The sequence below is a fragment of the Ideonella alba genome (assembly GCF_018069845.1).
Classification (GTDB): Bacteria; Pseudomonadota; Gammaproteobacteria; order Burkholderiales; family Burkholderiaceae_C; genus Ideonella; species Ideonella alba.
On the sequence record NZ_JAGQDD010000002.1, the window covers coordinates 276,750 to 465,838 of the forward strand.

The window sequence follows — 189,089 nt, forward strand, 5'->3', positions numbered from 1 at the left end:
TGCTGCGGCGTGCGGCGCACATTGGCCAGCGAGTGGGCTGCGCTGGCCGAAACCGGCAGCGTGATCTTGTGCACCCCCGCGGCGGCGGCCGCCTGTGCACCCTGCAGGTTGGGCACCAGCGCCATCACCGTCAGGCCCGGGTGGCGCAGCGCATGGCGCACCACGTCGGCGGTGTCGGCCAGTTGCGGCAGCAGCTTGGGCGAGACAAAGGAGCCGACCTCGATCTCGCGCAGGCCTGCAGCGGCCAGCGCATCGATCCAGGCGCACTTGGCGGCCAGCGGCATGGTGGCGCGCACGCTTTGCAGGCCGTCGCGCGGGCCGACCTCACTGATCAGCACCGTGGGCGCTGCGCTTGACGAAGCCTTCATGGATTCTGTCTAATAGAACAACGTTCTAACAATTATCGCGCATGCCCCGCTCCGCTGCCCAGCCCTCCATCACCGACCTGGATCCCGCCCCCGGCGGCGTGGCCGCGGTCGACCGCGCACTGGGCCTGCTGCGCACCTTCGAGGACGGCTCGCCCCGGCTGGGCCTGGCCGAGCTGTCGCGTCGCAGCGGCCTGTACAAAAGCACGGTGCTGCGCCTGCTGGCCTCGCTGCTGCACGCCGGCTTCCTGGTGCGCGAGGGTGAGGCCTACGCCCCCGGCCCCACGCTGATGCGCCTGGGTGCCCAGGCCCAGCCCGAGGATGCGCTGGCCGCTGCCGTGCCACCGGCGCTGCGCGCGCTGGTGGCGGCCACGCGCGAGAGCGCGGCCTTCCATGTGCGCCGCGGCGAGCACCGGCTGTGCCTGTACCGCGAGGACTCGCCGCAGCTGCTGCGCGACCACATCCGCGCCGGCGACCTGCTGCCGCTGGACCGCGGTGCCGGCGGCCGGGTCCTGATGGCCTTCGCGGGCGCGCGCGGCCGCGTCTACGACGCGATCCGCCGCGACGGCGTGGTGGTGATGTCGGGCGACCGCGTGCCCGACCTGACCGGCGTTTCGGCGCCGGTGTTCGGCGCCGGCGGGCGGCTGCTGGGCGCGCTGACATGGACGCTGCCCACCACCCGCCACCAGCCCGGCTTCGTGGGCGCGGTGAAGGATGCGGCGGCGGCGCTCAGCGCCCGCCTGGGTGGCTGATCAGCGGCGCTCGGCCAGCGGCTGGTCCTTGGGCCAGCTGATCAGGTAGTCGGCCTGCAGCGCCCAGCGCTCGCCCGGGGACAGCCGGCGCTGCCAGGCGACGATGCCAGCCTCGTCCTGCCAGGCCTGGCTGGCGGGGGCGGGCTCGAAGCGCTTGTCCACCTGCACCCGCTCGTCGGTGCTGACGGGGCTGGACTCCAGCACGCGCAGCTCGATCGGCGTGGCGTGGCGGTTCTCGAGCTCGTAGCGGCGCGCCACACGGCGCTCGCTGCGCGCGCCGATGAAGCCGCTGCTGGCCTGCTGGGCCGGCGGCTGCAGCTCCTGCACGCGCAGCTTGTCGTCGCGCCCGAAGGGCAGCGACAGCGTGGCCCGCTGGCCCAGGCGCAGCGTGGCGCTGCCCACCGCCTGGCCATCGCGCAGCAGCTGCAGCGGGCCGTCGGGCCAGATGCCGGCCGGGCGCGGCAGCTCGGCCAGCAGCCAGGCGCTGGCGTCCTGAGCCGGCACGGCCTGCACCAGCAGCGTGGCGGTGAAGCGCTGGCGGCCCAGGCTCAGCGCTACCCGTTCGGCGCCGCTGCCGATGTCTACCTTGCCCGGCAGATTGAATGCCGTGGCGAACTCGCCTTCCTGCATCTGCACCGCGAAGTCGAGACCGTCCGGCGGGGGCGCTGCCGGTGCAGCGTCCATGGCCATCGGGGCCGCCTTCAGGCTGGCCCCCTGCGGACCGTTCCGGGGCGGCAAGGGCTCGCGCAGCGCCAGCGTCCAGGGGCGCGGCTGCGGGCCGGCGGTCGCGCCGCGCGGCGAGCCGGTGGACAGCGTCAGTGCCACGCCGCGCCAGTCCTCACCGCTGCGCTGCAGCACCTGAGCCAGGCGCTCGATCTCGAGCTGGCCCGCGGTGGTGTCGAGCTGGGCGCGGTAAGCCGGTGCCCAGGTCGGTCCGGCCACCTGGTAGCGCAGGCGCAGCGTGGCCTCGGCGCTGGCCGCCACGGCGATGCGCAGCTGGCGCACCTCGCCGCCCTGCTGCAGCAGGCGGTCGCGTTCGGCCTTCAGCGGCGAGAGCTCACGGCGCAGTGCTTCGCGCTCGCGCTCGATCCGGTGCTGCTCGTTCAGTGCAGTCTGGCCTGCCTTCTGCATCGCGGCCAGCTGGGCGGCGAGGTTGCCCGCGGGCGCCGGCACGCGCGGGGCGCTGGCGGCATCGGCAGGCGCCAGCGCGCGCAGGTAGCCCAGGGCCAGCGCGTGGCCCTCGTGTTCGGCATCCAGCGCGGCGAGCTTGTCTTCCAGCGCTCGCACGCGGGCATCCAGCGGCGTGGCCTGGCATTCGGGCGCCTGCTCGCGCGGCCGGTTCAGCGCGGTGACTGCGCCGGTGCGCAGCGCGGCATCGGGCTCCAGCCGCAGCGAGCCCATGTCGAACTGCGCGCTCAGGCAGTCCAGCACCAGCTCACGGCTGCCGGGCGCCACACGCGCCACGCGCTCGACCTCGGCCAGGCCGGGGTAGACAGTGACGCGCTCGATCGGAGCGGTCTGTGCGCCCGCTTGTGGGGCCCACAGCGTCAAGACGGTCGCGGCCCAGCGGCCCTATGGCAGATGCATGCTCTGTCTCCCTGATCTCGGCCTGCGCCGGAGTCGTCACATGGTAGCCTGAGCGCTTGCACTGCTTCGACATCCCATGAACCTGTTCCGTCGACCGTCGCTTCCCCTGTTGGCCTTGTTCTGGTCGAGCGTGCTGGGCAGCGCCGCCGTGCATGCCTATGAGCCGCCTGCGGGCGCGCCGACCGCCCAGATACGCCTGACCGCGGCCCGGGCGTTCAACACCAACATGATCATCGGCCACGCCCCGGAGTGCCGGCCCACCAAGGTCTATCGCTTCGCACTCCTGGGTGTCGCCAACTTGTTCGGCGGCCACCCGACCCTGGACATGCCGCTGAAGCCGGCGGTGCCGCCGGCGCAGATCTACGAGGCGACGGTCGAGGCGGATCGCACGCTGGTTGTGCTGGCCACGGCCAGCAGCTCACTGCTGCCCGTGGCCGGGCTGCTGGACAAATGCAAGGTCGAGACGCATTTCCATGCCCGGGCCGGCGGCCGCTACGAAGCGAACTACACCATCGAGAACAACGACCGGTGCACGCTTCAGATCAGCGAACTGCTGCCCGATTCTGAGGGCGGCTGGCGTCGCGCGGAGGTGGCCACCCTGCCCAAGCCGCCGGCGGCCTGCGACGCTGCCCCTGAGCCGCCGCGCTGAGGGCTGTCGTCGCAGTCGTCAGGCAGCAGCCGACGGCATCGCGGCCTGGCGAAGCCCCTGCATCGGCCCGGCCACGGCCTCCTCGAACACTTCACGTGCGCAGTCGTGGCAGCAGCCGCAGCAGGAGGCGGCGCGCGTCAGGTCCTTGAGCTGTTCAAAGTCGCGCACGCCCTGCACCTGCACCGCGTGGCGGATGTCGCGGTCGCTGACGCGGTGGCACAGGCAGACGATCATGGCGGGCTCGGGCAGGCAGGTGGTGGACAGGACTGAAGCATATACAAAATGCGAATCAGTCGCAATAGCATTAGCCCAACCAGGGGTGATCACCCCGGCGCCGCCCGATCCCGCGTCAGGACGACTCGCCCATCTGGGACTGCAGCCAGTTGGGCTCGCCCACCTGGGCGACCAGGCCGATCTGGGTTTCGAGGTCGTCGATGTGCTCCTCGGTGTCGTCGAGGATCTCCAGCAGGATGTCGCGTGAGACATAGTCGCGCACCGATTCGCAGTGGGCGATCGCCTCCTTCAGCAGCGGGTGCGAGGCCTGTTCCAGCCGCAGGTCGCAGTGCAGCACCTCGATGGCGTTCTCGCCGATGTAGAGCTTGCCCAGGTCCTGCAGGTTGGGCAGGCCCTCCAGCATCAGCACGCGCTCGACCAGCTTGTCGGCGTGCTTCATCTCCTCGATCGACTCTTCGTACTCGTGCTTGGCTCGCTTGCTCAGCCCCCAGTTCTTCAGCATCCGGGCGTGCAGGAAGTACTGGTTGATCGCGGTGAGTTCACACTTCAGCTGGGCATTGAGGTACTCGATGACCTTGGCGTCGCCTTTCATTGCGGGCTCCTGAAGAGGGTGGGGACTGACCGATTGTGGGGTGGCCCGAGCGCGGCCGACATCGCCCCGCGAGAAAAGACCCGCACTGAGGCTGGTAGCGCGAATCGCTCGCGTTGAGCCCAGCCAGCGCCGGTGTTCGATCACCCGGCGCGGGACGAGGCGGCGCCTCGCGCACCGCCACACCGTGCTGCGCGGGAGCGCCTGCCTGCCAGGGCGGCGCTCAGCACTCCAGGTTGTCGATCAGCCGGGTGCTGCCCAGGCGCGCCGCGCCCAGCGCCACCATCGGGATGCGGTTCAGGCGCTCCTCGTCGGTGGGCGGCAGCAGGTCGGCGCGGCGGCGCAGCGTGAGGTAGTCGGGCGCCCAGCCGCGGCCGCGCAGGGCGGCGGCGGCGTCGGCTTCGAGCGCCGCCAGCGCGCGCCTGGGGTCATGGGCTCCGGCGGCCAACTGCTGCAGCACATGCGACAGCTCCACCGCCTCATGGCGTTCGGTCGTGCCCAGGTAGCCATTGCGCGACGACAGCGCCAGGCCGTCGTCGGCGCGCACCGTGGGTGCGCCGATGATCTCGATCGGCATCGCGAACTGGCGCACCATGCCGCGGATCACCATCAGCTGCTGGTAGTCCTTCTGGCCGAACACCGCCAGCGCCGGCTGCACGCACTGGAAGAGCTTCATCACCACCGTGCACACGCCGGTGAAGAAGCCAGGGCGGAACTCGCCTTCCAGGATGTCGGCCAGCGCCGGCGGCGGCGCCACCTTGTAGGCCTGGGGCTCGGGGTAGAGCTCGCGCTCGGAGGGCGCGAAGACGATGTCGCAGCCTTCGGGCGCGAGCAGTTCGCAGTCGCGCTCCAGCGTGCGGGGGTACTGGTCGAAGTCCTCGTGCGGCAGGAACTGCAGCCGGTTGACGAAGATGCTGGCCACCACCGGGCCGCCATGACGCCGGGCCTCGCGCACCAGCGACAGGTGACCCGCGTGCAGGTTGCCCATCGTGGGCACGAAGGCGGTGCGCCGCTGCCCCGCCAGGGTCTCACGCAGTTCGGCCAGGGTGTGGATGACGCGCATGGGGATCAGAAGCCGTGGATCGATTCGTCGGGGAAGCGCAGCGCCTTGACGTCGTCGACGTAGGTGCGTACCGCGTCGCGGATGCCCAGGCCCACCTCGCTGCCGGGCACATGGGTGAAGTCGCGCACGAAGCGCGGCCGCTTGCCAGGCGTGATGCCCAGCAGGTCGTGCAGCACCAGCACCTGGCCGCTGGTGCTGGCGCCGGCGCCGATGCCGATCGTCAGCAGGCCCGGGTTGTCCTCGGTGATCTGGCGGCCCACGCTGGAGGGCACCAGCTCCAGCACCAGCATCGCGGCGCCAGCCTCGGCCATGGCCTTGGCGTCGGCGCGCAGCACGGCGGCGCCGGCGTCGTCGCGGCCCTGCACCCGGAAGCCGCCCAGCGCATGCACGCGCTGCGGCGTCAGGCCCAGGTGGGCGCAGACCGGGATGCCGCGCTCGGTGAGGAAGCGCACGGTGTCGACCAGCACGCCGCCGCCCTCGAGCTTGACCATCTGCGCGCCGGCGCGCATCAGCTTCACCGCCGAATCGAAGGCCTGCTCGGGCGAGCGTTCATAGGCGCCAAAGGGCAGGTCGGCCACCAGCCAGGCGCTGCGCTTGCCGCGCGCCACGCAGCGGGTGTGGTACTCCATGTCGACCAGGGCCACCGGCACGGTGCTGGTGTCGCCCTGGATCACGTTGCCCAGTGAATCGCCGACCAGCAGCACCTCGACGCCGGCGTCTTCCAGCACGCGCGCGAAGGTGGCGTCGTAGCAGGTCAGCATCGTGATCTTCTCGCCACGCGCGGCCATGTCGCGCAGCCGCGGCAGGCTCATCGCTTGACGCGCCGCAGGGGCGCTGGATTCGGCAGGGTGAACACTCATCGTCAGTTCCCTCGGGTCAGGGCAGGATGTTCGGGCAGGCAGCGCGTGCTGCGCCGCAGCACGGCGCGCATTCTGCCCTTAATGACGACCGGACCCAACCGGAGCACCCAATCCCTGCACAACGAACGAGGAGCATGCAGCTGTGAGTGACACCATCAAGTACCTGCTGAGCGAAGAGCAGATGCCCAAGGACTGGTACAACCTGGCGGCCGATCTGCCGGTACCGCTGCCCGCGGTGCTGCACCCCGGCACGCTGCAGCCGGTGGGCCCGGATGACCTGGCGCCACTGTTCCCGATGGCGCTGATCGGCCAGGAGGTGTCCACCGAGCGCTACATCGAGATCCCCGAGCCGGTGCGCCAGGTCTTCCGCCAGTGGCGGCCCAGCCCGCTGCACCGCGCGCGCCGACTGGAAGAGGCGCTGGGCACGCCGGCGAAGATCTACTACAAGTACGAGGGCGTCAGCCCGGCCGGCTCGCACAAGCCCAACACCGCGATTCCGCAGGCCTGGTACAACCAGCAGGCCGGCATCCGCAAGCTGACCACCGAAACCGGGGCCGGCCAGTGGGGCACCTCGCTGTCCTTCGCCGGCGCGCTGTTCGGCATCGAGGTGCAGGTCTTCCAGGTGCGCGTGTCGTACAACCAGAAGCCCTACCGCCGTGCGGTGATGGAGACCTACGGCGCCACCTGCGTGGCCTCGCCGTCCGAGCTCACGCAGTCGGGTCGCGCCATCCTGGCCCAGCGCCCCGACCACCCGGGCAGCCTGGGCATCGCCATCTCCGAGGCGGTGGAGCTGGCCGCGCAACGTGACGACACCAAGTACGCGCTGGGCTCGGTGCTCAACCACGTGCTGCTGCACCAGACCATCATCGGCCAGGAGGCGATTGCCCAGCTGGCCATGGCCGGCGACGACCCCGACGTGGTGGTGGGCTGCACCGGCGGCGGCAGCAACTTCGCCGGCATCGCCTTCCCCTTCATCGGCCTGCAGCTGCGCGGCGGTCGCCGGCGCCGCATCGTCGCGGTCGAGCCCGCCGCCTGCCCCAGCCTGACGCGCGGCAAGTACGCCTACGACTTCGGCGACACCGCCCACCTGACGCCGCTGACCAAGATGCACACGCTGGGCAGCACCTTCACGCCGCCGGGCTTCCACGCGGGCGGGTTGCGCTACCACGGCATGGCGCCGATGGTCTCGCACTGCAAGGAGCTGGGCCTGATCGAGGCGGTGGCCTACCACCAGAAGGCCTGCTTCGAGGCTGGCGTGACCTTCGCCCGTGCCGAGGGCATCGTGCCGGCGCCCGAGGCCAACCACGCGGTCAAGGGCGCCATCGAGGAGGCGCTGCGCTGCAAGCGCGAGGGCAAGTCCGAGGTGATCCTGTTCAACCTGTGCGGCCACGGCCACTTCGACATGGCGGCCTACTCCGACTACTTCAGCGGCAAGCTGGTCGACCAGGACTACGACGAGGCCGAACTGGCCATGGCGCTGTCCGGCCTGCCCAGCGTGCCGGCCTGACAGCCAGGTGACAACGCGGGGGGTTATCCTCGGCGCATTCCCTGCACTGAGAGGCCCCCTGCGATGTCCGATCCCACCGCCCGCATCCCCGCCACGCTGATCGCCGGTGACGGCATCGGCCCCGAGATCATGGACGCCACCCTGGCGGCGCTGGACGCGCTGGGCGCGCCCTTCGACTGGGACGCGCAGACCGCCGGCCTGGGGGGGTGCAGGCCTGCAACGACCCGCTGCCGCCGGCCACGCTGGACAGCATTCGCCGCACCCGGCTGGCCCTGAAGGGTCCGCTGGAGACGCCGGTGGGTGGCGGCTACCGCTCGTCCAACGTGCGCCTGCGCGAGGAGTTCAAGCTCTTCGCCAACCTGCGCCCGGCGCTGACCGTCATCCCCGGCGGCCGGTTCGACAAGATCGACCTGGTCGTGGTGCGCGAGAACCTCGAGGGCCTGTACATCGGCCACGAGCACTACGTGCAGATCGACGGCGACCCGCACGCGGTGGCCATGGCCACCGGCATCAACACGCGCGCCGGTTGCCGCCGCATCCTGGAGTACGCGTTCGAACACGCGATCGCCACCGGGCGCAAGAAGATCACGCTGGTGCACAAGGCCAACATCATGAAGGCGCTGACCGGCATCTTCAAGGAGACCGGCGAGCAGCTGTATGAGGAGAAGTACAAGGGGCGCATCGCCTTCGACACGGTGATCGTCGACGCCTGCGCGATGAAGCTGGTGCTCAACCCCTGGCAGTTCGACGTGATCGTCACCACCAACCTGTTCGGCGACATCCTCTCCGATCTGGTGGCGGGCCTGGTGGGGGGCCTGGGCATGGCGCCGGGCGCCAACATCGGCGCCGATGCGGCCATCTTCGAGGCGGTGCACGGCAGTGCGCCGGACATTGCCGGCAAGGGCATCGCCAACCCGGTGGCGCTGATGCTGGCCGCGGCGATGATGCTGGAGCACGTGGGCCACCTGGACAAGGCGCGGCGCCTGCGCCAGGCCATCGACGCCACGCTGAACATCGACAAGGTTCGCACCGGCGACCTGGGCGGCAAGGCCAGCACCGCGGCCTTCACCCAGGCCCTGGTGGCGCGCATCCGCGGCGCCTGAGTCTGCGCTGGCGGCAGCGCCCTCAGGCGCTGCCGTGCTTGGTCTCGAAGCGGATGCCGATCTCCTGCAGCAGCGGGGTCGGCAGCACGCCCCCGGCGCAGATGATCACCGCCTGGTTGTCCAAGGTACGGGTCATGCCGTCGGCGCGGCGCAGCAGCACCTCGCCGGGCGTGATGCGCTCGACCTGCGAGCCCAACTGCACGTCCACACGGCCCGCCTGCTGCAACGCGGCCAGCGTGTCGCGGTTCTTGGCCTTGACGCGTGAGAAGGCCTCGCCGCGGTAGCTCAGCGTCACCTGCGTGCCCGCTTCGCCGGCCAAGGCGATCGCCGCCTCCAGCGCACTGTCGCCGCCGCCCACCACCAGCACCGCCTGGCCGGCGTACTGCACCGGATCAACCAGCCGGTAGGCCACCTTGGGCAGGTCCTCGCCCGGCACGTCGAGCGTGCGCGGCGTGCCGCGCCGGCCGATGGCCAGCAGCACGCTGCGGGCGCGCCAGATGCGCCGGCCGGTCTGCACCTCGAAGCCGCCATCATCGAGCGCACGCACACCGGTCATGCGTTCGCCGTATTGCAGCGGCAACTGATGCTGCAGCGTCACGCCGTGCCAGAAGGCCAGCAGGTCCTCCTTGCTGATCTCGTTCATCTTCACCAGCCCCACCAGCGACAGCTTGACCGGCGCGGTCATCGCCACCTTCTGGCGCGGGTAGTGGAAGATCGAGCCGCCCAGCGAGTTTTCCTGCTCCAGGATCGCGAAGCGGTGGCCGCGCTCGAGCGCGGCCAGGCCGGCGCTCAGGCCGGCCGGCCCTGCGCCCACGATCAGCACATCCAGTTCGTCAGCGTCCACGGCCCGCGGTCGTCCGCCGGCGATGGCCTCCATCGCCTGGCGGCCCTGCTCGGCGGCCTTGCGGATCAGGCCCATGCCGCCCAGCTCGCCGGCGATGTAGATGCCCGGCACATTGGTCTGGAAGTCGGGTTGCAGCAGCGGGATGTCGACGCCGCGCCGCGCGGTGCCGAAGACCAGGCTGATCGCGTCGAAGGGACAGGCCGCGTGGCAGGCGCCGTGGCCGATGCAGGCCGAGGCGTTGATCAGCACCGCCTTGCCGCCGACGATGCCCAGCGCCCCCTCGGGACAGTCGCGCACGCAGGTGCCCGAGCCGATGCAGCGCGCCGGGTCCACCACCGGGTGCAGCGTGGCCGGCTCGTTCAGGCCGGCCGCCACGCTCTGCGCATGCGCCTGCGCGTCCAGGCGTTGCCGGCGCCGACGCCAGCCCAGATGCAGACCCACGGCCAGCAGCAGCACCACCGCATACGGTGCGATCAGGCTCAGACCCATGGCGACTCCGCGGGGCTCAGCGCACCTCGCGCTCGATGACGATGCGCAGCCCGCTGGCGCCGGGCGCCACGCTGGCGCTCAGGCCTTCCAGATCACCCGGCTGCGGCATCGCCTGGCCCGACTTGGACACGCGCGCTCCCACCACCACCGCAGGCGCGCCCGACAGCCGCGCGGCGGGGCTCATGGCCATCGAGTCGTCCAGCGTGAAGTCGGCCGGCAGGTCGCGCACGCGCTTCTTCAGGATGGCCAGCGGCATGCGCGAGCCTTCGGCCGGGCGGGCGAAGATGAACACGGTGTCGTCCGGCGCGGCCTTGGCGGCCAGGGCCGCCGACAGCTCGACCCGGCCGCTGACCGAGGCGCCGGCCGCGGCCACCGGCGTGGCCGGCGCCGGCGACGCCTCGGCCGCTGGCAGTCCGGCGGCCTGACGGGCCTCGGCCAGCGCGCTCTGCAGCTGCTTGACCAGGTCGGAGTCCGGCGGGCCCACCTTGACCGCGCGTTCCCAGTGGCGCACCGCGGTCTTGGGGTCGCCGTTGTCGAAGGCCAGCGAGCCGGCCAGGGCCAGCGCCTTCAGGTTGTCGGGCTCGGCCTTCAGGGCGGCGGCGATCAGCTGGGTCGGCTCGCCCTGGAAGCTGCGGCCATTGACCATGGCCAGCGCGTCAGCCAGGTCGGCCAGCGCCTGGCCATTGGCGGGCTGCAGGGCCAGCACCTTGCGGTAGGCCGGCACGGCTTCGCTGAAGCGGCCCAGCACCGAATACGAGCGACCCAGCATCAGCCAGCCTTCGGCATCGTCCGGCTTGGCCTTCAGGCGTTCGGTCAGCGACGCGAGCATGTCCTCGATCTGCTGCGTGCCCATGGCGTGCGGCGCCTGGCCCGGCGCGGCGCCGGTCTCGGCCGGGGCCGCCGCCGGGCTGCCCGGCTGAACCGACCAGCCCGGCAGGTTGCCGCGCCAGGCGTACATCGCGGCGCCGAACAGCAGCACGAAACCGGCCATCGCCAGCGCGGTGCGGCGGCTGACCCGCGGTGCAGCGGGGGTGGGGGCGGCTGGCGCTGCCGCAGTGGCCGCGGGGGCCGGGGTCGCCGCGGCCGGGCTGGCCATCACGGCGTCCACCAGGCGGCGTTCAAGCTCGGCCCGGGCGGTGGCGGCCGCCTCGGGGGACAGGGCGCCGCTGGTGGCCAGGGCGTCGATTTGCCGCAGCTGGTCTTTCAGCGCGGCGATGGCATCAGTGGTCATGATCGGGGCAATTCACTCTGGCCCTCGTCGGGCGTCTCGGGGTCGAAGGCCTCGTCGGGCAGGCGGGCGCGGCGGCGCAGCAGCCAGCCCAGGCCCAGCAGGGCGCCCAGGCTCAGCAGCGCCGGCCCGCCCCACAGCAGCGCGGTGCGGGCGTTCAGCGGCGGCTTGTAGAGCACGAAGTCGCCATAGCGGTCGGTCATGAAGCTGCGCACCTGCTCGTCGGTCTTGCCGGCGGCCAGCTGCTCGCGGATCTGCTGGCGCAGGTCCACGGCCAGGCCGGCATGCGAGTCGGCCACGGTCTGGTTCTGGCAGACCAGGCAGCGCAGCTCGGTGGCGATCGCCATCATCCGCGCCTCCAGCGCCGGGTCGTCAGCCACCGAGCGGGCTTCACCCGCCCAGGCGTTCAGGGTGGCGGCCAGCAGCGCGCTGGCGATGAGCAGTCGTCTAGCCATTGAGTTGCTTCAGCAGCGGTTCGATCTTGTCGCGCAGGACCTCGGGCGTCACCGGGCCGATGTGCTTCATGCGCACCACGCCCTGGGCGTCGATGACGAAGGTCTCGGGCACGCCGTAGACGCCATAGTCCAGGCCGATGCGGCCGTCGGGGTCGAAGATCGAGGTGGTGTAGGGGTTGCCCAGCTGGCGCAGCCACTGCAGGCCGTCGGCGCGCTGGTCCTTGTAGTTCAGGCCGATCAGCTTGACCGTCTGGCCCGGTCGGCGCGACCACTCGACCAGCACCGGGTGCTCGTCGCGGCAGGCGCCGCACCAGCTGGCCCAGACATTGAGCACCCAGGCACGACCCAGCAGGTCTTCGCGGCTGATGCGCTGCTGCGCGTCGGCCAGCGTGGGTGCGGCGAACGGCGGGGCCGACTTGCCGACCAGCGGCGAAGGCACCTCGCGCGGGTCGCGCGACAGGCCGACGAACAGGAAACCGGCCAGCACCAGGAACAGCGCCAGCGGAATCAGCAGCTTCTTCATGCCGGGGCTCCCTGTGCTGCGCTGGCCGCGCTGGCCGTGCTGGTGGCGCGGCGCGCGCTGCGGTAGCGGCGGTCGCTGACGGCCAGCGCGCCGCCCAGCGACATCAGCACGCAGCCCAGCCAGATCCAGGTGATCATCGGCTTGTGCTGCACGCGCAGTGTCCAGGCGCCGTCGGGCAGGGCCTCGCCCATCGAGACATACAGGTCGCGCGCCAGGTTGGTGTCGATCGCGGCCTCGGTCATCGGATTGCTCTGCACGCGGTAGATGCGTTTTTGCGGCGTCAGCGTGGCCACCACCGCGCCGTTGCGGGTGACCTCGACCGTGCCCTGCATCGCGCGGTAGTTGGGCCCGGGCACCTCGTCCAGCGACTTCAGCGTGAACTGGTAGCCACCGACCTGGGTGCTGTCGCCGGGCATCATGCGCACGTCGCGCTCGGTCTCGTGGGTGCGCACCACCGTCACGCCCAGAATGAAGGCCGCCACGCCCAGGTGGGCCAGCAGCATGCCGCCCTGTGCGCGGCCGATCTGCCGCAGCGCCTGCATCGCCCGGCCGGCGCGGGCGGCCGGCAGCAGGCGTTCAGCCAGGTCGGTCAGCACGCCGGCAGCGACCCAGTAGGCCATCAGGTAGCCCAGCACCGAGCCGAAGGAGGCGCGCCCCGCCAGCACCGCCGTGGCGGCGGCGGCCAGCACCGTGACCACGGCCGCCCAGCGCACGCGGCGCGCCAGTGACGGGATCTCGTCGCCCTTCCAGCGCGCCAGCGGGCCCACGCCCAGCAGGAAGATCATCGGCGCCATCAGGCCGGTGAAGACCTGGTCGAAGTAGGGCGGGCCCACCGAGATCTTGCCCAGGCCCATGGCGTCCAGGAACAGCGGGTAGAGCGTGCCCAGCAGCACCGCGCCGCAGGCGGCCGCGAACAGCATGTTGTTGGCCAGCAGCGCGGCCTCCTTGGACACCGCGGCAAAGCGCTGGCCCAGGCCCACGTGGCTGGCGCGCCAGGCGTAGAGCAGCAGCGACGCACCCACCACGATCACCAGGAAGCCCAGGATGAACAGGCCGCGGCGCGGGTCGGTGGCGAAGGCATGCACGCTGGACAGCACGCCCGAGCGGACCAGGAAGGTGCCCAGCAGCGACAGCGAGAACGCGACGATGGCCAGCAGCACCGTCCAGGCCTTGAAGCTGCCGCGCTTCTCGGTCACCGCCAGCGAGTGGATCAGCGCCGTGCCCAGCAGCCAGGGCATGAAGGAGGCGTTCTCCACCGGGTCCCAGAACCACCAGCCGCCCCAGCCCAGCTCATAGTAGGCCCAGGCGCTGCCCAGCGCGATGCCCAGGGTCAGGAAGATCCAGGCCGCCACCGTCCAGGGGCGCGACCAGCGCGCCCAGGTGGCGTCCAGGTGGCCGCCGATCAGCGCCGCGATCGCGAAGGCATAGGCCACCGAGAAGCCCACGTAGCCCATGTAGAGCATCGGCGGGTGGAAGACCATGCCCGGGTCCTGCAGCAGCGGGTTCAGGTCGCGGCCGTCCGGGGCGGCGGGAATCAGGCGATCAAAGGGGTTGGAGGTGAACAGCGTGAAGGCCAGGAAGCCCACGCCGATCCAGCCCATCACCGCCAGCACGCGCGCCATCACGGCCTCGGGCAGCGAGCGTGAGAACGCCGCCACCGCGAGCGACCACACCGACAGCATGCCCAACCACAGCAGCAGCGAGCCCTCGTGGCCGCCCCAGACGCCGGCCAGCCGGTAGGCCAGCGGCAGGGCCGAGTTCGAATTGGTGGCCACGTACAGCACCGAGAAGTCGTGCCGCACGAACGACGCCGCCAGACAGCCCAGCGCGATGAACACCAACAGGGCCTGCCAGGCCGCCAGCGGACGGCCCAGGGCCATCCAGTCGGCGCGGCCGCGCTGCGCGCCCATCAGCGGCATCACGCCTTGCAGCAGGGCCACGCCCAGCGCCAGGATCAGGGCCAGGTGGCCGAGTTCAGGGATCACTTCGGGCCTCCTTGGGGCACCACCAGCGTCTCGCTGGGGGCCGGCGCCTGGCCGGCCTTCTTCAGGGCTTCAGCCGCCTCGGGCGGCATGTAGTTCTCGTCGTGCTTGGCCAGCACTTCCTTGGCCATGAAGCCGCCGTCCGGGCCCAGCGTGCCCTGCGCGACCACGCCCTTGCCCTCCTTGAAGAGGTCGGGCAGCGTGCCGTCGAAGCGCACCGGCACCTCGCGCACCGTGTCGGTGACGACGAACTGGGCGGTGATGCCCTCGCGGCTGACGCTGCCGGCCTTGACCAGGCCGCCCAGGCGGAAGGTGCGCTCCTTCGGCGCCTCGCCCGCGGCGATCTGGCTGGGCGTGTAGAAGAACACCATGTTGCTGCGGAAGGCATTCAGCACCAGCGCCGCGATGCCCGCCAGCGCCAGCAGCACCACGCCGATGATGGTGAATCGCTTCTGGCGCGGCGTCATGCCTCAGCCCCTTCGCGTGCGGCAGCGCGGGCACGGGCCAGGCGCCGCCGCGAGGTGATCGCATCCACCGCCATCACCAGCACGGTGAAGGCATAGGCGCCCCAGACAAAGCGGCCATGACCGCCCATGGCCAGGAAGGCGTCCAGTGAGTCCCACTGCATTCTCAGGATTCCTCGGTGTGTCGGTAGCGCTGGGCCACCCAGTCGGATTCGGATTCAAGCTCCAGCACCAGCGCACGGGCGCGGCTGAAGATCACGGCGAAGGCGAAGGCCCAGAAGGCGATCGTCATCAGGCCCATGGCCTGCAACATGGTCTGCGCCATCTTCGGGGCCGCCGTCATGCTGATAGAGGCGCCCTGGTGCAGCGTGTTCCACCAGCGTACCGAAAAATAGATGATGGGCACATTAAGAGCCCCTACCAGCGACAGCAGCGCGCCGGCCTGGGCCGAGCGGCGCGGGTCGTCAATCGCCTCGACCAGCGCGATGTAGCCCAGGTAGAGCAGCAGCAGGATCAGCTCCGAGGTGAGCCGCGCATCCCACACCCACCAGGTGCCCCAGGTGGGCTGGCCCCACAGCGCACCGGTGACCAGGGCCACCGCGGTGAACATCGCCCCGGTGGGCGCGATGGCGCGCGCCAGCGTGCTGCCCATGCGGGCGTTCAGGCCCCAGCCCAGCGCGCTCCAGAAGGCGATCGCCAGGTACAGCAGCATGCTCATCCAGGCGGCGGGCACGTGGATGAAGATGATGCGGTAGGCCTCGCCCTGCTGGAAGTCGGTGGGGGCGACGAAGAAGCCCATCCACAGGCCCGCCAGGCCGGTGAGGGCGGCCACCGCCCAGCACCAGGGCGTGGCGGCGGCGGCCAGCGCATCGAAGCGCGACGGGGCGGCGAAGGTGGTCCAGCGCAGGGGAGCGTTCATGGCGTCATTCAACAGCGATGCGCAGTGCAGCGGCGGTGGCCGGCGGCGCCACCAGGGTGGTCAGGATCAGCAGCGCGCCCAGCAGCGACAAAGGCGCCTGCGCCGACTCGCCATGCTGCGCCGCCACCACCGCGCCACTGCCGAAGATCAGCGCCGGCACCGCCAGCGGCAGCACCAGCAGGAAGACCAGCGTGGCGCCGTTGCGCAGGCCCAGCGTCAGCGCGCCGCCCAGGGCGCCCAGCAGGCTCAGCACCGGCGTGCCCAGCAGCAGCGCCAGCGCCAGCATGCCCGAGGTGGCGGCGTCCAGGTTGAACAGCAGCCCGGCCAGCGGCGCCAGCAGCACCAGTGGCGCGCCGCCCTGCAGCCAGTGCGCCAGCACGCGCACGGCGACCAGGCCGGGCAGCCAGTGGCGGCCGATCAGCATCTGCTCCAGCGTGCCGTCCTGCCAGTCGCCGGTGAACAGCGTGCCCACCGACAGCATCATCGCCAGCAGCGCGCACACCCACACCACGCCCGGCGCGATGCGCGAGAGCAGCGCTGCATCGGCCCCCACGCCCAGCGGAAACAGCGCGAGCGCGGCAATGAAGAAGGCCAGCGGCAGCAGCCACTGCCCGGGCGATCGGGCGGCCAGCAGCAGGTCACGGCGCAGCAGGTCGATCATGAGACAGCGGCGGACAGGTCCAGCGTCTCCAGACCCGGCAGATGCACCGCCTGGTGGCTGGTCAGCACCACGGCGCCGCCAGCCTGGCGGTGGTCCTGCAGCACCTGGTCGAGCAGGGCGCAGGCCTCGCGGTCGAGGGCGTCGTAGGGTTCGTCGAGCAGCCAGATCCGGGCCTCGCCCAGCCACAGACGCGCCAGCGCCAGCTTGCGCCGCTGGCCCTGCGAGAGCTTGCGCACCGGGAACGCCAGGCGCCGGCCCAGGCCCACCCGCTCGAGCACGGCGCGCAGCCGGGCTTCCTCGGGCACCGGGCCGTGCAGGCTGCACAGGAAGCGCAGGGCCTCGCCCACGTTCAGTTCGTCCTTCAGCGCATTGCTGTGGCCCAGGTAGGCCACGGGCGCCTGGCGGTCGATGCGACCCGAGGCCGCCGGCGCCAGACCGGCCAGCAGGCGCAGCAGGCTGGTCTTGCCGCTGCCGTTGGCACCCCGGAGCCACAGGGCCTGGCCCGCGCGCAGCCGCAGGCCCACGCCACTGAAGACACGCCGGCCGCCCCGGCGGCAGCCGAGGTCGGTGGCGGTCAGCAGGTCTGCATCGTCAGAGGTCAAGCCGGTAACCCAGGTAATAGAACACGCGTGTCGAGTTGTCGTTCAGTGTCGGGCTGGTGGTCTTGCTGGATTCGGCGCTGACCTCGCCCTCGATGACCCATTTCTCGCCGCCGCGCCAGGCCAGCCGCAGGCCCGGGCTCCAGCGCAGGGTCTTCACGCCGCCGGTGCCATTGTCACCGTAGATGCGCAGGGACGGCTCCAGCTGCAGCCGCGCCATGGGCACCGACATGTTGTTGTAGCTCAGCTGCCAGCCGTTGTGACCGGGCTGCTTGAACAGCGTCAGGCTGGCCACGTGGGTGTCGCGCTCGGAGTAGAGGTTGGTGCCGATCAGCTGCAGGCTGCCCGACAGGATGTTGCCCGAGGCCGGGCTGCCGGGGTAGTTGATCGAGGGCACCGGCGCGATCGCGCCGACGCTGGTCAGGCGGATGTCGGCGCCCACCTGCCACTGCGGCGTGACCGGGTGGGTCACGCCCACCAGGCCCTGCTTGGAGTAGGCGGTCGTGGCTGCCACCGAGTGGCGCAGGTCGCTCAGGCTGCGGTAGGCCAGCAGGTCGGACAGGCGCCGCGGCAGCGCGCGGCTGGGGTCGGCGAAGAACAGCGCGTTGCCCAGCATCAGCAGCGGCACGGCGCGGTAGTCGGCCAGGATGTTGAGGGTGGTGCCGCCCGACAGCGTGGTCGTGCCCTGCAGCGAGGCCACGTTGGTGCCACGCAGCGTCAGGTCGTATTCATACTGGCTGAAGACCGAGGTGGCCCCTTCGAACCAGCGCATGTCCAGGCCCATGGCGCGGCGATCGACCTCGCCGTCGATCTGCTGCTGCATCACGTAGAGGCTGGCGCCGAGGTTCTCGGTCAGCGCCTCGGCGTCCAGCGAGAGGCCGCCGAAGTAGCGCCGCGTGTCGAGCAGGTCGTCGGTGGGCTGGCCGGCGACGGCGCCGATCTTCCACTTCGGCTTGAAGGTCCAGCTGCCCTGGATGCCGTCGAAGCGGCCCAGCACGCCACCGCCCAGACCGCTTTGCCGACCCACCCGGGCCTGCAGGCCGGGGCCGGCCTCCTTCCAGTCGACATAGGCCGCGGTCAGGCGGTTGCGCGACGGCCGGCCGGGCATCATTTCGTAGGTGTGGTTGTCGCGGAAGGCGGCGCGCAGGTCGCGTTCGGCGTCGCGCTGGCGCCAGTTCAGGTCGATCGACGACGAGACCTGCTTCTGGTCGGTGCCCGACAGCGTGGTGTCGGAAATGATCTTGGGCAGCTGGCCCTCGAGCGGCGTGTCCTTGAGCTGGGTCTGGGTCTGCGAGGCACCACCGTAGAAGTACTGCGACCACGAGCCGTTGAGCTGGCTGGTGGTGGCGCGGCGCGTGGCGTCGGCCGGCTCGGCCTGCGCCAGGGTGGGTGCCGGAGCGCTGCCGCCACCCAGCTCGGCCAGCAGGCCGCGCATCCGGGGCACGCCGTTGCCCGAGGGGTAGAGCTGCAGGTACAGCTCGGCCTCGCGCTGCGCGCCGGCACGGTCGCCCTTGGCCAGTCGCGCCGAGGCGATCGCCTCCTGGGCCTCGGGGGTGCGGGGGTTGGGTGGCAGGTTCAGGGCTTCGTTGAGCTGCTCGATCGCGAGGTCCGGCTCGCCCCGCGTCAGCGATTCGCGGGCCAGCCCGATCAGCTGGCCGGCCCGGGCGGTGACCTCGGCGTCGCTGGGCGTGCCGATGACCGGCGCCGGCTCGATCAGGGCCGAGGAGGCGCTGCTGAGCGCCTCGCCCTGGCCTTCGAGCACCACATCGATCGAGCGGTTGTCGCGGCCGGCGCGGGCGCGCAGGCGCACGCCCTTGTCGATGCGCACGACGAGCTTGCGGTTGGTCAGCTCGCGCGCCGTGCCGTCCTCGGTGACGACGACGCGCGGCAGCGCACCGGCCTGCAGCTGACGCCGCTCGCCGTCGATGAAGTTGGGCTGCTCGCGGGCGGTCACCACGTCGTAGTAGATCTGCACCAGGTCATCGCCGCCCGAGGCCACGCTGCGGCGGAACTGCACCTGCACCGTCATGCGGATCGTCATCACCGCGTCCTTGCCCTCGCGGCGCAAGGCCAGCTCGTCGATGACCTGGGCCTGCACGGCGGGTGCGCCCAGGGCGCCCAGCGCGGTCAGGGCGGCCAGGGCCAGCGGTCGGTGCAGTCGGCGGGTGGGGTGGTGGTGGGTCATGTGTCGGGCCTCCTCAGTCCCATTCGGTATACGTGCTGCCCTTGCCGCCCAGGGGCTTGTGGCAGCCGGATTCGGAGCAGTCGAGCGGGGTCTTGCCCTTGGCTTCGTGGGTCAGCGACTTGCGCTCCATGTTCCCCAGGTAGCTGGTCCCGCTGGCGTGGCAGGCCTTGCACCAGCCCGCGCCGCCACCCAGGCTGCCGTTGTGGTTCATGCGCATCGTTCCCCAGCTGGCGGTGCTGTTGTGGCAGGCCTTGCAGTCCATGGCCGCGCCGTTGAGCAGCTGGGTCTCGGGGATGTGGTTGGTCGGCTTGGCCTGCAGGCCCTGGCTCACGTAGCTGCTGATGTGGCAGCCCTTGCAGGTCTGGCTGGCCACGGCCGAGTGGTTCATCGTCACCGAGGTGCCGAAGCTCACCTGCGAACGGTGGCAGGCGTCGCACTTGGCCGTGGGCACGGTCACCGGGATGTGGGTGGCCGGCTTGCCGCGCGCGACGGTGCCGTTGTGGCAGTTGTCGCAGGTGCCCGAGCCGATCTGGTCGGTGGCCGAGTGGCGGTACTGCACGTTGTTCCAGCTGGACGTGGAGCGGTGGCAGTCCTCGCAGACGCTCACGCCGTTGTGCACCGGGGTGGCGGGCTTGCCCACCGCGCCCAGGTAGCTGCCGGTGTGGCAGGTCCCGCACTGCGTGCTGAGGCTGTAGTAGGCGTGGATGCGGCCCGGATTCCAGCTGGCGTAGCCACCCTTGTGGCAGGCGTCGCAGTTGGCCGAGGCCATCACCGCGATCTGCTGGTAGGGCACGTGGTTGGTCGGCTTGCCGTCGGCCGGCGGGTAGCGGCCGGTGTGGCAGCTGGCGCACTGCGCGGTGACCACGGTCTGGGTGTGGTTCCACTTGCTGGGCTTGAAGGCCGTGACGGTGTGGCAGGCCCAGCAGTTGGTGTTGCCCACCGGGATGTGGTTGGCGCCCTTGCCGATGGCCTGGCTGCCGTTGTGGCAGCCGCCGCAGTTGGTGGTGGCGCCGAAGCCGCTGTGGTCGGGCTTGCCAGTGGTGGCCCAGCTGCCGGTGCTGTGGCAGTCCTCGCACTTGGTCACGCCGTTGTGCACCGGGGTGGCCGGCTTGCCCACCGCACCCAGGTAGCTGCCGGTGTGGCAGGTGCTGCACAGGCTGCTGACGTTGAAGTACAGGTGGAAGCGGCCGGGGTTCCAGCTGTTGTAGCCGGCCTTGTGGCAGGCATCGCAGTTGGCGCTGGCCGAGGGCGGGATCAGCTGATAGGGCACGTGCGTGCCCGGCTTGCCCTCGGCCGGCGGGTAGCCGCCGGTGTGGCAGGTGGCGCACTGGGCGGTGACCACCACCTGGGTGTGGTTCCACTTGCTGGGCTTGAAGGCGGTGACCGTGTGGCAGGCCCAGCAGTTGGTCAGGCCCACCGGGATGTGCTGGGCGCCCTTGCCGATCGCCTGGCTGCCGTTGTGGCAGTTGGCGCAGTTGGTGGTGCTGCCGTAGGTCGAGTGGTCCGGCTTGCCATTGCTGTCCCAACTGCCGGTCTTGTGGCAGTCCTCGCACTTGGTCACGCCGTTGTGGATCGGCGTGGCCGGCTTGCCCACGGCGCCCAGGTAGCCGCCGGTGTGGCAGGTGCTGCACTGGCTGGTGACGTTGTAGTAGGCGTGGAAGCGACCCGGGTCCCAGCTGCCATAGCCGGCCTTGTGGCAGGCGTCGCAGTTGGCGCTGGCCGACACGCTGACCTGCTGGTAGGGCACGTGGTTGCCCGGCTTGCCGTCGGCCGGCGGGTAGCGGCCGGTGTGGCAGCTGGCGCATTGCGCGGTGACCACGGTCTGGGTGTGGTTCCACTTGCTGGGGCGCCAACTGCTGACACTGTGGCAGCTGAAGCAGTTGGTGGCGCCCACCGGGATGTGGCTGGGGCCCTTGTCGCTGGCCTGGCTGCCGTTGTGGCAGTTGGCGCAGGTGGTGGTGGCGCCGAAGCCGCTGTGGTCGGGCTTGCCGTTGCTGGCCCAGCTGCTGGTGCTGTGGCAGCCTTCGCAGTTGCTCACGCCGTTGTGCACGGGGGTGGCGGGCTTGCCCACCGCACCGAGGTAGCTGCCGGTGTGGCAGGCGCTGCACTGGCTGCTGACGTTGTAGTAGGCGTGGAAGCGGCCCGGGTCCCAGCTGCCGTAGCCGGCCTTGTGGCAGGCGTCGCAGTTGGCGCTGGCCGACACGCTGACCTGCTGGTAGGGCACGTGGTTGCCCGGCTTGCCGTCGGCCGGCGGGTAGCGGCCGGTGTGGCAGCTGGCGCATTGCGCGGTGACCACGGTCTGGGTGTGGTTCCACTTGCTGGGGCGCCAACTGCTGACACTGTGGCAGCTGAAGCAGTTGGTGGCGCCCACCGGGATGTGGCTGGGGCCCTTGTCGCTGGCCTGGCTGCCGTTGTGGCAGTTGGCGCAGGTGGTGGTGGCGCCGAAGCCGCTGTGGTCGGGCTTGCCGTTGCTGGCCCAGCTGCTGGTGCTGTGGCAGCCTTCGCAGTTGCTCACGCCGTTGTGCACGGGGGTGGCGGGCTTGCCCACCGCGCCCAGGTAGCTGCCGGTGTGGCAGCTGCTGCACTGGCCGCTGGCATTGAAATTGGCGTGGAACCGGCCCGGGTCCCAGCTGCCGTAGCCGCCCTTGTGGCAGGCATCGCAGTTGGCCGTGGCTGACACGCTCACCTGCTGGTAGGGCACGTGGTTGCCCGGCTTGCCGTCAGCCGGCGGGTAGCGGCCGGTGTGGCAGCTGGCGCACTGCGCGGTGACCACGGTCTGGGTGTGGTTCCACTTGCTGGGCTTCCAGGTGCCGGTGCTGTGGCAGCTGAAGCAGTTGGTGCTGCCCACCGGGATGTGACTGGCGCCCTTGTCACTGGCGGTGCTGCCGTTGTGGCAGCTGGCGCAGTTGGTGGTGGCGCCAAAGCCCGAGTGGTCGACCTTGGACACCGACCAGTTTCCGCTGCTGTGGCAGGCCTCGCAGGGCGCGGTGGTGGCGATGTGGTTGCCGGGCTTGCCGGGGGCCGACGCGTAGCTGCCGTTGTGGCAGGTGGCGCACTGGCCCGTGGGGCTGAAGCTGGCATGGAAGCGCGCGCCGCTCCAGCTGGCATAGCCGCTCTTGTGGCAGGCGTCGCAGTTGGCGCTGGCCGAGACGCTGACCTGCTGGTAGGGCAGGTGATTGGACGACTTGCCGTCCGCCGGCGGATAGCTGCCGTTGTGGCAGCTGGCGCACTGGGCCGCGACCGGCTGCTGGGTGTGGTTCCAGCGCGAGGGCTTCCAGCTGCCGGTGCCGTGGCAGCTCAGACAGTTGGCGCTGCCGCTGGGGATGTGGTTGGTCGATTTGCCGCTCGCCTGGCGACCGTTGTGGCAGCTGGCGCAGTCGGTGGCCGAGGTGTAGCCGCTGTGGTCGGGCCGTGCGCCCGCCCAGGTGGCGGTGATGTGGCAGCTGTCGCAGCTGGCGTTGGTGGCCAGGTGGCCCGCGTTCTTGCCGGTGGCGGTGACGCCGTTGTGGCAGCTGGCGCAGGTGCCAGCCGCGGTGCCGGCATGGTCGAAGCGGGCGTTGTCGAAGCTGCGGGTGCTGTGGCAGCTGTCGCAGCGCTGGGTGGTCTGCACGTGCTGCGTCGACTTGACCACGTTGTTGCGCGACCAGTTGCTGCCGCTGGTGTGGCAGGTCGCGCAGTCGCGCGGCGTGCCCTTGAGCTGCCCATTGAGGTGGCAGGACTCGCAGCGCACGTTCGCATGGGCGCCCTGCAGCGCGAAGCCGGTGCTCAGGTGATCAAAGTCCTTGCGGGCGGTCTGGGCCGCCACCGGCGACGCGGCAAGCAGCCCGGCCCACAGCAGCAGCAGGCAGAGCAATCGGTGCAGCAGGCTCATCGTGGCACTCCCGAGGCAGGGCTGGGTGACGGGGATGTGCGGCGGCGCGCCAGCAGTTCGCGCCAGCCGCTGGTCTGGTGGCAGGTCTCGCAACGCAGGCCGAAGCCGCCGTCATGGACGTCGTCGCCGCGGTGGCAGGACTGGCAGCTGTCGCCCAGCGGCGCGGTCTTGCGCCCGGCCGGCGCCGGCGCGCGGTGGCAGGCCTCGCAGGTCAGCGGCTGGTGCTTGCCGGTCAGCGGGTAGCGGGTCTGACGGGTGTGGTCGAACTGCGCCAGCTTCCAGTGGCGCGCGTTGTGGCAGCTCTCGCAGGCCGGGCCCTGGGCACCCTTGTGGCGGTCGTCGGCGCGGTGGCAGCCCAGGCAGTCGCGCGGTGCATCGCGGTAGCGCAGCGTCTTGTGGCAGGCACCGCACTCGACCTTCACATGGGCACCCAGCAGCGCGAAGCGGGCCAGCTTGTGGTCGTAGGGCGCGTCCTTCCAGCGGCGGTCGTTGTGACAGCTCTCGCAGGCCGTGCCCAGCTGGCCCTCGTGCTTGTCGTCCTTGCGGTGGCAGCCGATGCAGTCGCGCGGCGTGTCACGGTAGTGCTTCAGGTCCTGGTGGCAATCGGCGCAGCGGACCTTGGCGGCGGCGTGGGCGCCGCGCAGCGTGAAGCGGGCGACATCGTGGTCGAAGCGCGGGATCTTCCAGCTGCGCTTGCCGTGGCAGGCCGCACAGGCCTCGCCGACGTTGCCGGCATGCTTGTCGTCCTGACGGTGGCAGCCGATGCAGCTGCGCGGCGCGTCGCGGTAGACCGGTGTGCCCTTGGGTCCTGGTTTGTGGCAGGCCTCGCACTTCGCATCGGCGTGCTTGCCCAGCAGCGGGAAGCGGGCGCGGTCGTGGTCGAAGCGGCCGGTCTGCTTCCAGTCGCTCTCCTGGTGGCAGGCGGCGCACTCGGTGCCCAGGCTGCCCTGGTGCTTGTCGTCCTTGCGGTGGCAGGACAGGCAGTCGGTGGCGGTCTTCTCGCGGTACAGCGCGCCGGTGTGGCAGCTGTCGCAGCGCACCGCACGGTGCTTGCCTCGCAGCGGGTAGCGGGTCTCGCTGTCGTGGTTGAAGCTGATGGTTTTCCAGGACTTCTCGCCGTGGCAGCTCTCGCACTTCTCGCCGTAGCGTCCCTTGTGCTTGTCGTCGGCCTTGTGGCAGCCCACGCAGGTGGTGGGCACGCCGGCGTACTTCGCCTTGGGGTGGCAATCGGCGCAGGCCACGTCCGCGTGCTTGCCCTTGAGCGCGAAGCTGGTGGTCGCGTGGTCGAAGCGGGCCTCTTTCCAGTTCTTCTCGGTGTGGCAGTCGGCGCACTTCGTGCCCAGCGAGCCCTTGTGAACATCGTCCTTGCGATGGCACGCCTGGCAGTCCTGCGGTGCCTCGGCCCAGCGCTTGCCGGGCAGGTGGCACTTGGCGCACTCGACCTGGGCATGGGCCTGGCGCAGCACCCAGTCGGTCTCGCGGTGGTCGAAGGCCTTGGTGTCAAGCTGCACGATGCGCGCCTCGCGGCCCTTGTGGTCGGTGTGGCAGCTGCGGCAGGCCTGGGGCTTCTGGCGCCCGTGGAAGCCGGTCTTCTGGCGCAGGTCCTGGCCGATCGGCTTGTGGCAATCGGCGCACAAGCGGTCCTGCGCCGCGCGGTCGAAGCGCACGTGGCAGCTGGCGCAGTCGTCCTGCCACTTGGCGTGCGACTGGGTCAGCACCCCCGGCGACAGCGCCGACTCCAGCGACTGCGCCGCCGCCGGTGTCAGCAGCGCCAGCCACAGCGCGGCCACAGCGGCGAACAGGCGCCACAGCCACGGGTAGGGGCGGGACAGGCATCGCGGCATCCGGTGTCAGTAGGCGTGCACGGCGAACACGTGCACCAGCGCGCAGATCACCATCAGGTAGACAAAGGGCAGGTGCAGCACATGCCACAGCGAGAACAGCCGTTCCCAGGACGCGAAGTGCGCCACCCGCAGCACCGCGGCCAGGTGGCGTGCCGCCAGCGCGCGCCACTCCTGGCGCAGCTCGCGCAGTGCCCGCGTGCGGCCCTGATCGCGCTCGACCTGGCGGCAATGGCGGTCGATCTCGCGGCGGGTGGCGCGCAGCACGCCGCGTGAGCGCCACCACAGGCGCAGCATCGGCCACGGCGAGGCGCCGCTGTGGCGGTGCGGGGCGTCTTCCACCGCGTGTTCAAAGTCCAGCAGGCGCGTGGCGGCCTCTGGCGGGAAGCTTGCGGCGTGCGTCAGCGCCTGGTGGCTGCTCTGCACCGACTGCCGCAACTCGGCCAGTTCCGTGCGGCGCTGGGTCAGGCCGTGGTGAACCTGCACGTACAGGTAGCGGCCGACGATCCCGCTGCCCGCCACCACCAGCATCGACAGCAAGGCCACTGCCGCGTTGATCGAGCCGATGCGGAAGTTGCAATGCACCAGCACCAGCCACGGACCCGCCAGGCCCAGCAGCATGTGGGCGATGAACCACGCCCGGGTGTTGCCCCAGCCGCGCATCCAGCGCACCCGCTTGCGCATCGGGTACAGGAACAGCGCCAGCATCGCCAGGCCGCCCGCCACGCCGATCCAGTAGCCGGCGTCGGAGCCGGCGTCCAGATCCGCCCAGCGCCCGACCTGCCAGGCGCTGGCGACGCCCAGCAGCACACCGGCGGCCACGGTCAGACCGTGGCGCCAGGGCGCAGGTTCAGCGGAGCGGAGGGTGGTGGTGTTCACGGCAGCCGGATGTAATGTGCGAGTTGCACATTTATTCTAAGGGATCCCGGGTCCCGTGCGGGACCGGTGTGGTGTCCAACCGTGTGCAAGCGCACAAGCCAGCACATCCGAGCGGTCCCGGCCGGCATGCTCGCGGAAGTGGCTGACGGCCGTCTTAGCGGGTCTTGGCCGTGCCGCAGCCGGCCGGATTCACCCTTGGATACCATTCCGGCATGACCCCAGCCGTCCCAGACCCGCGTCCGCCCAAGATCCCCGAATCGGTGCTGGTGGTGATCCACACCCCCGATCTGCAGGTGCTGCTGCTGGAGCGCGCCGACGCGCCGGGCTACTGGCAAAGCGTGACCGGCTCGAAGGACAGCCTCGACGAGGCGCTGGCCGAGACCTGCCGCCGCGAAGTGCACGAGGAAACCGGCCTGGTGGCCGAGCCGGCGTGGCTGAGCGACTGGCAGCTGTCCAACGTCTACGAGATCTATCCCCGCTGGCGGCACCGCTACGCGGCGGGGGTGACGCACAACACCGAGCACGTCTTCGGCCTGTGCCTGCCGGCGCCCCAGCCGGTGCGCCTGGCGCCGCGCGAGCACACCGCCCATGTCTGGCTGCCCTGGCGCGAGGCGGCTGACCGCTGCTTCTCGCCCTCGAACGCCGAGGCCATCCTGCAACTGCCCAGCCGGATCGGGGGTGGCCGTTGATGCGTGCCTCAGCCTTCGGCCACACCAGCACGCACGGCAGCGGCGTGCTGCGGGTGGCCACCTACAACATCCACAAGGGCGTGCGCGGACTGGGCCCGCGCAAGCGGCTGGAGATCCACAACCTGGGTCTGGGCATCGAGGCGCTGGACGCCGACATCGTCTGCCTGCAGGAGGTGCGGCTGTTCCACCGCCGCGATGCCCAGCGCTTCGACCACACCTGGTTCGGCTGGCCCGAGGAGGGCCAGGCCGAGTTCCTGGCGCCCGAGGGCTATGCCTCGGCCTACCGCACCAATGCGGTGACACGCGATGGCGAGCATGGCAACGCGCTGCTGTCACGCTGGCCGTTGGGCGAGGTGGGGCACCATGATGTCTCGGACCACCGCTTCGAGCAGCGCGGCCTGCTGCATGTGCCGGTGCTGTGGCAGCAGCTGCGCGTGCATGTGGTGGTGGCCCACTTCGGCCTGATCCATGCCAGCCGGGTGCGCCAGGTCCACCGCCTGGCCGACTACCTGGCCGCCGAGGTGCCTGCCAACGAGCCGCTGCTGGTGGCCGGTGACTTCAATGACTGGGGCGAGCGCCTGGACGTGCCGATGCGTGAGCGCTGCGGCCTGCAGCGTGCACGGGCCCCGGCGGGGGCGATCGACCAGCGGCTGACCTTCCCGTCGCGGGTGCCGGTGTTCGCGCTCGACCGGGTCTACCTGCGCGGGCTGCGCTGCCTGAACACGATGGTGCCGCGCGGCACCGCCTGGGCGCGGATGTCCGACCACCTGCCGCTGCTGGCGGACCTGGAGCCCGTCTGAGCCGGCCCGCCGCACCGACCGGATCGCCGCACGGGGGGGGCGCCGGCACCGCCTGGTACTGGCACGCCCAGCCGGTCTTCCTGGGCGGCAACGAGGTGCAGCTGCTGCAAGGCGGCGATGCGCTGTTCCCGGCGATGGAGGCGGCGATCGCACGGGCCCGCCACGAGATCTGGCTAGCCACCTACATCTTCCACCACGACCCCAGCGCCGAGCGCATGGCCGCGGCGCTGGCCGCCGCCGCGGCACGCGGCGTGCGGGTGCGGGTGGTGGTCGACGGCTTCGGCTCGCACGCCAGCCTGGCCCGGCTGCAGCAATGGCTGCAGCCGCAGGGCGTGGCACTGGCGGTGTTCCGGCCGCTGGAGCGCTGGTGGAACTGGCTGCAGCCGGGGCAGCTGCGCCGGCTGCACCAGAAGCTGTGCGTGGTCGACGGCGAGGTGGGCTTCGTCGGCGGCATCAACGTGATCGACGACCGCGTCGACCTGAACCACGGGCCGCTGGACGCGCCGCGGCTGGATTTCGCGGTCGAGGTGCGCGGCCCGGCGGTGCTGCCGATCGAGCAGGCCTCGCGCGCCGTCTGGACACGCGCCGCCTTTGGCCGCGACTGGCAGGGCGAGATGCTGGCGCTGGCGCGCAGCGCGAAGCCGATGAGCGGCCTGCGCCGGCTGCTGCGCTCGGTGCGTCTGATGCCGCCGCTGCCGGCGTTGCCGCAGCGGCCCGACCCGGTGCAGGTGGCGCTGGTGGTGCGCGACAACCTGCGCCAGCGCCGCGCGATCGAGCGGGCCTACATCGAGGCGATCGACGGCGCGCGCCAGCGTGTCGACCTGATTTCGCCGTACTTCTACCCCGGCCAGGGCTTCCGACGCGCGTTGCGCCGCGCCGCCCGGCGCGGTGTGCAGGTGCGGCTGCTGCTCCAGGGCCGGCCCGACTACAGGCTGGCGGCCACCGCGGCGCGCGTGCTGTACGACGAACTGCTGGGCCAGGGCGTGCAGATCTTCGAGTACACGCCGGCCTTCCTGCACGCCAAGGTCTGTGTGGTCGACGACGACTGGGCCACCGTGGGCAGCTCCAACATCGACCCGCTGTCGCTGCTGCTGAATCTGGAGGCCAACCTGCTGGTGCGCGACCGCGCCTTCGCCGCCACTACCGCGGCGGCCTTCGAGCAGGCGGTGGCCTTGTCGCAGCGCGTGACCGACGCGCCGCTGGGCCGTGGCGCCTTCGCCGCGCTGCGCCGCGGCCTGATCGCCTCGCTGGCCCACTGGTACCTGCGCATGGCGGGCCTGAGCGGCCGCTACTGAGGCGGCCTGCGCTGGGGCGGCCTCCAGCGGGCCGTGGCCCCCGCGGGCCCGCTGAGGCCGAGGTGACCCTGCACCGTTGTGCGGCGACACAGAAGCACACCATTGCGCTCAACATATGTGTTGACAGCACATTCTGTTGAGCGGAGCATCCGTGTCCAACCCACCTAGATACCCACGCCCGTTGGGGTATATGGCCGTTCACACCGCACCGGCGATCTGCCCCCGGAGGACCCACACGATGCGACCCTTGACCCTGTGGTCCCGCCTGCTGGCGGGCCTGGCACTCAGCAGTGCCGCCCTGTTGCCGGCCCAGGCCGCTGTCCTCAAGGTGGTGGGCTGGAACGATCTGGGCATGCACTGCATGGACTCCGACTACTCGGTGTTCAGCATCCTCCCGCCGTTCAACACGCTGCATGCGCAGGTGATCGACACCACCAACAACAAGCTGGTGACCAGCGGTGTCACGGTCAGCTTCGAGGCGCTGGCCGACCTGGGCGGCTCGCGCAACACCTATTCGGTGGGCAAGACCAATTTCTGGGATTTCGCCAAGCCGCTGTATGGCGCCGACCTGCCTCCGGGCATCGGCCTGACCGGCCTGGGCACCGCGGGCGTCACACCGCAGGCCATGAGCTGGCAGGCCACGCCGGCGATGTGGGAGGCGGTGGGCATCCCCATCACCCCGGTCGATGACACGTTCAAGAAGAACACCTACCCGATGACCAAGGTGGTGGTGCGCGACAGCACCGGCACCGAGGTGGCGCACGCCCGTGTGGTCCTGCCGGTCTCGGACGAGATGACCTGCGTGGCCTGTCATGCCTCCGGCTCGCAGGACGCGGCCAAGCCGGCACGCGGCTGGGTCTACGACCCGCGCGGACCCGAGAAGGACTACCGCCGCAACATCCTGGCACGTCATGACGACCAGCATCTGGGGACGGCCAAGTACAAGAAGGCGCTGCTGGCCGCCGGATACTCGAAGAAGGGCCTGCTGGATTCCGCGGACGGCGGTCACCCGATCCTGTGCGCGGCCTGCCATGCCTCCAACGCACTGCCCGGGACGGGCCAGGTCGGCATTTCGGCCATGACCTCCGCCACGCACACGCTGCACGCGTCGGTAATCAATCCCAACACGGGCCTGAAGCTGGGCGACGACAAGGACCGCGGCGCCTGCTACATGTGCCACCCGGGTGCTGAAACCAAGTGCCTGCGCGGCGTGATGGGCAACGCCACCGGCCCGGATGGCCTGCCCTCGATCCAGTGCCAGAGCTGCCACTCGACGATGGCCAAGGTCGGCTCGCCCAAGCGCGTGGGCTGGCTGCAGCAACCCACCTGCCAGGCCTGCCACTACGACGGCAAGCGCGACCTGATGGCGGTGAATGCCAAGGGCCAGGTCAAGACCCCGGCCGACACCCGCTTCGCCACCAACGCCAACGTGCCGGCCCCGGGCTTCAACCTGTACCGCTTCAGCAAGGGCCACGGCGGCCTGCAGTGCGAGGCCTGCCACGGCTCCACGCACGCCGAGTACACCAGCTCGCACGACGGCGACAACCAGGTGTCCGTCGACACCCAGGGCCATGTCGGCACGCTCAGCGAGTGCAGCGCCTGCCACAGCAACCTGCGCACCACGGCCAACGGCGGTCCGCATGGCCTGCACACCATCGGCCAGGCCTGGGTGGGTGGCCACGGCAATGCCGCCGAGCGCGATCGTCAGGCCTGTGCGTACTGCCACGGCGCCGACTTCCGCGGCTCGCCGCTGGCCAAGACCGCGGCCGTCCGCGACTTCAATGCCGATGGCAAGAAGAAGCACTACGAGGCCGGCACCCAGGTGACCTGCTACGACTGCCACAACGGCCCGGGAGGCAATCTGGCCCGCAAGGCCCAGCGCGCCGAGGCCACCCGGCTGGTCACCGCCGCGCACTGAGCGGCTGAGCGCACCCCCGCACGGCGGCCCGCGGGCCGCCGTGTGCCTTTCACCGTGGGTATGTCAGACGGACTGCCACAGCCGCTGCATCACCGCCGCCAGGCGCTCGGCGGCGGCCTCGCGGCCGGGCTGGTGGTTCGACTGTCGCACCCAGGTGCCGGCCACCATCACGTCGCGCCAGGGCCGTGTGGGCGCCGAGAACACCAGCGCATCCAGCCGATGACTGGCCGGGATGCCGGTCAAGGCCGGGTCGTCCGCCGCCATCACCAGCAGATCGGCGCGCGCCCCCGGCGTCAGGCCCCAGGCCGGCAGGCCCGCAGCGGCGGCACCAGCCTGGCGCGCCGCTTCGAACAGGCGGGCCGCGGTGGCCGGCTGCGATCGCGCCGGATCAGCCGCCAGGTTGCGCTGCCGACGGGCCAGGCGCTGGCCCCACTCCAGCCAGCGCAGTTCCTCGCGCCAGTCGCGCGTGACCTGGCTGTCCGAGCCCACCGCCACCGGCACACCGGCAGCCAGCCAGGCCGACAGGTCGGTCAGGCCGTCACCCAGGTCGGCCTCGGTGCCGGGGCAGATCACCACGCCGGCGCCGCTGGCTGCCACGCCGGCGACCTCGGCGGGCGTCGCATGCGTGGCGTGGACCAGTTGCCAGCGGGCATCCAGCAGCTGTTCGTGCAGCAGCCACTCGATCGGCCGTCGGCCGGTGGCGGCCAGGCAGTCGTCGACTTCGCCGGTCTGTTCGGCCACGTGGATGTGGATCGCACCGGACCAGCCCGCGGCCAGGTGGGCCAGACGGTGGATGGACTCGGGCGCGGCGCCGCGCAGCGAATGGATCGCCAGGCCGGCGTCGAAGCGCGCATCAGCCTGGGTGCGCAGGCGCTGGCTGGCCGACCAGACCTCGTCGGCGCCCAGCCGGAAGCGCGCCTGGTCGGGCCGCAGTGCGCCGTGGCGGAAGCCGGCGCGCTCGTACAGCACCGGCAGCAGCGTCAGGCCGATGCCGCTGGCACGCGCGCTGTCGCGCAATGCCCAGGCCATGGCCAGCGGGTCGGCATGCGGCTGACCGTCGGCCTGGTGCTGCAGGTAGTGGAATTCGCAGACCTGGGTGTAGCCGCCCTCGATCAGCTCATGGAACAGGTGGGTGGCGATGTCGCGCACCTCGTCCACGCTGACCTGACCGGCCACGCGGTACATGCGGTCGCGCCAGCTCCAGAAGTCGTCGCTGTCCTGCTCGCGCCGCTCCGACAGCCCGGCAAAGGCGCGCTGGAACGCGTGGCTGTGCGCATCCACCAGGCCCGGCAGCCCCGGGCCGGCCAGGCGCTCGGCGTGCGGCGGGCAGGGCTGGTCGGCGACGATGCGCGCCCAGCAGCCGGCGCCGTCGACCTCCAGCAGCACCTGGTCCTGCCAGCGGCCATCGACCCAGGCCTGCGGGGCCCACAGCAGGCGGCTCATCGCGCCGCCCCGTGCGCCAGCATCGTGCGCAGCAGCCCGTCCAGCACCGGCTGCAGGCGCGCCACGCGGGCCGCATCCAGCCGCGGCTCGCCCTGCGCGGGCATGGCCTCGTCCATCGCGCATTGCCAGCCCATCTCCAGCTGCACGGCCTGCACGCCCTGGGCCGGCTGGCCGTAATGGCGGGTGATGTAGCCGCCCTTGAAACGGCCGTCGACCACCCAGCTGAAGCGGTCCTGGGCTGCCAGGACCTCGCGCAGCGCGTCGCGCAGCGCGGGCGTGGCGGCCTGGCCGTCGGCGGTGCCCAGGTTCAGGTCGGGCAGGCGCCCGTCGAACAGCCAGGGCAGCTCGGGGCGGATGCTGTGGCCGTCGAACAGCAGCGCATGGCCGTGCTCGGTGCGCAGCCGGGCCAGCTCAGCGGCCAGGGCCTCGTGGTACGGACGCCAGTAATGCTCGCGGCGGCGGGCGATCTCGGCGGCGTCGGGCGCCTGGCCGGGGCGGTAGATCGGCAGGCCCTCGAAGTTGCGCGTGGGGCACAGCTCGGTGTTGTTCGCACCCGGGTACATCGGGGCGTCGGTGGGCGGTCGGTTCAGGTCGATCAGGTAGCGTGAATGGCGCGGCACGATCAGGCTGGCGCCCAGGTCGCGGGCGAAGGCGTAGAGCTCGTCCAGGCACCAGTCGGTGTCCTCGACGCGCAGCGCGCGCTCGGTGTAGCGCGGCTGCTGGTCCAGCGGCAGCGCGGTGCCGGCATGCGGCACGCTGACCAGCAGCGGCCGGTGGCCGCGGTGCAGGGTGAAGACGGGATGGGTCACGGGTCAGTCCTCCGTGCGGCGCACGGCGGTGTGCGCGCGGGGTAGCGGCACCGGCCCGGCGCGCTCATGCGGTCTCCCGGCCGGCCACCCAGGTGCGGCAGGTGGGGCGTTGACCAAAGGCATAGGCCAGCGTGCGGGGGTGATCGATGTCGAAGTGGGCGAGGTCGGCGCGTTGGCCTGGCTGCAGCGTACCGCGGTCGGCCAGCCCCAGCGCGCGCGCGCCCTCGCGGGTCATGCCCGCCACGGCCTCCTCAGGGGTCAGGCGCAGCAGCGTGCAGGCCAGATGGATCATCAGCAGCGGCGACAGCGTCGGCGAGCTGCCGGGGTTGTGGTCGGTGGCCACGGCGATCGGCACGCCGGCGGCGCGCAGTCGCTCGATGGGTGGCAGCTTCGTCTCGCGCAGGAAATGGAAGGCGCCGGGCAGCAGCACCGCCACGGTGCCGGCGGCGGCCATCGCGGCGATGCCCTCGTCGCTGAGCCATTCCAGGTGGTCGGCGCTGAGTGCACCGAAGCGTGCCGCCAGCGCGGCGCCGCCGCTGTCGCTGAGCTGCTCGGCATGCAGCTTGACCGGCAGGCCCAGCGCGCGGGCCACCTCAAACACCCGCTCGACCTGGGCCGGGCTGAAGGCGATGCGCTCGCAGAAGGCATCGACCGCGTCGACCAGGCCCTCGGCCTGCCAGCGCGGCAGCCAGGTGCAGACGGCGTCGATGTAGTCATCGGCGCGACCGGCGTACTCGGGCGGCAGCGCATGCGCCGGCAAGGCGGTGGTGCGCACCGTCTGGCCCGTGGCTGCGCCCACTGCGCGCGCCACGCGCAGGCAGCGCGCCTCGTCGGCCTCGGTCAGGCCGTAGCCGGATTTGATCTCCAGTGTTGTCACGCCTTCAGCGCGCAGCGCGCGGGCGCGGCGCAGGGCCCCGTGCAGCAGGTCCTCGTCGGTGGCGCTGCGGGTGGCGCTGACGGTGGCGCGGATGCCGCCGCCCTCGCGGGCGATCTGCTCGTAGCTGATGCCTTGCAGACGGCGCTCGAACTCGGCCGCGCGGTCGCCGCCGTAGACCAGGTGGGTGTGGGCATCGACCAGGCCCGGCAGCAGCACGCCGCCGTGCAGGTCGATCACCTCGTCGTTGCGCGCGTCGGCCGGCACCGCATCGGCGGGGCCCACCCAGACGATGCGTCCGTCCTCGGCCAGCAGCGCGCCATCGGCCATCCAGCCCCAGGGGCTGGTGCCGTCCATCGTCGCGATCGCCGCACCGCGCCACAGCTGCCTCATCGGGTGCCTCCGCGCGGCAGGGCCAGCCAGTAGGCGGGTGCACTGGCACCGGCCAGTTGCCAGGCGTGCGGGTCGTCCTCGCTCCACAGCAGCGTGCCGGCGGGCACCGCCAGCGGCGCTTCGCCTGCACGGCGCAGCCAGGCGTGGCCATGGCTGTACAGACCGCGCCAGCGTGGGCCCGGCGGCAGGCCCAGCGCCAGTGCCCAGGCGATGCAGCCGGGGCCCTCGGCGTGGCGCACCATCAGGTTCAGGTCGCGCGTGGGACCGTCCAGCGGCTCGCAGTGCGGCGCTTCGGCGCCATCGAAGGCCAGCGGCGGGCTGTCGGTGCTGAGCGTCTGGCGGTGCGCGCCGAAGTGCAGGCGCACGCCGGCACCTTCGAGCACCGCAAAACCGCGCCAGTGGCCGGGCCAGGGCGAGAAGGGCCCGGGCGAGCGCACCTCGGCCACGCTGACGCGCAGCGTCCAGTCGTCAGGCCCGGGCCAGGTCAGCAGGGTGCGGGTGCTGCCGCCGCCGTTGCGCCAGGGCTCCGGCGCGGCCTGGTCCAGGTGGATGCGGTGGATCGTCATGGCTGGAAATCTCCCTGCAGCTGGTAGCGGGCGCCGGGATGCACCAGCCGGGCCAGCGTGATCGGTCCCTGGCGGCTGAAGGTGCGGCGCACGATCACCAGGCAGGGATCCCCCCGGCCGATGCCCAGCCACTGCGCTTCCGGCGCGGTCGGCAGCGCGGCCTCGACCTGGTACTGCGCGCGCCACAGCGCGGTGGCGCCGAACAGGTAGTGGGTGGGGGTGATGCGGGTGAAGTCCTGTGCCAGGTACTGCGGCGCCTCGGCCGGGTTGACGTAGCGGTCCTCGCACTGCAGCGCGATGCCGTTCTCGCGGTGGACGATCACGGTGTGGAACACCATGGTGCCCTCGGCCACGCCCAGCTGCGCGGCCAGCGCCGGCGGCGCCGCCTCCTCGCGCTGCAGCATCACCTGGGCCTCGTGCTGGTGGCCGCGCTCGGCGATCTCCTCGTGCAGGTCACGCAGCATCAGCGTGGACGAGACCTTGTGCAGCGCCGCCGCGAAGGTGCCCACGCCCTGCAAGCGGTCGACCAGGCCCTCGGCCTGCAGCTCCTTGAGTGCGCGGTTGACGGTCATGCGGCTGACGTGGAACTGCGCGACCAGCTCGGCCTCGGAGGGCATCTGCGCGCCCGGCGGCCAGTCACCGGCGGCCAGCCGATCCTTCAGGTGCTGCTTGACCTGTGCATAGGGCGCTTGCGGGGATCTGGGGGAAACCATGGTGGCGGATCGTACTTGCATAAACCTGTCTAGACAAGTAGAGTCCATCCCCATCGCACGGCGACCTGACCGCCGCGCACCCTGCCGGAGACCGCCATGACCAACCTGTCGCACCCCCATGCCACCCCGCGCGTCGTCAAGGCGCCCACCGGGTCCACGCTGCACTGCAAGAGCTGGCTCACCGAGGCCGCCTACCGCATGCTGCAGAACAACCTGGACCCGGCGGTGGCCGAAAACCCCGATGCGCTGGTGGTCTATGGCGGCATCGGCAAGGCCGCTCGCGACTGGGACTGCTTCGAGCAGATCCTGGCCTCGCTGCGCACGCTGAACGACGACGAGACGCTGCTGGTCCAGAGCGGCAAGCCGGTGGGCGTGTTCCGCACCCACGTCGATGCGCCGCGGGTGCTGATCGCCAACTCCAACCTGGTGCCCAAGTGGGCCACCTGGGAGCACTTCCACGAGCTCGACCGCAAGGGCCTGATGATGTACGGCCAGATGACCGCCGGCAGCTGGATCTACATCGGCAGCCAGGGCATCGTGCAGGGCACCTACGAAACCTTCGTCGAGGCGGCGCGCCAGCACTTCAATGGCGTGGCCGCTGGCAGATGGATCCTCACCGCCGGCCTGGGTGGCATGGGCGGCGCGCAGCCGCTGGCGGCCACGTTCGCGGGTTTCTGCTCGCTGAACGTCGAGTGCCAGCAAAGCCGCATCGACTTCCGCCTGCGCAGCCGCTACGTGGATGAGCAGGCCACCGACCTGGACGACGCACTGGCCCGCATCGCCCGCTACACCGCCGAGGGCCGGGCCATCAGCATCGCGCTGCTGGGCAATGCCGCCGAGATCCTGCCCGAGCTGGTCAAGCGCGCCCAGGCCGGTGGCCTGAAGCCCGACCTGGTGACCGACCAGACCAGCGCCCACGACCTGGTCAACGGCTACCTGCCGGCCGGCTGGACGGTGGCGCAGTGGCGCGCCGCCCAGGCCGATGACCGCCAGCACGCCACGCTGCGCGCCGCCGCCGCCCAGGGCTGCGCGGTGCATGTGCAGGCGATGCTCGACTTCCAGGCCATGGGCATTCCCACGGTGGACTACGGCAACAACATCCGTCAGGTCGCCTTCGACCAGGGCGTGAAGAACGCCTTCGATTTCCCCGGCTTCGTGCCCGCCTACATCCGCCCGCTGTTCTGCCGCGGCAAGGGCCCGTTCCGCTGGGTGGCGCTGTCGGGCGACCCCGAGGACATCCGCAAGACCGACGCCAAGATGAAGGAACTGTTCCCCGAGGACGCCCACCTGCACCGCTGGCTCGACATGGCCGAGGAGCGCATCGCCTTCCAGGGCCTGCCGGCGCGGATCTGCTGGATCGGCCTGGGCGAGCGCCACCGCGCCGGCCTGGCTTTCAATGAGATGGTCCGCAGCGGCGAACTCAAGGGCCCGATCGTCATCGGCCGCGACCACCTGGACAGCGGCAGCGTGGCCAGCCCCAACCGCGAGACCGAGGCGATGATGGATGGCTCCGACGCGGTGAGCGACTGGCCGCTGCTCAACGCGCTGCTCAACACCGCTGGCGGCGCCACCTGGGTCAGCCTGCACCATGGCGGCGGCGTGGGCATGGGCTATTCGCAGCACTCGGGCGTGGTGATCGTCTGCGACGGCACCGACGCGGCGGCCAGGCGCATCGAGCGTGTGCTGTGGAACGACCCCGCCACCGGCGTGATGCGCCACGCCGACGCTGGCTACGAGATCGCCCGCCAGTGCGCGCGCGAGCACGCGCTGAACCTGCCGATGCTGCCCCGGGCCTGAGCGAGCCGCCGACGTGTCAGTCCAGTTTGGTCCCCGAGGCCTTGACGGCCGCCGCCCAGCGCGGCATTTCCGTGGCCAGGAAGCCGCGGAAGGCCTCATGGTCCAGGAAGGCCGGATCGGCGCCCTGGCTGACCATGCGGGTGCGGATGTCGGGCGTCTCGAGCACCGCCTTGAAGGCGCCCGAGAGCTTCTCCAGCACCGGCCTGGGTGTGCCCGCCGGCGCCAGCACGCCATAGAAGCCCACCACGTCGAAGCCCTTCAGGCCCGACTCGATCAGCGTGGGCGTGTCGGGCAGCGCGGCGCTGCGCTCGCGGCTGGTCACGGCCAGCGCGCGCAGCTTGCCGGCCTTCACGTACTGCGCGGCCTGCGGCACCGACTCGGCCATCAGCTGCACCTGGCCGGCGATCAGGTCGGTGAAGGCTGGCGCGCTGCCGCGGTAGGGAATGTGGACGATGAAGGTGCCGGTGGCCTGCTTGAACATCTCGGGCACCAGGTGGCTGATGCCGCCGTTGCCGGCCGAGCCGTAGTTCAGCCGGCCGGGCTGGCTCTTCGCCAGCTTCACCAGTTCGGCCACGCTGTTGGCGGGCACGGCCGGGTTGACCACCAGCGCCAGCGGCTGCTGGGCGGTGCGCGCCACCGGCGCGAAGTCCTTCAGCGTCTGGTAGCTGAGCTTGCTGTAGACGGCCGGGTTGATGACCATCGTGCCGGTGTTGGCCATCAGCAGTGTGTGGCCATCGGGTTCGCTCTTGGCGACGAACTCGGCGCCCACGGTGCCGCCGGCGCCGGCCTTGTAGTCGATCACCACCGGCTGGCCCAGGCGCTTGCCCAGTTCATCGGCCAGCAGCCGCGCATGCGCGTCGAGCGGGCCGCCGGCCGGAAAGCCGATGATGATCTTCACCGGCTTGCTGGGAAAGGCCTGCGCCTGGGCTGCGAGCGGCCCGCCGGCCAGGGCGAGCGCCGCGAGGGCGCCGAGCGTCAGTCGTCGTGGTTGCATCTGGACATCCTGGCCGCACGCGGCCGACAAAACCGCGATGTTGGCGCCGCCGCGCGCCACCATCCCTCCGTATTCCCCCTGTCGATGGAATCCCCATGAGCCTTGAGCTGACCCTGGTCCCCGGCGCGCTGACGCTGGAGCAACTCACCGCCATCCACGCCGCGCCGCTGCGCCTGGTGCTGGACGACGCCGCCCGCCCGGCGATCCGCGCCAGCGCCGCCGTGGTGCAGGCCGCGGCGGCCGGCGACGCGCCGGTCTACGGCGTCAACACCGGCTTCGGCAAGCTGGCCAGCACGCGCATCAGCGCCACGGACCTGGCGCTGCTGCAGCTCAACCTGATCCGCAGCCACAGCGTGGGCGTGGGCGAGCCGCTGGCCGCGCCCGTGGTGCGGCTGATGCTGGCGATGAAGGCGGCCAGCCTGGCGCGCGCCCATTCCGGCGTGCGCGAGCTGGTGATCGACACCCTGCTGGCGGTGCACAACGCCGGCCTGGTGCCCTGGGTGCCGGCGCAGGGCTCGGTGGGCGCCTCGGGCGATCTGGCGCCGCTGTCGCACATGACGCTGGCGCTGCTGGGCGAAGGCCACTTCAATGTGGACGGCGCCAAGGTACCGGCGGCGGGCCTGCTGGCCCAGCACGGCATCGCGCCGCTGGCGCTGCAGGCCAAGGAGGGCCTGGCGCTGATCAACGGCACGCAAACCTCCGCAGCCCTGGCGCTGCACGGTGTGCTGGCTTTCGAGCCGGTGCTGGAGAGCGCGCTGGTGATCGGGGCCCTCACCGTGGACGCTGCGCGCGGCAGCGACGGCCCCTTCGACCCGCGCATCCACGCGCTGCGCGGCCAGCCCGGCCAGATTGACGTGGCCCAGTACTACCGTGCGCTGCTGGCCGGCAGCGCGATCCGCCAGTCGCACACCGACGGCGACGACCGTGTGCAGGACCCGTACTGCCTGCGCTGCCAGCCCCAGGTGGTGGGCGCCTGCCTGGATCAGCTGCGCCACGCCGCGCTGGTGCTGGTGCGGGAGGCGAACGCGGTGACCGACAACCCGCTGGTGTTTTTTGAAGACGGCAGCATGGTCAGCGGCGGCAACTTCCACGCCGAGCCGGTGGCCTTGGCCGCGGATGCCTGCGCGGTGGCCATCGCCGAGGTGGGCGCGATCGCCGAGCGGCGCATCGCGATGCTGATCGACGCCGGTGTCTCGCGCCTGCCGCCCTTCCTGACCAGCAACGCCGGCCTGAACAGCGGCTTCATGATCGCCCATGTCACCGCCGCGGCGCTGGCCAGCGAGAACAAGTCGCTGGCCCACCCGGCCAGCGTCGACAGCCTGCCCACCAGCGCCAACCAGGAGGACCATGTCAGCATGGCCACCTTCGCCGCGCGCCGCCTGCAGCCGATGATCGACAACGTGGCCCGCATCCTGGCGATCGAGTGGCTGGCTTCGGCCCAGGGCATCGAGTTCCTGCGACCGCTGGCCAGCTCGGCCGTGCTGGAGCGCGCCCACGCGCTGCTGCGCGCCGAGGTGCCGGCGATGCCGGTGGACCGCTACCTGGCGCCCGACATCGATGCCGCCACCGCGCTGGTGCGCCGGGGCGCGCTGAGCGAGCTGTTCAAGGCGATGCCGGGACTGCCGGCGCTGTGGGTGCCGGTCTGACCGGCTGACGCCGACGCGGCCTCAGTGGTCGTGGCCGCAGCCCGGGCCATGGACGTGCCCGTGGTCATGGCTGTGTGAGTGACCGTGGTCATGGTCGTGACCGTGGTCGTGGCCACATCCGGGCCCGTGCACGTGCGGCGCCACCGCCACCTTGACCGGAATCGCCACCGGGTCCGGCGTCTCGCCGGCGGCCGGCTGCACCGTGATCAGCGAGCCATCGCTGGCCAGCAGCACATCGCCGGTGCGCATGCCGGTGGGCAGGTTCACCGCCAGGGTGCGTCCCTGGCTGTCGGTGCCCTCGAACTGGCCGCTGCGTCGCTGCGCCTGCGGCACCGCCACCGTGGCAGCGCGCTTGAGCAGCACGGCGGCCAGGCCCTGGCCCTGGGGGACGAGTTTCGAGATGGTCAGCATGGCGGCGGCGGATCCGGGCGGGAAAAAGCGCATCCTACCCCCGCTGGCATGCGAGTTGCGTGCACAAGGGCTTGACGACAGCCCGGTTTCATCGCGGTTACAGCCGAGTGGTGCGGGCACGGGCACGGTGCAGAATCGGTGACGGACGATGGCTGCCCCGCCAGGTCGTCCGAGAAGACCGAGGAGACACCCATGAGCAGCGCCCCGTCCACGCCCGATCCCCGCAGCCTGGCCCGCCGCACCCTGGCCCTGGTGCTGGCCGGTGGCCGCGGTTCGCGCCTGAAAGACCTGACCGACCGCCGCGCCAAGCCGGCGGTGCACTTCGGCGGCAAGTTCCGCATCATCGACTTCGCGCTGTCGAACTGCGTCAACTCGGGGCTGCGCCGCATTGGCGTGATCACACAGTACAAGTCCCACTCGCTGCTGCGCCACCTGCAGCGCGGCTGGAGCTTCATGCGCAACGAGATGAACGAGTTCGTCGACCTGCTGCCGGCCCAGCAGCGCCGCAACGAGGAGGACTGGTACCGCGGCACCGCCGATGCGATCTGGCAGAACCTGGACATCATCCGCAACTCCACCCCGCCCGACTACATCGTCATCCTGGCCGGCGACCACATCTACAAGATGGACTACTCGGTGATGCTGGCCGACCATGTGGCCGGCGGCCGAGGCGTCACCGTGGGCTGCATCGAGGTGCCGCGTGAAGACGCCAGCGGCTTCGGCGTGATGGCCATCGACGACAGCCGCCGCATCACCGCCTTCATCGAGAAGCCGGCCGATCCGCCCGCCATGCCGGGCAACCCGGCGATGTCGCTGGCCAGCATGGGCATCTACATCTTCAGCGCCGACTACCTCTACCGGCTGCTGGACGAGGACGCCGCCAACCCCGATTCCAGCCACGACTTCGGCAAGGACCTGATCCCCAAGGCGGTGGCCGAGGGCCAGGCGCTGGCCCACCCCTTCGGCCTGTCGGCGATCGCCAACCCGCCGTACTCGCGGCCCTACTGGCGCGACGTGGGCACAGTGGACGCGTACTGGGCGGCCAACCTGGACCTGGCCTCGGTGACGCCCGAGCTGAACATGTACGACCGCGACTGGCCGATCTGGACCTACCAGGAACAGCTGCCGCCGGCCAAGTTCGTCCACGACGAGGCCGACACCGGACGTGTCGGCCAGGCGATCAACTCGCTGGTCTCGGGTGGCTGCATCGTCTCGGGCGCCACGGTCAAGGACTCGGTGCTGTTCTCCAACGTGCTGGTGCGCAGCTTCTGCCGGCTGGAGAAGTGCGTGGTGCTGCCCGATGTGCACATCTCACGCGGCTGCCGGCTGCGCAATGTGGTGATCGACCGCCGCTGCCGCCTGCCTGAGGGCCTGGTGATCGGCGAAGACCCGGTGCTGGATGCCAAGCGCTTCCACCGCAGCGAGGGCGGCATCGTGCTGGTCACGCGCGACCGTCTGGCCCAGCTCTGATGGCTGCCGCTCCCCGCATCCTGCAGGTCTGCGCCGAGATCTTCCCGCTGCTGAAGACCGGCGGGCTGGCCGACGTGGCCGGCGCGTTGCCGGGAGCCCTGGTGGCCGAAGGGGCCGATCCCCGGGTGCTGCTGCCGGGCTTTGCGCCCATCCTGGCGGGCCTGCAGGACGCCCAGGAGGTGGGCTGGCTGCCCGCACGCGGCCAGGTGCCCGCCGCGCGTCTGCTGACCGGCCTGCTGCCGGCCTGCGGCGGCGTTCGGGCCTATGTGATCGACGCCCCGGACCTGTACCAGCGCGAGGGCGGCCCCTACGCCGACGCCCGCCAGCAGCCCTGGGGCGACAACCACCTGCGCTTTGCCCGGCTGGGCTGGGCCGCGGCGGAGTTGGCCGCCGGTGTCGACCACTTCTGGACGCCGCAGGTCGTGCACGCCCACGACTGGCACGCCGGACTGGCGCCCGCCTGCATGCGGGCGCTGGGCGTGCGCGCCGGGGCGCTCTACACCATCCACAACCTGGCCTACCAGGGCGACTTCGACGCCGCGCTGTTCCCGTCGCTGGGCCTGCCCGCGGTGCAGTTCCAGCCCGAGGGCCTGGAGTTCTGGGGCCGGGTCAACTTCATGAAGGCCGGCCTGTACTACGCCGACCGGCTGAGCACCGTCAGCCCCAGCTACGCCCGCGAGATCCAGCACCCGGAGCAGGGCATGGGCCTGGACGGCCTGCTGCGAGCCCGCGCCGAGGTGCTGCACGGGGTGCTCAACGGCGTCGATCCGGCAGTCTGGCATCCGGCCACCGATGCGCTGATCCCCGCCCGCTACGACGCCGCCAGGCTGGCCGGCAAGGCGCGCTGCAAGGCGGCGCTGCAGCAGCAGCTCGGCCTGACCGAGGACGCCGCGGCGCCGCTGTTCTGCGTGGTCAGCCGCCTGACCGAACAAAAAGGCCTGCACCTGATGCTGCAGGCGCTGCCGGCACTGCTGGAGCGCGGCGCTCAGTTCGCGCTGCTGGGCAGCGGCGACGCCTGGATGGAGCAGGCCTTCCGCGACCTGGCGGCCGCACACCCGAGGGCTGCGGCGGTGCGCATCGGCTATGACGAGCCCTTTGCCCACGGCCTGATTGCCGGCGCCGACGCGATCGTCGTGCCCTCGCGCTTCGAGCCCTGCGGCCTGACCCAGCTCTATGGCCTGGCCTACGGCACGCTGCCGGTGGTGCGTCGCGTGGGCGGCCTGGCCGACACCGTCACCGATTGCGCCCTCGAGAACCTGGCCGACGGCACGGCCACCGGCATCGTCTTCGACGCCTTCGACCCGGCGGCCCTGGACGCTGCGCTGCGCCGCGCCCAGGCCCTGCACCAGCGCAAGGCCGACTGGAAAGCGGTGCAGCGCACCGCCATGGCCCGTCGCCACGACTGGCAACCGGCCGCCCGCGACTACCTCCACCTCTACCACCTGATCACCGACGCCCGCCGCTGACCATGGACCTCAACCAGTTCGAAACCCAGTACGACCACCTGGCCGCCGATGTGCCCGCGCTCAAGCGCGCGATCGCCAACAAGCTGATGTACCAGGTGGGCAAGGACCCGATCTCGGCCCGCCCCGAGGACTGGCTGCAGGCGGCCGCCTACGCGGTGCGCGACCACCTGGTCGAGCGCTGGATGACCACCACGCGTGCGCAGTACGCGCAGGACGTCAAGCGCGTCTACTACCTGTCGATGGAATTCCTGATGGGCCGCGCCTTCGGCAACGCCCTGCTGGCCACCGACCTGCTCAAGCCGCTGAAGCAGGCGCTGACCGAGCTGGAAGTGGACGTGGACGCCCTCTTCGAGCTGGAGCCCGACGCCGCGCTGGGCAACGGCGGCCTGGGCCGGCTGGCGGCCTGCTTCCTCGATTCCATGGCCACGCTGGGCGTGCCCGGCTTCGGCTACGGCATCCGCTATGACTACGGCATGTTCCGCCAGCTGATCCAGGATGGTCGCCAGGTGGAGTCGCCCGACTACTGGCTGAAGAACGGCAACCCCTGGGAGTTCCCGCGGCCCGAGGTGACCTTCCGCGTGCGCTTTGGCGGCCGGCTGGAAGAGCAGGGCAGCGGCGCCGCCACGGTGGTGCGCTGGGTCGACACCGAAGACGTGCTGGCCATGGCCTACGACACCATCGTCCCTGGCTACGGCACGCTGGCCACCAACACGCTGCGCCTGTGGAGCGCCAAGGCCACCGAGGAGATGAACCTGCGGGCCTTCAACCAGGGCAACTACTTCGGCGCGGTGGAAAGCAAGAACCACAGCGAGAACGTCTCGCGGGTGCTCTACCCGGACGACTCCACGCTGTCAGGGCGCGAACTGCGCCTGCGCCAGGAGTACTTCTTCGTCAGCGCCAGCGTGCAGGACCTGGTGCGCCGCTACCTGCGCACCCACGCCAGCTTCGAGCGCCTGGCCGACAAGGTCAGCATCCACCTGAACGACACCCACCCGGTGCTGGCCATCCCCGAGCTGATGCGTGTGCTGCTGGACGAGCACCGTCTGCCCTGGGCCCAGGCCTGGGCGCTGTGCCAGAAGGTCTTCAGCTACACCAACCACACGCTGATGCACGAGGCGCTGGAGACCTGGCCGATCGACATGTTCGGCCGCGTGCTGCCACGCCACCTGCGCATCATCTTCGACATCAACGCGCATTTCCTGGGCGAGCTCACCCGCACCCACGGGCACGACGTGGAGCTGATGCGCCGCCTGTCGCTGATCGATGAATCGGGCGAGCGCCGCGTGCGCATGGCCTACCTGGCGGTGGTGGCCAGCCACTCGGTCAATGGCGTCTCGGCGCTGCACTCGGACCTGATGCAGCAGAGCATCTTTGCCGACTTCGCGCGCCTGTGGCCGGAGCGTTTCAACAACAAGACCAATGGCGTCACGCCGCGGCGCTGGCTGGCCCATGCCAACCCCGGCCTGGCCACGCTGCTGGACAGCCGCATCGGCCATGGCTGGCGCCGCCACCTGGACGAGCTCTCGGGCCTGAAGGGCGCACTCGACTTGCCCGGCTTCCTGGGCGCCTTCCGGCGCGTCAAGCGGCAGAACAAGGAGCGCCTGGCGGCGCTGGTGGCGCGCCAGCTGGGCGTGGCGCTGAACCCCGACGCGCTGTTCGATGTGCAGGTCAAGCGCATCCACGAGTACAAGCGGCAGCTGCTCAATGTGCTGCATGTCATCACCCGCTACCAGCGCATCCTGGCCCATCCGGACGGCAACTGGGTGCCGCGCGTGGTGGTCTTCGCGGGCAAGGCCGCCTCGGCCTATGTGATGGCCAAGAACGTGATCCGCCTGATCAACGATGTCGCCCGCGTCGTCAACGCCGACCCGCGCGTGGGCGACAAGCTCAAGGTGGTCTTCATCCCCAACTACAGCGTCAGCCTGGCCGAGGTCATCATCCCGGCGGCCGACCTGTCCGAGCAGATCAGCACCGCCGGCACCGAGGCCAGCGGCACCGGCAACATGAAGTTCGCCCTGAACGGCGCGCTGACCATCGGCACGCTGGACGGTGCCAACGTGGAGATGCGCGAGCACGTCGGCCCCGACAACATCTTCATCTTCGGCCACACCACGCCCGAGGTGGCCGAGCTGAAGGCGCGCGGCTACCACCCGCGCGAGTGGGTGGAGAAGGATGGCGAGCTGGGCGCCGCACTCGAGGCCATCCGCAGCGGCGTCTTCAGCCCGACAGAACCCGAGCGCTACCAGGCCGTCTACGACACCCTGGTGAACTGGGGCGACCACTACCTGCTGCTGGCCGACTACCGCAGCTATGTGGACACCCAGGACCAGGTGGACGCGCTGTACCGCAGCGCCGACGAGTGGACCCGCAAGGCGGTGCTGAACGTCGCCGGCATGGGATTCTTCAGCGCCGACCGCACGATCGGCGAGTACGCCCAGGACATCTGGCGCAGCGCGCCGGTGCAGCTGCCGCCGCTGCGGCGCGGGGGGACCGCGTAAAATCGCGCGATCTTTTCCTCGCCCCCGAAGGCACCTCCCTTGGACCTGAAGCTTCCGATCCGCATCATCGACGAACTCGACGACGACATCGTCGAGTCCACCGGCATCCTCGACCTCGCCAGCGGCGAGATCTTCGACGTCAAGCTCTCCGACAGCAACGATCCGCCCTATGAGGGCTTCCCCGCCGAAGACGAGAGCTACGATTTCACCAGCGGCGTCCTGAGCAATGGCAAGAAGGACGTGGAGTTCCGCATCGAGGTGGACGTGGTGGGCCAGCGCTACTCGGTCACGCCCAGCGAACTGCTGGAGCTGAAGGGCCGCGCCGCCAAGCTGTTCTCCGCGCCTCCGGGCACCTCCACACGCTGAGCCCCGCCCCGGGACGGCTTCTCCTGCTGCACCGCTGCGGCGGTGCCATGCCATGTTCAAGAACCTGATCGTCTACCGCCTGGCCCCCGAGTGGCAGCCCGATGCCACCGCTGCCGAGGCCGCGCTGCAGGCCGCGCGCTTCATGCCCTGCGGCCTGACGCAGCCGGTCTCGGCCGGCTTCGTCGAGCCGCGTGGCCAGGCCCATGGCCCGCTGCTGGAGCTGGTGGGCGGCCAGTGGCTGCTGAAGCTGCAGACCGAGTCGCGCCTGCTGCCCTCGGCCGTGGTCAAGCGCCGCGTCGATGAACTGGCCGAGCAGATCGAGCAGCAGACCGGCCGCCAGCCCGGCAAGCGCGAGAAGCGCGAGCTCAAGGACCAGGCCACGCTGGAGCTGCTGCCCCAGGCCTTCACCCGCCAGGGCGCGACCCGCATCTGGATCGACCCCCAGGCCCGCGCGCTGATGGTGGATGCCAGCAGCGCCAAGCGTGCCGAGGACGTGGTGACACTGCTGACCAAGGCGCTGCCCGGTTTCGGCGTGCGCGCGCTGCAGACCACGCTGTCGCCCGCCGCCGCGATGGCCGCCTGGCTGCTGGAGGGCGAAGCCCCGGCCCCGTTCCACCTGGAGCGCGAGTGCGAGCTGAAGGCGCCTGATGAAGTGCGCGCCACCGTGCGCTACACCCGCCACCACCTCGACATCGACGAGGTGCGCGAGCACATCAAGGCCGGCAAGCAGGCCACCAAGCTGGCGCTGGGCTGGCGCGGCCGCGTGGCCTTCATCCTGACCGACACGCTGCAGGTCAAGCGCATCGCCTTCGACGATGTGGTCTTCGAATCCACCAAGGGTTCCCAGACCGCGCCCGAGGAAGCCTTCGACGCCGACGCCGCGATCGCCACCGGCGAGCTGGCGCCGCTGGTGGCCGAGCTGATCGAGGCGCTGGACGGCGAGCTGGATGAGAGCGCGGGGCCGGCGGTGCCGGCCAGCGAGCCCGCCGCGGTCGCGACCGCGGCCGAAGAATCCGCGCCCTGGGACTGAGGCCCGCTACTGGTAGGTGTAGCCCGACTCTCCGGTGATGTTGGCGCCGGTCTTGTTGGATGACATCTTCAGCCGGACCATCTTGTCGATCCCCGCGGACGGGGACCGGGTGCCCCAGAAGTCGCCGCGCACCCGGCTGCTCACCGACAGGTACAGCGGGAGCCGGGTGCCTGCCGTGGTCTTGACGCGCACCGACACTGTGCCCGAGACGTCGGGGACGGTTCCGGAGACATCGCTGCAGACGCTCTTGCCCGCCAGACCGATGCACACGCCCACGAAGTGGAAATCGTCCATCGGGCCTGGCGTGCTGGTACTCAGGCTGACCTTGGCCGTGTAGGTCATCGGCTCGCCCACCGCGACACCGGGTGCGGCCGCAATGATCCCGTCGAAGACCCATGCGTTGGCCTCGCAGCTGGCGCTGCCGATCATGGTCAAGGGGTAGTTGGCGCTGGCGACCGACGTCTGCACCCGGCCGAAGGACGCGCTGGTGCTGCATCGAGACCAGAAACCGTCAGCCAAGCCGCCCTCCGCGGCTGCGGTGTAGGTCGACAGCGCATTGCCGACGTTGTGCTCGGTCAGATCGTAGGGCGGCTGGCTCCCCAAGCTTCCTCCGACGGCGTGGGCCTTGACATCCACATAGACCTGGGCGTGGGCCGGTCCGCTGCTGGACAGCAACAGGACGAGAGGGAGCAGGATCTGAGCGTGACGCATCAAGATCTCCAGGGAATGGACACCGGCCCGAGCCTAGGCCCAGGTGGGTGTTGGAACCATCGGGCGTTGTGATGATGGCCACGGCGGAGCAAGGCCCTGGCGTGGGCCGCCCAGGCGCGGTCATCCCGCTCACCCGATCACGATCTCGACCGCCACGGGTGTTCCTGCCGGCGCGGCCTCGGACCAGACTGCCCGGTCGATGGACACGGCCCCGGCCCGGTAGCCATGGGGGCGGCGCCGGAATGCCAGGGCGTGCCCTTCAACGGACACGCCCCGCACGCCGCAACCCTGAGCGCCCACCCGGTAGCGCACGGACCACCGCTGGCCGTTCAGGGTGAGCGTCACCTCCAGCCCATCCATCGCTGCCGGCATCACCGGGTCGATCACCACTGCGTCGTGCTCCAGGCGGATGCCCAGGAACTGGCGGATCACCAGTGACAGCGCGATGCCCGCACCGCTGGAGTAGACGCGCCAGCCGCCCTCCAGCGGTACCTCGCCACGGGCGATGCGGTCGTAGTGGTCCTGGGCCTCATACCTGTCGCTGAACAGCGCATCGCTGCTGCTGTAGTAGCAGTTGGCCTGGCGCGGGGCCCCTTGGGGCAGGCGCCGGTGCAGGTCCACCGGGGTGGCCAGACCCAGCGCCTCGGCGAAGCCGTCGGCATCCCCCAGGTGGGCCAGCGCCTCGGCCCAGCGCAGGTGGGCGTGGGTGTACATCAGGCCGATCTCGCGGCCGAAATAGCTGCTGCTCTCGGCGCGCTGGAACAGCGTCTGTGGGCCGCCGCGGTAGGGCAGCGGAGCGTCGAACAGGCGGGCGCCGTCGGGGCCCATCAGGTGCTGCCTGATCAGTGCGACATGGTGGTGGGCCTCCTCGGGCGTCAGCAGGTCGTTGAGGATGGCGTGCATCATCGGCAGCAGGCTGTGGCGCACGCCGGTGCGCGTGTCGCGCGGGTGCAGCAGCCACTCGGGCGGCTGACCGGGCGGGCGCAGCAGGTAGCCGGCGATCTGGCCGTCGGCGATCAGGTGCTGGCGGAACGCTTCGCGCACCGCCTGGGCGCGCTCGGCCAGCGCCGCGGCCTCGGGGCGACCGGCCTGCTGCAGCGCGCATGACAGCGTGGTGAGCACCTGGTGGTGCAGCGTGACGGTCCAACTGCTGCACAGGTGCTCGCGCAGCGCGGGATCGGCGGGCTGCAGCGCGTCGTTCCAGTCACCATGGCCGTAGGCCGCCAGCAGCGTGCCGGGCAGCACGCGGGCCTCGGTGATGGCCAGCGCGCGCTGGGCGTGCTGCCACAGCGTCTCGGGCGGGCCGTCCTGGTGGTAGGGCAGTGGCTCGTCCAGCAGCGCGAAGTCGCCGCTGGCAATCAGGTACTGGCCCAGCGCCAGCAGCGGCCAGTAGACGATGTCGCCGTGCGAGTCGCCGGCGCGGATCTCCCGTTCGCGCTCGAAGAACATGAACCACTGTGGCCAGTCGCCGCTGCGGTCCTGGGCGCTGAAGACCTGACGCAGCAGGGTGCGCACGGGGCCGGTGCGCTGCAGCGCCAGCAGCAATTCGACCGGTCCCTGGCAGACATCGCGCGTGCCCCAGCCGCCGCCGCTGAACTGCTCCAGCCCGCGCGGCGCCAGGAAGTGCACCAGCGCGTTGTGCTGGAACCAGGGCAGGATGGTGGCCAGCCGCTGCGGCAGGTCCTGGCCGGGCGGCGCGGTCACCTCGGCCAGCGGGCTGGGGGGCAGTGCGGCGGCAGCGGGGGGCGCGGCCTCGACCAGTCCCCCGTGCAGCGTGCAGCCGCCGGCCCTGGCGGGCGCGCAGCGCAGCGCCAGCCAGGGCGTGCCCTGCGGGCGGCCGCTGTCGAACAGCAGGCGGTCGTCATCGATCGCTTCGAGCACCGTGCCGGGGGTGGCGCGCAGCGTGAAGCGGCCCAGCGGGAAGCGCTCGCCCAAGGGTGTGCCCGGGCGGGTGAACACATGCAGGGCGTGGCCGTCACGGGCCCAGCGCGGTGTGGTGGCGTCGACCCCGTCGTCGCCGTCGATCGCCACCTGCAGTGCCAGCAGCACGCGCAGCGGCGCGCCCTCGGCCACGCGCCAGTCCAGCGTCAGCGCATGCGGGCGGTGCTGCAGGCCGGCGCGCACCTCGATCAGTCCGCCGTCATGCCGGTACCACCATCGCGCGCTGTCGGGCGTCATCGCAAAGGCGCTGGGCTGGTCCAGCAGGCGCCAGCCGCCAGCGGTCTCGACGAACAGGCGCAGGCCCTGGCTGCGGAACTGGCCCAGGTAGCCGCGCACCGTGCCCAGCCAGCGGTTGATGCCCACATGGCCCTGGGTGACCATCGAGTGGAACACGCCGCCCATCCAGCAGGTGCTGGTCAGTGCGGACTCGTCGGGGTCGAGCGCGTCGCCACTGCGCAGCAGGTGGCCGTGCGGGCGCAGCACCTGGCGCGCCTTGGCGGGGGTCACCAGGTGCTGCGCCCCGACGAAGGCGGACAGCAACCGGCCCTCGGCGTTGCGCTCCTCATGCCGGCGCTCGCCGGGCACCCAGGCCTGCAGCGTGGCGTCATCGGGCGCGTGGCAGGCCAGTGCGGGGGCGCTGCTGAAGAGGCTGCGCGGCGCGGCGGCGGTCGCCGGCCAGGCCGGTGGCGCCGGCGGGCAGTGGGCCTCGGCCATCGCCGTCACCGTGTCCACCCAGGCCAGGTCGGCCGGGCCGCTGGCCGCCGGGTGATCGGCCAGCAGCAGGGCGAAGAATCCCAGTTGCGCCCGCGCACCTGGCGGCAGGGTCAGCGCCTCGTCCTGCAGCGCCAGCAGCGCGTGTTCATGCTGCAGGCGCTGCGCCGGCAGGCCCTGCCGCAGCGCCGCTGCGTCGCCGCCTGCGTTGTCGTCTGCGCCGCGGCCCCACCACTGCAGGCCGTCGGTGGCCCAGGCCACGCAGCGCCGCAGCGAGCCCAGCAGCAGCCAGGGGTGGCGGCCCTCGACGGCCAGGTTCTGCCGGGTGGCCAGCACGGTGCCGTGGCGCGGGTGCGTGAGCGGCTGGTGGTCCAGGTAGTGGCTGACGTAGTACTCGTTGGTGCGCACCGCGCCCCAGGGCGCCAGGCCAGGGTCCAGCGCGTGCAGCGCATCCAGCTGCAGCGTGTCGGGGCCCTCGTTGTGCAGCTCCACATGCCAGAACCACGCGGTGTCGGTGGCCGAGGGCACCAGGTGCACGCGCCAGGCCAGGGCCTCCCAGCGGCCCTGGGCATGCAGCCCCAGCGCGTCGGCGTGCACGGTGGACGGGCTGCGCGGACCCAGCAGCGGCACCGCCTTCGGCCCGGTGCTGCTCAGGCGACGCAGCCACAGCCCGTGCGGACCGGCCTCGTGCGCGCTGGCCGCGTGCTGGTTGATGCTCAGGCCCCGCGCCTGCAGCCGCCGCAGGCTGCCATGGGCGGTGAACAGGCCATCCAGCCCGGCGGGGCTGGTGACGCGCAGGTCGGTGCAGATGGGAGCGCTCATGCAGGAATCAGCGGCGGCGCTGGGCCAGCAGCCAGCGCAGCAGTTCGGGGGTGTCGTAGGCGCGGGTCCAGCTGTCGTGGCCCACGCCGGGGTATTCGGTGAAGCGCGGCTGCCCGCCGGCGGCGCGCAGCGCGGCGATCAGCGCGCGGTGCGGGCCGATCGGCACCGCGTCGTCGGCGTCGCCGTGGAAAGCCCAGACCGGCATGTCCTTCAGCGCCTCCACGCGGTCCTCGTCGCCGTAGCCGCAGATCGGGGCGATCGCGGCCAGATCGCGTGGGTACTCCGCCGCCCAGGCCCAGGTGCCGAAGCCGCCCATCGACAGGCCGGTGCAGACCACGCGGTCCGGGTCGGCGGGCAGCGTGGGCAGCAGGTGCTGCAGCAGCGCGTGCAGCAGGTGGGCGTCCCAGGCGGTGCCGGGTTCCAGCTGCGGCCCGACGACGAGGAAGGGGAAATCGTCCTGCCGGTCCAAGGTCTTCAGCGGTCCGTGCACGCGCACCGCCTGCAGGTCCTTGCCGCGCTCGCCGGAGCCGTGCAGGAAGAACATCAGTGGCCAGCGGCGCGTGGGCTCGGTGGCCACGGCGCGCGGCAGGTACAGCCAGTAGCGCAGGCGCGCGCGCACCAGCACCTGGACGTCGGCGGCCTGCGCGTGCAGGCCCGGGGTGGGGGGGGTCATGGTGGTGCAGGCCGCCAGCGGCGGCAGGGTGAGGCCGGCCAGGCCCAGTTGAAGCACGTGTCGGCGGGGGAGCGTCATCGCGTGGACTCCAGCGTGATCGTCAGCGGCGGCGCGGGCAGCGCCAGTTCGCGGCCCTGCCAGGGCAGCGTCTGGCCCTGGGCATCGCGGGCGGTGGGCAGCGGCGCGCCCTCGGGCCAGCGCAGGCGCAGGCCGCCGGCAGGGGGGGCATCCAGCGCCTGCACGGCCAGCGTCCAGCCACCGGTCATGGGTGTCAGCGACCAGCCCAGCGGACCGTGCGAGGTGCGCAGACCGCGCACTGCCCAGGGTTCACCCAGCCAGGCGGCGCGCAGGCCCGCGCCGATCACCAGGCTGCGGTCGTGCTCGCGCTCGTAGGCCAGTGCATCCAGTGCGCTGCGCAGGTAGTCGGAGCTGACCCAGGCGTGCGGCATGTCGCCCAGGAAGTGCACCTGTCGCGGGCGGCGCATCACCACCTCGGCCCACTGGTTCCAGCCGGCGGGGCGCTGGTCGGCGAAGAAGAAGTCCAGCAACTGCCAGGCGCGCTCGCCCTGGCCCAGGCGCAGCAGTGCGCCGACGCTGCGCAACTCGTAGGGCGTGTAGTCGGCCCAGTCGCGCTGACCCAGGCGGCGCGCCTCGGCCTCCTGCCAGTAGCGCTCGAAGGTGGCCTGCAGCCATTCGGCGGGCAGCAGGTCATCGGCCTGCGCGGGGCTGAGGGCCACGGTGGTGGAGGTGGCATCGAAGTCGCCCAGTTCGGCGGCGCCGGGAATGAAGGTGATGCCCTTGGCCTGCATCGCGCGGGCGATGGAGGTGCGCAGGTCGGTGGCGAACTCGTCGCGCCAGCCGGCCCAGCGGGTGGCGCTGGCAGGGTCGCCCATCGCCCGGGCCAGCGCCGGTGCGTCGCGGTAGCCGCGCAGCGCCCAGAAGTTGTCCCAGTACGAGTGCATGGGTTTCTCGGAGTAGCCCTCGTGACTGATCGAGGCGGGCATCAGGCCGAAGAAGGCGTCACGGCCGGGGGCGCGGTTGGCATCGGTGCGCTCGCTCTGGCGCAGCGATTCCATGTAGGCCACCACGCGCTGCACGCGTGGCCAGTGGCGCTGCAGGAAGGCGCGGTCACCGGTGTGCTGCCACACCAGCATCACCGCATGCAGGTACTGGCCGTGGCTGTCGTTCTCGGGCACCGGGTCGGCGCCGCGGCGGTCGATGCAGCAGGGCACCTTGCCGTTGGCGAACAGGCGCTCGCCGAACCAGTCGACGAAGTCGCGCGAGGCCTCCGCTTCGCCCGCGCGCAGCAGACCCTCCACCATCATCGCGCCGTCGCGGATCCAGCTGCGCGCGTAGCTGCGGGTGCCCGGCTGCAGCGCCGGGCCATCGCGGCTGATCAGGATCTGCGCCATCGCGCTGCGCAGGCTGTCGGCCACCCGCTGCGCGGCGGCGGGCAGCTGCAGCGTGACGGCGCCCAGGCGTTGGCGCCAGGCGGTGGCGATGCGCTCGAAGCGGGCGTCCAGACCGGCCATGGTCTCGGGCGGCACCGCGGCCTGGCCCAGCGGCACGGCCACCGCGATCGTGCGGGCCTCGCCCGGCGCCAGGTCGAGCGTCCAGGCCAGCGCGCCGGAGGCCAGTGCCTGGGGATCGGTGATCTCGCGCGCGACACCGGGTGCCTCGCCCTCGGCCAGGCCAGCGTCGAAGGCGCGCAGTTCCACCGCGTCCGGCGCCTGCAGTGCGCGCATGCGGGGCTGGCCATCGACCCACCATTGCTGGTCGCGCCAGGCCAGCCGGCGCAGGGGCACCGCACCGCCGGGCGTGTTGAGGAACTGCTGCGGCGGGTTGACTTGCCAGGGGCGAAGACCGAGCACCAGCGCCCCCTTGAGCGGCGCACCCGGCGGGGCCTGCACGCGGTAGCGCAGCCACATCACCGGGGAGGGGGCAGGGCCGTCGGCGGCGGCAGCGATCGACAGCTGCGCCTGGGGATGCTGCCAATGCACCGAGGGCATCGGCAGGAAGCCGTCCCGCAGCTGGTGCGAGGCCTGCACCGCGGCCCAGTCGATGCGCGTGCCGTCGGCCAGGCGCAGCGCGGGCACCAGGCTGAATCCGGACACGCCGGCCTCGGCGGCGCCATCCTCGTCCAGCAGGCCCGAGCGGGCGCCGCCGCCGTCCACGCCCACCACGGTCCAGTAGCTCTGCTCGTTCAGGAAGGCGCGGGGCAGCGTGCCGCGCGGCAGCGCCAGCGCGCGGGTCTTGAGCATGGCGTTGGTGTCGGGCCAGGCGCCGGGCTCGATGCGCTGCAGCTCGGCCAGCGCGTCACCGCCCTTCAGCTGCACCAGGCGCAGGTGGCGCGCGCGCTCGTCGGGCAGGTGCAGGGTGTCGATCGGGCCCTGCGCGCCGTCGACCCGGCGCAGCAGTCGCCAGTGGCGACCGTCATCGGACGCCTCCAGGCGCAGCGTTCTGGCTTGCGTGCCGCCCTTCCACCAGTGCAGGGCCACGCCGTCCAGTTCGCGCACGGTGCCGTGGTCGATCTGCAGCGTGGCGCGGCCGGGGCCGGGGGACCAGGCGGTGCCGGCATCGCCGTCCAGGGTCGCCGCGGCCTCGGCGGCGTCACGGTCGGCCCGCGCCGTGGGGGCGGGCCAGGTGGCGGGCGGCGGGTCCTGCGCGGTCAGCGAGAGCTGCTGCAGGCAGACCTCACCGCGTCCACCGTCCCGGCCGGCGGCCACGGCCAGCTCCAGCCCGGCGGTGCGGCGCAGCGACTTGTCGGCCGTGGGGCCCCAGGCGAATGTCAACGCACGGCCGGGGATGCGCCACTCGCTGGGCTGCGCCGGCGGCGGCGTGTTGGCGCGACGGTGCCACCAGACGTTCTCGCCGCTGGCATCGACGAACTTCAGCTGGATGTCGTTGGCGCCGCCCGTGCCGTGCAGGCGCAGCGCCAGCGCCGGATGGGCGGGCCAGTCGATCGCCAGCGCGCGCCGCGCCACCGCATAGCCGGAGACGCCGTTGAAGTCGTAGGCCAGGCACAGGCCGCCGCGGGCGTCATGACGCAGCGTGGCGCGTACCTGGTCCGAGGCCTCGGCGCGCCAGGCGCCGGGGTGGCGGAAATCGTCCAGCACGCGGGTGCTGGCGGCCTGCACGGCACTGCCGGCCAGCAGCAGGATCAGGGCGGCCCGCCTCATTGCTTGACGCTGCCCATCAGCAGCCCCTGCATGTAGAAACGCTGCAGCGCCAGGAACAGGCCCAGCACCGGCAGCACGGTGAGCACCGCGCCGGCCATCATCAGCTCGGTGTCCTGCACATGCTCGCGCGACAGGCCGGCCAGGGCCACCGGCAGCGTCTGCAACTCGCGGTCGGTCAGCACGATCAGCGGCCACATGAAGTCGTTCCAGGCGCCCAGAAAGGTCAGCAGCGCCAGCGTCACCACCACCGGCGCCAGCAGCGGCAGCACCACCGAGCGGAAGATGCGCCACTCGCTGGCGCCGTCCAGGCGCGCCGCCTCGATCAGCTCGTCCGGGATGCCCAGCGCGTACTGGCGCACCAGGAAGATGCCGAACACGCTGGCCAGCCAGGGCACCAGTGCACCGGCGAAGGTGTTGACCAGGCCCAGGTTCTTGAGCATCAGAAAGAGCGGCAGCATGGCCACCTGCGCCGGGATGACCAGCGCGCCCAGCAGCGCGCGAAACAGCGTGTCGCGGCCCTTGAAGCGCAGTTTGGCAAAGGCGTAGCCGGCGCTCAGGTTGAACAGCAGCGACAGCGCGGTGGCGCCCAGCGCCAGCCCCAGGCTGTTGAGGAACGGTTGGCCCATGCCGTCGCCACTGAACAGCGCGCGGTAGTGTTGCAGCGTGGGCTGCGCGGGCCACAGCGGCGGCGGGAAGGTGCTGGCCTCGCCGGGCGCCATCAGCGAGGCGGCCACCATCCAGGCCAGCGGCGCCAGCGTCAGCGCGGCAATCAGCAGCAAGGCGGCGTGCAGCAGGATGGACACGGTGCGACGGGTCATGCCGCACCTTCCTGGCGCCGCGCCGCCCACAGTTGCAGCCGCGTCAGCGCGAACATCACCAGGAACAGCACGAATGCCACGGCCGAGGCTGCGCCCAGGCTCCACCACTTGAAGCCTTCCTCGTACATGAAGTAGAGGACGGTGACGGTGCGCTGCGCCGGCCCGCCCTGCGTCATCACATAGGGCTCGGCAAAGAGCTGGAAGTGGCCGGCCATCGTGAGGATGCTGACCATCAGCAGCATCGGTGCCAGCTGCGGCAGCGTGATGTGACGCAGCTGCTGCCAGCGGGTGGCGCCTTCAAGCTGCGCGGCCTCGTACAGCTCCTTCGGGATGGCCTGCAGCCCGGCCAGCAGGATCACCATGTTGTAGCCATAGTTCTTCCACACCGACATCAGCACGATGGCCGGCATGGCGGTGGCAGGCTGGCCCAGCCAGTCGATCGCGTCAATGCCCAGCCACGCCAGACCGTGGTTGAGCAGGCCGTAGCGCGTGTGCAGCAGGTACTTCCAGACCACCGCCACCGCCACCAGCGTGGTCACCACCGGGGCGAACAGTGCGGTGCGGAAGAAGGCCCGCGCACGCACCAGCGGCGAGTTCAGCAGCAGCGCCGCGCCCAATGAGGCGCCGATTGACAGCGGCACCCCCACCGCCACGAAGAAGGCGGTGTTGCCCAACGCCTGCCAGAACAGCGGCGTGGCCAGCAGTTGGGTGTAGTTGCGCAAGCCGGCGAAGCGCAGGTTGTCCAGTGAGGCCAGCGCGTAGATGTCGAAATCGGTGAAGCTCAGGGCCAGCGCCGCCAGCACCGGCAGCGCGAAGAACACCGCGATGGCCATCACCGCCGGGGCCACGAACAGCCAGCCGGCCCAGTCGAGCGGCTTGAACCTCATGCGGCGCCTCCGTGGCGCGCCAGCATCCAGCGGCGCTTCTCCAGCAGGCGGTCGGTGCGCCCATCCAGCACCGCCAGTGCGGTCTCGGGGGCCATCGTGCCGCGCACCACCTGCTCCAGCACCAGCTTCAGCTCGGTCGCGATGCGCTCCCATTCGGGCACCTGCGGCACCGGGCGCACGTGCTCCAGCTGGGTGCGGAAGGCCTGCGTGGGCTCGTCGCTGGCCAAGGTGCCGCCGGTCCAGGCGCTGCGCCGGGGCGGCAGGTTGCCGGTCATCGCGTGGAAGCGCTGCTGCACCTCGGGCCGCGCCAGGTAGCGCATCACCGCGAAGGCCTCGGGCTTGTGGGTCGAGCGGCGGAACATCGCCAGGCTGGCGCCGCCGGCGATCGACGCACCGGGGCCGCGCGTGCCCTCGGGGCCGGGCAGCGGCGCCGTGGCCCAGCTGGCCTGCAGCGCGGGCGGCAGGCGGCGGCGGAACTCACCGATCTGCCAGGGCCCGCTGATGTAGAAGCTGAAGTAGCCGCGGCCGAACTCGTTCCAGACGTTGGCGATCTCCTGGTTGCTGGCCGGCGGCGCCAGCTGCTCGCGGTACAGCGACAGGAAGTAGTCCCAGGCGCGGCGAAAGCCCGGGCTGCGGAAGTGGCCGCGGGTGGCGTTGTCGCGCAGCAGCGGCTCGTCCTGCTGCAGGCCCAGGGCGACGATCGGGTCGTATTCGTTCAGCGGCAGCAGCACCGCGTAGTTCGCCGGGCCGACGCGCCGGCGGATGGCGCGCAGCATGCGCTGCCATTCGGCCCAGTCGGCAGGGGGGTGATCAAAGCCGGCCTGGGCCAGCAGGTCGCGGCGGTAAAACAGCAGCCGGGTGTCGACGTACCAGGGCAGACCGACCAGCGTGCCGTCGATCAGGTTGGTGCGCCAGATGCCTTCGAAATGGTCCGCCGGGTCGATCTCGGGGGCCTGCGCCAGCCACGGCGCCAGCGGCTCCAGCGCGCCCAGCGCGGCGAACTCGGGCAGCCAGGTGTTGCCCAGCTGGGCCAGGTCGGGCGTGGCGTCGCCGGCGAAGGCGGTCAGCAGCTTCTCGTGGGCGGCGCTCCAGGGCAACTGCTCGATGCGCAGGCGGATCCCGGGGTGCTCGGCGCGGAAGTCCTGCAGCAGTTCGGCCACCACCTCGCCCTCGCGGCCCATGGCCCAGAAGCGCAGCTCGCCTGCGCCCGGCCGGCTGCAGCCGGCCAGCGGTACAGCCGCCAGCAGCAGGTGACGCCGCCGCAGGCTCATCCCAGCCAGCCGCCGGTGAAGCCGGCGCGCAGCAGGCCGCGGCGCAGCGTGGGCTCGCCGCGCATCACGCGCCACAGACCGCCGTGACGGTGGTTGGCGGCGGCCAGCGCGATCGAGCCCTGGTCGATGCCGATGTGGTCGGTCCCGGTCCAGCCGAAGCCGGGCACGGTGCGGCCGTCGGACAGCGTGGCGCCCTCGACGCGGAAGCTGGTGTTGAAGCTGTCGACGAAACCGTGGCGGTTGTAGATCACGTGGCCGAAGCGCTGGCGCAGCGCGCGAAGCAGCGGCAGCACCACCTCGGGGGCGAAGGGCAGGCTGGACAGGCCGGCCGCGGGCGCCAGCGTGCCGTCATCGAAGGTGCCCACCAGGGCCGCGCCGCGGGCGCGGTAGTCGTGGAACTGCCGCCGGCGGCCGCGGTGGTCGGGGCCCTGGATCATGCCGGGGCCGTCGCAGGCGGTCAGGCCCCAGATATCGGCGCCGTAGTCGTTCCAGTCCTGCGGGTTGGCGATGGCATAGGCCCGCTGCGCCAGCGTGGCGCGGCGGCTGTTCTCGAAGTAGTCCAGGCCCTTGTCGCGCATGAAGGCATCCTGGATGCCACGGAAGTCGATGAAGCAGTGGCTGAACTGGTGCCAGAACAGGGGCGCGCCGCCCAGGTGGGTCTGGCCCATGAAGGTGCCCCAGCTGCGGCTGTAGGTGCGCGTGTAGTCGTCCCAGGACGAGGCCGCGGCCGGGTGGGTGGGCGAGCCCAGGGCCAGCAGATACATCATCGTGGCCTCGTCGTAGCCGAGGTAATCGATGAAGTCGGCGAAGCCGCGCTCGGGGTTCCAGCCCATGCAGATCAGCCCGCCGCGCTGCTGCATCCAGGGCCAGTCGATGCGCTCATGGATGGCCTGCACGCGCTGTCGCAGTTCGCGCTCGTCGGGGTGGTCGCCGTCAAAGAAGGCCTGCGACGTCAGCAGGCCCGACAGCAGCCACGCCGTGTCGATGCTGGAGAGCTCGACACCGGGTGCGAAGCGGGTGCCGCGCTCGATGTCGATGAAGTGGTAGAAGAAGCCGCGGTGGCCGGCCATGCCGCTGGCCTGCGGGCCCTGCGGCGCCTGGTCCAGGAAGCGCGCGGCCGCCAGGCAGCGGGCCCGGGCGGCCTCGCGGCTGCGCAGCCCTGACTGCACCGCGGCCACGAAGGCGGCCAGCGCGAAGCCCGTGGCCGCGGTGCTGGCCATGCGCGGACGACGGGGGGAGCGGTCGGGCGCCAGGCCGCTGACCGGGTGGGTGGTGTCCCAGAAGTAGTCGATGGTGCGGGCCAGCAGGTCATCGACCAGGGCCTCGTCACTGGTCGGCAGGCCCGGTTCAGCGGAGGGCGCCTTGGCCAGGGCCGGCAGCGGCAGCAGGCCGGACAGGGCCCAGGCCAGCCAGTGCCGGCGGGAGAGCGGGAGGACGGGGGGCATCGTCAACGGGGCGGTCGTCAGGATGAGCGGGACCACTGCGGTGCTCGGTCCGACCGCCGCAGTGTCTCGCATGGACAGGGGGCCGGCACGGCGCCGGCCCCGCGATCGCTCAGAACTTGTAGCCGATCGCCAGTCGCACGGTGCGCGGATCGCCACGCACCGAGTTCGGCTTGCCCAGGTTCAGGTTGTCGCCGCCCACCGCGTTCTTCTGACCCCCCGGCGCCACGGGGCCACCGCCCCAGTCGTCGAAGCCGCCGTAGTTGACGACGTTGAACAGGTTCAGCACATCCAGCCGCAGCGTGGCCTGGCCCATGCCCAGCGAGAAGTCCTTGGCCAGTCCCACGTCGATCTGGCGGAAGCTGGGCGATTCGCCCTCGACCGAGACGCAGTTGTTCCAGCCATTGGCGCAACTGGTGATGCGCCGAGGCTTGCCGCTGCCCCAGGTCATCTTGCCCGACAGGGTGATGCCCCAGGGCAGCAGCGTGTCGGTCAGGCCGGCCACGACCACACGGTGTTTGTCGACCAGCGTGGACGGGTTCCAGCCGCGCGCGCCGGTGCGGCCATAGGTCCAGTCGAAGATGTCGTTGTTCCACTCGCGGCTGGTGGTCTGGGCATCGCTGTAGGTGTAGGCCACGTTGACCGCCCAGCCGGAGCTGCGGGTGTAGGGCTTCTCGGCCTTGACCAGCAGCGCGGTGGTGCGGGTCTCGCCGACAAAGTCGCCCAGGATCAGCGTGCCAAAGCCGTTCGGGCCGCCCCACAGCGGGTCGATCGGGCTTTGCGTGCCGTAGCCGCCGTTGGGGTCGCGGTTGCCACCGAACCAGATGAACTGGTTCTTGGCGTCGATGCGGCTCAGCGCCACCTCGGTGTTCCAGTCGGCCACGGCCTGACGCAGGCCCAGGCTGAACTGGTCGGCATAGGGCATCTTGAAGTCGTTCTTGATCAGCCAGATCTCGCCGCCGGGCTGCTTGTTCTTCTGCAGCTCGTCCAGCGCGTGGTTGGCCATCGTGCGGTCATAGCTGCGACCCCAGCCGCCGAAGACCACCGTGGCCTTGTCACCGAAGACATCGTAGGAGGCACCCAGGCGCGGCGCGATCGCGCCCTTGAAGGCCTGGCGCGAGCTGCCGGTGGAGATGTAGTCGGCGATGTTGATGCCGCCCTTGGCCAGGGATTGCGCATAGGTCTGGCCCGGCGGCGCGGTGATGCCGCCGATGGTGCGGCCATCCAGCGCGTACAGCGCGGTCACGCGGTCAGCCGGCGTCACGTAGCTGTTGTTGAGCATGTTGCTCTCGTAGTCCCAGCGCACGCCCAGGTTCAGCTCAAGCTGCCGGGTGACCGTGATGTCGTCCTGCAGGTACAGGCCCAGCTGGCGGTTGCTGAAGGACACATCGGCACCAGGGATGGCGGCGCGGATGTGGCACTGGTCGCTGTCGAGGCCGCCGTTGGTGATGTTGGTGCCGGTGCACAGGCCGCCGCTGTAGAAGGGCAGGCCGGTGGTCGTGTCGACCACCGTCTCGACCGTGTCGACACTGAAGGCGGTGCCCGCCAGGTCGTACTTCATGTTCTTGAGCTTGACACCGCCCTTGATGACATGGCCGGTGAGACCTGTCCAGGTGAGGTCCTCGCTGACGAACATGCCCTTCTGGCCCCGGTCCTGCGCATCCGGTGAGCCGCCGACGAAGGCGATGTCGCTGGTGTTGTTAATCAGGTTGGTCGGCGAGTACTTGTACTTGACGAAGGGCGCCGTGGCGTTGGAATGCGGGTTCCAGTTGTAGTCCTCGTAGCCGACCCGCGCCTCGCTCAGCCAGTCACCGCGGGCCCACTCGTGCTTGAGGTCGACCGTGCTGGAGTCGTTGCTGCGGTTCTTGACGTTGTCGGGCGCGCTCAGGCGCTTGTCCTCGGCCAGCAGGTCGGATTCGCGGCGCAGCTTGGCGCTGAAGGTGAGCTTGTTCTCGTCATCGAGCTGGGCGTCGATCTTTCCGAACAGCAGGTGTTCGCGGAAGCGGTTGACCTGGTTGCCTTCGGCGGCCTTGAGCTGCGCGATCACGCCCTTGGTCGGGTCGTATTTGTCCAGGTTCTGCGGCACGAACTGGCGCGAGTCATCGATCGTCTTGCCGTCGTAGGCCACGAAGAAGTGCACCTGGTCGCGCTTGATCGGTCCGCCCAGGCTGAAGCCATACTCGGACTTGGAGGAACTGGGCAGGGGCACGCCGGCGGCCTCGTTGGCCTTTTCGAACGGGGTCATCGCCCGCATCGAGGTGCCGGTGCGGTCGATGTAGACCTCGCCGTGCAAGTCGTTCGTGCCGGACTTGGTGATGGCCGTGACTGCCGCGCTGCTGACCTGGTCGAACTCGGCCTTGTAGTTCTGCGTCAGCACCTTGTATTCGGCGATCGCCGACTGCGGGAAGGGGTTGCCGCGCGAGCTGTCCTGGCCGGTCAGGCCGCCGCGCAGGATGTTGTTCTTCATGCCCACGCCATCAATGAAGACGTTGACGTGGTCGAAGTTCTGCGAACCCGCCTGGATGCTGGAGTTGCCGTTGCCGTCCGCGTTGAAGGCCACGCCCGGGGCCAGGTCGGCCGAGCTGAGGAAGTTGCGGCTGGTCTGCGGCATCGCCTCGATCATGCGGCGTGACACCAGCGTGCCGACCTGCGAGTCCTTCACCGCCTGGCGGTTGGCGCTGCCGATGATGGTGACCTGCTGGCCCGCTCCGGGTGCGCTCAGGTCCAGCGAGGCGGTCTCGCCGACCTGCAGCGTGACCTCGTTGCCGCCCTGGCCACCCACCTGGATCTCGTAGCGACCTGGTGCCAGGCCACTGAGCACATAGCTGCCGTCGGCGCGGGTGGTGGTGCGGTAGGTGTTGCCGTTGTCCTTGCTCACGGCCACCACGGTGACGCCCGCCTGCGCAAGGGCCGCGCCAGCATTGACCTGGCCCTTGAGGGTCGAGGTGCTCAGCTGTGCCTGGGCGGCGCCAGCCAGTGCCAGCACGACCGCAGCAGCCAGCGCGTGTCTGTGGAAACCTTTTCTCGGTTGCTTCATCGGGATGTCTCCGGGGTGTTGTGGTGGTGGGAGGGACGAGAGGGAAGGCGTCAGTGCGGCCCGGACGGGCCGACCGACGGGGCGCCCGCATGGCGCCCGGCGACGGGAGAGGGGGCGTGGCAGCTCTGGCGAACCACCAGCTCGGCGCGCAGCGTCTGGCGCGGCGGCACCGGCTTGTCGGGCGACTCGATGGCCGCCGCCAGGGCCTCCAGCGCCAGCGTGCCCAGCTCGACGATGGGCACGCGCACGGTGGTCAGCGCGGGTTGCACATAGCGCACGATGGGCACGTCGTCGAAGCCGGCCAGCGCGATGTCCTGCGGCACCTTCAGTCCGGCGTCGCGCAGCGCGCCCAGGCAGCCCAGGGCCATCATGTCGTTGGCGGCGAACACCGCAGAGGGGCGCGCCGACAGCGCGGCCAGCAACTGGCCGGCGCGGCGACCGGCCTCTTCGGTGAAGTCGCCGGGCAGCACCTGCTCGGCCGCGCCGGGCAGTTCCTTGGCCAGGGCCTCGCGGTAGCCGGCCAGGCGCTCGGCGGCCTCGTGGTTGTGCTCGGGGCCGGCGATGAAGGCGATGTGGCGGTGGCCGGCCGCGGCCAGGTGGCGCACCATCGCGCGGGCGCCGCCGCGGTTGTCCACCTCGTAGGCGGCCAGCTTCTGCTCGCCGGGGCGGGTGTTGATCAGCACCGCGGGCAGGCCCGGCGCCAGGCTGGCCTCCAGCAACCGGCCGTCGCCCTGCGGCGACATCAGCAGCAGGCCGTCCACCCGGCCGTGCATGGCCCGCAGGGCGGCAGCGGCCTCCTGCATGTCGCCGTGCGAGCTGGACAGCAGCAGGTGCAGGCCGCGCGCACGGGCCGCCAGGTCGATGCCGCGGATCAGCTCCGAGAAGTACTCGCCGTGCAGGTCGGGCAGCAGCGCGCCGACGGTGTGGGTGCGGCGGGTGATCAGGCTGCGTGCGGCGCTGGAAGGCGTGAAGCGCAACTCGGCGGCCACCTTGTGGATGCGTGCCCGCGTTTCGGGCGTGACGCTGGGGTGGCCGTTGAGCGCGCGCGAGACCGTGGCCACCGAGACCTGCGCTTCACGGGCGACATCCTTGATGGTCACAGCCATGGCCTTGCCCCTGTCAGAGTGCGTTGGCCGCGATCACCGCGGCATAGGCCAGCGCACTGGCCTTTCGGGTGCGGCGCTGGGTGGCGTAGTCCACGTGCAGCAGGCCGAAGCGTTTGCTGTAGCCGTGCGCCCACTCCAGGTTGTCGAGCAGCGACCAGGCGTAGTAGCCGCGCACGTCGACGCCGGCACCGATCGCGGCGTGCACCGCGGCCAGGTGCTTGTGCAGCGTCTGGGTGCGCAGCGGGTCGGGCAGCGGATCGACTTCAGCGCTGGGCGGATCGAAGAAGGCCGAGCCGTTCTCGGTGATGTAGATCGGCAGGTTGCCGTAGCGGTTCTTCACCCAGGTCAGGGTGTCGGTCAGGCCACGCGGGTAGACCTCCCAGGCGGTCTCGGTGTGCAGCGCGCCGCGCTGCGGCACCGCGCTGGCGCGCTGCGGCCAGGCCGACTCGTCGGCGCGCACCACGCTGCGGGTGTAGTAGTTGACGCCCAGCCAGTCGATCGGCTCGCGGATCACCGCCATCTGCTCGGCGGGTCGCGGCGCGGGCCAGGCCTCGCCGAAGACCTCGGCCAGTTCCTCGGCATGGGTGCCGCGCAGCACCGGGTCCAGGTACTGGCGGTTCATGTAGGCCTCGGCGCGCAGCGTGGCGGCCAGGTCGGCCGGGCTGTGGCTGGCCGGGTACTTGGGCTCCAGGTTGACCACCAGGCCGATCTGGCCGCGCGCGCCGCTGGCGCGGAAGGCCTGCACGCCGCGGCCATGGGCCAGCAGCAGGTGGTGGGCGGCGATCGCGGCCTCGAAGGCGCTGCGGTGGCCCGGCGCCAGCACGCCGTGCATATAGCCGCCATCGGCCACCACCCAGGGCTCGTTCAGGGTGCTCCACAGCGGCACCCGGTCGCCCAGGGTGCGGAACATCAGGGTCGCGTAGTCGGCAAACCAATCGGCGATGTCGGGGTTGAGCCAGCCGCCACGGTCGTCCAGCGCGGCGGGCAGATCCCAGTGGTAGAGCGTGATGTTGGGCGCGATGCCGGCTTCCAGCAGCGCGTCCACCACCCGCGCGTAGTGGTCCAGACCCGCCTGGTTGATGCGCCCGCGTCCCTCGGGCAGCACGCGCGACCAGGCGATGCTGAAGCGGTAGGACTGCAGGCCCAGCGAGCGCATCAGCGCGATGTCCTCGGGGTAGCGGCGGTAGTGGTCGCAGGCCACATCACCGGTGTCGCCATCGCGCACGCGGCCGGGCGTGTGGCTGAAGCGGTGCCAGATGCTGGGGCCGGCGCCATCGGCCAGCGGCGAGCCTTCGACCTGGTAGGCGGCCGTGGCGGCGCCCCAGACGAATCCAGGCGGGAAGCGAAGTGGATCAGCGTGCGCGTTCACGGTGCACAAACAGCGATGGCGTGTTGGTGTAAACGTTTCCACGCGATGGTAGCGACCGGGCTTGGTGCGTCTGCCGGGGTTTTCCCGGGCTGTGGCGCTCAGGCAGCGCGCCGGGGCTGCGATGCGCACCGCGACGGGGCGAAAGGCCGGTGCGCGGCTGGCGCAGTTCTTGATAACTCCAGCGCATGTCCGACCCGATGCGCCACCCAACGCCCCGTGCCATGGACGCCTTCGGCCACGCGCTGATGGTGTTGCAGGCGCGCACGGGGCGGCGCCTGTGGCAGAGCCCCCTGGCGCGTCGGCTGATGAGCGACTACTTCGCTGGTCTGCCCGAGATCGCGGTGCCGGCTGAAGTGGCCGCCTGGGCCACGCGCGAGGCGCTGCGCCAGTCGATCGGCGCCGAGCCGCATCCGCTGACGGTGCTGCGCGGCACGCGCCGGCTGCACTTCATGCTGCACCTGGAGTCCGACACGCCGGACCAGTGGCTGCTGGTGCTGCGCGACGAGGCCGACGATGCGCGGCTGTCCTCCCTGCTGGTGGCCTTCGCCCCGATCGACGTGCGCTCGGCCGAACTGCTGCTGTGGCTGGCCGACGGCGAGCCGGCGCCGGCGATCGCCGAGCGCCTGGGCCTGGACAGCGCGGAGTGGACGCAGGCGCTGCTGCGCCTGTGCGCCTACCTGGGGGTGGACCAGCCGGGCGAGGCCGCGCGCCTGGCGCGCGAGGCCATCGCCGGCAACGCGGTCACTGTCGCTGACCGCTGAACTGGCCGCCCTGCGGCCGACCCGCGTAGTTCCACTGTCCGGTGACCGTGCCGCGGCCCGGGCTGAACACGCCGGTGAACACCGCCGAGCCGGCCTGGCCGCTGGTGCTCATCGTGGCGCGGCCGCTGCCATCGACGCGGCCGCTGACGCTGAACGCGCCGGTGGTGCTGGACTGGCCGCTGCCGCTGATCTGGCCACCCGGTGCCACCTGGACCAGGAAGGTGCCGTTTTCGGCACCGCCGAAGACGCCGCTGTAGGTGCCGGCGAACGCCGCCGTGCCGGCATTGCCGCCACCCGGCGTCAGCGGCAGTGGCGCCGGGGCGGGCGCCGGGACGGCCGCCGCGCCGCTGCCCGGGCCCACCAGCGTGCGCTGCACCCAGCCGCTGAAGTTGGCCGAGTCGACATAGATGAAGCCGTTCTTCACCTCGCCGCTGGCGATCAGCTCGTCGGCCTTGGTCAGCGTGGCCACCACCTTGGCCTCGCGCGAGGGTTGGTCGAAGACCTTGACGTTGGCGATCTTGGCCACCAGCAACTGGCCGGCCGCCTGCGGGCCTTCGGCGCGGGTGCTGGCGGCGGCGTTGGCGTCGCCCGCTGCGCTGGAGGTGCGGATCAGCTGCGGGTTGTCGCGGATCTGGCGCACGATGCGGTTGTAGTTGTCCAGGAAGCCTGCGGCCACCATCTTGCCTTCGGGCGTGCTGGTGTAGCCCCCACCGGCCACCGCGCCGGCCCAGCCGCCCAGGCCGAAATCGGTGCGCGTGGCCTTGCCCTCGGCCGAGGCCACCTGGATGCTGGAGCGCACATCGGCGATCAGCAGGCTGGTCATGGCCTCCTTGAACTTCAGGCCGCCGGCAATGGCGCCCACGGTGCCGCCCAGGCGGCCGAGCAGCGCACCGCCGATGCCGCCGGTGGTGGAGGAGCCGATCTGCACCGCCGGCGTCATGACGAAATCGGCGGCCTGCATCTGGCCCTTGCCGACGTTGGACTCGGCGCGCAGGTCGCCGCCGGCAGCCAGCGCGCGTTCCTGCTGCATGTTCTGCATCGCGATGCCGCGCTCGACCACGTCGAAGCAGCCCGACTGCTGCACCATGCCGCGCAGCAGCGCCGCCGGCGAGCCCAGGCCGTAGGGGCTGAGGTAGCCCCATCCCTGCTGCGGTTCGGCCACGGCCAGCACGCCCAGCTTGCGCGAGCACTGTTCGACCTGCGGTGTGTCCTGCGCCTGGCTCAGGCCGGCCAGCAGCAGCGTGCCCAGGGCCAGCAAGCGGGGCAGGGCGGGTATCGACGGGATCATGCGGGTTCTCCTGGCGGCCCGTGGCATGGGCCTGATCCCGGCATTCTGCCGCCGGGCGGGCCCCTGACCGGGGCCGCGCGGTCCCCCAAGAGAGGGGCTTGCCCTCCGCCGTTCAGCCTGCCAGCAGACCCTTGTCCTCGATGAAGCGGATCACCGTGTCCAGGCCCTCGTGGCTCTTGAGGTTGGTCATCACCCAGGGCCGGGTGGGACGCATGCGGGCGGTGTCGGCGCGCATCACATCCAGGTTGGCGCCCACATAGGGCGCCAGGTCGGTCTTGTTGACCACCAGCAGGTCGCTCTTGGTGATGCCGGGGCCGCCCTTGCGCGGGATCTTCTCGCCGCCGGCCACGTCGATCACGTAAATCGTCAGGTCGCTGAGCTCGGGGCTGAAGGTGGCGGCCAGGTTGTCGCCGCCGGACTCGATGAAGACGATGTCGGCGTCGGGGAACTTCGCCAGCATGCGGTCCACCGCCTCGAGGTTGATCGACGCGTCCTCGCGGATCGCCGTGTGCGGGCAGCCGCCGGTCTCGACGCCGACGATGCGTTCGGGCTCGAGCGCGCCGGCCACGGTCAGCAGGCGCTGGTCTTCCTTGGTGTAGATGTCGTTGGTCACCACCACCAGGTCCCAGCGCTCGCGCATGGTCTTGCACAGCATCTCGACCAGCGTGGTCTTGCCCGATCCCACCGGTCCGCCCACGCCCACGCGCAGCGGCGGGAGCTTCTTGGTGCGGCCGGGGATGGTGTGCAGCGGAGTGTTCATCGGCAAGGGTCCTTCAGGAACGGAACAGCCGCGAGTACTGCGACTCGTGCTGCGCGGAAAGAATCGCCAGCATCGGCGACATGGCCTGGCGGGCGCTGTCGGGCAGCGCCAGCGCCTGGTCCACGGCGGCCGGCAAGGCCTCGGCCAGCGCGCCCAGCAGGCGCTGGCCGGCGCTCTGGCCCAGCGGCACCGCCTTCAGCGCGGCCTGCACCAGGTTTTCGGTCCAGCCGAAGCCGAAGGCCAGCAGCGCCTCGCGCTCGGGCGCGGCGGCGTGGTGGGCGGCCAGCGCGAAGGCGATCGGCCAACTCGGCGAGGGCTTCAGCGCGGCCAGCAGCGCCACCTGCGCGTCGCCCGGGTACTGCGCCTTGAGCCATTCGGTCAGCGAGTAGCCCATCTGCTCGCCCATGCGGCGGAACTCGTGCGATTCGCGCGTCAGGCGCACCCAGTCGGCCAGTTCGTGAAGGCGCGCTGGGTCGTCGCGGCGCCAGGCGCGCAGGGCCTGCGCCAGCACCGGCAGCTCGCTGCGCGCCATCACCAACTGCAACTGGTCCAGCAGCCAGGCGCGGGCGCTGGCTTCGTCGCGCACCCAGCCCGCATCGACCGCCGCCTCCAGGCCCTCGCTGTAGCTGAAGCCGCCGACCGGCAGTGCCGGCGAGGCCAGCCACATCAGGCGCAGCAGCGTGGGGGCCGGCAGCGGCGCGGCAGGGCGGCGGACGCGCGGCATCAGTGGCTGTGCGGGTGGCCGTCGTGGTGGTGCTCGCCGTGGGCGTGGCCACCATGGCTGTGGCTGTGGCCCTCGTGGCCGTGACCATGCTCGCCATAGGCGCCGCCCTCGGGCTCGAAGGGCGCGTCGCAGCGTTCCACCGACAGGCCCAGACCGCCCAGCATCTCGGCCAGCACGCTGTCGGGCTCGAACAGCAGCGCATCGGGCGCCAGCGCCAGCGGCACATGCCGGTTGCCCAGGTGGTAGGCGGCGCGCAGCAGGTCGAAGGGCTGGCCGCCTGCGCGCAGGCGCACCCGCATCACCGGCTGCGGCGCGGCCTCGATGCGCAGCAGCGTGCCGTCCTCGGCCACCAGCACATCGCCACCGCGCAGCACCTGGCCGCGCGGCAGCACCACCAGCACGCGCTCGCCCTGCGCGGTCAGCGCATCGAAACGGCTCTTCTGGCGCATGTCCCAGTCCAGGCTCACCAGGCCGGCGCGCGCCAGCAGGGGCGCCGCCAGGCGCGTTCCATGCGGCAGGCGGCGGCTGTAGATCCGGGGCGCGTCGCTCACAGCAGTCGGTGCATGTAGCGGCTGAACGGGTCCAGCGTGTAGTCGTCGAAGGGGCCGCACTCGACGAAACCCTGGGACAGGTACAGCCCATGCGCGGGTTCGAAGAACGGGCCGGTGCCGGTCTCCAGCAGCAGCTGCTGCAGGCCGATGCCGCGCGCGTAAGCCATCAGGTGCATCAGCATCTGGCGGCCCAGGCCGTGGCCACGCAGGTCGGCGCGCGAGCGCATCGACTTGAGCTCGCCACGCGTCATGTCCAGGCGCCTGAGCGCACCGGTGACCACCAGCTCGTCGCCGCCGGGGGTGTCGTACCAGCCGGTGAAGAAGCTGATCTCGGGGCGGCGCAGCTTGGCCATGTCCAGCGCGTGCACGCTCTCGGGCGGCGAGGTGGCGTGCATGTCGGCCAGGTGCTCGTTCATGAACGCCTCGATGCGCGGATCGCTGAGGTCGTCCTGGCGGATGCGGAGCAGGGGCATGGGCGGATCAGAAGAGGAAGTAGCGCTGCGCCATCGGCAGCTCGGTGGCGGGCTCGCAGGTCAGCAACTGGCCGTCGGCGCGCACCGCATAGGTCTGCGGGTCGATCGCCATGCTGGGCAGGTAGGCGTTGTGCACCATATCGGTCTTCTTGACCGTGCGGCAGCCACGCACCGCTGCCAGTGTGCGGCGCAGGCCCAGTGCGGCGGGGCGGCCTGCCGCCATGGCCGCCTGGCTGACGAAGCTGATCGAGCCGCGCGCCAGCGCCGCGCCGAAGGACCCGAACATCGGCCGCATGTGCACTGGCTGCGGCGTGGGGATGCTGGCGTTGGGGTCACCCATCGCCGCCGCCGCGATGAAGCCGCCCTTGAGGATCAGGCTGGGCTTGACGCCGAAGAAGGCCGGGCGCCAGAACACCAGATCGGCCCACTTGCCCACCTCGACCGAACCCACCTCGTGCGCGATGCCATGCGCCAGCGCCGGGTTGATCGTGTACTTGGCCACGTAGCGCTTGAGGCGGCCGTTGTCGTGGCGCGCGCCGTCGGCCAGGCCGGGCTCGGCCAGCGGGCCGCGCTGGACCTTCATCTTGTGCGCGGTCTGCCAGCAGCGGATGATCACCTCACCCACCCGGCCCATGGCCTGGCTGTCGGAGCTGAACATGCTGATCGCGCCCAGGTCGTGCAGGATGTCCTCGGCGGCGATGGTCTCGCGGCGGATGCGGCTCTCGGCGAAGGCCAGGTCCTCGGCGATGCTGGCGTCCAGGTGGTGGCACACCATCAGCATGTCCAGGTGCTCGTCGATGGTGTTGATGGTGAAGGGCCGCGTGGGGTTGGTGGACGAGGGCAGCACATTGGCCTCGCCCACCACGCGCATGATGTCGGGCGCATGGCCGCCGCCGGCGCCTTCGGTGTGGAAGCTGTGGATCGTGCGGCCCTTGAAGGCGGCGATCGTGTCTTCCACGAAGCCGCTCTCGTTGAGCGTGTCGGTGTGGATGGCCACCTGCGTGTCGGTCTCTTCGGCCACGCTCAGGCAGCAGTCGATCGCGGCGGGCGTGGTGCCCCAGTCCTCGTGCAGCTTCAGGCCGATCGCGCCGGCGGCGATCTGCTGGCGCAGGGCCTCGGGGCGGCTGGCGTTGCCCTTGCCCAGGAAGCCCAGGTTCATCGGGAAGGCCTCGGCCGACAGCAGCATGCGCTCGATGTTCTCGGGGCCGGGCGTGCAGGTGGTGGCGAAGGTGCCGGTGGCCGGGCCGGTGCCGCCGCCGATCATCGTGGTCACACCGCTCATCAGCGCTTCTTCGATCTGCTGCGGGCAGATGAAATGGATGTGGGTGTCGATGCCACCGGCGGTGACGATCATGCCCTCGCCGGCGATGATCTCGGTGCCCGGGCCGATGACGATGTCCACCCCGGGCTGCACGTCGGGGTTGCCGGCCTTGCCGATCGCGGCGATGCGGCTGCCCTTGATGCCGATGTCGGCCTTGACGATGCCCCAGTGGTCGAGGATGACGGCATTGGTGATGACGCAGTCCATGGCCTCGCCAGCCCCGGGGCCGTTGATGCGCTGGCCCTGGCCCATGCCGTCGCGCACGGTCTTGCCGCCGCCGAACTTGACCTCTTCGCCGTAGCCGCCGGCGCGCAGCGTCAGGTCCTGCTCCACCTCCAGCACCAGCGCGGTGTCGGCCAGGCGCAGGCGGTCGCCCACGGTGGGGCCGAAGATCTCGGCATAGGCGCGCTTGTCCATCTTTGCCATCACAGCGCTCCCTGCACCAGGCCGCGAAAGCCCCAGACCGCGCGGTCGCCCGCGTAGTCCACCAGTTCCACCGTGCGCTGCTGGCCCGGCTCGAAGCGCACCGCGGTGCCGCTGGCGATGTTCAGCCGCATGCCGTGGGCCGCCGCGCGGTCGAAACGCAGGGCGCCGTTGGTCTCGGCGAAGTGGTAGTGCGAGCCCACCTGGATCGGGCGGTCGCCGGCGTTCTCGACCACCAGCGTCAGCGTGCGGCGGCCGGGGTTGAGGTCGATCTCGCCGGGATCGGTCAGCAGTTCACCTGGAATCATTCGGGGGCTCCGTGGCACCTTTGTGGTGCGTTCAGGCAATGGGTTGGTGCACCGTCACCAGCTTGGTGCCATCGGGGAAGGTGGCCTCGACCTGGATCTCGGGGATCATCTCGGGCACGCCGTCCATCACCTGGCTGCGGCCGAGCACGGTCTTGCCGGCGCTCATCAGCTCGGCCACGGTACGGCCGTCGCGCGCGCCTTCCAGGATGGCGGCGGTGATCAGCGCCACGGCCTCGGGGTAGTTGAGCTTCAGCCCGCGGGCCAGCCGGCGCTCGGCCAGCAGCGCGGCGGTGAAGATCAGCAGCTTGTCCTTCTCGCGGGGGGTGAGGTCCATGGTGTGAGGCAGCAGGGCAACAGGGCCGATTCCAGCAAGGCCGATGCCATCTGTCCAGCACCTGGGCCAGGCTGGTGCGTTTCTTGATGGCATTCGGGGCTTGCCATGGATGCCGCCTCCCCACCCATCACCCCCCGTCCGCAGCAGGTCATCCCGATCCGCCGCGACTACAACGCCTGGGTGGCCAGCGAGACGCTGGAGGACTACGCGCTGCGCTTCACGCCGCGCTCGTTCCGCAAATGGAGCACCTGGCGGGTGGCCAACACCGCCTTCGGTGCCGCCTCCTTCCTGGTGCTCGAAGCGGTGGGCGCCACGCTGCTGGTGCAGCACGGCTTCGTCAACGCCTTCTGGGCCATCCTGGCCACCGGCCTGGCGATCTTCCTGGCCGGCTGGCCGATCAGCGTCTATGCCGCGCGCCATGGCGTGGACATGGACCTGCTGACGCGCGGCGCCGGCTTCGGCTACCTGGGCTCGACGATCACCTCGCTGATCTACGCCAGCTTCACCTTCATTTTTTTCGCCCTCGAGGCGGCGATCATGGCCTACGCGCTGGAGCTGGTGGCCGACATCCCGCCGGCCTGGGGCTATCTGCTCTGCGCACTGGTGGTGATCCCGCTGGTGGCCTATGGCGTGACGGCGCTGTCACGCCTGCAGGTGTGGACGCAGCCGCTGTGGCTGGCGATGCTGGTGCTGCCCTATGTGGCGGTGTTCCAGGCGCATCCCGACTGGTGGCAGGGCCTGCAGGGCTTCGCCGGCCAGTCCGGCAGCGCGGGCTTCGACCTGCTGGCCTTTGGCGCTGCCACCACGGTGGGCATGGCCCTGATCACGCAGATGGGCGAGCAGGTCGACTACCTGCGCTTCATGCCCGAGCCCCGGCCGGGCCAGCGCGTGCGCTGGTGGCTGGCGGTGGCGGCCGGCGGGCCGGGCTGGGTGATCCCGGGCGTGCTGAAGATGCTGGGCGGCGCGCTGCTGGCCTGGCTGGCGCTGCAGCAGATGGTGCCGCCCGACCGCGCGGTCGATCCCAACCAGATGTACCTGCTGGCCTGGGAGCAGGTGCTGGGTCATTACCACTGGGCGGTGGCGGCCACCGCGGTGTTCGTGGTGGTGTCGCAGCTGAAGATCAATGTGACCAACGCCTATGCCGGCTCGCTGGCCTGGTCCAACTTCTTCTCGCGCGCCACCCACAGCCACCCGGGGCGGGTGGTGTGGATGGTGTTCAACCTGCTGATCGCACTGATGCTGATGGAGCTCAGCGTGTTCCAGGCGCTGGAGCGCGTGCTGGGCCTGTTCGCCAACCTGGCGATCAGCTGGCTGATGGCGGTGGTGGCCGACCTGGTCATCAACAAGCCGCTGGGCTGGAGCCCCAAGGGCATCGAGTTCCGCCGCGCGTACCTGCACGACATCAACCCGGTGGGCGTGGGCGCGATGGGCCTGGCCTCGGTGCTGTCGATGGCGGCGCACCTGGGCGCCTTCGGGCCGATGGCGCAGGCCTTCTCGGCGCTGGTGGCGGCGGTCACCGCCTTCTGCGCGGCACCGGTCATCGCCTGGGCGACGCGCGGGCGCTACTACCTGGCGCGCGACCCGGCCGCCGATGGCGGGCGCTACCTGGGCGCCGCGCTGCACCGCTGCCTGGTCTGCGAGCGCGAGTACGAGGCCGACGACATGGCCGGCTGCCCCGCCTACGGTGGATCGATCTGCTCGCTGTGCTGCACGCTCGATGCACGCTGCCAGGACCGCTGCAAGCCCACGCCGCGCATCAGCGACGCGGTCTGGGGCCGCTGGCGCGGTGCCCTGCGCCGCCTGCTGCCGCGCACCTGGGCCGGCCAGGTCGACACCGGGCTGGGCCAGTACCTGCTGATGATGGCCGTGCTGGTGCCGCTGCTGGGCGGCCTGGCGGCGCTGCTGGTGCGCCTGGCGCGCTCCGGGCAGGACGGCTATTGGCAGGTCTTCGCGACCATGCTGCTGCTGGCCGCGGTGGTGGCCTGGTGGCTGGTGCTGGCGCAGCGCAGCCGCGCCGTGGCCCAGGAGGAGACCGAACGCCAGACCGAGGCCCTGGTGCGCGAGATCGACTCGCACCACCAGACCGACCTGGCCCTGCAGGCCGCCAAGCGCCAGGCCGAGGCCGCCAACCAGGCCAAGACGCGCTACATCACCGCGGTGAGCCATGAACTGCGCACGCCGCTCAACAGCATCCTCGGCTACGCCCAGCTGCTGGGCGACGACCCGACCATCCCGGCGCAGCGCCGCCCCGCGGTGGAGGTGATCCGCCGCGGCGGCGAGCACCTGCTGGGCCTGATCGAGGGCACGCTGGACATTGCCCGCATCGAGAGCGGCAAGCTGGCGCTGGACGTGCGCCCGATGCGCCTGCGCGAGGCCATCCGCGAGCTGGCCACGCTGTTCGAGCAGCAGGCGCAGGCCAAGGGCATCGGCTTTGCCGTCATCGGCGTCGATGCCCTGCCGGAGGCCGTGCGCGCCGACGAGCGCCGGCTGCGCCAGATCCTGATCAACCTGCTGGGCAACGCGGTGAAGTTCACCCGCCGCGGACAGGTCACGCTGCGCGCCGCCTACAGCGGCCAGATGGCCCGCTTCGAAGTGGTGGACACCGGCCCCGGCATGGACAGTGCCGAGGTGGCCCGCGTCTTCGAGCCCTTCGAGCGCGGCAGCGCCGCGGGTGGCAGCGCGGCCGGCGGCACCGGCCTGGGCTTGACGATCAGCCGCATGCTGACCGGCCTGATGGGCGGCGAGCTGACCCTGGACAGCACGCCCGGCCAGGGCAGCACCTTCCGCCTGAAGCTCTTCCTGCCCGAGGTGGCCGGCGCCCACAGCGCACCGGCGGGCCGCATCCGCCATGCCGGCTATGCCGGGCCGCGCCGCACGCTGCTGGTGGTCGACAACGAGGAGGCGGACCGCCAGCTGCTGGCCGACCTGCTGCAGCCGCTGGGCTTCACGATCGAGGCGGCCGGCAGCGGCGAAGAAGCGCTCGCCCGCCTGGCCACGCTGAAGCCCGACGCCATCTTCATGGACCTGGCGATGCCCGGCATCGACGGCTGGGAGACCATCCGCCGCCTGCGCGCCCAGGGCCTGAGCCGGGCGCCGCTGGCGGTGGTGTCGGCCAACGCCTTCGACCGGGCGCTGGACCACGACGTGGACCTGCCGCCCGAGGACTTCCTGGTCAAGCCGGTGCGCCTGGACGACCTGCTGGCCTGGCTGGAGCGGCGCCTGCAGCTGCAATGGATCGATGCGCCGCCGCCGGCCGCCGCACCGGCACCCTTGCCCGAGACACCGCCGCCCGCCGCCGCCCTGCAGCGCCTGAACGAACTGGTCGGCCTGGGCTACCTGCGCGGCATCATGCAGGAGCTTGACCGCCTGGAGGCGGCCCATGCCGACAGTGCCGCATTCATCGCCCGGCTGCGCGCGATGGCGCGTGGCTTCCAGCTCGATGCGCTGGCCGACACCCTGAGGAAAGCCCTGGATGAGCCCGCCGCCTGAGTCGCCCCCCGGGTTCCTGCTCGACGCCGGTGATGCCGACGTCGTGCTGGTGGTCGACGACGTGCCCGACAACCTGGCCGTGTTGCATGACGCGCTGGACGAATCCGGCTACACCGTGCTGGTCGCCACCCATGGCGAGGCGGCGCTGGAGCGGGCGCGCCAGGCCCGGCCGCACCTGGTGCTGCTGGACGCGGTGATGCCCGGCATGGACGGCTTCGAGGTGGCCCGCCGCCTGAAGGCCGACCCCGCCACCGCCGCCATCCCGATCGTCTTCATGACCGGCCTGACCGATGCCGAGCATGTGGTGCAGGCCTTCGCGGCCGGCGGCATCGACTACGTGACCAAGCCGCTGCGCCCGCGCGAGGTGCTGGCGCGCATCGCCGCCCATCTGCGCGCTGCCCGCGCCCAGGCCCAGGCGCGCAACGCGCTGGACGCCTTCGGCCATGCCACCCTGGTGCTGCGCCAGCGCGATGGCCGCCGCCTGTGGCAGACCGCGCTGGCGCGGCAGCTGCTGCGCGAGCATTTCCCCGAGGTGCCTGACGAGCAGTTGCCCGCGCCGCTGCTGGCCTGGGTGCAGGAGGTGGCGCCCGAGGCCGCCAGCGCGGCCCCCACCCGCCAGTTGCAGACGCCGCGCGGCCGCCTGACGCTGGCCCTGCACCCGATGGGCGAGGACGACGGTGCGCCCAGCGCCGATGGCGAGTGGCTGCTGGTGCTGCGCGAGGCCAGCGAGGCGGCGCTGATGCTGGCACTGGCCCAGGCCTTTCCGCAACTCACCGCGCGCGAGCGCGAAGTGCTGTACTGGGTGGTGCAGGGCAAGACCAACCGCGACATCGGCGACATCCTCGGCACCAGCCCGCGCACCGTGCACAAGCACCTGGAGCATGTGTTCGAGAAGCTGGGCGTGGAAACACGCACGGCGGCGGCCGGCGTGGTCATGGCCCGGATGGGGCGCTGAGTCACCGTTGCGGCGGACAGGGCCCGCCGCAGCGGTTTCTCAAGGCCCCTGCGGCAGGTCTGTTCAGGTGCCGGCGTATTCCAGCGACGAGTGATGCACCACGATGCGCAGCCGGCCGGTGTCGTCCTTGACGAACTTCCAGGTCTTGTCGACGGTGGTGACCTGGCCCTTCTTGTTGGTGAGGTGCACCTTGCCCATCGTGGTGGCACTGTCGCCGGCGATGAAGATGCCGGCGTTGGCCACCTCGCAGCGGGTCCAGCCCTTCAGCGCAAAACCGCTGTCCTTGGGGAAGGCGGGGTCGCCGCCGACGAAGTAGGCCAGCGCGCCGGCGCGCGTGGTGCGGAAGGTCTGTGGTGCGGTCGTCAGTGTCGGCTTGAACAGCACCGCGCCCATCTGGTAGCCGTAGGCCGTGTCGATGACCTTTTCGGCCAGGGCTTTGGCCGCGGGCTGACCGCCGCTGTCGTTGGCCGCGCTGATGCCGGTCAGCGCCTGGCACCAGGCCTGCTGAGCCGCGATGACCTCCGATTCGGCGATCGCCTGGTTGACGACGCTGACGTTGGCGTGTGCCGCGCCGGCCAGGGCCAGGGTGGCGATCAGGGCGGTGGGACGGCAGCGGTGAAAGGGTGTGTGCATGCTTGTTTCCTCGATGTGGTGTGCCGCCACAGCGATGGCTGAACTAGGTGGCGACTCCATGGATTGCAGCAAGCCGACTTGAACCCGTCCTGAAGTGCGCATGAGCAGCGTCTGTCTGGCGCATGAACAGCAGATGAACAAGCCGACGCCGGGCCGTGGCGCGGCCACAATCGGCGCCATGTTTCGTCGACGACTCACGCTGGTCCTGGTGCTGTTCGCCTCGGTAGTGGCCCTGGCGGCGGTTCTGGCCGCCGCATCTCTGGTGGTGACCGAGCGGCAGGTGCTGCGGGGGCGGGTGGCCAGCGACATCGCCACGGGCTTCATCCAGCTCTCGGCACAGAAGCAGCGGCTGAGGACCTGGGTGGCGCAGGTGCAGCAGGGCGCCAACGCCGACCTGGGCATGCGCAGCGAACTGCTGGCCGCCATGCAGGGCACCTTGCAGCGCTTGAAGGTGCTGGCCGCCCAGGCCGCCGATCTGGATGCCGGCCAGGACGCCCCTGCCGAGCACCGGCAGCGCCAGGACACGCTGGCGCTGCTGGACCAGAGCGTGGCCGCGCTCGACCGTGCCGTGCGCGATGTCCAGCCGCTGGCCAAAGGCGTCGACGCCGACCAGGCCTGGCGCGAGCTCTCGCGGGTGTTCGACCTGGTGGAGGGCCATGACATCCGGCGGCTGATCGCCGAGAGCATCGTGCGCGAAGCGGCCGCGGTGCAGCGCGAGCGGGTGGCCGCCGACAGCACGCTGGCCTGGGTTCGCTGGCTCTGGCTGGCCTCGGCCGCCATGCTGGCAGCCGGCGCGGTGAGCGCCGCCATCCACTTCGGCCGGGCCTTGCGCCGGCCCCTGGAGCAGCTCAGCGACGGTGCCCGTGCGCTGCAGCAAGGCCAGCTCAGCCACCGCATTCCCGAGTCGGGCGATGACGAGTTCTCCGAGGTGGCACGCAGCGTGAACGCCCTGGCAGCCGAGCTGGAACAGCACCGCGCACGCGAGTCGGCGGACCGCCAGCGCCTGGAGGAGCTGGTGGCCGCGCGCACGCGCGAGCTGGCCGAGGCGCTGGGCTCCCTGCGCCAGGCCGACAGCCAGCGCCGACGGCTCTTCGCCGACATCAGCCATGAGTTGCGCACACCCACCACGGCCATTCGTGGCGAGGCCGAGATCACGCTGCGGGGCGTGGACAAGCCCCCAGCCGAGTACAAGGATGCGCTGGCGCGGATCGTCGTCACGGCCCGCCAGCTGGGCCATGTGATCGACGATCTGCTGGCCATGGCGCGCAGCGACATCGACTCGCTGTCGCTGGTGCGCGAGCCGGTGGACATGGATGAGCTCGCCCATGAGGCGCTGGCGCAGGCGACGGCCCTGGCCCATGTGCATGACGTGGTCTTGGCCGCACCGCCAGCGCGCACGGGCCGGCACCTCGTCTCTGGTGATCCGATGCGGCTGCGCCAGCTGGTGATGGTGCTGCTGGACAACGCGCTGCGGTATGCGCGTCCCGGAGGGGAGGTCTCGCTGGACCTGCGTCATGCTGCTGGTGGCAAGGATGGGTCGGACAGTCTGGTGCTCACCGTGGCGGACCAGGGCATCGGCATTCCCGCGGACGAGCTGCCGCGGGTCTTCGACCGGCACTTTCGCGGCGCCGAGGCGCGGCGTCGCAGTCCGGACGGCAGCGGGCTCGGTCTGAACATCGCGCGGCAGCTGGCGCAGGCCCATGGCGGCCGGCTCGAGTTGCGAAGCACAGAAGGCGTGGGCACGCGCGCGATCGTGACGCTGCCCCTGCTGGACGCCGCCGATCTGGGGGCGGCCGTGGCATGAACATCCTGGTGATCGAGGACGATCCGCGCATCGCCGATTTCCTCTGCCGCGGCTTGCGCGCCGAAGGTCACCGGGTCAGCGCGTTCAACCAGGGCCCGCAGGGCCTGGAGGCGGCCCGGCAGGCGGGCCGGGACACGCAGGCGCCCGACGGCGCACCGACCCTGTTGGTGCTGGACCTGATGCTGCCAGGCATGAGCGGACTGGAGATCTGCCAGACCCTGCGCGCCGAGGGCATCCGGCTGCCCATCTTGATGCTGTCGGCGCTGGGCTCGGTGGAGGACCGGGTGGCCGGCCTGCGACTCGGTGCCGACGACTACCTGCCCAAACCCTTCGATTTCGAGGAGCTGCTGGCGCGACTGGAATCGCTGGCCCGTCGGAGTCGGGATGTGCAGCGTGCGACGGCGAACCAACTGGTCGTCGATGACCTGGTCTTCGACCGCGAGCGGATGCAGGCCAGCCGCGCCGGCCGCCCGCTGGCGCTGACCGCCAAGGAGCTCGCGCTGCTGGAGCTGATGATGAGCGCGCCGGGCCGGCTCCTCAGCCGTGAACGCATCCTGGCCAATGTGTGGGGCAACAGTGAGGACCCGTTGACCAACATCGTCGATGTCTACATCCGCCGGCTGCGCGCCAAGATCGACGCGGGCGCTGCGCGACCGCTGATCCACACCGTCCGTGGACTCGGTTACCGGATGGAGGTGCCCTCGGAGGGTTGAGGCGGGGTCGCTGGGCGCGCTGCGTCGCGGCGCCACGTCCCACTGCGCAGCACGGGCCTCTTCGGAAAGTCCGATCGGTGTGCAAAGGCGCACGGTCGCAGGCGCCGCGTGCGGTGCGGCCTGGGCGCCGGCCGCGCGTCGATCGGTAACATTTCGGTAACAGGTCGCCGGACAATTGGTAACACTCCGAGCGCGGACAGGGTGTGATGTCGTTACCGCGCGTGTGCCCATGACCGCTCCCGCTGACCCTTCTCCGATCCGACTGCGCCTTGGCGTGCAACCCTCGCTGGTGACCGTCGATGGTCAGGAGCTGGCGCTCTCGCGCAAGGATGCCGCCTTGCTGGCGCTGCTGGCGGTGGAAGGCGCCTGTGCCAAGGACCACGTGGCCGCGATGCTGTGGCCCGACGCCGACAGCCGCCGCTCACGCCTGAGCCTGCGCCAGCGGCGCTTTCGCCTCGCCCGTGCGGCCGGCGTGCCGGTGGTGGTGGGCGAGGACACGCTGCGGCTCAACAGCGCGGTGATCTCGCCGCTGCAGGTCGGGGGTGAACCCGGCGACGAGCCACCCGAGACCGAGCTGCTGGGCAGCCAGCCCTTCGACGACTGCCCTGACTTCCTGCGCTGGCTGCAGGGCGCGCGACCCGCCTGGCGCCGCCGCATCACCGCCCGGCTCGAGCAGCACGCCGACCAGCTCGAGGCCGAGGGCCGCCTGGTCGAGGCGCTGGCCCTGGCGCGCCGCCTGGCCGAAGACGAGCCGCTGTCCGACCGCGCGCACCGCCGCCTGATCTGGCTGCTCTACCTGCAGGGCGACCTGGGCCGCGCACTAGGCGAGTACAAGGCCTTCTGCGACCGCCTGGCCGAAGAACTGGGCGAGTTGCCCGACGACGCCACGGGTGAGCTGGTGGCCCGCATCCGCCTGGGCGAGTTCAGCGACGCGGCAGCCCGCACCACGCCCGGCGATCAGCCCTGGCGACCGCCCTTCGTGGGCCGCGACGCCGAGATGGCCGCGCTGCAGCAGGCCTGGGTCGAGCGCCGGCCGATGCTGGTCGAGGGGATGCCGGGCATTGGCAAGACGCGGCTGATCGGCGAGGCGCTGCGCGCCCAGCCAGCGCTGTGCTGCCTGCATGTGCCGGTGTTCGCCGGCGAGCGCCACCGGCCCCACGCGGTGCTGGCCCGGCTGCTGACCAACCTGTGGCTCGGGCCGCAGGCCCTGCGGCCCGACGGGCACCGCGCGCTGCCCGACTGGGCCCGCCGCGAACTGGCCGCGCTGCTGCCCGAGCTGCATGCGCAGGCGCCCGCCGAGGTCCGCCCGCTGGGCCTGCAGCGCGCGCTGGAATGTGCGCTGGCCCAGGCCGGCCCCGACCTGGTGGTGATCGATGACCTGCAGGAGGCGGATCAGGCCACGCTGGATCTGCTGCCGGCGCTGAGCCGTCCCGGCCTGCCGCCGTGGTGGCTGGTCTGCCGCCAGGGGGAGCGACCGGCCGAGATCGAGACCTGGCTGCAGTCATCGCCGGCGCCGCAGGTGATCGAACTGCTGCCGCTGGACCAGGCTGCCGTGGGCCAGCTGCTCGCGCATGCTTCGCCCGGGACGACCCGCGCAAGCTCGGCCGAGTCCATCCTGCGCTCCTCCGGGGGCGTGACCTTCCTGGTGGTGGAACTGATCAAGGCGATGTCCGAGGGCCGCGCGCCCGAGGACGACGGCACCCCGCAGGGCGCCGCCCACTTCATCCGCTCGCGCGAGGCCTCGCTGGAACCCACCGCGCGGCAGATGGCGCACACAGCCGCCGTGCTGCGCGCGCCCCTCACGGCCGCCGCGGCCGCCGCCATCTGGGACACGGACGTCGCGCCCTGGCAGAGCGCGCTGCGGCAGCTGGAGGCCGTCCACTGGGTGGATGCCCAGGCCCGCATGCACGATCTGGTGGCCAGCGCCCTGTACGACGCCCTGCCACTGGCCGAGCGGCGGGCGCTGCATGCGCGCCTGGCGGCCTGGATGGAGCGCGAGGGCCGACCGCCCGCCGATGCCGCGCAGCACCACGAGGCCGCCGGTCAGAACGCGCAGGCGGCGCCGCTGTTCGAACGCGCCGCCGCCGAGGCTGCGCGCGCCTGCCGCGTGGCCGAGCAGGCCCGCTTCCAGCGCAGCGCGGCCGAGGCCTGGCTGGCCTGCGGCCGCCACGACGAGTCCTTCCGGGCCTTGCGGGCCAGCGTGGATCCGCTGCTGATGGGGCTGGGCGCCGAGGTGGCCCAGCCTGTCGCTGACTTGATGCTGGCCCAGGCCCGTGGCCCGCTGCAGCATGTGCAGGCCCACATCGCGCTGGCCGAACTGGACAACCACCGCGGCCGCTATCTGGAGGCCGAGGCGCGGGTCGTCCAGGTCATGCCGATCGCGCAGTCGCTGCAGGACGCCAACGCCTGCATCCAGCTCGGGGCCCACCGCGCCTATGCGCTGGTGTCGCTGTCGCGGCTGAGCGAGGCCACCGAGATCCTGGCCCAGCTCGAACCTCTGCTGGACCAGGCCACCGCGCTGACCCGCAAGGAGTATGTGGAAGCGCAGGCCGTGGTGTGCTGGCGCTCGGGCCAACTGAGCCGCTGCGCCGACTACACCCAGACCGCGCTCGACCTGCTGCTGGCCGGCGGCCACTGGGGCAGCGCGCTGGTGCAGGCCAGCAACCTGGCCGGCATCCAGGCCCAGCGCGGCCGCTTCCGCCAGGCCGATGAGATGCTCCAAGGCAGCCTGGCCTGGCGCGAGATGCTCGGGCCGCTGGAGGGCCACACCGTGGCCGGCCTGGACACCGTCCGTGCCTGGGTCGACATCGGTCTGGGTCGGGGTGTCGAGGCCTTGGCCGTCATGCGCCGGGCGCTGGGCTTCTACGCCCGTGCCACCGAGCTGGACCGCATCGCTGCGCACGCCACCGAGACGCTGGCGCGCATCCACCTGAGCCTGGGGCAGGTGCTGGAGGCGCGCGCCGTCCATGCCCCGCTGGCCGCCGTGCAGCAGCCGGTGCAGGGCACGCGCAGCTGGCTGGTGGCGGCGGCCATCGCGTCGGCGTCCGGGGGCGATCCGCAGCCCGCGCTGGACCGGGCCGCATCGTGGGCGGCGCAGGCCAGCGACAACCGGCTGCTGTTGTTGCGCGTGGCGGCCGAGCGCCTGTGCTGTGGCGGCACGCACGCCTCGCCGGCCGATCTGGCGCAGGTCGAGCAGCAGGCCCGCGACTGCGAGCAGGACGCCCTGGCCGCCCGCGTGGCCTGGCACCACGTGGGTGTGCTGCTGACGCGGGGCGAGGCCGCGCCCGCCGCCGAGCTGGCGCTCCGGCTGCTGGATGACCCAGGCTGGGCCGAGGACATCCTGCCCTGCCACTGGCAATGGCTGGGGGCACTGGCGCTGCAGGCTGTGGCTGACCCGCAGGCGGCGGTCTGGCAGCAACAGGCGCAGACGGCGCTGGCGCGCAGCCGCGAAGGCCTGCCGCCGGCGCAGCAGCCCGCCCAGGCCTGGCCGCGCTTCGCGCACCTGGCAGGCACGCCACGGGCGTGAGCGGCGCGGGTGGGGCGTCTCAGCGCGGGTCCAGCACCAGCCCGCGCCGCTCCAGCAGCGGCTCGATGTGCGGCTCGTGGCCCACGAGCTGGCGGAACAGGTCCATCGCGTCCTCGCTGCCGCCGCGCGAGAGCAGCCTGGCGCGCAGTGCGTCGCCGTTCTCGCGCGTCAGGCCGCCACGCGCCATCAGCCAGGCCACGGTGTCGGCGTCGAGCACCTCGCTCCAGACATAGGCGTAGTAGCCGGCCGCATAGCCACCCATGATGTGGCTGAAGTACGGCGTGCGGTAGCGCGGCGGCACCACCGGCACATCCAGTCCTTCCTCCTTCAGCACGCGCGCCTCGAAGGCCATCACGTCGGCGGCCGCGGGCACCTCGCCCGCGCGCAACCGGTGCCAGCGCTGGTCCAGCACTGCCGAAGCCAGGTAGGACGTGGTCATGTAGCCCTGGTTGAAGCGCTTGGCGCGCGACACCTTCGCCAGCAACTCGGCCGGCATCGGCTCGCCGCTCTGGTGGTGCCGGGCGTAGTGGGCCAGCACGCTGGGCCAGTAGGCCCAGACCTCGTTGACCTGCGATGGGTACTCGACGAAGTCACGCGGCACGCGGTCCAGGCCGGGGTAGCGGCTGGTGTTGAACATGCCGTGCAGCGCGTGGCCGAACTCATGGAACAGCGTGTTGACCTCGTCCCAGGTCAGCAAGGTGGGTTCGCCCGCAGGCGGCTTGGGCACGTTGAGGTGGTTGGCCACCACCGGCGAGGTGCCTTCCAGTGCGTTGTACCGCACGTAGGCGTTCATCCAGGCGCCGCCGCGCTTGGTGGGCCGGGCGTAGAGGTCGGCGATGAACAACGCCAGCAGCCGGCCATCGTGGTCGAAGACGTCGTAGACCCACACATCCTCGTGGTAGACCGGCAGGTCGGTGCGGCGCCTGAAACGCAGGCCATAGAGCTGCTCGGCGGCGAAGAACACGCCGCGCTCCAGCACCTGGCGGATCTCGAGGTAGGGCCGCAGCTGGTTCTCGTCAAAGCCATAGCGGGCGGCGCGCAGCTTCTCGGCGTAGTAGGACCAGTCCCAGGCCTGCAGCGCGAAGCCCGGCCGCTGCCGCGCGGCCTGCTCCTGGTCGATCAAGGCCTGCAGCGCGGCGGCCTCCTGGCGCGCAGCGGCCACGGCGGCCGGGGTCAGCCGGCGCAGCAGCGCCTGCACGGCCTGCGGGGTGCGGGCGGTCTCGTCCTCCAGCACCTGCGAGGCGTGGTCGGGGTGTCCCAGCAGTGCCGCGCGCTCCTGGCGCAGGCTCATCACACGGGCCAGCAGCGCGGTGGTGTCGTGGGCATTGCCGCGGCTGCCGCGCGCCACCGAGGCGCGGTGCAGCCGCTCGCGCAGCGCGCGGTCATGCAAGGCCGCTTCGGCAGGCTGGATCGTGGTGTTCAACAGCGTGATCAGGTACCGGCCCGGCAGGCCGCGTTGCCGGGCGGCCTCGGCGGCAGCGGCGATCTCGCCAGGGCTCAGCCCCGCCAGCTCCTCGGCGGTGGCGACGACCAGCGCCGAGTCATTCACCTCGGCCAGCACCGCCTGGTTGAAGCGAGCGCTCAGCGTCGCCAGCTCGGCGTTGAGGGCCCGCATCCGGGCTTTCTGGGTGTCGTCCAGCAGCGCGCCGGCCCGCACCATGTCCAGGCGGACACGTTCGACCAGGCGCCGTGCCTCGGCGTTGGGCGCGGCCTCGTCGCGCCGGGCGTAGACAGCGTCGACGCGGGCAAACAGCCGCGGGTTGAGCTGGACGGCGTCACGGTGCGCCGCCAGGCGCGCGGCGTAGTCGCGTTGCAGCTGCTGGCGCGCCGGGTTGGCATCGACCCCCAGCAGGCTGAACAGCAGCGTGGTGGTGCGCGACAGCAGCCGCCCCGACCGCTCCAGCGCCACCAGCGTGTTGTCGAAGCTCGGCGCCGCGGGGTTGTCGACGATCGCCTGGATCTCGGCCAGTTGCTCGGCCATGCCGCGCTCCAGGGCTGGCGCAAAGTGCTCGTCGCGGATGCGGTCGAAGGGCGGGTACTGAAGCGGCAGCGGGCTGATGCTGAACAGCGGGTTGTCCTGCGCGGCCGCGGCGGTCGGCTGCGCCACGGTGTGTCCTGTCAGGCCCATCAGCGCCGCGGCCAGCAGCGGGCCGAGCAGGGCGCCGGCACGGCCGCGGCGGGGGCTCCCGCCGCTCACCGCGTCACCCATCCGCCGCTGACCGGGAACACCTGGCCCACGAAGCAGGCCGCGGCCTCGCTGCACAGGTAGGCGGCGAAGCGCGCGTCCTCCTCGGCGCTGACCAGGCGGCCCAGGGGCACCTCGCGCCGCAGGCGGTCCTGGAAGCGCGGGTTGGCCTGCACCTCGGGGCCGTAGTAGGTCGGGTTGGCGACGAAGTTCTGGGCGATCGCGTTCATCTGGATGCCCAGCGGGGCCAGCTCCAGCGCCACCGACTGCACGTAGGCCAGCTGGGCGCCGCGCGCGGCGCTGTAGCTGCCGGTGCGCTTCTGGCCGCGCAGCGCGGCGGCGCTGCCCATCAGCAGGATGCGTCCGCGTCCGCGCTGCACCATCTGCGGCAGCACCGCGGCCACCAGCCGGGGCATCGGGTCCACCAGGTGGGCAAAGACGTGGCGCCATTCGGCGTCGTCGATCTCGCCGGCCGGCGTGCTGGGCGCGGGCAGCGACAGGTGCAGCAGCAGCACATCGACCTGCCCGGCCTCGCGCACCAGCGCGGCCGGCAGGGCCGGGTCGTCGGCGAGCGGGCGGGGGTCGGCGATCAGCGTGGCGCCGGCGTCGCGGAAGACCTGGCTCAGCGCCGGGCCCATGAAGTCATCGGACTGCGTCAGCAGCACGCGCAGGCCGTCAAGGCGGGTGGACAGCATGGCGGCGTCAGTGCGGCGGGTGATCGGGCCCGTCGGCCGCGCGGCGGTCCATCGGGTAGGGGTCGGCCACGTAGGCCGGCCCCTTCATCACCATCACGATGAATGCGCCGATGGCCACCGTGAGCACGGCGTTCCAGTGCAGGAACAGCAGCGCCAGCACCCAGAAATCCACCTGGTCGGTGAGGTGGCTGGCTGCGCTGGCGTCCTCACCGACCAGACGCACCAGCAGCGACGGCACCAGCAGCAGCAGCGAGCCGTGGAACAGCACCTTGGGCAGCAGGCGCAGGATGCGGCGCTCCAGACCGGGCGGCGTGCGTCGGCCGCCGGGCAGGCGCTGGAAGGCATCGACCATGGGTGTCACCTCGGGGTCAGGGCAGGGGCAGACCCTCGTGGCGCGCCAGGCGCTCCAGGGCTGATTCGAACAGCGCCCGCGACGCGCCGGCCACCTGCTGCAGGTAGGCATGCAGCCGGGCGTCGGCGGTGTCGCGGTGCGCACAGGACGCACTGTAGGCCTCGAAGCTGGAGAGCTGCATCAGCAGTTCCGCCACGTGGCGGGGGCATTCGCAGGCCAGCGTCGGCGACAGGCCGGCGATGCGGGTCAGGGTGGCGTCGTCGTAGCGCCGCGCGGCCGGCGCGCTGGCGGCGGCGTCGGGCGTGGGCCCGGCGGGTTCGGTGTCATTTGCCGGCAGGCTGGCCAGCAGCGCCGCCAGCCAGCGGCCCAGGGCCGGGTCGTCCGCCGGCTCGCGCAGCGTGGCCACGCCGGCGTCGCTCAGGGCCTGCGTGGCGGCCGCGCTGGCGTAGCGGTAGACCACCGCCAGCCGCCGCGCACCGCGGGCCTGACCCAGGGCCGCCACCTCGGGCGGCAGCGTTAGCGGCAACGTGGGGGCGTGCCACAGCAGCAGGGTGGCATCCTGGCTGGCCTGCAGGGCCTGCTGCAGTGACGGGTAAACGGCCAGCGGCGGCACGCTGGGCATCAGTTGCCGGGCCACTGCCGGGCGCTGCAGGCGCGCGGCCAGCGCCGCACCCACCACCGCCAGGTGTGGCGCCGCGGCGCGGCGGCTGCCACCCGGCGCCGGCTGGGCCAGGCGCTGCAGTTCCGGCGACGGCATCGCCGCGATCGCGCTGATCGCATGGCCCTGGCTGGTCAGCTGGCGCAGCAGCAGCACACGCTGCACATCGGCCGGCGAGTACCGCCGGTGCCCCGACGGCGCCGTGGCGGGCTTCACCGCCTGGTGGCGTTGCTCCCAGATGCGCAGCGTGGCCACCGGCATGCCCGCCAGCCGGGCCACGGCGCCACTGCGCAGGCCGGCAGCGGTGTCGTCAGGGGGCGGGGGACGGCGTGGCGCCATGGGCTGGATGAGATGCGAATGAGTTGGAAAAAGCAACTCATCTGCCGCAAATATACCCTCCCATGCGTCATCTGAGTTGGTTCTGTACCATTTCGACATGCCGTCACCCCGGGCCGCCAGATCGCCATCGTTCAAGGGCAACAAGCAGGCCCTGCCCAGCAAGCCCTGCGCGGCCTGCGGCCGCCCGATGAGCTGGCGCAAGCGCTGGGCGGCCTGCTGGGACGAGGTGCGCTACTGCTCCGAGGCCTGCCGCCGGGCGCGCCGACCATGACCCGTCTGCGCCACCTGGTGCTGGTGCTGGGCGATCAGCTGGATCTGGACGCCGCGGCCTTCGATGGTTTCGACCCAGCCCAGGACGCGGTGTGGATGGCCGAGGTGGCCGAGGAGTCCACCCACGTCTGGTCCAGCCAGCCCCGCATCGCGCTGTTCCTGGCGGCGATGCGCCACTTCGCCCAGGCCGTGCGGTCCGCGGGCCGGCCGCTGCACTACCGGCGGCTGGACGATCCGGACAACCGCGGCACGCTGGCGGCCGAACTGGCGGCCGCCTTGCAGACCCTGTCGCCGGCGCGCGTGCTGATGACCGCGCCGGGCGACTGGCGCGTGTGGCAGGCGCTGAAGGAGGTGGTGGCCGAGGCGGGGCTGGAGTTGGAGCTGCGCGAAGACCGGCACTTCTTCTGCACGGTGCGCGAGTTCGCCGCGCATGCCCGCGGGCGCCGCACGCTGCGCCTGGAGTTCTTCTACCGCGAACTGCGCCGGCGCCACGGCGTGCTGATGCAGGGCCCCGGCGCGGACGCACAGCCGATCGGCGGCCAGTGGAACTTCGACGCCGACAACCGCGCGCCGTTCGGGCCCGCAGGGCCCGGCGCGGTGCCGCCGCGCAGCCGCTTCGAGCCCGACGACATCACCCGCGAGGTGCTGGCCCTGGTGGCCCGCCGCTTTGCCGACCATCCGGGTGCGCTGAACCACTTCGCCTGGCCGGTCACGCGCGCCCAGGCCCTGCAGGCGCTGCAGCAGTTCATCGACCAGCGCCTGCCGCATTTCGGCCGCACGCAGGACGCGATGTGGCCTGGCGAGCCCTGGCTGTACCACTCGCACCTGTCGGCGGCGCTGAACCTGAAGCTGCTGTCGGCGCGCGAGGTGGTGCAGGCCGCCGAAGCGGCCTTCCACGCCGGCCACGTGGGCATTGAGAGCGCCGAGGGCTTCATCCGCCAGATCCTGGGCTGGCGCGAGTACGTGCGCGGCATCTACTGGACGCAGATGCCCGGCTATCTGCAGCGCAACGCGCTGCAGGCCGACCAGGACCTGCCGGCCTGGTACTGGAGCGGCCGCACCGACATGGCCTGCCTGCGCGAGGCGATCACGCAGACCCTGGCGCTCGGCTACGCCCACCACATCCAGCGCCTGATGGTCACCGGCCTGTTCGCGCTGCTGCTGGGCGTGCGGCCGCAGCAGGTGCATGCCTGGTACCTGTCGGTCTACGTGGACGCGGTGGAATGGGTCGAGCTGCCCAACACCCTGGGCATGAGCCAGTACGCCGACGGCGGCCTGATGGCCAGCAAACCCTATGTGGCCACCGGGCGCTACATCGAGCGCATGGGCGGCGGCTGCGCCGGTTGCCGCTACGATCCGGCGCAGCGGGTGGGCGAGCGCGCCTGCCCCTTCACCACGCTGTACTGGGACTTCCTGGAGCGCCACCAGGCGCTGCTGGCGCGCAACCCGCGGATGTCCCTGCAGGTGAAGAACCTGGCGCGGCTGACCGCGGCCGAGCGCGACGCCGTGCGCCAGCGCGCCGACGCGATCCGCGCGGGCCAGGTGGGGGTGCCGGCATGAGCCTGGCCGAGTTCCTACCCACACCCGAAGCCGCCCGCGCCCGGCTGGCCGCGGTCCGCCCCGCCGACTACGCGCGCACGCGCAACGCGCTGGATGGCGCCGTGACCCGGCTGTCGCCCTACATCACCCACGGCCTGCTGAGCCCGCCCGAGGTGCTGGCCGCGCTGGCCGCGCGCCACCGTCTGCACCTGGGACACCGCTTCGTGATGGAGCTGGGCTGGCGCGCCTGGTTCCGGCACCTGTGGCAGACCCGCGGTGATGCGATCCTGCGCTCGCTGCATCCCGGGCCGCTGCCCGACAGCGCCTACAGCGACGTGCTGCCCGCCGACATCCGCCAGGCCCGCAGCGGCGTGCCGGTGATTGACCAGGCGGTGCGCACGCTCTACGCCAGCGGCTACCTGCACAACCATGCCCGGATGTGGCTGGCCAGCTACGTGGTCCACCTGCGCAAGGTGCACTGGCGCGCCGGGGCCGACTGGATGCTGGGCCACCTGCTGGACGGCGACCTGGCCAGCAACCACCTCAGCTGGCAGTGGGTGGCCGGCACCGGCAGCCACAAGCCCTACCTGTTCAACGCCGACAACGTGGCCCGCTACGCACCCGCGACCTGGCACAGCGCCGACAGCGTGCTGGACACCAGCTACGAGGCGCTGGACGCCCTGGCGCGTCGCCCGCATGCGGTGCCGATGCGGCCCTCGCTCGAGGGTCTCGACGAGCCCGCCCTGACCGGCCTGCCGCCCGGCGCCACGCCAGCGCGGGCGCAGGACGTGGCCGGGCGTGATGTCTGGCTGGTGCATCCCTGGGCGCTGGGCGACCCGCCGGCCGATCTGCCGCCGGGCCACCTGTGCCTGGGCTGGTGGCCCGCCGATCACCATGCCGCCTGGCCGTGGAGCGCGGCGCGCTGGGCCTTCGTGGGCACCCGGCTGTCGGCGCTGACCTGCCGGCAGTGGCACGCCAGCACCGGGCAGTTGGCCGCCGCGCTGGCCGGCGCGCGCTCGGTGCAGACGCTGGCCGACCCGCATGCCGACCCCTGGCTGCCGCCGCTGGTGCGGCGCCGCGCCGCGCCGGCGCTGTTCCCCGAGCCCGACCGCCCCTGCGCCTCGTTCTCGGCCTGGTGGTCGCGCAGCACCCGCGGCCTGCGGGACCTGTCCGAGTTGCCCGCGCTGCGCGGCGAGCTCATCGCATGAGCGACGCCGCGCCGCAACTCGTGTGGTTCAAGCGCGATCTGCGCGTCGCCGACCACGCCCCCTTGGCGCAGGCCGCGCAGCACGGCCCGGTGGTGGCGCTGTTCGTCTACGAACCCAGCCTGCTGCATTCCGCCGAGTTCGACGCCTGCCACCTGGACTTCATCAACGACGCCCTGGCGGCATTGCGCGAGGCGCTGGCCCGGCGCGGCTGCCCGCTGCTGATCCGGGTGGGCGAGTGCCCGCAGGTGCTGCAGGACCTGCAGGCGTCACTGGGCTTTCGGGCCCTGTGGAGCCACGAGGAAACCGGGCTGGAGGTGACCTACGCACGCGACCGTCGGGTGGCAGCCTGGTGCCGCGCCCAGGGCATCGCCTGGCACGAGATCCCGCAGTGCGGCGTGGTCCGCCGCCTGCGCAACCGCGACGGCTGGGCCGAGCGCTGGGCACAGCGCATGTCGGCGCCGCTGGTGGCCCCGCCGGTGGCGCTGCGCACCGTGGCGGCGCTGCACAACCTGGGCGAGGTCGCGGCGCAGCACCCGATCCGCAGCGCCGCCGAACTGGGCGTGGCGGGCGCATCCCGCCCCGAGGCCCAGCGCGGCGGCGAGCGGCGCGGGCAGGCGGTGCTGCAGTCCTTCCTGCGTGAGCGCGGTGTCGACTACCGGCGTGGCATGTCCTCGCCCACCACCGGCTTTCAGGCCTGCTCGCGCCTGAGTGCGCACCTGGCCTGGGGGTCGCTGTCGCTGCGCCAGGTGCACCAGGCCTGCGAGCAGCGCCGCGCGGCAATCGATGAGGCGCGCGCCGTGGGCGCGGCGGTGGATCCGCGCTGGCCCGCGTCGCTGCAGTCCTTCAGCAGCCGGCTGCGCTGGCACTGCCACTTCATGCAGAAGCTGGAGGACGAGCCGCGCATCGAGTTCGAGAATTTCTCGCACGCCTTTGACGGCCTGCGCGAACCAGGCGCCCACCCCGAGCGCCTGGCCGCCTGGTGCGCCGGCCGCACCGGCTACCCCTTGATCGACGCCTGCATGCGCGCGCTGCACAGCGGCGGCTGGATCAACTTCCGCATGCGGGCGATGCTGGTGTCCTTCGCGGCGCAGCACCTGTGGCTGCACTGGCGCGATTTCGCACCCTTCCTGGCGCGCCAGTTCATCGACTTCGAGCCGGGCATCCACTACAGCCAGGTGCAGATGCAAAGCGGCACCACCGGCATCAATGCGATCCGCATCTACTCGCCCATCAAGCAGGCGCTGGACCAGGACCCCGAGGGCGTGTTCATCCGCCGCCACGTGCCGGAGCTGGCCGCGGTGCCCACCGGCTTCCTGGCCCAGCCCGAGCGCATGCCGACGGCCTTGCAGCAGCGCCTGGGCGTGCGCATCGGCCACGACTACCCGGCGCCGATCGTCGATCACGCCAGCGCCTACCGCGCCGCGCGCGAGCGCATCGGCGCCTTGCGCAAGACCCCGGCTGCGCGCACCGAGGCCGAGCGCGTGCTGGCGCGGCATGGCAGCCGCCGCAGCGGCCTGCCGGCCACCGAGCGGCGCCCGCCCCGGCGCCCCCGCGACAGCGGCGGGCGGGCGCAGCTGTCCCTGTGGGGGGACGAGCCGACCTAAGATCGCGCCCATCACAGCAGGTGGCGAGGCGCGATGGCAGGCAGTGCTCCGTGGGTCTTGAGTCAGGTCCAGGTGGTGGCCGAGGCGGTGGCCACCGTGGCCTTTGCCTTGTCCGGCGTCATCGAGGGCGCGCGCAAGCGGCTCGATGCGGTGGGCATCTGCGTGGTCGCGGGCCTGGCGGCGTTCGGCGGCGGCACGGTGCGCGACGTGGTGCTCGACCGGCGGCCGCTGTTCTGGGTCGAGCACGCCGGCTGGCTGTGGGCGCTGCTGGCGCTGTGCATCGGCGCGATGGCCTTCATGCGGGCGCGCCACCTGGAACCCACCGAGCGGGCCATGCAGTGGCCCGACGCGCTGGGCCTGGGCCTGTTCACGGCCAGCGGCACGCAGATCGCGCTGGACAGCGGCATGCCCGCGATCGTGGCGGTGCTGCTGGGCATGGTGACGGCGGTGTTCGGCGGCGTGCTGCGCGACGTGGTCTGCAACGAGATCCCGCGCGCCTTCCACGACCACCGGCCATACGCCATCTGCGCGTTCACCGGCGGCTGGGTGCTGGTGGCCACGCAGGCCGCCGGCCTGGACGGCGGCCTGGCGCTGACGCTGACGGCCCTGCTCACCACCGGGCTGCGTGCCGCCGCGCTGGTGCGCGACTGGCGGCTGCCGGCCTGGCAGGCGGGACGGCCCGACTGAACGGCTCTCAGCCTCTGGGTCTGACGGCGCCGGCGGCTCAGTCGCGCCCGGCCTGCTCGATCGCCGCGGCGATGGCCGCCGGGTCGGTGAACCACACCTCGTGGCTGCCGCTGCATTCGATGTAGCGGAACAGCCCCAGCCGCTCGGACAGACGCGGGTGCCAGCCCAGGCTCTGCGGCAGCGCGCTGTCCATGCGGCAGTTCACATAGCTCTTGGGCAGCGGGCAGGCGGCCATCGGCTGGCTCAGCGTGATCGGGTCCTGGAAGGTCTTGTACGGGTGCGGATTCAGCCGATCGAAGGCCTGCTGCGCCAGCGCCAGGTCGGCGTCGTTGATGAAGGCCTCGCGCCAGACCGGGAAGGGCAGCATCACCGCGCCGCCGTGGGCCGCGGCCAGGCTGTCGAACAGTGCGGTGTAGTGCGGCGGCACCAGGTCGTTCAGGCACTCGCCCGGCTGCGGCACGAAGGCGTTGACGTAGACCAGACGGGCGATGCGCTGCGGGCACAGGTCGGCGGTGCGCGAGATCACCATGCCGCCATAGCTGTGGCCGACCAGGCGCACCTGCTGCAGCGCATGCTGCTCCAGAAAGTCCACCAGCGAGCGCGCGGCGTCCTCCAGGCCGGTGCCGCCGCGGTCGTCGCCAGGCCGGTTGCCGGCCAGCGTGGGGCAATGCACGGTGTGGCCGCGGGCGCGCAACTGCTGGGCGGTGGCTTCCAGCTCGGCGCCGGTGTGCCAGGCGCCATGCACGAGGACGTAGGTGTCGGTGCTCATCGGGGTCTCCTGTCGGGGTGATCAGGACCCGCAGTGTGGGCGCCAGTGGCATGGGCCACCGGCCGCTGTGTGCCAGGCCGCTGGCCGCTGCGTGCCAGGTGTCAGCGTGGGCGCAGGGCCGACGGCGTCTGGCCCAGGTGGCGCCGGCACAGCCGCGCGAAGTGCGACGGATCGAGCAGTCCGACGCGGCGCCCGATCTCGGCCACCGCCACCTGCCGCAGCGCCCGGCTGCGCAGCATCTGCTCGGCCTGCGCCATGCGCTCGGCCATCAGCAGCGTGGCGAAGGTCTGGCCGCGCGCCGCCAGCGCGCGGTGCAGGCTGCGCACCGAGCGGCCCAGGTCGGTGGCGATCGTGCTGGCGCTGAGGCCCGGCTCGGCCAGACGCTGGCGCAGTGCCGCCCGCACCTGTTCCAGCGTGTCGTCGGGTGGCGGTGCCGCGCGCGCGCCACCGCAGGCCAGCGCCAGCAGGGCGCCGAGCTGATCGGTCAGCAGTTCCGCCGGCAGTGGCGGCGCGCTGGCCAGGTCCGGCCGCCACGGGCGGGCAAAGGCCGACAGCGCCGCCCCCCAGTCGGCGAGGTCGTCATGGCGGAACGGCCGCGCGGTGTGCGCCTGGGGCTCGTCCACCCAGCGCAGCAGCCAGTCCAGCGGCAGGGCCAGCGACACGGTGCTGGGGCCGTCGGCGAAATCGAAGGCATAGGGCCGGCGGGCATCGACCAGCACGAAGTCACCCGGCCGCATCAGGGCCTCGCGGCCGTCCTGGCGCACGCGCCAGGGCGTCTCCTGGTTGCCCAGCAGGTAGGCCCAGCGGCCGTCGCCACGGGCGATGCCGCGCGGCGTGCGCCAGACCTGCTGTGCCGAAGCGCGCACCCAGTTCACCCCCAACGGGCCCAGCGGCGCGGACAGCAGTTCACCCTGGAAGCCCTGCGGGTTGCCGCTGGCGTCCATCGCCAGAAAGCCTTCGGAGATGGCACCCACCCAGTAGTCCAGGCGCTGCGCGGCGGGCACGGCATCGGTGCTCCAGCGGCGCGGCGCGGGGGCGGGCTCGGGGCGGGTGCTCATGGCCGCAGTGTGCGGCGGCGCCGGCCTGTCCGGGGCTGGGGCTTGCCCGGTGCCGGTCCGCTCAGCGCCGGGGTGAAGCTGCCCTGAAGCTCAGGTTTGACGCGCGCTGCAGCGCCTGGTGCGACACCTGCCGCGCGGGCAAGGCCTGCGCGTCCAGCCAGGGCAGCGGCCCCTGGCCACGGAGGCGCAGCCAGGGGCCAACCGGCCGCCACAGCGCTGCGCCGCGCACCATTGGCTGGCCCAGCACATAGCGGCCGCTGAAGGGCTCGGCGGGGTAGAAGCCCAGCACCGCGAAGACCAGCCAGGCGCTCATCTGGCCGACGTCGTCATTGCCGACCAGGCCCGCCGGGCCGGTGCCGTAGAAGCGCCGCACGATCTGCTCGCGCAGGCGCTGGCCCTTCTCGGGCGCATCGGTCCAGGCATACAGCCAGGTGATGTGGTGGCTGGGTTCGTTGCCGTGCGCGTACTGGCCGATCAGCGCCTCCTGGCCCAGGTGCGGGTCGGGCGCCGGCACCGGCAGGCTGAAGAAGCGGTCCAGCCAGGCTTCGAGGCCGGCGGCGCCGCCCAGGCGGGCGCGAAAGCCCTCGGCGTCGTGCAGTGCCGGCGTGGCGGTGTACTGCCAGGCATTGGCCTCGGTGTAGTCGCCCGGGTTCTTCAGCGGCGAGGTGGCCATCACCGGATCGAAGGGCGTGCGCCAGCGGCCGGCGCTGTCCTTGCCGCGCAGCGTGTGCGTCTGATCGTCGAACAACCGCAGCCAACTGCGTGAGCGGGCGCGGAAACGCTCCGCCAGCGCCGGCTGGCCCAGCCGCTCGGCCACCGCGGCCACGGCGGCATCGCCATAGCCCAGCTCGGCGGTCAGGCTGACCGATTCACCGGTCTGCACATCCAGCGGCAGGTAGCCGAAGCGCTCCAGCGTGGCCCAGCTGCGCTGCGCCCAGGCCGGCGCATCCGGGCGCTCACGGGTGCTGGTCTCGACCATGGCCTGCAGCGCAGCGGCCTCGTCGATCGCGCCCCCCGCCCCGAAGCCCTTGAGCAGCGCGTCGGCGATCACCGGCAGCGCCGGGTTGCCGATCATGCAGTAGGTCTCGCGGCCCCAGCTGGTCCACAGCGGCAGCCAGCCCATCTGCCGATGGTGCGCCAGCAGGGTGTTGACCATGCCCGGCACGCGTTCGGGCACCAGCAGCGTGAACAGCGGGTGGGAGGCGCGGAAGGTGTCCCACAGGCTCAGTGTCGAGTAGTAGACGCCGCCCGGGGCGTCGATCACCTCGCCACGCGGGCCGCGCACCCGGCCGTCGGCATCGGCGATGTCGCTGGGGTGCTGCAGCGCGCGGTAGAGCGCCGAGTAGACCAGGCGCCGGGTGCGTGCATCGGCATCGATGCGCAGGCGGCCCAGCAGCGCATTCCAGGCGCGATCAGCGCTGGCGCGCACGCTGTCGAAGTCCTGGCCGTCGGCCGTGGCCAGGTTGCGCTGCGCGCCGTCCTCGTCCACGGTCGACAGGCCGATGCGCGCCTCCAGCGTGCGGCTCTGGCCCAGGTCGAAGCTCAGCAGCCAGCGTGATGCGTGCTCGCCCGGCCGTGGCGGCAGCTGCTGGCGGTGCTGCACCGGGTGGCTGAAGCGCAGCGCGAACGAGACCTGCCGCTCCACCCAGTTGCGGCGCTGCAGCGTGCCCTGCAGGCCATCGACGCGTGGCGTGACCTGGGCTGAGAGCACCGTGGGACCGTCCACGTAGTGCAGGCCGTGCTGCAGGTCCACCAGCACCTGCACGCGGCCCGGGCGGTCGAAGCGGTAGCGCTGCAGCGCCACCTTGGGCGCGGCGCTCAGCTCCACCGAGACGCCATGGCCCGGCAGCCGCACGCGGTACAGGCCCGGGTGCGCCTGCTCGTTACCTTTGACAGCGCTGAAGTCGGTGGTCTGTTCGGTCCAGGCCTGGCCGGCACGCGGCTGCAGCAGCACGTCCCCCAGTTCGGGAATGCCGGCGCCGCTGTGGTGGGTGTTCGAGAAGCCCAGGATGCGCCGGTCCTGGAACTGGTAGCCGGCGCTGTGGCTCCAGCCGCGGTCGGCGGTGTCGGGCGCCGGGAAGACCATGCCGAAGGGCACGGTGGCGCCGGGGGTCACATGGCCGGTGCCCTGGGTGCCGATGAAGGGGTCGACCCAGCGGGTGAAGGACGGCGCCGCGGCGGCGGGCAGGCCGACCGCACCCAGCAGGCCCAGCATCAGGACCCCACGGCGCAACGCTGCGCTCATGCGCGCTGCCAGACCACCGGGTTCTTGCGCGTGGCGATCGGCTCGCCTTCGCGCGCACCGGGACACCACTGGTCGCGGTCATTGGCCTGGATCGCGTTGAGCGCCGGCACCAGGCGCATGCCGGCGTCCATGTAGATGATGGTCATCACCGAGCGCGGCTGCGCGCTGTGGTTGGGACCGGCCTTGTGGAAGGTCCAGCCCAGGTGGAAGCTCACCTCGCCCAGGTCGAAGCCGCCCGAGACGAAGGCGAAGCCGTGGCGCGCCATGTTGGCGCTGATCCGCGCCTCGCTCTCGTCCGAGATGCCCAGGTCGCGGCCGAAGGCCACCGACTGGCTGCCGGCGTAAAAGCCCAGCGGCCCCATCTCGGGCGGCACCGGCTGCAGCGGGATCCAGGCGGTGATCGTGCGGTCGGAGTCCAGCGGCCAGTAGTACTGGTCGGCATGGGCCGGCGTGAGGCCGCCGCCCGGCTCCTTGTAGAGCGACTGGTCGTGGTACAGACGTACGCCGTCCACCTCCAGCAGCTCGGCGGCCAGGCGGCCCAGGCGCCGACCCATCACGAAGCGGCCGACCAGCGGGCTGCGCTCCCACAGGTTCATCACCTGCAGGAAGGCGCGGTCGTAGGTGCTGCGCTCGGCCAGCGGCCGCTGCTCGGTGTTCAGCGCGATCGTCAGCCGCGTGATCTCGCCGCCATAGGCCTCGAGCGTGTCGGCGCTGAGCACCTGCTTGAGCTTGATGAAGCCGTCGCGGCGGAACTGCGCGACCTGCTCGGCGCCGAGGGCGTAGGGAGTGTCGAGGTCGGTCATGGCAGGGCGGGGTCAGGGGGCAGGGAAGAAGGCCGCCGCGCCGGCGGGCAGGGGACGGGCAGGGTCCAGGGGCAGGGCGCTGCACCACAGTGGCGGCTCGCCCGCGCAGGCGAGCGCCGCAGCCGGCCAGGCGGCGGGCTGGCCGCCCAGGTTGAACAGCGCCAGCACCGCGCCCGGGCCGTCGCCGCGGCGCAGCAGCAGCACCTCCCCCTGGGCCCACAGCACGGTGCAGCGCCCCTGGCGCAGCGCTGGATGGGCGCGGCGCAGGGCGATCAGCGCGCGGGTCTGGTTCAGCATCGAGCGGGGATCGGCCTGCTGGCGGTCCACGGCCAGCGCCGCATGCGCCGGGTCGGCCGGCAGCCAGGGCGCTGCGCTGCTGAAGCCGGCCGCGGGCGCTTCGGCCGACCAGGGCATGGGCGTGCGGCAGCCGTCGCGGCCCGGGATCAGCGGCCAGTTCGCCAGGCCGTAGGGGTCCTGCATCTGCTCGGGGGGCACCTCGCTCTGCGGCAGGCCCAGCTCCTCGCCCTGGTAGACGAAGACCGTGCCACGCAGCGCCATCAGCAGCGCCATCCAGGTCAGCGGACCCGCAGCAGCGGCCGCGATGGTGCCCCGGCCGGCGGTGCCTGCACCGAGACTAAAGCCCGTGGCGCCGTCAGCGCCCCAGCGCGAGGCCACGCGTGGCGCGTCGTGGTTGGAGAAGGCCCAGGACGGCCAGCCGGCGTCCTCGGTCCAGGGCTCGAGTTGGCGCGCCACCCCCGCGGCGTCCGGCCGCGCGCCCAGGAAGGCGAACGAGTAGGCCGTGTGCAGCGCATCGCCGCCGCGGGTGTAGGCCCGCATCGTGGCCAGCGCCGCCGGGCCACCGATCTCGCCCACGGTCATGCGGCCGGGGTAGCGGTCCATCAGCGCGCGCAGCCGGCGCAGGAAGTCCAGCGACTGCGGCTGGTCCATCGTGTAGCGGTGCTGCTGCATCAGCACCGGGCTGTCGCCGCGCTGCCCGGGCGGGGCGGGCGGGTTGTCGCGCAGCAGCGGGTCATGGGCGTAGAGGTTGGCGGTGTCCAGACGGAAGCCGTCCACACCGCGGTCCAGCCAGAAGCGGGCCACGTCCAGCACCGCCTGCTGCACCGCCTCGCAGTGGAAGTTCAGGTCGGGCATCTGCGGCAGGAACTGGTGCAGGTGGTACTGCCGCCGGCGCGGCTCCCAGCGCCAGGCCGGACCGCCCATCCAGCTGAGCCAGTTGTTGGGCGGGCTGCCGTCGGGCCGCGGATCGGCCCAGACGTACCAGTCGGCCTTCGGGTTGTCGCGGCTGGCGCGGCTCTCGATGAACCAGGGGTGCTCGGCCGCGGTGTGGCTCCAGACCTGGTCGATCAGCAGCTTCAGGCCCAGCGCATGGGCCTCGCGGACCAGGGTGTCGACATCCGCCAGCGTGCCGAAGCGCGGGTCGATGTCGCAGTGGTCGGCGACGTCGTATCCGAAGTCGCGCATCGGGCTGGGGAAGACCGGGCAGACCCACAGCCCGTCCACGCCCAGCGAGGCGATGTAGGGCAGGCGTGCGGTCAGGCCCGCCAGATCACCCAGGCCGTCGCAGTTGCTGTCCTGGAAGGAGCGCGGGTAGACCTGGTAGAGCACGGCGCCACGCCACCACGGCGCGGTGGGGGCCGGTGCGGGGGCTGTTTCACCCGTGTCGGGTGTCTGCGTGGACATGGCGCCGCAGTATGGGCGCTGACCCCGATGGGCGCCACGCGCGGATCAACCGACAATGACTGTTTTGTTACCTCCATGACCATAGAGGTGTGTCTTGAGAGTCGTTCAGGAGTCAGTTCCGCAGGCCCAGGCGCTGACCATGCGCGTGCTCGACCTGTCGCTGGCGGCCTTCGATGGCCCGGTCCACATGCACCCGATGCTGGAGCTGACCTGCATCGCGCGTGGCAGCGGCCTGCGCTTCGTTGGTGACACGGTGGAGCCCTTCGCCCCGGGCGATGTGGTGCTGGTCGCGCCGCAGGTGGCGCATGCCTGGTGGTCAAGCGCATCGCGGCGGGTGGCCGGCGCGGCGCAGGCCACGGTGATGCAGTTGCATGACACGCCGGCCTTGCAGGGGCTGCCCGAGTGGGCGGCAGGCCCGGGCGTGCTGCTCAGCGAAGCGGCGGCGGGCTGGGCGCTGCAGGGGCCGCTGGCGGCCGAGGTGGCGGCGGCGCTGCCGGCGCTGTCGAGCACCCAGGGCCTGGCTCAGCTGGGTCAGGCGCTGGCGCTGCTGGCGCGCATCGCCGCCCCCGAGGCCCGGCGCTGGCGCCGCCCGCTGGGGCTGCGCCAGCGCCGGCCCGAGGCGACAGCCGCCGCCGGGGCGCGGCGGGTGGACGCCTTGCTGACCTGGGTGCGCGACCACCTGCAGGAGGACCTCAGCGCCGCGGCGGCTGCGCGCCAGCTGCATGTCACGCCGGCCGCCTTCAGCCGCAGCTTCAAGCGCCTGGTCGGGCGCTCCTTCACCGACTATGTCAACGACCTGCGCATCGCCGAGGCCCGGCTGCTGCTGCGCCGCACGGACCGCCCGATCAGCGAGGTGGCGGCCGCCTGCGGCTTTGCGACGCTGTCGAACTTCAACGCCCAGTTCCGGCGGCGGGTGGGGGTGTCACCGCGCGAGGATCGGCGCGGCTGAGGGCCGGTGCGCGTCGCGCGGCCACGGCGCGTCAGCGCGTGCTGCGGACCAGGCGCACGGCCAGCCGCGAGCCCCTGGGCACGTCATCGCGCGCCTGACCGTCGCCCAGGTGCACCGCCCAGCCGTTGACGAAGCTGCTCTCAGGCGGCGCACTGGCGGTCTGGCCGCGCATCACGCTGCCGTAGTTGTAGGGGTTCACCGCCTCGTGCGACAGGCTGGGCGTGCCACTCCAGTGCCAGTCGGCCGGGGCGTCGGGGAAGAGCTGCGGGTCCAGCCCCTGGCCGTTGCGGCGCACCAGGCGCTGCAGTTCGGGCACCCGCGGCAGGCGCCAGGCACGGCCGCTCTGCTGCGCCAGCGCGCGGGCACGGGCCAGGGCTTCGGTGTGGCGCAGCAGCTCAGGCGTTCCGCCGCAGGCCCGGCCAGTCCAGCGCTGGCCCAGCAGACAGCGCGACCAGGCCAGGTGGGTGGCCGGGTCCAGGATCTCCTGGCCATCCTGGGAGGGCGCCAGCGCCGCGGCCGCGGCCGAGGCGGCCAGCAGCAGGGCGGCCGCCAGCGTGGCTGGCAGACCCAGGCCGGCGAGTGCAGGGGGACAGTGCATGCGCCTCACTCTACGCCAGTGTGCGTATGGTCGGTCCGGGCGGCGGCTTCTAACCTGCGGGCACTGATTCACCCCCAACCCCTCCCAGGAGCACCCGCATGCAATTCACCCGCCGTTCCATCACCGCGCTGGCCGCCGCCGCCTGCGCGCTCGGCTTCACCACGCTGGCCCAGGCGGCCGACACCATCAAGGTGGGCGTGCTGCACTCGCTGTCGGGCACGATGGCGATCTCGGAAACCGTGCTGAAGGACACCGTCCTGATGGCCATCGACGAGATCAACGCCAAGGGCGGCCTGCTGGGCAAGAAGCTCGAGCCGGTGGTGGTGGACCCGGCCTCGAACTGGCCGCTGTTCGCCGAGAAGGCCAAGCAACTGATCGACCAGGACAAGGTGGCCGTGGTCTTCGGCTGCTGGACCTCGGTGTCGCGCAAGTCGGTGCTGCCGGTCTTCGAAGAGAAGAACTCGCTGCTGTTCTACCCCGTGCAGTACGAAGGCGAAGAGCTCAGCAAGAACGTCTTCTACACCGGCGCCGCGCCCAACCAGCAGGCGATTCCCGCGGTGGAATACCTGATGAGCAAGGACGGCGGCTCGGCCAAGCGCTTCGTGCTGCTGGGCACCGACTACGTCTACCCGCGCACCACCAACAAGATCCTGCGCGCCTTCCTGAAGAGCAAGGGCGTCGCCGAGGCCGACATCATGGAGGAGTACACCCCCTTCGGCCACTCCGACTACCAGAGCATCATCGCCAAGATCAAGAAGTTCGCCTCTGAAGGCAAGAAGACGGCGGTGGTCTCGACCATCAACGGCGACTCCAACGTGCCCTTCTACAAGGAACTGGGCAACCAGGGCCTGAAGGCGACCGACGTGCCGGTGGTGGCCTTCTCGGTGGGTGAAGAGGAACTGCGTGGCGTCGACACCAAGCCGCTGGTCGGCCACCTGGCCGCCTGGAACTACTTCATGAGCATCAAGAACCCGACCAACGCCGAGTTCGTCAAGAAGTGGAGCGACTACGCCAAGGCCAAGGGCATCGCCGGCCACAAGGACAAGCCGCTGACCAATGACCCGATGGAAGCCACCTACATCGGCATCAACATGTGGGCCCAGGCCGTGACCAAGGCCAAGTCCACCGACACCGACAAGGTGATCGCGGCGATGGCCGGCCAGACCTTCAAGGCCCCGGGCGGCTTCACCAGCACGATGGACAAGGAAAACCACCACCTGCACAAGCCGGTGTTCATCGGTGAGGTCAAGGCCGACGGCCAGTTCAACGTGGTGTGGAAGACCCCGGGTCCGGTCGTGGCCGATCCGTGGAGCGACTACATCGCCGAGAACAAGGGCAAGAAGAACGTCCCCGAGAAGAAATAACCCCCCCTACCGCAGCACAGCTGCGGCCCCCAGGGCGCGAGTTCTGGGGGCGACGCGAGTGGACCGGCGAAGCCGGATCCACCGCGTCTGCCGGAAGGCGCGGGCGGCTGGCGCCGGCCCGCGTTTTCGTTTGTCGAGGGATGGTGATGATTCGTTGGATTCTTGGCCTTGGGCTGTCGTTGGTGGCGATGTGTGCTTCGGCGCTGACGGCGGAGCAGGCGCGGGCGATCGCGGCGGGCGAGACCGATGCGCGGATCGCGGCGCTGGGCGAGGCGGCCAAGGTGCCGGATGCGGCGCTGGCGGGCTTCGTGCAGGCGCTGCTGGATGACGCGGTCAAGCTGACGCCCAAGGCGGTGCTGGTGATCGATGGCACGGCCGTCAAGGATGCGGTCACCGGTGCGGCGGCCACGTTGCCGGACGACGCCGAGGACGTGGTCAACAACAACCGCATGCGCGGTGCGCTGCAGGCGGTGCAAGCGTCGATGAAGCTGCTGTCGCCCGAGCTGGCGGTGCGCCAGGCGGCGGTGGCCGAGCTGGCCAAGGGCGGCGTGGATGAGTCGCAGCTGCCGCTGCTGGACAAGGCGGTCGACGCCGAACCCGATGCGGCGCTGAAGGCCACGCTGGGCCGCCTGCGCGCCAATGTGCTGGTGTCGTCGGCCGACAAGGACAAGCGACTGGCGGCGGTGAAAGAACTGGCCGCCAGTGCGGAGCCCCAGGTCAAGGCGCTGCTGCAGGAGCGCCTGGGCAGCGAAGCCGACGCCGAGGTCAAGGGCGCGCTGATGAGCGCGATCGGCCAGGTCGAGTCGCGCCTGGTCTGGGGCGAGCGCCTGGGCGTGGTCTTCACCGGCGTCAGCCTGGGCAGCATCCTGCTGCTGGTGGCGCTGGGCCTGGCGATCACCTACGGCCTGATGGGCGTGATCAACATGGCGCACGGCGAGCTGATGATGATCGGCGCCTACGCCACCTACGTGGTGCAGAACCTGTTCCGGGCCTATGCGCCCGGCGCGTTCGATTTCTACCTGTGGCTGGCGGTGCCGGCCTCGTTCCTGGCGGCGGCGCTGGTGGGCGCGGTGCTGGAGCGCACGGTGCTGCGCTGGCTCTACGGTCGGCCGCTGGAGACCCTGCTGGCCACCTGGGGCATCTCGCTGGTGCTGATGCAGGGCGTGCGCTCGCTGTTTGGCGCGCAGAACGTGCCGGTGGAGAACCCGGCCTGGCTGTCGGGCGGCATCGCGGTGCTGCCCAATCTGACGCTGCCCTACAACCGCATCGCCATCATCGGTTTCGCCTTCGCGGTGCTGGCCGGCGTGGCGCTGCTGATCGCCCGCACCCGGCTGGGTCTGTTCGTGCGCGGCGTCACGCAGAACCGCCGCATGGCCGCCTGCGTGGGCATCCACACCGCGCGCATCGACACCTATGCGTTCTCGCTGGGCGCCGGCATCGCCGGGCTGGCGGGCTGCGCGCTCAGCCAGGTGGGCAACGTCGGTCCGGACCTGGGCCAGAGCTATATCGTCGACAGCTTCATGGTGGTGGTGCTGGGCGGCGTGGGCCAGCTGGCCGGCACGGTCTACGCCGCGCTGGGTCTGGGTGTGCTGAACAAGTTCCTGGAAGGCTGGGCCGGTGCGGTGCTGGCCAAGATCATGGTGCTGGTGTTCATCGTGGTGTTCATCCAGAAGCGTCCGCAAGGGCTGTTCGCGATGAAGGGCCGAAGCGCCGAGGCATGAGATGACAACGACGACCCTGACCCTTCCCGCGCCGCGCCGCGGCCTGCTGCTCACCCCCGCCGGCTGGTCCGGCGTGCTGCTGGCCACCCTGGTGGTGACCGCGCTGGTGCCGGTGCTGAACCTGCTGGTGCCGGCGGGCAGCGCGTTCCACCTCAGCGACTTCTATGTGCAGCTGGCCGGCAAGATCATGTGCTATGCGATCTGCGCGCTGGCGATGGACCTGATCTGGGGCTACACCGGCATCCTCAGCCTGGGCCATGGCCTCTTCTTCGCGCTGGGCGGCTACGCGATGGGCATGTACCTGATGCGCCAGATCGGCCGCGACGGCAACTACCAGACCGAACTGCCCGACTTCATGGTCTTCCTGGACTGGAAGGCACTGCCCTGGCACTGGGCCTGGAGCGACAGCTTTGTGCTGCAGATGGGGCTGGTGCTGGTGGTGCCGGGCCTGCTGGCCTTCGTGTTCGGTTTCTTCGCCTTCCGCAGCCGCATCAAGGGCGTGTACTTCAGCATCATCACGCAGGCCATGACCTTCGCGGCGATGCTGCTGTTCTTCCGCAACGAGACCGGCTTCGGCGGCAACAACGGCTTCACTGACTTCAAGCGCATCCTGGACATCCCGATCGCCCAGCCGTCCACCCGCATGGTGCTGTTCGTCATCACCGGCCTGACGCTGATCGGCTTCTACCTGATGGCCCGCGCCATCGTGAACAGCAAGTTCGGCCGGGTGCTGCAGGCGATCCGCGATGCCGAGAGCCGCGTGATGTTCACCGGCTACAACCCGCTGGCCTACAAGCTGGCGATCTGGACCTTGAGTGCCGTGATGTGCGGCGTGGCGGGTGCGCTGTATGTGCCGCAGGTGGGCATCATCAACCCGGGCGAGATGAGCGCGGCGGCCTCGATCGAGATCGCCATCTGGGCCGCGGTGGGCGGTCGCGCCACGCTGATCGGGCCGATCGTCGGCGCCTTCTTCGTCAATGGCGCGAAGAGCTGGTTCACGCAGGTGTTCCCCGAGTTCTGGCTGTATTTCCTGGGCGCGCTGTTCATTGCGGTGACGCTGTTCCTGCCGCAGGGATTGGTCGGCCTGGTGGATCGCCTGAAGGGCGCGAAGAAGGAGGAGCGCGCATGACGCCCGACCTGATGGAAGCTGGCGCCAAGGCGCTGGAGGCGCACCGCGCCAAGGTGGAGGCCGAGGTCACCAGCGGCGACCGCGGCGCCAGCTTCGGCCGCGTGCTGCACGGTGCCGAGCCCGACTTCGCGCACGGCGTGGCGCTGTACCTGGACGACATCACGGTCAGCTTCGACGGCTTCCGGGCGCTCAATGCACTGAGCCTGGCGGTGAACGTGGGCGAGCTGCGCTGCATCATCGGCCCCAACGGCGCCGGCAAGACGACGATGATGGACGTCATCACCGGCAAGACCCGGCCCGATGCCGGCACCGCCAGCTTCGGCTCCAACATCGACCTGCTGCGCCTGCGCGAGAACGAGATCGCGCAGATCGGCATCGGCCGCAAGTTCCAGAAGCCCACGGTCTACGAGCAGCTCAGCGTGTTCGAGAACCTGGAGCTGGCCCTCAAGGCCGACCGCCGCGCGCGTGCCAGCCTGTTCTCGCGCCTGTCGGGCGCGCAGCTCGACCGCATCGGCGAGATCCTGCAGCTGATCCACCTGCTGCCCGATGCCCAGCGCACCGCCGGCCTGCTCAGCCACGGCCAGAAGCAGTGGCTGGAGATCGGCATGCTGCTGATGCAGGACCCCAAGCTGCTGCTGCTGGATGAACCGGTGGCCGGCATGACGGACGAAGAGACCGAGCGCACCGCCGAGCTGTTCCTGAGCCTGGAGGGCCAGCACTCGCTGGTGGTGGTGGAGCACGACATGAAGTTCGTCGACCAGCTGACCGAGGGCCGCAAGACGGTGACCGTGTTGCATGAAGGCAGTGTGCTGGCCGAGGGCCTGCTGTCCGAGGTCCAATCGAACGAGAAGGTGGTGGAGGTGTACCTTGGCCGCTGAGATGCTGAAGGTCGACGGCCTGAACCAGTACTACGGCGGCAGCCACATCCTGCGCGGTGTCTCGTTCGAGGCGCGGCTGGGCGAGGTGACGGTGGTGCTGGGCCGCAACGGCGTGGGCAAGACCACGCTGCTCAAGAGCCTGATGGGCGTGGTGCCGGTGAAGACCGGCACGGTGCAGCTGGGCGGACGCGACCTGACCCGCGCCACGCCCTATGAGCGCGTGCGCGCCGGCATGGGCTATGTGCCGCAGGGCCGTGAGATCTTCGGTCGCCTGACGGTGGAGGACAACCTGCGCATGGGCCTGGCCAGCCGGCCGGCGGGCACCAAGATCCCGGATGAGCTGTTCACGCTGTTCCCGGTGCTCAAGCAGATGATTGCGCGTCGCGGCGGTGACCTGTCGGGCGGCCAGCAGCAGCAGCTGGCGATCGCCCGCGCGCTGGCGCCAGGCCCGAAGCTGCTGATCCTGGACGAGCCCACCGAGGGCATCCAGCCCAGCATCATCAAGGACATCGGCCGCGTGATCCGCATGCTGGCCGACCGCGGCGACATGGCCATCGTGCTGGTCGAGCAGTACTACGACTTCGCCGCCGAGCTGGCCGATCAGTACCTGGTGATGGAGCGTGGCGAGATCATCGCCCGCGGCCGCGGCGAGGACATGGCGGCCAATGGCGTGCGCGAGCTGATGTCGATCTGAGGACCCCGCCGGCCCGCCTCACCAGGGCAGGCCGCTGTCCCTGATGATCTTCTCGGTCTCCTGCTGGTCCAGCTTCAGGGCCAGGTCGCGGCGTTTCTCCAGGGCCTGCCTGGTCAGGAACGGCGCCAGCTTGGCCTTGGCTGCCTTGGCCTTGGCGTCCTCGGGGTTCTTCGACAGGACCTTGTACAGGCCCTCGAGCTCCTTCAACAGGCGGTCGAGGTCCTTGTTGAAGGCGTCGATGTACTTGTGACCCATGGCTGACTCCGGTGGCTGACGGTCGGGCAGATTCTGGGCGGGCGCTTGGCCGAGGGCATCGGGACGACTCCGCATTGGGCGGCTCAGCGTCCCGGCGCGTCCTGCGGCGCGTCCCCCGGCACGGGCAGTCCCGGCGCGGCGTCGCGCCAGGCCCGGGTCAGCGCGGCCCAGGCCGCCTGGTGGTGCAGGGGACGCCAGAACGGGTCGGTGTCGAGCATCAGCAGGTTGGGGTCGCGCTGGCTGATCGCCCGCTGCAGCGCCTGCAGGGCCAGGCCGGACTCGCCCAGACGGGCGTGGGCCAGCGCCAGCACATAGGGCGACAGGTGGGTGCTGTGCAGGGCCCGCAGCGCGGCACTGGCGGCGGCACGTTCGGCCGGCACGCCGATCTGGCCGCAGACCGACCAGCGCAGCGCCTGGTAGCCCGGCTCCTGCGGCGCCGCCGCCAGCGCTTCCTCGGCCCAGGGCCGCGCCGCCTCGGGGTCGCCGTCGCTCAGGGCGATCAGGGCGGCCAGCGCCAGTGCCGGCGCGCTGCGTGGCGCGATGTCCAGCACGGCGGCCAGCTCGGCACGGGCCTGGTCCGGCCGGCCCTGGGCCAGGCGCAGGTTGACCAGGTGCATGCGGCTGGCCAGGTAGTGCGGATCGAGACGGCGAGCCTCGTGCAGTGCGGCCTCGGCTTCGTCCCACAGGCCGCGGTAGGTCAGGTGACAGCCGAAGGCGCTGTGCACGAAGGCCTGCTGCGGCGCCAGCGCCCGGGCGCGTTCGAAGCCGGCGCGCGCCGGCGCCCAGGCCCAGCCGAACTGGTGGTGCGCGGCGGCACGCAGCGTCTGCGCCAGCGCGTCGGTGGGATCCAGCAGCAGCGCCTGGTCCAGCGCGCGCTGGCATTCGGCGGCGGCCTCGGTGGGGGGCACCGACCAGCTGGTGGCACTGTTGTACCAGGCCCGCCCCAGGCCGGTCCAGGCGGGCGCCCAGGCGGGTGCGGCCCGCACCGCGGCAGCGAAGCGATCGCGCGCCTGGGCCAACAGGGGCGCGCTGACCGGCCCGCGCAGGAAGTGCTCGCCGCGCTCGACGAGGTCGCGCGCGGCGCGGCTGACCGTGGGCGGGTGCAGCGGCGCCAGCCAGTGCACCTGGTAGCTGCCGGGCCGCAGCGCCAGCCGCCAGGGGTCGGCCATGCCTTCCTCGGCGTAGTAGCGGGCCAGCCGCGCCCGCAGCCGGCGCATCTCGACGCGCACGATGCTGTCCTCGGCCGGATCGAAGCGGTCGGCTGGCCGGCCCAGCACCTGCACCGCGATCAGGGATTCCTTCAGCGAGGCGGTGTCGCCCGCCGCGCAGCGCTCCACCAGGTGGCGCAGCAAGCGACGGTGGCGCAGTGCCCGGGCGAAGGCGCCGCTGGCCTCGATCCGTGCCAGGGCAGCGGCCTGCTCGGGCGGCACGGCGGGAGAAGAAACGGCGCTCATCGCCGTGGCAGTTTAGGGTCTGTTCACACGACCGCAACCCTTCCGGTCGTGTGAACGGGCCCCAGCCAAGGTGTCACCGCCCTGTCACCCCCGCGGACTCGACCCGCGGTGCCGCGCGGCCGCAGACTGGCCGCACCACCACCCCCAAGGAGCTCGCATGCACCTGCATCGCACGACCATGCTGACGGGCCTGCTGGCGGCCACGCTGGCCAGCCCCGCGGCCCGGGCCCAGTACACGCTGTATGTGGGCAACGACCAGTGCCCCACCAACAACTCGGTGACCCAGTTCACCGGCAAGCCCTGGGCCAGCGGCGCCACAGTGCCCGTGGGCCACTGCCCGGCCGGCATCGCCTTCAGCCCGTATGGCGCCACCGCCTGGGTGATGAACGCCGGCGCGAACACCATCACGCCGATCAACACCGCCACCTTCACCCCCGGCCCGGCCTTCAACGCCGGCGTCACCGCGCCGCTGTTTGCCGCGGTCACGCCCGACGGCCAGTGGCTGGCCACCACCGGCGCGGGCTCCAACCAGCTGGCGCTGATCGCTACCGGCAACACCGCGGTGGTGAAGACGGTGGCGGTGGGGGCCTCGCCCACCGGTCTGGCGGTGTTGCCCGACGGCAGCAAGGCCTACACCGCCAACGCCGGAGACAGCACCGTGTCGGTGGTGTCGCTGGGCGCCACGCCCAAGCTGAAGAAGACGCTGTCGCTGCCCGGCTGCAGCCCGTACGGCATGGCGGCCACGCCGGACGGCAGCGCGGTCTATGTGGCCTGCATCACCGGCCCGCTGTGGCGCATCCGCACCGCCAAGGACAAGGCCGATGCCGCGCCGATCACCCTGCCGCAGAGCAGCGGCGGCGCGCAGGTCGTGATCACCCTGGACGGCAAGACCGCCTTTGTGTCCAACACCAACGGCGCGGTCTACCCGGTGACGCTGAAAACCGGTGCGGTCGGCACGCCGATCGCCATCCCGGGCGCCTATGGCCTGGCGCTGAGCCCCGACGGCAAGGTGCTGGCGGTGGGCAATGGTGACTGCTGCTGGCTGGATACGCCGGTGCACTTCGTCAAGGTCAGCACGCAGACGGTGGAGACCACGCTGGGCACCGGCACGAACTACACCCACCGCTGGATCGCCTTCCGGCCCTGATGACCTGGGGGGCCGCAGGCCCTACACTGCGACCCCCCATGAGCTTCACCACCCCCACTGCCGGTCCCCGCGTGGCCGTTGTCGGCGCCGGCCCCGCCGGCCTGATGGCTGCCGAGGTGCTGGCCGCGGCCGGCGCCCAGGTTGACGTCTATGACGCCAGCGCGGTGCCGGCCCGCAAGTTCCTGCTGGCCGGCAAGGGCGGCCTGAACCTGACCCATTCCGAGGCGCTGCCCGCCTTCACCGGCCGCTACGGTGAACGCGCGCCCGAGGTGGCGTGCTGGCTGGAAGCCTTCGGGCCCCAGGCCCTGCGCGACTGGGCCCAGGGCCTGGGCGTGTCCACCTTCGTGGGCAGCTCGGGCCGGGTGTTTCCCGAGTCGATGAAGGCCGCGCCGCTGCTGCGCGCCTGGCTGGCGCGGCTGCGGGCGGCCGGCGTGCGCCTGCACCTGCGCCACCGCTGGCAGGCCGGCGTGCTGCAGCACGGCTCCGAGTTGCGCTTCGAGACCCCCGACGGCCCGCGCCAGGTGCATGCCGATGCCGTGGTGCTGGCGCTGGGCGGCGCCAGCTGGGCCCGCCTGGGCTCGGACGGCGCCTGGGTGCAGCCCCTGGGCGATGCCGGGCTCGCGCTGTCGCCGCTGCAGCCCGCCAACTGCGGCTTCGACGTGGGCTGGAGCGAGCACTTCGCCAGCCGCCACGCCGGCGCACCGCTGAAGTCGGTGCTGCTGGACACGCGCGACAGCCGCGGCCGACAGTTCCGCCGCAAGGGCGAGTGCGTGGTCACGTCCACCGGGCTGGAGGGCAGCCTGGTCTACGCCGCCTCGGCGCTGCTGCGTGACGAGATCGCAGCCCACGGGCGGGCGCTGGTGCTGCTGGACCTGCTGCCGGACCGCCCGGTCGAGGCCTTGCAGGCCGCGCTGGCCCGCGGCCGGGGCGCGCGCAGCCTGGCCAATCACCTGAAGGAACAGGCCGGGCTGTCCGGCGCCAAGGCCGGCCTGTTGCGCGAGGGCCTGAGCGCCGAGGAATGGCAGCTGCAGAGCCGCGACGCCGCCTGGCTGGCGCGCCGCATCAAGGCGCTGCCGCTGCAACTGCACGCGGCCCGGCCGATCGACGAGGCGATCAGCACCGCCGGCGGCGTGCGCCTGGAGGCGCTGGACGAGCACCTGATGTGGCCCGAGCGCCCCGGCGTGTTCTTCGCCGGCGAGATGCTGGACTGGGAGGCGCCGACCGGCGGCTACCTGCTCACCGCCTGCTTCGCCAGCGGCGTGGTGGCGGCCCGCGGCCTGCTGGACTGGTGGGCGGCCAAGACCCCGTGACGCCGCGGGTGCCGGCCGCCCCGTAGCATGCCGGCCCATGATCACCGTCCACCACCTGAACAACTCGCGCTCGCAGCGTGTGCTGTGGCTGCTCGAGGAACTGGCGCTGCCCTACGAGATCCGCCACTACCAGCGCGACCCGCAGACCATGCTGGCGCCACCCTCGCTGAAGGCGGTGCATCCGCTGGGCAAATCGCCGGTGCTCAGCGACGGCGACATCACCGTGGCCGAGAGCGGTGCCATCATCGAATACCTGCTCGACACCCATGACCAGGGCCGGCTGCGGCCGGCGCCGGGCACGCCCGAGCAGCGGCGCTTCAGCTACTGGCTGCATTTCGCCGAGGGCTCGGCGATGCCGCCGCTGCTGATGAAGCTGGTGTTCGCCCGGGTGCGCTCGGCGCCGATGCCCTTCTTCGTCAAGCCGGTGGCGCGGGCGATTGCCGACAAGGTGCTGACCAGCTTCGTCGAACCCAATCTGCGCGCCCAGCTCGATTTCATGGAATCCGAGCTGTCGGGACGCGAGTGGTTCGCGGGCGACACCTTCAGCGCCGCCGACATCCAGATGAGCTTTCCCGTCGAGGCCGCGGCGCAGCGCGCCGGGCTGGATGCCTCGCGGCCGCGGCTGATGGACTGGTTGCGCCGCATCCATGCGCGGCCGGCCTACCGGCGTGCGCTGGAGCGCGGCGGCCCCTACGACTTCGCGCGCGACTGAGGCTCGCCCAGCGCCGACTCAGGTCCTGAGCTGATCGACCAGGCGCTGCAGCTCGTCGGCGCCGTGGCGCAGCGTGTTGGCGGCGCTGCTGGTGGCCTCGGCGCTGTGGGCGTTGTGGGCGGTGGTGTCGCCGATCTGGCGCACCGCCTCGGCCACCTGGCCCACGGCCATGGTCTGCTCGCGGGTGGCGGTGGCCAGCTGGCCCATGGCCTCGCCGACGCCACCCACCTGGTCCAGGATGCGGTCGACGCTGTCGCGCGCCTTGTGGATCTCGGCCACGCCGGCCTCCACCTGTTCGGCGGACCCGGTGATCAGCGAGCGGATCTCGCCCGCGGCACTGGCGCTGCGCTGGGCCAGGGCCCGCACCTCACCCGCCACCACCGCGAAGCCGCGACCGGACTCGCCGGCCCGCGCCGCTTCCACCGCGGCATTCAGGGCCAGGATGTTGGTCTGGAAGGCGATGCCGTCGATCACCTGCACGATCTCGCCGACGCGCCGGCTGGTGGCGGCGATGCCCTCGACCGTCTGCACCGCGCCCTGCATGCGCTGGCGGCCATCGGCGCCGGTGTTGCGGATCTGGTGGAACAGCTGATCGACCTGCTCGACATGGCTGGCATTGCTGCGCGCGGTCTGGGAGACCTGCTCGAGCGTGGCGGCCGACTCCTCGACCGTGGCGGCCTGCTGGCTCGCACGGCTGGCCAGGTCGTGGCTTTGCTGCTCCATCTGCTGGCCGGTCTGCGCCACCTGCTGGGCATGGCTGCGGATGCTGCCCACCACGCCTGCCAATCGGCTGCACATCGCATCGAGCTCCGGGGCCATCATGGCGAACTCGTCACGGCCCGGCACGCCCGCACGCACCGACAGGTCGCCCGCGGCGCCGGCATGCGCCACCCGGCTGACCCGCTGCAGCGCATCCATCACGCTGGCATAGAAGCCGGTCATCGCATAGGCCAGGACCAGCACGCCCAGCAGCGAGCCGCCCAGGGCCAGCCACTGGCGCCGCTGCAGGACGTGCTCACGCTCGCTCAGGATCCCGGAGAGCCGGCCGGTGATCTGGCGCGAGAACGCGGTGGTCGCCTCGATCGCCGCCGTTCCGGCCTTGAAGAAGGCTTGCGGGTCGCCCTGCGGCTTGCCGTCGGCGAAGCTGCGGGCGGCGAGATCGGCAAAGGCCAGGTTGGCGGCCATCATCGGGGCGAAGCTGGTCGGCTCGGGATCGCCGGCCCGCAGCAGCGCCGCGACCCGCGTCTTCATGCCCTCCACCTGCTCCTGCAGCATCGCCACGCGACCGCTGACCTGGGCCAGCGCGGTGGTGCTGGCTTCGCCGCTGCTGATCAGGCCGGCGCCCTGCCCGCGCAGCAGCCCGGCTGTTTCGGTCAAGGGCAGCGAGCGTTCGACCACCATGTCCATCAGGAAGAAGCTGGCGGCCTCGGGGTCGAAGAGCAGTTCGGAGGTCTCGCCGATGCGCGATGCCAGCGCACGCATGGCCTTGACCTGGGCGGTGTGGGCCGCAAACACCTGGGCGCGGTCACCGTCGCGCCGCCCTTCACCCAGTGTCGCGACGGCTGTGGCGATCGGGCTCCAGGCGTCGGTCAGGCCCCAGGCCTGCAGCGCCGCCTGTTCTTCCTTCATCGCCGCGAGGCCCTTGGCCAGCTCGGCCCGTGTGGCCTGCAGCGCCTGCTCGGCCTGGGCATTGCCGCCCATCGCCAGATTGGTCTGGCCGCGGTGCTTCTGCGTGGCCACGGCCACATCCAGCAGCGCGGCCACGACGCGGGCGCCCTGCGCCTCGTTGCGGGCCACCGCCAGCGCGCGGCCGGTGTCCAGCAGCGTGCGGCCGATCAGGATCATCAGCGGCACGGCGATCAGGGCGACGATCAGCGCCATCTTGGCGGGCAGCCGCAGCTGGCGCATCACGGACACGGCCGGACGCAGGAATGATCCATCGGCGGCAAGGGACATGGCAGAGCACCTCGGGTGACAGGACACGGCGAATGCGTGTTTATCGCCCGACCCTCCCGGACCCGAAGGGCTGAAAAGCCGCGTCTGGGCCCGCTATTGCGGGTTTTCCCGCGGGTGGGCCGGCGTCACATCGCCCACAGCCGTGGCGGGCATTCGGCCAGCGACCACAGGCGGCGGCGCCAGCCGGCGCGCACGGCGCGCGCCAGCGTGAACAGCGCTTCGGTGCGTGGCGCCAGCGCCCGCAGCACCACCACGCCGTCGTCGGCGGCGCTGACCCCGGCCCGGGCGGCCAGCGGCGAGGCCGCGATGCAGGCGCGCGCGTCCTCGAGCAGCTGTTCGCGCAGCCCATCGCTGAAGCCGTCGCCGGCGGCGCACCAGAGCGTGGCCAGGGCCCGCTGGCCGGCCCAGCCCAGCGGCGAGTCCAGCAGCACCCGGTCGTCGGCACGGATGCGTCCCTGCTCCAGCCAGCGGCCGGCGATCGAGACCGTCTGGTGCAGCTCGCCCCGCTCGAAGCCCAGCTCGGCGGCAGGCAGGCCCAGGGCCAGCAGGTCCCAGCCGATCATCTGCGCCCCGGGCGCCAGCTCGAAATGCAGCGCATTGGCGGCGCGGCAGCCGCTGTAGGCAATCGTCTCCAGCGGCAGCCACTCCAGCCGCGCCCCCGCGGCCAGCCGGGCCTGCAGCGTCTGCGTGGCCTGGGCACCGGCACTGCGGTAGAAGCGGGTGGCGCCGGGCGTGGTGATCAGCGCGTGGGTGCCGGGGCCCAGCGTGGCCTCGATCGCCAGCTGGTCACCGCCGACGATGCCGCCGGGCGGATGCACCAGCACGTGGTGGCAGATGGCGTCGCCCTCGGGGTAGAGGCGCTGCAGCACGCGCAGCGGACCCTCGTGGCGATCCAGGGCGGTGGTGCGCTGGTCCTCGAGCCGGTAGTCGAGCCGCAGGTGGCCGCGCCAGCTCAACGCCCACCCCAGCCAGCGGCCATCAGCCTCATGCCGGCTCCTGCGGCAGGCTCTCGACCGCGTCGCGCAGCCACTCGCCGGCCGGGATGGTGGTGATCAGGCCCTCGCCGCGCATGCGCTCGAGCACCCGGCGGCTGGTGCAGAAGGGCGTGCCCTGGCGGCGGCTGAAGGCGAAGAACTGGCCGTTGTCACTGATCCAGTCCAGCCGCACCGCGGTCCAGCGGCCCTGCAGGCAGGCGCGGCACAGGTCGTCTACGGCCAGCCCGGCCAGCCATTGCTGGGCGTCGCGCCAGGCGGGCGAGTCGGGGCTTTCGTCCATCGCCACCGGCACGGTGGCCAGGTCGGCATGGTGGATCCAGGCCGAGGACTGGATGTCGGGCGAGCCGGCCACCTCCGGCGGCGCCTCCGGCCCCGGCGCGCTGGCTGCCGCGCGGCGCGGCCAGGCCTTCAATGCCACGCGCAGCTCATCGACCTGGCGCTGGATGCGGGCCGGGGCCTCGTCGATCGCGCGCAGGCCGTCGTGGACTTCCAGCAGCAGGCAGTCCAGCTCGGCCGGCGTGGGCGGGCGCGGGCGATCCAGCGCGGCGGCGTCGACCAGGGTGTCGATCACGGCGGTCCAGCGGCGCGGGCCCGGGCCGTCGACGCCGTCGCGGGCGCTGGTGCGGGTGATCACCCGCACCCAGTCGCCCAGCAGGAACTGGCTGGCCTGCGGCAGCAGCTCGGTGCGCTGCAACTGCTCGACCACCTGGGCCTGGACCAGCGGCAGCAGCTCGGCGTGGCGTTCGGCCTGTTGCAGGTGGGCCACCGGACCCGGGTGGACCGGGTCGGGCAGCGAGGCATTGGCCAGGCGCTCCAGGTGCACGCGTGCCTGTTCGTAGTGGCGCGTCAGCAGCGGCTGCGGGGCGCGCTGCAGCGCGTCCATCAGCGGCTGCAGGCGCTGGTGCAGCGCGATCTTGCCGGGGGCCTGGCCGTCCAGGTCCAGCTGCGACAGCGCCACCAGGCGGTCGGTCAGCAGCCACAGCGGGTGCTGGGGGTCCTGCAGCAGCGCCGGCTCGGCGGCGGCGCTGGCCTGGGCCAGCCGAGACAGCCCCTGCAGCAGCTCGCGCATGCCCGGGCCCAGGCGCGCATGGTCCTGCAGGCGCTCGAACAGCGCCGCCACCTGGCCCGGCGGGATGGGCGCCGCCGGCGCCGGCGCGGCATGCGCGACACGGGCGGACAGGCCGCCGCGGGCGGCCTGCGCGGCGTCGATGGCCCGGGCGCCGGTGCTCTGCAGCCAGGCGCATTGGCGCTCGTAGGAGCGCGTGGCCTCGCGCACCAGCGCGGGACGCAGCTCCTTGAGCAGGTCCAGTCGCCGCGGCGCCGAGGGTACGGCGGCGTGCAGCGCGCGGTCCAGCGTCTCGGCCAGCGTGGCCGCTTCCAGCAGCACCGGGCTGGGGTAGCCCAGCGCGTCCGTCTCGCGGTACCAGCGCAGCGCCAGCGCGCCCAGCTCGCGCAGCACGAACTCGGCCTCATGGTCGATCGCCTGCACGGCGCCGCGCAGCTGGATGGATTCGTTGACCTCGTCGTCGCACAGCAGCGAGACGCCGCTGAGCGTCTCGACCACCACGCCGCCGATCGCGGTGTCCAGGCCGGCGCGGCGGGGTTCTAGAAGGGCTTCGCGCAGCTGGGCCTGCCAGGCGGGGCGCAGGCCGGGCTGGGTGCGCGCGCTGCCGTCGAACAGCACGCGGTCGACCAGGTCCAGCGCCTCGTCCAGGCAGAACTGGCGCCACGCATGCAGGGCGGGATCGGTGTCGCGCAGGCTCATGGGCGCGATTGTGCCCGGCGGGTCAGTGCGATTGCGAACCGCGGTGCGCCCAGGCCGTGGTGTGTTTCTCGATCCAGCTGAAGAACTCGTACATCGCCATGGCCATGGCGCCCACCACCACCAGACCGGCGAAGGCCAGGCCCATCTGCATCGCGCTGCCGGCGCTGACCAGCAGGTAGCCGATGCCCTCGTTCGAGGCCTGCATCTCGGACACCGTGGTGCCCACGAAGGCCAGCGTGATCGCCACCTTCAGGCTGCCGAAGAAGTAGGGCATGGAGCGGGGCAGACCGACCTTGGTCAGCACGTCCCAGCGGCTGGCGCCCAGCACCCGCAGCACGTCCTCCAGCTCGGGCTCGAGCGTGGCCAGGCCGGTGGCGATGTTCACGGTGATCGGGAAGAAGCTGATCAGGAAGGCGGTCAGGATGGCCGGACCGATGCCGATGCCGAACCACACCACCAGCACCGGCACGAAGGCCGCCTTGGGCAGCGCGTTGAAGCCGGTCATCAGCGGGTAGAAGGCGGTGTAGGCCATGCGCGAGCTGCCGATCAGGAAGCCCAGCAGCACGCCCACCACGATGGCGATGGCGAAGCCCGCCATCGTCACCCAGAAGGTGCGCCAGGCGTGGCCGGCGATGACGGCCTTGTACTCGAGCAGCTGCTCCCAGATGCGCGCCGGGCTGGGAAAGATGAACTCGCTGACGTTGAAGGCGCTGCAGATGCCCTGCCAGACCAGCAGGATCAGCACCAGCAGCACCCAGGGCGACCAGGCTTCCAGGCTCTTGCGCGTCATTGGGCGATCTCCACGCCTTGCTTGCGCATCGCGCCGATGTGGCCGCGCAGCTCATGCACGATGTCGGTGAAGGCCGGCGTGTAGGTGATCTCCAGGTCGCGCGGGCGCGGCAGGTCGATCTCGCGGCGCACCACCATGCGGCCGGGGCTCTTGCTCATCACGTAGACGGTGTCGGCCAGGAAGACGCTCTCGCGCAGGTCATGGGTGACCAGGATGACGTTGAACTTCTGCGCCGCCTGCAGGTCGCGCAGCGTGCACCACAGCTCTTCGCGGGTGAAGGCATCGAGCGCACCGAAGGGCTCGTCGAGCAGCAGCATCTTGGGCTCGTGGATCAGCGCGCGGCAGATGCTGGCGCGCTGCTGCATGCCGCCCGAGAGCTGCCAGGGGAACTTGTCCTCGTAGCCGCCCAGGCCCACGCTTTGCAGCAGGGCGCGGGCCTTGGCCTCGTACTCGGCCTTCTTCTGCTTGAAGCTGCTGCGGTAGGGCTCGACGATCTCCAGCGGCAGCATCACGTTGGCCACCGTGGTGCGCCAAGGCAGCAGGCTGGGGGCCTGGAAGGCCATGCCGGTGATCTTCAGCGGCCCGGTCACTTCCTTGCCACCGATGATCACCGTGCCTTGGCTGGGTCGCTTCAGGCCGGTGGCCAGTTTCATGAAGGTGGACTTGCCGCAGCCCGAAGGCCCGACGATGGCGATGAACTCGCCTTCGTCGACCTGCAGGTGGATGTCCTCGACCGCGTAATGGCCCTGGGCCAGCAGCTCGTCGTTGTAGGCGAGCCAGACCCCGTTGAAGTCGACGAAGGCCATCAGCTCACTTCTTGGCGAAGATGTTGCGCTCGGCGGCGGTGGGCAGGAAGCTGCCGTTCCAGACCGCATCCGGGTTGATGCGGCCCTTGGTCTGGAAGGCATCGGCCACCTGGCTGGCCATCAGGGCCAGGCGCGGCTTGCTGACGTCGCCGAAGCCCTCGGCCTTGGCGTCGGTGGTGGCCACCGAGGAGTCGATGGCCAGCTTCAGGCGGCGTTCCTCGAGGTCGGCGTTGATGATGCCGTCGCGCTCCTTGACCACCGCGATCGCGGCCTTCGGGTTGGCGATCACCTCCTTGGCGCCCTTGGTGAAGGCGCGCAGGAAGGCCTTGACCGCTTCCGGGTTCTTCTTAAGGAATTCCTCGCCGGCGATGATCACGTTGCCGTAGAGCTTGACGCCATGGGCCGGGTACATCATCACGTTGACGTCCTCGGCCTTGATGCCGCGGGCCTCCAGGTTCAGCAGGCTGGTGAAGTAGAAGCCGGTGATCGCGTCCACATCGCCCTTGGCCAGCATGGTCTCGCGCAGCGGCGGGTCCATCGAGACCCACTCGACCTTGCCGATGGCGTTGGCCTTCTGGAAGATCGGGAAGGCGCGGCGGCCGGCGTCGAACACCGGGGCGCCGAGCTTCTTGCCGGCCAGGTCGGCAGGGGTCTTGATGCCGCTCTTCTTGAGCGCGAAGACGGCGGCCGGCGTGTTGTTGTAGACCATCATCACCGCCACCGGCTTGTTCGGGGCGGTGGGGTTGTTGGCGTGGAATTCCATCAGCGCCGACAGGTCGGCGAATCCCATGTCGTAAGTGCCCGAGGCGACGCGGTTGACCGCGTTGCCCGAACCGTTGCCGGCGTCCACGGTGACGTTGAGCTTCTCGGCCTTGAACTGGCCCTGGGCCACCGGCAGCAGGAAGAAGGCGCTGGGGCCCTCGAAGCGCCAGTCGAGCTGGAACTTGACGGCGGTCTCCTGGGCGGTGGCGGGCAGGGTGGTGCCCAGCAGGCCGGCGGCAGCGGCCAGGGCGAGGATCGAGCGGCGGACGAAGGTCATGGCACAGGGCTCCAGAGGGTCATTCTTGAGGCGGGCGGACGGGGGCGGTCCGCGCGCATTGTCATCCAGCAACCGCTTGCAGGATCCGTGCCCGCGTCACGGATCTCTCGGTATTCTCCCGAGGTGGGTCGGCCAGTGGCCGGGTGGCGGTCCGATAATCGCGGGTTGATCTTTGTCCTTCGCCGGAGCCGCTGCATGACGCAGGCCACCAATACCGTCCGGGTCGTCATCGACGGCCGCATCGTCGAGGCCCAGGGCCTGCGACGCACCACCACCGTGCTCGACTTCCTGCGCGAACACCAGCACCGCAGCGGCACCAAGGAAGGCTGCGCCGAGGGCGACTGCGGCGCCTGCACCGTGCTGGTGGGCACCCTCAATGCCGCTGGCGACGCGGTGGACTACATCGCGGTGAACAGCTGCATGCAACTGCTGCCCACGCTGGACGGCAAGAGCCTGAAGACCGTCGAGAGCCTCAAACGCCCCGACGGCAGCCTGCACCCGGTGCAGCAGGCGCTGGTCAGCTGCCACGGCACGCAGTGCGGCTTCTGCACCCCGGGCTTCGCGATGAGCCTGGCCGGCCTGATGCAGGTACTGCCCACGCCCAGCCGCCAGCAGGTCAACGACGCGCTGCAGGGCAACCTGTGCCGCTGCACCGGCTACCGGCCCATCGTCGATGCCGCGCTGGAGGCCAGCGCAGCCGGTGCTGCCGCGCTGAAGCTGGACGACAGCGCCGACCTGCCGCTGCTGCGCCAGATCCGCCGAGACGCCGCCCCGACCTACTCGCTCGACGGCGAGCTGCTGGTGCAGCCGGTGGTGCGCACCCGCAAGGGCAGCAGCTTCACCTCGCCGGCCAACCTGGCCGAGCTGGACAAGGCGCTGCAGGACGCGCCGGGCGCCACGCTGCTGGCCGGCTCCACCGAGATCGGCCTGAAGGTCAACAAGCAGTTCCACCGCCCCGAGCACATCGTCTACCTGGGGAACGTGGCCGAGCTGCAGCAGGTGCAGACCAGCGCCGGCGCCTGGCGCGTGGGTGCGAGCGTGTCGCTGGAGCGCGTGCTGGACCTGGTCAGAACCGACTGGCCCGACTTTGCCGAGGTGCTGCGCCGCTTCGGCTCGCCGCCGATCCGCTCCACCGCCACGCTGGCCGGCAACATCGCCAATGGATCGCCGATCGGGGACAGCATGCCCTGCCTGATGGCACTGGGCGCGACGCTGGTGCTGCGCCGTGCCGGCCGCACCCGGCGCGTGGCGATGGACGCGTTCTACACCGGCATGAAGACCAGCGTGCTCCAGGCGGACGAACTGATCGAGGCGGTGGAGATCCCGCGCCGGCAGGCCGGCGAGGTCTTCGTCGCGCACAAGGTCAGCAAGCGCTTCGACCAGGACATCTCCGCGATCTGCGCCGCCGCGCGCTACACGTTGCAGGACGGGCGCCTGAGCGGCCTGCGTCTGGCGGTCAATGGCGTCACGCCCTTCCCGCAGCGGGTGCCGGCGCTGGAGTCCCTGCTGCAAGGGCGCGCGCCCGACAGCATCACCGCGGCCGAGGTGGACGCCGTGGTGGCCACCGCCTTCCCGGCGCGCGACGGTCTGCGCGGCACCTGGGCCTACCGCTCGCTGGTGGCCCGCAACCTGGTCCTCCGATTCATCGGCAACGAAGAGGCAGCCCTGGCATGAACGCTCCTGAATCCCTGAAGTCGCTGCTGCCCGCCGCCACCGGCCCCTTCTCCGGCAAGGAGGTGGCGCATGAATCGGCCGTGCTGCATGTCAGCGGCGAGGCCACCTTCACCGACGACATCCCGGAGCTGCGCGGCACGCTGTACGCCGCGCTGGTGACCTCGCCGGTGGCGCATGGCCGGCTGACGGGCCCGCACAACGGTGTCGACAAGGCGGCGCTGCTGGCCGAGCACGGCGTGGTGGCGGTCTTCACCGCCGAGGACATCCCCGGCGAGAACAACTGCGGCCCGATCGTCCACGACGACCCCTTCCTGTGCCCGGGCGAGCTGAACTACCTGGGCCAGCCGGTGGCGGTGGTGGTGGCGCGCGAGATGGTCTATGCCCGTGAAGCCGCGCGCAAGGCCAGGCTGTCCTTCGAAGAGCTGCCCGCCATCCTGACGATCGAGCAGGCGCTGGAGGCCCAGAGCTGGGTGATGCCCAGCAAGACCGTGGTGCGCGGAGACGCCGCCGCGGCGCTGACGGCGGCGCCGCATCGCCTGTCGGGCAGCACCCGCACCGGCCAGCAGGAACAGTTCTACCTGGAAGGCCAGGTCAGCTATGCGGTCCCGCGCGAGGACGGCCAGCTCACCATCTACACCAGCAGCCAGCACCCCGAGGGCAACCAGAAGGAGGCCGCCGCGGCGCTGAACCTGCAGACCAAGGATGTCGAGGTCATCTGCCGGCGCATGGGCGGCGGCTTCGGTGGCAAGGAGGGCAATGCCAGCATCTTCTCGCAGAGTGCGGCACTGGCCGCCTTCCTGCTGAAGAAGCCGGTCAAGCTGCGCGCCTGCCGAGACGATGACATGCTGATCACCGGCAAGCGCCACGACTTCCGCATCGACTACGACGTCGGCTTCGACGACACCGGCCGGGTGCTGGGGCTGGATCTGATGCTGGCCTCGCGCTGCGGCCCGACGATGGACTACTCGGGCCCGGTCAACGACCGCGCGCTGCTGCACATCGACAACACCTACTACCTGCCCAACGTCCATGTGGTGGGCCACCGCTGCCGCACCCACACCCAGAGCAGCACCGCCTTCCGCGGCTTCGGCGGCCCGCAGGGCATGTTCGCGATCGAGACCGTGATGGACGAGATCGCCCGCCATCTGGGCAAAGACCCGCTCGAGGTGCGCCGCGCCAACCTGTACCACGCCAGCGCCGACCCGGCCACGCTGACCACGCAGTACGGCCAGCTGATCGAGGACTGGGTGGGCGACCAGGTGATCGCCGAGGTTGAGGCCAAGGCCGACTATGTGGCGCGTCGCGCGGAGGTGGCGGCCTTCAATGCGGCGCACAAGACTGTCAAGCGCGGCCTGGCCTTGACGCCGCTCAAGTTCGGCATCAGCTTCACCGCCACGCTGCTGAACCAGGCCGGTGCACTGGTCAGCATCTTCAACGACGGCTCGGTGGCGGTGAACCACGGCGGCACCGAGATGGGGCAGGGCCTGAACACCAAGATCGCGCAGCTGGCGGCGGACGAGCTGGGCATCAGCGTCAGCCGGGTGCGCGTCACCGCCACCGACACGCTGAAGGTGCCCAACGCCTCGGCCACCGCGGCCTCCAGCGGCTTTGACCTCAACGGCGCCGCCACCCGCCACGCCTGCGAGCAACTGCGCGAGCGCCTGGCGCCGGTGGCCGCCGAGGCCCTGGGCTGCACGGCCGAGCAGGTGGTGTTCGGCGGCGACGGCGTGAGCAGCCCGACCGGCCAGTTCCTGGACTTCAAGACCCTGGCCAACAAGGCCTGGGCGGCGCGCGTGGGACTGAGCCAGACCGGCTTCTACCGCACGCCCGAGATCGGCTACGACCCGATGAAGCTGCAGGGCCGGGCCTTCTACTACTACTGCTACGGCGCGGCGGTCAGCGAGGTCGAACTGGATCTGCTGACTGGCGAGTGGCGGCTGCTGCGCGCCGACATGGTTCACGACGTCGGCCGCTCGATCAACCCGGCGATCGACCGCGGCCAGATCGAGGGCGGCTTCGTCCAGGGCATGGGCTGGTTGACGATGGAGGAGTGCCTGTGGGACGCCAGGGGCAAGCTGCTCACCCACGGCCCCAGCACCTACAAGATCCCGGTGGCCTCCGACATCCCCGAGCAGTTCCATGTCCACCTGTTCGATGGCCGCAACATCAAGCCCACGCCCTTCAACATCAAGGCCACCGGTGAGCCGCCGCTGATGCTGGGGCTGAGCGTGTTCTTCGCGCTGAAGGATGCGGTGGGCGCGGTCAGGCCTGGGTCGACGCCGGTGCCGCTGGTCAGTCCGGCCACACCGGAGCGGCTGCTGCTGGCCGCCCAGGCGCTGCGCCGCGCCTGACCCCCACGATCGCAGGCGTTCTGGGCGCGCGGTAACGCTAGGATGTCAGGCTGCCGGAGGGGTCTTTGCCGGCCTCCTCCTGCCGACCTGCCTGCCCGGAGCCGCCCTTGTGAGCCTGCCCCCCGATCCCAGCGACGATCCCGATTCGCCGTCCGGCGTGCCGCCCGGCGCACGGGCGCTGCAGGCGCGCTGGCGCATCCACTACGAGACCCAGGACGGCGGCGTCAGCGTCCGCACGGTGCAGATCTCGCACCTGCTGGAGCGTGGTCCGCGCCAGCAGATCCTGGCGCACTGCGAGACCCGCGGCAAGGACCGCGCCTTCCGCATCGACCGCATCCGCCGCGCCTACGACCTGGACCGGGCCTGCCGGGTGGACGATCCGCTGGCCGACTTGCGCCGCGCCTGCGAGCAGGACGATCACTGAGCGCTCAAGCGGCGCCGGAGGGCCCGGCGCGGGGCAGGGTATCGGCCCTGGGCTAGACTGCGCCGCGTCCCACCCCATCCACGCTCCGAATTCCCCATGGCACTGACCGAATCCGCCCTGCTCGCCGCACTGCAGACCGTCGTTGATCCCAACACCCAGCAGGACCTGGTCAGCACCCGGCAGCTGAAGAACCTGCGCATCGACGGCACCGACGTGTCCTTCGATGTGGAACTGGGCTACCCGGCCGCCACCCAGATCCCGCCGCTGCGCCAGGCCCTGATCGCCGCCGCGCGTTCGGTGCCGGGCGTGGGTAATGTCAGCGCCAATCTGGCGTTCAAGATCACCGCCCACTCGGTGCAGCGCGGCGTGCCGCTGCTGCCGGGCGTCAAAAACATCATCGCCATCGCCTCGGGCAAGGGCGGTGTGGGCAAGAGCACCACCACCGTCAACCTGGCGCTGGCGCTGGCCGCCGAAGGCGCCCGCGTGGGCATCCTGGACGCCGACATCTACGGCCCCAGCCAACCGATGATGATGGGCATCGACGGCCGCCCGGAAAGCGTGGACGGCAAGTCGATGGAGCCGATGATCGGCCACGGCGTGCAGGTGATGTCGATCGGCTTCATCGTCGAGGCCGACCAGGCGATGATCTGGCGCGGCCCGATGGCCACCCAGGCCCTGGACCAGCTGCTGCGCCAGACCAACTGGCAGGATCTGGACTACCTGCTGGTCGACATGCCGCCGGGCACCGGCGACATCCAGCTCACGCTCAGCCAGCGCGTGCCGCTGACCGGTGCGGTGATCGTCACCACGCCGCAGGACATCGCGCTGCTGGACGCCCGCAAGGGTGTCAGCATGTTCGAGAAGGTGGGCGTGCCCATCATCGGCGTGGTCGAGAACATGGCGGTCTACTGCTGCCCCAACTGCGGCCACACCGAGCACATCTTCGGCCAGGGCGGCGGCATGAAGATGGCGCAGGATTTCAAGATGCCCTACCTGGGCGCGCTGCCGCTGAACCTGTCGATCCGCGAACAGGCCGACAGCGGCCGCCCCACCGTGGTGGCCGACCCCGACGGCGAGATCGCCGGCATCTACCGCAGCGTGGCGCGCCAGGTGGCGGTGGCGGTGGCCAAGAAGGCCAAGGACTACTCGTCGAAGTTCCCGACGATCACGGTCTCCAAGGGCACCTGAGGCCCTGGCGGGGTGCCGCTCAGGCCGGCACCGTCAGATCGCGCAGCCGGGTGGGCCCGGCGGCGCGCTCGATCTGCTCGCGCAGCGGCCGGCAGCGGCCCAGCGCGAACAGCGCCTCGGCGGCCACGAACAGCGGGCCGACCAGCAGCCGGGTGAGGTCGTCGATCGCGTCGGCGCGCCGGCCCTCGTAGTAGTGGCCGGCCCATTGCGCCGACCAGCCCATCAGCAGCGCGCCGACACCCACCACCAGCCACGAGCCGGTGGCCGCCAGCGGGGTGGCCAGCGCCAGCAGCAGGGCGTTGAGCAGGGTGGCCGCCACGCCCAGGCCCACCTGGCCGCGCGACAGGTACCAGGGCGTGGTCAGGCACCACAGCGCCCAGGCGGGGGTCCAGCCGCTGTCCCAGCGTGGGCGTCCGAGCAGCACCCCCAGCGCGAACACCACCAGGGGCACCCCCACGGCATGGGTCAGGATGTTGCGCCGGTCGCGGTGCAGGCGGGCGTACTGCACCAGCAGGTCGGTGGCGGGTTGGAAGACGGTGCGCATGGGTGTCTCCTCGGCGGCTCGAGGCACGATGCCTGGATCGTAGCGGTTCGGCAGCGGCTTGTGCAGGTCGGTTCAGGATCCGGGGGCCTGCAGCGCCTGGCGCAGGCCGTCAGCGCTGGGCCATTCGCCCGGGGGCGGCCAGGTCCCCACCAGTGACAGCATGCGCTCGTTCAGCGGTGTGGGCACGCCGTGCTCGCGGCCCAGGCGGACCACGGCGCCGCACAGGTCGTCGATCTCGGTGCGCCGGCCCTGGGCCAGGTCATCGGCCATGCTGGAGCGCGCCTGCGGGTCGATCCGCAGCATGCGCCGCGCCAGCAGGCGAAACAGCCAGTCGGGGGCCTCCAGCAGGGCCGGCAGGCGGTGCGGCGGCAGCGGCGTCATGCGCGCCGGGGTGATGCCGGCGGCGGCCAGCGCGGCCAGGGCCTCGCGCTGCAGCGCCGCCAGGATGCGGCGGTATCCGCGGTTCATCAGCTCCGCGCGCAGCGGCAGGCCGGAGAGGGCATTGACCGGGTTGTTCAGGTTCAGCAGCAGCTTGCCCCATTGCACCGGCCGCATGTCGGCGTGGCGCGCCAGTGGCAGGCCGGCGTGCGCGAACAGCGGTGCCAGGCGCTGCACGACGGGCGCGTCCTGGGCGGCCAGCCGCCCCGTGGTGCCGCGGTGCAGGTGGCCCGGCTCCAGTTCGGCCACATTGAACGGCACCATGCCGGTCAGCCAGTCCAGGCGCGGCGCCAGCGCGCGGGCCTGGCCGGCCTGGTCGATGCCGTTCTGCAGGCACAGCACCGGCGAGCCCGGCGGCAGGCGCTGGGCCAGGGCACGGGCGGCATCGGCGGTGCCGCTGCACTTGACGGTGAGCAGCGTCAGGTCGGGCAGCAGGCCCGAAGGCACGCGCTCGTGCAGGTGCAGCGATTCGGCCGGCAACTCCACCGGCGCGGCCTCGATGTCGGTGGCGCGCAGGCCGTGGCTGCGCAGGGCGTCGAGCATGCGGCCGCGGCCGACGCAGTGCACCACCGCGCCGGCGGCCTGCAGCCGCGCGGCGAGGAAGGCGCCCACGCTGCCGCAGCCCATGACCAGCACGGTGGCAGGTGGAACCGGGTTGTCGTCATCGGCCATGGGCCAAGCGTACCCCGGCCATGGGCTATGCTGGCGGCCGTGAATGACGTGAACAAGGCCCTGATCGACTGGCATTCGATGTTCATGGGCGTGGCCCTGCTGGCCTCGGCCCGGTCCAAGGACGGCCGCACGCGCAATGGCGCCTGCATCGCCAGCACCGACCACCGCATCCTGGGCGTGGGTTACAACGGTCTGCCGCGGGGCTGCTCGGACCAGGACCCGGTCTACTGGTCCGACCAGGACGACGACCCCTTCCTGTCCCGGCACAGCTACGTGGTGCACGCCGAGATGAACGCCATCCTCAACTGCGTGACCCTGCCGCTGACCGGCAGCCGGATCTACACCACGCAGTTTCCCTGCCCGCGCTGCACCCAGTCGATCATCCAGGTCGGCATCACCGAGGTGGTCTGGCTGCGCCGCAAGCCGCACCAGCAACGCTCGCAGGAGGCCGCGCTGAAGATGCTGGGCGACGCCGGCGTGCGCATCCTCAGCCTGGCCGAGGCCGACCTGCGCGCCGACGCCTGGGTGCAGGCGCTGGACGGCTACCTGCAGGGCGCGGCGCCCCGGGCCTGAGAGCGGGGAGACGGCCGGCCTTGGCCCGGCTTATCCGGCCTTGGCGGCGGCCTGCGGCGGCGCACCATCGGCAGCCATGCGGTCCCTGCCGACCGCCAGGAGCCTGCGATGCAACCCCACGCCCCCACGCACACCCCCACCCGTCCGCCGGTCGCTCCGGTCAGCCTGAGCCGGGCACCGCTGCTGCCGCGTCGTCTGCCGCTGGCGCGCGGCGCGTCGATGGCCGACCTGCTGCGCTTCCAGGCCCTGATGGCCGGCGAGGGCCAGACCGTCCAGGTGGCGCGCATGTGCTACGACCGCCCCTACGCCTTCGACTGCATCGCCAGTGCCCATGCCAGCGCCAGCGATCCGCTGCGCCGCCTGGCCCTGCACCTGTTCCGCGCCTACGAGCAGGACGCCGACCCGCGGCATCTGCACGCCTGAGTGGCGCCCACGCCGCGACCGGGGGTGATCCGCCCTTGGCGCGCCGGCCCGGGCCTGCGCAGAATGCCGGTGGGGGAGGCCGTCGCCTTCGCCACGGCAGGAGGCAGGCACCATGCGCTGGCAAGGACAACGACAGAGCGACAAGATCGACGACCGGCGTGAGGCCGGTCCGGCCGGCGGGGCTGGCCCGGGCCTGCGCCTGGGTGGCGGCCGCGGCCTGGGCCTGGGCACGATCGTCGTGGCCCTGCTGGCCAGCTGGCTGCTGGGCATCAACCCGATGACGGTGCTGGGCGTGCTGGGTGGCGGGGCTGAGCTGCCCGCGGCGGCGCCCGCCACCGGCAACGTCGGCCGACCGAAGGCCGGCGACACCGAGGCCGCGTTCGTCGCCGCCGTGCTGGGCAGCACCGAGGATGTCTGGGGCGGCCTGTTCAAGTCGGCCGGCTCGATCTACGAACCGCCGACGCTGGTGCTGTTCCGCGGCAGCACGCCCACCGCCTGCGGCCGCGGCGAGGCGGCGATGGGGCCGTTCTACTGCCCGGGTGATCGGCAGGTCTACATCGATCTGGCCTTCTACGACACGCTGCGCAGCCGCCTGGGCGCGCCGGGCGACTTCGCCCAGGCCTATGTGATCGCCCACGAGGTGGGCCACCATGTGCAGAACCTGATGGGCGTGACCGACAAGGTCGACGCGATGCGCCGGCGCCAGAGCCCGGCCCAGGCCAATGCGATGTCGGTGCGGGTGGAGCTGCAGGCCGACTGCCTGGCCGGCCTGTGGGCGCGCCAGTCGCAGCAGGCCCAGCGCTGGCTGGACCAGGGCGACATCGAGGAGGCGCTGAACGCCGCCAGCCGCATCGGTGACGACGCGCTGCAGCAGCAGGCGCAGGGCCGCGTGGTCCCCGAGACCTTCACCCACGGCAGCAGCCGCCAGCGGGTGAGCTGGTTCCGCAAGGGCCTGGAGGGCGCGCAGCTGCGCGACTGTGATACGTTCGCAGCCAGGGAGCTGTAAGGGGGCGGATCATCGGCCCCCCTATCGGAGGGCCGCGATGCGGCATGCCGGACGGAGCAAGGCCCTGGTGGCCAGTTGGGTCGATTTCCTGCCGCCGCCGCTGCGCGCGCAGGCCGAGTCGCTGCGCCGGCAGGTGCAGCAGGCCGGCCCCGGGCTGACCGAATCCATCCAATGGGGCAAGCTGGTCTTCTCGATGGACGGCCTGGCGGTCCTGGCCCTGATGCCCGCGCGCGGACACCTGAACCTGCAGATGCTGCAGGGCGGCGCCTGGCCCGAGGCGGTGCTGGCCGAGCGGCCGGCGCTGCGCGGCGCGCGCCAGTGGCGGCTCGATCCGTCCGATGTGGTGGATCCGGTGCTGCTGGAGATGGTGGTGTCGGCGGCCCTGGTGCAGGCCCGCGACCGCGCGGCCGAGCGGCCACCACGGGTGCCGCGCGAGGATCCGGTCTGAGCAGGCCCGTCAGGGGCCCCGCACTTTGCCGGGATCAGGCGGCGGGCGTGTCCACCGAGCCGCGCAGGTGCAGCCAGTCGCAGCGCAGCGTGCCACGGCGGTGCAGCCGGGCGCGCAGCCCCACGTAGCTGCGCGGCACCAGCAGCGCCAGCGCGCAGGCCACCACGCCCCAGGGTTCGTCCAGCAGCAGCTCGGCCGGCGCGCCCAGCCAGCCCATCAGCCACACGGTCAACACACCGTCCCAGGTGTGGAACTCGAGGGGACGCGCGTCCTTGTGGTCGAGCAACCAGTGGTGGATCGCGCTCAGCTGCATCAGCGTCATGGGGCACTCCTTGGCGTGCCACCATGCTCGCGTGGCCGCGCTCGGTGCAAGGACCGGAAAAACGGTCGTCCGAGCGGGCAGTTTGATCCTCAGGCGGTGGGGAAGGAACCCGGCAGCAGAATGTCCCTGCCGACATCCGTGATTCGGGTGTGGCCGCAGAAGGCCATCGTCACGTCCAGCTCCTTGTGGATGATCTGCAGCGCCTTGCTGACGCCTTCCTCGCCCATCGCGCCCAGGCCGTAGACCATCGCCCGGCCGATGTAGGTGCCCTTGGCGCCCAGCGCCCAGGCCTTGAGCACATCCTGCCCGGAACGGATGCCGCCGTCCATGTGCACCTCGATCCGCGAGCCGACCGCGTCGACGATGCGCGGCAGCGCATGGATGCTGGATTCGGCGCCGTCGAGCTGGCGCCCGCCGTGGTTGCTGACGACGATCGCGTCGGCGCCGGACTCCACCGCCAGCTTCGCGTCCACCTCGTCCATGATGCCCTTGAGGATCAGCTTGCCGCCCCACTGCTGCTTGACCCACTTGATGTCGGGCCAGGACAGGCGCGGGTCGAACTGCTCGTTGGTCCAGGAGGCCAGCGAGTTCATGTCGGTGACCGCCTTGACATGTCCCACCAGATTGCCGAAGGTGCGGCGTTTCGTGCCGGCCATGCCCAGGCACCAGCGCGGCTTGGTCATCAGGTTGATGATGTTGGCCAGGGTGGGCCGCGGCGGGGCGGTCAGGCCGTTCTTCAGGTCCTTGTGGCGCTGGCCGATGACCTGCAGGTCCAGCGTCAGCACCAGCGCCGAGCAGCCGGCGTCCTTGGCGCGGCCGATCATGCGGGCCATGGCCTCGCGGTCGCGCATCATGTAGAGCTGGAACCAGAAGGGCGCCGTGGTGTGGGCGCGGATGTCCTCGATCGAGCAGATGCTCATCGTCGACAGCGTGAACGGGATGCCGAACTTCTCGGCCGCCTTGGCCGCCAGGATCTCGCCGTCGGCGTGCTGCATGCCGGTCAGACCCACCGGGGCGATCGCCACCGGCATCTTCACCGCCTGGCCGACCATGGTGGTGGCGGTGCTGCGGTTTTCCATGTTGACGGCCACGCGCTGGCGGAACTTGATCGGCTGGAAATCGCTCTCGTTGGCGCGGTAGGTGCCCTCGGTCCACGAGCCGGAATCGGCGTAGTCGTAGAACATCCGCGGCACCCGCTGCTTGGCCAGCAGGCGCAGGTCTTCAATCGTCGTGATCACCGGCATGTCGTGTGTCTCCTGTGGGCCGGGATGCTAGCGGCAGCGGCCCGGCCAGGCGCCGGAAAAGTTTTCGGGGCGGACCGGATCAGCTGGTCAGCGCCGCGCCCTGGGCCACCGCGTCGGCGGCGGCGCGGCTGACCCAGTCGGCCACCAGCAGCACCGCGGCGTCTTCGTTGCAGCGCGCCAGACGGTAGGCGAAGGCCGAGACGCTGCCCGGGGTCCGGCCGGCGCCCAGCAGCGGCTGCAGGCGACCGGCGCGCAGCCAGGCGCGGGCGATCGACGGCCGCGCCAGCGCCACGCCCTGGCCGCAGGCGGCGGCTTCCAGCGTCATCCCCAGGTCGACCAGTCGCGGGCCGCGGTCGGGCTCGGGCCAGTCCAGGCCCTGGGCGCGGAACCAGGGCAGCCAGGGCTCGGCCGGGGTGCGCAGCATCGGCAGCGTGCGCAGCAGTTCGATCGAGGCGGCACTGTCCGCCAGCAGCGCCGGGCTGACCAGCGGCAGCACCGGGTCGTGCATCAGCAGCTCACCCTCGTCGGTGGCCAGGTAGCGCACCTCCAGGTCGGGGTCGCTCAGCGGGCCCTCGAGGTAGGGCACGGTCAGCGTGATCTCGAGCTCGATGTCGTCGTGGACGCTGGTGAAGTCGGGCAGCGCCGGCACCAGCACCTCGCGCGCGAAGGTGGGTGGCGACGACAGGCGCACCTTCTGCCGCCGCTGCGCGCTGCGCCGGTGCAGCGGCACCGCGGACAGCAGCGTCAGCGCGGCGCGCACCTGCTCGAGGTACTCCTTGCCCACCGCGCTGAGCGACAGCGCCTTCGGGCCGCGCAACAGCAGCGGTGTGCCCAGCAGGTCTTCGAGCGAGGCGATGCGCTTGCCGATGGCGCTGGCGGTGACCGACAGCTCGTCGGCGGCGCGTTCGAAGGTGCCCAGTCGCGCGGCAGCCTCGAAGGCGCGCAGCGCGTCGATCGAGGGCAGGCGCAGGTCGTCGGCCATGCGGGCGGGTCAGGCCGCGGCAGGCTGCTCGGCGGGCGTGGTCGAGCAGCTGCTGCCGCCGCAGCCGGTCTGCGCTTCCTCCGCCACCGGCGGCCGGGCCATCAGGCCGGTGGCCGGTTCGAAGCCGACCTGCTGCAGGTGCGAGGCCAGCGCGGCATCCATGCTCTGGGCGTGCTGGACGAACCACTTGGCCAGCTCGGGCAGCACGCGCGTGAGCGGGCCGAAGTCCTGTTCGTCCTGGGCCAGCCGGGTCACCTCCTGCATCAGCTCCAGCACCTGGGCGTGCTGGTAGCTGTGGCAGTTCTCGGGGGCGAAGCCGGACGCCGCCATCCAGCGGTCTTCCTGGCCGAAGTGGCCCACGGTGTGCTCGACCAGCTGCCGGTAGGCCGCCAGGCCCTCGGCCGGCGAGCGGGCCAGGGCGTCTTCGGCGGCGGCCAGCAGATCGACGAACTCCAGGTGGGTCTGGTCCATCTCGGGGTGGTCGAGGGCGATCTCGGGACTCCAGTGCAGCGAGGCCATGGCAGCGGGTTCAGGCAGTCGGAATGGCGCCGATTGTCGCCCAGGCGCGGTGGCGGCGGTGTGCGCTGGCTCAGGGGCGGCTACCATCGGCAGCGATGTCTGCTCCACCCGTCACCCCCCCGGTCACGACCTCTCGCTGGCCCTGGGCGCGGCCGCTGTGGCTGCTGGCGGGCGTGCTGGCCCTGCTGACCGGTATCGTCGGGATCTTCCTGCCGCTGCTGCCCACCACCCCCTTCGTGCTGCTGGCGGCGGCCTGTTTCGCCCGCGGCAGCGCGCGCTGGGAGGCCTGGCTGCTGGGCCACCCGCGCTGGGGCCCGATCGTGCGGGACTGGCGCACCCATCGGGCGGTGCCACTGCGCGCCAAGCAGCTGGCCACCGGCATGATGACCGCCAGCAGCCTGTGGGCGCTGTGGGCCTTGCCCACGCCCTGGTGCTGGGTGCCGGCGGTCTGCTGCAGCGCCGTGGCCGCCTGGATGTGGTCGCTGCCGACCCGGCAGCGCTGAGCACCGATGGCGCCGCGGTCCACCCCCTGGAGCGGCCTGGATGCACCGTCCTGGCAGCGCCTGCGCAGCCTGCTCGACCAGGCCTTGGCCCTGCCGGTGCCGGACCGCACGGCCTGGCTGGCGGCGCTGCCAGCCGACGCCGCCGACCTGCGCGAGCCGCTGCAGCGGCTGCTCACCCTGGGGGACGATGAGGCCGATCGGCTGAACGCGCTGCCGAGCCTGGCTGCGGCCGGCCCGGAACCGCTGGCCAGCGGGGACCTGGTCGGCCCCTACCGGCTGCTGCGGCCCCTGGGGCAGGGCGGCATGGCCGAGGTCTGGCTGGCCGAGCACCTGCAACTGCTGCAGGGGCGGCAGGTGGCCTTGAAGCTGCCCTTCGCCCAGAGCTGGCGCAGTGGCCTGACCGAGCGCTTTGCGCGCGAGCGGGCGATCCTGGCCACGCTGGCGCACCCCAACATCGCCCGCCTGTATGACGCCGGCGTGGACGACCGGGGGCGGCCCTGGCTGGCGCTGGAGCTGGTGCAGGGCCAGCCGCTGGACCTGCATTGCCAGCAGGCCGGCCTGGATGTGCCGGCGCGCATCGGCCTGATGCTGCAGGTGATGGACGCGGTGGCCTATGCGCATGCCAGCCTGGTGGTGCACCGCGACCTCAAGCCCGGCAACATCCTGGTCAGCGCCGAGGGTCAGGTGCGGCTGCTGGACTTCGGCATCGCGCGGCTGCTGGAGGATGGCGTGGCCGAGGACAGCGAGCTCACCCGCGAGCTGGGTCGCGCGCTCACCGTGCCCTACGCAGCGCCCGAGCAGCTCTCGGGCGGCGCGATCGGCACCGCGGCCGATGTCTACTCGCTGGGCGTGGTGCTGTTCGAGCTGCTGTGCGGCAGCCGCCCCTACCGGCTGGACCGCGGCACGCGGGGTGAGCTGGAGCAGGCGGTGCTGCACGGCGAGCCCCGGCGCGCCAGCGAGGCCGCCGCCACCCCGGCGCTGCGACGTGCCCTGCGCGGCGACCTGGACACCATCCTGGCCACGGCGCTGCAGAAGGATCCCCGGCAGCGCTACGCCAGCGTCGACGCCTTCGCCGACGACCTGCGCCGCCACCTGCAGCATCTGCCGCTGCGGGCCCGGCCCGAGCCCTGGTGGGTGCTGCTGCGCAAGGCGGTGTGGCGGCACCGGGTGGCCTCCGCCGCGGTGGCGGCCACCACGCTGTCGGTGCTGGGCGGCGCCGGTGCGGCCTGGTGGCAGGCCGAGGAGGCCCGCGCCCAGCGCGACGCCGCGCTGGCGGCGCGCGAGCGTGCCGACCGCGAGGCCGAGTCCGCCCGCCGCGCCGAGCACCTGGCAGCGGCCCAGGCCGATCTCTCCAGCTTCGTGCTGTCCGATTTCGCCGGCCGCCATGCCGACGAGGAGATGGTCAAGCAGCTCGAAAGCGCGCTGCTGATGGTGCGTGCCCAGTACCGCGACGATCCGGGTCTGCGCGGCGCCTTGCTGCTGGGCGTGGGTGAGCAGTTCCGCTGGATTTCGGAGCAGGGCCGTGCCAACGAGGTGTTCGATGAGGCGGCGCCGCTGTTGCAGCAGCATGGTGACGCCGGTGCGCTGGCGCAGCTGATGTGCATCCGCGCCGCCATGCAGGCCATGGCTGGCCAGTCAGAGGCCGCGCAGGCGCTGCTGAAGCAGGCCCAGGCCCTGAATCCGCAGCAGAGCACCGGTCAGCTCACGGCGCGGGCCGAGTGCCTGCTGGAGGAAGCGCTGATGGCGCGCATCGCCGGCCAGCCCGGCCAGGCGGTGGCGCTGATCGGCCAGGCGCTGGACCTGCAGCAACGCGCCGGCCTGGCCCGGCGCGAGGCGCACTCCGAGGCCCTGAATGCACTGGCCCGGGCCCAGCTGGAGGCCGGCCAGCATGCCGACGCGGTGCACAGCACCCGGCGCAGCATCGCGCTGCTGGACGACATCGGCCGCGCCAACACGCCCGGTCTGCGCAATGCCTGGGGGGTGCTGGCCAGCGCGCTGCGCGAGGGGGGCCAGGCCCGGCAGGCCGAGGCGGCGCACCGCGGCGAGGGCCGCTTCAGCGCCGACGAGGGCAGCCAGCCGCTGCCGGTGCGCATGGAGCTGGCGGTGACCTGGTCGGCCCTGGGCCAATGGCGGCGAGCGGCCCAGGCGCTGGAGCAGCTGGCCGACGAGGCCCTGCGCCAGGAGGCGCCTGGCAATGCGCGCTTCTCGCTGGTGTATGCGGGCCGGGCGCGGCTTGCGCTGGGCGAGGTGGCGGCGGCACGCCGTGACCTGGCGCGCGCCGAGGTGCTGGTGGCCGCCGCCCGCCGGGCCGGCCGTCCGCAGGCGCGCTCGGTGCTGATGCTGGCCATCGATGTGGCGCTGGCCGAGGGCCAGCTGGACCAGGCCCAGGCGCTGCTGGACGAGACCGCAACGCTGCTGCAACGCACCGCCGCGACCACGCCCCATGTGTGGAGTCCCTGGCACCGATCGCGCGCGGCGCTGGCCTGGCGCCGTGGCGACCTGGACCAGGCGCTGCAGGCCGCCGAGACCGTGCTGGAGCTGGCGCGCGCGCACGCCATCGATGCGCAGGCCAGCGTGGGCATCGCCGAAGGCCTGTGGCTGCGCGCCCAGCTGCGCCAGGCGCGCGGCGACACCCCGGGCGCCCGCGAGGACGCCCGCCTGGCGAGGCAGCACCTGGAGGCCGCGGCCGGCCCGGCGCACCCGCTGATCCCGGTGATCGAGCGGCTGTAAGGGCCTGGCTGGCTCTGGTTCTGGACCCGGTGCAGGGGCGGCCGCGGCGGGGTCGGCCGGGCGGGTGTGGGCGACAGCCCCCAGGCCCTGGCGATCAGGCGATCAGGCCGCGCCGCTGCGCCCGGGCGCGCCCTTGGGCGGCCGCTCCAGCTTCGCGACCCGCACCCCCAGCAGGCGCAGGCGCCTGGACAGGTCGACCCGCTTCAGGCACAGGCCGGCGGCGTGGCGGATGGCGGCGGCGTCGCAGGTGGGCTCGGGCAAGGTCAGGTCGCGGGTGACGGTGCGGAAGTCGTCGAAGCGCAGCTTGATGCCCACGGTGCGGCCGGTGTAGCCCTTGCGGGCCAGGTCGGCCGCCACCTGTTCGCACAGCTGGGTGAAGATGCGGCTCAGCGCGGTGCGGTCGCGCACCGCGTGCAGGTCGCGCTCGAAGGTGGTTTCGCGGCTCATCGACACCGGCTCGCTGTCGGTGACCAGCGGGCGATCGTCGCGGCCGTGGGCGGCCTCATGCAGCCAGGCACCGTAGGAGCGCCCGAAGCGGGCGACCAGGTCGGCGCGCGGATGGGCGGCGAGCTGGCCGATGGTCTCGATGCCCATGGCCTGCAGCCTCGCGCCGGCCTTGGGGCCGATGCCGTTGATGCGCCGCACCGGCAGCGGCCAGATGCGGTCGGGCAGTTCGTCGGCCATCAGCAGCGTCAGGCCGTCGGGCTTGTCCAGCTCGGAGGCGATCTTGGACAGCAGCTTGTTGGGCGTCACGCCGATCGAGCAGGTCAGGCCGGTGGCGCGCCGCACGTTGTTCTTGATCTCGCGCGCCAGCGCGCGCACGCCGCCCAGCGGGTCGTGGCCCACCGTCTCCTGGGCACCGGGGACCTGGGTCAGGTCGATGTAGATCTCGTCGATGCCGCGGTCCTCGATCACCGGCGCGAGCTCGGCCACGGCGGCCTTGAAGCGGCGCGAGCAGGCCCGGTAGAGCTCGAAATCGACCGGCAGCAACACGGCCTCGGGGGCGCGCTGGGCCGCCTTCATCATGCCCATCGCCGAGTGCAGGCCGCGCGCCCGGGCCTCGTAGGTGGCGGTGGTGATGACGCCGCGGCCGGTGTAGTCGCCCAGGCGGGCGAAGCGCCACTGGCCGTCGGGGCCGCGCTCGGGCTGGTGGCGCCGGCCACCGCCGATGACCACCGGCTGGCCGCGCAGCTCGGGGTAGCGCAGCAACTCGCAGGACGCATAGAAGGCGTCCATGTCGAGGTGGGCGATCAGGCGGCGCGGCGGCGACATGGTGGAGGCTGTATGGATCTCCAGTGTAGCCAGTGCGCTGGCCGGCGGGTGCGGGGTCAGCGCAGTGCCGCCTCGACGACGTCGGCGGCGGCCGCGGTGGCCTGATCACCCGGCGGCAGAGTGGCCGCGAAGGCCCGGCAGTGCGCCCGCAGCGCGCGGTCGGCCAGCATGGCCTGCATCTGGCGGACCAGTCCGGGCAGGCTGGTCGATGGCGGCACGACCCGGGCGACGTCCCGGCGCTGCAGCCGCGCGGCATTGTCGGCATGGTCGAAGGCCCAGGGCACCAGCAGCTGCGGCACGCCGGCGGCCAGCGCCAGCGCGGTGGTGCCAACGCCCGGATGGCTGACCACCAGGTCGGTGTGGGGCAGCACCGCGCGCAGCGGCAGGTCCACCGCCTGGCGGCAGTCGCCCGGCCAGGCGACACCGGCCGGCGCCGGGCCCAGCAGCAGCAGCGGCCGGCCTAGGCGTTCGGCCGCCCGGGCCAGGCGCTGCTGCCAGGCGCCGGCCTGCCACATGGCGGTGCCGGCCAGGCCCACGATGGGCCGGCGCTCGGCCAGCCAGTCGGCCCAGGCGGGTGGCAGCGGGGCGCCGGCGGCGTGGCCGTCAAACAGCGGAAAGCCGGTGCAGTGCAGGCGCTGTGTCCAGGGCGGGCCGGCCCAGCCCTCGGGGAACAGGCCCAGCAGCGGCCCCGGGCTGGACAGGCCGCGGCTGATCAGCTGGCGGGCGGGCTGCGCCGGCAGGCCCCAGGCCTGCCGCAGCGCTGACCAGCCGGGGTCCAGCTGGGGGTCCAGCCAGCGGCGCTCTGCCCAGCGCCAGGCCGGGGCGCGCCAGGCGGCGGGCCATGCGCGCAGCCAGCCGGCGCCGGGCAGGCGGGGAAAGTCGTGCGGGTTGAACAGCCAGGCGGGCGCGCCGTGGGCGGTGATCCAGCGCAGTTGCCAGCGCTCGGCGGCCAGCCGGGCGCCCAGGGCCAGCGTGCTGCCCAGCAGCAGCGGGCGCGCGCCGGCCTGCACCAGCGGGTCCAGCGCGGTCAGCGTGGCCTGTGCCGCGCTCAGGGCCATCGGCCACAAGCTGTCCAGCGCATGGGCGGGCTGCCACAGCGCGGGGTTGGCCAGCACCGCCTGTTCCTGCTCGGCGCTGAGCAGCGGTGCCACCGACAGCCCCAGCGCCGACAGGCGGGGTTGCTGCGAGGCCGGGCACAGCATCTGCACGCGCCGGCCTCGGGCCTGCAGTGCCAGGGCCACCGCAGCCAGCGGAAGCACATCGCCGCCGGAACCGACGGCCACCACCACGACCTCGGGCGGCCGGTCGGCGCGGGGCGCTGTCATGGGGCGTGACCGCTCATGCGGCGATTGTAGGAACCCGGGCGCTGGGCGAGGGGGCGGCGGTGCGTCGCTAAAAACCCTGTGATGAGATGGGTCTTGGCATCCCGCTCTTGAAAAGTGCAAAGAGCACATTTATTATTCAACCACGCTGATTCACAGCGCAACCACCGGCCCTCGGGCCGGATCCAGGTTCAGGCATCGGGCAGGGATGCAGGAATCACCAATCGGCCAGCGCGCCCCGCAGGTGCTCTGGCATGAGGAGTGACTCATGGTCCGCATCGCAACCCGTTCTTCCGTTCCTGCCGCTTCTCGCCGGCAGTTCCTGGGCCGTCTTAGCGCCCTCACCCTCAGCCTGGGCCTGGCGGCCTGCGGTGGTGGCGGCGGCGGCGGTGGCACCGACGACTCCGGCCACAACGGCGGCTCCAATTCCGCCGTGTCGTTCACCTCGGGCGTGATCAGCGGCTTCGGCTCGATCATCGTCAACGGCGTGCGCTTCGACGACAGCGCCGCCACCGTGCTGGACGACAAGGGCGGCCGCCTCTCCCGCGACGATCTGCACCTGGGCAGCCAGGTCGAGATCGAGGGCGGCTCGATCGACCGCAACAGCGGCCGTGCGACGGCGCTGACCATCCGCATCGGCAGCGAACTCAAGGGCCGCGTGACCGCGGTCAACCTGGGCGCCCAGACCATCAGCATGCTGGGGCAGACCGTGCTGGTCACGTCGAACACGGTGTTCGACGACAGCCTGGGCGGCGGCTTCTCGGCGATCAGCGTGGGGCAGCTGCTGGAGGTGCACGCGCGCTTCGATGCCACGCAGGGCGCCTATGTGGCCAGCCGGATCGAGCGCGAAAGCAGCAGCAGCGAGTTCAAGCTGCGCGGCGTGGTGGCCGACCTCGACACCACGGCCATGACCTTCCGCATCGGCAGCGCCGTCATCAACTACGCCTCGGTCACGGCCGTCCCGGCCACTCTGGCCAACGGCGCCTGGATCCGGGTGCGGGTGCAGCCGACCCAGGTGGCCGGCCAATGGGTGGCCACCGCGCTGGAGGATGGCCGCCGCAGCTCGGGCGATGACCGCTCCGAATCCGAAGTGCGGGGCTTCATCACCGCCTGGACCTCGGCCACGCGCTTCAGCGTCGATGGCACGCCGGTGAACGCCGACAGCGCCGAGTTCAAGGATGGCCGCTCGGTCATCGTGCTGGGCGCCTTCGTCGAGGTCGAAGGTGCGCTGCGCGATGGCGTGCTGGTGGCCCGCGAGGTCAAGCTGGAAGACAGCGATGACAGCCACCACAGCGAGGACTTCGAACTGCACGGCCAGATCTCCGGTCTGAACACCGCGGCCAAGCGCTTCACCCTGCGCGGCGTGACCGTCGACTACAGCCAGGTCGGCGAATGGCGCGACGTCAGCGAAGCCTCGCTGGCCGATGGCCTGAGCGTCGAGGTCAAGGGCGGGCTGTCGCCAGATGGCAACACCCTGATGGCCTCGCGTATCTCGCGCGAGGACTGAGCCCGGGGCCTTTTCTCCTCGGTGGGATAGCCCCATCTCGCCCGGGGATCTGTGTGTAAATCGCACATTTCCTCGGGCGAAGCGGTAAGATCGCACTCGTCCATGAGCCAGGAAATCCCCGACGAACTGCCGGCCGACCAGCAGGCCATGCTGGAGGCGGCCAACGCCACGCTGCTGCCGCTGGCCCGGCTGGCGGTCGCCCGCGGCGTGCACTTCGGCGTCATCGAGGAGCGGCTCAAGCAGGCCTTCGTGCAGGCCGCCCGCGAGGCCAACCCCGGCACGCAGCCGCACCGCCAGGTCAGCCGCGTCAGCGCCACCACCGGCATCAACCGGCGCGAGGTCACGCGCCTGATCCACGGCCACCTGCAGCAGGCCCGGCCGCGCCGTCCGGTGGCGGCCGAGATCTACCTGCACTGGCAGATCGACCCCGACTACCGCGACAGCCAGGGCCAGCCGGCCACGCTGCCCCGCCAGGGCGCCAAGCCCAGCTTCGAGACCCTGGCGCGCGAGATCACCTCCGACGTGCACCCGCGCAGCCTGCTCGACGACATGGTGCGTCTGGGCTACTGCCGGCTGGTCGACGACGGCGCGCGGGTGGCCTTCGAGCGCGACGGCGCGGTGCCGGCCAACGACCTGCCGCGCCTGATCCGCGTGCTCGGCGACAACGTCGGTGCGCACTTCATGGCCGCGGTCGAGAACGCGCTGCGTGATGACAAGCCCTTCTTCGAGCGGGCCCTGGTGGCCCACGAGGTGCCGCAGTCGGCTGTGCCCGAGGTCAAGCGCCTGGTGTCCGAACACTGGGCCGAGTTCCGGGGCCGCGTGGTGCCGGCGCTCGAACGCCTGATCGAGGAAGGCGCCGACAGCGACGAGCCGCGGCGACGCCTGCTGCTGGGCATCTACCACCATGACGCGACCGAGACGCCCCCGCCGGCGCCCGCTACCATGCCCTCGGAGCCGCCCGCCGATCCATCGGCCCCGGCGCGCTGAGGCATCGCACAGAAAGTCCGACCATGAACCTTCCTCAAGCTTTCCCGCTGCGCCGCGCGTTGGCCGCGGCACTGGGCAGCCTGGCGCTGCTGGTGGCCTGCGGCGGCGGTGTCTCCGAACAGGGCACCGGCACGCAGCCGGTGTATGCCTCGGGGCCGATCAGCGGCTTCGGCTCGGTCATCGTCAATGGCGTGCGCTATGACGACACCGGCGTCACCGCCAAGGACGACAGCGGCGCCAACGTGGACCTGCTGCTGGGCATGGTGGTGCAGATCGATGGCGAGAAGCTCGACCGAAGCACCACGCCGCTGCCCACTGCCACCGCCAAGGCGATCACCGTGGTCAGCGAACTGCTGGGCCGGGTGGATGCGCGCGACGACGTGGCCGGCACGCTGACCATCCTGGGCCAGACCGTGTCCATCCTGCCGACCCCGGCCACCGACCGTGCCGTGGCCGTGGGTGACCTGGTCGAGGTTTACGGCCTGTATGACGTCTCCAACCAGCGCTACACCGCCACCCGCATCCAGCACCGCTCGGGTGTCAGTGCGCTGCGGCTGCATGGCAAGGTGGGCAGCGTGGGCAGCAACAGCTTCACCGTGGGCGGCGCCACGATCCGCTTCACCACCGCCCCCGACGGCCTGGCGGTGGGCGCGGTGATGCGCCTGAAGCTGGCCACCTCGCCGGTGGCGGCCAACACCTGGACCCTGCTGAGTGCGCAAGCCTCCACCGCCAAGGTGCCGGCCGACGACACCGAGGTCGAGGTCGAAGGCGTGATTTCCAGCTACACCTCGCTGTCCAGCCTGGTGGTGCAGGGCATCACCGTGGACGCCAGCGGCGCCGCGCTCAGCGGCGGCACCACGCTGGCGGCAGGCGTCACCATCGAAGCCGAAGGCAAGATGCAGGGCGGCGTGCTGCGCGCCACCAAGGTCGAGATCAAGAAGGCCGAGGACGGCGGTGGTGGTGGCGGTGGCACCGAGCCGGTCGAGGTGGAGATCACCAGCGCCATCGCCAGCGTCAACGCGGCCAGCAAGACCCTGGTGCTGAACAAGGGCTCGCAGAAGGTCGACTACTCGGCGGCCACCTTCCGCGGCGGTCTGACGGCGGCCCAACTGGTGGCCGGGCTGCGCATCGAGGTCAAGGGCGTGCTGTCCAGCGATGGCACGACGGTGCTGGCCTCGGAGATCAAGGCAGACAACTGATCGCCTGATGCCCCGGCCCGTGTGCCGGGGCCGGCGCGCCTACCGGGCTCAGCCCAGGCGGGCCTGGTGCCGGGCGATCTGGGCGCGCGCCTGCTCGGGCGCGGTGCCGCCCAGCGTGCGGCGCGCGTCCATCGAGCCGCGCAGCGTCAGCACCTCGAACACATCCTCGCCGATGCGGGCATCAAAGCCCTGCAGCGTGGCCAGCGGCAGGTCGGCCAGGTCCAGGCCGGCGCGCAGGCCTTCCTTCACCGCATGGGCCACGACCTCGTGGGCATCGCGGAAGGGCAGGCCCTTCTTGACCAGGTAGTCGGCCAGGTCGGTGGCGGTGGCGTAGCCGCGCAGCGCGGCGGCCTGCATGGCCTCGGCCTTCACGGTGAGTCCACCGCTGCGCGAGCCATCGGCCGCCACCTCGCCGCCCACCATCTCGGCCATGATGCGCAGCGTGTCCTTGACCGTGTCGACGGTGTCGAACAGCGGTTCCTTGTCTTCCTGGTTGTCCTTGTTGTAGGCCAGCGGCTGGCCCTTCATCAGCGTGATCAGGCCCATCAGGTGGCCCACCACGCGGCCACTCTTGCCGCGCGCCAGCTCGGCCACGTCGGGGTTGCGCTTCTGCGGCATGATCGACGAGCCGGTGCAGTAGCGGTCGCTGAGGTTGATGAAGCCGAAGTTCTGGCTCATCCACAGCACGATTTCTTCCGCCAGGCGCGACACGTGCACCATCACCAGGCTGGCGAAGGCGGTGAACTCGATCGTGAAGTCGCGGTCGCTGACGGCGTCCAGGCTGTTCTGGCAGACGGCTTCAAAACCCAGCGTGCGCGCCACGCGCTCGCGGTCCAGCGGGTAGCTGGTGCCGGCCAGCGCGGCGGCGCCCAGCGGCAGGCGGTTGACCCGCTTGCGCAGGTCGGCCAGGCGCTCGGCGTCGCGGGCGAACATCTCCACATAGGCCAGCAGATGGTGCGCAAAGCTCACCGGCTGGGCCACCTGCAGGTGGGTGAAGCCGGGCATCACGGTCTCGGTGTTCTGCGCGGCCACCGCCACCAGGGCGCGCTGCATGTCGGCCAGCAGCTCGGCGATCTGGTCGATCTCGCCGCGCAGCCACAGGCGCACGTCGGTGGCGACCTGGTCGTTGCGGCTGCGGCCGGTGTGCAGGCGCTTGCCGGCGTCGCCCACCAGCTGGGTCAGGCGGGCTTCAATGTTCAGGTGCACATCTTCCAGCTCAAGCTTCCACTCGAAGGCGCCGGAGTCGATCTCGGCGCGGATCTGCGCCATGCCGCGCTGGATGTCGGCCAGGTCCTGGGCGCCGATCACACCCTGCGCGGCCAGCATCTCGGCGTGCGCCAGGCTGCCCTCGATGTCGGCGGCCCACAGCCGCTTGTCGAAGAACACGCTGGAGGTGTAGCGCTTGACCAGCTCGCTCATCGGCTCCGAGAACAGGGCCGACCAGGCCTGGGATTTCTTGTCGAGTTGGTTGCCGCTCATCGTGCCACGGGGGGTTCGGGGAAAACGCGCATTCTACGAACCGGGCGAGAATCCGCGCGTGAGCACCGCCCCCGACACCGGCCAGAGCACGCTGTTCGACGACCTGCGCGACGCGGTCGAGGCCGGTGTCAGCGCCGCCGAGCCGGCCGCGCTGGCGCCGCTGTGCCGAGTGGGCATGGTGCTGCGCGCGCTGCTGGTGGCGATTGCGGTCACCGCGATCGGCCTGGCCTTCAGCCACGCCCGCCTGCTGGACTGGGCGCTGGCCATGGGCACCTGGGCCACCTGGGTGGTGCCGTCAGCGCTGCTGTGGCTGTTGCTGGCCTGCGCGGCCGGCCAGGGGCTGGCGCGGCGCTGGCCGGCCTGGGTGGCGCCGGTGCAGGCGCTGGCCGGCGCAGTGGCCGCGGCGCTGGTGTGGCAGCTGCTGGACCACTGGCGCCTGGCGCCGCGCCCGGCTTCCTGGCTGGCGCCGGCGCTGGCCGGCGGCGCGCTGGCCCTGCTGATGGTGCGCACCGTGCGCTGGCGCGAGCGGGCCCGGCTGCCGGCCACCGCGGCGGCCCAGCTGGCCGACCTGCAGACCCGCATCCGTCCGCACTTCCTGTTCAACACGCTGAACACCGCGATCGCGCTGGTGCAGCACGACCCGCGCCGCGCCGAGGAGGTGCTGGAAGACCTGGCCGAGCTGTTCCGTGCCACGCTGGGCACGCTGAACCGGGCCTCCACGCTGGCCGAGGAGGCTGAGCTGGCACGGCGCTACCTGTCGATCGAGGAGTTGCGCTTCGGTGCCCGGCTGACGGTGCGCTGGGACCTGGACCCCAACGCCGCCTCGGCCCGGCTGCCGACGCTGGCACTGCAGCCGCTGGTGGAGAACGCGGTGCGCCACGGCGTGGAGCCCGCCGCGCGCGGCGGCACGATCGAGGTGCGCAGCCGCCGCCGCCGCGACCGCGTGCTGCTGTCGGTCACCAACACCGTGCCGCTGGAGGCGGCGCCGCGCCCTGGCCACGGCATCGGCCTGGCCAGCGTGCGCGAGCGCCTGCGCCTGCTGCACGACCTGGACGCCGACGTGCACAGCGGCATCATCGAGGATGGCCGCTGGCGCGTGAGCCTGTCGCTGCCGGCCGAGTGACATGAACGATGCCCCACTGTCCGTGCTGATCGTCGATGACGAGCCCCTGGCGCGCATGCGCCTGCGCAGCCTGATGGCCGACGCCACCCAGCCCCGGGTGCAGGTGCTGGCCGAGGCCGGCAGTGCTGCCGAGGCGCTGCATGCGCTGGCGCGTCAGCCGGTGGACCTGGTGATGCTGGACATCCACATGCCCGGCCTGGACGGCCTGGGCTTGGCCGAGCGGCTGCGCGCGCAGCAACCTGCGCCGGCCGTGGTCTTCGTCACCGCCCATGCCGAACATGCGCTGCAGGCCTTCGAGCTGGAAGCCACCGACTACCTGACCAAGCCGGTGCGTCGCGAGCGCCTGGCGCAGGCGCTGCAGCGGGTGGCGGCGCGCCAGGGGCGCGTCGCGGTGCCACCGGTGCCGGTCGACGAGCGGCCCACGCTGGTCGTCAGCGACCGTGGCCGGGTGCTGCGCATACCGCTGACCGACCTGGTGTATCTGCGCGCCGAGATGAAGTACGTCACCCTGCGGACCCGCTCGCACAGCTATGTGCTGGACGATTCGCTGGGCGAGCTGGAGCAGCGCCTGGGTGAGGCGGTGATCCGCATCCACCGCAGCGTGCTGGTGGCACGCCAGGCGGTGCGGGCGCTGGCCCGCCACCCGCTGGACACGGGCGAGGACGCCGGCGACACCTGGGCGGTGCAGGTCGAGCCCACCGGCGAGTGGCTGCCGGTGTCGCGGCGCCAGTTGTCGGCCGTGCGGGACGCGCTGGCCGGCGGGGCGGCGTGAACCCGCGCCTGATCTGGGCCGCGCTGGTGCTGGTGGCCCTGGCGGCGCTGGTGTCCCTGGGCTGGCTGCTCGGCGCCGCCCGACCGGCGGGGCCCCATGCGTCCGACGCGGTGGCGGCAGCCGGCTGGACCTTGGCCGACGGCTCGCTGGCCGCGGTGGCGGATCCGCCGGGCGACGAGGCGGTCGCTGCCGCACCGGGCCCGATCGCCGCGCCGCAGCCCGACGCCGCGCTGGGCCCGGACTGCGGCTTCGCGCCCTGGCTGGAGCGACCCGGCACGCTGCCCACGGACGCCGAGAAGGCCCGCATCCACCGCCAGGTCGCTGCCGGCTGGCTGGCAAGCCTGCAGGCCTCGCCCGACATGGCGCTGCAGGCGGTGGGCCGGTGGCTGGGCTCGACCACCTTCAATATCCACGAGCCGGCGCTGGCCGATTGCCGCGGCGAAGGCTGCCGGCCGGTGCTGCAGCGGCTGGTGCGGCGCGTCGAGCGCCTCTCCGGCCAGCGCGCGCAGGCCGCGCAGAGCCTTCAGACCCAGGCACTGGCCAGCAGCGATCCGCGGGTGCTGGCGCTGGCCGCCGCCAGCTGCCATTTCCAGGCGCCCACCGAGCTGGGGGATTGCCTGGCGGGACCTGCCGCCCGCTGGGTGGCCCTGGAGCCCGACAACGCGGCGGCCTGGCTGCAGCAGGCGCAGGCCGCGCACCTGCAGGGTGACTGGTCGGGCGAGGCCGATGCGATCCACCACGCCAGCCTGGCGACGCGCTACCAGCCGCCCGGCACCTGGGTCGGCGCGCTGCTGGATCGCCAGCTGCCGGCCGAGCTGCAGGGCGAGCCGCGGGTGGTGCTGCAGATCGCCGTGGCCGGTGCGGTGGCCACCCTGTCCAACGTCAGCCCGTCGGTGGTGGATCACTGCCGGCAGACGGCCGTCGAGGATCCCAACCGCGCCCAGACCTGCCTGCGGTTGGCCGAGCTGCTGCTGGCGCAGGCCCCGGACCTGATCACGCTGGCCTATGCCGAGGCGCTGGGCCGGCACGCCGGCTGGTCCGAGGAGCGCCAGAACGCCCAGCGCGCGCAGCGCGAAGCGCTGATGGCGGCCCAGCAGCGCGAGGCCCAGGCGGATCTCGGCCAGGACGGTGGCGACAGCGGGCCCTCCTGCCGCCAACTGCTGCGCGGCGGCGCGATGCTGCAGCGTGTGGCCCGGCTCGGTGAGCTGCGGGCGATGCGCGAGCTGGCGCAGCGCTGACCCAGCGCCGCAGCCCCATGGCGGCCGCACGCAGGCCGCGCGCTAGCCGGTGTTGCGCAGACCCGCCGCGATGCCGTTGATCGACAGGTGGATGCCCCGGCGCACGCGCTCGGCATGCGGGTCGGTGTCGCGCTGCTTGCGGTAGCGCCGCATCAGCTCGACCTGCAGGTGGTTCAGCGGGTCGAGGTAGGGGAAGCGGTGCTCGATCGAGCGCGCCAGCGCCGGGTTGCTCTGCAGGCGCGAGGCTTCGCCGGTGATCAGCGCCAGCGCGTCGGCGGTGCGGTCCCACTCGGCCTTGATCGCGGTGAAGATCTTCTTGCCCAGGCGCTTGTCCTCGACCAGTTCCACGTAGCGCGCGGCGATGCGCAGATCGCTCTTGGCCATCACCATGTCCAGGTTGGACAGCAGGGTGCGGAAGAAGGGCCACTGGCGCACCATCTTCTGCAGCAGCTCCAGGCGCTGGTTCCGGCCGGCGTCATGGCCCAGGTAGGCCTCGACCGCCGAGCCGAAGCCGCACCAGCCTGGCAGCGCCACGCGGCACTGGCCCCAGGAGAAGCCCCAGGGGATGGCGCGCAGGTCCTCGATCGCGCGCGTGGCCTTGCGCGAGGCCGGGCGTGAGCCGATGTTGAGCTCGGCAATCTCGCGGATGGGGGTGGCGGCGAAGAAGTAGTCGGTGAAGCCGGGGGTCTCGTAGACCAGCGCGCGGTAGGCCGCCATGCTGGCCTGGCTGAGCGCCTCGGCGGCCTCCAGGAAGGCCTTGGGCGCGGCCTTGGTGGGGTGCAGCAGCGTGGCCTCGAGCGTGGCGGCCACCAGGGTCTCGAGGTTGCGCCGGCCGATCTCGGGATGGGCGTACTTCGAGGCGATCACCTCGCCCTGCTCGGTCAGGCGGATCTGGCCGTTGACCGTGCCCGGCGGCTGGGCCAGGATGGCCTGGTAGCTCGGGCCGCCGCCACGGCCCACGGTGCCGCCGCGGCCATGGAACAGGCGCAGCCGGATGCCGTGGTCCTCGGCCATGGCGCTGAACTGCTCGACCAGTGCGATCTCGGCGCGGTAGAGCTCCCAGTTGCTGGTGAAGAAGCCGCCGTCCTTGTTGCTGTCGGAGTAGCCCAGCATCACGTCCTGTTCGCCGCCGCTGCGGCGGATCAGCGCCGCCACGCCAGGCAGCGCATAGAACTCGCGCATGATGTCCGGCGCATGGCGCAGGTCGGCGATGGTCTCGAACAGCGGCGAGACGATCAGGTCGGCCACCGCATCGTCCTCGCCCAGCACGCCACGCAGCAGGCCGGTCTCCTTCTGCAGCAGCAGCACCTCGAGCAGGTCGGAGACGGTCTCGGTGTGGCTGATGATGTAGTGGCGGATCGCCTCGGGGCCGAAGCAGGCGCGGCCCTCGGCGGCGGCTTCGAAGATGGCCAGCTCGCCCTGCGTCAGCGCCGAGTACTCGGCCGCGCGCACCCGCAAGGGCCGGGCATCGCCCAGCAGGCGCAGCAGCAGGGTGCGGCGCGCCGGCTCGTCGAGCGCGGCATAGTCGGGCTCGATGCGGGCCAGCTTCAGCAGTTCGGCCACCACCAGCTCGTGCTGGTCGGAGCTTTGCCGCAGGTCCACCGTGGCCAGGTGGAAGCCGAAGACCTGCACCGCCCGGATCAGCGGCGCCAGCCGCGGCGCCACCAGCGCCTGGGCGTGGTGGCTGCGCAGCGAATCCTCGATCACCCGCAGATCGGCCAGGAACTCCTCGGCGCTGGCATAGGGGTTCTGCGGTGCCACCGCGTGGCGCAGCGCTTCGGTGCCGGTCAGCTCGTGCAGCGTGGCCGCCAGGCGGGCATACATGCCGATCAGCGCACGGCGGTAGGGCTCGTCCTCGCGGTGCGGGTTGCGGTCGGGCGAGCGCTCGGCCAGCGCCTGCATCGCGGGCGTGACCGGCGACAGGATGTTCGAGATCGACAGCTCGGCGCCCAGCGTGTGCACCTCGGTCAGGTAGTGGCGCAGCGCGGTCTCGCCCTGGCGGCGCAGCGCCAGGCGCAGGGTGTCGGCGGTGACGTTGGGGTTGCCGTCGCGGTCGCCACCGATCCAGTGGCCCATGCGGAAGAAGCCGGGCACCGCGTGGCCGGGCAGGGCCTGCTCGATCTCGCGGTACATGCGCGGGATCTGGCGCAGGAAGGTGGCGTGGTAGTAGCTGAGCGCATTCTCGATCTCGTCCGACACGGTCAGCTTGGCGTAGCGCAGCATGCGGGTCTGCCACAGCTGCGTCACGCGGGCGCGGATCAGGTCTTCGTTCTCCTGGCGTTCGGCCTCGGTGCGCAGGCCGTCGCGGCGCTCGATCAGCTGGGCGATGGCGCGCTCGGCGTCCAGGATGGAGGTGCGCTGCACCTCGGTCGGGTGGGCGGTCAGCACCGGCGAGATGTAGGCCTGCTGCAGGGCCTCGGCGATGTCGGCGGCGCGGTGGTCGGCGCGCGCGAGCTTCTCGAAGCAATGGGCCAGCGAGCCCTCCTGGTGGGTGCCGGCGGCCTCGTGGACCTCGCGGCGGCGCACATGGTGGCGGTCCTCGGCGATGTTGGCCAGGTGCGAGAAGTAGCTGAAGGCGCGGATCACGCTGACCGTCTGGTCGGCCGAGAGGTTCTTCAGCAGGCGATCGAGCACGCGTCCGGCCGAGGCGTCCTTCTTCAGCCGGAAGGCCACCGAGAGCTGGCGCACCCGCTCGATCAGGTCGAAGGCCGCACGACCTTCCTGCTCGCGGATCACATCGCCCAGGATGCGGCCGAGTAACCGGATATCCTCCATCAGCGGCTTGTTCTTGCTGGCGGCGTCGCCATCCTGGCTGCTCTTTACCTGTGCATTCGGCACGGTCTTGGTGCGCTTGGGGCGGCTGGTGGTGCGCGTTTCTGCACGGGGCATGGTGGACTCCTGGGGACGTAACCAAGTTACCAATCGGCAATCGTAGCAGGAGTGGTGCCAGCGCGGATAATCCGCCGACATGAATTCTTCTCAACCCGACACCGTCGTCATCGCCACCCGCGAGAGCCGCCTGGCGCTGTGGCAGGCCGAACATGTGCGCGACCGCCTGGCAGCTGAGCTGTCGCTCAAGGCTGAACTGCTGGGCATGACCACCCGCGGCGACCAGATCCTCGACCGCAGCCTGTCCAAGGTGGGCGGCAAGGGCCTGTTCGTCAAGGAACTGGAAACCGCGCTGGAAGACGGCCGCGCCCGGCTGGCGGTGCACTCGCTGAAGGACGTGCCGATGGACCTGCCGGATGGCTTCGTGCTGGCGGCCATCCTCGAGCGCGAGGATCCGCGCGACGCTTTCGTCTCCAGCCGCTACGAGAACGTTGACGCGCTGCCCCAGGGCGCCTGCGTGGGCACCTCCAGCCTGCGCCGTGTGGTGCAGCTCAAGGCGATGCGGCCCGATCTGCGCATCGAGCCGCTGCGCGGCAACCTCGACACCCGGCTGCGCAAGCTGGATGAGGGCGGCTACGACGCCATCGTGCTGGCCGCGGCCGGCCTGAAGCGCCTGGGCCTGGGCGCACGCATCCGCGCCGTCTTCGACGAGCAGCGCATGATCCCGGCCGCCGGCCAGGGCGCGCTGGGCCTGGAGGTGCGCGAGGACGACGCCGCGCTGCGCCAGGCGCTGCAGGCCTTCGTGCACACCCCCACCTGGCTGGCCACCCATGCCGAGCGCGCGGTGTCGCGCGCGCTGGGCGGCAGCTGTTCGGTGCCGCTGGCGGCGCACGCGGTGGTGGCCGACGGCCAGATGCAGCTGGAGGTGGCTCTGGGCAACGCCGCCGATCCCACCCAGCCGCTGCTGCGCGCGCGGCTGAGCGGGTCCGTTGCCGACACCGCGGCCGCCGAGGCCCTGGGTCAGGCCGCTGCCGCGCAATTGCGTCAGCAGGGCGGCGACGCCTACCTGGCCGCCGGCGCGGCCGGATGACGCCCGCGCCTGCCGCGCCGATGCTGCTGGTCACGCGGCCCGAGCCGCAGGCCAGCGACTGGGTGCGGCGGCTGCAGGCGCTGGGTCTGCAGGCCCGGGCGCTGCCCCTGCTGGCCGTGGGGCCGGCGCCCGATCTGGCGCCGCTGCGCGCCGCCCGGGCTGCGCTGGTGCCAGGGGCGCTGGTGATGTTCGTCAGCCCCAATGCGGTGCTGCAGAGCGCTGCCGCCGGCTTCTTCGACGCCGCCTGGCCGGCGGGCGTGCGTGCCGGGGCCACCGGTCCGGGCACGGTGCAGGCGCTGCGTGGGCAGGGCGTGCCGGCCGAGGCCATCGTCGCGCCGGGCGCCGATGCCACGGCCTTCGATTCCGAACACCTGTGGCAGCAGCTCCGGCATGAGGACTGGCGCGGTCGCCCGGTCTGGATCGTGCGGGGGGAGGGCGGCCGAGACTGGTTCGCCGAGACGGCCCGTGCGGCCGGCGCCCAGGTGCAACTGGTGCAGGGCTATGCGCGCGGCGCGGCGTGCTGGACCCCGGAGCAGCGGCAGTGGCTGAGCGACGCACTGGCCGCGCCCGAGGCGCATTGCTGGCTGTTCAGCAGCAGCGAGGGGCTGGAGCACCTGGCTGCCGCCGCGCCCGGCGCCGAGTGGTCGCGCGCGCGCTGCCTGGTGACGCATCCGCGCATCGCCGCTGCGGCGCAGTCGCTGGGCCTGGGTACGGTGGACCTGATCGGCGTGGGCGTCGAGGCGGTGGCGCAGGTCTGGGGCCAAGGGGCGTCGATACAATCGGCGCCCAATGGCGAGCCCTGATCCCCAGCCCTCCGAGACCCCGGCCGAAGCCCCTGTGGCGGCCCCGGTCCTGCCTGCGTCGCCGGCTGCTGCACCTGCAGCGGCCTCGGCACCCGCATCGGCCCCTGTGACCCCTGCCCAGACCGTGCCCTGGCGTGCGCTGGGGCTGGCGGCCGTGGGTGCCGCCAGCGTGGCCGCCGCGGTGCTGGCCTGGAACACCCAGCAGCGCGTGAAACAGCTTGAGCAGGAACTGGTGCGCCGCCAGCAAGGCAGCCAGGACCTGGCCACCGAGGCCCGGCTGCTCGCCCGCCAGGCCCAGGAGGCGGGCACCGAGATGCAGGGCAAGCTGGGCGTGCTCGAAGCCCGCGTCGCCGAGACCGCGCTGCAGCGCAGCCAGGTCGAGGAGCTGATGCAGTCGATGTCGCGCTCGCGTGACGAGAACGTGCTGGCCGATGTCGAGGCCTCGCTGCGCGTGGCGCTGCAGCAGTCGGCGATCACCGGCAGCGCCGAGCCGCTGGTGGCCGCGCTGCGCCAGGCCGACGAGCGCCTGGCCCGCTACAACCAGCCGCGCATGGAGCGGGTGCGCCGCGCGGTCGTGCGCGATCTCGACCGCGTGCGCGCCGCCCAGGTGGTGGATGTGCCCGCGCTGGCCGTGCGCCTGGACGAGGCGGTGCGCCAGGTCGACGACCTGCCGCTGCTGAGCACGCCGGAGCGCCGTCCGGCGGCCGCGTCGGCCGCCGCGCCGGCCGCCTCGGCGGCGGCCCGTGCGGCGTCGGCGCCGGCGTTGGAGGGGCTGGCCTGGCGCGAGGTCTGGGACCGCTTCAGCGCTGCGGTCTGGCATGAGGCCCGCTCGCTGCTGCGCGTCACCCGCATCGACCGGCCCGAGGCCTCGCTGATGTCCCCCGAGCAGGGCTTCTTCCTGCGCGAGAACCTCAAGCTGCGCCTGCTCAATGCGCGCCTGTCGCTGCTGTCGCGCCAGTTCGACCTGGCCCAGGCCGACCTGACCCAGGCCCAGCAGATGCTGGAGCGCTATTTCGACCGCAGCTCGCGGCGCGTGCAATCCACCAGCGAGCTGGCCCGCCAGGTGGCCCAGCAGGCCCGCCACGTCAGCCTGCCGCGGCCCGAGGAAACCCTGGCGGCGCTGGCCGCCGCCGTGGCAGGACGCTGATGCGCTCGCTGATCTGGCTGGTGCTGATCTTCACCGTGGCCGTGGTGTCGGCCACCGTGCTGGGCCGCAACGATGCGCTGGTGTCGGTCTTCTACGACCAGTGGCGCCTGGACCTGTCGCTGAACCTGTTCCTGCTGCTGCTGCTGGGTGCGGTGCTGCTGACCTTTGCCGCACTGCAGGCCGCCAGCGGCCTGCTGAGCCTGCCCGGCCGCGCGCGTGAATGGCGCCTGCTCAAGCGCGAGCGCGCGGCCCACGCCGCGCTGCGCGAGGCCTGGCGTGAGCTGCTGGCGGCCCGCTACGCGCGCGCCCAGCGCGCTGCCCAGCGCGCGCTGGAGCTGCAGGCCGACGTGCCTGAGCTGAAGGGCGACGTCGGTTTCTCGGTGCTGGCCCAGATGGCCGCCGCCAGCGGACAGCACCGCCTGCAGGACCGCCGGGGCCGCGATGAACGCGTGCGCCAGGCCCTGGCCATGGCCCGCGACCGCAACCTGCCTGGTGCCGCCGCCGATGGCGTGCAACTGCTGGCCGCGGAGTGGGCGCTGGACGACCGCGACGCCACCCGCAGCCTGGCCCTGCTGGGCGAGCTGCCGCCCGGCGTGGCGCGCCGCACCCAGGCGCTGCGCCTGCGCCTGCAGGCGGCGCGGATGAAGCGCCAGCCGCTGATGGCACTGCAGACCGCGCGGCTGCTGGCCAAGCACCAGGGCTTCTCGGCCGAGGCGGCGCGCTCGCTGCTGCGCTCGCTGGCCATCGAGGCGCTCGAGGGCGGCTACGACCTGCAGCAACTGCAGCAGGTCTGGCAGGCGCTGGACGCCAGCGAGCGCGCCGACGCCTGGGTGCTGGCCCGAGCCGCCCGCCGCGCCTGCGATCTTGGCCACCCCGAGCAGGGCCGCCAATGGCTGCAACCCGCCTGGGACCAGATCGCCCGCCTGGAGCCCGACGCCCGCAAGGAACTGTCGCTGGCCCTGGTGGCCTGCGCCGCCGGTGCCGGCACCGACTGGCTCAACCGCGTCGAAACGGCACTGGCCCGCCACGGCCACGAAGCTCCGCTGGTGGCCGCCGCCGGCGCCGTCTTCGCCGAGCGCCAGCTATGGGGCAAGGCCCGCCGCCCGCTGGAGCAAACCGCCGCCGCCGACGACCTGCCCGCCCGCGTGCGCCGCGACGCGCTGCGCCGCCTGGCCCAGCTCGCCCGCGAACAAGACGACGAAGCCACCGCCGCCCGCCACGAGCAGCGCGCCGCCGGACTCGATTGACCGCGAAACGCCAGGGCCGCTTGTGCAACGCGCCAAAAGCCTGCTATACTGCTAGCTTCTGCAGACGGCAAGCGGCTCTTACCTAGGAGCCAGGCACTGCCTGCAATGCGGCTGTAGCTCAGTTGGATAGAGTACTTGGCTACGAACCAAGGGGTCGTGGGTTCGAATCCTGCCAGCCGCGCCAATAACGCCAGAAGGGGCTGACCGAGAGGTCAGCCCCTTTTTGCTGTGGACCTCGCCCTGGATCGGCCACGGCGTAGGGCTTCCCGCGCGAGGCCGGGCAGCGCTGCGCGGCTTCAGGCAAGCTCTGGCCGATGACAACCGCACCCGCTCTGGCCACCCTGATGGACGCCCCATGGCAGTCCCGCTTCGCGCAGGCCGTGCCGCGCATGGCCGAGGCCTGGACGCCAGCCGGCGTGCCTGCGCCGGCCGCGCTGGCACTGAACACCGAGCTGGCACTTGAGCTGGGGCTGGACCCGGCGGCACTGGCCGCGCCCCAGGGTCTGGCCGTGCTGGCCGGCAACGCGGTGCCGCCGGGGGCGCGGTCCGTGGCCCAGGCCTATGCCGGGCACCAGTTCGGCGGCTTCGTGCCGCGGCTGGGCGATGGCCGGGCACTGCTGATCGGTGAGCTGGTCGACCGCCAGGGGCGCCTGCGCGATGTGGCCCTCAAGGGCAGCGGGCGCACGCCGTTCTCGCGCGGTGGCGATGGCAAGGCGGCGCAGGGGCCGGTGTTGCGCGAGTTCCTGGTGTCCGAGGCGATGCATGCGCTGGGCATTCCCACCACGCGCTCGCTGGCTGCGGTCGCCACCGGCGAAACCGTCTGGCGCGAGCGGCCCTTGCCCGGCGCGGTCCTCACCCGCGTGGCGGCCAGCCATCTGCGCGTGGGCAGCTTCCAGTTCGCCGCCGCCTGGGGCGAGGGCGAATCATTGCGGGCACTGGCCGATCATGCGATCGAGCGCCACCAGCCCGACGCCGCCGGCCGCCCCGAGCGCTTTCTGGCGCTGCTGCAGGGGGTGGCGCGGCGCCAGGCGGCGCTGGTCGCCCGCTGGATGGGCGTGGGCTTCATCCACGGCGTGATGAACACCGACAACATGACCATCTCGGGCGAGACGATCGACTACGGCCCCTGTGCCTTCATGGAGGCCTACGGTCCTCGCACGGTGTTCAGCTCGATCGATGTGGCGGGCCGCTACGCCTATGCCAACCAGCCGCTGATCGCGCGCTGGAACCTGGCCCGCCTGGCCGAGTGCCTGCTGCCACTGCTGTCGGATGACGAGCAGCAGGCGCTGCACCTGGCTACCGGCGTGGTCGACGCCTTCCCGGCGCTCTACCGCGCCGAATGGCTGGCGGTGATGCGCGACAAGCTGGGCCTGCCACGGTCCGACGACGAGGTCGACGAGGCGCTGGCCCAGGCCTTCCTGGCCCTGCTGCAGCCGCGCCAGATCGACTTCACGCAGGCCTTCCGCGCGCTCAACAGCGCGGCCGATGGCGACGAGGCGGCGCTGCGCGCGCTGTTCGCGCCCGAGGCCGACGAGGCGCTGGCCGCGTGGCTGCAACGCTGGCGCGCCCGGCGCGCCGGCGCGGGCGATGCCGAGCGCGCGGCCATGCGGCGCGCCAACCCCGCCTACATCGCCCGCAACCACCAGGTGGAGGCCGCATTGGACGCCGCGCAGGAGCGCGGCGATCTGGCGCCCTTCGAGCGCCTGCTGGCGGTGGTGCGCTCGCCCTTTGACGAGCGCGCCGAGGATGCCGTCTTTGCCGAGCCCGCGCCGGTGGCGGTGACCGCGGGCTACCAGACCTTCTGCGGCACCTGATCAGGTGCCCGTGGGCCGCGCCAGCTTCAGCGCGGCACTCAGCACGGCGCGGTCGCCGATGTGGTTGGCCAGGATCAGCACCAGCTTGGCGTTCATCAGCTCGACCTGCTCGTCGCTGAGTTCGCGCTGGCTGTCGATCAGTTCCTCGTAGAAGCCGTCCGGGTCGGCGATGCGGGGTTCGGTGTGGAGCGTGCTCATCGCGGGGTCCTTGGTCAGGCGGCCAGGCAGCGGCGCAGCGCGTCGGTGGCCAGCTCGGCGTCAAAAGTGCGCCAGCGGGCGGCCACATGCTGGTCGGGGCGGATCAGGTAGACCGTGCCGGGCTGGGCGTCATAGCGCTCGGCCACCAGGCCGTCGATGTCGTGCAGGTCGCGGCCCACATGCAGCACGCGGGTCAATACGCCATTGACCTCGATCGACTCGGCCGGTGCATCGCCAAAGGCCAGCAGCACGAAGCGGCCGCCCAGGTGCTTGAGCAGCCAGCTGCGCTGGCCCTTGACCTCGACAGGCGCGTCGGCGCAGTTGGTGCCGGGTCGCATCTGGCCGGCGAAGGCATCGGTGTCGGGCGTGTTCAGCGGCGACGCCAGGTAGGGCGTCGGCATGGAGAGGCGGCCGCTGTTGACCAGCGGGCGGGCGAAGGCCTCGGTCTTGGCCAGCTCCAGCACGGCGTCGCGGTAGCGCAGGCTGCCGCGGCTCTTGGGGGTGATGAAGTCGGTCGAGCGGGTGGAGTTCTTCAGGTTGTCGTCGGCCGCGTAGGCACGCTCGGCGTGGTAGCTGTCGATCAGCGCCTCGGGTGCGCGGCCGGCCAGCACCAGCTTGAGCTTCCAGGTGAGGTTGTCGACGTCCTGCACGCCGGTGTTGGCGCCGCGCGCGCCAAAGGGCGAGACCTGGTGCGCGGCGTCGCCGGTGAACAGCACGCGGCCGTAGCGGAAGTTGTCAATGCGCCGGCAGGCGAACTGGTAGACCGAGACCCACTCCAGCTCGAACTGCGCGTCGGGGCCCAGCATCGCCTGGATCCGCGGGATCACGTTCTCGGGCTTCTTCTCCTCGTCCGGGTCGCTGTCCCAGCCGAGCTGGAAGTCGATGCGCCAGACGTTGTCGCTCTGCTTGTGCAGCAGCACGCTGGTGGGCTTGCCCTGGCGGCTGTAGAAGGGCGGGTCGAACCAGAACCAGCGCTCGGTCGGGAAGTCGGCCTTCATTACCACATCGGCGATCAGGAAGCGGTCCTGGAAGAACTGGCCGGTGAACTGGCCGTCGACCATCTTGCGGGTGTCGCTGTTGGCGCCGTCGGCGGCGATGACCCAGGTGGCTTCCATCGTGAAGACGCCGTCGGGCGTCTGCACCGTCAGCACGGCGTGGTCGTCCTTCTGCTGGATCGCCAGCAGCTTGTGCTTCCAGCGCAGGTCCACCAGCGGCGAGGCGTTGCAGGCCTCGACCATGTATTCCTCGAGGTAGTACTGCTGCAGGTTGATCATCGCCGGCATCTTGTGTGCCGGCTCGGGCAGCAGGTCGAAGCTATAGGCCAGCTCGTCCTTGAAGAAGACCTTGCCCACCTTCCAGCTCACGCCCTTCTCGACCATGCGCTCGGCCACGCCCAGGCGGTCCCAGATCTCCAGCGGGCGCTTGGCGTAGCAGACGGCGCGCGAACCGATGCTGACGGTGTTGTTGTCGTCCAGCACCACCACCGGGATGCCGTAGGCCGCGCAGTCCAGCGCCTGGGTCAGGCCGATCGGGCCGGCGCCGATCACCACCACCGGGTGGCGCTTGACGGTGCCCAGGTGCTGCTCGTCCGAGCAGCGGTAGGCGAACTCGGGATAGGTGTAGGTCTTCTGCATGACGGGCTGCCGATCGGTGCTGGACATCAGTGCTTGAACTCGGACTCGTGCATCCAGGCGGCGTGCTTGGGCGCGCGCTTGGTCTGGGCCCACTCGTTGAGCATGGCCCACTTCACCTCGTCCAGGTCCTTGGCCATCTTGGGCGTGGCGGTGTCGGCAGCCAGCTCCAGCCGGTGGCCGTTGGGGTCGAAGAAGTAGATCGACTTGAAGATGGTGTGGTCGGTCAGTCCCACCACCTCGATGCCGTCGGCCTGCAGCCGGGCCTTGATCTGCTCGAGCTCGTCCACGCTGCCCACCTTGAAGGCGATGTGCTGCACCCACTCGGGCGTGTTCTGGTCGCGGCCCATGGCGGGGGAGTTGGGCAGCTCGAAGAAGGCCAGCACGTTGCCGGCGCCGGCGTCCAGGAAGACGTGCATGTACGGGTCCGGCGCCTTGGTCGAGGGCACCTGGTCCTCGGCGATGGCCAGGATGAAGTTCATGCCCAGGTACTTGCCGTACCACTCGACGGTCTGCTTGGCGTCCTTGCAGCGGTAGGCAACGTGGTGGATGCGTTCGATGGGCATGGCGGTCTCCGGCGGTGTGATGGGCGATATAGTAACCAGCGTTACTATTCGAGGTCAAGGCCGATTCGTCACTCCTGAGCCCATGCAAGGGTAAGCCCTGATCGATCGCTGCGCCACATCGTCATGCTTGTTACCATCAGACCCGTGATGAAGCTCGATGAGTTCTTCCCCTACCGCCTGGCGGTGCTGGCCGAAGCGGTCAGCCGCTCGATGGCGCAGGTCTACGCCGAGCGCTTCGACCTCAGCCGCGATGAGTGGCGCGTGCTGGCCGCGCTGGCCGAGCAGAGCCCGATGAAGACCACCGCGCTGATCGAGCACACGACGATGGACAAGATGCGCACCAGCCGCGCCGTGGCCCGCATGCTCAAGGCCGGCTGGATCGCGCGCGAGGACGACCCCGACGACGGCCGCGGCTACCTGCTCAGCCTGCTGCCCGCCGGACAGGCGCTCTACCGCAAGATCGTGCCGATGGTGCAGGCCCGTGAGGCCTATCTCTTCGAGGGGCTCAGCGACGACGAGAAGGCGCTGCTGCAGCGCGCGCTGGACCAGGTGCTGGAGCGTGCCCGCCAGCTGGCACGCCAGGGCTGATCAGTTCCCGGCCAGCGACATCGACGGCAGCGCCAGTGCCTCGGCCTGGCCGATCACCCGCCCACGCAGCGTGTTGCGTCCGGCGGCCTTGGCCGCGTAGAGCTGGCTGTCGGCCAGCGCCAGCAGGTCCTGGAAGCTGCCGTGGCGCGGATCGAAGTCGGCCGGCTTGCAGGCCACGCCCACGCTGACGGTCGACGGATGGTCGGGGTGGAGCTGCCCGATGTCCTCACGCACGCGCTCGACGATCATCCGGCCCAGCAGCATCACCGCATCGGGCTCGCTGTCGGGCAGCACGCAGGCGAATTCCTCGCCGCCGTAGCGGGCCACCACGTCACTGGTGCGCCGGATGCAGCGGCGCAGCACCTCGGCCACCTGGCGCAAGCGCTGGTCACCGGCCTGGTGGCCGAGCTGGTCGTTCAGGCGCTTGAAGTGGTCGATGTCCACCATCAGCAGGCTCAGTGGCGTGCGGTTGCGCATCGCGCGGCCCCACTCGGCGTCCAGCCGCTCGTCGAAGAAGCGTCGGTTGTGCACGCCGGTCAGGCCATCGATGAACACCATCTGGCGCAGCAGGTCGCTCTGCAGCTTGAGCGTGAGGTGGGTGCGCACCCGCGCCCGCACGATGGCCGGGTGGATGGGCTTGACGATGAAGTCCACCGCGCCGCAGGACAGGCCCTGGGTCTCGGCGTCCGCATCATCGCGGGCGGTGACGAAGATCACCGGCACGCCGCGCGTGGACGGGTGCGCCTGCAGGCGGCGGCAGACCTCGAAGCCGTCAATGCCCGGCATGCCGATGTCCAGCAGCACCAGGTCAGGCTGGCGGCGGGCACACAGCGCCAGCGCCGATTCGCCGTCGGTGGCCACCAGCACCTGGCAGTCCTTGGCAAAGACGGTGTAGAGCGCCTGCACATTGAGCGGCTCGTCGTCCACCACCAGCAGGCAGGGCCGCTGGCCGCCCAGCAGCTCGGGGGGCAGGAAGTCGGCGGCGCCGCTCATGGCGCGGTCTCCAGCAGTGCGGACTCGGCAGCAGCGCAGGGCGCTGCCAGGGCGCTGAGAATCGCCTCCAGCGCCTGCGTGGCCTGGGCGAAATCCAGCCGCGCCATGGCCTGTGCCAGCGGCTTGGCGAGCGCAGCGGGCATGCCCGGCGCCAGCGTCTGCACCTGATGGTGCAGCTCGGTGGCCGCCATGTCGTGCTCGGCCAGGTGTGTCTGCAGGCGCGTCAGCAGCGCCAGCAGCGGCAGCAGGTCGGTCGGCGGCCAGCAGGACGACGCATCGGACACGGGCCTGGCCCGATCCAGCTGGTCCGCCAGGGTGCGCAGCGCCTGGGCCGTGGGCATCAGCCGCGACAGCAGGGCGGCAGGCGCGATCGGCGCGGCGCTGTCCTGCTGGCGCTCGGCCACGGCGGCCGCCTCGGCCAGGGCGGTCGCGCCCAGCATGCCGGCCAGTCCCTTGAGCGAATGCAGCTCGCGCGCCAGGCCCGCGTGGTCGGCCGCCTGCCACAGGTGGTCCAGCCGCTCAGCCAGCTCGGGCACGTCGTCAGCGAACTGGCGGGCCATGCGGGCCCAGACCTCGGTGCGGTGCAGCACGCGCTCCAGCGCGCGGCTCAGGTCGATGTCGGCGGCGCGGGCCTGGCTCAGCATCGCTGGCGACAGCGGGGCCGCGGGGTGGGCCGAGACGCTGTCGTCCTCATCCTCTTCCCAGCCGGTCCAGCGCTGCAGGCAGCGCACCAGGGCATCGAGGTCGAAGGGCTTGCCGACATGGTCGTCCATGCCGGCGGCCAGGGCCTCGGCACGGTCAGCCTCGGCGACGTTGGCGGACATCGCGATGATCGGACGGTGGGCGTGCGCCGGGCGCTGGCGCAGCGCGCGCGTGGCCTCCAGGCCGTCCATCACCGGCATGCGCACATCCATCAGCACCGCGTGGTAATCGGCGCGGTCGGCGAAGTCCAGGGCCTGCTGGCCATCCTCGGCGCAATCGACCAGCGCGCCCTCGTCCTCCAGCAGCTCGCAGGCCACCTGGCGGTTGTTCGCGTTGTCCTCCACCAGCAGGATGCGCATGCCCTTCAGGCGGCGCGGGCCGCCGGCGCGGTCGGGCGCCGGGCGGGCGCCCTCGGTGAGGGTGCGCCAGGCGACCTGGTCGCTGCCGGGCTCGGCCGGCGGCAGCACCAGCTCGAAGTGGAAGCGGCTGCCCTGGCCCGGCGTGCTGTCGAGCTGCAGCGTGCCGCCCATCATCTGGACCAGCTGGCTGCTGATGGCCAGGCCCAGGCCGGTGCCGCCGTAGCGGCGGGTGGTGGAGGTCTCGGCCTGACCGAAGCTGCTGAAGATGCGGGACTGGTGCTCGGGGGCGATGCCGATGCCGGTGTCGGTGACCTCGAAGGCCACGCGCAGCCCGGCGCTGTCCTCACCCACCGCGGTCATGCGCACCGCCACCTCGCCCCGTTCGGTGAACTTGATCGCGTTGCCGCCCAGGTTCATCAGCACCTGCATCAGGCGCATCGCGTCGCCCAGCAGCCAGGCGGGCAGGGTGTCGGCGCCCTCCAGGCGCAGGCGCACCGGGCGTTCGTCGTGCAGCTGTGCGTTCAGCAGCAGCGACAGGTCCTGCAGCAGTTGCTCGGGCCGGAAGGGCTGAGGATCCAGCACCATGCGGCCAGCCTCGATCTTCGAGGCGTCCAGGATGTCATTGAGCAGCGCCAGCAGGGTGCGTGCCGCGCCTTCCGACTTGTCCACGTAATCCAGCTGACGCGTGTTCAGCGCGGTGCGGCGCAGCAGGCGAAGCATGCCCAGCACGGCGTTCAGCGGTGTGCGCACCTCGTGGCTCATGTTGGCCAGGAACTCGCCCTTGACACGGCTGCCGGCCTCGGCGCGCTCACGCGCCTCGACCAGCTCGGTGATGTCGATGCGGAAGCCCACGGTGTGCCCGTCGGGCATGCGCCGCTCGATCACGCGCAACCAGCGGCCGTCGTCGAGCTTCATGACGATCTCGTGGCCGGCCGAGCGGTGGGCGCGCATGCGCTCGGCCACCCACTCGTCCTCGCGACCGATGGCCGCCGCATACTGGCCGCGCTGGGCGCCGCCGCGGATGATCTCCTCGAAGGTCGCGCCCTCGACGATCAGGTCGGACGAGGTGCTGAACATGCGGCGGTAGGGCTCGTTGCACAGCACCAGCCGGTCCTCGGGGTCGTAGAGCACGAAGCCCTCGTCCAGGGTGTCCATCGCGGTGCGCAGCAGGGCCTCGGCGCGCAGCACCTGGGCCTCGCGCTGGCGGCGCTCGGTGATGTCGGCGTAGATCAGCACCAGTCCGCCGTCGGGCATCGGCGCACTGGTCACCTCGTAGCTGCGGCCGCCGCGGTCCAGCTCGAAGGTCTCGCGACGGCGCTCCCGGTGGCGCTGGCAGGCCTGCGCCACACGGGCTTCGATGCGCTCGGCGGTGATGCCGTCGCGCTGACCGGCGTGTCGCACCACGTCCTCCAGCGATCGTCCGGGCTGTTCCAGCCACAGCGGATCGGTCAGCACGGCATCGGCGAAGGCCTGGTTGTGGGTACGCAGCAATCGCTCGGCGTCGAACAGCGCCAGGCCCAGCGGCAGGTGTTCGATCAGGCCGCGCAAGAGCTCGTGGCTGCGCCGCAGGCCGTGCTGCAGTTCGCGCTGGCGGGTGACGTCCTGCACCGCGCCCACCCAGCGCCGGACCTGGCCGTCGTCGTCGGCCATGGCCTCGCCCACGATGCGCAGCCAGCGGGCCTCGCCCGGCGTGTGGTGCAGCGGCAGTTCCAGGTCCCAGCCTGCACCGGTGTCCAGGCCGCGGCGCGCTGCCTGCAGCAGCGCATAGCGCGCCCAGGGCGCGAGGCGGCGCAGCGCCTGGCGCAGGTTCACCGGCTCGTCCAGCGGCAGACCGGCCAGCGCGCGCAGACGATCGGACAGTTCCAGTGCCAGCGGCTGCAGCGTCAGACTCCATCCGCCGACGCCGGCCACGCGGCCCACCTGGTCCAGGAAGCGCCGGCTGTCGCGCAGCGATTGCTCCAGCCGCTTGGCGGCGGTGATGTCGGTGCGGATCGATACCAGCCGCTCCAGCCGCCCATCGGCCCCCATGAAGGGCGCGATGATGCTGTCGACCCAGTACAGGGAGCCGTCCTTGGCGCGGTTGCACACCTCGCCGCGCCAGGGGCGCCCGGCGGTCACCGTGGTCCACAGCGCGCGCCAGAAGGCGGGCGGATGGTGGCCGGCGTTGAGCAGGCGATGGCTCTGGCCCAGCAGTTCCTCGCGCGAGTAGCCGCTGATGCGGCAGAAGGCCTCGTTGACGTCGACCAGCAGGCCCTCGGGGTCGCTGACCGAGACGATCGCGTGTTCGCGGATGGTGTTGAGCAGGCCCTGGTGCTCGCGCATCGCCGCGGCCAGCTGGCGGGCGCTGTCCTTCTGGGCGCTGAGGTCCAGCGTGATCTCGACGAAGCCGTCGACCCGGCCGTCGTCCAGGGTCATCGGCATCAGTTCGGTGTGCACCCACACCAGCCGGCCATCCCGGGTGCGGTTGACCAGCTCCACCTTGCAGGCCACATGGTGGGCGTAGGCGTCCTCCAGTTGGGCCAGCGCCTCGGGTGAACTCTGGCCGCTGCCCAGCAGTTCGGCCGGCGTGCGGCCCAGCGCCTCGGCGGCGCTGTGGCCATACAGGGTCGTGAAGGCCTCATTGACCCAGCGGATGCGGCGGGCGTTGTCGGTCATCATGACCGCGTTGGTGGTGCGTTGCGCCACCATCGACAGGCGGGCGCGCTCCCGGGCGCGCTGCTGCTGTCCGGCGCGTCGCGTCGCATGCATCTGGGTCAGTGCGGCGCCGATCAGCGCCAGCGCCAGGCTGACCAGGCCGCCGCTGAGCGCCAGCTGGCGCAGGCTGCGGTCGGTTTCGGGCGGCAGCGCGGCCGACGCGCGCAGGTCCAGGCGGAAGTCGCGTCCGGCCAGGTTCACGGTGCGGTTGGCGCGCCGCTGGTCGGGATCGGTCCAGGGCGGGCTGCCCCAGCGCAGGCCGTCGCGGCCGGCCAGCAGCTCGCTGAGGGCCACCTGCTGCGGGCCGGGCTCGACCGCCTCCAGCAGTGCGCGAGGATCGATCAGCGCCAGCGCCCATCCCACGGCCTCGACGCGCCGACGTTGCGGATCGGCGCGCGCCTCGGCGCTGGCATACACCGGCAGGCTCAGCCACCAGGCGTGGCGCTGGGGGCCGGCCTGCCAGGTGGGCCCCAGCACCGGCCGGTCCGTGGCCGCGGCACGCTGCAGCGCGTCGTGCTGGGCCGCATCGGCGGCCAGGTCCTGGCCCACCAGCTGGCGTGAGGTGGCCCAGCGGATGGGGTGCGGGCGCCCGGTGTTGGCGGGGCGCGGCGCATAGGCCAGGCCCAGCACGCCGGTGCCGGGCTGGTCGAAACCGCTGAGCGCGACAAAGCGGTCGAACTCGACGTCGCTGACATCGTCGCTGCCCGCCACCAGGCCGCGCAGGGCCTGCAAGGCCGGCAAGGCCTGGTCCAGCTGATGGCGCAAGGCCTGGGGCAGGCGGTCGGCCTCGGCCTGGAACGCGGCCTCGGCCTGCTGGTTCAGCGCGTCGCTGCGCTGGTGCACCACTACCTGCGTGACCCAGCCGCCGGCAGCCAGCAAGGCGCCGGCGACGGCCAGGGCGAGTGGTGAGAGGAACTTCATGGGCGTGACGACAGGGCGCCCGGGCGGACCTCGGCGCCTGAACGATTGTTTCGACTGCCCGACACCGTTACTGAGCCAATAAACCACCCGAAACCGGGGTTTCTCGGTCGCCAGGGTCTTCCCGGGGGGCGTCGCCCAAGCGACATCGGCGCTCGCGGCGGCGCCGCCACAATCGCCGGCCATGGGACGCCTTTACCTCGTGCGCCATGGGCAGGCCTCATTCGGCGCCGACGACTACGACCAACTCAGCGCGCTGGGCGCGGTGCAGTGCCGGCTGCTGGGCGAGCACCTGGCCCGCCACGGTCTGGTCTTCGACCGGGTGCTGACCGGGCGGCTCAAGCGCCACCGCCAGAGCCTGCAGGCCCTGATGGAGGGCTACGCCCGGCCGCTGCCCGAGGCCGACGTGCTGGCCGGCCTGGACGAGTACGACAGCGACGCCGTGGTGCGCGCCATCCACCCGGGCGAGCTGCCGCGGGCCCGCACGCCCGAGCAGGCGCGCCAGCACTTCCGGCTGCTGCGCGAGGGACTGCTGGCCTGGATGGACGGCCGGTCGCAGCCGCAGGGCATGCCCAGCCATGCCGAGTTCCGGGCCGGCGTGGCCGATGCGCTGGCGCGCGCCCGCGAACACCACCAGGGGCACGTGCTGGTGGTGTCCAGCGGCGGGCCGATCTCCACCGCCGTGGGACTGGTGCTGGACGCGCCGCCGGCCAGCGTGGTGGACCTGAACATGCGCCTGCGCAACAGCGCGCTGTGCGAGATGGTGGCGTCGGCCAGTCGCCACAGCCTGTTGAGCTTCAACACCCTGCCTCATCTGGACACGCCGGCGCTGGCCAGCCACATCACCTACGCCTGAGCCACCCGGTGGGCCAGCGGCCGCGGCACCGGCGCGCGGCTGGCGATGTAGCCGCCGGTCTCCAGCGCCCAGCCTTCGGTGGCCTGGGCGGTGGGATGCAACTGCACCACGGTGCCGCCCGGGCCGCCGCCCAGGCCGCTGCGCGCCGCGCGCGCCACCAGCGCTTCGGCCTGGGCGGCGTCCAGGTGGCGGGCAAAGCGCTGCCAGCGGCGCAGCAGGGCGCCGTCGCGCCAGGCGTCTTCCAGGCGCTGGCGCAGACGCAGCGGGTCGCGCTCACGCACAGCGTCCCAGGCGCGCGGCAGCAGGCTGTGGAAGACCAGCTGGAAATCGCGCCGCACTTCGCCGGCCGGCAGCAACTCGGCCAGACGCTGGCTGGCGGCGGCGTAGCCCGGCTGCAGCAGCAGCCGCGTGACCAGCGCCTGCAAGCCCTGGATCGGGTTGAGCAGGCGCAGCCGGTTGGGCGGCAGCATCAGCAGTGGCAGGCTGGCGGCCACCTCGTGCGGCAGCGGCGTGACAAAGCTCATCAGCACCGCCATCCGGGCCCACTCGGCCGCCGTCAGGCCGTCGGCCATGCCGCCCGGGCGCTGCTCGGCCAGCACGGCCATCAGCCGGGCCTCGTCCCAGCGCAGGTCGGCCTTGGCCTGGTTGGCACGCAGGCTGATCACCGCCAGGTTGCCAGCCGCGTAGCCGGCACCGTTGTGCACGCGGTCGACCGAGGCGTCGGTGTCGGCGCCGCTGGCGTGGGTGAACGCGGTGCGGGTGACCGGGCAGACGGCCGTGTCGATCTGTGCCAGGTAGTGGGGCGTGACCTGCACACCCTCGAAACTGCGGCCGCGGCGCCAGGCCTGCACGCGCAGTTGCAGCCACTTGCGCACATGGCGGCTGGCGGGGCGGCTGGCGCGCGGCGCGCGCTGCCCGGTGCTGGCGAGGCCGGCCTCCCAGCCCTGGCGCAGCGGGCAGCCACCCCCCAGGTGTTCAGCCGGCGGCACCAGGCCGTGGCGGGCGAAGTCCCAGCCCAGCTCGAAGCCGGTGCGCTCCGGGCTGTCCGGCTCGGGCAGGGGCAGGGCGCCGCCGCGGGGCAGCTCGGGCTCGTCGTCGAAGGCGAGGGCAAGGGCAACCTGGGCCATGGGAAACTCCGTGTGTCGGGTGGGGCACCCGGCGCCACGCCCGGTGCATGGAACGCAGTCTGGGTTGCGACAGGCTCAGGACGTGAGCCAGTGGATCCTGGGCCCCCGCGGATTTCTCCGGTGTGGCGGTTATGCTCCAGGCTCACGCCATGAGCTTCACACCTGCTACGGAGGCCCTCTGGACCGCACCGAACGCTTCTACCGGATCGAGCTGCTGATCAAGTCGCGCGGCGGCGTCAGCTTCGACGACCTGCTGACCGAGCTGGAGGTCTCGCCCGCCACGCTCAAGCGCGACCTGCAGTACCTGCGCGAACGCATGGACGCGCCCATCGTCTACGACCGCTTCGACAACCGCTACCGCTTCGAGGCCGGCGGCAGCGCGGCCGCCCCAGCGCCGGCGCACCAGCTGCCCGGCGTGTGGTTCAGCGAGGCCGAGATCCACGCGCTGCTGACCATGCACCAGCTGATCGAGGGCCTGGACGCCGGTGGCGTGCTGGGCCGCCACCTGCAGCCCTTGCTGGACAAGCTGCACGGCATGCTGGGCGCAAGCGAGGGCGAGGCGCGCGAGCTGATGCGCCGGGTGCGCATCGCCAGCCCGGCGCGCCGGCCGGTGCCCAGCCGCTGGTTCGAGCGGGTGGGCAGCGCGCTGCTCAAGCGCCAGCGCATCGACATGCGCTACTTCACCCGCGGCAAGGGCAGCGAGTCGCAGCGGGTGGTGTCGCCGCAACGCCTGATCCACTACCGCAACACCTGGTACCTGGACGCCTGGTGCCACCGCAGCGAGGGCCTGCGCCGCTTCGCGCTGGACGCGGTGCGCGAACTGCATGTGCTCGAGGACCAGCGCGCCCGCGACGTGGCGATGAAGACGGTGGAGGCCGAGCTGGATGGCGGCTACGGCATCTTCAGCGGCAAGGCCACGCAGACCGCCACGCTGCGCTTTGACGCCGAGGCCGCGCAGTGGGTGGCGCACGAGGAGTGGCACCCCGAGCAGCAGCTCAAACCGCTGCCCGATGGCGGCCTGGAGATGCGCCTGCCCTATGCCGACGCCACCGAGCTGGCGATGGACATCCTGCGCCACGGCCCGCATGTGCGGGTACTGGCGCCGGCCGCGCTGGCACGCCAGGTGGCTGATCAACTGCGCGGCGCCGCGCAGCAGTACGCATGAGCCCGCCGAGCCGCCTCCAGGGCGAATTCCGGAGTGCGCAGCACGAAGGTGCTCCAGTGAGCGCGCTGGCGCAGATGCTGCTGCGGGTGGACGCGCTGCTGGTGCAGGGCGGGCGCCGGCTGCTGGGCCTGGCGGCCCCACCGGGCGCCGGCAAATCCACGCTGGCGGCGTCGGTGGCCGCCGCACGCCCGGGGCAGGTGCAGGTGCTGCCGATGGACGGCTTCCACCTGGCGCAAGCCGAGCTGCAGCGCCTGGGCCGCGCTGACCGCAAGGGCGCACCGGACACCTTCGATGTGGGCGGCTTCGTCGCCCTGCTGCAGCGCCTGCGCACCCAGCGACCGGGTGATGCCACCGTGTGGGCGCCGGCCTTCCGACGCGAGATCGAGGAGCCGGTGGCCGGCGCGATCGCGGTGGAGGCCGCCACGCCGCTGCTGCTGGTCGAGGGCAACTACCTGCTGCACGACGCCGATGGCTGGTCCGCGGTGGCGCCGCTGCTGGATGAGTGTGGCTACCTCCATGTCGACGACGCGCTGCGTGTGCCACGGCTGATCGCCCGCCACGTGGCCCATGGCCGCTCGCCCGAGGCGGCAGGTGAGTGGGTGGGGCGCAGCGACGAGGCCAATGCCGCACTGGTCCAGGCGTCGCGCCCGCGCGCCCACTGGGTGCTGGAGGGCGACTGATGGGCGACGACCTGCTGCGCGTGCGCGCCGAGTTCGCGCGCCTGCAGAGCCAACTGGCCCGCCGTGGTCTCACGCTGCGGCCACCACCCCCGGAGCCGACCAGCTGCTGCGGGCGGGGCTGCAACGGCTGTGTGTGGGAAGGCTTCTATGCCGCGGCGGGGTACTGGGTCGAGCAGGCCCAGGCCTGCCTGGGTGAGGCCGCTTCGCCCTAAGATCCTGTGACAAATCCGGGGAGTCTCAACATGCGTCGTTTCGCGCAATCCGCGCCCGCACTGATCCTTGTCGCCGCCCTGATGTCGGGCTGTGCCAGCCATTACCTGGCGGCCGCCGAGTCCGAACAGCAGGCCGCCGATGACCTGCGTCGCGCTGGCGCCGGCGCCACCACTGCCGCCAGCGACGCCCAGTCCCGCGCCAACCGCAGCCGCCAGGCGGCGCGGTGCCAGGATGCCCTGGCATGTACGCTCGACGTGATCGGCCAGGTCGTGTTGAGCGTGTTCCTCGGGGATGTGGACGGGCGTTGAGCGGCCATCGGCCCGGGCACGGCGCAAGGGTCCAATGCACGACGTGAAGGCATGAAGGTCACGGTCATCAGCGACACCCATGGCGACCACGCCGCTCTGGGCGCCTTGTCGGGCGACGTCCTGATCCACTGCGGTGATGTCTGCCTGGGAAGCCACCGTGCGCCGCAGGTGCTGGATGACCTGGACGCCTGGTTCGGGCGCCAGGCCTTCCGGCACATCCTGTTCACCGGCGGCAACCATGATGATCTGGTCGAGCAACGGCGCCTGCGAGGGCAACGCGTCTTCCGGCACGCCACCTGCCTCGAGGACGAGGGCGTGGAGATCGACGGCTTCAGGTTCTACGGCGCGCCCTGGGTGCCCGAACTGACCGAGTGGGCCCACTACCTGACCGATGACGAACTGGACCGCGCGTGGCGCAGGATCCCGGCGGACGTGGACGTGCTGATCACCCATACACCGCCGCGGGGCGTGCTCGACACCAACTCGCGCGGCAAGGCCTGTGGCTGCCCGTCGCTGGCCAGGCGGGTGGCGGAGGTTCGACCCCAGGTGCATTGCTTCGGCCATGTCCACGCCAGCGCGGGCACGCAATTGCTGGATGGGACGCTGTACATCAACGCGTCGGTGGTCAACAGCCGCTACCGGGTGGTGCGTTCCCCTGTCAGCATCGAGCTCCAGCGCCCTCGACCGCGCACCTGATCCCGGCCAGCCGAGGCGGCGCCTCAGGCTCAGCCGGCCGCCTCGACCACCATCTGCACCCGCTGCTGGCCCTGGAACTCGTCCAGGCTGAGGCGGTAGGCCAGGCGCACCGTGTCGCCCACCGGTTCGGCGTGGCCAAACCAGATCGCGTCGCGCAGCTGGCCGCCGTGGCGCACCCGCAGCTTCAGGTGCTTCTCGCCCACCAGGCGCTGGTTGACCACCTGCACCTGGTCGCAGAACAGCGGCGCCTCGAAGCCCTGGCCCCAGACCGCGGCGTCCAGGCGCTGCACCGTCTCGGCGTTGAAGTACTCCAGCGGCAGCGGGCCGTCGGTGGTGATGGTGCGGGTCAGCGCGTCGGGCGGCAGCCACTCGGCGGCGATGGCGCGCAGCGCGGCGTCGAAGCGGGCCACCGCGGCTTCATCCGCCAGCGTGCAGCCGGCGGCCATGGCGTGGCCGCCGAAGCGCAGCAGCAGGCCGGCCTCGCGTTTGCTGACCAGGTCCAGCGCGTCACGCAGGTGAAAGCCCGGGATCGAGCGCCCCGAGCCCTTGAGTGCGCCGTCCTGACCACGCGCGAAGACAAAGGTGGGGCGGTGCAGCCGGTCCTTCAGGCGACCGGCGACGATGCCCACCACGCCCTCGTGGAAGCCGGGGTCGAACAGCACCATCGCCGCGGGCGGCGTGCCCTGCGGCATGCGGTCCTCCAACAGCAGCTCGGCCTGTTCGCGCATACCGGACTCCACCTCGCGCCGCTCGCGGTTGATCGCGTCGAGCTGGCGCGCCAGCTCGTCGGCGCGGCCGGGGTCGTCGGTCAGCAGGCACTCGATGCCCAGGGTCATGTCGGACAGGCGTCCGGCGGCGTTGATGCGCGGGCCCAGCGCAAAACCGAAGTCGAAGGCGCTGGCACGCTCGGGGCGGCGGGCCGCGGCGCTGAACAACGCGGCCACGCCGGGCTGCATCTGGCCGCGGCGGATGCGTTTGAGGCCCTGGGCCACCAGGCGGCGGTTGTTGTCGTCCAGGCGCACCACGTCGGCCACCGTGCCCAGGGCCACCAGGTCGAGCAGGCTGTCCAGGCGCGGCTGGTTCGCGGCGTCAAAGGCGCCGCGCGCGCGCCGCTCGGCGCGCAGCGCCAGCAGCACGTAGAACATCACGCCCACACCCGCCAGCGCCTTGCTGGCAAACGCACAGCCCGGCTGGTTGGGGTTGACCACGGCCTCGGCGGGCGGCACCACCGGCTGGCCGTCGACCACCGCGGGCAGGTGGTGGTCGGTCACCAGCACCCTCAGGCCGCGCGCCTGCGCATGGGCCACGCCGGCCAGGCTGGCGATGCCGTTGTCCACGGTCAGCAGCCAGTCCGGCCGGTGCTGCTCGATCGCTAGGTCGACGATGGCCGGGGTCAGGCCGTAGCCGTGCACCGCGCGGTCGGGCACCACGTAGCGCAGTTGCGCGGGCTGGGCGCCCAGCAGCGCCAGGCCGCGCAGCGCCACGGCGCAGGCGGTGGCGCCGTCGCAGTCGTAGTCGGCCACCACGCACAGGCGCTGGCCCTGCTCGATTGCGTCGGCCAGCAGGCGGGCGGCGTCGGTGGTGCCCTTCATCGTGGCGGGTGGCAGCAGCTGGGTCAGGGTGTCGTCCAGCGCGGCGGCGTCGCGGATGCCACGGCCGGCGAACAGGCGCGCCAGCAGCGGATGCTGGCCCTGCTGCTCCAGGGCCCAGGCGGCGCGCGGGTCGACCTCGCGGGTGACGATGCGGGGGCCGTGCATCACAGCGCCCCCAGCAGCTCGGCCAGGTCCAGCGGACCGGCCGGCCACAGGCGCCACCAGGGGCGCGGCGGCGCGGCGCTGCCATCGAGCTGCAGCGCGCAGCGCTCGCCGCACAGCCACAGCTGCAGGGGCTCGCCGGCACGCACACGGCGCTCCGCCTCGGCCAGCGGGCCGGCGTCCAGCGTCCGCCAGGCGTCGGCCCAGGCGGTCCAGTCCTCGGCCAGCGCGGGGCCGCGCAGGCGATCGTCGACCTGCAGGTTCGCTGCGGCCGGGGGCGTTGGTGCGGCGCCGGTGCCGCTCAACCAGAAGGAGTTGACCGGCCGCTGGCGGCGCGCCTCGCGGGCCTCGTTCAGCGGGTGGCGGTGCAGCAACATCTGCACCTCGGCCTGCAGGCGGCGCAGCGGACGGTCCAGCGGATGCGTGTTCAGCCACAGGTCGACGTTGCGTCCCACCACGCGGTCCAGCGACGCGCTGGGCAGCTGGGCCAGGCTGGGGTGGGTCACGTACCAGCGGCTGGGGGCGCCCCAGTGCAGGCGCCAGCCGTCGTCCTCGAACAGGGGACGCACGGCGTCGAACAGCGTGCGCGAGTCGGCCTCGTCCAGGCCCAGCTCGGCCGGGTCGGTCAGCGAGACCTGCTCGGTGCCCACATGCCAGTGCGTGGGGCTGAGCAGCGCCCAGCCGCTGCCGGTGTCGGCAGGCAGGCCATCGGCCCGCGCGCCGTGGGCGGCCAGCGGCAGCAGGCCATCGGCCACCGCGGGCCAACCCAGGGCCTGGGCGATGGCGCGTTCGTGGGGCGTGTTCAGGCTCAGCTCGTCGCCATCATGGCGCGTGCGGCGGCAGCGCGACAGCAGGGACTGCAGGTGGGGGAGGGTGAGGGCACCGGCCGCCTGATGGGCGGCGGGAGACAGCGAGGAGGCGAAGGGAAGCACGAGGTGCATCGCCGGATTATCCGGTCACGGTAGCATGCGCGGATGTTCTCGCCCGGGTCTGCCCCGTTCGAGTGGCAGGTCGGCTGGCGCTACACCCGCGCCGGACGGGCCGGCCGCCGCAACGGCTTCATCTCCTTCATCTCCTTCGTCTCGGTCGTCGGCATCGCGCTGGGCGTGGCGGCGCTGATCATCGTGCTGTCGGTGATGAACGGCTTCCAGAAGGAGGTGCGCGACCGCATGCTGGCCGCGATCGCCCACATCGAGGTGCACTCGGCCGATGGCGCCGCGCTGCCCGACTGGCCCGCGCTGGCCGCGCAGGCCACGGCCGAGCCGGGCGTGCGGGCCGCGGCGCCCTTCGTGGCGGTGCAGTCGCTGCTGGCGCGTGGCGAGCTGATGCGCGGCGCCGTGGTGCGCGGCGTGCTGCCCGAGCAGGAAGCGCGGATCACCGAGCTGGCCGCCGGCCTGGCGCGCGATGGCACGCTGGCCCAACTGCAGCCGGGCGCCTGGCGCATCATGCTGGGCGGCGAGCTGGCGCGTGCGCTGGGCGTGCGGGTGGGGGACCCGGTCACGCTGATCGCGCCGGGCGGGCAGGTCACGCCGGCGGGCGTCACGCCGCGGCTGAAGCAGTTCACCGTGGCGGGCATCTTCAGCGTCGGCCACTACGAGTACGACAGCGCGCTGGCCCTGATCCACCTGGACGACGCCGCGCGCCTGTACCGCACCGACGGCGCCACCGGCCTGCAGCTGCGCCTGGACGACGTGCAGCAGGCGCGGCGCATCGGCGCGGCGCTGGCCGAACGCCTGGGCCCCGGCGTGCTGGTGCGCGACTGGACCCGCACCAACGCCGCCTGGTACGACGCGGTGCAGATCGAGAAGCGCATGATGGGCATCATCCTGACGCTGATCGTCGCGGTGGCTGCCTTCAACCTGGTGTCCACGCTGGTGATGACGGTGACCGACAAGCGCGCCGACATCGCCATCCTGCGCACGCTGGGCGCCAGCCCGCGCTCGGTGATGGGCATCTTCGTGGTGCAGGGCGCCACGGCCGGCGTGATCGGCACGCTCAGCGGCGTGCTGCTGGGCCTGCTGGTGGCCTTCAACGTGGGGTCGATCGTCGGCGCCATCGAGCGGCTGCTGGGCGTGGCCTTCCTGCCGGGCAGCATCTACGTGATCACGCGCATGCCCAGCCAGCCGCTGGCGTCCGACATCGTGCCGATCGCGCTGATCTCGCTGGCGCTGGCCTTCCTGGCCACGCTCTACCCCAGCTGGCGCGCCAGCCGCATCAACCCCGCCGAGGCGCTGCGCTATGAGTGAGTGGGTGCTGGAAGCCCGCGGCCTGGGCAAGCGTTTCACCGAAGGCCCGCTGGACGTGAGCGTGCTGCGCGCCGTGGACCTGAGCCTGCGCGCGGGCGAGACCGTGGCCATCGTTGGCGCCTCGGGCTCGGGCAAGAGCACGCTGCTGCACCTGCTGGGCGGGCTGGACGCGCCCAGCAGCGGCCAGGTGCGGCTGATGGGCCAGGACCTGGGCGCGATGGGCGCCGCGGCGCAGGGCGCGTGGCGCAACCGCCACCTGGGCTTCGTCTACCAGTTCCACCACCTGCTGCCGGAATTCACCGCGCTGGAGAACGTGGCGATGCCGCTGCGCATCCGCCGCGAGCCGGCCGAGCAGGCCCTGGCCCGCGCCCGCGAGGCGCTGGCCGAGGTGGGCCTTTCCGAGCGCGTGGCGCACCGGCCATCGGAGCTGTCGGGCGGCGAGCGCCAGCGCGTGGCGCTGGCCCGCGCGCTGGTCAGCCAGCCGGCCTGCGTGCTGGCCGACGAGCCCACCGGCAACCTCGACCGCGACACCGCCGAGCGCGTCTTCACGCTGATGCTCGACCGCGCCCGCGAGCGCGGCATCGCCTTCGTGCTGGTCACCCACGACCCGGCGCTGGCCGCGCGCTGCCAGCGTCAGCTGCGCCTGCAGGACGGCGTGCTGGCCTGAGGGCGCTGACGTCGATGTGGATCGACACCCACTGCCACCTCGACGCGCCGGAGTTCGACGCCGATCGCGAGGCGGTGGTGGCGCGGGCCCTGGCCGCGGGTGTGTCGATGCAGGTGCTGCCCGCGGTGGAGGTGGCGAACTTCGAGGCCGTGCGCCGCCTGGCGCACCAGCATGGCCTGGTCTACGCGCTGGGGATCCATCCGCTCTATGTGGACCGCGCCGCGGACGAGGACCTGGACCGCCTGCAACAGGCCCTGCTCACCCACCGCGACGACCCGCGGCTGGTGGCGGTGGGCGAGATCGGCCTGGACCACTTCGTGCCCGGGCTGGACCGCGACCGGCAGCAGCGCTTCTACACGGCGCAGCTGAAGCTGGCGCGCGAGGCCGGCCTGCCGGTGATCCTGCATGTGCGGCGCAGCGCCGATGGCCTGCTGGCGGGCCTGCGGCGCATCGCAGTGAGCGGCGGCATCGCGCATGCGTTCAACGGCAGCCACCAGCAGGCCGCGGTGTTCGCCAGCCTGGGCTTCGCGCTGGGCTTTGGCGGGGCGATGAGCTTCGAGCGCGCGCTCAACATCCGTGCCATCGCCGCGGCCGTCGACGCGCACGTGCCGGTGCTGGAGACCGACGCGCCGGACATTCCCCCGCAGTGGCTCTACCGCACGGCGGCCCAGCGCGCGGCCGGCCTGACCAGCCGGAACGAGCCGGCCGAGCTGCCGCGCATCGCTGCCGAGCTGGCCGCGTTGCGCGGCTGGACGCTGGCCGAGACTGCCGAGCGGTGTGCCGCCAATGCCCGCCGGGTGATACCCCGGCTGGCGCCAGGGTGACAGGTTCGGGATGGGCAGGCACCGACCTCGCGGGGACACTGCCGGCCATCCATCCGTCTTGAAGGGCACGATCATGCTGTTTCGCTCGCTCCTCGCCGCTGCTGCGGCCTGCCTGATGGCCACCACGGCCGCCACGGCCGCCGCTGCCGGCCCTGGCGACCTGCGTTATGAGCTGCGCACGCACGCGGTGGATGCCAGTGTCGCGGCAGCCGCCCGGGGCGGCCAGGTGATCAGTGCCGACGGGGCGCCCTGGGTGCGCCTGCTGTTCAAGCGGCTGGATCTGCAACCCGGCGTGACGCTGCGCATCACCTCGCTGCAGGACGGCGCGCAGCAGAACCTCACGGCCCGCAGCGCGCGTGACTGGCGGCAGACCTCGGCCTACTTCAATGGCGCCGCGGTGCGGGTGGAGCTGATCGGCACCCGGCCGGGCCAGCGCAACCGTGTCGAGATCGCGCAGATCATGGTCGGACAGGCGCAGCCTGAAAGCCAGTGTGGTCCCACCGACGACCGCGTGGCGTCGAATGCCGCCAACCGGGCGCGGCTGCTGAACGTGGGCTGCACCGCCAACATGATGGCCAATGGCTGCTTCATCACCGCGGGGCATTGCCTCAGCACCGCGTCGCTGGTGAACGTGGTCGAGTTCAACGTGCCGCCGTCCAACAGCAACGGCTCGCTGAACCATCCGCCGCCGTCCAGCCAGTACGTGCCCACCGCCAACCGCCAGTTCACCAATGGCGGCATCGGCAACGACTGGGGCGTGTTCACCGTCAGCCCCAACAGCGAGACCGGCCTGACCCCGCTGCAGGCCCAGGGTCCCGGCCTGCCGCTGGCCACCACCGTACCCAGCGTCGGTCAGTCCGTCGAGATCACCGGCTACGGCGTGGACACCGGGGCCGCCAACCAGACCCAGCAGGTGCACAGCGGCGCGATCACCTCGGTCAGCACCACGCTCAACCGGCTGCAGTACAAGGTGGACACCACCGGCGGCAACAGTGGCTCGGCGGTGCTGCAAGGGGGTGAGGTCGTCGCCATCCACACCCACGCCGGTTGCAACACCGACGGCACCGGTGCCAACCAGGGCACGCTGTTCACCCACCCGGGCTTCCAGGCTGGCTACGCCGCGGTCTGTGGCGGCACCACGCCGCCCACCTGTGGCGATGTCGTCAAGCTCAAGGCCAGCTGCACCGCCGGCAAGCTGGTGGCCACGCTGCTGCTGGCCGATGACACGCACGCGGGCCAGACCGTGACGATGACGGTCGATGGCGCGGCCTTTGACGTGCCGATCTCGGCCAACAAGGCCAAGCTGGTGCGCAAGGGCCAGGCCAGCGGCAACCATGTGGTGACCCTGACCGAGCCGGCCAGCTGCGGCATCAGCAAGACCGTCGCCTGCCCCTGAGGCCCGGCCACCGCCCCGGGCGCCTGGGGCGCTGAGGGCGGCGGGCTTCACGCACCAGACATCGGGGTCGCCGCGCCTGCGGCGAGAATCGGCGGGTGCTGGTCGGTCTGCCCCCTGTCGTGTCCCCCGCCACCCGCTTGCTGCTGCTGGGCAGCTTTCCGGGGCAGGCGTCGCTGCGTGCGGGCCAGTACTACGCGCATCCGCGCAACCAGTTCTGGCCGCTGCTCAGTGCGCTGCTGGGCGAAGACCTGACGGCGCTGGACTACCCGCTGCGGCTGGAGCGCCTGCGCCAGCGCGGCCTCGGCCTGTGGGATGTCTATGCGGCCTGCGAGCGCGAAGGCAGCCTGGACAGCGCCATTCGCCAGCCCCGACCCAACGACCTGGCCGCGCTGGTGGCCGGTCTGCCCGCCTTGCGCGGCATCGCCCACAATGGCAGCGAGTCCGCCCGCAGCATGCGCGTGACCGGGGCGCTGGGCGTGCCGGTGTGGCGGCTGCCGTCCACCAGCCCGGCCCATGCCAGCTGGTCCTTTGAACGCAAGCGCGACGCCTGGGCCGACGCCCTGACCGCCTGCCAGGTGATCCCATGAGCCGCAAGACAAGCTCCCAGCCGATGGTCGGCGCCACGATGTCCGAAAGCGACGGTGTGCGCTACCTGCACCTCGACTCGATCTGGATCCAGGGGGCCATGCGCATCGCCCGGCCCAACCAGCCCGAGCTGGAGTACATCCAGCGCATGCTGGCCTGGCTGCTCTGGCGGCCCAGCGAGGAGGCCACCGAGGGCCACGCCGTGCAACTGGGCCTGGGGGCCGCGGCGCTGACCAAGTTCAGCCACAAGGTGCTGCGCATGCGCACCACCGCGGTGGAGCTGAACCCCACGGTCATCCACGCCTGCCGGATGTGGTTCCGGCTGGGGGACGACGACCGCCTGCTGCAGGTGGTGCAGGACGATGCAGCCCGCTGGGTGCACGACCCGGCCCATCGCCACTGCGCCCAGGTGCTCAATGTCGACCTCTATGACCACGAGGCCGCGGCGCCGGTGCTGGATGACGAGGCCTTCTACAACGCCTGCCGCGATGTGCTGGACGAGGGCGGGCTGATGACCGTCAACCTGTTCGGTCGCGACAGCAGCTTTGCCCGCAGCGCCGGCCTGGTGGCCCGGGCCTTTGGTCTGGACCAGGTCTGGAGCCTGCGGCCCACCCGCGAGGGCAACACCGTGCTGGTCGCCGCCCGCGGCGTGCAGGTGCCCGACCGCGAGACGCTGACCCGCCGCGCCGAGCAGATCGAGGAACGCTTCGGCCTGCCGGCGCGCAAATGGCTGCGCATGGTGCGCCCGCTGGATCCCGCCCAACTGCTAAGCTGAAACCCATGAGCACCGCTCCCCGCGTCCCCCGCGCTGCGACCTTCCACGGCCGCCTGGACCTGCGCCACCTGCTGCGCTGGCTGCGCGACGACGGCCTGCTGCCCGACGACGAGGCCGAACGCCTGGCGCGGCGCTTCGGCTCCACCGACTCCAGCCTGCACCCGCTGACCCGCCTGGCCGGCGCCGGCCTGGCCGACCGGCGCGACGGGCGTGCGCTCGATGGCGAGGCGCTGGCCCATTGGCTGGCGCGGCGCGCCGGCCTGCCCTTCCTGAAGATCGATCCGCTGCGGGTGGACGCCGGCCGGGTGGCCGAGGTGATGTCCCAGGCCTATGCCGAGAGCCGGCGAGCGCTGCCGGTGGCCGTGGGCCCGGCCGAGGTGACCGTGGCCACCTGCGAGCCCTTCGACCGCAGCTGGGTGAGCGAGATCGAGGCCCACACCCGCCGCCGCCTGAAGCTGGTGGTGAGCACGCCCGAAGACCTGTCGCGCTACACCACCGAGTTCTACCGCGTGGCGCAGAACGTGCACGTGGCGCGCAAGAGCGGCGAGGGCGTCGGCGCCACGCACAGCTTCGAGCAACTGGTCGACCTGAAGGCCCGGGACAACCTGGACGCCAATGACCAGGGGGTGATCCAGCTGGTCGACTGGCTGTGGCAGTACGCCTTCGAGCAGCGTGCCAGCGACATCCACCTCGAGCCGCGGCGCGACCTGGGCGTGGTGCGCTTTCGCATTGACGGCGTGCTGCACCCGGTGCACCAGGTGCCGGCCGCGGTGATGGCGGCGATGACCGCGCGCATCAAGCTGCTGGGCCGCATGGACGTGATCGAGCGCCGCCGCCCGCAGGACGGCCGCATCAAGACGCGCCGCCCCGACGGCGCCGGCGGCGGCGAGGTGGAGATGCGCCTGTCCACGCTGCCCACCGCCTTCGGCGAGAAGGTGGTGATGCGCATCTTCGACCCCGGCACGGTGGACAAGCCGTTTGATGCACTGGGCTTCAGCGCCGATGAGGCGCGGCGCTGGAACGCGCTGATCGCGCGGCCGCACGGCATCGTGCTGGTCACCGGCCCCACCGGCTCGGGCAAGACCACCACGCTCTATTCCACGCTGAAGAAGCTGGCCACCGAGGAGGTCAACGTCTGCACGGTGGAAGACCCGATCGAGATGATCGAGCCCAGCTTCAACCAGACCCAGGTGCAGCCGGTGGTCGAGCTGGGCTTTGCCGAGGGCCTGCGCGCGCTGATGCGCCAGGACCCGGACATCATCATGGTGGGCGAGATCCGCGATCTGGAAACCGCCGAGATGGCGATCCAGGCGGCGCTGACCGGCCACCTGGTGTTCAGCACGCTGCACACCAACGACGCGCCCTCAGCCATCACCCGGCTGGTGGACCTGGGCGTGCCGCCCTACCTGATCTCGGCCACCGTGATCGGCGTGCTGGCGCAGCGCCTGACACGCTCGCTGTGCCTGCAGTGCCGGCAGCCCGATCCGGTGGTCAGCGCCGAGCTGGCCCAGGAATACGCTGCGCCCTGGCGCCCGCTGACCGAGCCCCAGGCCTGGAAGCCGGTGGGCTGCCCGGCCTGCCGCCAGACCGGCTACCGCGGCCGCACCGCGCTGTATGAGCTGATGGAGCTGTCCGAATCACTGCGCAGCACCATGCACCCGCAACTGGACGAGCCGGCGCTGCGCCGTGCCGCGGTGCAGGCGGGCCTGCGGCCGCTGCGCATGGTGGGACTGGACCAGGTCGGCCGCGGCCGCACCACGCTGGAAGAGGTGCTGCGCAGCACGCCGCGCTGGGAATGCTGAGGCCATAGGCGGGTTTTCCCCAGGGGGTGGGCTACGTGTTGCCCGCAGGCGGTCGCGCGGCGGGCCTTCCTAGAATGCCGCGAACCCAATTGAGAGGAGAGTGTCCCCATGCATATCAAGAGCCAGAAGGATTTCTGGTCGGGGCTGATGTTCGTGGCTGTCGGCGTCGGTTTCGCCTGGGGCGCCACCGAATACAGCTTCGGCAGCTCGGCCCGACCCGGCCCCGGCTACTTCCCCTTCGGTCTGGGGGTGCTGCTGGCCATCCTGGGCGGCATGGTGCTGTTCAAGGCCCTGACGATCGAAACCAGCGACGGCGAGCCGGTGGGTGCCTTCGCCTGGCGGCCGCTGTTCATCATCCTGGGGGCCGTGGCCCTGTTCGGCCTGATGCTGCCGCGGGCCGGCATGCTGATCTCGCTGCCGGTGCTGGTCGTGCTGTCCAGCCTGGCCTCGGACGAGTTCAGCTGGAAGGGCTCGATCATCAACGCCGTGGTGCTGACCGCCCTGTCCTGGGTGGTGTTCATCAAGGGCCTGTCGCTGACCATCCCGCTGCTGCCGGGCGCCTGAGGACATCGCTGCCATGGATCTGTTGAACAACCTGGGCATTGGCTTCGCCACGGCCTTCACCCTCACCAACCTGCTGTACGCCTTCGGCGGCGCCGTGCTGGGCACCCTGATCGGCGTGCTGCCGGGCCTGGGCCCGGTGGCCACGATCGCGATGCTGCTGCCCAGCATCTATGCGCTGGACGCCACGCCGGCGCTGATCATGCTGGCCGGCATCTACTACGGCGCGCAGTACGGTGGCTCGACCACCGCCATCCTGATCAACGTGCCGGGTGAATCCAGCTCGGTGGTCACCGCGATCGATGGCTACCAGATGGCCCGCAAGGGCCGCGCCGGCGCCGCGCTGGCGGCGGCTGGTCTGGGCTCGTTCTTTGCGGGCTGCGTGGGCACGATCATCATCGCCGCCTTCGCGCCGCCGCTGACCGAGCTGGCCTTCCAGTTCGGCCCGGCCGAGTACTTCAGCCTGATGACCCTGGGCCTGATCGGCGCGGTGGTGCTGGCCTCGGGCTCGCTGGTCAAGGCGATCGCGATGATCCTGCTGGGCCTGCTGCTGGGCCAGATCAACACCGACGTCATCTCGGGCACGCCGCGCTACAGCTTCGACATCCCCGAGCTGACCGACGGCATCGGCTTCGTCACCATCGCCATGGGCGTGTTCGGCTTTGGCGAGATCATCGCCAACCTGGGCCGGCCGTCCGAGCACCGCGAGGTCTTCACCAAGAACGTCTCCGGCCTGTGGCCGACCAAGCAGGACTTCGCCGACGCCTTCCCGGCGGTGCTGCGCGGCACCGCGCTGGGCTCGATCCTGGGCGTGCTGCCGGGCGGCGGTGCGCTGCTGGCCTCGTTCGCGGCCTACACCGTCGAGAAGAAGACCCGGGGCCGCAAGGACGAGGTGCCCTTCGGTCAGGGCAACATCCGCGGTGTGGCGGGTCCGGAATCGGCCAACAACGCCGGTGCGCAGACCAGCTTCATCCCGATGCTGACGCTGGGCATCCCGCCCAACGCGGTGATGGCGCTGATGGTGGGCGCGATGACCATCAAGGGCATCCAGCCTGGTCCGCAGGTGATGAGCAGCAACCCCGAGCTGTTCTGGGGCCTGATCGCCTCGATGTGGATCGGCAACCTGATGCTGGTGATCCTGAACCTGCCGCTGATCGGCATCTGGATCAAGCTGCTGACCGTGCCCTACAAGCACCTGTTCCCGGCCATCCTGGTGTTCTGCTCGATCGGCCTGTTCACGCTGAACAACAACACCTTCGACGTCTACATGGCGGTGCTGTTCGGCTTTGCCGGCTACCTGTTCTTCAAGCTGGGCTGCGAGCCGGCGCCGCTGCTGCTCGGCTTCATCCTGGGCCCGATGATGGAGGAGAACCTGCGCCGCGCGCTGCTGCTCTCGCGAGGCGACTGGGCCACCTTCCTGACCCGTCCCTTGTCGGCCGGCCTGCTGATCGCCGCGGCCCTGCTGATCGTGGTGGTGATGCTGCCCTCGATCAAGAGCAAGCGCGAGGAAGCGTTCCAAGAGGACTGAGCCCGGACCGAGGACGTCCCTGCGGACGTCCGAGTGCCTGGCGAAGCCGGGACGGCTTGCAAGCCGTCCCGGAGCCGGCGGACCAGGGCGGCAAGCTCGAGTGCCTGGCGAAGCCGGGACGGCTTGCAAGCCGTCCCGGTGCCGGTCGATCAGGGCGCTGAGCTCCCATGACACTCGCCCCGCCTCGCGCGGGGCTTTTCGTTTCCAGGCGACACTGTCCCGCTGCCGATGAGTGACTCCAGCGCTTCCGCCCTGGCCCCCTTGCAGGGCCGCGTCTTCCGCATGCTGTGGCTGGCCTGGCTGGCTGCCAACATCACCATGTGGACGAACGACGCGGCGGCGGCCTGGCTGATGACCACGCTGACCGACAGCACCACGATGGTGGCGCTGGTGGCGGCGGCCTCCACCTTGCCGGTGTTCCTGCTGGGCCTGCCCAGTGGCGCCTTGGCCGACCTGCTGGACAGGCGCCTGTATTTCGCCAGCACCCAACTGTGGGTGGCGGTGGTGGCCTGCGTGCTGGCGGCGGTGTCGCTGTCGGGGGCGATGACCGCGCCCCTGCTGCTGGCGCTGACCTTTGCCAATGGCATTGGCCTGGCGCTGCGCTGGCCGGTGTTCGCGGCCATCGTGCCCGACATCGTGCCCAAGGTGCACCTGTCGCAGGCGCTGGCGCTCAATGGTGTGGCGATGAACCTCTCGCGCATCGTCGGTCCGGTGCTGGCGGGGGTGGTGCTGGCCAGCGCGGGGCCGGGTTGGGTGTTCGTGCTCAACGCGCTGCTGTCGCTGGTGGCCTTCGTGATCATCCTGCGCTGGCGCTCGCAGCAGCGGCGCACCAGTGCGCTGCCGGGCGAGCGATTCGTCGGTGCGATGCGGGTGGGGCTGCAGCATGTGCGGCAGTCGCCACCGATGCGGCGGGTGCTGGCGCGCATCTTCCTGTTCTTCCTGCAGACCGCGGCGCTGACCGCGCTGCTGCCGCTGATCGCCCGCGGCCTGGCCGGCCCGCAGCAGGGCGCCCACCTGTTCACACTGCTGCTGGCCTGCCAGGGCGCGGGCGCGGTGACCGCGGTGATGTTCTTCCCGCGCTGGCGTGAGCGCTTCCCGCCCACGCTGTTCGTCACCGTGGGGCCGCTGGTGCATGCGGGCCTGACGCTGCTGATCGCGTTTGCGCCGCACCCGGCGGTGGCGGCGCTGGCCATGGTGCTGGCGGGCATGGCCTGGATCTCGGCGGCCAACACGCTGACGGTGTCGGCGCAGATGGTGCTGCCCGGCTGGGTGCGGGCGCGCGGCATGTCGATCTACCAGATGTGCCTGATGGGTGGCACGGCGGCCGGCGCGGCGCTGTGGGGCCAGGTGGCCGGGCACAGCAGCGTGCGCAGCGCGCTGGTGGCCTCGGTGGTGGCCGGCGTGGCCGTGCAGTTGCTGCTGCGCCGCTGGCCGCTGATCAGCGACAGCGCGCCCGACCCCAGCCCGGCCCAGCCCGCCGGCGGCCTGCCCGAACCGGCGTCGCCGGTCGACCCCGAGGCCGGGCCGGTCATGGTGACCGTGGAATACCAGATCGACCCCGCGCGCGAGGCCGCGTTCAAGGCCGTGATGCAGCAGACCCGCCAGGCCCGGCTGCGCCAGGGTGCGCTGTCCTGGGGCCTGTTCCAGGATGCCGCGGCGCCCGGTCGCTACATCGAGTACTTCGTCGACGAAAGCTGGGTGGAGCACCTGCGTCGCCACGAACGCTTCACTGCCGGTGACATCGGCCTGCGCGAGCAGCGCCTGGCTTTCCATCTGGGCGACGAGCCGCCCCGCGTGCGCCGCTACATCGACGCCCAGGTCGAGCCCTGACCCTATGATGCCGCGCATGCATGGCACGCTTCGACCCCTCGCGCTGGTGGCAGTCGCTGCCGCCCTGGTCGCCTGCGGGGGCGGCGACGACGGCCTGGCCGTCGGCTTCGCGGCCGAGGCCTCGCAGTGGCAGCTGGGCTCGGCCGACTACAGCGACGACACCGCGCCCTCCGAGTTGTCGCAGACGGTGGTGGCCCTGCCCGCGCCGCTGGCCGGCCAGGGCCTGCGCCTGGCCGGCCACAACCACAGCGATGACCTGTTCGTCTTCACCGCCCGCCGCATCGACGGCCTGCAGCCCGGGGCGCGCTACCGCGTGCGCTGGGCGCTGCGCATGGTGGCCACGGTGCCCGGTGGCTGCATCGGCGTGGGCGGCGCGCCCGGCGAGGGCGTCACCGTCAAGGCTGGTGCGGCCGGCCGTGCGCCGGCGCGTGTGCGGGAGGGCGCCGAGTGGCGCTTCAACCTGGACAAGGGCGATCAGACCCAGGGTGGCAGCGAGTCCATCGTGCTGGGCAATCTCAGCAGCAGCGGCCGCGACTGCGTGGCCGTGCCGCCCGAACTCAAGCCCCTGTCCGGCGTGCAGCCCACCCCGCTGGTGGCCGCGGCCGATGGATCGGCCTGGGCCTGGGTGGGTTTCGACTCGGGCTACGAGGCCGCGTCCGAGCTGATCCTGGTCGATGGCCGACTGACCCTGGAGCCGCTGTGAACCATTCCTTCAACTACCACTGCCACTACCCCAGCGCCCGCCTGCCGGTGTTCGCGCGCAACATGGTGGCCACCTCGCACCCGCTGGCCGCGCAGGCCGGTTTGCGCATGCTGGCCGAGGGCGGCAGTGCCGCGGATGCCGTGGTCGCCGCAGCCGCGGTCATGACCCTGGTCGAACCCTGCAGCAACGGCCTGGGCTCGGACGCCTTCGGCATCGTCTGGGACGGCCAGCGTCTGCAGGGCCTGAACGCCTCGGGGCGCGCACCGGCCGCCTGGACGCCGGCCTATTTCCGGCAGCGCCACGGCGAGGCGGTGGCTCCCCCGGCGCGCGGCTGGGACGCAGTGACCGTGCCCGGCATGGTGGCCGGCTGGATGGCGCTGCACCAGCGCCTGGGCCGGCTGCCCTTGGAGCGCCTGTTGGCGCCGGCGATCGAGATCGCCGAGCGCGGCTATGCGGTGCCGGTGGTGGTGCAGCAGAAATGGGCGGCGGCGGCGCAGGTCGAGTCGCTGGTGCGCCAGCCGGGCTTTGCCGAGCTGTTCCTGCCCCGTGGGCGCGCGCCGGACGTGGGCGAGCGCTTTGCGATGCCGGGCGCCGCGCGAACGCTGCGCGCGATCGCCCGCAGTGGTGGCGAGGCCTTCTACCGCGGCGAGGTGGCTGCCGCGCTGGCCGCCGCCTCGGCGGCGCAGGGCGGCTCGATGCGCACCGCCGACCTGGCCGGCATGGCGGCGCAGTGGGTCGAGCCGATCGCTGTCGACGCGCTGGGCCACCGCCTGCACGAGATCCCGCCGAACGGGCAGGGCATCACCGCGCTGATCGCGCTGGGCATCCTGCGCCGCTTCGACCTGGGCGCGCTGGACCCCGATGGCCCCGAGGCCGCGCACCTGCAGATCGAGGCGATCAAGCTGGCTTTTGCCGATGTCTACCGCTTCGTCGCCGAGCCCTCGGCCATGACGGTGGGCGTGCAGGACCTGCTGGACGAGGACTACCTGGCCGCACGCGCGCGCCTGATCGACCCACGCCGCGCGCAGGTCTTCCAGGCCGGCACGCCCGGGGACGTGCACCGCCGCGGCGGCACGATCTACCTGTGCGCCGCCGACGAGCAGGGGATGATGGTCAGCTGGATCCAGAGCAACTACATGGGCTTCGGCTCCGGCGTGTGTCTGCCGGACTGGGGCATCAGCCTGCAGAACCGCGGCCATGGCTTCAGCCTGGTCGATGGCCATCCCAACCAGGTGGCACCGGGCCACCGGCCCTTCCACACCATCATCCCCGGCTTCCTCACCGATGCCGATGGTGCGCCGCGCATGGCCTTCGGTGTGATGGGCGCCAACATGCAGCCGCAGGGCCATGTGCAGACCCTGGTGCGCATGCTGGCGCACCGCCAGCAGCCGCAGGCCGCCTGCGATGCGCCGCGCTGGCGCTTCAACCAGGGCCTGTCGATCAACACCGAGGCGCACTGGCCAGCCGCCACCGTGGCCGGCCTGGCCGAGCGCGGCCACCAGGTCGAGCCGATCAGCGACAGCTACCAGGACTTCGGCGCCGGCCAGTTCATCTGGCGCCTGGGCGATCCGGCGGTCGAGGGTTATGTGGCCGCCAGCGACCCGCGGCGCGACGGCGCGGCGGTGGGCTGCTGAATGACCGGCGGCGCGCGCGTCTCGGCCTTTGCCTCGGCCCGCGGCGATCAGCTGTGGCCGGGCATCGTGCTGGCCGCGGCCGGCGCCGTGGCCTTCTCGGGCAAGGCCATCCTGGCCAAGCTGATGTACCGCCACGGCGTGGACGCGGTGACGGTGGTGGCCTGGCGCATGGCGCTGGCGCTGCCGATGTTCCTGTCCCTGGCGGTGTGGGCCAGCCGCGGCCAGGCCGCGCTGACGCGGCGCGACTGGCTGGCGGTCTGGGGCCTGGGCTTCTCGGGCTACTACGCGGCCAGCATGCTGGACTTCGCCGGCCTGCAGTACATCAGCGCCAGCCTGGAGCGGCTGATCCTGTACCTGGGCCCGACCATCGTGATGGTGATCTCGGTGCTGTGGTTCAAGCGGCATGTCAGCACCCGGCAGTGGCTGGCGGCGGCGATCAGCTACTCGGGCGCGCTGGTGGTCTTCGGCCATGAGCTGACGCTGCAGGGCGGCGCGGTGGCGCTGGGCGCGGCGCTGGTGTTCGGCAGCGCGGTCAGCTATTCGGTCTACCTGGTGGCCAGCGGCGAGGTGGTGGGCCGGCTGGGGTCGATGCGCCTGACCGGCCTGGCCAGCAGCGCGGCCTGCGTGCTGTGCCTGTTGCATTTCGCGCTCTTCAGGCCCTGGGATGCGGCCGTGGTGCCGGCGCCCGTGGTGGCGCTGTCGGCCCTCAACGCGCTGGCCTGCACCTTTGCACCCGTGCTGATGGTGATGATGGCGATCGAGCGCATCGGCTCGGCCATGACCGCCCAGGTGGGCATGATCGGGCCGCTGTCGACGATCGCGATGGGGGTGTGGCTGCTGGGCGAGCCTTTCACGCCCTGGCTGCTGGCCGGCACGGTGCTGGTGATGAGCGGCGTGTGGCTGCTCGCCCGTTGGCGATAGGAGGACGAGCGATGGACATGGGGATCGCGGGCCGCTGGGCCCTGGTGTGTGCGGCCAGCAAGGGCTTGGGCAAGGGCTGCGCACAGGCGCTGGCGGCCGAGGGCGTGCACCTGGTGATCACGGCGCGAGGCGCCGAGGCCCTGGAGGCCACTGCGGCCGAGCTGCGCTCGGCATCCCCGGGCATCACGGTGCGCACCGTGGCCGGCGACATCACCACGCCGGAGGGCCGCGCCGCCGCGCTGGCCGCCTGCCCGCAGGTCGACATCCTGGTCAACAACGCCGGCGGACCGCCGCCGGGTGACTTCCGTGACTGGGACCGCGCGGCCTGGATCGCGGCGCTGGACGCCAACATGCTGACCCCGATCGAGCTGATCAAGGCGGTGGTCGACGGCATGGCCGAGCGCGGCTTCGGGCGCATCGTCAACATCACCTCGGGCGCGGTGAAGGCGCCGATCGACATCCTGGGCCTGTCCAACGGCGCGCGCAGCGGCCTGACCGGTTTCATCGCCGGCCTGTCGCGCCAGCCGCGCCTGGCCAGCCGCAACGTCACCATCAACAACCTGCTGCCCGGCGCGTTTGACACCGACCGCCTGCGCAAGACGATGGAAGGTGCCGCGGCGAAGAGCGGCCAGCCGCTGGAGGCGGTGATGGATCAGCGCCGCCAGGTCGCGCCCGCGCGGCGTTTCGGCTCGCCCGCCGAGTTCGGTGCGCTGTGCGCCTACGTCTGCAGTGCGCAGGCCGGCTTTCTCACCGGCCAGAACCTGCTGATCGACGGCGGCGCTTACCCCGGCAGTTTCTGATCACACCAAAGGCGGCAGGCCATGCCGCGCGCGGGCGCGGCTGCAGGCCTCGTCGCCACGGCCCAGCGGCGCCAGCAGGCCGAATTCGCGGCAGGGCGACGGCCGCCACTCGTAGATGCCGCAGTGGGCCTGCACGCCCACCGTGCCCACCAGGGCCGCGCAGCGCGGCTGGGCGTGGTCGGTGCCGCGCATGCGGCAGGTGCCGTCGGTGACCTCGACCGTCAGGCCGTCGGGCACGCGGCCGAAGCGGCTGTCCAGCTCCTCCACCGAGAAGTCCACCCGGAAGGCGGCGCAGCAGGCGCCGCAGCGGACGCAGGGGTTGTCGGCCTCGGCCACGTCAGAAGGGGACGTAGTCGTCGTCGGCCGGCGTCTCGGCGCGCACCACGGTGACGGTGCAGTCCGACTCGGCCACCACCTGCGAGGACACGCTGCCCAGGTAGCGGCGCAGCGCCGACTGGCCGCGCGCACCCATCACGATGTGGTCGACGTGGTTGCGCTTGGCGAAGTCGATGATGGCCGCCGCCGGGTCCGGCGCTTCCAGCACATGGAAGGTCAGCCGGCCGTCGTCCAGGTTCAGCGACTTGCTGATCGGCCGTGCCCAGTGCTTGAGGTTGACCAGCTGCTTGACGTGCACGCTGCGGCCTTCGGCGTCGACCAGCTCGTCCATGCCGATGCGCGCGGTCTTCATCACGCTGACGCAGGCCAGGCGCGCGCCGGGCTCGGTCAGCACGATGCGGCGCACGGTCTCGCGCAGCTGCTCGAGCAGCTGGCTCGAGGCCGAGTCGATGTCCACCGCGGCCATGATGATCGGGCTCTTCTTGACCAGCTCGGACGCGCTGACCGCGCGGTTGTCGGGCTCGCTGCCCAGCGCGAAGAACCAGCGCTTCATGCGCTTGAAGGCGCTGGACTGCTGCAGGCGCTCGGCGCGCCGCGTCAGCGCGATCTGCGTGGGGTTCTGCAGGTCGAGTGACAGCTGCGCGGCGCTCTGGTAGCGGTGCTCGGGCTTGACCTCCAGGCACTTCAGGATCAGCTCCTGCAGCCAGGGCGGACAGTCGCTGCGCAGCGCGCGCGGCGGCACCGGGTCTACGTACAGCCGCTTGCGCAGGCCGCTGACCGAGGTGGGGGCGCCGAAGGGGCGCTCGCCGGTGGTGAAGTGGTAGAGCATCACGCCCAGCGCGAAGATGTCGCTGCGCGGGTCGTTGCGGACGAACTGCACCTGCTCGGGCGACATGTAGGGCCCGGTGCCCATGGGCAGCGTGAACTCCTCGTCCAGCAGGTCGGGCAGGTGGTCGTGGCGCGACAGGCCGAAGTCGACCAGCACCGCGGTGCCGTCGGGGCGGAACAGGATGTTGCTGGGCTTGATGTCCAGGTGCACCACGTTCTGCCGGTGCAGCTCGTGCAGCGCCTGTGCCACGCGCGAGCCGATCTCGACCACCTCGTCCAGCGCCAGCGGCGCCTGGTCCAGGCGCGGGCGCAGGGTCTCGCCCGGGATGTGCTCCATGACGATGTGGGGCTGGCGCGTGAAGTCGCCCTTGGCGACGAACTTCGGCACGTGCGGCCCCGAGAGCATCGGCATGATCATGCGCTCGACCTCGAAGCCGACGATCGTGGCCGGGTCTTCGCCGCCCTTGATGCGCGGCACCTTCATGATCAGCGGAAGCGGCGGGTTGTCGGCCAGCGGCCGGCCCTGGTCGTCGACGCGCTGCACGCGCCACAGCGTGGCCATGCCGCCCTGGTGCAGACGCTCTTCGAGGCGGAAGCCGTCGATGACCTCGCCCACCTGCAGTACACGTTGCCCGGCATCCGGCGCCGGCCCCTTGCCGCCGGCGAAGCTGCTGCTACTGTCCATGGGCCAGGCGGTCGGCAAGGCGCTCCGGCAGGCCGGCGGCGCGGATCTTGGCGGCCGCCAGTTCGTGGTCGTAGGGCACGCGCTGGAAGCTCAGGGTCTGCTCGCGCAGGTCGAACATCGCGTAGCAGGCGGCCGGGTTGCCGTCACGCGGCTGACCGGCCGAGCCGGGCACGATCAGCCACTGGCGGTGCGGCGGCACCGGAATCGGCACGCCGGGCGTGGGCACGAAGTCGCCCGCCTTGCCGGTGCCCGACAGGTGGAACAGCTTGGGCTCGTGCATGTGGCCGCAGAAGGTGTAGTGGCAGGTGGTGGCATGCAGGCTGCGCACCGCCTCGATCCGGCCCTGGATGTACTCCCACTCGGCCGGCGCAAAGGCGTTGGCGTGCACGAAGAGCATGTCACCCTCGGTGTGCGACATCGGCCGCTCGGCCAGGAAGGCCAGTTGGGCGGGCGTGAGCTGCGCGCGGGTCCACTCCACCACCTGGCGGGCGTCCGGCCGCATGTTGGGCGAGATTTCCTGGACGCAGCCGGCATCGTGGTTGCCGTTGACGGCGATCGCGCCAGCGGCCACGTACTCGCGCACGGTGTCGACCACCCAGCCGGGATCGGCACCGTAGCCGACATAGTCGCCCAGGAATGCGTAGCGCTGCGCGCCGGCGGCCTTGGCATGGTCCAGCACCGCCTGCACCGCCTCGCGGTTGGCATGCAGGTCAGTGATCAGGGCGAGTTTCATCGTTGTGAACCCTTGTTGTCTCCTGCGGGGAGCTTGCGCCGGGCGCCTGACAGGACGCTGATCGCTCGCTTGCCCCAGATCAAGGGCAGGCCAATGCGTCAGCCGATCCGGCCGAGCAGAAGGTACGCCATGAGTGCCTTCTGCACGTGCATTCGATTTTGGCTACGGCTCACGTCCGCTGCGCGGACATGACCCTGCGCCGAAACAGGCTGCCGGCCCTGGCGGGCCGCCGGCCCGGCCTTCAGCCGATCCGGCCGAGCAGAAGGTACTCCATGAGTGCCTTCTGCACGTGCATTCGATTTTGGCTGCGGCTCACGTCCGCTGCGCGGACATGACCCTGCGCCGAAACAGGCTGCCGGCCCTGGCGGGCCGCCGGCCCGGCCTT

Annotated in this window: 161 protein-coding genes, 1 tRNA gene and 2 pseudogenes (1 of these 164 only partly in view); 78 read left to right on the plus strand and 86 right to left on the minus strand. The window is 71.8% G+C overall.

The annotated features are described in order from the left end of the window. Window positions 1–368: the 5' portion of a hydroxymethylglutaryl-CoA lyase gene (locus tag KAK03_RS04990; RefSeq protein ID WP_210852080.1), read on the minus strand. Its footprint begins 583 nt before the window's first position; 368 of the gene's 951 nt are visible here — the first part of the coding sequence; it begins with the start codon at window positions 366–368; its stop codon lies beyond the left edge, outside the window. A gap of 41 nt (window positions 369–409) precedes the next feature. Between KAK03_RS04990 and KAK03_RS04995 the strand changes: the two genes are divergently transcribed. Then, window positions 410–1,117 (plus strand): IclR family transcriptional regulator, encoded by a 708-nt coding sequence (locus KAK03_RS04995; protein WP_210852081.1) that lies wholly within the window; start codon window positions 410–412, stop codon window positions 1,115–1,117. Here the strand turns inward: KAK03_RS04995 and KAK03_RS05000 are convergent, their stop codons facing one another. Beyond that, entirely contained in the window at window positions 1,118–2,668 is a 1,551-nt protein-coding gene (locus tag KAK03_RS05000; RefSeq protein WP_210852082.1) for a DUF4139 domain-containing protein, read from the minus strand. A gap of 112 nt (window positions 2,669–2,780) precedes the next feature. Here KAK03_RS05000 and KAK03_RS05005 point away from each other — a divergent pair, with 112 nt between their 5' ends. Next, window positions 2,781–3,353, plus strand: coding sequence for a hypothetical protein (locus tag KAK03_RS05005; protein ID WP_210852083.1), 573 nt, complete (start codon window positions 2,781–2,783; stop codon window positions 3,351–3,353). Between the two features lie 18 nt (window positions 3,354–3,371). Here the strand turns inward: KAK03_RS05005 and KAK03_RS05010 are convergent, their stop codons facing one another. From KAK03_RS05010 to panB, 4 genes are all read right to left on the minus strand, one after another. Continuing rightward, on the minus strand, window positions 3,372–3,587 hold the full coding sequence (locus KAK03_RS05010) for a (2Fe-2S)-binding protein (RefSeq protein WP_210852084.1): 216 nt from the start codon (window positions 3,585–3,587) through the stop codon (window positions 3,372–3,374). 115 nt (window positions 3,588–3,702) lie between these two features. Further along, window positions 3,703–4,179 carry a bacterioferritin gene (gene bfr / locus KAK03_RS05015; RefSeq protein ID WP_210852085.1) on the minus strand — a complete coding sequence of 159 codons (477 nt, stop codon included), beginning with the start codon at window positions 4,177–4,179 and terminating at the stop codon, window positions 3,703–3,705. A gap of 220 nt (window positions 4,180–4,399) precedes the next feature. After that, window positions 4,400–5,239 (minus strand): pantoate--beta-alanine ligase, encoded by an 840-nt coding sequence (gene panC, locus KAK03_RS05020; protein ID WP_210852086.1) that lies wholly within the window; start codon window positions 5,237–5,239, stop codon window positions 4,400–4,402. A gap of 5 nt (window positions 5,240–5,244) precedes the next feature. Further along, complete coding sequence (panB, locus tag KAK03_RS05025; protein ID WP_375140968.1) at window positions 5,245–6,141, minus strand: 3-methyl-2-oxobutanoate hydroxymethyltransferase; 897 nt, start codon at window positions 6,139–6,141, stop codon at window positions 5,245–5,247. Window positions 6,142–6,241: 100 nt separating this feature from the next. Between panB and KAK03_RS05030 the strand changes: the two genes are divergently transcribed. Beyond that, a complete protein-coding gene (locus tag KAK03_RS05030; RefSeq protein ID WP_210852088.1) occupies window positions 6,242–7,606 on the plus strand; it encodes a TrpB-like pyridoxal phosphate-dependent enzyme in 1,365 nt (454 codons plus the stop codon). A gap of 63 nt (window positions 7,607–7,669) precedes the next feature. After that, a pseudogene (locus KAK03_RS05035) lies at window positions 7,670–8,709 on the plus strand (isocitrate/isopropylmalate dehydrogenase family protein). Between the two features lie 22 nt (window positions 8,710–8,731). Here KAK03_RS05035 and KAK03_RS05040 read toward each other — a convergent pair. From KAK03_RS05040 to KAK03_RS05105, 14 genes are read right to left on the minus strand one after another with little or no spacing between them, the layout of a single operon-like run. Next, window positions 8,732–10,042 (minus strand): NAD(P)-binding domain-containing protein, encoded by a 1,311-nt coding sequence (locus tag KAK03_RS05040; protein ID WP_247660930.1) that lies wholly within the window; start codon window positions 10,040–10,042, stop codon window positions 8,732–8,734. Window positions 10,043–10,058: 16 nt separating this feature from the next. Further along, window positions 10,059–11,273: a c-type cytochrome biogenesis protein CcmI/CycH gene (locus tag KAK03_RS05045; protein ID WP_210852089.1), complete on the minus strand. Its 1,215-nt coding sequence runs from the start codon at window positions 11,271–11,273 to the stop codon at window positions 10,059–10,061. After that, complete coding sequence (locus KAK03_RS05050; protein ID WP_210852090.1) at window positions 11,270–11,725, minus strand: cytochrome c-type biogenesis protein; 456 nt, start codon at window positions 11,723–11,725, stop codon at window positions 11,270–11,272. The genes KAK03_RS05045 and KAK03_RS05050 overlap by 4 nt, the downstream gene beginning before the upstream one ends. Further along, entirely contained in the window at window positions 11,718–12,248 is a 531-nt protein-coding gene (locus KAK03_RS05055; RefSeq protein WP_210852091.1) for a DsbE family thiol:disulfide interchange protein, read from the minus strand. Before KAK03_RS05055 ends, KAK03_RS05050 begins: the two co-directional genes overlap by 8 nt. Beyond that, window positions 12,245–14,233, minus strand: coding sequence for a heme lyase CcmF/NrfE family subunit (locus KAK03_RS05060; protein WP_210852092.1), 1,989 nt, complete (start codon window positions 14,231–14,233; stop codon window positions 12,245–12,247). The genes KAK03_RS05055 and KAK03_RS05060 overlap by 4 nt, the downstream gene beginning before the upstream one ends. Further along, on the minus strand, window positions 14,230–14,697 hold the full coding sequence (ccmE, locus tag KAK03_RS05065; RefSeq protein WP_210852093.1) for a cytochrome c maturation protein CcmE: 468 nt from the start codon (window positions 14,695–14,697) through the stop codon (window positions 14,230–14,232). The genes KAK03_RS05060 and ccmE overlap by 4 nt, the downstream gene beginning before the upstream one ends. After that, window positions 14,694–14,858 carry a heme exporter protein CcmD gene (gene ccmD, locus KAK03_RS05070; protein ID WP_210852094.1) on the minus strand — a complete coding sequence of 55 codons (165 nt, stop codon included), beginning with the start codon at window positions 14,856–14,858 and terminating at the stop codon, window positions 14,694–14,696. The genes ccmE and ccmD overlap by 4 nt, the downstream gene beginning before the upstream one ends. Window positions 14,859–14,860: 2 nt before the next feature. Continuing rightward, window positions 14,861–15,613 (minus strand): heme ABC transporter permease CcmC, encoded by a 753-nt coding sequence (ccmC, locus tag KAK03_RS05075; protein WP_210852095.1) that lies wholly within the window; start codon window positions 15,611–15,613, stop codon window positions 14,861–14,863. Between the two features lie 4 nt (window positions 15,614–15,617). Then, window positions 15,618–16,274 carry a heme exporter protein CcmB gene (gene ccmB / locus KAK03_RS05080; RefSeq protein WP_210852096.1) on the minus strand — a complete coding sequence of 219 codons (657 nt, stop codon included), beginning with the start codon at window positions 16,272–16,274 and terminating at the stop codon, window positions 15,618–15,620. Next, entirely contained in the window at window positions 16,271–16,876 is a 606-nt protein-coding gene (gene ccmA, locus KAK03_RS05085; RefSeq protein WP_247660931.1) for a heme ABC exporter ATP-binding protein CcmA, read from the minus strand. Before ccmA ends, ccmB begins: the two co-directional genes overlap by 4 nt. Next, a complete protein-coding gene (locus KAK03_RS05090; RefSeq protein WP_210852097.1) occupies window positions 16,866–19,058 on the minus strand; it encodes a tetratricopeptide repeat protein in 2,193 nt (730 codons plus the stop codon). The genes ccmA and KAK03_RS05090 overlap by 11 nt, the downstream gene beginning before the upstream one ends. A gap of 13 nt (window positions 19,059–19,071) precedes the next feature. Then, window positions 19,072–22,929, minus strand: coding sequence for a cytochrome c3 family protein (locus tag KAK03_RS05095; RefSeq protein ID WP_210852098.1), 3,858 nt, complete (start codon window positions 22,927–22,929; stop codon window positions 19,072–19,074). Further along, window positions 22,926–24,773 (minus strand): cytochrome c3 family protein, encoded by a 1,848-nt coding sequence (locus KAK03_RS05100; RefSeq protein ID WP_210852099.1) that lies wholly within the window; start codon window positions 24,771–24,773, stop codon window positions 22,926–22,928. Before KAK03_RS05100 ends, KAK03_RS05095 begins: the two co-directional genes overlap by 4 nt. 6 nt (window positions 24,774–24,779) lie before the next feature. Continuing rightward, window positions 24,780–25,649 carry a hypothetical protein gene (locus tag KAK03_RS05105; RefSeq protein WP_210852100.1) on the minus strand — a complete coding sequence of 290 codons (870 nt, stop codon included), beginning with the start codon at window positions 25,647–25,649 and terminating at the stop codon, window positions 24,780–24,782. A gap of 212 nt (window positions 25,650–25,861) precedes the next feature. Between KAK03_RS05105 and nudB the strand changes: the two genes are divergently transcribed. The 4 genes from nudB to KAK03_RS05125 all read left to right on the plus strand — a co-directional run bounded on the left by nudB (window position 25,862) and on the right by KAK03_RS05125 (window position 30,351). Then, window positions 25,862–26,338 carry a dihydroneopterin triphosphate diphosphatase gene (gene nudB, locus KAK03_RS05110; protein ID WP_210852101.1) on the plus strand — a complete coding sequence of 159 codons (477 nt, stop codon included), beginning with the start codon at window positions 25,862–25,864 and terminating at the stop codon, window positions 26,336–26,338. Further along, window positions 26,338–27,138: an endonuclease/exonuclease/phosphatase family protein gene (locus KAK03_RS05115; protein WP_210852102.1), complete on the plus strand. Its 801-nt coding sequence runs from the start codon at window positions 26,338–26,340 to the stop codon at window positions 27,136–27,138. The genes nudB and KAK03_RS05115 overlap by 1 nt, the downstream gene beginning before the upstream one ends. Window positions 27,139–27,218: 80 nt before the next feature. After that, entirely contained in the window at window positions 27,219–28,433 is a 1,215-nt protein-coding gene (clsB, locus tag KAK03_RS05120) for a cardiolipin synthase ClsB (protein ID WP_247664214.1), read from the plus strand. Between the two features lie 238 nt (window positions 28,434–28,671). Then, window positions 28,672–30,351, plus strand: coding sequence for a multiheme c-type cytochrome (locus KAK03_RS05125; RefSeq protein WP_210852103.1), 1,680 nt, complete (start codon window positions 28,672–28,674; stop codon window positions 30,349–30,351). A 63-nt stretch (window positions 30,352–30,414) separates the two neighbouring features. Here the strand turns inward: KAK03_RS05125 and hutF are convergent, their stop codons facing one another. The 5 genes from hutF to hutC form a co-directional block, all read right to left on the minus strand. Further along, window positions 30,415–31,794 carry a formimidoylglutamate deiminase gene (gene hutF, locus KAK03_RS05130; protein ID WP_210852104.1) on the minus strand — a complete coding sequence of 460 codons (1,380 nt, stop codon included), beginning with the start codon at window positions 31,792–31,794 and terminating at the stop codon, window positions 30,415–30,417. After that, on the minus strand, window positions 31,791–32,603 hold the full coding sequence (gene hutG, locus KAK03_RS05135) for an N-formylglutamate deformylase (protein ID WP_210852105.1): 813 nt from the start codon (window positions 32,601–32,603) through the stop codon (window positions 31,791–31,793). The genes hutF and hutG overlap by 4 nt, the downstream gene beginning before the upstream one ends. Window positions 32,604–32,667: 64 nt before the next feature. Then, window positions 32,668–33,870, minus strand: a complete 1,203-nt coding sequence (gene hutI / locus KAK03_RS05140) for an imidazolonepropionase (protein ID WP_210852106.1) — start codon at window positions 33,868–33,870, stop codon at window positions 32,668–32,670. Beyond that, window positions 33,867–34,436 carry a HutD/Ves family protein gene (locus KAK03_RS05145; RefSeq protein ID WP_210852107.1) on the minus strand — a complete coding sequence of 190 codons (570 nt, stop codon included), beginning with the start codon at window positions 34,434–34,436 and terminating at the stop codon, window positions 33,867–33,869. The genes hutI and KAK03_RS05145 overlap by 4 nt, the downstream gene beginning before the upstream one ends. Beyond that, window positions 34,433–35,149, minus strand: coding sequence for a histidine utilization transcriptional repressor HutC (gene hutC / locus KAK03_RS05150; RefSeq protein ID WP_210852108.1), 717 nt, complete (start codon window positions 35,147–35,149; stop codon window positions 34,433–34,435). Before hutC ends, KAK03_RS05145 begins: the two co-directional genes overlap by 4 nt. Before the next feature lie 96 nt (window positions 35,150–35,245). Between hutC and hutU the strand changes: the two genes are divergently transcribed. Next, on the plus strand, window positions 35,246–36,946 hold the full coding sequence (hutU, locus tag KAK03_RS05155) for a urocanate hydratase (protein WP_210852109.1): 1,701 nt from the start codon (window positions 35,246–35,248) through the stop codon (window positions 36,944–36,946). Between the two features lie 16 nt (window positions 36,947–36,962). Here hutU and KAK03_RS05160 read toward each other — a convergent pair whose 3' ends face one another. Continuing rightward, window positions 36,963–37,940 (minus strand): Bug family tripartite tricarboxylate transporter substrate binding protein, encoded by a 978-nt coding sequence (locus KAK03_RS05160; protein WP_210852110.1) that lies wholly within the window; start codon window positions 37,938–37,940, stop codon window positions 36,963–36,965. Between the two features lie 95 nt (window positions 37,941–38,035). Here KAK03_RS05160 and hutH point away from each other — a divergent pair, with 95 nt between their 5' ends. Beyond that, window positions 38,036–39,586, plus strand: coding sequence for a histidine ammonia-lyase (hutH, locus tag KAK03_RS05165; RefSeq protein WP_210852111.1), 1,551 nt, complete (start codon window positions 38,036–38,038; stop codon window positions 39,584–39,586). A 21-nt stretch (window positions 39,587–39,607) separates the two neighbouring features. On the opposite strand, the gene KAK03_RS05170 is transcribed toward hutH, so the two are convergent. Further along, window positions 39,608–39,997: an urease accessory protein UreE gene (locus KAK03_RS05170; protein WP_210852112.1), complete on the minus strand. Its 390-nt coding sequence runs from the start codon at window positions 39,995–39,997 to the stop codon at window positions 39,608–39,610. Between the two features lie 192 nt (window positions 39,998–40,189). On the opposite strand from KAK03_RS05170, the gene glgC reads away from it, so the two are divergent. From glgC to KAK03_RS05195, 5 genes are read left to right on the plus strand one after another with little or no spacing between them, the layout of a single operon-like run. Continuing rightward, window positions 40,190–41,467 (plus strand): glucose-1-phosphate adenylyltransferase, encoded by a 1,278-nt coding sequence (gene glgC / locus KAK03_RS05175; RefSeq protein ID WP_210852113.1) that lies wholly within the window; start codon window positions 40,190–40,192, stop codon window positions 41,465–41,467. Beyond that, window positions 41,467–42,933, plus strand: a complete 1,467-nt coding sequence (gene glgA, locus KAK03_RS05180; protein WP_210852114.1) for a glycogen synthase GlgA — start codon at window positions 41,467–41,469, stop codon at window positions 42,931–42,933. The genes glgC and glgA overlap by 1 nt, the downstream gene beginning before the upstream one ends. A 2-nt stretch (window positions 42,934–42,935) precedes the next feature. Further along, on the plus strand, window positions 42,936–45,431 hold the full coding sequence (locus tag KAK03_RS05185) for a glycogen/starch/alpha-glucan phosphorylase (protein WP_210852115.1): 2,496 nt from the start codon (window positions 42,936–42,938) through the stop codon (window positions 45,429–45,431). Window positions 45,432–45,470: 39 nt separating this feature from the next. Beyond that, complete coding sequence (locus KAK03_RS05190; RefSeq protein WP_210852116.1) at window positions 45,471–45,797, plus strand: hypothetical protein; 327 nt, start codon at window positions 45,471–45,473, stop codon at window positions 45,795–45,797. Between the two features lie 52 nt (window positions 45,798–45,849). Next, window positions 45,850–46,827, plus strand: coding sequence for a recombination-associated protein RdgC (locus tag KAK03_RS05195; protein ID WP_210852117.1), 978 nt, complete (start codon window positions 45,850–45,852; stop codon window positions 46,825–46,827). Window positions 46,828–46,833: 6 nt separating this feature from the next. On the opposite strand, the gene KAK03_RS05200 is transcribed toward KAK03_RS05195, so the two are convergent. The 11 genes from KAK03_RS05200 to KAK03_RS05250 all read right to left on the minus strand — a co-directional run bounded on the left by KAK03_RS05200 (window position 46,834) and on the right by KAK03_RS05250 (window position 64,794). After that, window positions 46,834–47,538, minus strand: a complete 705-nt coding sequence (locus KAK03_RS05200; RefSeq protein ID WP_210852118.1) for a hypothetical protein — start codon at window positions 47,536–47,538, stop codon at window positions 46,834–46,836. Window positions 47,539–47,667: 129 nt separating this feature from the next. Then, window positions 47,668–51,012 (minus strand): GH36-type glycosyl hydrolase domain-containing protein, encoded by a 3,345-nt coding sequence (locus KAK03_RS05205; RefSeq protein WP_210852119.1) that lies wholly within the window; start codon window positions 51,010–51,012, stop codon window positions 47,668–47,670. Window positions 51,013–51,019: 7 nt separating this feature from the next. Continuing rightward, the gene (locus tag KAK03_RS05210; protein ID WP_210852120.1) at window positions 51,020–51,763 is read right to left on the minus strand and encodes a carboxylesterase family protein; all 744 of its coding nucleotides are present in this window, start codon (window positions 51,761–51,763) and stop codon (window positions 51,020–51,022) included. Beyond that, window positions 51,760–54,864 (minus strand): discoidin domain-containing protein, encoded by a 3,105-nt coding sequence (locus KAK03_RS05215; protein ID WP_210852121.1) that lies wholly within the window; start codon window positions 54,862–54,864, stop codon window positions 51,760–51,762. Before KAK03_RS05215 ends, KAK03_RS05210 begins: the two co-directional genes overlap by 4 nt. Next, window positions 54,861–55,682 carry a carbohydrate ABC transporter permease gene (locus tag KAK03_RS05220; protein ID WP_210852122.1) on the minus strand — a complete coding sequence of 274 codons (822 nt, stop codon included), beginning with the start codon at window positions 55,680–55,682 and terminating at the stop codon, window positions 54,861–54,863. Before KAK03_RS05220 ends, KAK03_RS05215 begins: the two co-directional genes overlap by 4 nt. Continuing rightward, window positions 55,679–56,569, minus strand: coding sequence for a carbohydrate ABC transporter permease (locus tag KAK03_RS05225; protein WP_210852123.1), 891 nt, complete (start codon window positions 56,567–56,569; stop codon window positions 55,679–55,681). Before KAK03_RS05225 ends, KAK03_RS05220 begins: the two co-directional genes overlap by 4 nt. Further along, the gene (locus tag KAK03_RS05230; protein ID WP_210852124.1) at window positions 56,566–57,840 is read right to left on the minus strand and encodes a sugar ABC transporter substrate-binding protein; all 1,275 of its coding nucleotides are present in this window, start codon (window positions 57,838–57,840) and stop codon (window positions 56,566–56,568) included. Before KAK03_RS05230 ends, KAK03_RS05225 begins: the two co-directional genes overlap by 4 nt. Continuing rightward, complete coding sequence (locus KAK03_RS05235) at window positions 57,837–59,285, minus strand: glucoamylase family protein (RefSeq protein ID WP_210852125.1); 1,449 nt, start codon at window positions 59,283–59,285, stop codon at window positions 57,837–57,839. The genes KAK03_RS05230 and KAK03_RS05235 overlap by 4 nt, the downstream gene beginning before the upstream one ends. 109 nt (window positions 59,286–59,394) lie before the next feature. Further along, entirely contained in the window at window positions 59,395–62,319 is a 2,925-nt protein-coding gene (locus KAK03_RS05240) for a TonB-dependent receptor (protein WP_210852126.1), read from the minus strand. Between the two features lie 50 nt (window positions 62,320–62,369). Further along, the gene (locus KAK03_RS05245) at window positions 62,370–63,425 is read right to left on the minus strand and encodes a LacI family DNA-binding transcriptional regulator (RefSeq protein ID WP_210852127.1); all 1,056 of its coding nucleotides are present in this window, start codon (window positions 63,423–63,425) and stop codon (window positions 62,370–62,372) included. Between the two features lie 13 nt (window positions 63,426–63,438). Beyond that, window positions 63,439–64,794 carry a GH1 family beta-glucosidase gene (locus KAK03_RS05250; RefSeq protein WP_210852128.1) on the minus strand — a complete coding sequence of 452 codons (1,356 nt, stop codon included), beginning with the start codon at window positions 64,792–64,794 and terminating at the stop codon, window positions 63,439–63,441. A gap of 185 nt (window positions 64,795–64,979) precedes the next feature. Between KAK03_RS05250 and KAK03_RS05255 the strand changes: the two genes are divergently transcribed. Further along, the gene (locus KAK03_RS05255; RefSeq protein WP_210852129.1) at window positions 64,980–65,555 is read left to right on the plus strand and encodes a hypothetical protein; all 576 of its coding nucleotides are present in this window, start codon (window positions 64,980–64,982) and stop codon (window positions 65,553–65,555) included. Here the strand turns inward: KAK03_RS05255 and KAK03_RS05260 are convergent. From KAK03_RS05260 to KAK03_RS05295, 8 genes are all read right to left on the minus strand, one after another. Next, a complete protein-coding gene (locus KAK03_RS05260; protein ID WP_210852130.1) occupies window positions 65,536–66,843 on the minus strand; it encodes a CsgG/HfaB family protein in 1,308 nt (435 codons plus the stop codon). The two genes, KAK03_RS05255 and KAK03_RS05260, sit on opposite strands and share 20 nt — an antisense overlap. A gap of 112 nt (window positions 66,844–66,955) precedes the next feature. Beyond that, complete coding sequence (ureG, locus tag KAK03_RS05265) at window positions 66,956–67,603, minus strand: urease accessory protein UreG (protein WP_210852131.1); 648 nt, start codon at window positions 67,601–67,603, stop codon at window positions 66,956–66,958. A gap of 13 nt (window positions 67,604–67,616) precedes the next feature. After that, the gene (locus tag KAK03_RS05270; RefSeq protein WP_210852132.1) at window positions 67,617–68,327 is read right to left on the minus strand and encodes an urease accessory protein UreF; all 711 of its coding nucleotides are present in this window, start codon (window positions 68,325–68,327) and stop codon (window positions 67,617–67,619) included. After that, window positions 68,327–68,878: an urease accessory protein UreE gene (gene ureE / locus KAK03_RS05275; RefSeq protein WP_310738480.1), complete on the minus strand. Its 552-nt coding sequence runs from the start codon at window positions 68,876–68,878 to the stop codon at window positions 68,327–68,329. Before ureE ends, KAK03_RS05270 begins: the two co-directional genes overlap by 1 nt. Beyond that, window positions 68,875–69,351 carry a GNAT family N-acetyltransferase gene (locus KAK03_RS05280; RefSeq protein WP_210852133.1) on the minus strand — a complete coding sequence of 159 codons (477 nt, stop codon included), beginning with the start codon at window positions 69,349–69,351 and terminating at the stop codon, window positions 68,875–68,877. Before KAK03_RS05280 ends, ureE begins: the two co-directional genes overlap by 4 nt. A gap of 7 nt (window positions 69,352–69,358) precedes the next feature. Further along, window positions 69,359–71,098, minus strand: coding sequence for an urease subunit alpha (ureC, locus tag KAK03_RS05285; RefSeq protein WP_210852134.1), 1,740 nt, complete (start codon window positions 71,096–71,098; stop codon window positions 69,359–69,361). Next, entirely contained in the window at window positions 71,098–71,403 is a 306-nt protein-coding gene (locus tag KAK03_RS05290) for an urease subunit beta (protein ID WP_210852135.1), read from the minus strand. Before KAK03_RS05290 ends, ureC begins: the two co-directional genes overlap by 1 nt. Window positions 71,404–71,434: 31 nt before the next feature. Continuing rightward, on the minus strand, window positions 71,435–71,737 hold the full coding sequence (locus KAK03_RS05295) for an urease subunit gamma (RefSeq protein WP_210852136.1): 303 nt from the start codon (window positions 71,735–71,737) through the stop codon (window positions 71,435–71,437). Window positions 71,738–71,842: 105 nt separating this feature from the next. Here KAK03_RS05295 and KAK03_RS05300 point away from each other — a divergent pair, with 105 nt between their 5' ends. Together KAK03_RS05300 and KAK03_RS05305 are read left to right on the plus strand one after the other, a co-directional pair. Next, window positions 71,843–75,226, plus strand: coding sequence for an ATP-binding protein (locus KAK03_RS05300; RefSeq protein ID WP_210852137.1), 3,384 nt, complete (start codon window positions 71,843–71,845; stop codon window positions 75,224–75,226). Then, window positions 75,210–76,181, plus strand: coding sequence for a response regulator transcription factor (locus KAK03_RS05305; RefSeq protein ID WP_210852138.1), 972 nt, complete (start codon window positions 75,210–75,212; stop codon window positions 76,179–76,181). The genes KAK03_RS05300 and KAK03_RS05305 overlap by 17 nt, the downstream gene beginning before the upstream one ends. Before the next feature lie 63 nt (window positions 76,182–76,244). Here KAK03_RS05305 and KAK03_RS05310 read toward each other — a convergent pair whose 3' ends face one another. After that, entirely contained in the window at window positions 76,245–76,814 is a 570-nt protein-coding gene (locus KAK03_RS05310; RefSeq protein WP_210852139.1) for a metal-independent carbonic anhydrase family protein, read from the minus strand. 178 nt (window positions 76,815–76,992) lie between these two features. Between KAK03_RS05310 and KAK03_RS05315 the strand changes: the two genes are divergently transcribed. From KAK03_RS05315 to KAK03_RS05325, 3 genes are all read left to right on the plus strand, one after another. Further along, window positions 76,993–78,618: a sensor histidine kinase gene (locus KAK03_RS05315; protein ID WP_210852140.1), complete on the plus strand. Its 1,626-nt coding sequence runs from the start codon at window positions 76,993–76,995 to the stop codon at window positions 78,616–78,618. Continuing rightward, the gene (locus KAK03_RS05320; protein ID WP_210852141.1) at window positions 78,615–79,331 is read left to right on the plus strand and encodes a response regulator transcription factor; all 717 of its coding nucleotides are present in this window, start codon (window positions 78,615–78,617) and stop codon (window positions 79,329–79,331) included. The genes KAK03_RS05315 and KAK03_RS05320 overlap by 4 nt, the downstream gene beginning before the upstream one ends. A 274-nt stretch (window positions 79,332–79,605) precedes the next feature. After that, window positions 79,606–82,857: an ATP-binding protein gene (locus KAK03_RS05325; protein ID WP_210852142.1), complete on the plus strand. Its 3,252-nt coding sequence runs from the start codon at window positions 79,606–79,608 to the stop codon at window positions 82,855–82,857. A 19-nt stretch (window positions 82,858–82,876) separates the two neighbouring features. On the opposite strand, the gene KAK03_RS05330 is transcribed toward KAK03_RS05325, so the two are convergent. The 4 genes from KAK03_RS05330 to KAK03_RS05345 are packed head-to-tail and all read right to left on the minus strand — an operon-like array spanning window position 82,877 to window position 87,086. After that, complete coding sequence (locus KAK03_RS05330; protein ID WP_310738481.1) at window positions 82,877–85,054, minus strand: M3 family metallopeptidase; 2,178 nt, start codon at window positions 85,052–85,054, stop codon at window positions 82,877–82,879. Then, window positions 85,051–85,737 carry an SDR family oxidoreductase gene (locus KAK03_RS05335; protein WP_210852143.1) on the minus strand — a complete coding sequence of 229 codons (687 nt, stop codon included), beginning with the start codon at window positions 85,735–85,737 and terminating at the stop codon, window positions 85,051–85,053. The genes KAK03_RS05330 and KAK03_RS05335 overlap by 4 nt, the downstream gene beginning before the upstream one ends. Before the next feature lie 7 nt (window positions 85,738–85,744). Beyond that, window positions 85,745–86,089 (minus strand): hypothetical protein, encoded by a 345-nt coding sequence (locus KAK03_RS05340; RefSeq protein ID WP_210852144.1) that lies wholly within the window; start codon window positions 86,087–86,089, stop codon window positions 85,745–85,747. A gap of 16 nt (window positions 86,090–86,105) precedes the next feature. Continuing rightward, window positions 86,106–87,086 carry a MerR family transcriptional regulator gene (locus tag KAK03_RS05345; RefSeq protein WP_210852145.1) on the minus strand — a complete coding sequence of 327 codons (981 nt, stop codon included), beginning with the start codon at window positions 87,084–87,086 and terminating at the stop codon, window positions 86,106–86,108. 97 nt (window positions 87,087–87,183) lie between these two features. Between KAK03_RS05345 and KAK03_RS05350 the strand changes: the two genes are divergently transcribed. The 5 genes from KAK03_RS05350 to KAK03_RS05370 are packed head-to-tail and all read left to right on the plus strand — an operon-like array spanning window position 87,184 to window position 92,394. Beyond that, entirely contained in the window at window positions 87,184–87,357 is a 174-nt protein-coding gene (locus KAK03_RS05350; protein WP_210852146.1) for a DUF2256 domain-containing protein, read from the plus strand. Next, window positions 87,354–88,916: a cryptochrome/photolyase family protein gene (locus KAK03_RS05355; RefSeq protein WP_210852147.1), complete on the plus strand. Its 1,563-nt coding sequence runs from the start codon at window positions 87,354–87,356 to the stop codon at window positions 88,914–88,916. The genes KAK03_RS05350 and KAK03_RS05355 overlap by 4 nt, the downstream gene beginning before the upstream one ends. Continuing rightward, window positions 88,913–90,103: an FAD-binding domain-containing protein gene (locus tag KAK03_RS05360; RefSeq protein WP_210852148.1), complete on the plus strand. Its 1,191-nt coding sequence runs from the start codon at window positions 88,913–88,915 to the stop codon at window positions 90,101–90,103. The genes KAK03_RS05355 and KAK03_RS05360 overlap by 4 nt, the downstream gene beginning before the upstream one ends. Beyond that, window positions 90,100–91,707: a cryptochrome/deoxyribodipyrimidine photo-lyase family protein gene (locus tag KAK03_RS05365; protein ID WP_210852149.1), complete on the plus strand. Its 1,608-nt coding sequence runs from the start codon at window positions 90,100–90,102 to the stop codon at window positions 91,705–91,707. The genes KAK03_RS05360 and KAK03_RS05365 overlap by 4 nt, the downstream gene beginning before the upstream one ends. A 33-nt stretch (window positions 91,708–91,740) precedes the next feature. Next, window positions 91,741–92,394, plus strand: a complete 654-nt coding sequence (locus tag KAK03_RS05370) for a trimeric intracellular cation channel family protein (protein ID WP_210852150.1) — start codon at window positions 91,741–91,743, stop codon at window positions 92,392–92,394. A gap of 37 nt (window positions 92,395–92,431) precedes the next feature. On the opposite strand, the gene KAK03_RS05375 is transcribed toward KAK03_RS05370, so the two are convergent. The 5 genes from KAK03_RS05375 to KAK03_RS05395 form a co-directional block, all read right to left on the minus strand. Beyond that, window positions 92,432–93,163 carry an alpha/beta fold hydrolase gene (locus KAK03_RS05375; RefSeq protein ID WP_210852151.1) on the minus strand — a complete coding sequence of 244 codons (732 nt, stop codon included), beginning with the start codon at window positions 93,161–93,163 and terminating at the stop codon, window positions 92,432–92,434. 101 nt (window positions 93,164–93,264) lie between these two features. After that, window positions 93,265–94,221: a helix-turn-helix domain-containing protein gene (locus KAK03_RS05380; RefSeq protein WP_210852152.1), complete on the minus strand. Its 957-nt coding sequence runs from the start codon at window positions 94,219–94,221 to the stop codon at window positions 93,265–93,267. A gap of 61 nt (window positions 94,222–94,282) precedes the next feature. After that, window positions 94,283–96,454 (minus strand): GH92 family glycosyl hydrolase, encoded by a 2,172-nt coding sequence (locus KAK03_RS05385; protein WP_210852153.1) that lies wholly within the window; start codon window positions 96,452–96,454, stop codon window positions 94,283–94,285. 8 nt (window positions 96,455–96,462) lie between these two features. Further along, on the minus strand, window positions 96,463–97,269 hold the full coding sequence (locus KAK03_RS05390) for a phytanoyl-CoA dioxygenase family protein (protein WP_210852154.1): 807 nt from the start codon (window positions 97,267–97,269) through the stop codon (window positions 96,463–96,465). A 12-nt stretch (window positions 97,270–97,281) separates the two neighbouring features. Then, window positions 97,282–98,970, minus strand: a complete 1,689-nt coding sequence (locus KAK03_RS05395) for an alpha-amylase family glycosyl hydrolase (RefSeq protein ID WP_210852155.1) — start codon at window positions 98,968–98,970, stop codon at window positions 97,282–97,284. 94 nt (window positions 98,971–99,064) lie between these two features. Here KAK03_RS05395 and KAK03_RS05400 point away from each other — a divergent pair, with 94 nt between their 5' ends. Continuing rightward, window positions 99,065–99,919, plus strand: a complete 855-nt coding sequence (locus tag KAK03_RS05400; RefSeq protein WP_210852156.1) for a helix-turn-helix domain-containing protein — start codon at window positions 99,065–99,067, stop codon at window positions 99,917–99,919. A gap of 31 nt (window positions 99,920–99,950) precedes the next feature. Here KAK03_RS05400 and KAK03_RS05405 read toward each other — a convergent pair whose 3' ends face one another. Next, the gene (locus KAK03_RS05405; RefSeq protein WP_210852157.1) at window positions 99,951–100,517 is read right to left on the minus strand and encodes an Lcl C-terminal domain-containing protein; all 567 of its coding nucleotides are present in this window, start codon (window positions 100,515–100,517) and stop codon (window positions 99,951–99,953) included. A gap of 98 nt (window positions 100,518–100,615) precedes the next feature. Here KAK03_RS05405 and urtA point away from each other — a divergent pair, with 98 nt between their 5' ends. The 5 genes from urtA (at window position 100,616) to urtE (ending at window position 106,303) form a co-directional block, all read left to right on the plus strand. Continuing rightward, window positions 100,616–101,881: an urea ABC transporter substrate-binding protein gene (urtA, locus tag KAK03_RS05410; RefSeq protein ID WP_210852158.1), complete on the plus strand. Its 1,266-nt coding sequence runs from the start codon at window positions 100,616–100,618 to the stop codon at window positions 101,879–101,881. A 146-nt stretch (window positions 101,882–102,027) separates the two neighbouring features. Continuing rightward, the gene (urtB, locus tag KAK03_RS05415; RefSeq protein WP_210852159.1) at window positions 102,028–103,602 is read left to right on the plus strand and encodes an urea ABC transporter permease subunit UrtB; all 1,575 of its coding nucleotides are present in this window, start codon (window positions 102,028–102,030) and stop codon (window positions 103,600–103,602) included. A 1-nt stretch (window position 103,603) separates the two neighbouring features. Continuing rightward, entirely contained in the window at window positions 103,604–104,731 is a 1,128-nt protein-coding gene (urtC, locus tag KAK03_RS05420) for an urea ABC transporter permease subunit UrtC (RefSeq protein ID WP_210852160.1), read from the plus strand. Next, a complete protein-coding gene (urtD, locus tag KAK03_RS05425) occupies window positions 104,728–105,609 on the plus strand; it encodes an urea ABC transporter ATP-binding protein UrtD (protein WP_210852161.1) in 882 nt (293 codons plus the stop codon). Before urtC ends, urtD begins: the two co-directional genes overlap by 4 nt. Before the next feature lies 1 nt (window position 105,610). After that, window positions 105,611–106,303: an urea ABC transporter ATP-binding subunit UrtE gene (urtE, locus tag KAK03_RS05430; protein WP_210852272.1), complete on the plus strand. Its 693-nt coding sequence runs from the start codon at window positions 105,611–105,613 to the stop codon at window positions 106,301–106,303. A gap of 18 nt (window positions 106,304–106,321) precedes the next feature. On the opposite strand, the gene KAK03_RS05435 is transcribed toward urtE, so the two are convergent. Both KAK03_RS05435 and KAK03_RS05440 read right to left on the minus strand, forming a co-directional pair. Then, window positions 106,322–106,558 (minus strand): hypothetical protein, encoded by a 237-nt coding sequence (locus KAK03_RS05435; protein ID WP_210852162.1) that lies wholly within the window; start codon window positions 106,556–106,558, stop codon window positions 106,322–106,324. A gap of 83 nt (window positions 106,559–106,641) precedes the next feature. Next, entirely contained in the window at window positions 106,642–108,012 is a 1,371-nt protein-coding gene (locus KAK03_RS05440) for a tetratricopeptide repeat protein (protein ID WP_210852163.1), read from the minus strand. A gap of 157 nt (window positions 108,013–108,169) precedes the next feature. On the opposite strand from KAK03_RS05440, the gene KAK03_RS05445 reads away from it, so the two are divergent. The 3 genes from KAK03_RS05445 to KAK03_RS05455 are packed head-to-tail and all read left to right on the plus strand — an operon-like array spanning window position 108,170 to window position 111,181. Next, a complete protein-coding gene (locus KAK03_RS05445; protein WP_210852164.1) occupies window positions 108,170–109,159 on the plus strand; it encodes a YncE family protein in 990 nt (329 codons plus the stop codon). 38 nt (window positions 109,160–109,197) lie between these two features. Beyond that, on the plus strand, window positions 109,198–110,469 hold the full coding sequence (locus KAK03_RS05450; RefSeq protein WP_210852165.1) for a TIGR03862 family flavoprotein: 1,272 nt from the start codon (window positions 109,198–109,200) through the stop codon (window positions 110,467–110,469). A 37-nt stretch (window positions 110,470–110,506) separates the two neighbouring features. Next, window positions 110,507–111,181: a glutathione S-transferase family protein gene (locus KAK03_RS05455; RefSeq protein ID WP_210852166.1), complete on the plus strand. Its 675-nt coding sequence runs from the start codon at window positions 110,507–110,509 to the stop codon at window positions 111,179–111,181. Window positions 111,182–111,199: 18 nt separating this feature from the next. Here the strand turns inward: KAK03_RS05455 and KAK03_RS25505 are convergent. From KAK03_RS25505 to KAK03_RS05485, 6 genes and pseudogenes are all read right to left on the minus strand, one after another. After that, window positions 111,200–111,694: pseudogene (locus KAK03_RS25505) on the minus strand (methyl-accepting chemotaxis protein); the annotation flags it as partial. A 1,568-nt stretch (window positions 111,695–113,262) separates the two neighbouring features. Next, window positions 113,263–114,093: an urease accessory protein UreD gene (locus KAK03_RS05465; protein ID WP_210852167.1), complete on the minus strand. Its 831-nt coding sequence runs from the start codon at window positions 114,091–114,093 to the stop codon at window positions 113,263–113,265. Window positions 114,094–114,121: 28 nt separating this feature from the next. Further along, window positions 114,122–115,897: a DUF1631 family protein gene (locus KAK03_RS05470; protein ID WP_210852168.1), complete on the minus strand. Its 1,776-nt coding sequence runs from the start codon at window positions 115,895–115,897 to the stop codon at window positions 114,122–114,124. Window positions 115,898–115,919: 22 nt separating this feature from the next. After that, complete coding sequence (locus KAK03_RS05475; RefSeq protein WP_210852169.1) at window positions 115,920–116,687, minus strand: ABC transporter permease; 768 nt, start codon at window positions 116,685–116,687, stop codon at window positions 115,920–115,922. After that, window positions 116,684–117,493: an ABC transporter ATP-binding protein gene (locus tag KAK03_RS05480; protein ID WP_210852170.1), complete on the minus strand. Its 810-nt coding sequence runs from the start codon at window positions 117,491–117,493 to the stop codon at window positions 116,684–116,686. Before KAK03_RS05480 ends, KAK03_RS05475 begins: the two co-directional genes overlap by 4 nt. Window positions 117,494–117,497: 4 nt before the next feature. Beyond that, window positions 117,498–118,532, minus strand: coding sequence for an ABC transporter substrate-binding protein (locus tag KAK03_RS05485; protein WP_210852171.1), 1,035 nt, complete (start codon window positions 118,530–118,532; stop codon window positions 117,498–117,500). Window positions 118,533–118,727: 195 nt separating this feature from the next. Here KAK03_RS05485 and xdhA point away from each other — a divergent pair, with 195 nt between their 5' ends. From xdhA to apbC, 4 genes are all read left to right on the plus strand, one after another. Beyond that, the gene (gene xdhA, locus KAK03_RS05490) at window positions 118,728–120,206 is read left to right on the plus strand and encodes a xanthine dehydrogenase small subunit (RefSeq protein WP_210852172.1); all 1,479 of its coding nucleotides are present in this window, start codon (window positions 118,728–118,730) and stop codon (window positions 120,204–120,206) included. Continuing rightward, window positions 120,203–122,557 carry a xanthine dehydrogenase molybdopterin binding subunit gene (gene xdhB / locus KAK03_RS05495; RefSeq protein WP_210852173.1) on the plus strand — a complete coding sequence of 785 codons (2,355 nt, stop codon included), beginning with the start codon at window positions 120,203–120,205 and terminating at the stop codon, window positions 122,555–122,557. The genes xdhA and xdhB overlap by 4 nt, the downstream gene beginning before the upstream one ends. A gap of 109 nt (window positions 122,558–122,666) precedes the next feature. Continuing rightward, the gene (locus KAK03_RS05500) at window positions 122,667–122,981 is read left to right on the plus strand and encodes a WYL domain-containing protein (RefSeq protein ID WP_210852174.1); all 315 of its coding nucleotides are present in this window, start codon (window positions 122,667–122,669) and stop codon (window positions 122,979–122,981) included. A 96-nt stretch (window positions 122,982–123,077) separates the two neighbouring features. Beyond that, a complete protein-coding gene (gene apbC / locus KAK03_RS05505; protein ID WP_210852175.1) occupies window positions 123,078–124,169 on the plus strand; it encodes an iron-sulfur cluster carrier protein ApbC in 1,092 nt (363 codons plus the stop codon). 19 nt (window positions 124,170–124,188) lie between these two features. Here apbC and KAK03_RS05510 read toward each other — a convergent pair whose 3' ends face one another. Both KAK03_RS05510 and KAK03_RS05515 read right to left on the minus strand, forming a co-directional pair. Continuing rightward, window positions 124,189–124,713, minus strand: a complete 525-nt coding sequence (locus KAK03_RS05510) for an Mpo1 family 2-hydroxy fatty acid dioxygenase (protein WP_210852176.1) — start codon at window positions 124,711–124,713, stop codon at window positions 124,189–124,191. 72 nt (window positions 124,714–124,785) lie between these two features. Next, entirely contained in the window at window positions 124,786–125,823 is a 1,038-nt protein-coding gene (locus KAK03_RS05515) for a 2-dehydropantoate 2-reductase (RefSeq protein WP_210852177.1), read from the minus strand. Window positions 125,824–125,862: 39 nt separating this feature from the next. Here KAK03_RS05515 and KAK03_RS05520 point away from each other — a divergent pair, with 39 nt between their 5' ends. The 4 genes from KAK03_RS05520 to KAK03_RS05535 all read left to right on the plus strand — a co-directional run bounded on the left by KAK03_RS05520 (window position 125,863) and on the right by KAK03_RS05535 (window position 128,273). Continuing rightward, complete coding sequence (locus tag KAK03_RS05520) at window positions 125,863–126,396, plus strand: deoxycytidylate deaminase (protein WP_310738483.1); 534 nt, start codon at window positions 125,863–125,865, stop codon at window positions 126,394–126,396. Window positions 126,397–126,504: 108 nt separating this feature from the next. After that, window positions 126,505–126,819, plus strand: coding sequence for a hypothetical protein (locus KAK03_RS05525; protein ID WP_210852179.1), 315 nt, complete (start codon window positions 126,505–126,507; stop codon window positions 126,817–126,819). A 112-nt stretch (window positions 126,820–126,931) separates the two neighbouring features. After that, entirely contained in the window at window positions 126,932–127,825 is an 894-nt protein-coding gene (gene ypfJ, locus KAK03_RS05530; protein ID WP_210852180.1) for a KPN_02809 family neutral zinc metallopeptidase, read from the plus strand. Window positions 127,826–127,862: 37 nt separating this feature from the next. Continuing rightward, window positions 127,863–128,273, plus strand: a complete 411-nt coding sequence (locus KAK03_RS05535; RefSeq protein ID WP_210852181.1) for a DUF1801 domain-containing protein — start codon at window positions 127,863–127,865, stop codon at window positions 128,271–128,273. A gap of 34 nt (window positions 128,274–128,307) precedes the next feature. On the opposite strand, the gene KAK03_RS05540 is transcribed toward KAK03_RS05535, so the two are convergent. From KAK03_RS05540 to KAK03_RS05555, 4 genes are all read right to left on the minus strand, one after another. After that, window positions 128,308–128,595 carry a hypothetical protein gene (locus tag KAK03_RS05540; RefSeq protein ID WP_210852182.1) on the minus strand — a complete coding sequence of 96 codons (288 nt, stop codon included), beginning with the start codon at window positions 128,593–128,595 and terminating at the stop codon, window positions 128,308–128,310. Window positions 128,596–128,684: 89 nt separating this feature from the next. Further along, window positions 128,685–129,839 carry an alpha-hydroxy acid oxidase gene (locus KAK03_RS05545; protein WP_210852183.1) on the minus strand — a complete coding sequence of 385 codons (1,155 nt, stop codon included), beginning with the start codon at window positions 129,837–129,839 and terminating at the stop codon, window positions 128,685–128,687. A 79-nt stretch (window positions 129,840–129,918) separates the two neighbouring features. Then, on the minus strand, window positions 129,919–130,821 hold the full coding sequence (locus KAK03_RS05550; protein ID WP_210852184.1) for a LysR family transcriptional regulator: 903 nt from the start codon (window positions 130,819–130,821) through the stop codon (window positions 129,919–129,921). Between the two features lie 9 nt (window positions 130,822–130,830). Further along, complete coding sequence (locus tag KAK03_RS05555; protein WP_210852185.1) at window positions 130,831–131,340, minus strand: hemerythrin domain-containing protein; 510 nt, start codon at window positions 131,338–131,340, stop codon at window positions 130,831–130,833. 95 nt (window positions 131,341–131,435) lie between these two features. On the opposite strand from KAK03_RS05555, the gene KAK03_RS05560 reads away from it, so the two are divergent. Both KAK03_RS05560 and KAK03_RS05565 read left to right on the plus strand, forming a co-directional pair. Continuing rightward, window positions 131,436–131,843: a YbaN family protein gene (locus KAK03_RS05560; RefSeq protein WP_210852186.1), complete on the plus strand. Its 408-nt coding sequence runs from the start codon at window positions 131,436–131,438 to the stop codon at window positions 131,841–131,843. Window positions 131,844–131,849: 6 nt separating this feature from the next. Then, window positions 131,850–134,573, plus strand: a complete 2,724-nt coding sequence (locus KAK03_RS05565) for a serine/threonine-protein kinase (protein WP_210852187.1) — start codon at window positions 131,850–131,852, stop codon at window positions 134,571–134,573. 102 nt (window positions 134,574–134,675) lie between these two features. On the opposite strand, the gene dinB is transcribed toward KAK03_RS05565, so the two are convergent. Both dinB and KAK03_RS05575 read right to left on the minus strand, forming a co-directional pair. After that, the gene (dinB, locus tag KAK03_RS05570) at window positions 134,676–135,845 is read right to left on the minus strand and encodes a DNA polymerase IV (RefSeq protein WP_210852188.1); all 1,170 of its coding nucleotides are present in this window, start codon (window positions 135,843–135,845) and stop codon (window positions 134,676–134,678) included. A 56-nt stretch (window positions 135,846–135,901) separates the two neighbouring features. Continuing rightward, window positions 135,902–137,170, minus strand: coding sequence for a glycosyltransferase (locus KAK03_RS05575; RefSeq protein ID WP_210852189.1), 1,269 nt, complete (start codon window positions 137,168–137,170; stop codon window positions 135,902–135,904). 265 nt (window positions 137,171–137,435) lie between these two features. On the opposite strand from KAK03_RS05575, the gene KAK03_RS05580 reads away from it, so the two are divergent. From KAK03_RS05580 to KAK03_RS05590, 3 genes are all read left to right on the plus strand, one after another. Beyond that, window positions 137,436–138,674, plus strand: a complete 1,239-nt coding sequence (locus KAK03_RS05580) for a DUF5666 domain-containing protein (RefSeq protein ID WP_210852190.1) — start codon at window positions 137,436–137,438, stop codon at window positions 138,672–138,674. 102 nt (window positions 138,675–138,776) lie between these two features. Continuing rightward, window positions 138,777–139,661 carry a DUF6502 family protein gene (locus tag KAK03_RS05585; protein ID WP_210852191.1) on the plus strand — a complete coding sequence of 295 codons (885 nt, stop codon included), beginning with the start codon at window positions 138,777–138,779 and terminating at the stop codon, window positions 139,659–139,661. Between the two features lie 23 nt (window positions 139,662–139,684). After that, entirely contained in the window at window positions 139,685–140,860 is a 1,176-nt protein-coding gene (locus KAK03_RS05590) for a DUF5666 domain-containing protein (RefSeq protein WP_210852192.1), read from the plus strand. A gap of 48 nt (window positions 140,861–140,908) precedes the next feature. On the opposite strand, the gene argH is transcribed toward KAK03_RS05590, so the two are convergent. Continuing rightward, window positions 140,909–142,339 carry an argininosuccinate lyase gene (gene argH / locus KAK03_RS05595; protein ID WP_210852193.1) on the minus strand — a complete coding sequence of 477 codons (1,431 nt, stop codon included), beginning with the start codon at window positions 142,337–142,339 and terminating at the stop codon, window positions 140,909–140,911. Between the two features lie 58 nt (window positions 142,340–142,397). Here argH and KAK03_RS05600 point away from each other — a divergent pair, with 58 nt between their 5' ends. The 3 genes from KAK03_RS05600 to KAK03_RS05610 are packed head-to-tail and all read left to right on the plus strand — an operon-like array spanning window position 142,398 to window position 145,472. Further along, window positions 142,398–143,462 carry a sensor histidine kinase gene (locus KAK03_RS05600; RefSeq protein ID WP_310738484.1) on the plus strand — a complete coding sequence of 355 codons (1,065 nt, stop codon included), beginning with the start codon at window positions 142,398–142,400 and terminating at the stop codon, window positions 143,460–143,462. A gap of 1 nt (window position 143,463) precedes the next feature. After that, window positions 143,464–144,234 (plus strand): LytR/AlgR family response regulator transcription factor, encoded by a 771-nt coding sequence (locus KAK03_RS05605; protein WP_210852194.1) that lies wholly within the window; start codon window positions 143,464–143,466, stop codon window positions 144,232–144,234. Beyond that, window positions 144,231–145,472, plus strand: a complete 1,242-nt coding sequence (locus tag KAK03_RS05610) for a hypothetical protein (RefSeq protein WP_210852195.1) — start codon at window positions 144,231–144,233, stop codon at window positions 145,470–145,472. Before KAK03_RS05605 ends, KAK03_RS05610 begins: the two co-directional genes overlap by 4 nt. 42 nt (window positions 145,473–145,514) lie before the next feature. On the opposite strand, the gene ppc is transcribed toward KAK03_RS05610, so the two are convergent. After that, window positions 145,515–148,361 carry a phosphoenolpyruvate carboxylase gene (ppc, locus tag KAK03_RS05615; RefSeq protein WP_210852196.1) on the minus strand — a complete coding sequence of 949 codons (2,847 nt, stop codon included), beginning with the start codon at window positions 148,359–148,361 and terminating at the stop codon, window positions 145,515–145,517. A 79-nt stretch (window positions 148,362–148,440) separates the two neighbouring features. Between ppc and hemC the strand changes: the two genes are divergently transcribed. From hemC to KAK03_RS05645, 6 genes are all read left to right on the plus strand, one after another. Then, window positions 148,441–149,391 (plus strand): hydroxymethylbilane synthase, encoded by a 951-nt coding sequence (gene hemC / locus KAK03_RS05620; RefSeq protein WP_210852197.1) that lies wholly within the window; start codon window positions 148,441–148,443, stop codon window positions 149,389–149,391. Beyond that, a complete protein-coding gene (locus tag KAK03_RS05625; protein WP_210852198.1) occupies window positions 149,388–150,194 on the plus strand; it encodes a uroporphyrinogen-III synthase in 807 nt (268 codons plus the stop codon). The genes hemC and KAK03_RS05625 overlap by 4 nt, the downstream gene beginning before the upstream one ends. Before the next feature lie 106 nt (window positions 150,195–150,300). Then, on the plus strand, window positions 150,301–151,341 hold the full coding sequence (locus KAK03_RS05630) for a uroporphyrinogen-III C-methyltransferase (protein ID WP_310738485.1): 1,041 nt from the start codon (window positions 150,301–150,303) through the stop codon (window positions 151,339–151,341). Further along, window positions 151,341–152,588 (plus strand): heme biosynthesis HemY N-terminal domain-containing protein, encoded by a 1,248-nt coding sequence (locus KAK03_RS05635; protein ID WP_210852200.1) that lies wholly within the window; start codon window positions 151,341–151,343, stop codon window positions 152,586–152,588. The genes KAK03_RS05630 and KAK03_RS05635 overlap by 1 nt, the downstream gene beginning before the upstream one ends. 107 nt (window positions 152,589–152,695) lie before the next feature. Then, window positions 152,696–152,772, plus strand: a tRNA-Arg gene (locus KAK03_RS05640). A 130-nt stretch (window positions 152,773–152,902) separates the two neighbouring features. Further along, on the plus strand, window positions 152,903–154,402 hold the full coding sequence (locus KAK03_RS05645; RefSeq protein WP_247660935.1) for a protein adenylyltransferase SelO: 1,500 nt from the start codon (window positions 152,903–152,905) through the stop codon (window positions 154,400–154,402). Here the strand turns inward: KAK03_RS05645 and KAK03_RS05650 are convergent, their stop codons facing one another. From KAK03_RS05650 to KAK03_RS05660, 3 genes are read right to left on the minus strand one after another with little or no spacing between them, the layout of a single operon-like run. Beyond that, window positions 154,403–154,600 (minus strand): DUF2783 domain-containing protein, encoded by a 198-nt coding sequence (locus KAK03_RS05650; protein ID WP_210852201.1) that lies wholly within the window; start codon window positions 154,598–154,600, stop codon window positions 154,403–154,405. 14 nt (window positions 154,601–154,614) lie between these two features. Then, window positions 154,615–156,234, minus strand: coding sequence for an FAD-dependent oxidoreductase (locus KAK03_RS05655; protein ID WP_210852277.1), 1,620 nt, complete (start codon window positions 156,232–156,234; stop codon window positions 154,615–154,617). A gap of 26 nt (window positions 156,235–156,260) precedes the next feature. After that, a complete protein-coding gene (locus KAK03_RS05660; protein WP_210852202.1) occupies window positions 156,261–156,797 on the minus strand; it encodes a VOC family protein in 537 nt (178 codons plus the stop codon). Between the two features lie 147 nt (window positions 156,798–156,944). Here KAK03_RS05660 and KAK03_RS05665 point away from each other — a divergent pair, with 147 nt between their 5' ends. Then, window positions 156,945–157,385 (plus strand): MarR family winged helix-turn-helix transcriptional regulator, encoded by a 441-nt coding sequence (locus KAK03_RS05665; RefSeq protein WP_210852203.1) that lies wholly within the window; start codon window positions 156,945–156,947, stop codon window positions 157,383–157,385. Here the strand turns inward: KAK03_RS05665 and KAK03_RS05670 are convergent, their stop codons facing one another. Next, complete coding sequence (locus KAK03_RS05670) at window positions 157,386–158,378, minus strand: diguanylate cyclase (RefSeq protein ID WP_210852204.1); 993 nt, start codon at window positions 158,376–158,378, stop codon at window positions 157,386–157,388. Then, window positions 158,375–163,054, minus strand: a complete 4,680-nt coding sequence (locus KAK03_RS05675) for a PAS-domain containing protein (RefSeq protein ID WP_210852205.1) — start codon at window positions 163,052–163,054, stop codon at window positions 158,375–158,377. The genes KAK03_RS05670 and KAK03_RS05675 overlap by 4 nt, the downstream gene beginning before the upstream one ends. 181 nt (window positions 163,055–163,235) lie before the next feature. Between KAK03_RS05675 and KAK03_RS05680 the strand changes: the two genes are divergently transcribed. Then, the gene (locus tag KAK03_RS05680) at window positions 163,236–163,907 is read left to right on the plus strand and encodes a histidine phosphatase family protein (protein WP_210852206.1); all 672 of its coding nucleotides are present in this window, start codon (window positions 163,236–163,238) and stop codon (window positions 163,905–163,907) included. Here KAK03_RS05680 and KAK03_RS05685 read toward each other — a convergent pair. Further along, entirely contained in the window at window positions 163,898–165,034 is a 1,137-nt protein-coding gene (locus KAK03_RS05685) for a hypothetical protein (protein WP_210852207.1), read from the minus strand. The genes KAK03_RS05680 and KAK03_RS05685 overlap by 10 nt on opposite strands. 82 nt (window positions 165,035–165,116) lie before the next feature. Here KAK03_RS05685 and KAK03_RS05690 point away from each other — a divergent pair, with 82 nt between their 5' ends. The 5 genes from KAK03_RS05690 (at window position 165,117) to KAK03_RS05710 (ending at window position 168,096) form a co-directional block, all read left to right on the plus strand. Continuing rightward, on the plus strand, window positions 165,117–166,199 hold the full coding sequence (locus KAK03_RS05690; protein WP_310738486.1) for a helix-turn-helix transcriptional regulator: 1,083 nt from the start codon (window positions 165,117–165,119) through the stop codon (window positions 166,197–166,199). A gap of 74 nt (window positions 166,200–166,273) precedes the next feature. Further along, window positions 166,274–166,879, plus strand: a complete 606-nt coding sequence (locus KAK03_RS05695; protein WP_210852281.1) for a nucleoside/nucleotide kinase family protein — start codon at window positions 166,274–166,276, stop codon at window positions 166,877–166,879. Continuing rightward, window positions 166,879–167,091, plus strand: coding sequence for an oxidoreductase-like domain-containing protein (locus KAK03_RS05700; protein ID WP_210852208.1), 213 nt, complete (start codon window positions 166,879–166,881; stop codon window positions 167,089–167,091). The genes KAK03_RS05695 and KAK03_RS05700 overlap by 1 nt, the downstream gene beginning before the upstream one ends. A gap of 30 nt (window positions 167,092–167,121) precedes the next feature. Then, window positions 167,122–167,400, plus strand: coding sequence for a hypothetical protein (locus KAK03_RS05705; RefSeq protein ID WP_210852209.1), 279 nt, complete (start codon window positions 167,122–167,124; stop codon window positions 167,398–167,400). Between the two features lie 51 nt (window positions 167,401–167,451). After that, entirely contained in the window at window positions 167,452–168,096 is a 645-nt protein-coding gene (locus KAK03_RS05710; protein ID WP_210852210.1) for a metallophosphoesterase family protein, read from the plus strand. 29 nt (window positions 168,097–168,125) lie between these two features. Here the strand turns inward: KAK03_RS05710 and recJ are convergent, their stop codons facing one another. Both recJ and KAK03_RS05720 read right to left on the minus strand, forming a co-directional pair. Further along, a complete protein-coding gene (gene recJ, locus KAK03_RS05715; RefSeq protein WP_210852211.1) occupies window positions 168,126–169,853 on the minus strand; it encodes a single-stranded-DNA-specific exonuclease RecJ in 1,728 nt (575 codons plus the stop codon). Continuing rightward, complete coding sequence (locus tag KAK03_RS05720; RefSeq protein ID WP_210852212.1) at window positions 169,853–170,791, minus strand: hypothetical protein; 939 nt, start codon at window positions 170,789–170,791, stop codon at window positions 169,853–169,855. Before KAK03_RS05720 ends, recJ begins: the two co-directional genes overlap by 1 nt. Window positions 170,792–170,824: 33 nt before the next feature. Here KAK03_RS05720 and KAK03_RS05725 point away from each other — a divergent pair, with 33 nt between their 5' ends. From KAK03_RS05725 to KAK03_RS05790, 14 genes are all read left to right on the plus strand, one after another. Next, window positions 170,825–172,096, plus strand: a complete 1,272-nt coding sequence (locus KAK03_RS05725; protein WP_210852213.1) for a lipoprotein-releasing ABC transporter permease subunit — start codon at window positions 170,825–170,827, stop codon at window positions 172,094–172,096. Further along, on the plus strand, window positions 172,089–172,763 hold the full coding sequence (gene lolD, locus KAK03_RS05730) for a lipoprotein-releasing ABC transporter ATP-binding protein LolD (RefSeq protein ID WP_210852214.1): 675 nt from the start codon (window positions 172,089–172,091) through the stop codon (window positions 172,761–172,763). The genes KAK03_RS05725 and lolD overlap by 8 nt, the downstream gene beginning before the upstream one ends. 14 nt (window positions 172,764–172,777) lie before the next feature. Then, complete coding sequence (locus KAK03_RS05735) at window positions 172,778–173,587, plus strand: TatD family hydrolase (protein WP_210852215.1); 810 nt, start codon at window positions 172,778–172,780, stop codon at window positions 173,585–173,587. A 73-nt stretch (window positions 173,588–173,660) separates the two neighbouring features. Beyond that, window positions 173,661–174,983, plus strand: coding sequence for a trypsin-like serine peptidase (locus KAK03_RS05740; RefSeq protein ID WP_210852216.1), 1,323 nt, complete (start codon window positions 173,661–173,663; stop codon window positions 174,981–174,983). 95 nt (window positions 174,984–175,078) lie between these two features. Further along, entirely contained in the window at window positions 175,079–175,570 is a 492-nt protein-coding gene (locus tag KAK03_RS05745) for a DNA-deoxyinosine glycosylase (protein ID WP_210852217.1), read from the plus strand. Further along, a complete protein-coding gene (locus KAK03_RS05750) occupies window positions 175,567–176,343 on the plus strand; it encodes a class I SAM-dependent methyltransferase (protein ID WP_210852218.1) in 777 nt (258 codons plus the stop codon). Before KAK03_RS05745 ends, KAK03_RS05750 begins: the two co-directional genes overlap by 4 nt. A gap of 5 nt (window positions 176,344–176,348) precedes the next feature. Next, a complete protein-coding gene (locus KAK03_RS05755) occupies window positions 176,349–178,145 on the plus strand; it encodes a GspE/PulE family protein (RefSeq protein ID WP_210852219.1) in 1,797 nt (598 codons plus the stop codon). Between the two features lie 108 nt (window positions 178,146–178,253). After that, window positions 178,254–178,709 carry a tripartite tricarboxylate transporter TctB family protein gene (locus KAK03_RS05760; RefSeq protein WP_210852220.1) on the plus strand — a complete coding sequence of 152 codons (456 nt, stop codon included), beginning with the start codon at window positions 178,254–178,256 and terminating at the stop codon, window positions 178,707–178,709. A gap of 13 nt (window positions 178,710–178,722) precedes the next feature. Beyond that, complete coding sequence (locus tag KAK03_RS05765) at window positions 178,723–180,234, plus strand: tripartite tricarboxylate transporter permease (RefSeq protein ID WP_210852221.1); 1,512 nt, start codon at window positions 178,723–178,725, stop codon at window positions 180,232–180,234. 228 nt (window positions 180,235–180,462) lie between these two features. Next, on the plus strand, window positions 180,463–182,064 hold the full coding sequence (locus tag KAK03_RS05770; protein WP_210852222.1) for an MFS transporter: 1,602 nt from the start codon (window positions 180,463–180,465) through the stop codon (window positions 182,062–182,064). A 16-nt stretch (window positions 182,065–182,080) separates the two neighbouring features. Further along, entirely contained in the window at window positions 182,081–182,767 is a 687-nt protein-coding gene (locus KAK03_RS05775; protein ID WP_210852223.1) for a hypothetical protein, read from the plus strand. Between the two features lie 62 nt (window positions 182,768–182,829). Further along, window positions 182,830–184,401: a gamma-glutamyltransferase family protein gene (locus tag KAK03_RS05780; protein ID WP_210852283.1), complete on the plus strand. Its 1,572-nt coding sequence runs from the start codon at window positions 182,830–182,832 to the stop codon at window positions 184,399–184,401. Then, a complete protein-coding gene (locus tag KAK03_RS05785) occupies window positions 184,402–185,322 on the plus strand; it encodes a DMT family transporter (RefSeq protein ID WP_210852224.1) in 921 nt (306 codons plus the stop codon). Window positions 185,323–185,333: 11 nt separating this feature from the next. Then, window positions 185,334–186,122 (plus strand): SDR family NAD(P)-dependent oxidoreductase, encoded by a 789-nt coding sequence (locus tag KAK03_RS05790; protein ID WP_210852225.1) that lies wholly within the window; start codon window positions 185,334–185,336, stop codon window positions 186,120–186,122. On the opposite strand, the gene KAK03_RS05795 is transcribed toward KAK03_RS05790, so the two are convergent. From KAK03_RS05795 to KAK03_RS05805, 3 genes are read right to left on the minus strand one after another with little or no spacing between them, the layout of a single operon-like run. Continuing rightward, window positions 186,123–186,458, minus strand: a complete 336-nt coding sequence (locus KAK03_RS05795) for a YkgJ family cysteine cluster protein (RefSeq protein WP_210852226.1) — start codon at window positions 186,456–186,458, stop codon at window positions 186,123–186,125. A 1-nt stretch (window position 186,459) separates the two neighbouring features. Further along, window positions 186,460–187,971 (minus strand): serine/threonine protein kinase, encoded by a 1,512-nt coding sequence (locus KAK03_RS05800; protein ID WP_210852227.1) that lies wholly within the window; start codon window positions 187,969–187,971, stop codon window positions 186,460–186,462. Next, entirely contained in the window at window positions 187,961–188,704 is a 744-nt protein-coding gene (locus KAK03_RS05805; RefSeq protein ID WP_210852228.1) for a metallophosphoesterase family protein, read from the minus strand. Before KAK03_RS05805 ends, KAK03_RS05800 begins: the two co-directional genes overlap by 11 nt. Window positions 188,705–189,089 lie beyond the last annotated feature (385 nt).

Excerpts from the sequence above, each read along its gene's own strand:
- KAK03_RS05045 (WP_210852089.1), bottom strand. The coding sequence starts at position 11,273 with ATGACCACTGATGCCATCGCCGCGCTGAAAGACCAGCTGCGGCAAATC.
- ccmB (WP_210852096.1), bottom strand. The coding sequence starts at position 16,274 with ATGATCGACCTGCTGCGCCGTGACCTGCTGCTGGCCGCCCGATCGCCC.
- KAK03_RS05375 (WP_210852151.1), bottom strand. The coding sequence starts at position 93,163 with ATGAGCACCGACACCTACGTCCTCGTGCATGGCGCCTGGCACACCGGC.
- KAK03_RS05755 (WP_210852219.1), top strand. The coding sequence starts at position 176,349 with ATGAGCACCGCTCCCCGCGTCCCCCGCGCTGCGACCTTCCACGGCCGC.
- ccmD (WP_210852094.1), bottom strand. The coding sequence starts at position 14,858 with ATGCAGTGGGACTCACTGGACGCCTTCCTGGCCATGGGCGGTCATGGC.
- hemC (WP_210852197.1), top strand. The coding sequence starts at position 148,441 with ATGAATTCTTCTCAACCCGACACCGTCGTCATCGCCACCCGCGAGAGC.
- KAK03_RS04995 (WP_210852081.1), top strand. The coding sequence starts at position 410 with ATGCCCCGCTCCGCTGCCCAGCCCTCCATCACCGACCTGGATCCCGCC.
- KAK03_RS05260 (WP_210852130.1), bottom strand. The coding sequence starts at position 66,843 with ATGATCCCGTCGATACCCGCCCTGCCCCGCTTGCTGGCCCTGGGCACG.
- KAK03_RS05205 (WP_210852119.1), bottom strand. The coding sequence starts at position 51,012 with ATGAGCGCTCCCATCTGCACCGACCTGCGCGTCACCAGCCCCGCCGGG.
- KAK03_RS05805 (WP_210852228.1), bottom strand. The coding sequence starts at position 188,704 with ATGAAACTCGCCCTGATCACTGACCTGCATGCCAACCGCGAGGCGGTG.
- nudB (WP_210852101.1), top strand. The coding sequence starts at position 25,862 with ATGACCCCAGCCGTCCCAGACCCGCGTCCGCCCAAGATCCCCGAATCG.
- urtD (WP_210852161.1), top strand. The coding sequence starts at position 104,728 with ATGACGCCCGACCTGATGGAAGCTGGCGCCAAGGCGCTGGAGGCGCAC.
- KAK03_RS05380 (WP_210852152.1), bottom strand. The coding sequence starts at position 94,221 with ATGAGCACCCGCCCCGAGCCCGCCCCCGCGCCGCGCCGCTGGAGCACC.
- ypfJ (WP_210852180.1), top strand. The coding sequence starts at position 126,932 with ATGCGCTGGCAAGGACAACGACAGAGCGACAAGATCGACGACCGGCGT.
- KAK03_RS05450 (WP_210852165.1), top strand. The coding sequence starts at position 109,198 with ATGAGCTTCACCACCCCCACTGCCGGTCCCCGCGTGGCCGTTGTCGGC.
- KAK03_RS05200 (WP_210852118.1), bottom strand. The coding sequence starts at position 47,538 with ATGCGTCACGCTCAGATCCTGCTCCCTCTCGTCCTGTTGCTGTCCAGC.
- KAK03_RS05475 (WP_210852169.1), bottom strand. The coding sequence starts at position 116,687 with ATGACGCGCAAGAGCCTGGAAGCCTGGTCGCCCTGGGTGCTGCTGGTG.
- KAK03_RS05585 (WP_210852191.1), top strand. The coding sequence starts at position 138,777 with ATGAGCCAGGAAATCCCCGACGAACTGCCGGCCGACCAGCAGGCCATG.
- KAK03_RS05295 (WP_210852136.1), bottom strand. The coding sequence starts at position 71,737 with ATGGACCTCACCCCCCGCGAGAAGGACAAGCTGCTGATCTTCACCGCC.
- KAK03_RS05195 (WP_210852117.1), top strand. The coding sequence starts at position 45,850 with ATGTTCAAGAACCTGATCGTCTACCGCCTGGCCCCCGAGTGGCAGCCC.
- KAK03_RS05055 (WP_210852091.1), bottom strand. The coding sequence starts at position 12,248 with ATGAAGAAGCTGCTGATTCCGCTGGCGCTGTTCCTGGTGCTGGCCGGT.
- KAK03_RS05370 (WP_210852150.1), top strand. The coding sequence starts at position 91,741 with ATGGCAGGCAGTGCTCCGTGGGTCTTGAGTCAGGTCCAGGTGGTGGCC.
- KAK03_RS05095 (WP_210852098.1), bottom strand. The coding sequence starts at position 22,929 with ATGAGCCTGCTGCACCGATTGCTCTGCCTGCTGCTGCTGTGGGCCGGG.
- KAK03_RS05515 (WP_210852177.1), bottom strand. The coding sequence starts at position 125,823 with ATGGCCGATGACGACAACCCGGTTCCACCTGCCACCGTGCTGGTCATG.
- KAK03_RS05665 (WP_210852203.1), top strand. The coding sequence starts at position 156,945 with ATGAAGCTCGATGAGTTCTTCCCCTACCGCCTGGCGGTGCTGGCCGAA.
- KAK03_RS05235 (WP_210852125.1), bottom strand. The coding sequence starts at position 59,285 with ATGCCCCCCGTCCTCCCGCTCTCCCGCCGGCACTGGCTGGCCTGGGCC.
- KAK03_RS05300 (WP_210852137.1), top strand. The coding sequence starts at position 71,843 with ATGGATGCCGCCTCCCCACCCATCACCCCCCGTCCGCAGCAGGTCATC.
- glgA (WP_210852114.1), top strand. The coding sequence starts at position 41,467 with ATGGCTGCCGCTCCCCGCATCCTGCAGGTCTGCGCCGAGATCTTCCCG.
- hutU (WP_210852109.1), top strand. The coding sequence starts at position 35,246 with ATGACCAACCTGTCGCACCCCCATGCCACCCCGCGCGTCGTCAAGGCG.
- lolD (WP_210852214.1), top strand. The coding sequence starts at position 172,089 with ATGAGTGAGTGGGTGCTGGAAGCCCGCGGCCTGGGCAAGCGTTTCACC.
- KAK03_RS05705 (WP_210852209.1), top strand. The coding sequence starts at position 167,122 with ATGCGTCGTTTCGCGCAATCCGCGCCCGCACTGATCCTTGTCGCCGCC.
- KAK03_RS05760 (WP_210852220.1), top strand. The coding sequence starts at position 178,254 with ATGCATATCAAGAGCCAGAAGGATTTCTGGTCGGGGCTGATGTTCGTG.
- KAK03_RS05510 (WP_210852176.1), bottom strand. The coding sequence starts at position 124,713 with ATGCGCACCGTCTTCCAACCCGCCACCGACCTGCTGGTGCAGTACGCC.
- KAK03_RS05590 (WP_210852192.1), top strand. The coding sequence starts at position 139,685 with ATGAACCTTCCTCAAGCTTTCCCGCTGCGCCGCGCGTTGGCCGCGGCA.
- KAK03_RS05310 (WP_210852139.1), bottom strand. The coding sequence starts at position 76,814 with ATGCACACACCCTTTCACCGCTGCCGTCCCACCGCCCTGATCGCCACC.
- KAK03_RS05365 (WP_210852149.1), top strand. The coding sequence starts at position 90,100 with ATGAGCGACGCCGCGCCGCAACTCGTGTGGTTCAAGCGCGATCTGCGC.
- KAK03_RS05215 (WP_210852121.1), bottom strand. The coding sequence starts at position 54,864 with ATGAGGCGGGCCGCCCTGATCCTGCTGCTGGCCGGCAGTGCCGTGCAG.
- KAK03_RS05470 (WP_210852168.1), bottom strand. The coding sequence starts at position 115,897 with ATGAGCCTGCGCGACACCGATCCCGCCCTGCATGCGTGGCGCCAGTTC.
- KAK03_RS05125 (WP_210852103.1), top strand. The coding sequence starts at position 28,672 with ATGCGACCCTTGACCCTGTGGTCCCGCCTGCTGGCGGGCCTGGCACTC.
- KAK03_RS05115 (WP_210852102.1), top strand. The coding sequence starts at position 26,338 with ATGCGTGCCTCAGCCTTCGGCCACACCAGCACGCACGGCAGCGGCGTG.
- KAK03_RS05735 (WP_210852215.1), top strand. The coding sequence starts at position 172,778 with ATGTGGATCGACACCCACTGCCACCTCGACGCGCCGGAGTTCGACGCC.
- KAK03_RS05560 (WP_210852186.1), top strand. The coding sequence starts at position 131,436 with ATGTCTGCTCCACCCGTCACCCCCCCGGTCACGACCTCTCGCTGGCCC.
- KAK03_RS05245 (WP_210852127.1), bottom strand. The coding sequence starts at position 63,425 with ATGGCTGTGACCATCAAGGATGTCGCCCGTGAAGCGCAGGTCTCGGTG.
- KAK03_RS05485 (WP_210852171.1), bottom strand. The coding sequence starts at position 118,532 with ATGACCTTCGTCCGCCGCTCGATCCTCGCCCTGGCCGCTGCCGCCGGC.
- KAK03_RS05445 (WP_210852164.1), top strand. The coding sequence starts at position 108,170 with ATGCACCTGCATCGCACGACCATGCTGACGGGCCTGCTGGCGGCCACG.
- KAK03_RS05010 (WP_210852084.1), bottom strand. The coding sequence starts at position 3,587 with ATGATCGTCTGCCTGTGCCACCGCGTCAGCGACCGCGACATCCGCCAC.
- glgC (WP_210852113.1), top strand. The coding sequence starts at position 40,190 with ATGAGCAGCGCCCCGTCCACGCCCGATCCCCGCAGCCTGGCCCGCCGC.
- KAK03_RS05685 (WP_210852207.1), bottom strand. The coding sequence starts at position 165,034 with ATGGCCCAGGTTGCCCTTGCCCTCGCCTTCGACGACGAGCCCGAGCTG.
- KAK03_RS05145 (WP_210852107.1), bottom strand. The coding sequence starts at position 34,436 with ATGACGATCCACCGCATCCACCTGGACCAGGCCGCGCCGGAGCCCTGG.
- KAK03_RS05315 (WP_210852140.1), top strand. The coding sequence starts at position 76,993 with ATGTTTCGTCGACGACTCACGCTGGTCCTGGTGCTGTTCGCCTCGGTA.
- KAK03_RS05405 (WP_210852157.1), bottom strand. The coding sequence starts at position 100,517 with ATGCACTGTCCCCCTGCACTCGCCGGCCTGGGTCTGCCAGCCACGCTG.
- KAK03_RS05655 (WP_210852277.1), bottom strand. The coding sequence starts at position 156,234 with ATGCAGAAGACCTACACCTATCCCGAGTTCGCCTACCGCTGCTCGGAC.
- KAK03_RS05225 (WP_210852123.1), bottom strand. The coding sequence starts at position 56,569 with ATGAGGTTCAAGCCGCTCGACTGGGCCGGCTGGCTGTTCGTGGCCCCG.
- KAK03_RS05220 (WP_210852122.1), bottom strand. The coding sequence starts at position 55,682 with ATGACCCGTCGCACCGTGTCCATCCTGCTGCACGCCGCCTTGCTGCTG.
- hutI (WP_210852106.1), bottom strand. The coding sequence starts at position 33,870 with ATGAGGCAGCTGTGGCGCGGTGCGGCGATCGCGACGATGGACGGCACC.
- KAK03_RS05255 (WP_210852129.1), top strand. The coding sequence starts at position 64,980 with ATGTCCGACCCGATGCGCCACCCAACGCCCCGTGCCATGGACGCCTTC.
- hutC (WP_210852108.1), bottom strand. The coding sequence starts at position 35,149 with ATGGTTTCCCCCAGATCCCCGCAAGCGCCCTATGCACAGGTCAAGCAG.
- KAK03_RS05605 (WP_210852194.1), top strand. The coding sequence starts at position 143,464 with ATGAACGATGCCCCACTGTCCGTGCTGATCGTCGATGACGAGCCCCTG.
- ureC (WP_210852134.1), bottom strand. The coding sequence starts at position 71,098 with ATGGCAAAGATGGACAAGCGCGCCTATGCCGAGATCTTCGGCCCCACC.
- bfr (WP_210852085.1), bottom strand. The coding sequence starts at position 4,179 with ATGAAAGGCGACGCCAAGGTCATCGAGTACCTCAATGCCCAGCTGAAG.
- KAK03_RS05525 (WP_210852179.1), top strand. The coding sequence starts at position 126,505 with ATGCAACCCCACGCCCCCACGCACACCCCCACCCGTCCGCCGGTCGCT.
- KAK03_RS05660 (WP_210852202.1), bottom strand. The coding sequence starts at position 156,797 with ATGCCCATCGAACGCATCCACCACGTTGCCTACCGCTGCAAGGACGCC.
- KAK03_RS05710 (WP_210852210.1), top strand. The coding sequence starts at position 167,452 with ATGAAGGTCACGGTCATCAGCGACACCCATGGCGACCACGCCGCTCTG.
- KAK03_RS05785 (WP_210852224.1), top strand. The coding sequence starts at position 184,402 with ATGACCGGCGGCGCGCGCGTCTCGGCCTTTGCCTCGGCCCGCGGCGAT.
- KAK03_RS05005 (WP_210852083.1), top strand. The coding sequence starts at position 2,781 with ATGAACCTGTTCCGTCGACCGTCGCTTCCCCTGTTGGCCTTGTTCTGG.
- recJ (WP_210852211.1), bottom strand. The coding sequence starts at position 169,853 with ATGCACGGCCCCCGCATCGTCACCCGCGAGGTCGACCCGCGCGCCGCC.
- KAK03_RS05765 (WP_210852221.1), top strand. The coding sequence starts at position 178,723 with ATGGATCTGTTGAACAACCTGGGCATTGGCTTCGCCACGGCCTTCACC.
- KAK03_RS05535 (WP_210852181.1), top strand. The coding sequence starts at position 127,863 with ATGCGGCATGCCGGACGGAGCAAGGCCCTGGTGGCCAGTTGGGTCGAT.
- KAK03_RS05340 (WP_210852144.1), bottom strand. The coding sequence starts at position 86,089 with ATGGTCGATGCCTTCCAGCGCCTGCCCGGCGGCCGACGCACGCCGCCC.
- KAK03_RS05740 (WP_210852216.1), top strand. The coding sequence starts at position 173,661 with ATGCTGTTTCGCTCGCTCCTCGCCGCTGCTGCGGCCTGCCTGATGGCC.
- KAK03_RS05435 (WP_210852162.1), bottom strand. The coding sequence starts at position 106,558 with ATGGGTCACAAGTACATCGACGCCTTCAACAAGGACCTCGACCGCCTG.
- KAK03_RS05290 (WP_210852135.1), bottom strand. The coding sequence starts at position 71,403 with ATGATTCCAGGTGAACTGCTGACCGATCCCGGCGAGATCGACCTCAAC.
- KAK03_RS05050 (WP_210852090.1), bottom strand. The coding sequence starts at position 11,725 with ATGGCTAGACGACTGCTCATCGCCAGCGCGCTGCTGGCCGCCACCCTG.
- KAK03_RS05635 (WP_210852200.1), top strand. The coding sequence starts at position 151,341 with ATGCGCTCGCTGATCTGGCTGGTGCTGATCTTCACCGTGGCCGTGGTG.
- KAK03_RS05650 (WP_210852201.1), bottom strand. The coding sequence starts at position 154,600 with ATGAGCACGCTCCACACCGAACCCCGCATCGCCGACCCGGACGGCTTC.
- ppc (WP_210852196.1), bottom strand. The coding sequence starts at position 148,361 with ATGCCCCGTGCAGAAACGCGCACCACCAGCCGCCCCAAGCGCACCAAG.
- KAK03_RS05575 (WP_210852189.1), bottom strand. The coding sequence starts at position 137,170 with ATGACAGCGCCCCGCGCCGACCGGCCGCCCGAGGTCGTGGTGGTGGCC.
- apbC (WP_210852175.1), top strand. The coding sequence starts at position 123,078 with ATGGCACTGACCGAATCCGCCCTGCTCGCCGCACTGCAGACCGTCGTT.
- urtA (WP_210852158.1), top strand. The coding sequence starts at position 100,616 with ATGCAATTCACCCGCCGTTCCATCACCGCGCTGGCCGCCGCCGCCTGC.
- panC (WP_210852086.1), bottom strand. The coding sequence starts at position 5,239 with ATGCGCGTCATCCACACCCTGGCCGAACTGCGTGAGACCCTGGCGGGG.
- KAK03_RS05100 (WP_210852099.1), bottom strand. The coding sequence starts at position 24,773 with ATGCCGCGATGCCTGTCCCGCCCCTACCCGTGGCTGTGGCGCCTGTTC.
- KAK03_RS05625 (WP_210852198.1), top strand. The coding sequence starts at position 149,388 with ATGACGCCCGCGCCTGCCGCGCCGATGCTGCTGGTCACGCGGCCCGAG.
- KAK03_RS05350 (WP_210852146.1), top strand. The coding sequence starts at position 87,184 with ATGCCGTCACCCCGGGCCGCCAGATCGCCATCGTTCAAGGGCAACAAG.
- KAK03_RS05355 (WP_210852147.1), top strand. The coding sequence starts at position 87,354 with ATGACCCGTCTGCGCCACCTGGTGCTGGTGCTGGGCGATCAGCTGGAT.
- urtE (WP_210852272.1), top strand. The coding sequence starts at position 105,611 with ATGCTGAAGGTCGACGGCCTGAACCAGTACTACGGCGGCAGCCACATC.
- KAK03_RS05440 (WP_210852163.1), bottom strand. The coding sequence starts at position 108,012 with ATGAGCGCCGTTTCTTCTCCCGCCGTGCCGCCCGAGCAGGCCGCTGCC.
- KAK03_RS05725 (WP_210852213.1), top strand. The coding sequence starts at position 170,825 with ATGTTCTCGCCCGGGTCTGCCCCGTTCGAGTGGCAGGTCGGCTGGCGC.
- KAK03_RS05320 (WP_210852141.1), top strand. The coding sequence starts at position 78,615 with ATGAACATCCTGGTGATCGAGGACGATCCGCGCATCGCCGATTTCCTC.
- KAK03_RS05790 (WP_210852225.1), top strand. The coding sequence starts at position 185,334 with ATGGACATGGGGATCGCGGGCCGCTGGGCCCTGGTGTGTGCGGCCAGC.
- KAK03_RS05680 (WP_210852206.1), top strand. The coding sequence starts at position 163,236 with ATGGGACGCCTTTACCTCGTGCGCCATGGGCAGGCCTCATTCGGCGCC.
- KAK03_RS05700 (WP_210852208.1), top strand. The coding sequence starts at position 166,879 with ATGGGCGACGACCTGCTGCGCGTGCGCGCCGAGTTCGCGCGCCTGCAG.
- KAK03_RS05540 (WP_210852182.1), bottom strand. The coding sequence starts at position 128,595 with ATGACGCTGATGCAGCTGAGCGCGATCCACCACTGGTTGCTCGACCAC.
- KAK03_RS05555 (WP_210852185.1), bottom strand. The coding sequence starts at position 131,340 with ATGGCCTCGCTGCACTGGAGTCCCGAGATCGCCCTCGACCACCCCGAG.
- KAK03_RS05580 (WP_210852190.1), top strand. The coding sequence starts at position 137,436 with ATGGTCCGCATCGCAACCCGTTCTTCCGTTCCTGCCGCTTCTCGCCGG.
- KAK03_RS05775 (WP_210852223.1), top strand. The coding sequence starts at position 182,081 with ATGCATGGCACGCTTCGACCCCTCGCGCTGGTGGCAGTCGCTGCCGCC.
- ccmC (WP_210852095.1), bottom strand. The coding sequence starts at position 15,613 with ATGAACGCTCCCCTGCGCTGGACCACCTTCGCCGCCCCGTCGCGCTTC.
- KAK03_RS05545 (WP_210852183.1), bottom strand. The coding sequence starts at position 129,839 with ATGCCGGTGATCACGACGATTGAAGACCTGCGCCTGCTGGCCAAGCAG.
- KAK03_RS05780 (WP_210852283.1), top strand. The coding sequence starts at position 182,830 with ATGGTGGCCACCTCGCACCCGCTGGCCGCGCAGGCCGGTTTGCGCATG.
- KAK03_RS05345 (WP_210852145.1), bottom strand. The coding sequence starts at position 87,086 with ATGGCGCCACGCCGTCCCCCGCCCCCTGACGACACCGCTGCCGGCCTG.
- KAK03_RS05040 (WP_247660930.1), bottom strand. The coding sequence starts at position 10,042 with ATGGGTCTGAGCCTGATCGCACCGTATGCGGTGGTGCTGCTGCTGGCC.
- KAK03_RS05675 (WP_210852205.1), bottom strand. The coding sequence starts at position 163,054 with ATGAAGTTCCTCTCACCACTCGCCCTGGCCGTCGCCGGCGCCTTGCTG.
- KAK03_RS05695 (WP_210852281.1), top strand. The coding sequence starts at position 166,274 with ATGCTGCTGCGGGTGGACGCGCTGCTGGTGCAGGGCGGGCGCCGGCTG.
- KAK03_RS05305 (WP_210852138.1), top strand. The coding sequence starts at position 75,210 with ATGAGCCCGCCGCCTGAGTCGCCCCCCGGGTTCCTGCTCGACGCCGGT.
- KAK03_RS05565 (WP_210852187.1), top strand. The coding sequence starts at position 131,850 with ATGGCGCCGCGGTCCACCCCCTGGAGCGGCCTGGATGCACCGTCCTGG.
- KAK03_RS05750 (WP_210852218.1), top strand. The coding sequence starts at position 175,567 with ATGAGCCGCAAGACAAGCTCCCAGCCGATGGTCGGCGCCACGATGTCC.
- KAK03_RS05670 (WP_210852204.1), bottom strand. The coding sequence starts at position 158,378 with ATGAGCGGCGCCGCCGACTTCCTGCCCCCCGAGCTGCTGGGCGGCCAG.
- dinB (WP_210852188.1), bottom strand. The coding sequence starts at position 135,845 with ATGTCGCCGCCGCGCCGCCTGATCGCCCACCTCGACATGGACGCCTTC.
- hutF (WP_210852104.1), bottom strand. The coding sequence starts at position 31,794 with ATGAGCCGCCTGCTGTGGGCCCCGCAGGCCTGGGTCGATGGCCGCTGG.
- KAK03_RS05645 (WP_247660935.1), top strand. The coding sequence starts at position 152,903 with ATGACAACCGCACCCGCTCTGGCCACCCTGATGGACGCCCCATGGCAG.
- KAK03_RS05480 (WP_210852170.1), bottom strand. The coding sequence starts at position 117,493 with ATGGCCTTCGTCGACTTCAACGGGGTCTGGCTCGCCTACAACGACGAG.
- ureG (WP_210852131.1), bottom strand. The coding sequence starts at position 67,603 with ATGAACACTCCGCTGCACACCATCCCCGGCCGCACCAAGAAGCTCCCG.
- KAK03_RS05550 (WP_210852184.1), bottom strand. The coding sequence starts at position 130,821 with ATGGCCGACGACCTGCGCCTGCCCTCGATCGACGCGCTGCGCGCCTTC.
- KAK03_RS05390 (WP_210852154.1), bottom strand. The coding sequence starts at position 97,269 with ATGACCGACCTCGACACTCCCTACGCCCTCGGCGCCGAGCAGGTCGCG.
- hutH (WP_210852111.1), top strand. The coding sequence starts at position 38,036 with ATGAGCCTTGAGCTGACCCTGGTCCCCGGCGCGCTGACGCTGGAGCAA.
- KAK03_RS05335 (WP_210852143.1), bottom strand. The coding sequence starts at position 85,737 with ATGCTGTCCACCCGCCTTGACGGCCTGCGCGTGCTGCTGACGCAGTCC.
- urtC (WP_210852160.1), top strand. The coding sequence starts at position 103,604 with ATGACAACGACGACCCTGACCCTTCCCGCGCCGCGCCGCGGCCTGCTG.
- KAK03_RS05160 (WP_210852110.1), bottom strand. The coding sequence starts at position 37,940 with ATGCAACCACGACGACTGACGCTCGGCGCCCTCGCGGCGCTCGCCCTG.
- KAK03_RS05395 (WP_210852155.1), bottom strand. The coding sequence starts at position 98,970 with ATGTCCACGCAGACACCCGACACGGGTGAAACAGCCCCCGCACCGGCC.
- KAK03_RS05210 (WP_210852120.1), bottom strand. The coding sequence starts at position 51,763 with ATGACGCTCCCCCGCCGACACGTGCTTCAACTGGGCCTGGCCGGCCTC.
- KAK03_RS05170 (WP_210852112.1), bottom strand. The coding sequence starts at position 39,997 with ATGCTGACCATCTCGAAACTCGTCCCCCAGGGCCAGGGCCTGGCCGCC.
- KAK03_RS05360 (WP_210852148.1), top strand. The coding sequence starts at position 88,913 with ATGAGCCTGGCCGAGTTCCTACCCACACCCGAAGCCGCCCGCGCCCGG.
- KAK03_RS05230 (WP_210852124.1), bottom strand. The coding sequence starts at position 57,840 with ATGAGCCTGCGGCGGCGTCACCTGCTGCTGGCGGCTGTACCGCTGGCC.
- argH (WP_210852193.1), bottom strand. The coding sequence starts at position 142,339 with ATGAGCGGCAACCAACTCGACAAGAAATCCCAGGCCTGGTCGGCCCTG.
- KAK03_RS05090 (WP_210852097.1), bottom strand. The coding sequence starts at position 19,058 with ATGACCCACCACCACCCCACCCGCCGACTGCACCGACCGCTGGCCCTG.
- KAK03_RS05720 (WP_210852212.1), bottom strand. The coding sequence starts at position 170,791 with ATGCACCTCGTGCTTCCCTTCGCCTCCTCGCTGTCTCCCGCCGCCCAT.
- KAK03_RS05800 (WP_210852227.1), bottom strand. The coding sequence starts at position 187,971 with ATGGACAGTAGCAGCAGCTTCGCCGGCGGCAAGGGGCCGGCGCCGGAT.
- ccmE (WP_210852093.1), bottom strand. The coding sequence starts at position 14,697 with ATGACGCCGCGCCAGAAGCGATTCACCATCATCGGCGTGGTGCTGCTG.
- KAK03_RS05240 (WP_210852126.1), bottom strand. The coding sequence starts at position 62,319 with ATGAAGCAACCGAGAAAAGGTTTCCACAGACACGCGCTGGCTGCTGCG.
- KAK03_RS05455 (WP_210852166.1), top strand. The coding sequence starts at position 110,507 with ATGATCACCGTCCACCACCTGAACAACTCGCGCTCGCAGCGTGTGCTG.
- KAK03_RS05185 (WP_210852115.1), top strand. The coding sequence starts at position 42,936 with ATGGACCTCAACCAGTTCGAAACCCAGTACGACCACCTGGCCGCCGAT.
- urtB (WP_210852159.1), top strand. The coding sequence starts at position 102,028 with ATGATTCGTTGGATTCTTGGCCTTGGGCTGTCGTTGGTGGCGATGTGT.
- KAK03_RS05280 (WP_210852133.1), bottom strand. The coding sequence starts at position 69,351 with ATGCCCCTGCTCCGCATCCGCCAGGACGACCTCAGCGATCCGCGCATC.
- KAK03_RS05770 (WP_210852222.1), top strand. The coding sequence starts at position 180,463 with ATGAGTGACTCCAGCGCTTCCGCCCTGGCCCCCTTGCAGGGCCGCGTC.
- xdhB (WP_210852173.1), top strand. The coding sequence starts at position 120,203 with ATGAACGCTCCTGAATCCCTGAAGTCGCTGCTGCCCGCCGCCACCGGC.
- KAK03_RS05270 (WP_210852132.1), bottom strand. The coding sequence starts at position 68,327 with ATGCCGCGCGTCCGCCGCCCTGCCGCGCCGCTGCCGGCCCCCACGCTG.
- xdhA (WP_210852172.1), top strand. The coding sequence starts at position 118,728 with ATGACGCAGGCCACCAATACCGTCCGGGTCGTCATCGACGGCCGCATC.